Source organism: Algoriphagus alkaliphilus (genome assembly GCF_900103735.1).
Lineage (GTDB): Bacteria > Bacteroidota > Bacteroidia > Cytophagales > Cyclobacteriaceae > Algoriphagus > Algoriphagus alkaliphilus.
Genome location: NZ_FMXE01000009.1, coordinates 1 through 195,716, shown reverse-complemented (window position 1 = coordinate 195,716; position 195,716 = coordinate 1). Strand labels below are relative to the sequence as shown.

The 195,716-nt window shown below is 42.2% G+C and carries 162 protein-coding genes, 1 tRNA gene and 1 pseudogene; 98 read left to right on the top strand and 66 right to left on the bottom strand.

The window, feature by feature from the left end; translation table 11 throughout:
- From BLQ81_RS08400 to BLQ81_RS08390, 3 genes are all read right to left on the bottom strand, one after another.
- The coding region (locus BLQ81_RS08400) for a DUF4372 domain-containing protein (protein WP_139183591.1) at positions 1-295 on the bottom strand (295 nt) is incomplete at its 3' end.
- Positions 296-407: 112 nt separating this feature from the next.
- Positions 408-1,724: a hypothetical protein gene (locus tag BLQ81_RS08395; protein ID WP_175454190.1), complete on the bottom strand. Its 1,317-nt coding sequence runs from the start codon at positions 1,722-1,724 to the stop codon at positions 408-410.
- Positions 1,725-1,790: 66 nt separating this feature from the next.
- Positions 1,791-6,104 (bottom strand): PAS domain S-box protein, encoded by a 4,314-nt coding sequence (locus BLQ81_RS08390; protein WP_092729503.1) that lies wholly within the window; start codon positions 6,102-6,104, stop codon positions 1,791-1,793.
- A gap of 237 nt (positions 6,105-6,341) precedes the next feature.
- Between BLQ81_RS08390 and BLQ81_RS08385 the strand changes: the two genes are divergently transcribed.
- Complete coding sequence (locus tag BLQ81_RS08385) at positions 6,342-6,662, top strand: YbjQ family protein (protein ID WP_092729502.1); 321 nt, start codon at positions 6,342-6,344, stop codon at positions 6,660-6,662.
- 19 nt (positions 6,663-6,681) lie between these two features.
- Here BLQ81_RS08385 and BLQ81_RS08380 read toward each other — a convergent pair whose 3' ends face one another.
- The 4 genes from BLQ81_RS08380 to BLQ81_RS08365 are packed head-to-tail and all read right to left on the bottom strand — an operon-like array spanning position 6,682 to position 9,553.
- Positions 6,682-6,924, bottom strand: coding sequence for a (2Fe-2S) ferredoxin domain-containing protein (locus BLQ81_RS08380; protein WP_092729501.1), 243 nt, complete (start codon positions 6,922-6,924; stop codon positions 6,682-6,684).
- A complete protein-coding gene (locus BLQ81_RS08375) occupies positions 6,924-8,177 on the bottom strand; it encodes a DUF819 family protein (protein WP_092729500.1) in 1,254 nt (417 codons plus the stop codon). The genes BLQ81_RS08380 and BLQ81_RS08375 overlap by 1 nt, the downstream gene beginning before the upstream one ends.
- 58 nt (positions 8,178-8,235) lie before the next feature.
- Positions 8,236-8,874, bottom strand: a complete 639-nt coding sequence (locus BLQ81_RS08370; RefSeq protein ID WP_092729499.1) for an NUDIX hydrolase — start codon at positions 8,872-8,874, stop codon at positions 8,236-8,238.
- 1 nt (position 8,875) lies between these two features.
- Positions 8,876-9,553, bottom strand: coding sequence for a hypothetical protein (locus tag BLQ81_RS08365; RefSeq protein ID WP_092729498.1), 678 nt, complete (start codon positions 9,551-9,553; stop codon positions 8,876-8,878).
- Between the two features lie 396 nt (positions 9,554-9,949).
- Between BLQ81_RS08365 and aceK the strand changes: the two genes are divergently transcribed.
- From aceK to BLQ81_RS08345, 4 genes are all read left to right on the top strand, one after another.
- Positions 9,950-11,674 (top strand): bifunctional isocitrate dehydrogenase kinase/phosphatase, encoded by a 1,725-nt coding sequence (gene aceK / locus BLQ81_RS08360; RefSeq protein ID WP_092729497.1) that lies wholly within the window; start codon positions 9,950-9,952, stop codon positions 11,672-11,674.
- Positions 11,675-11,752: 78 nt separating this feature from the next.
- Positions 11,753-12,877, top strand: a complete 1,125-nt coding sequence (locus tag BLQ81_RS08355) for an alpha/beta hydrolase (RefSeq protein ID WP_092729496.1) — start codon at positions 11,753-11,755, stop codon at positions 12,875-12,877.
- A 20-nt stretch (positions 12,878-12,897) separates the two neighbouring features.
- Complete coding sequence (locus tag BLQ81_RS08350) at positions 12,898-14,319, top strand: leucyl aminopeptidase family protein (RefSeq protein ID WP_092729495.1); 1,422 nt, start codon at positions 12,898-12,900, stop codon at positions 14,317-14,319.
- A 69-nt stretch (positions 14,320-14,388) separates the two neighbouring features.
- Complete coding sequence (locus BLQ81_RS08345) at positions 14,389-15,603, top strand: ATP-grasp domain-containing protein (RefSeq protein WP_092729494.1); 1,215 nt, start codon at positions 14,389-14,391, stop codon at positions 15,601-15,603.
- Between the two features lie 146 nt (positions 15,604-15,749).
- On the opposite strand, the gene BLQ81_RS08340 is transcribed toward BLQ81_RS08345, so the two are convergent.
- From BLQ81_RS08340 to BLQ81_RS08330, 3 genes are all read right to left on the bottom strand, one after another.
- On the bottom strand, positions 15,750-16,517 hold the full coding sequence (locus BLQ81_RS08340; RefSeq protein WP_092729493.1) for a TIGR02757 family protein: 768 nt from the start codon (positions 16,515-16,517) through the stop codon (positions 15,750-15,752).
- The gene (locus BLQ81_RS08335; RefSeq protein ID WP_092729492.1) at positions 16,517-17,071 is read right to left on the bottom strand and encodes a hypothetical protein; all 555 of its coding nucleotides are present in this window, start codon (positions 17,069-17,071) and stop codon (positions 16,517-16,519) included. The genes BLQ81_RS08340 and BLQ81_RS08335 overlap by 1 nt, the downstream gene beginning before the upstream one ends.
- 109 nt (positions 17,072-17,180) lie before the next feature.
- The gene (locus BLQ81_RS08330) at positions 17,181-18,359 is read right to left on the bottom strand and encodes a LysM peptidoglycan-binding domain-containing protein (RefSeq protein WP_092729491.1); all 1,179 of its coding nucleotides are present in this window, start codon (positions 18,357-18,359) and stop codon (positions 17,181-17,183) included.
- Between the two features lie 204 nt (positions 18,360-18,563).
- On the opposite strand from BLQ81_RS08330, the gene BLQ81_RS08325 reads away from it, so the two are divergent.
- The 11 genes from BLQ81_RS08325 (at position 18,564) to BLQ81_RS08275 (ending at position 29,641) form a co-directional block, all read left to right on the top strand.
- Positions 18,564-19,907 carry an NfeD family protein gene (locus tag BLQ81_RS08325; RefSeq protein WP_092729490.1) on the top strand — a complete coding sequence of 448 codons (1,344 nt, stop codon included), beginning with the start codon at positions 18,564-18,566 and terminating at the stop codon, positions 19,905-19,907.
- A 28-nt stretch (positions 19,908-19,935) separates the two neighbouring features.
- The gene (locus BLQ81_RS08320) at positions 19,936-20,310 is read left to right on the top strand and encodes a globin domain-containing protein (RefSeq protein ID WP_092729489.1); all 375 of its coding nucleotides are present in this window, start codon (positions 19,936-19,938) and stop codon (positions 20,308-20,310) included.
- Complete coding sequence (locus BLQ81_RS08315; protein WP_092729488.1) at positions 20,303-21,040, top strand: lysophospholipid acyltransferase family protein; 738 nt, start codon at positions 20,303-20,305, stop codon at positions 21,038-21,040. The genes BLQ81_RS08320 and BLQ81_RS08315 overlap by 8 nt, the downstream gene beginning before the upstream one ends.
- 13 nt (positions 21,041-21,053) lie before the next feature.
- Entirely contained in the window at positions 21,054-21,341 is a 288-nt protein-coding gene (gene gatC / locus BLQ81_RS08310; RefSeq protein WP_092729487.1) for an Asp-tRNA(Asn)/Glu-tRNA(Gln) amidotransferase subunit GatC, read from the top strand.
- Positions 21,342-21,343: 2 nt separating this feature from the next.
- Positions 21,344-24,109: a tetratricopeptide repeat protein gene (locus BLQ81_RS08305; protein WP_092729486.1), complete on the top strand. Its 2,766-nt coding sequence runs from the start codon at positions 21,344-21,346 to the stop codon at positions 24,107-24,109.
- A gap of 78 nt (positions 24,110-24,187) precedes the next feature.
- On the top strand, positions 24,188-24,904 hold the full coding sequence (locus tag BLQ81_RS08300) for an ABC transporter ATP-binding protein (protein ID WP_092729485.1): 717 nt from the start codon (positions 24,188-24,190) through the stop codon (positions 24,902-24,904).
- A 59-nt stretch (positions 24,905-24,963) separates the two neighbouring features.
- On the top strand, positions 24,964-25,512 hold the full coding sequence (locus tag BLQ81_RS08295) for a cob(I)yrinic acid a,c-diamide adenosyltransferase (protein WP_092729484.1): 549 nt from the start codon (positions 24,964-24,966) through the stop codon (positions 25,510-25,512).
- Positions 25,513-25,621: 109 nt separating this feature from the next.
- On the top strand, positions 25,622-26,689 hold the full coding sequence (locus BLQ81_RS08290; RefSeq protein WP_092729483.1) for a branched-chain amino acid aminotransferase: 1,068 nt from the start codon (positions 25,622-25,624) through the stop codon (positions 26,687-26,689).
- Between the two features lie 45 nt (positions 26,690-26,734).
- Positions 26,735-27,241: a hypothetical protein gene (locus tag BLQ81_RS08285; RefSeq protein ID WP_092729482.1), complete on the top strand. Its 507-nt coding sequence runs from the start codon at positions 26,735-26,737 to the stop codon at positions 27,239-27,241.
- Between the two features lie 65 nt (positions 27,242-27,306).
- Positions 27,307-28,408, top strand: a protein-coding gene (gene prfB, locus BLQ81_RS08280; RefSeq protein WP_139183590.1) for a peptide chain release factor 2 whose coding sequence is annotated in 2 segments (ribosomal slippage) — positions 27,307-27,366 and positions 27,368-28,408 — 1,101 coding nt in all. Because the reading frame shifts where the segments join, the coding sequence is not laid out codon by codon here.
- 51 nt (positions 28,409-28,459) lie between these two features.
- Complete coding sequence (locus tag BLQ81_RS08275; RefSeq protein ID WP_092729480.1) at positions 28,460-29,641, top strand: MFS transporter; 1,182 nt, start codon at positions 28,460-28,462, stop codon at positions 29,639-29,641.
- Here BLQ81_RS08275 and BLQ81_RS08270 read toward each other — a convergent pair.
- The 5 genes from BLQ81_RS08270 to BLQ81_RS08250 all read right to left on the bottom strand — a co-directional run bounded on the left by BLQ81_RS08270 (position 29,635) and on the right by BLQ81_RS08250 (position 34,904).
- Positions 29,635-30,984: a M24 family metallopeptidase gene (locus tag BLQ81_RS08270; RefSeq protein WP_092729479.1), complete on the bottom strand. Its 1,350-nt coding sequence runs from the start codon at positions 30,982-30,984 to the stop codon at positions 29,635-29,637. The two genes, BLQ81_RS08275 and BLQ81_RS08270, sit on opposite strands and share 7 nt — an antisense overlap.
- Before the next feature lie 58 nt (positions 30,985-31,042).
- Complete coding sequence (locus tag BLQ81_RS08265) at positions 31,043-32,410, bottom strand: MATE family efflux transporter (RefSeq protein ID WP_092729478.1); 1,368 nt, start codon at positions 32,408-32,410, stop codon at positions 31,043-31,045.
- Between the two features lie 4 nt (positions 32,411-32,414).
- On the bottom strand, positions 32,415-32,957 hold the full coding sequence (locus BLQ81_RS08260) for an NUDIX domain-containing protein (RefSeq protein WP_092729477.1): 543 nt from the start codon (positions 32,955-32,957) through the stop codon (positions 32,415-32,417).
- 58 nt (positions 32,958-33,015) lie between these two features.
- The gene (locus tag BLQ81_RS08255) at positions 33,016-33,498 is read right to left on the bottom strand and encodes an Lrp/AsnC family transcriptional regulator (RefSeq protein ID WP_092729476.1); all 483 of its coding nucleotides are present in this window, start codon (positions 33,496-33,498) and stop codon (positions 33,016-33,018) included.
- A gap of 209 nt (positions 33,499-33,707) precedes the next feature.
- The gene (locus BLQ81_RS08250; RefSeq protein ID WP_092729475.1) at positions 33,708-34,904 is read right to left on the bottom strand and encodes a tol-pal system protein YbgF; all 1,197 of its coding nucleotides are present in this window, start codon (positions 34,902-34,904) and stop codon (positions 33,708-33,710) included.
- Positions 34,905-34,983: 79 nt separating this feature from the next.
- Here BLQ81_RS08250 and BLQ81_RS08245 point away from each other — a divergent pair, with 79 nt between their 5' ends.
- A complete protein-coding gene (locus BLQ81_RS08245; RefSeq protein ID WP_092729474.1) occupies positions 34,984-35,631 on the top strand; it encodes a sulfate ABC transporter permease in 648 nt (215 codons plus the stop codon).
- Here the strand turns inward: BLQ81_RS08245 and BLQ81_RS08240 are convergent.
- Positions 35,628-35,774 (bottom strand): DUF2256 domain-containing protein, encoded by a 147-nt coding sequence (locus tag BLQ81_RS08240; protein WP_092729473.1) that lies wholly within the window; start codon positions 35,772-35,774, stop codon positions 35,628-35,630. The genes BLQ81_RS08245 and BLQ81_RS08240 overlap by 4 nt on opposite strands.
- A 1-nt stretch (position 35,775) precedes the next feature.
- On the bottom strand, positions 35,776-37,245 hold the full coding sequence (locus BLQ81_RS08235; protein ID WP_092729472.1) for an FAD-binding domain-containing protein: 1,470 nt from the start codon (positions 37,243-37,245) through the stop codon (positions 35,776-35,778).
- A gap of 39 nt (positions 37,246-37,284) precedes the next feature.
- On the opposite strand from BLQ81_RS08235, the gene BLQ81_RS08230 reads away from it, so the two are divergent.
- Positions 37,285-37,569, top strand: coding sequence for a TIGR03643 family protein (locus BLQ81_RS08230; RefSeq protein WP_092729471.1), 285 nt, complete (start codon positions 37,285-37,287; stop codon positions 37,567-37,569).
- A gap of 59 nt (positions 37,570-37,628) precedes the next feature.
- Here the strand turns inward: BLQ81_RS08230 and BLQ81_RS08225 are convergent, their stop codons facing one another.
- The 4 genes from BLQ81_RS08225 to BLQ81_RS08210 form a co-directional block, all read right to left on the bottom strand.
- Positions 37,629-37,964: a rhodanese-like domain-containing protein gene (locus tag BLQ81_RS08225; RefSeq protein ID WP_092729470.1), complete on the bottom strand. Its 336-nt coding sequence runs from the start codon at positions 37,962-37,964 to the stop codon at positions 37,629-37,631.
- A 73-nt stretch (positions 37,965-38,037) separates the two neighbouring features.
- Positions 38,038-38,295 (bottom strand): hypothetical protein, encoded by a 258-nt coding sequence (locus BLQ81_RS08220; protein WP_092729469.1) that lies wholly within the window; start codon positions 38,293-38,295, stop codon positions 38,038-38,040.
- On the bottom strand, positions 38,277-39,152 hold the full coding sequence (locus tag BLQ81_RS08215; RefSeq protein ID WP_092729468.1) for a sterol desaturase family protein: 876 nt from the start codon (positions 39,150-39,152) through the stop codon (positions 38,277-38,279). The genes BLQ81_RS08220 and BLQ81_RS08215 overlap by 19 nt, the downstream gene beginning before the upstream one ends.
- A gap of 5 nt (positions 39,153-39,157) precedes the next feature.
- Positions 39,158-39,964, bottom strand: a complete 807-nt coding sequence (locus tag BLQ81_RS08210) for a sulfite exporter TauE/SafE family protein (protein WP_092729467.1) — start codon at positions 39,962-39,964, stop codon at positions 39,158-39,160.
- Positions 39,965-40,404: 440 nt separating this feature from the next.
- Here BLQ81_RS08210 and BLQ81_RS08205 point away from each other — a divergent pair, with 440 nt between their 5' ends.
- Complete coding sequence (locus BLQ81_RS08205; protein ID WP_092729466.1) at positions 40,405-41,208, top strand: universal stress protein; 804 nt, start codon at positions 40,405-40,407, stop codon at positions 41,206-41,208.
- 70 nt (positions 41,209-41,278) lie between these two features.
- On the opposite strand, the gene BLQ81_RS08200 is transcribed toward BLQ81_RS08205, so the two are convergent.
- Complete coding sequence (locus tag BLQ81_RS08200; protein WP_092729465.1) at positions 41,279-41,935, bottom strand: Crp/Fnr family transcriptional regulator; 657 nt, start codon at positions 41,933-41,935, stop codon at positions 41,279-41,281.
- A 308-nt stretch (positions 41,936-42,243) separates the two neighbouring features.
- Between BLQ81_RS08200 and BLQ81_RS08195 the strand changes: the two genes are divergently transcribed.
- On the top strand, positions 42,244-43,506 hold the full coding sequence (locus BLQ81_RS08195) for an NAD(P)/FAD-dependent oxidoreductase (protein ID WP_092729464.1): 1,263 nt from the start codon (positions 42,244-42,246) through the stop codon (positions 43,504-43,506).
- A gap of 64 nt (positions 43,507-43,570) precedes the next feature.
- Here the strand turns inward: BLQ81_RS08195 and BLQ81_RS08190 are convergent, their stop codons facing one another.
- Both BLQ81_RS08190 and BLQ81_RS08185 read right to left on the bottom strand, forming a co-directional pair.
- Positions 43,571-47,794 (bottom strand): hypothetical protein, encoded by a 4,224-nt coding sequence (locus tag BLQ81_RS08190; protein WP_092729463.1) that lies wholly within the window; start codon positions 47,792-47,794, stop codon positions 43,571-43,573.
- 24 nt (positions 47,795-47,818) lie between these two features.
- Positions 47,819-53,137, bottom strand: coding sequence for a hypothetical protein (locus BLQ81_RS08185; RefSeq protein WP_092729462.1), 5,319 nt, complete (start codon positions 53,135-53,137; stop codon positions 47,819-47,821).
- 312 nt (positions 53,138-53,449) lie between these two features.
- Here BLQ81_RS08185 and BLQ81_RS08180 point away from each other — a divergent pair, with 312 nt between their 5' ends.
- The 9 genes from BLQ81_RS08180 (at position 53,450) to BLQ81_RS08140 (ending at position 63,536) form a co-directional block, all read left to right on the top strand.
- Complete coding sequence (locus BLQ81_RS08180; RefSeq protein ID WP_092729461.1) at positions 53,450-55,861, top strand: TonB-dependent receptor; 2,412 nt, start codon at positions 53,450-53,452, stop codon at positions 55,859-55,861.
- A 12-nt stretch (positions 55,862-55,873) separates the two neighbouring features.
- A complete protein-coding gene (locus BLQ81_RS08175) occupies positions 55,874-56,509 on the top strand; it encodes a hypothetical protein (RefSeq protein WP_139183589.1) in 636 nt (211 codons plus the stop codon).
- 86 nt (positions 56,510-56,595) lie between these two features.
- A complete protein-coding gene (locus tag BLQ81_RS08170) occupies positions 56,596-56,817 on the top strand; it encodes a FeoA family protein (protein WP_092729459.1) in 222 nt (73 codons plus the stop codon).
- Positions 56,818-56,821: 4 nt separating this feature from the next.
- The gene (gene feoB, locus BLQ81_RS08165) at positions 56,822-58,954 is read left to right on the top strand and encodes a ferrous iron transport protein B (RefSeq protein WP_092729458.1); all 2,133 of its coding nucleotides are present in this window, start codon (positions 56,822-56,824) and stop codon (positions 58,952-58,954) included.
- Between the two features lie 166 nt (positions 58,955-59,120).
- Positions 59,121-60,596 carry a lipopolysaccharide biosynthesis protein gene (locus tag BLQ81_RS08160; RefSeq protein ID WP_092729457.1) on the top strand — a complete coding sequence of 492 codons (1,476 nt, stop codon included), beginning with the start codon at positions 59,121-59,123 and terminating at the stop codon, positions 60,594-60,596.
- Between the two features lie 436 nt (positions 60,597-61,032).
- Positions 61,033-61,956, top strand: a complete 924-nt coding sequence (locus BLQ81_RS08155) for a universal stress protein (RefSeq protein ID WP_092729456.1) — start codon at positions 61,033-61,035, stop codon at positions 61,954-61,956.
- 90 nt (positions 61,957-62,046) lie between these two features.
- On the top strand, positions 62,047-62,592 hold the full coding sequence (locus tag BLQ81_RS08150) for an RNA polymerase sigma factor (protein WP_092729455.1): 546 nt from the start codon (positions 62,047-62,049) through the stop codon (positions 62,590-62,592).
- Between the two features lie 31 nt (positions 62,593-62,623).
- Positions 62,624-62,983, top strand: coding sequence for a hypothetical protein (locus tag BLQ81_RS08145; RefSeq protein ID WP_092729454.1), 360 nt, complete (start codon positions 62,624-62,626; stop codon positions 62,981-62,983).
- A 124-nt stretch (positions 62,984-63,107) separates the two neighbouring features.
- A complete protein-coding gene (locus tag BLQ81_RS08140; protein ID WP_092729453.1) occupies positions 63,108-63,536 on the top strand; it encodes a Spy/CpxP family protein refolding chaperone in 429 nt (142 codons plus the stop codon).
- A gap of 35 nt (positions 63,537-63,571) precedes the next feature.
- Here the strand turns inward: BLQ81_RS08140 and mscL are convergent, their stop codons facing one another.
- Complete coding sequence (gene mscL, locus BLQ81_RS08135) at positions 63,572-63,997, bottom strand: large-conductance mechanosensitive channel protein MscL (RefSeq protein WP_092729452.1); 426 nt, start codon at positions 63,995-63,997, stop codon at positions 63,572-63,574.
- 168 nt (positions 63,998-64,165) lie between these two features.
- On the opposite strand from mscL, the gene BLQ81_RS08130 reads away from it, so the two are divergent.
- From BLQ81_RS08130 to pfkA (BLQ81_RS08120), 3 genes are all read left to right on the top strand, one after another.
- A complete protein-coding gene (locus BLQ81_RS08130) occupies positions 64,166-66,211 on the top strand; it encodes a S9 family peptidase (protein WP_092729451.1) in 2,046 nt (681 codons plus the stop codon).
- 190 nt (positions 66,212-66,401) lie between these two features.
- Complete coding sequence (locus BLQ81_RS08125) at positions 66,402-66,773, top strand: methylglyoxal synthase (RefSeq protein WP_092729450.1); 372 nt, start codon at positions 66,402-66,404, stop codon at positions 66,771-66,773.
- Positions 66,774-67,760 carry a 6-phosphofructokinase gene (pfkA, locus tag BLQ81_RS08120; protein WP_092729449.1) on the top strand — a complete coding sequence of 329 codons (987 nt, stop codon included), beginning with the start codon at positions 66,774-66,776 and terminating at the stop codon, positions 67,758-67,760.
- A 100-nt stretch (positions 67,761-67,860) separates the two neighbouring features.
- On the opposite strand, the gene BLQ81_RS22485 is transcribed toward pfkA (BLQ81_RS08120), so the two are convergent.
- From BLQ81_RS22485 to BLQ81_RS08105, 4 genes are all read right to left on the bottom strand, one after another.
- The gene (locus BLQ81_RS22485; RefSeq protein ID WP_217636657.1) at positions 67,861-68,502 is read right to left on the bottom strand and encodes a hypothetical protein; all 642 of its coding nucleotides are present in this window, start codon (positions 68,500-68,502) and stop codon (positions 67,861-67,863) included.
- 52 nt (positions 68,503-68,554) lie between these two features.
- Entirely contained in the window at positions 68,555-69,781 is a 1,227-nt protein-coding gene (locus BLQ81_RS22480) for a DNA cytosine methyltransferase (protein WP_217636656.1), read from the bottom strand.
- A gap of 3 nt (positions 69,782-69,784) precedes the next feature.
- A complete protein-coding gene (locus tag BLQ81_RS08110; protein WP_092729448.1) occupies positions 69,785-70,111 on the bottom strand; it encodes a helix-turn-helix domain-containing protein in 327 nt (108 codons plus the stop codon).
- Positions 70,112-70,238: 127 nt separating this feature from the next.
- Positions 70,239-75,620 carry a CHAT domain-containing protein gene (locus BLQ81_RS08105; RefSeq protein ID WP_092729447.1) on the bottom strand — a complete coding sequence of 1,794 codons (5,382 nt, stop codon included), beginning with the start codon at positions 75,618-75,620 and terminating at the stop codon, positions 70,239-70,241.
- 488 nt (positions 75,621-76,108) lie between these two features.
- Between BLQ81_RS08105 and BLQ81_RS08100 the strand changes: the two genes are divergently transcribed.
- Positions 76,109-76,768: a hypothetical protein gene (locus tag BLQ81_RS08100; protein WP_139183588.1), complete on the top strand. Its 660-nt coding sequence runs from the start codon at positions 76,109-76,111 to the stop codon at positions 76,766-76,768.
- A 58-nt stretch (positions 76,769-76,826) separates the two neighbouring features.
- Here the strand turns inward: BLQ81_RS08100 and BLQ81_RS08095 are convergent, their stop codons facing one another.
- From BLQ81_RS08095 to BLQ81_RS08085, 3 genes are all read right to left on the bottom strand, one after another.
- On the bottom strand, positions 76,827-78,377 hold the full coding sequence (locus BLQ81_RS08095) for an alpha-amylase family glycosyl hydrolase (protein ID WP_092729514.1): 1,551 nt from the start codon (positions 78,375-78,377) through the stop codon (positions 76,827-76,829).
- Between the two features lie 67 nt (positions 78,378-78,444).
- Complete coding sequence (gene fbaA / locus BLQ81_RS08090) at positions 78,445-79,506, bottom strand: class II fructose-bisphosphate aldolase (protein WP_092729445.1); 1,062 nt, start codon at positions 79,504-79,506, stop codon at positions 78,445-78,447.
- Positions 79,507-79,612: 106 nt separating this feature from the next.
- Positions 79,613-82,414, bottom strand: a complete 2,802-nt coding sequence (locus BLQ81_RS08085; RefSeq protein ID WP_092729444.1) for an alpha-amylase family glycosyl hydrolase — start codon at positions 82,412-82,414, stop codon at positions 79,613-79,615.
- Positions 82,415-83,064: 650 nt separating this feature from the next.
- Here BLQ81_RS08085 and BLQ81_RS08075 point away from each other — a divergent pair.
- From BLQ81_RS08075 to BLQ81_RS08060, 4 genes are all read left to right on the top strand, one after another.
- The gene (locus BLQ81_RS08075) at positions 83,065-84,093 is read left to right on the top strand and encodes a LacI family DNA-binding transcriptional regulator (RefSeq protein ID WP_092729442.1); all 1,029 of its coding nucleotides are present in this window, start codon (positions 83,065-83,067) and stop codon (positions 84,091-84,093) included.
- Between the two features lie 195 nt (positions 84,094-84,288).
- Positions 84,289-86,727, top strand: coding sequence for a glycoside hydrolase family 31 protein (locus BLQ81_RS08070; RefSeq protein ID WP_092729441.1), 2,439 nt, complete (start codon positions 84,289-84,291; stop codon positions 86,725-86,727).
- A gap of 43 nt (positions 86,728-86,770) precedes the next feature.
- Positions 86,771-88,099 carry an MFS transporter gene (locus BLQ81_RS08065; RefSeq protein ID WP_245693209.1) on the top strand — a complete coding sequence of 443 codons (1,329 nt, stop codon included), beginning with the start codon at positions 86,771-86,773 and terminating at the stop codon, positions 88,097-88,099.
- Between the two features lie 73 nt (positions 88,100-88,172).
- Complete coding sequence (locus BLQ81_RS08060; RefSeq protein WP_092729440.1) at positions 88,173-89,045, top strand: ABC transporter substrate-binding protein; 873 nt, start codon at positions 88,173-88,175, stop codon at positions 89,043-89,045.
- Here BLQ81_RS08060 and BLQ81_RS08055 read toward each other — a convergent pair.
- The 5 genes from BLQ81_RS08055 to dnaG all read right to left on the bottom strand — a co-directional run bounded on the left by BLQ81_RS08055 (position 88,995) and on the right by dnaG (position 95,825).
- A complete protein-coding gene (locus tag BLQ81_RS08055; RefSeq protein WP_175454189.1) occupies positions 88,995-91,010 on the bottom strand; it encodes a tetratricopeptide repeat-containing sensor histidine kinase in 2,016 nt (671 codons plus the stop codon). The two genes, BLQ81_RS08060 and BLQ81_RS08055, sit on opposite strands and share 51 nt — an antisense overlap.
- 66 nt (positions 91,011-91,076) lie before the next feature.
- Positions 91,077-91,859, bottom strand: a complete 783-nt coding sequence (surE, locus tag BLQ81_RS08050) for a 5'/3'-nucleotidase SurE (RefSeq protein ID WP_092729438.1) — start codon at positions 91,857-91,859, stop codon at positions 91,077-91,079.
- Between the two features lie 5 nt (positions 91,860-91,864).
- Positions 91,865-92,503 carry a hypothetical protein gene (locus BLQ81_RS08045; RefSeq protein ID WP_092729512.1) on the bottom strand — a complete coding sequence of 213 codons (639 nt, stop codon included), beginning with the start codon at positions 92,501-92,503 and terminating at the stop codon, positions 91,865-91,867.
- An 88-nt stretch (positions 92,504-92,591) separates the two neighbouring features.
- Positions 92,592-93,803, bottom strand: coding sequence for a bifunctional 3,4-dihydroxy-2-butanone-4-phosphate synthase/GTP cyclohydrolase II (locus BLQ81_RS08040; protein WP_092729437.1), 1,212 nt, complete (start codon positions 93,801-93,803; stop codon positions 92,592-92,594).
- A gap of 84 nt (positions 93,804-93,887) precedes the next feature.
- Positions 93,888-95,825, bottom strand: a complete 1,938-nt coding sequence (gene dnaG, locus BLQ81_RS08035) for a DNA primase (RefSeq protein WP_092729436.1) — start codon at positions 95,823-95,825, stop codon at positions 93,888-93,890.
- Between the two features lie 161 nt (positions 95,826-95,986).
- Here dnaG and BLQ81_RS08030 point away from each other — a divergent pair, with 161 nt between their 5' ends.
- From BLQ81_RS08030 to BLQ81_RS08005, 6 genes are all read left to right on the top strand, one after another.
- Entirely contained in the window at positions 95,987-97,081 is a 1,095-nt protein-coding gene (locus tag BLQ81_RS08030; protein WP_092729435.1) for an Mrp/NBP35 family ATP-binding protein, read from the top strand.
- Between the two features lie 5 nt (positions 97,082-97,086).
- Positions 97,087-97,335: a NifU family protein gene (locus BLQ81_RS08025; RefSeq protein ID WP_092729434.1), complete on the top strand. Its 249-nt coding sequence runs from the start codon at positions 97,087-97,089 to the stop codon at positions 97,333-97,335.
- A gap of 13 nt (positions 97,336-97,348) precedes the next feature.
- Positions 97,349-100,420 carry a M43 family zinc metalloprotease gene (locus BLQ81_RS08020; protein WP_092729433.1) on the top strand — a complete coding sequence of 1,024 codons (3,072 nt, stop codon included), beginning with the start codon at positions 97,349-97,351 and terminating at the stop codon, positions 100,418-100,420.
- 124 nt (positions 100,421-100,544) lie between these two features.
- Complete coding sequence (locus BLQ81_RS08015) at positions 100,545-101,300, top strand: PASTA domain-containing protein (protein WP_092729432.1); 756 nt, start codon at positions 100,545-100,547, stop codon at positions 101,298-101,300.
- 4 nt (positions 101,301-101,304) lie between these two features.
- Positions 101,305-103,146, top strand: coding sequence for a T9SS type A sorting domain-containing protein (locus BLQ81_RS08010; protein WP_092729431.1), 1,842 nt, complete (start codon positions 101,305-101,307; stop codon positions 103,144-103,146).
- 1 nt (position 103,147) lies between these two features.
- The gene (locus BLQ81_RS08005; RefSeq protein WP_092729430.1) at positions 103,148-103,444 is read left to right on the top strand and encodes a rhodanese-like domain-containing protein; all 297 of its coding nucleotides are present in this window, start codon (positions 103,148-103,150) and stop codon (positions 103,442-103,444) included.
- A gap of 40 nt (positions 103,445-103,484) precedes the next feature.
- Here BLQ81_RS08005 and BLQ81_RS08000 read toward each other — a convergent pair whose 3' ends face one another.
- A complete protein-coding gene (locus tag BLQ81_RS08000; RefSeq protein ID WP_092729429.1) occupies positions 103,485-104,594 on the bottom strand; it encodes a site-2 protease family protein in 1,110 nt (369 codons plus the stop codon).
- Complete coding sequence (locus tag BLQ81_RS07995) at positions 104,587-105,216, bottom strand: HAD family hydrolase (protein ID WP_092729428.1); 630 nt, start codon at positions 105,214-105,216, stop codon at positions 104,587-104,589. The genes BLQ81_RS08000 and BLQ81_RS07995 overlap by 8 nt, the downstream gene beginning before the upstream one ends.
- Positions 105,217-105,406: 190 nt before the next feature.
- On the opposite strand from BLQ81_RS07995, the gene BLQ81_RS07990 reads away from it, so the two are divergent.
- The 11 genes from BLQ81_RS07990 (at position 105,407) to BLQ81_RS07935 (ending at position 114,235) form a co-directional block, all read left to right on the top strand.
- Positions 105,407-105,480: transfer RNA gene (locus BLQ81_RS07990), tRNA-Ile, on the top strand.
- Between the two features lie 42 nt (positions 105,481-105,522).
- On the top strand, positions 105,523-105,816 hold the full coding sequence (locus BLQ81_RS07985) for a GIY-YIG nuclease family protein (protein WP_092729427.1): 294 nt from the start codon (positions 105,523-105,525) through the stop codon (positions 105,814-105,816).
- A 407-nt stretch (positions 105,817-106,223) separates the two neighbouring features.
- Complete coding sequence (locus tag BLQ81_RS07975) at positions 106,224-108,530, top strand: putative monovalent cation/H+ antiporter subunit A (RefSeq protein WP_092729425.1); 2,307 nt, start codon at positions 106,224-106,226, stop codon at positions 108,528-108,530.
- Between the two features lie 101 nt (positions 108,531-108,631).
- A complete protein-coding gene (locus tag BLQ81_RS07970; protein ID WP_092729424.1) occupies positions 108,632-109,042 on the top strand; it encodes a Na+/H+ antiporter subunit B in 411 nt (136 codons plus the stop codon).
- Positions 109,043-109,044: 2 nt separating this feature from the next.
- The gene (locus BLQ81_RS07965) at positions 109,045-109,398 is read left to right on the top strand and encodes a Na+/H+ antiporter subunit C (RefSeq protein ID WP_092729423.1); all 354 of its coding nucleotides are present in this window, start codon (positions 109,045-109,047) and stop codon (positions 109,396-109,398) included.
- The gene (locus BLQ81_RS07960; RefSeq protein ID WP_092729422.1) at positions 109,395-110,912 is read left to right on the top strand and encodes a proton-conducting transporter transmembrane domain-containing protein; all 1,518 of its coding nucleotides are present in this window, start codon (positions 109,395-109,397) and stop codon (positions 110,910-110,912) included. The genes BLQ81_RS07965 and BLQ81_RS07960 overlap by 4 nt, the downstream gene beginning before the upstream one ends.
- A 1-nt stretch (position 110,913) precedes the next feature.
- The gene (locus BLQ81_RS07955) at positions 110,914-111,390 is read left to right on the top strand and encodes a Na+/H+ antiporter subunit E (protein WP_092729421.1); all 477 of its coding nucleotides are present in this window, start codon (positions 110,914-110,916) and stop codon (positions 111,388-111,390) included.
- A complete protein-coding gene (locus BLQ81_RS07950) occupies positions 111,387-111,659 on the top strand; it encodes a cation:proton antiporter (protein ID WP_092729420.1) in 273 nt (90 codons plus the stop codon). Before BLQ81_RS07955 ends, BLQ81_RS07950 begins: the two co-directional genes overlap by 4 nt.
- Positions 111,652-112,011 (top strand): monovalent cation/H(+) antiporter subunit G, encoded by a 360-nt coding sequence (mnhG, locus tag BLQ81_RS07945; RefSeq protein WP_092729419.1) that lies wholly within the window; start codon positions 111,652-111,654, stop codon positions 112,009-112,011. The genes BLQ81_RS07950 and mnhG overlap by 8 nt, the downstream gene beginning before the upstream one ends.
- Before the next feature lie 138 nt (positions 112,012-112,149).
- Entirely contained in the window at positions 112,150-113,007 is an 858-nt protein-coding gene (locus BLQ81_RS07940) for an alpha/beta hydrolase (protein ID WP_092729418.1), read from the top strand.
- An 85-nt stretch (positions 113,008-113,092) separates the two neighbouring features.
- Positions 113,093-114,235, top strand: coding sequence for a 1-acyl-sn-glycerol-3-phosphate acyltransferase (locus BLQ81_RS07935; RefSeq protein WP_092729417.1), 1,143 nt, complete (start codon positions 113,093-113,095; stop codon positions 114,233-114,235).
- 168 nt (positions 114,236-114,403) lie between these two features.
- Here BLQ81_RS07935 and BLQ81_RS07930 read toward each other — a convergent pair whose 3' ends face one another.
- A complete protein-coding gene (locus BLQ81_RS07930; RefSeq protein ID WP_092729416.1) occupies positions 114,404-115,666 on the bottom strand; it encodes a GAF domain-containing sensor histidine kinase in 1,263 nt (420 codons plus the stop codon).
- 137 nt (positions 115,667-115,803) lie between these two features.
- Here BLQ81_RS07930 and BLQ81_RS07925 point away from each other — a divergent pair, with 137 nt between their 5' ends.
- From BLQ81_RS07925 to BLQ81_RS07830, 19 genes are all read left to right on the top strand, one after another.
- A complete protein-coding gene (locus BLQ81_RS07925; RefSeq protein WP_092729415.1) occupies positions 115,804-116,376 on the top strand; it encodes a peptidylprolyl isomerase in 573 nt (190 codons plus the stop codon).
- A complete protein-coding gene (locus BLQ81_RS07920; RefSeq protein WP_092729414.1) occupies positions 116,373-117,443 on the top strand; it encodes a Gfo/Idh/MocA family oxidoreductase in 1,071 nt (356 codons plus the stop codon). The genes BLQ81_RS07925 and BLQ81_RS07920 overlap by 4 nt, the downstream gene beginning before the upstream one ends.
- A 74-nt stretch (positions 117,444-117,517) precedes the next feature.
- The gene (locus BLQ81_RS07915) at positions 117,518-121,849 is read left to right on the top strand and encodes a PAS domain-containing protein (RefSeq protein WP_092729413.1); all 4,332 of its coding nucleotides are present in this window, start codon (positions 117,518-117,520) and stop codon (positions 121,847-121,849) included.
- 3 nt (positions 121,850-121,852) lie between these two features.
- On the top strand, positions 121,853-123,847 hold the full coding sequence (locus tag BLQ81_RS07910; RefSeq protein WP_092729412.1) for an ATP-binding protein: 1,995 nt from the start codon (positions 121,853-121,855) through the stop codon (positions 123,845-123,847).
- Entirely contained in the window at positions 123,840-124,274 is a 435-nt protein-coding gene (locus tag BLQ81_RS07905) for a response regulator (protein ID WP_092729411.1), read from the top strand. The genes BLQ81_RS07910 and BLQ81_RS07905 overlap by 8 nt, the downstream gene beginning before the upstream one ends.
- A 5-nt stretch (positions 124,275-124,279) precedes the next feature.
- Positions 124,280-125,308, top strand: coding sequence for a PAS domain S-box protein (locus tag BLQ81_RS07900; RefSeq protein WP_092729410.1), 1,029 nt, complete (start codon positions 124,280-124,282; stop codon positions 125,306-125,308).
- Positions 125,298-125,684, top strand: coding sequence for a response regulator (locus BLQ81_RS07895; protein ID WP_092729409.1), 387 nt, complete (start codon positions 125,298-125,300; stop codon positions 125,682-125,684). The genes BLQ81_RS07900 and BLQ81_RS07895 overlap by 11 nt, the downstream gene beginning before the upstream one ends.
- A gap of 76 nt (positions 125,685-125,760) precedes the next feature.
- Positions 125,761-126,519 (top strand): SDR family NAD(P)-dependent oxidoreductase, encoded by a 759-nt coding sequence (locus tag BLQ81_RS07890; protein WP_092729408.1) that lies wholly within the window; start codon positions 125,761-125,763, stop codon positions 126,517-126,519.
- A 289-nt stretch (positions 126,520-126,808) separates the two neighbouring features.
- A complete protein-coding gene (locus BLQ81_RS07885) occupies positions 126,809-127,672 on the top strand; it encodes a fumarylacetoacetate hydrolase family protein (protein WP_092729407.1) in 864 nt (287 codons plus the stop codon).
- Complete coding sequence (locus BLQ81_RS07880; RefSeq protein WP_092729406.1) at positions 127,669-128,493, top strand: amidohydrolase family protein; 825 nt, start codon at positions 127,669-127,671, stop codon at positions 128,491-128,493. The genes BLQ81_RS07885 and BLQ81_RS07880 overlap by 4 nt, the downstream gene beginning before the upstream one ends.
- A gap of 72 nt (positions 128,494-128,565) precedes the next feature.
- Positions 128,566-129,336 (top strand): L-fucose dehydrogenase, encoded by a 771-nt coding sequence (locus BLQ81_RS07875; protein ID WP_092729511.1) that lies wholly within the window; start codon positions 128,566-128,568, stop codon positions 129,334-129,336.
- Between the two features lie 10 nt (positions 129,337-129,346).
- Positions 129,347-130,657 carry an L-fucose:H+ symporter permease gene (gene fucP, locus BLQ81_RS07870; protein WP_092729405.1) on the top strand — a complete coding sequence of 437 codons (1,311 nt, stop codon included), beginning with the start codon at positions 129,347-129,349 and terminating at the stop codon, positions 130,655-130,657.
- A gap of 540 nt (positions 130,658-131,197) precedes the next feature.
- Entirely contained in the window at positions 131,198-131,533 is a 336-nt protein-coding gene (locus tag BLQ81_RS07860; protein WP_092729403.1) for an L-rhamnose mutarotase, read from the top strand.
- Between the two features lie 211 nt (positions 131,534-131,744).
- Positions 131,745-132,389, top strand: coding sequence for a hypothetical protein (locus BLQ81_RS07855; protein WP_092729402.1), 645 nt, complete (start codon positions 131,745-131,747; stop codon positions 132,387-132,389).
- On the top strand, positions 132,386-133,090 hold the full coding sequence (locus BLQ81_RS07850; protein ID WP_092729401.1) for a DUF3307 domain-containing protein: 705 nt from the start codon (positions 132,386-132,388) through the stop codon (positions 133,088-133,090). Before BLQ81_RS07855 ends, BLQ81_RS07850 begins: the two co-directional genes overlap by 4 nt.
- A gap of 26 nt (positions 133,091-133,116) precedes the next feature.
- Positions 133,117-134,028 carry an alpha/beta hydrolase gene (locus BLQ81_RS07845; protein WP_092729400.1) on the top strand — a complete coding sequence of 304 codons (912 nt, stop codon included), beginning with the start codon at positions 133,117-133,119 and terminating at the stop codon, positions 134,026-134,028.
- Positions 134,029-134,169: 141 nt separating this feature from the next.
- Complete coding sequence (locus tag BLQ81_RS07840) at positions 134,170-134,865, top strand: HAD family hydrolase (protein WP_092729510.1); 696 nt, start codon at positions 134,170-134,172, stop codon at positions 134,863-134,865.
- A 54-nt stretch (positions 134,866-134,919) separates the two neighbouring features.
- Positions 134,920-135,141 (top strand): hypothetical protein, encoded by a 222-nt coding sequence (locus BLQ81_RS07835; protein ID WP_092729399.1) that lies wholly within the window; start codon positions 134,920-134,922, stop codon positions 135,139-135,141.
- 2 nt (positions 135,142-135,143) lie between these two features.
- Positions 135,144-135,392 carry a type II toxin-antitoxin system PemK/MazF family toxin gene (locus BLQ81_RS07830; RefSeq protein WP_217636655.1) on the top strand — a complete coding sequence of 83 codons (249 nt, stop codon included), beginning with the start codon at positions 135,144-135,146 and terminating at the stop codon, positions 135,390-135,392.
- A 48-nt stretch (positions 135,393-135,440) separates the two neighbouring features.
- On the opposite strand, the gene BLQ81_RS22225 is transcribed toward BLQ81_RS07830, so the two are convergent.
- From BLQ81_RS22225 to BLQ81_RS07815, 4 genes are all read right to left on the bottom strand, one after another.
- A complete protein-coding gene (locus tag BLQ81_RS22225; RefSeq protein WP_175454188.1) occupies positions 135,441-135,590 on the bottom strand; it encodes a hypothetical protein in 150 nt (49 codons plus the stop codon).
- A 209-nt stretch (positions 135,591-135,799) separates the two neighbouring features.
- On the bottom strand, positions 135,800-136,864 hold the full coding sequence (locus tag BLQ81_RS07825; protein WP_245693208.1) for a DUF6807 domain-containing protein: 1,065 nt from the start codon (positions 136,862-136,864) through the stop codon (positions 135,800-135,802).
- A gap of 14 nt (positions 136,865-136,878) precedes the next feature.
- Positions 136,879-138,240, bottom strand: coding sequence for a Gfo/Idh/MocA family oxidoreductase (locus BLQ81_RS07820; RefSeq protein ID WP_092729398.1), 1,362 nt, complete (start codon positions 138,238-138,240; stop codon positions 136,879-136,881).
- A gap of 174 nt (positions 138,241-138,414) precedes the next feature.
- Complete coding sequence (locus tag BLQ81_RS07815) at positions 138,415-139,305, bottom strand: sugar phosphate isomerase/epimerase family protein (protein WP_092729397.1); 891 nt, start codon at positions 139,303-139,305, stop codon at positions 138,415-138,417.
- Between the two features lie 1,322 nt (positions 139,306-140,627).
- Between BLQ81_RS07815 and BLQ81_RS07800 the strand changes: the two genes are divergently transcribed.
- A complete protein-coding gene (locus BLQ81_RS07800; RefSeq protein WP_092729394.1) occupies positions 140,628-140,996 on the top strand; it encodes a single-stranded DNA-binding protein in 369 nt (122 codons plus the stop codon).
- Positions 140,997-141,546: 550 nt separating this feature from the next.
- Here BLQ81_RS07800 and BLQ81_RS07795 read toward each other — a convergent pair.
- The 3 genes from BLQ81_RS07795 to BLQ81_RS07785 all read right to left on the bottom strand — a co-directional run bounded on the left by BLQ81_RS07795 (position 141,547) and on the right by BLQ81_RS07785 (position 146,727).
- Positions 141,547-142,539 (bottom strand): type I restriction enzyme HsdR N-terminal domain-containing protein, encoded by a 993-nt coding sequence (locus BLQ81_RS07795; protein ID WP_092729393.1) that lies wholly within the window; start codon positions 142,537-142,539, stop codon positions 141,547-141,549.
- A 130-nt stretch (positions 142,540-142,669) separates the two neighbouring features.
- The gene (locus BLQ81_RS07790) at positions 142,670-143,497 is read right to left on the bottom strand and encodes a hypothetical protein (protein ID WP_139183587.1); all 828 of its coding nucleotides are present in this window, start codon (positions 143,495-143,497) and stop codon (positions 142,670-142,672) included.
- Between the two features lie 17 nt (positions 143,498-143,514).
- Positions 143,515-146,727, bottom strand: coding sequence for a type ISP restriction/modification enzyme (locus BLQ81_RS07785; protein WP_092729391.1), 3,213 nt, complete (start codon positions 146,725-146,727; stop codon positions 143,515-143,517).
- A 622-nt stretch (positions 146,728-147,349) separates the two neighbouring features.
- Between BLQ81_RS07785 and BLQ81_RS07775 the strand changes: the two genes are divergently transcribed.
- The 4 genes from BLQ81_RS07775 to BLQ81_RS21955 all read left to right on the top strand — a co-directional run bounded on the left by BLQ81_RS07775 (position 147,350) and on the right by BLQ81_RS21955 (position 151,553).
- Positions 147,350-148,882 carry a SulP family inorganic anion transporter gene (locus tag BLQ81_RS07775; protein ID WP_092729389.1) on the top strand — a complete coding sequence of 511 codons (1,533 nt, stop codon included), beginning with the start codon at positions 147,350-147,352 and terminating at the stop codon, positions 148,880-148,882.
- Between the two features lie 87 nt (positions 148,883-148,969).
- The gene (locus BLQ81_RS07770; RefSeq protein WP_139183586.1) at positions 148,970-150,034 is read left to right on the top strand and encodes a hypothetical protein; all 1,065 of its coding nucleotides are present in this window, start codon (positions 148,970-148,972) and stop codon (positions 150,032-150,034) included.
- A gap of 449 nt (positions 150,035-150,483) precedes the next feature.
- The gene (locus BLQ81_RS07765; RefSeq protein ID WP_092729387.1) at positions 150,484-151,170 is read left to right on the top strand and encodes a hypothetical protein; all 687 of its coding nucleotides are present in this window, start codon (positions 150,484-150,486) and stop codon (positions 151,168-151,170) included.
- A gap of 179 nt (positions 151,171-151,349) precedes the next feature.
- Entirely contained in the window at positions 151,350-151,553 is a 204-nt protein-coding gene (locus BLQ81_RS21955; protein WP_139183585.1) for a hypothetical protein, read from the top strand.
- Between the two features lie 25 nt (positions 151,554-151,578).
- Here BLQ81_RS21955 and BLQ81_RS07760 read toward each other — a convergent pair whose 3' ends face one another.
- A complete protein-coding gene (locus BLQ81_RS07760) occupies positions 151,579-153,732 on the bottom strand; it encodes an acylase (protein WP_092729386.1) in 2,154 nt (717 codons plus the stop codon).
- Positions 153,733-154,053: 321 nt separating this feature from the next.
- Here BLQ81_RS07760 and pfkA (BLQ81_RS07755) point away from each other — a divergent pair, with 321 nt between their 5' ends.
- Both pfkA (BLQ81_RS07755) and BLQ81_RS07750 read left to right on the top strand, forming a co-directional pair.
- Positions 154,054-155,028, top strand: a complete 975-nt coding sequence (gene pfkA, locus BLQ81_RS07755; protein ID WP_092729385.1) for a 6-phosphofructokinase — start codon at positions 154,054-154,056, stop codon at positions 155,026-155,028.
- Positions 155,029-155,101: 73 nt separating this feature from the next.
- Positions 155,102-155,365: a hypothetical protein gene (locus BLQ81_RS07750; protein WP_139183584.1), complete on the top strand. Its 264-nt coding sequence runs from the start codon at positions 155,102-155,104 to the stop codon at positions 155,363-155,365.
- On the opposite strand, the gene miaA is transcribed toward BLQ81_RS07750, so the two are convergent.
- A complete protein-coding gene (gene miaA, locus BLQ81_RS07745) occupies positions 155,353-156,261 on the bottom strand; it encodes a tRNA (adenosine(37)-N6)-dimethylallyltransferase MiaA (protein ID WP_092729508.1) in 909 nt (302 codons plus the stop codon). The genes BLQ81_RS07750 and miaA overlap by 13 nt on opposite strands.
- 41 nt (positions 156,262-156,302) lie before the next feature.
- Between miaA and BLQ81_RS07740 the strand changes: the two genes are divergently transcribed.
- From BLQ81_RS07740 to BLQ81_RS07720, 5 genes are read left to right on the top strand one after another with little or no spacing between them, the layout of a single operon-like run.
- Positions 156,303-157,058 carry a response regulator gene (locus BLQ81_RS07740; protein ID WP_092729383.1) on the top strand — a complete coding sequence of 252 codons (756 nt, stop codon included), beginning with the start codon at positions 156,303-156,305 and terminating at the stop codon, positions 157,056-157,058.
- Complete coding sequence (locus BLQ81_RS07735) at positions 157,055-157,432, top strand: response regulator (protein ID WP_092729382.1); 378 nt, start codon at positions 157,055-157,057, stop codon at positions 157,430-157,432. The genes BLQ81_RS07740 and BLQ81_RS07735 overlap by 4 nt, the downstream gene beginning before the upstream one ends.
- Positions 157,432-157,710 (top strand): hypothetical protein, encoded by a 279-nt coding sequence (locus BLQ81_RS07730; protein ID WP_092729381.1) that lies wholly within the window; start codon positions 157,432-157,434, stop codon positions 157,708-157,710. The genes BLQ81_RS07735 and BLQ81_RS07730 overlap by 1 nt, the downstream gene beginning before the upstream one ends.
- Positions 157,707-158,471 carry an MBL fold metallo-hydrolase gene (locus BLQ81_RS07725; protein ID WP_092729380.1) on the top strand — a complete coding sequence of 255 codons (765 nt, stop codon included), beginning with the start codon at positions 157,707-157,709 and terminating at the stop codon, positions 158,469-158,471. Before BLQ81_RS07730 ends, BLQ81_RS07725 begins: the two co-directional genes overlap by 4 nt.
- Entirely contained in the window at positions 158,471-160,051 is a 1,581-nt protein-coding gene (locus BLQ81_RS07720) for an NFACT RNA binding domain-containing protein (protein ID WP_092729379.1), read from the top strand. The genes BLQ81_RS07725 and BLQ81_RS07720 overlap by 1 nt, the downstream gene beginning before the upstream one ends.
- A 3-nt stretch (positions 160,052-160,054) precedes the next feature.
- Here BLQ81_RS07720 and BLQ81_RS07715 read toward each other — a convergent pair whose 3' ends face one another.
- From BLQ81_RS07715 to BLQ81_RS07685, 6 genes are all read right to left on the bottom strand, one after another.
- Positions 160,055-160,234 carry a hypothetical protein gene (locus tag BLQ81_RS07715; protein WP_092729378.1) on the bottom strand — a complete coding sequence of 60 codons (180 nt, stop codon included), beginning with the start codon at positions 160,232-160,234 and terminating at the stop codon, positions 160,055-160,057.
- Positions 160,235-160,417: 183 nt separating this feature from the next.
- A complete protein-coding gene (locus tag BLQ81_RS07710; protein WP_092729377.1) occupies positions 160,418-161,194 on the bottom strand; it encodes a LytR/AlgR family response regulator transcription factor in 777 nt (258 codons plus the stop codon).
- A gap of 150 nt (positions 161,195-161,344) precedes the next feature.
- Complete coding sequence (locus BLQ81_RS07705; RefSeq protein WP_092729376.1) at positions 161,345-161,524, bottom strand: hypothetical protein; 180 nt, start codon at positions 161,522-161,524, stop codon at positions 161,345-161,347.
- Between the two features lie 449 nt (positions 161,525-161,973).
- Positions 161,974-163,395 carry a fasciclin domain-containing protein gene (locus BLQ81_RS07695; protein WP_092729507.1) on the bottom strand — a complete coding sequence of 474 codons (1,422 nt, stop codon included), beginning with the start codon at positions 163,393-163,395 and terminating at the stop codon, positions 161,974-161,976.
- A gap of 154 nt (positions 163,396-163,549) precedes the next feature.
- Positions 163,550-164,980: a pyruvate kinase gene (gene pyk, locus BLQ81_RS07690; RefSeq protein ID WP_092729374.1), complete on the bottom strand. Its 1,431-nt coding sequence runs from the start codon at positions 164,978-164,980 to the stop codon at positions 163,550-163,552.
- Between the two features lie 6 nt (positions 164,981-164,986).
- Positions 164,987-165,415, bottom strand: a complete 429-nt coding sequence (locus BLQ81_RS07685) for an IPExxxVDY family protein (protein WP_092729373.1) — start codon at positions 165,413-165,415, stop codon at positions 164,987-164,989.
- A gap of 152 nt (positions 165,416-165,567) precedes the next feature.
- Here BLQ81_RS07685 and BLQ81_RS07680 point away from each other — a divergent pair, with 152 nt between their 5' ends.
- The 5 genes from BLQ81_RS07680 (at position 165,568) to BLQ81_RS07660 (ending at position 170,802) form a co-directional block, all read left to right on the top strand.
- Positions 165,568-165,804 (top strand): acyl carrier protein, encoded by a 237-nt coding sequence (locus BLQ81_RS07680; RefSeq protein WP_026950184.1) that lies wholly within the window; start codon positions 165,568-165,570, stop codon positions 165,802-165,804.
- A 19-nt stretch (positions 165,805-165,823) separates the two neighbouring features.
- Positions 165,824-167,083 (top strand): beta-ketoacyl-ACP synthase II, encoded by a 1,260-nt coding sequence (gene fabF / locus BLQ81_RS07675; RefSeq protein ID WP_092729372.1) that lies wholly within the window; start codon positions 165,824-165,826, stop codon positions 167,081-167,083.
- A 74-nt stretch (positions 167,084-167,157) separates the two neighbouring features.
- On the top strand, positions 167,158-167,820 hold the full coding sequence (gene rnc, locus BLQ81_RS07670) for a ribonuclease III (protein ID WP_092729506.1): 663 nt from the start codon (positions 167,158-167,160) through the stop codon (positions 167,818-167,820).
- Between the two features lie 30 nt (positions 167,821-167,850).
- Positions 167,851-169,689 (top strand): NAD(+) synthase, encoded by a 1,839-nt coding sequence (gene nadE / locus BLQ81_RS07665; RefSeq protein WP_092729371.1) that lies wholly within the window; start codon positions 167,851-167,853, stop codon positions 169,687-169,689.
- Positions 169,690-169,698: 9 nt separating this feature from the next.
- Positions 169,699-170,802, top strand: coding sequence for a prolipoprotein diacylglyceryl transferase (locus BLQ81_RS07660; protein WP_092729370.1), 1,104 nt, complete (start codon positions 169,699-169,701; stop codon positions 170,800-170,802).
- On the opposite strand, the gene yidD is transcribed toward BLQ81_RS07660, so the two are convergent.
- Positions 170,799-171,023 (bottom strand): membrane protein insertion efficiency factor YidD, encoded by a 225-nt coding sequence (gene yidD / locus BLQ81_RS07655; protein ID WP_092729369.1) that lies wholly within the window; start codon positions 171,021-171,023, stop codon positions 170,799-170,801. The genes BLQ81_RS07660 and yidD overlap by 4 nt on opposite strands.
- Positions 171,024-171,260: 237 nt before the next feature.
- Here yidD and BLQ81_RS07650 point away from each other — a divergent pair, with 237 nt between their 5' ends.
- The 5 genes and pseudogenes from BLQ81_RS07650 to BLQ81_RS07630 form a co-directional block, all read left to right on the top strand.
- On the top strand, positions 171,261-172,655 hold the full coding sequence (locus tag BLQ81_RS07650; protein WP_092729505.1) for a BamA/TamA family outer membrane protein: 1,395 nt from the start codon (positions 171,261-171,263) through the stop codon (positions 172,653-172,655).
- A 68-nt stretch (positions 172,656-172,723) separates the two neighbouring features.
- Positions 172,724-173,539 carry a PorV/PorQ family protein gene (locus BLQ81_RS07645; RefSeq protein ID WP_092729368.1) on the top strand — a complete coding sequence of 272 codons (816 nt, stop codon included), beginning with the start codon at positions 172,724-172,726 and terminating at the stop codon, positions 173,537-173,539.
- Positions 173,540-173,541: 2 nt separating this feature from the next.
- Positions 173,542-175,635, top strand: coding sequence for a ComEA family DNA-binding protein (locus tag BLQ81_RS07640; RefSeq protein WP_245693207.1), 2,094 nt, complete (start codon positions 173,542-173,544; stop codon positions 175,633-175,635).
- Positions 175,636-175,698: 63 nt separating this feature from the next.
- The gene (locus BLQ81_RS07635; RefSeq protein ID WP_092729366.1) at positions 175,699-178,113 is read left to right on the top strand and encodes a zinc-dependent metalloprotease; all 2,415 of its coding nucleotides are present in this window, start codon (positions 175,699-175,701) and stop codon (positions 178,111-178,113) included.
- A 455-nt stretch (positions 178,114-178,568) separates the two neighbouring features.
- Positions 178,569-179,087 (top strand): annotated as a pseudogene (locus tag BLQ81_RS07630) (IS1595 family transposase); the annotation flags it as partial.
- Here the strand turns inward: BLQ81_RS07630 and BLQ81_RS07625 are convergent.
- The 6 genes from BLQ81_RS07625 to BLQ81_RS07605 form a co-directional block, all read right to left on the bottom strand.
- Complete coding sequence (locus BLQ81_RS07625; RefSeq protein WP_175454187.1) at positions 179,042-179,524, bottom strand: hypothetical protein; 483 nt, start codon at positions 179,522-179,524, stop codon at positions 179,042-179,044. The pseudogene BLQ81_RS07630 and the gene BLQ81_RS07625 overlap by 46 nt on opposite strands.
- A gap of 151 nt (positions 179,525-179,675) precedes the next feature.
- Complete coding sequence (locus BLQ81_RS22660) at positions 179,676-180,245, bottom strand: FecR family protein (RefSeq protein ID WP_245693210.1); 570 nt, start codon at positions 180,243-180,245, stop codon at positions 179,676-179,678.
- Positions 180,246-180,264: 19 nt separating this feature from the next.
- Positions 180,265-180,729, bottom strand: a complete 465-nt coding sequence (locus BLQ81_RS22655; protein WP_245693206.1) for a hypothetical protein — start codon at positions 180,727-180,729, stop codon at positions 180,265-180,267.
- A 19-nt stretch (positions 180,730-180,748) separates the two neighbouring features.
- On the bottom strand, positions 180,749-181,288 hold the full coding sequence (locus tag BLQ81_RS07615) for an RNA polymerase sigma factor (RefSeq protein WP_245693205.1): 540 nt from the start codon (positions 181,286-181,288) through the stop codon (positions 180,749-180,751).
- 410 nt (positions 181,289-181,698) lie between these two features.
- A complete protein-coding gene (locus BLQ81_RS07610) occupies positions 181,699-183,018 on the bottom strand; it encodes an ATP-binding protein (protein WP_092729365.1) in 1,320 nt (439 codons plus the stop codon).
- Between the two features lie 459 nt (positions 183,019-183,477).
- On the bottom strand, positions 183,478-184,083 hold the full coding sequence (locus BLQ81_RS07605) for a hypothetical protein (protein ID WP_092729364.1): 606 nt from the start codon (positions 184,081-184,083) through the stop codon (positions 183,478-183,480).
- Between the two features lie 210 nt (positions 184,084-184,293).
- Here BLQ81_RS07605 and BLQ81_RS07600 point away from each other — a divergent pair, with 210 nt between their 5' ends.
- Genes BLQ81_RS07600 through BLQ81_RS07590 form a run of 3 tightly spaced genes read left to right on the top strand, consistent with a single transcriptional unit; the run spans position 184,294 to position 188,390 of the window.
- Positions 184,294-186,330, top strand: a complete 2,037-nt coding sequence (locus BLQ81_RS07600; RefSeq protein WP_092729363.1) for a M3 family metallopeptidase — start codon at positions 184,294-184,296, stop codon at positions 186,328-186,330.
- A gap of 49 nt (positions 186,331-186,379) precedes the next feature.
- Entirely contained in the window at positions 186,380-187,474 is a 1,095-nt protein-coding gene (locus tag BLQ81_RS07595; RefSeq protein WP_092729362.1) for an AI-2E family transporter, read from the top strand.
- Positions 187,458-188,390 (top strand): tetratricopeptide repeat protein, encoded by a 933-nt coding sequence (locus BLQ81_RS07590; RefSeq protein ID WP_092729361.1) that lies wholly within the window; start codon positions 187,458-187,460, stop codon positions 188,388-188,390. Before BLQ81_RS07595 ends, BLQ81_RS07590 begins: the two co-directional genes overlap by 17 nt.
- Here BLQ81_RS07590 and BLQ81_RS07585 read toward each other — a convergent pair.
- From BLQ81_RS07585 to BLQ81_RS07570, 4 genes are all read right to left on the bottom strand, one after another.
- Complete coding sequence (locus tag BLQ81_RS07585) at positions 188,378-191,311, bottom strand: ATP-binding protein (protein ID WP_092729360.1); 2,934 nt, start codon at positions 191,309-191,311, stop codon at positions 188,378-188,380. The two genes, BLQ81_RS07590 and BLQ81_RS07585, sit on opposite strands and share 13 nt — an antisense overlap.
- Before the next feature lie 129 nt (positions 191,312-191,440).
- Complete coding sequence (locus BLQ81_RS07580) at positions 191,441-192,658, bottom strand: porin (protein WP_139183583.1); 1,218 nt, start codon at positions 192,656-192,658, stop codon at positions 191,441-191,443.
- A 60-nt stretch (positions 192,659-192,718) separates the two neighbouring features.
- Positions 192,719-194,983: an aconitate hydratase gene (locus BLQ81_RS07575; RefSeq protein ID WP_092729359.1), complete on the bottom strand. Its 2,265-nt coding sequence runs from the start codon at positions 194,981-194,983 to the stop codon at positions 192,719-192,721.
- Between the two features lie 437 nt (positions 194,984-195,420).
- Positions 195,421-195,716, bottom strand: a 296-nt coding sequence (locus tag BLQ81_RS07570) for a transposase (RefSeq protein WP_139183582.1), incomplete at its 5' end; no start/stop codon positions are given.

Genomic DNA, 195,716 nt, shown 5'->3' with positions numbered 1-195,716 from the left:
AAACAGGAAGTTTACCGTCGTAATCCAGCAATGTATGCATCTTGACTGCACCCTTTTTAGTCCGGAAAGTAGCCCAGTCAAATACCGAAAGACACAAACTCACCACGGTGGAGTCCAACAGATAGACTGGTGCCTTGGTACTCTTGGCAAAATGACAGAACAGCATCGATGCCAAATGCGTCCAACTGTCAAAGCCTTTGCAGGCCTTGTCGGTTTGTTTCTCTTCAACCAGTTTCTTGAAAATTGGACGCTCGGTTTTTTTAATAATCTGCGAAAACAAGGTAATATTACCCATGAGAGGTCTCAGGTTTTTGGTGCAAACCCAAATTAAATAGTTTGGGCAAAAATCGGGACCTCTTTCTCTCTTTATTTAGGACGGTATTGATCTATTGTTAAAAAAAGCTTAATCAAGGCCGAACTCCTACCGTCAATCCCAGCATTGGTCCGGAGAGATATTTAGCCATACTCAACTCTCCCAGTCTATAATTCCCCAAGGCAAGTTCGTATCCTGCTGATGCACTCACCACGAGATCAAAAAGATTTCTACTGGTCATGGGAATGCCATATTCGAACAAAAGTTCGGGTTTAGCCATAATACCTGAATTTTTCAGATATCCATCAAAATACCTTTGTTCGAATAGTTCGGGAAAATCAGGTTTGTCATTCTGACTAAGGGTATACCGGATATTACCATAGCCTACGCCTCCCATTGCCCCTATTGCAAAATTTTTGAGCTGAAAAAACTTCATCCCTGCATTGCCATAGATTCTAAGACTATTTAAGCTTTGATCCTGAGTATTTGAGGCCTTTCCTTTCAAGGCTGAATTAAATACATCCACGCCATACAAAAACCCGTCAGTTTCACCCAGGATTCTTACTCCTATATTGGCAGGAGTTCCCTCAAAGGGCGTATATCCATTTTTCTCAAGCTCGGAATTCAATACATCTGGTTTATTGAAATGAAACCCCCGATATATGGAAATCCCAACAGAAGCATCTTTGTAGAAAAAATTATGATCTGGCAACGATATCCCCGCACCTATTCTTAAAAATGCACCGGATTGAGTATTTCCAAAAGCTATTCCGTTCATTTCCCATTTGCCTTCAAATGGGCTAAATGAATATCCGACTTTTGCCAAAAGCTCAACAGCTTCCTTTCTTCCCGGTAAGTCGAAGTCGTAACTCAATTGAAAGCCGATCTCCGTCAAAAAATCCCCAAAATACTGTGTTCCCTTTTGAATATCATTTTCACGAAGTATAAAACCCTCCCTTGGATCAAGTAGAAAAAATTCAAGATTTTGGGTGGACTTGGCAGGCAACATTTCAAAATTCAAATACCCGACACCCAAGGACATATAATGGATCAATTGGAACTTACCTTCTTCGGTCAAAGAATAGCCGACATTAATGAGCGCTCTTGAAGCACGAAACCTAATTTCAAAATCATCAAAATCACTGGCCCTACTTTGATGCTGTGAAAGCTCAAATCCCACAAAAAAATCATTGATCCTTGCCTGATATCCTAGTCCATAGGTTCGGTATCTATTTCTCAATGGAGATAGGCCCCTGTCGGACAGGATTTCGTTAAACTGTCGAAGATTGGCACCAGAAACTCCCGTGAATCCATAAAAGGATGAGCGCTTGTTGATCAGCCCTTGGCCATGAATCGAAACAGAAAGTGATAAGAAAAACAGGAAAAGGAAAACCCTTTTAGCTAGTGTCATTTATGCAGATTTGAAAGGAAGTACATGGGTAATGCCCTATTGGCAAAATTAATGCTAAACCACTCTTCAATCTTGATCTTTTAAGGTGAGATGCTTTAAAATTTTCTCATAGAGAACTTCGGGAGCAAAAGGTTTTGGAATAAAATCATTCATTCCGCTGATCCGCATTTCTTCTCTTATCTCATTAAATGAGGAAGCTGTCAAAGCTAAAACAGGAACATTCCGTTTTTGAGGATCGATGTGATTTCGAATAGCTTTAGCCACTTCAAAGCCATCCAATTCCGGCATTTGAAGATCCAATAGCACCACATCAAAATTTCCTACATTGAATTCCTCCAAGGCCTCCTGACCGTCGGAGGCGATTACTAAATTTCCCGCATTCCATTTGCCAAGGAATTTACGGATCAGAATCTGATTTACCGCATTATCTTCTGCTACCAGAATCGATGCGTTTTGAAGCGATCGGTTTTTTGAAAATAAACTGGATTTTTCCGATTCCATTTTCTTGAAATCGATAAATTCGAAGGAAATCACGAATTCAAACACACTGCCCCCCCCGATCCTGTTTCTCACCTCAATTTCCCCTCCGTGAAGTTCTACCAGGCGCTTGACAATGGCTAGGCCCAAACCGGTACCACCGTATTTTCGACTCGTGGAAGATGAGGCTTGGGTGAATGCTTCAAAAATTGATTTTCTTTTATTTTCAGGAATTCCAATACCGGTATCCTCAAACACAAACTTGATGTCTGTATAATTTCCTTTCGAAAACTCCTTCAAGATTGAAACTCTCACAAATCCCGTTCCGGTAAATTTGATCGCATTGGACACCAGATTATTCACAATCTGACCTATCCGGAGCGAATCACCTATCAATAACTCAGGGATTGCTTCATCAATCTCACAGCTGATCCTAAGCGATTTCTCATTCGCATAGAAGCTGTGAGAATGAACAATTCGATGGATAATATTTCTCAAGTCAAACTGCGCTTGCTCCAATTCCACCTTGCCTGAATCAATTTTATTATAATCAAGAATGTCATTGATCAAAGCCATTAGATTTTCTGCAGAAAATTGAAGGGTTTTTAAATTCTCCATTTGGTCGGGCCTTGGATTTTCTTCCATAAGAAAATGTGCCAACCCAATTACAGCATTCATGGGTGTCCGAATTTCATGACTCATCACAGATAAAAATTGGGATTTAATCTGTGAAGCTTGTTCTGCCCTTTCTTTGGCAAGAAAAAGTTCCCGTTGTGTTTCCTTAAGCTTGGAGATGTCCCTTGCGACTCCGGTATAATATCGGTGAATTCCATTTTTGTCTTCGATGAGCTTCCCATTGGTGCTGAAAACCCGATATTCCCCATTTTTGTGCCTAAGTCTGAATTCAAGGAATTGATTATGAGCTAAAAAGTCATTGCTTTCTTCCAACATTTCCTGAAAAATTCCTAAATCATCAGGGTTTAGAAAATCAAAAATACTACGGCCTATTACCGCCTCAGAATCATAACCTAAAAACTGTTTGACGTTTGGAGAAACATATTGAAGCAAAAATGCCTCGGTAAGCGAGAATATTATCTCGGTTGACTCCTCTACCAAGCGTCTATACTTCTCCTCGGACTGCTGGAGATCAATTTTAGCTTGATATTCATCTTGAATGTCTCTGACAATACTCAAAGCATATTCAACATTTCCATTCTCTACAATTGGTCGAATTGTTCGATGATAATGCCTCCCCATCAGCTGAAATTCAGATTCGACGATTTCTTTTTCGAGGTACACTCTGTCAAGAATCGCATTGATCTCCTGATACGGAGTAAGCTGTACATCTTTAAGTTTTTTACCTTCAAAATCATTTCGGTTCAGTCCCCATTTTTCAAAATTGGTTCCTTCGGCCAGAATGTAGTTCCGCTCCTTGTCCAGCAGAAAGATGTTTGTTTCCGGTATATTTGATGCCAATACCCGGTATTGTTCATCGCGCTGTGATTTTATTCTTTCCAGATTTTTTCGATCTGAAATATCCTGGAAAAGGCCCTCATGAAGAATAATCTTGCCTGAACCGGAAATAACATCTCTTGTACTGTCTTCTACCCAGACGTATTCTCCATTTAAGGTTTTGACTCGATACTCTCCTGAAAACGCGGGTATCCCGTCTTTTTGGAGTTTATCCTTGTAATTAGTAAGAATTTTCTCTGAATCTTCCGGATGCAACAAATCCAAAAACGAAGTTTCTTTTTCCATTAATAATGCAGCGTCGTACCCAAATCGGCTGATATTTTCAGAGATATAGTGAATTTTATATCGCTCATTAGGGTCCACTCTAAAAAGTACTGCCGGGCTATTTTCCACAATCATCTGAGCCCTTTTGGCAATTTGCTCTGATTTGTGTTTTTCTTCTAAACCTCTAAGAATTATAGAATAGCCAATTTTATCCTTTCCTTCGGCATGAATGGCCTGAATGGAAATTTCAAACGGCGAAAAATGTGTATGCAGGGTATGAATAAAGCGCTCGGATTTCCAAACTTCACCTACTTGAAGTTCTGCGGCGATTTGATCAATTTTTTCATCCAATTCCCAATGAATCGTGACAAGATCACTGAATTTCCCTTCATAATCCCTTGCAGTATTTGGACAACATAATTGGACAGCGGCTTCATTGAGGTAGATAACTTCCAATTCTAGATTTGTCACAAGAATCGGGTCACTTACCTGAGCAAGGATTTGAGATTGAAGGCGAAGGTAACTTTCTGAGGCTCTTTTATGGGAAATGTCTGTGCAAAACCCATAGACTTCCAATCCCTGAGTCAAGAATTCCTGTTTCCCTTCAATTTCATAACTGACAAAGCGAACCTTTCCCTTAGAGTCGGAAATTGAAAACTCGCCGGAGGTTCGAGCTTTTTCTTGACTGGCCTTCCTTAAATTTTTGATGAATTCAGCTCTTGAAGGCTTGTCTATTTTAAAAATCAGGGAGGAAAATTCCGCTGTAACGGGCTTAGGACCAAGCCCAAATAAACTGGCGAATCCTCCGGAACAGTAAAACAGGTTTTTATAGGAACTATATCTCCAGGAACCTGACTTTGAAAGCATTTCAGTCTGGGTGAGCAGGTTTTCATTCCACTCAATTTTCCGATTCATTAGACTTCCTAAGTATGCCCCCGCCATAACATCACCTAATTGTCTCAGGATCTGAATCTCTTTTTCATCAAAAGAAAAGCCTGAACTCTTAGATTCAAAACGGATGACCCCAAGTAGTTTAATTCCTGAGATCATCGGAATAATTATATTCCAGGTATTCAGGCCTCTTAAAGCATTCGATTGATCTTCAAAGCCGGTTACCAATCTGACTTTGCCTTTTTCCAAAAATGACTGGTTTTCAAAAATCAATCTCCGCTCATCCTTGGAAGGCGAAGTTTGTCTATCCCCATCTTTATTGAAAGACCAGGAACTCAAGGTCTCCAATTCAGCTGTATCCCTGTTAAAGACCAAAATATCAGCGCTACTGGCTTCAAAAAATTCTCCAAATCTGGAAATTCCTGCATAAAACTCAGACTCCAATTCCTGAAAACTTCCTCCAATCAACTTAGAAGACATCTGCATGATCAGATTCTCAATATCATATCTTCTTTGGAGAGATTCTTCGGCAAGAACATACTCTGTGACATCTCTGGAGCTGAAAATTATGCCTTGGATCTGGGGATGATTGAGCAGGTTTTTGGCGAAACTCTCCAAATAAATACGCTTCCCATCACGCAACTTCACCCAAAAATCTATCGAAACTTCCTCCTCAGAGTTGAGCACTAGGGAAAAATCTCCCTTTATAATTTCAATAAAACCCGTAGAAGAAAATTCGCGAAAATTTCTTCCAAGAATTTCAGAGGTGGAAAACCCGAGCTTTTGGGAAACCGAGTCACTGATAAACTTATAATTTCCCTCCTGATCAAGTATAGCGATTAAATCATGACTATTATTTAAAACACTCTGTATGTATCGAAGCTCGTCTGTAACTGATCCGCCATTTTTGAAAATCAGATCAGATTGGTCAAAGGCCTCGGTTTTGATTTGATTGCCTTTAGCAATCAAAAAACGGGAATTATAACTGGAGGGCAAATTGATAAAAGCCCACTCAAATCGCTCTATGCTTCGGTCTTTGGCTATCAACTGCTTTATCAGTCGAGTGCTGGTCAATTCCCCATGTTGAAAGAAATTATCCAGCTCACTAATCAATTCAGGCTGATCAATAAAAGCCTTCCAATCATCAGAAATAGGAATGAAAGTTTTCTCAAAGTATTTATTGAAGAAGATTATCTCTTCTGAATCCATCAAAAACAGCGGTTCTTGAATTTCATTTAAAAAATCAGAGATATCAAACTGCTGGAACTTGTTCATGAATCTATTAATGGTGTTTCGGCGAGTGGATTAGAACCTCACCAAAAATTAAGGTAATATTTAAAAAGAAAACTTTAAATACAACCAGAAATGTCTTTATTTTAATGTTAAGGAAAGAAATCCAACTCAATTTAATTAACGACAAGCTACAGAAGTATTTTATTCGATATATACGTTGCTTGAGCAAAACCTCCTCACTACCCAAAAATCAATTACCCTCAAATCAATTACATTGCTATGATTATCTCAACTACCCCTTCGTTGGAAGGCTATCAAATCGATCAGTACCTTGGAATTGTCTCCGGCGAAACCATCATTGGAGCAAATATTTTCAAGGACTTCTTTGCCAGTATTACCGATATTGTCGGTGGTAGGTCTTCGGCCTATGAGCAAGTCCTAAGGGAGGCAAAAGCTACTGCCATCACTGAGATGGAACTTCAAGCCAGGCAATTTGGTGCCAATGCTATTGTCGGAATTGACTTGGATTATGAAACAATAAGAGACGGGATGCTGATGGTCACCGTCAGTGGTACTGCCGTAAAAACATCAAAACTTTAATTTGTAAAGACCTGAGCACTCAGGTCTTTTTTATTTGTTCCATTATTTTCTTTGCGTCAGTATTTTTGCAAAAATGGTTATCCACAATCACCACAGGAGCGGATTTGCACAGGTCCATGCACTTGGTTTGAAAAAATTTACAATGTCCTTTTAGTGTGCCTACCGTAGCAGCCTCCTTCAACTCCTTACGGATTTTTTTCGAGCCGGCTTTTTTACAATCCGATCCCCCGCATATAAAAACCAATTTTCGATTGTATCGCATCACATTGCTGATATAGCCTGCATCATCAATCCACAAAGGTAAGCACCATAAGTTCCTAATGCATAACCTAACACTGCCAAAAGCACTCCCACAGGAGCCAAAGAAGGATCAAAAGCAGATGCAACAATCGGTGCTGATGCGGCCCCACCTACATTAGCTTGGGACCCTACCGCAACATAAAAAAACGGAGCTTTGATTACAAAGGCCACAATAGACATGATAAGTATATGAAACATCATCCAAATGATGCCTATCAAGAAGAAAATTGGATTATCCAATATTGCTCCCAAATCCATCTGCATCCCAATAGTTGCCACCAAAACATACAGCAATACACTACCCATTCGTGATGCTCCTGCTCCTTCCAAATTTCGTGCTTTGGTAAATGAGAGCAAAAGCCCGGCAGTAGTGGCAATCACCACAATCCAAAAAAATGCAGAATTCAGGGAATATTGATTAAGCTCTGGATAATTTAAATCAAACCAAGGTGCCAAAAAGTCTGCACAGAGATGTGAAAAACCTGTGACTCCGAATCCAAAGCCCAAAATCAACATGGTTTCCCCAAGGCTTGGGATCTTCATGATTCCTTCTCGATGCTTGGCGATTCGATCTCTTAATTCATAAATAGCCGAAGTATCGGATTTGAGTAGCTTATCCAATTTTTCCGGTTTGGCGGCCCAATATAATAAAAACGCCATCCAAAGATTTGCCACCAAAACATCCACTGCAATCATTTGCCCAAAAAGTGTTGGACTAGCTCCAAACACTTCAAGCATTGCGGTCTGATTAGCACCCCCTCCGATCCAGCTTCCCGAGATCGTTGATAACCCGCGCCAGATTTCATCCGGTCCGGTCCCGGAGTAAATATCCGGAAATATCAGCCCCACAGTCAACAAAGCTAAAGGTCCACCTAAAACAATCCCTACAGTTCCTGCCAAAAACATCGTTAAGGCTTTAGGTCCAAGTTTGAGGATTCCTTTCAGATCAATACTGATCGTGAAAAGAACCAAAGATGCAGGCAATAAATACCTTGAAGCGACCTTGTATAAGCCTGAAGATTCCCCCGAAATCAATCCTAGTGAATTGAAAACAGCCGGGATAAAGTAGCATAGTAAAACCGTGGGGATATAGGTATAAAACTTAACCCAAAGTGGTCTTTTGCTGGCAGATGTCGCAAAAACAAAAGCCAAAGTTGCCATGAGCAAGCCAAAAACTACCGCGTCATTACTGATCAAAGGGGTACTTTCTTCCATTTTCGGAATTCATTAATTCAATGCAACAATACAACCAAATGGCTAAAAAGACCAATCCTCACCTTCCTGCCGAATGAAGCAAGTGAATCAATTCACTTAAAATCATAGCAGTAGCACCCCAAACTACCTCACCGTCAATTTCAAAATATGGCGTGTCAAGTTTCAGGTTTTGACCCAAGTCCAGAATTTTTTGTTTTCTTATTTCCGGTCTCAGTAGTTGGGATAACTCTGCCTGTATAATTCTTGAAACTTCTTTTTCCTCTGGCACCAAATCAGGGCGTTTTTCCAAAAAACCAATTACAGGAGTCACTAAAAAATTGCTGGTCGGGATGAAAAGCTCACTGAGTAAGCCCATAACCTGGACCTGACTTCGATCTATCCCTACTTCTTCCTCAGCTTCTCTGAGGGCAGTTTCAATTATATTTGCATCACTGATTTCCATTTTTCCACCGGGAAAGGCCACTTGACCACTATGAAATCCTGCATACTCAGGACGCTTGATCAATGGAAAAAAAGCACTTTCACTTTCTGGATAAAACAAAATTAATACGCCACTTTTCCGATGATTTTTCGATAAATCAATCTCAAATCGCCTCATATCTATCGGCACAGGAGACATTTTGATCTGAGCTTGCTTTCCCGGAAGTGGAGCCTTTAGCGCACTTTCTAGCTGCAAAATAAATTTCTCAAAGTTCATTTTAGGTCAAATCCACTGACTTCAACTTCAAATTCAAGTAGGACTCTTGCTGGTATTCCTGCACAAGCTCATTCAATTTAAATTGACTGAAACTGTGATTTTCGATGTTAATTATCCAGATCATTGGTCGAAAACCCTCTTCTTCCTGAAAAAACCCCATGACCATAAACTCACTGGAATTCAACCATATCCCTTCTTCAAACATTCCTGAAGGCCCCATGAATAGCAATCGCTCTTTCATCCCATCCGATCTATACCAAATGACTTTGGAATCTGGATTTAATAAAGGTTTATCGAGGCTTTCCTGCGCCTCAACTTTGTAGGAATAAATATCAATAGTCCCATTTCCTTCAGGATGAGGAAGTTGATAAGGAAATAAGGGATCCTCAGATAAAATCGGATTTTTCTCTGGCATCTCCATCGGGTCAATTGAATCTGAAAAAACCAACTCAAAATCGCTTGCATCAAAATTCCCGGTTTTTACTGCCCAATGCTTTTGCCAAGCTGACTTTTGTGCCAAGCCCAAATTGATTTGATTGCGTAAAACTTCCAATTTTTCGGCATCGGGTTTCAGCTCATTGGAAATCTCACCTTTTTTTGAATCACCGGATTCACAGGCGATCAAAAAAACAAGAGACAAAATCCAAACCGACAAATAGTGCTTCATGATTCTATTCATAGAGGAAAAATTGAACGTCGAAGCTAAGCGAAGAGTTTGAAAAATCAAATGGAAAACAATCCTACGTCCAGAAAGAAAATTCCATGGAAAGCAACATTTACCAAATCAAAATGATTGATTTAAATAATTTTAGAAACAAAAAAGGCCTGGATAATATCCGGGCCTTTTCCTGCTCTCAAACCTATTAAACCTATTGTAGATATTCAGTTCATGAATACCTTCGAAAAGTATAAAATGTTTTCATTCCCTCCAAACAATCGATTGCGAAAAATTTTCAAAATTTTATTCTGTCTCTGTTTCTAATTTATAAATCACAGAAAATCAGGCTCTTTTTGAATTAGAAATTCAAGAAAAAATCAGAAAAAAGTTAATCTTTCCTTCCTACTTCCAATTAAAATGTCAGAAATAGCGCTACCTCTTGCCAAAAACATCTTTGATGCTTACCTCAATTACATCCGAAGGTTTAATGACTTCACTCGCTTGGCCCCTCTTTATTTTTCGCAACGGAACTGGCAAGCCACGCAACAAAATCATAGACAGCGGCTTAGACTATACAAGGACACCTTGCTCCCACTGGCAAAAGACCTACAGGAAAAATTGGGGACTGACACAACAAACCGAACAGTTTGGTCTTTGATCCGAAATAAATATCAAGAAATGATCTCCACCCGCCCGGACGCTGAGTTGGCTCAAACTTTTTTCAATTCAATATTTAGAAAAACCTTTCTGAATAACCCGCTAGACGAAGAATTGATGTATGTCCGAGGTGATTCCAACCCTCAATATTTACAGGAGAAATCAGATTTGTTAAATTCTTATCCCGCCTCTCTCGGTTTGGATCAAATCATCCGGCAAATTTTACAAGACTATGATTTTGGGGGGGAGTTCATGGACAAAGAAAAAGACGTGGCTTTTTTAGTGGAAGGAGTGAAAAAAGTAATTCTTTCCAGATATCAGGTGGAAGTGGGTACAAAAACACAGCTTTTGAAGCCTGTTTTTTACCGAAATAAAGCGGCCTACCTCATCGGAAGAACTTATGTTGGCAATAAATGGATGCCGTTTATCATTCCTTTCCTCAATGGACCAAATGGGATATTTGTAGACACACTGATTTTTGACCCCAATCTGATGAGTCATCTATTTAGTTTCACACGGTCATATTTTATGGTGGAGGCAGCCATACCTTCACAAATCATCGAATTTCTGAGTTCAGTCATCCCACACAAAAAAATACACGAGCTCTACAATGCCATTGGATTCAACAAGCATGGAAAAACACTTTTTTATCGTGATTTCCTTGAGCATTTGGAAAAGAGAACTGATGAATTTGTTGTAGCTCCTGGCATCAAAGGCATGGTGATGACAGTCTTTACGTTGCCATCTCTGAATATCGTATTCAAACTGATCAAAGACCATTTCGAGCCGCCTAAAAATATGACTCGCCAAGAAGTCCGGGAAAAATATAAACTGGTTTCACTTCACGATCGAGTCGGAAGAATGGCAGATACCCATGAATTTGAACATTTTAAAATACCCATTTCCCGCATTAGCCCCGAACTTATGAAAGAGCTTCGGAACACTACAAATTCTCTTCTTATAGTGACCGAGGATAGCCTGATAATCAAACATCTATATACTGAAAGAAAAATGGTTCCACTAAATCTATTTCTGGAATCCTGCACTGAAGAAGAAGGAAAACGAGCTGTCGAAGATTATGGTCGGGCAATACTTCAATTGGCCCAAGCCAACATTTTTCCCGGTGACATGATGACCAAAAACTTCGGATTGACGCGACAAAGACGTGTTATTTTCTATGATTACGATGAAATCGAATTTTTGGAGGATATGAATTTCAGAGCTAAACCAAAACCTGAAAACTTCGAACAAATTTACGCTTCTGAACCTTGGTATGAGATCAAAAAAAACGATGTGTTCCCGGAAGATTTTCGAAGATGGATGATCGGAAGGGCTGACCTCAAGCCACATTTTTTAGATTATCACAGCGTATTATTTGACCCGGAATATTGGAACTCTTTACAACAAAGAATCCGAAAAGGGGAATTAATCCATGCTTTTCCCTATCCAGAGGAAATAAGATTTCGGCCTGGTGAAGCCGTATAGGAAAAACAATGTTTCATTCTTACCCATACAAAACTTATTTTTGGAAAATCGGGTTAGCCATTCTCTTACCCTCAACCCATGAATTCAGAAGTATCAAGTCCAATAGATATTCCTACCCGGATTAAAAAGATTGTCCTTCAAACACCTGAAGACGACGACAGACCTGTATATATTTCCGGGAATTTCAACGATTGGGTGACGCAGGATTTTCATTACAAAATGAAAAAAATTGATACCGGTAAATATGAATTCAATTTCCCTGAAAGACCCGAATTTGATGGTGAGTTAATTTATAAATTTACCAAAGGCGACTGGTCAGAGGTGGAAATTGACCGCTACGGCAATCGCACGCCTAATCGGCATTGGGATGATAACAAGCCTATCAAACATGAAAAAGTAGCCAAATGGCGTAAAAACTGGCTTCCCTATCGCCCTTCCCAACTTCCCCAGATCCATCTGATTTCGGAAGAGTTTGAAATTCCACAACTCAACAAAACACGCAAAATCTGGGCCCTCCTACCCCACGATTACAACACCAGCGCCGAACACTATCCTGTACTTTATTTGCACGATGCGCAGAATCTATTCAACGAAAACGCAGCCTTTGGCAATTGGCAGATTGATAAAAAACTTGCCGTCATGTCTGATTATGGCATCGGTAAAATCATCGTCATCGCTGTGGAGCATGGCGAAAAAGAACGTCTTCAGGAATACAATGTCGGCAAAACCCTTTTGGGCCAAGGAAACGGTAAACAATACATTAGATTCATTACCGACACCCTGAAACCATTTGTAGATAAAACCTTTCGAACCAAAACCGAGCGGAACTTTACCGGAATCGGCGGGAGCTCAATGGGTGGATTGGTCAGCATATTTTCAGGTCTGATTTACCCGGAAGTATTTGGAAAACTGATGGTTTTCTCGCCTTCCCTTTGGGTAATCCCAAAAATAAAGCTGGGCTTTCTTGACTTCTTCGAGCCCCAGGAAACCCGGATCTACCTCTATGCAGGTGGAGATGAAAGCGAAACCATGGTCGACCACGTGACCAAACTTCGAAAGCGACTGCTCAAACGCGAAAGCTTGGAAGGAAAAATGAAGGTGAAACTCTCAATCAACGAGCTGGGCAAACACAATGAATCGTACTGGAGCGACGAGTTTCCCAAAGCCATAGAATGGCTGTTTTTCAATAACAAACAGGATTAAAATCTACAATTACATCTTTTATGCAATTCAAAACAAATCCAAAAAACACCTCAACATCAGCTTTGAGGATCATACCCGTTTTCGAAGAAAACTCAGAAGAAACCCTCCGGGAAAAGTTGGGGTTCCAAGGTTTAAGCTCCGTGCTTTTTTCAGGCAAAAAAGACTCTTCCTATTCCCTAGCCTTAGAAAAAAACCTCATATTATTAATCGGTCTCGGGAAAACCCCCGAGTATAAGGCCATTGAAAATTCCTTCAGGAGAATCCTTTCCAAAAATCCGGAGTTGGTTGAAAAAGAGGTGTTGATCGATTTTTCCGATTCTTTTTCAGGCGAGCAGGTTGAAGCTGCCCTAGTTGGCTTTCAGCTGGGCTCCTATTCGATTGGGTTTTACAAAAAAGAAAAAGCCAAGGAGTACTCCAAACTAAAAGTGGAAGTCATTACCACGCTTGGCAAGGCCAAATCATTGGTTGAACGTGCCGGAAAAATTGCTGCTGCAAAGATGGAAGCACTAAAACTGGTAGACCTTCCACCAAATAAAATCACTCCAGAATACCTTGGCGACTGGGCTAAAAGTCTAGGAAAAAAAGCAAAGCTGGACGTGAAGGTTTTTGACTCGAAAAAGGCAAAATCAGAAGGATTGGATGCCTTTTTAGCCGTGGGAAGAGGTTCGGCAAAAGATCCGAAATTCATAATTCTGGAATATCGACATCCAAAAGCAAAGTTTCATCTGGGTTTGGTGGGAAAAGGTGTCACTTTCGACACCGGCGGACTGAATGTAAAAACGCAAGGGATGCACCACATGAAATCTGATATGGGAGGCGCTGCTGCTGTTTTGGCAACTACTCAACTTGTCGCCGAAATGGAACTCCCCATCAATCTTACCGCTATAGTTCCAGCGGTAGAAAATGCCGTTGACAAGGACGCGTATCTTCCTTCGGAAGTAATTGGGAGTCATGCCGGCTTGTCCATCGAAGTAATCGATACCGATGCGGAGGGCCGTTTGATTTTGGCTGATGGACTTTCTTATTTGGTCAAAAACTACAAAACAGATCAAATCATTGACTTGGCTACCTTAACTGGGAGTTCTATCGGGACTTTTGGGTTTGAATGTGCTGCACTTTTCAGCAATGATGGAAATCTTTCGCATGGTTTGCAGCAGGCAGGCGAGGAAGTCGGCGAAAAGTCATGGCCGCTTCCACTTTGGGATAATTACGGGAGGGAAATGGATTCTGAAATCGCAGACATCAAAAACTACCATGGAAAACCCTTCGCAGGAGCGATCACAGCAGCCAAATTTCTACAGGCTTTTACTCATGAACATCCGGCTTGGGCGCATTTGGATATTGCAGGAGTGGCTTTTGGAGACGGTGAGTTCTCCAAAACCAAAACAGGCACGGCTTATGGTGTTAGCCTTTTGTTGAGGTATATTGAGAATCAACTTTAAAAATTTATCCGGCAAGTCTTCCGATTTGTCGGATTTTTTTTCACTTTTTGTGGATAAAATCATTCGTTCATGACCACTCCCAAAACTTTTCTCTGCATCTCAAATTATTTTAAAGGAAATGCATTCTTGATCGCCCTCAAAAAACAGGGGAACCGGGTTTTTCTGGTAACTACAGCGCAGCTCCGCGATAAGCCTTGGGCATTTGAATACATCGATGAGGTTTTTTACATGCCCGGTCAGGATTTAGATTGGGATATGGATTTGCTTTTGAAGGGTGTAGGTGGCCTGATGAAAGATCATAAAATCGAAGCCATTGTCGCATTGGATGATTACGACGTAGAAAAAGCCGCTTTTCTGCGCGAAAATCTTCGAATTCAGGGAATGGGACAAACCACCGGGAGATATTTCCGTGACAAACTTGCCATGCGAATGCGTGCAAAAGATGCCGGAATCAGAGTCCCTCCCTTTTCTCCCCTTTTCAATAATGAGGAAATCAATCAATTTGCCGATACGGTAGACGCACCTTGGGTTTTAAAACCAAGATCAGAGGCTTCTGCTCATGGCATTATCAAAGTCCACAACAAGGAGGATCTCTGGAAACACATCAATGAATTGGGTGAAAACAGGGTTTATTACCTCGTGGAGCAATTCAAACCCGGTGATGTTTACCATGCAGATGGACTTCAGTTGGATGGTAAAACTTTGTTTTTGACGGTATCTCGCTATTTGGCTACTCCGATGGAAATCTCACAGGGAGGAGGAATCTTCCGATCTGCCAACATTAAATACGGCTCTGAGGAAGATAAAGCGATCAAAAAGGTAAACGAGGAAATCATGAAAGCCTTTGGATTGAAAAACGGAACTTCCCATACCGAATTTATCAAAAGCAGGGAAGATGGACAAATTTACTTTTTGGAAACTGCCTCACGCGTGGGTGGAGCACATCTAGCCGAAATGGTCGAAGCGGCTACTGGAGTTAACCTATGGGAAGAATGGGCAAAAATAGAGGATGCGGTAGTTAAACACGAAAAGTACAAACTTCCTAAAGTGACCAAAAATTACGCAGGTATCGTGTTGACACTTTCTAAATATGAACATCCTGATCTGAGTGGCTTTGACGATCCTGAAGTTTGTTTCCGGGTACCCTTAGACTATCATGCAGGACTGATCGTGAAATCTCCGAAGCAAGACCGTGTGATGCAATTGCTGGATAATTATGCGGAGCGATTTGCTACAGATCTGTCCACAAGTGCTGATGCACCGGAGGTGAAGAAGTTTCATTAAAAGTTGATAGTCCATAGCTAATAGTCCATGGCATTCTTCACATTAAAAATTAGTCTGTTCTTTTTAATATAAATTTCGTTCCTATTGCCTCATTCTTTCCGAATGCAATATCTGCCATCGTCTATGGACTATAATCCATAAGCTTCCTAAAACTTCTCTTCTATCCCCAATCCAAAGAGGGCAAAGTCATATTTGACCGGATCCAGCGGATCAAACTCCCGGAGTTTTTGAGTCAACTCCAATGCTGTAAACCAGTCAGTTTGTTTTCTGGTAATGAGCCCGAGCTTTCTCCCTACTCGATCCACATGCAGGTCACAGGGGCAAATCAACTGAGCGGGAGCAATGTTTTTCCAAAGACCGAAGTCCACACCCTTGTCATCCGACCGCACCATCCAGCGCAGGTACATCGAAATCCGCTTGCAGGCGGCTTTGCGTGCCGGTGTTGCGATGTGCTTTTTGGTTCGGGTTGGAGCATCCTCTAAGCTGAAGAAGAAAACATGAAATTGACTTAGTATCGATTCCATCGAATCCAGATGACCGGTTTGACCTTTTAAAAAAGCCTCTTCCAAACTTTCATGATTTTTATAAAACCATGTCAAAAAATGAATGAAATAAAGGGTATCAATATCATTGAAAGTTCGATGCTTGAAACTCAAAAAAGGTCTCAGATCGATCTCTCGATGATTCAAAAGGAAATCATGCGGCGCATTGTCCATTCGCTGAAAAAGCTCCAGACATTTATTAATAATTGTTTTTCGCTGCCCCCAAGCCAGAATAGCCGCAAAGAAACCTGAAATCTCAATGTCCTGCTTTTTTGAAAACCGATGAGGAATCGAAATTGGATCATTGGCAATGAATCCGGGCTGATTGTACTGCTCGACTTTTTGGTCTAAAAAATCCTTCAATTGCTGCATCAGAGCTGAACTTTCACCTCTCCACCTTGTGTCCCATCAAACCATTTGAAGGAAAGTTCATTGTCCAATTTATCGGAAACATGCCAGTCAAAGCTTTTGATCGTAGTAAGTGACCTCAAAGAGTCCCGATCGGGATCATAAAGACAAATATCGAAATCAGGCATTTCTTTTGGCTCCATGGTATTCCATTTTTCCAAAATAAACCCCTCTTCCAACACTCTCACCTTATTGCCAAAAACATAATCCTGCAATACTGAAGGCACCCCATCCTTCCTTCTCAACTTAAATCCAGATGGTCCAAACATTATTTGCATACACACTTTAGCCTCAAGCAGGTCATTGGAATAATCCATTGTTTTCCACTCAGATTCCTTCAGAACAATAGTTTTGCTATCGGTCCTCAATCGGGTCAATAGAAAAGAAAGCTTGGAAAAAAGGAAAGTAAATCCGATAAAAAGCAAACCAAAACTGGCCAAAATAGGATAGGAAATAATGAAAACAGCATTCCATATAAATCGGAATGTATGATGAAAGAAAAGTTGGACTTTGTTCATTTTGGGGTACTATCGTCACAAAGGTAAGCTTGGAAGACTACAATGCACAACGAACCTCATGAAAAAAGCCGACTTGCGCCGGCTTTTAAGGTGATGAGTTGTTGAATTTTTAATATAAAACTTCCACTGGGAAGCGCTGATTGACCGCTTTGAGTTGGTCAAATGCTGCTTGGGAAAGTTTAATAACTAATTTGGAATTATCACCGGTTTCAGGAAGCTTGCCCACCACTCTGGCAAAAATCGTGATGTCGTTTTCTTCATTTTTGACGCGCATGATACTTCCTACAGGCGCTTCACGATGCAATACGAGGTACTTTTTGTGCCCACCGGTACCTTCTATTAATTCTGCTTGGCCGGTTTCTTTGACATTCTTAAATCCACCGGATGTGTTTTCCACTGTTGGTTCTACAGTCATCTCTGCTGTACTGGCTGCAACTCTTGGAGTTCCGATCACAGGGACTGTCGAAGGTCCATCAGCCGCTCTTCCAACTTTGATCACCTGGCCTGAGCGTAGATTATTGGAAGTAAGGCCATTCCACTTTATCAAATCTTCTACACTGGAATCATATTGATTGGAGAGCGAAAACAATGTTTCACCTGACTTCACTGTGTGTGAAATCCATACTCCCGGTACGATCGGGGTAGCACTTACATTTGAGCTTGGAGTGGATTTTGGAGCAGTAAGACTCTCTGCCTGTGCTCGTTTGGTCTCCACAGGTTCCGGTTTCTTCTCGATAGGCTTAGGTTCTGATTTGGGTTGATTTACAACTTTCTCAGGTTTTGTGGCGGTTGCTACTGTTGAAGTGGAAGCGATTGTTTGGGAAGGAGCAGTTACGGCAGCCTGCGAAGCTGTTTCTTTAACAACTAAAGCTTGACCCACACTCAGGTCGTTCCCGAGAAGCTTATTCCACTGCTTCAACGAATCCACTGTAATCCCGTATTTTTTCGATATAGAGAAGAGTGTTTCGCCCGGAGCAACTTTGTGAAGTGTAGAACCAGCATCCAAGGCCGATTTCTCAACATAAGGAATACGGATTGTTTGACCGATTTTCAAGCCTTGCTTAAGTACCTCATTTGAATTTTGGATCTCCCCAACAGGGACTTGATACTTTCTTGAAATCGCAAAAAGAGTTTCCTGAGGGCTTACCTTATGCAAGATGAAAGTTTTGTCTCCTACCCTTTCAACACCGACTGAATCTCCTAAATTTAGGCCTGAAGCATTTGAATACGAATAGGTTAAAAACAAAACCAGAATAAGGGAGCTTATAAGTTTGGGTTTGGAAGTCATGTTAATCAAAGGTTTCAAATGAAATGAATCAAAAATCCAACATACAATTCGCAAGAATTATGCTAGAATTACCGATTAATGGCTTTTGGAAGCCTTATTTCTTTTCTAACACAAATAGTACAAATCCCAACGGGAATCTTGCTGTAAAAAATTATCGTATTGATCAGGTGATCCTTATCTTTTGCAACTAATATTAAGCTAAAAATGCGACTTCATTTCCTCTTCGTTTTTATTTTCGTTTTATCCTGCTTTTCTCTGAATGCGCAGGATAAGGCTAATAAAGTATACACATTCAAAATCGATTCGAATATCGATCCTGCAATGAACCGGCGTGTGAAGCTAGCCTTAGAAGAAGCCGAAAAATCCGAAGCCACACTCATTATAATCGAGATGGATACCTATGGAGGAACTGTAAATGATGCCGATGAAATTCGAACAATGATTCTTGAGTCCGAAATTCCGGTGTATGTTTTCATCAATAAGGACGCGGCCTCGGCAGGAGCTTTAATCTCCATTGCATGTGATAGCATCTACATGGCCCCGGGCGGAAGTATTGGCGCTGCCACTGTAGTAAGTGGCGCAGTTGGCGCTGCTGCTCCGGACAAATACCAATCCTACATGAGATCAATGATGCGAAGTACAGCTGAAGCTAAGGGCCGAAACCCCAGAATCGCAGAAGGAATGGTGGATGAAAAAATCGAAATTGAGGGTATTTCTGAAGCAGGTACAGTAATCACTTTTTCTGTTTCAGAAGCAATCAAACATGGTTTTTGTGAAGGAGAGTACAAATCTATTGATGAAATTTTGAAAGCTCAAAATCTGGATACTGCTGAAATTATCGCTTATGAGGAGGATTTTATCGACAAAATCATCTCCTTTTTTCTTAATCCCGCCATTAGTGGTGTTCTGATCTTGATCATCATCGGAGGTATTTATTTTGAGCTCCAGACCCCGGGAGTTGGATTTCCGATCTTGGCAGCCGTCGTGGCGACTTTACTTTATTTCATCCCTTACTATCTCAATGGCCTGGCGGAGAACTGGGAGATTTTAGTCTTTATTGCCGGAATTATTCTGTTAGCCGTGGAGCTGTTTGTAATTCCCGGATTTGGAATTTTCGGAGTCTTAGGCATTGTGTTCATTTTGGGGGGATTAGTACTTGGAATGCTTCCCAATCAGGATTTCAACTTTGATTTTGTGCCTGCTTCTCAACTTTTCGGAGCATTGTTAACGGTCATACTGGCTGCACTAGCTTCTGTCGGATTGGTTTTTTGGTTGACTCCCAAAATTAATCAATGGGGCGCATTTAGTACCATTACACTCTCCAGTACTCAAGAGCGCAGTGATGGATACACATCGAGTTTTTATTCCAATTCACTTTTGGGAAAGGAAGGAATTGTCCACTCCCGTTTGAGACCAAGCGGAAGGGTTGAAATCGACGGGGAAATCTATGATGCTACTTCCCGCGGAGATTTCATCGATCAAGATGAAAAAATCGTCGTCATTTCCACTGAAGGCACCTCTCTCAAGGTGAAAAAACTCGAATCCTGATCGAAGAATATTTCGCTAAGTTTGCGGCATGAATTCATTTCAATCCATTTATGAATTGATCGGTGAAGAGCAAATCCGTCAGTTGACGCGACATTTTTACCGGGAAGTGGCACAAAACCAAGCCTTGCGAAAACTCTATCCAGAAGATCTCGAGCCTGCAGAAAGAAGACTTTTTCTTTTTTTACTGCAAGTCTTTGGAGGTCCTCAAACTTATTTGGAAGAGCGGGGACATCCGAGGCTGAGAATGCGACATCTGGATTGGAAAATCGATCCCGGTATGCGCGATCATTGGCTGAATGCTATGCTCACTGCCTTGGACAAACTAAAGCCGGAACAGCATGCAAAAGAGCTTATGATGGGGTATTTTATCAAAGTCGCCAACCACATGATTAACCATGAGTAGGGTTTTGGCACGCATTTACTCGATATACGTAGCGGTAGCGTTTCTGCTCACATTTCTGGTGATTTTCCCACTTTTCCTAACCTGCATTTGGGTGCCGGGATGGAAAAAATATGGACGAAAAATCAATCAATATTGGGCTAAAATCTACTTTTTATTGATTTTCCTTCCTGTGAAAATAGAGATTCAAGGAAAAATAGAAAAAGGGAAATCCTACATCTTTATGGCCAATCACTTCAGTTACCTTGATGTGGCTATGATGGGATTCATTCCCGGTGATGTGCTATTTATCGGAAAAGCTTCAATCCGAAAAGCACCGCTTTTCGGATATTACTTCAAAAACCTCCATATCGCCGTGGATCGAGATCGACTTAAAAGTCGGGCTGAAACGATGCGAAGAGCAAGCGATGCCATAGATCAGGGAAGTGGAATTGTGCTGTTTCCCGAAGGGGGAATCTATACCAAACATCCTCCAAAGATGGTTGCTTTCAAAAATGGGGCCTTCCGACTATCCATGGAGAAACAAATCCCTGTCATCCCTGTCACTTTATCCTTTAATCATCTAATTTTGCCCGAGGACGGGAAGTTTCTTCTTCGTCGAATACCTGCCAAAATGGTTTTGCACCATGCTTTATATCCTAAAGATTTTGAGACTGATGAGAAGTTAAAGGAAGCTTGTTTTATGACTATTCAAAATCAACTCGATCAAGACAATCCCGTAAATAAAGCTTAGAAAAACCCGCAAAATGAAAATAGATAAAGACTCCATAAAAAAAATAGCCCACTTGGCGAGATTGGAATTTGACGAAAATTCTGCTGAGAAAATGTCCAAAGACATGTCTCAGATTCTGGACTGGGTCGAGCAATTGAATGAATTGGATACTAGCTCGATCGAGCCGCTAACTACCATGTCCTCTGAAGTCAATATCATGCGGGAAGACAAAGCAGGTCCTCACCTTGACCATGAAGCTGGCTTGAAAAATGCTCCAAAAAGAGACGCTGACTATTTCCGTGTACCAAAGGTTCTGGAATAATAATGTTGAATAAAACTTCCTTGCCTAGCTCCTTTGCAAAAATCTCAGCCCTCCTGCTCCTAGTGACGGGAGGGTTTTTTGCGGTATATTCCTTCATTTTTGGTTCAGCTTATTATCCAAATATTGTCCCCGCTGCTTTTCTGGATGCTGTGGCGATTCCATTGGATTGGGTAAATCTCGGAACGCTTTCGTTTCCGATTCAGGTTGATAATTTTCTGGTTTTTCAGGAATTCCACTCCTTACCTCCGGGGTTTACTTTGACAGAGAGCTACTTGTATGGAGGGATCATATTCCTGATCTCCGTTTCAGTTTTAGCACTTTTCAGTACTTTCAAAAAAGTCCCCTTTCTCCTCGCAGGAGCTGCTTGGATTATTTTATTGACACTGGCCAATTCCAACGGGCTGAATATAGGTTCTCCAAGTTCCAATACTCCTCTTATCGTGTTGATTTCAGGTACTATTTTGCCTGTTATTTATTTCCACGTCTGGAGAACAAACACTACGTTTGGCCTAAGATGGGTAATATTATTTCTAAGTTCGGGAGCAGCTATTTTTGCATTGATTAGGCTCAGTCCGATTGCAAACCCAGCCCTATATCTTTCAGAGCAAAGCTTGGTGATTGGCCTTGGAATGGCAATCGCATGGATTTTTTGGCAAGGGCACGGAGTTGTTTCCGGCATTTATCTTCTGCTCGCCAGAGCGAATCGGAATGTAAGCATGAAAATCTCCATTCAAATTCTGGGGATATCAGGGCTTTATCTTTTGACTTTGGTTTTTCTTTTATTGGACTTAAAAGGAGATGCGAATCTCCCTTTTCCGACATTCTCTCCACTTTTTCTGATCTTTCCTATAGGCATACTTGGCTGGATATCCACTTCTGCAAAAATCGATCAAGTCCCTGAGATTGCAGCATTTCCGGCATTTCTAAAAGCGCTCTTTCTCTTGGGTTTTGGAGTTACATTTTGGGTCATCTGGAAGCTCGAAATTTCAGGAAATCAAGCTGCTGAAGAGTTTTTGAAGCATCTGATCGTTTATTCCCAGTTTGGGTTTTCGCTGTTTTTCATGGTCTATATTCTGAGTAATTTTCTTTCAGTCATGGACTCCGGAAAATCTGTGGATAAAATTCTTTTCAAGCCTTATTCCCTTCCCTACTATCACCTTCGGATAGGGGGATTGATATCGATTTTGGTAGTTACGATCTATATGGATGCAGTCCTAGCACCGCAAGTCAACTCTTTGACCACTAGTATCCTTGGTGATTATTACTACCAAACCGGTCAAAAGCTGGAAGCGAGTATCTTGTATGAAAATTCTTGGGCCGCATTTCGGAAAAACCAAAAGGCGAAAAATGCTACTGCGCAGCTTCTTTTTGATCTCAACCAGCCCACACTTGCCAAACAGCATTTGGATCAAAGTTTTTCGGAAGCCCCACAAGTCGACAACATAATTTTGCAGAGTTCGAGGATGATTCGGGAAAATAAACCTTTTGAGGCGGTCTATTACCTCGAAAATGGTCTCCGGAGATTTCCCGAAAATCCATTTCTTATCAATAATCTGGCGCTACTTTATGTCAAGATTCAAAAGCCAGAAGAAGCACTTAAGCTGTTGTCGTCTCATGGATCGGATAATCCGATACTTTCCTCCAATCTGATTGCCTTGCAAAGTAAGCTTCAAAAAGATGGACAGGATACTCAGCTAGGAAATGAATTGATCTTTAAAATCAATAGAACGGCCAGTAATAATCTACAGGGGATTGTTAATCCAACGAGTGATCTGAGGCGCCTTCGTGAACAGTTGGAAAAAGAAACATCACCGATGCTTTTGAACGCGGGTCTTCGAAATCTCTTTTCTTTAAAAAATTTCTCATCTACTGCAGAAGAGTTGGTTTGGCTAGATTCTGTCAGCAGACAGGAGAATATGCTGGAATACCTGATGCAGGTACAGGAAACGGCCTCCATCCGAAGTTTGGCTGCCGGAAGAGTCAACGAATCAGTGAAAAATCTAAACGGTCTGGCATTCAGAAATCCCGGCGACGCAGGTTACTATCTAAATCTAACTGCAGGAATTTTGGCTCAAAATCTTGATTTTGAAAAGGCTTCCAAAGATCTGATTGTAGCAGAGGAAAAAGGCTTCAAGGCTTTCAGACCGCATCATTTAATCATCCTTCAACTGGGAGGATTTGAGGCAAAAGCAGCAGAATTCAAAGAGAAATTTCAAATTCCAGGTCAAAGTACTGCTGATGAATTTCAGATTATTCTTTCCAAATTCAACCAAAGCATTCCTGATAAGCTGTTTGATCAGTGGAAGGGAATCTCTTCTACAGAATGGAAAGGAACCTTCGCTTTTCTACTCTTGGAAAGAAAAGCCCACGGCTTGACTAAATTTCAATTGAATGAATTAGGCAACTTTCTAAAAGGAAAAGTTGAAAACGAAGATAAGCTGGCTGCTTTTCTCCAAAATCCTGATTGGACAAATCAAGCTTCATTGCTTTCATTCACGGAATTTCTTCAGGTAGGCGATGAACTGAATTCCAATCCCTATAAAACTCCTTTGATTCTATGCGCTGCAGATCGACTGAAAGATCCATTGGATCAATATGAATTACTTAACTCGGCCACCGAATTCAACAAAGACCCAATGCTTTGGATACGAAAAGTTCAGGCCGCCAAGCGGATTGGTTTAGATAATTACGCTACCTCAGCCTTTCAGGAGATGAGTTCATGGCTCACTTGGGATGAAATAGAATTGCTGCAAGGGACCAACTATTAAGATTTTTTCACGTATTTTGACACATTGGTCTTCCAAATATTAAGAACTAAACCACTACCTTAATCGAAATTTTATATCATGAGCAGAGTCATTGAAACCCACGAAATCAACAAAACCTACAAAATGGGCTCTGAAATTATTCAAGCCCTTAAATCGGTCAGCATCAGTGTGGACAAAGGAGAATACGTAGCCTTCATGGGTCCCTCCGGTTCTGGCAAATCTACATTGATGAATATCATTGGGTGTCTTGACTCCCCTACTTCAGGAACCTACATTTTGGCAGGTCGGGACGTCAGCGACATGAGTGAAAATGAACTAGCCGAAATCAGAAATAAGGAAATCGGATTCGTATTCCAGACTTTTAACCTACTTCCGAGAGCCAGTTGCCTGGATAATGTGGCTTTACCTTTAGTATATGCGGGTTACAGCAGATCTGAACGAGAAGAATTGGCATTCAAAGCACTTGACAATGTAGGCTTGGGAGACCGAACCAAACACCGTCCCAACGAGCTCTCTGGTGGTCAGCGCCAACGTGTCGCCATTGCCAGAGCGCTGGTAAATAATCCAAGCATCATCTTGGCCGATGAGCCCACAGGCAACTTGGATTCCAAAACTTCCCATGGAATCATGGAGCTTTTTCATGAATTACATGCCAGCGGAAATACCATAATCATGGTTACCCACGAGGATGATATTGCTCACTACGCCCATCGGGTGATCAGACTTCGGGATGGATTGGTAGAAACTGACAAAATCAATCCCAATCCTACAAGAGGTGTCCCAATGACTGTTTGATTTTAGCCCAGTTAATTCGAATAGATTCTTATTTTTGCCTCCGAACGAAACGAGGGAGAATGAAAATCTATACAAAAACGGGAGACAAAGGAATCACATCATTATTGGGAGGCGTAAGAGTTCCTAAATCTGACTTGAGAATTGACGCTTACGGGACGGTTGATGAACTCAATTCCTACTTGGGCTTACTCAGAGACCAGAAAGTAAATGAGAAGCGGTCGGAGTTTTTAAAAGAAATCCAAGACAGACTGTTCACTATCGGTGCAGATCTGGCCACCGTACCCGGAAAAGACAAAGTAAAAAAACCAGATCTCCATGTAGAGGATGTAGAATCTTTGGAAAAAGAAATGGACCTGATGGATACGCAACTCCCGATGTTGACCGCTTTTATTTTGCCTGGCGGACACCAATCAGTTTCTTTTTGCCATTTGGCGAGAACTGTCTGTAGACGAAGCGAACGTATCGTTGTCGAACTCGCATCATTTGAGCCAGTCTCAGATTTAGTGATTCAGTACCTAAACAGGCTTTCTGATTACCTTTTTGTACTGGGGAGAAAGATGGCAATGGAACTTGAAATTGAAGAAGTAACTTGGAGACCAAGATTATAAAAAGCACGGTCTTTTTTGGTAATTTAGCCTCTTATGATAACCCTTTAGCCTTTTAGGCTTAGCATTCACCCAGCAAAAAAAATCCTATTTTGCACCAACCACAATGAGCATGAAGACCTCACTAGCAATCCCGGTTCAAAAAACTAAAAAGTCAAAACTCCCAGACACTGACCTTTCAAACTTGGTATTTGGAAGAACAATCTCTGATCACATGTTTGTGGCGGACTTTATCAACGGAGAGTGGACGGATTTGAGGATCGAACCTTATGGAAGTTTGGATCTTCATCCAGCCAACGCCGCACTCCACTACGGTCAATCCATATTTGAAGGCATGAAAGCCTACAAAAATGAAAAAGGTGAAATATTAATCTTCAGAGGTGATGCCAACGCCAGACGATTGAATGAATCCGCTGTTAGAATGTGTATGCCGGAGATTCCAGAAGAAATTTTCATGGAAGGATTACTTCAGCTTCTGGATTTAGACCGGGATTGGGTTCCTTCAGGTAAAGGTGCAAGTTTGTACATCCGCCCATACATGTTTGCGATGGACAACTACATCGGAGTCAAACCATCCGACACCTACAAATTCATCATATTCACCTGCCCAGTTGGAGCTTATTACAGCAAGCCTGTGAGTGTGAAAGTTGAAACCGAATTCACCAGAGCAACTGAAGGAGGAACCGGAGCAGCAAAAACTGCAGGAAACTATGCCGCATCACTTTTCCCGGCACTTCAGGCTCAGCGGGCTGGTTATGATCAGCTTCTTTGGACCGATGGGAAATCCCACAGTAAAATCGAAGAAAGTGGCACCATGAATGTGATGTTTGACATTAATGGAACTTTGATTACTGCACCCACTAATACTGGTACAATACTGAAAGGAATAACCAGAGACTCTGTCATCAAACTTGCAAAAGATTGGAACAAGCCACTGGAAGAAAGATTCCTGACTGTTTCACAGCTGGAAGAAGCATTGAAAAATGGGAGTTTGAAAGAGGCTTTTGGTACAGGAACAGCAGCAACTATTGCGCACATCTCCAAAATCAATGTGAACGGTCAAGACTACCTTTTGCCTGAAAAGGGACCGGATGCCTTTTCAAATAAAGTTTTGAATGAATTGGACGGAATTAAGTACGGAGAAATTGCCGACACAAGAAATTGGATCGTAAAAATCTAAATATCGAGGGGAAGGCTCCTTCCCTTTTTTTGTTATTTTTCACTTATGAAGTTAAGCTTATTCATTGCGTATTTCTTTTTCATTCTAATAGGAGCGCATGCCCAAGGCAAAGATTTCCTGCTCCTGAAAAGAGGCAACAATCAAAAATCCCAATTGAGGTATTATCCGGGGGAATCCATCACTTACAAGAGTAAAAAGCTGGGATATTTTGTTACTGACCAGATTGTCAGTTTGGATACGGATTACATTTATCTCAAAGAGAATATTCTTAGTCCTTCCGATATTTTGGAAGTTGGAATCCGAGATAAAGATCCAAGAAACAGTACGCTCAGAAATCTGACAGCCCTATTTCTCGGGGCAGGTGGAATTTTAATGACCGTAGAGGCAGTAAACAGTATTTATCAACAAAATCAACTTCAAATCGATCAGGGAGTGGCAATCACTTCCGGGATTTTGATTGGTACGGGACTGGCGCTGTTGCCATTGCGTTATAAAACCTTCAAAAACACGACCGGATACGGCATTCAAATCATCCTGATGAGGATGGAATAGTTAAAGTTTGCTGGCAAAAGCGGAAATTTTTTTAGACTTTTGCACTTTAAATTTAACCTAGACAGATGACTTCAGAACAGCTGAAAGACTTGAAAGCCCGCACATCGGCTTTGAGGAGGTATCTTTGACTACGATCGTAAGAAAGCAGAAATAGAAGACTTCGAGGCCGTATCGGCCCAGGCAGACTTCTGGAATAACCCAGAAGAAGCCGAAAAAACAATGAAACTAATCCAAGTCCGTAAAGGCTGGACCAATTCTTTTGAAAGTTTGGATCAAAAAATCCAAGACTTGGATGTGCTGTATGAATTCTACAGCGCAGGTGAGGTACCTGAGGAGGAACTGAAGGCTGAGTTTTTGGCTGCAAAAGATGCTGTGGAAGAGTTGGAGCTCAAAAAAATGCTCTCTAATGAGGAAGACCAGCTCAATGCCGTACTTGAAATCAACCCAGGTGCCGGCGGTACTGAAAGCAACGATTGGGCTTCCATCCTGATGCGTATGTACATCATGTGGGGTGAAAAAAACGGGTATAAAGTCCGGGAAGTGGATGTCCAAGAAGGAGAAGTAGCGGGAATCAAGTCCGCGACTTTAGAATTCGAAGGACCGCTTGCTTACGGTTTCCTGAAATCCGAAACCGGCGTTCACCGCTTGGTACGAATCTCCCCATTTGACTCAGGAGGAAGAAGACATACGTCGTTCGCTTCCGTGTATGCCTATCCGGAAGTGGATGATACGATCGAGATTGACATCAATCCCGCAGACGTAGAATTGCACACTTCCCGTTCAGGTGGTGCCGGTGGTCAGAATGTGAACAAGGTGGAAACCAAAGTTCAGCTGACGCACAAGCCTACTGGAATCGTCGTAGTCTGTCAGATCGAACGATCTCAACTTGCCAACCGTGAAAAAGCGATGCAAATGTTGAAGTCCCGACTTTATCAGATGGAACTTGAGAAGCGAAATGCGGAGATCGCGCGAATTGAATCCTCAAAACTTCGAGTAGACTTTGGATCACAAATCCGAAACTATGTCCTTCACCCATATAAACTGGTGAAAGACAATCGAACCGGCCACGAAACTTCAGATGCGCAGAGCGTATTGGACGGCGGGCTGAATGAATTCATGAAAGCATTCCTACTCGCACAGAGTGAAGAAGAAGCAAAAAAAGATTAATTAAAAAGGCCGGAATTGTTTTCGGCCTTTTACTTTCCATTTCTAAACCGGATGCGCCCTTTACCCTCTTTTTACACGGTTGATTTTTTTCTGCTTTGCATTAGCTCCTTTCTCTTTTTCTCATCATTCAATATGATCATTCCCGAACTCCCGGCATACCTGAGTTCTCTGGGAGGAGAAGATTACAAAGGATTGATCATTGCTTTATTCACCCTTTCGGCTGGACTTTCCAGGCCGTTCAGTGGAAAATTAGCAGACAAAATCGGCCGGATTCCAGTGATGATGGTAGGTGCAACGGTCTGTTTTGTGGTAGGCTTGCTGTATCCGCTGTTGACCTTTGTTTCAGGATTCCTGTTTTTAAGATTTGCTCATGGATTTTCGGCAGGCTTCACTCCCACCGGCGCTTCCGCTTACGTTGCCGATATCGTTCCTTTTCAAAAAAGGGGGGAGGCCATGGGAATCCAATCGCTTTTTGGTTCGCTGGGAATGGCCGCAGGACCAGCTATGGGTGGCTGGATTGCGAGCATTTGGTCAATCAACACGGTTTTTTATTGCGCGGCTTTTACAGCGATTTTCTCTATTCTGATTTTACTCAAACTTAAGGAAACCCTTCAGGAAAAGGAGCCGATTTCCCTTAGCATGTTCAGGCTCAATCGGCATGAGATCATCGAAAAACGGGTCCTTTTACCTTCAATAATTTTATTTCTCTCAGTATTCTCTTTCGGAGTAGTTCTGACCATTATACCAGACTTTTCCACTTATCTTGGAATTAAAAATAAAGGATTATTCTTTGCTGTTTTTACTATTTCTTCTTTGGGTATCCGACTTATAGCAGGAAAGACTTCTGACCGATATGGACGAGTGGTAGTCCTGAGAGCAGCTGTAGTCTGTATGATGTTGGCGATGGTTGCGGTAGCTTATGCAGAAAGCAAGGCAGTATTACTCTCCTCAGGGGTTCTTTTTGGAGCTGCGGTGGGCATGTACAGTCCTACTACGACTGCTTGGGTGGTGGATCTTTCTTTGGATAAATTCAGAGGAAGAGCACTTGCGACAATGTATATCTTCCTGGAAAGCGGCATCGGCGTCGGAGCGGTGATCTCGGGATGGCTTTATGCAAACAATCCCGAGAATTTTAGACTCGTTTTCCTTGCTTCGGGAGGTGTTGCTTTTCTGGCATTTTTGATCTTATTTTTTATCAAAAGAGACCGAAAAACCTATTTAGCTCATCAATAACCCAAATAGTCGCTTACTCTCGGAATCGCTAAAATTGACTTCTGCCGGCCATTGTAATAGGTGACTTTTTTCCCGTCAAAGAAGGCGCCTTCTTCGAGCATCACCCTGACATCCTTGTTCCATTCTTTGACAAAAACAACGGCGTTCAACTCAATTGCATAGCCAGTATTGGCATGGAGTGGAAAATCACCTGCCCCAGGAGTATCACCCTGATTGTCCCACATGCCGATAGTGGGTCCGGCTGAGTGACCATAATAGCCCAAAGGATGCGTGTAAATGGTGCCACGAATTCCTTCTGTTTGCATCACCTTTCTCGCTTCTCTGAGAATCTCATTTCCTGTTCTTCCTGCCACATAGTTAGAGGTCAGAATGTCTTGTAGACGATTCCCTACAGCCAATGCATCCTGAAGGTATTTTGGCACTTCTGTTTCTCCTGCTTTCAGGACGTAAGCCAATTCCTGGGTGTCGGTATTTAGTCTCAAATACGTAATCCCAAAGTCAATGTGGAGCAAATCTCCCGGCATAATCACTTGCTCACTTGGCCTGACGGCGAAAGAACGGCTTGCCTCATCCGAAGCAGGATCCGGCCTTTGAATATCTACCGTTGGGTGAAACCAAGTATCCAACTTCATCTCCACTATTTTTTCCCTATAAAACCAAACCACATCCTCAGTGGTCGTCACGCCGGGAGTGATGACCCGATTAGAAAGCCCCTCAGCAATAATGTAGTGCGCTAATTCCTGAATATGCTTGTAGGTGGCCATTTCTGCCGGAGTACGCGTCTCAAGCCATCTCACAGCCAAAGTCTGAGCGGAAGTTACTTTAGCTTTATATTCTAAAGGAAGATTTTTAAGAAATTCCTCATGGTCAAAATGTGTCAAACCATCTGCATGACCATAATCCTTGGCAAAGTTTAGTCCTATCTTCTTAGGATTCTTTGCAGAAATGATTTCCATCAGTGCTTTCCATTGATCAGGCTGTGCTTCTGGATCCCATGCTTTTTTGAAGGATTTTCCCACGTCATATCGTGCTACTGCATAGGTTTCAACCTTTGCGGTTGGTGTTGGCTGATACATAACCAGAATAGTTCTTCTACGGGCAGCATGCCAAGTTGCAGGCAATAGCGTACGGATCACCGGGTCCTCATTGTACTCCCTAGACATCACAATCCACATGTCTATGCCTGTTTCAGTCATGAGACTTGGCAAAAGATTCTGAATTCGATCTTCCAACCAAGAATCGACCACTTCAGCCTGTGCACGCTGGGAAAGCACTGCTGGCTGTTGGGAAAAAGAGGAAACAGAGGTTAAAACCCCTAAAAAGAGTACTAAAAGTCGCTTCATAAAATTCAAATTAGTTTTGTTCGAATATAGCCCTTAGCCGCAAAAACAGAAGCTCCTTTTACGGAATTGATGAATGAACATGAGGAACCGGCTTCTCGAGTAGTCGCCTTTTGCTCAAGGCATGAAACCTGTAAAACAGGATCACCGCAGTGATGCTCAACCCTATCAGTAAGCCATACCAAATGCCCTTTTCAGCCATACCAAACTCAAAAGCGAAAAGATAACCCAAGGGTAATCCCAAAACCCAATAGGCCATCAGGGTCACTAATGTGGGAACTTTTACATCTTCCATTCCTCTCAATACTCCAAGCCCTACTACTTGTACCCCGTCAGAGAGTTGAAAAAGACCGGCAATGATCAGCAAGGAAGCCGCTAGGGCAATCACTTCCGGATCGTCGATGTATAAGGTTGGCAAGAAGAATCGGGCTGCGACAAAAAGCACCGCAGCACTGAACATGAAAACGATTACCATTCCAAACACCACCATACCCGCCTCCCGCATTGCTTTTGGGTTACCTTTTCCAATCTGATTACTTACCCGGATCATTCCAGCAGTAGCCAGGCCTGTCGCCATCATGTAGCTGATCGATGCTAAATTGAGTGCAATCTGATGTCCTGCCAAGGCATTTACGCCTATCCAGCCCATCATGATTGCAGCAGCACTAAAAGCTGAAACTTCAAAAATAAACTGAAAGCCTGTTGGCACACCGATTTTCAAGATCCTGTAAATCATGGGCAAACTTGCGTTCCGAATGGAAAGGCTGAATTGATAAATTTGATAGCGCTTCGAATACAGAATATAAGCCCCCATCAAAACCATCATTAAAATTCTTGAAATCAAAGTGGCAAGACCTGCCCCGTTCAATCCCAAGGCAGGTGCACCCAAATACCCCCAAATTAACACCCAGTTGAGAAATATATTGATCAAGTTGCAAAAAATGGTGATGTACATGGCTTGTTTGGTCTGCGAGAGCCCTTCTGCCATTTGCTTGAAGGTCTGAAAAACCATCATTGGAATCAGAGAAGCTGTAATTATGAGCAAGTAAGGAATCGCCAGAACTACGACATCCTCGGGTTGATTCAGAAAAAACAACCCCTGCGACAAGCCTAAAACAATTGCTGTAAGCAGAATGCTTGTTGCAAGATTGATCCACAAGCCATGGGTAAACAATCGGGAAATTCGTTTGATTTTCCCTTTTCCCTCCGCAATGGAAATCAAGGGGGTAATTCCCATGGAAATTCCAATTCCAAACATCATCAATACGAAAAAAATACTATTGCCCAAGGAAGCTGCTGCCAACGGTAATGCACCCAGCCTGCCCACCATCATGCTGTCTGCCACACCAACAGACACCTGTCCGAGTTGGCTCAACATCACAGGGTATGCCAGATGAAAAGTTGTATTTAAGTGATCTTTAAGAGTCATAGTATTAAAATCCCAATATTCTGGCGGCCTTTAATATTCCTGCTATGCTTAAACTATCTGTGATCTCACCGGACATCACCATATCAAGTGCTTCCTGAAAGGGAAGCTTTTTGACCTGAAGTACTTCCGTTTCCTCGAATTCAGTTTCGCCTTGAGTAAGATCTTCTGCCATATAGACGAAGCCCAGCTCATCGGTCACCGAATTCGAGGTGTGGATTTTCATGATTTGAGTCCATTTCTCGGCAGTTAATCCAGTTTCCTCTTTCAGTTCCCGTTTGGCGGATTCCATTAGATCCAACTCATTTGGCCCTCCACCCATGGGGATTTCCCAGGAATATTCCTTCAATGCATACCGATATTGGCCAATAAGCCAGGTATTCCCTTCCTTGTCAATCGGGATAACCCCTATTGCCCGATTTTTAAAATGAACAACACCATAAATCCCCTCTTTTCCGATAGGATTCACAATATCATGGTGCTCCATCCTTATCCAAGGATTTTCATATACTGTCGATACTTTTAGCGTTTGCCAGGGATTTTCCGTCATATTTTTTCAAAAAAAAAAGGGCGGTTGAGCCGCCCTAAATTTATTCTTAAATCCTTACTTACGCAGGAATTGGGAGCACTTTTGAATCTTTAAAGGTAGAGAGAATTACCATGGATTGCATGGAATCCACCTCTTTGATCTCAGAAACTTTTTCCAGCATCAATTTCTGATAGGCTGTAATATCTTTTGCAATGATCTTCAAAATAAAGTCACCTGTTCCAGTGATGTGATGACACTCAATGATTTCCTGAATTTCATTAATCTCCTTCATAAAGGCATCAATGTTTCCTTTGTTATGTCCTATTAAGCTTACCAACACAAAAGTGCTTACACCTAATCCAATTCTTTCCGGATCCAGTTTAGCATGGTAACTTTTAATTATGCCTGATTGCTCTAATTTTTTTACTCGCTCTAGAGTTGGGGCGGGAGAAAGTCCAATGTCTTTGGACAACTGGGCATTGGTGATTTTTGCATTTGCTTGAAGGATTTCAAGTATCCTGCGATCTATTTTGTCAAATTTTATTCTAACGTTATTATCCATGTCTTTCGGATTTACAAAATTTTATGTGGTACAAAGTTAATATAATTGATGAATGTTTTAAATTGATTTAACCCTTTTTGATAAGCGGAAATCAAAATAATGTTAATCTTTTGAAGGAAATCGGCAAAGAATACTGTTTAAACTCATTGCACACTTGAAAAAATTCAAATTATCTCCTGTTCTAGATCTCTAAAACGGGAGAAATTAAATTAAAGTTTATTCTTTTTGATAAAATCGCGAGCCTCTTTATGAGCGGGGTGTTTTCGCTTTGCATATTTTTTCACCTGGTCGAAATATTTTCGCGCCAGTTCTTTATTTTTCGACTCAGACTCCATTTTCCCAAGCTGAATTAAAGAATGCAAATAATATCCGCTCTCCTGAGATTCTGATTCCTCTCCATAAGCGACTGTCTTCAAGTAGTATTTTTTTGCTTCGGCTTTATTGCCGATCCGATTATTATATTCAGCAACATAAAAAGCTGCGAATCTTCCACTATTCGATTCGTAGCCGTATTGCCGCTGCTCGATTCTGTCTAAAATCTCAACTGATTTTTCCACAGACTCCGTCCATCGTCCTACTGTGTAGAGGTGCCGCGCATATGAACGGTGGAAATATGGATTATTTGGAAATTTTGTATGCAGATATTCCGAAATTCTCAAGGCATCATAAGGCCGTTTTTCTTCAGAAGCATACAATCGAAAAAGAAAATATTGCGCTTCAACTCGGGTGTAAAAAGCATTTGAAGCCACAGTTTCTAACTGCTGAAGCCCCAATTGTTTATTTCCTTTTGGAAAAAGTGCCATCACGGGCTTGAGTATTGGATAATTCTCAGGGATCCACACTGAAAAATAATTAAACAATGCATCACCTAATAATAGCTCGGGATTGAATTCTTCTTCACCCCTACTCAGTTCCATATATTTCAGCGCATTTCTTCCAGCCCAAGTTGCTTTAGTCCAACTCTTCCTTTCACTATATAACCTTCCCTGAAAACCATATCCTGCCGCTAAAAAGAACGCAGCCTCTTTGTTCTTAGGATCTTCTTTATACATCCGCTCTGCTTTCTCATTTGCACGATCGAGGTATTGAATAAAAATTTTATCGAATTTGGTATTGGTCACATCAACCTCGATTCGCCACCAATAGCCCAAAGCCATCAAAAAATCAGGGAGCGGGTGTTCCGGATATTGGTACATAATCACTGCAAAATCCCGTTCGGCAGTCACAAAGTCAAAATCATACATGCTATTGATTGACTTGGTTACGCGGTATTGCAGACCTTTATCGAGCAACAGATACCCCGATGGATTGGCCGGCACGGCAGGGTCACCTGCCTGGGCAAAAATCTGGCATGAAACCAACATTAACAACAAACTCGAAATTACTTTCCAAACAGGACTAATCATTACTTTCTTTTGGTTCTGATTGCAAAATTAAGGCGAAATCCAAACAATCATTTAGATTTGGTTACTTTAACAATTGAAAATGGCAAAACCCACTTCACCGTTAGCACAACGACTGAAAGAGCTAATAGATTTCGATAAACGAATTTATTTTTTTCTACTTCTGATCATTTTTTTGGTCATCCGGTACTTGACCAACACGCTGATCCTTGAATCAATCCCCGGCTATGAATCGCTGGAATCACAGGGAGGCTTGATGTTTTTCCATATTTTCAATTCTCTTGGCTACGTATGGACGCCATTTGCATTGCTTTGGAAGTTCACGGTAATTGCTTTTCTGTTTTGGTCTATGGGCCTAATGGTAGGATACAAGGCCAATTTTAAAGAACTGTGGCGATTTGCTTTGGTAGCTGAGATGGTCTTTATTTTTCCTGAGCTACTCAGATTACTGGTTTATATGAATCCTTCCAGCAGTGTCAGCTATTTCGATATTCAAAATTTCGAACCGCTTTCAGTGCTTTGGCTCGTTGGGCCAAGTAATGTCGCGGAAAAGTTTCATTATCCGCTTTCTGTCCTCAATGTATTCGAATTGATCTATGGTGCAATCTGGGTATTGGGTTTTCACTCTATAAGCAGGAGAACTATCGAAGAAAGTGCTTTAGTTGTGCTGATCGCCTACTTCCTTCCGCTTCTTCTTTGGCTTGGATTCTATATTGGGGCATACCGCTAAGCTTTTCGAAATTTTTTGGCATCACCACTGCAGCGCTGTGAACAATATTTCACCTCTTCCCAGTTCTTTTCCCACTTTTTCCTCCAAGAAAAGGGCCGCTTGCACACTAGGCAGGTTTTTTCAGGTAGATGTTCTTTTTTCATATTAAGCCCAGCGATTGGGTAAGGTATGCTTTTCTACAATGCGATTTGATTCCTTCACGACCTCAGGATCCTTTTGTGCTCCCCAAATTCGATTACGAGCCGCTGCAGCTGCCATTTCAGAATTCACCAAGGGAAATGGATAATCTGAGCCCAACTTAAACCCTAGACTTTGCTGCTCCATAGGAGTTAATTCCCAAGGAGTATGAATCAGCGTATTGGGCAATTTGAATAATTCAGGCACCCATTTTCTGATAAATATCCCATCTGGATCGTGATCTTGAGATTGTTTGATTGGATTATAGATCCTTACGGTATTGATCCCCGTCACACCAGCCTGCATTTGCAGTTGGGGGTAATGAATGCCAGGCTCAAAATCCAAAAACATCCTAGCCAAATGATTTTTGCCGGATCTCCAATCCTGAGCAAGATGATGCGTAAGAAATGAAACTACCATCGCACGCATTCGGAAGTTGAGATAACCAGTCTCTCTCAGGCAGCGCATACTGGCATCTACCAAGGGAAAACCTGTAAGTCCGTTTTCCCATGCAGCAATCCAATCCTTTCGCTCCTCATATTCAAATTTGAAAAAACCCCGATTAATGGGTTCAAATTCCATCCGACTTTCTGACTCAAACTTCTGAATAAAATGGCAATGCCATCGGAGTCGGGATTGGAAGTTGGTGAAGTTTCTAGATTGAAATCCAGCAGTGGACTTTAACTCCGAAAGCTGGTAAACTTCCCGAATGGAGAGACAGCCCCAAGCCAAATAGGGTGAAAGGCGACTACAACCTTTACGACTGAGTTCAGGCTTGCTGATGTGTCGGTTGTAGTTTTTGACCCGATCATCCAGGAAGGTTTTGAGGTACATTCGTGCTTTGGATTCGCCACCTGGCTGCATCTGAGGATGTGGCGTTTTCCATGCCTCCGGGATGGGCCTTTGCGGATGTGATTCCCAAAACCGCCTTGAAAGAGTGAAAAATACCGCTTTTTTCAAATCTGTATTTTTGAGTGAAGTTTTTGCAAAGCCAAACCATGAATTTCTCCAGTGCTCGCGGTTTTTTCTGCCACGCTGTACCCCTTGTTGGGTATATTCCTTCCATTCGATTCCGCTTTTTTTAAAAAAATCAGCCATTTGCAAATCTCGATCAAAAGTGATTTTAATGCCGGTTTCCTGATGGGAATAAACAGCTTGGATTTGAACTTCCTGGCTCAGCTTTTCAAAGACATCCCATGCTTCTGAGTAAAAAACAGCAACTGAGGCTTGAAAAGACTTCAGCCGTGCATTAAGATCTTCCAGACTTTCCCATGCAAATCTCCAATGGCGAAGGTCACTTTGCGGAGCTGCCACCAAGCTTGGCTCAAAGCAATAGATCAGCAACACCGGAAATCCTGCAAAAATAGCTTCAGTTAAAGGCTCATGATCACTTAACCTGAGATCTCTTTTAAGCCATACGATGGAAATTTTATTCACTTATAGGAAACTTTCAGTGCTACGTAAAGTTTGACTGACATGACAAAAATTAAGGAACTATCGATCGAGGATATCGAACGGATCATAGAGATGGCTTGGGAAGACAGAACTCCTTTTGATGCCATACTGGGTCAATTTGGTATCACCGAGGGGGAGACTATCGAAATCATGCGTCGGAACATGAAGCGAAGTTCCTTCAAAATGTGGCGCGCACGCGTGCAGGGACGTGCTACAAAACATCTGAAAAAAAGTCCTGATGACATGGATACGTTTCATTCACGGATGCAGCGGGGAATTGCCCTGAACAAAATATCAAAAAGATAAAAAAAGTGAGCCGAATGACTCACCTTTTTTAACTCTAAACCCAAAAATTAACCTAAAATTCAAACCGTCTCAAATGGCCATCGCATGATACCTCCGGAGAGATTTTTTAACTTTTCAAAGCCAAGATCAGCCATTATATCACAGGCTTGACCGCTTCGGTTTCCACTTCGGCAATACAGAAGGTATACTTTATCTTTTGGAAGATTTTTTACCTGATTGGCAAATGAAGCGGACATGATGTCGAGATTTCTTGCTCCTCTAATTTTTCCTCCGGTAAACTCCCCGGCGGTCCTTACATCGATGATTACAGTATCAGGCTGAAGCATCATATCATGGAAAGTGCCCGATGGGATGTCTTCGTATTTTTTTGTTTTTGCGCTAAAGAAGTTGAACATGGCTGTATTATTTTTCTTTCAAATTTACAGGCTCAACTACCACCGAATCAGTAATAAAAGTCACTGGAGCACCTTATAGCGTTTTGACTTTCACTCTTTTTTTAATTTCAATTATTGCGAGACGAATTGCCAAAATCCATGGAAATCCATGAAAGAGAAAATCTCCCCAATCCATCAATTCCATCCCTACCGCACCTCCGGAAATCCATTTGATTTTACCCCAGATATGTGGTTCAGGGAAAAATGGTGCCAATCCCAAGGTGGCACAAAGAATAAGGACTGTGCTCCAAGAATTGAGTGGGTTGATTTTTGCTAATTCTTTTTGTTCCATGGGTAGGTAATCTGTGACCAGAAAGTCTTTGGGAATTCTTCGATATGATCAAAGCCTAGCGGCTCATTTTCATTTTCATTGGGGATGTAAGCGGTACCAAACAAATAATCCCAAAGACTCAGCGAGATGCCATAGTTGACACCATGGCTACCTACCGGCAAATTCTTGGCATGATGCCATAGGTGCATCACTGGATTGTTGAGCAAATATTTTAAAGGACCATATGTGATTTTAACATTTGCATGGTTAAGGTGACCGATGGCGATCGTAACTATATGTAATATGAAAAAATCAGCCAAGCCAAACCCGATCATTGCCAACGGGATGTATTGAATTGATTTATAAACAATAGTCTCCATCCAGTGGTACCTTAGGTGCGCAGCAAATCCCATTTGTGTCACCGAGTGGTGAACTTTATGAAACTCCCATAGCCAGGGATTATGATGCAGCAAGCGATGAACATTCCATTGAATGAAGTCAGCAATCACAAACATTAGAAGAAATTGTGCCCATACAGGCCAATTTCCAACCTGAATAGCAACCATATTTTCAATTCCAAACAATCCAAGGAAGTCATTGAATGCCTCCACGGCGACATTTGAAACTGAATTGTATACAATCAGTGAAAAGATGAAAAAGTTGAAAAACATATAAAATCCGTCCAACCAGAAATCTTCCCTAATCGCTGCCTGATTTTTTCGCCATGGAAAAATCAATTCTACCATCCATACGATTACTGAAAGGCCAACCAACCACCAGAAGTAATTATGCCAAGACGGACGTAAAATCTCCGAGCTGAGGTAATTCCAATAGCCATAATAGCCATCCAGAAAGATTTTGAAATATTCTTGAAACATCTTGATTAAAGTGCTAATAATTCCTTGGCAAGGATATAAATACCCATAACTAAGACAAACCATCCAAAACCTGTTTTCAGAATTTTTTCATTGATTCTCTTAGAAAGAGCACTTCCTATAAATATTCCGACGATGGACAAGCCAGTAAAAATCAGCAATATCTTCCAATCTATCGTTTGGGTGGAAAGATCACCCAAAAATCCAATCAGTGACTTTGCTGCAATTATCAACAGGGATGTACCCACAGCCATTTTCATCGGAAGCCTTGCCAAAAGCACCAAGGCAGGGATTATCAAAAATCCTCCCCCCGCACCTACTATTCCTGTTATCAATCCAACAACGGAACCTTCCAATGCGATCATTGGATAATTGAATTTGATTTCTTCGTTTTCATCGCAGTCTTTGCATTTTTTCCCGGTAATCATGGAAATAGAAGCGGCAAGCATGATCAAAGCAAAAAAGACCATTATTCCAACATTCTTGGTGACTGCAGTATCTCCTAATGTGAAAAGCGGATCAGGAAGCCATGGCACAAGAAATTTACGAGTGAGGAAAACAGCGATAAATGAAGGAATCGCGAAAACTATAGCTGTTTTGTAATTGACAAGGCCCTTTTTCATAAAAGTCCCAGCTCCTACTAGGGATGTCGAACCCACCACAAATAAAGAATAGGCAGTCGCCAAAACCGGATCAACATCGAGAATGTACACCAATACCGGAACAGTCAAAATTGAGCCCCCACCTCCGATCAAGCCTAAACTTACGCCTATAATAACTGCAGCGGCAAAACCAATTAGAGTAACAACGTCCATTTTCTTTTTTTAAATTAATCTGCCACAAAAGTAAAAAGCTTGGAATGCCCAAAGCAGTGACAATTGTTACAATAAATGGGATACTAAAGGAATCCAATGTTTTGTGAAAGAATTGTTAAATCATTCATTTACATGATAATTATCCTATTTTTTCTCAATTTGGAAATTTAATTTTCCAAAATTAAATCCGTTATGAGTTCGAGCCTTTCTGCCCAAGGCATGAAGGTGTGGAAATTAAAAAACATATTATAATTGCATGAAATGCCCATGAGAAAGGCTTCTCACACAGGGGAATGATTATCCAGGGCATTCCATCTGACCATTAAAAAACAAAATATAAACACATGAAATCGAGCATGACCCTTTCGGTGTCACACAGAGGGATGATTATTCACCATGCGAAGATTCCATCTGACCAATAAAAATCAAATTATAAACAGATGAAAATAATAGTTCCTATCGACTTCTCGGAAAATTCCATTAAAGCGCTTGAATTTGCTATTTCAATGGCAGACAAAAAACATGGAAAAATAACTTTAGTCCACGTCATTAAAGTAGTCTACGACTTTGCCTCTCAGGCAGCGATCGCGGTGGACTCCATGGTTAAAGACGGAGAAAAGCTCCTCAAAGAAATCACAGAAAAATACAAGGCCTCCAAAGTGGCGATCGATTACCTGATTTTAGAGGGTAATACTTCAATCAGTGTTGCGCGAATCGCTGATGAGATCAATGCGACGTTGATTGTAATGGGTACCCAAGGGGCAAGTGGAATAAAAAAAGCACTAATCGGAACCACTACAGTTAACTTGATAAAAGAAGCTAATTGTCCGGTGTTAGTTGTCCCTGCAAAAGCCAATGTTGGAGAGATCAGGAAGGTAACACTTGCCTTGGAATTTGCGAACCATGAGGAGAAATTCATTGATTGGATCGTTGACATGAGCAGGCGTTGGGAACTAAACCTTGAAATCCTCCATGTTCAAACTGTCAAAGGATTCAAGGAGCAGCTCTCCATACTGGGTATAGAGGGATTTCTTCAAAAGAAATACCCAGACTTGCAAGTAAAAATTCACACTTTCTATGCAGAAAGTGCTTCTCAAGGACTGGATTTATATCTACAAGAACACGACAATATGATCTTGGTCATGTGTCATGAGCACAAAAATCTTTGGGATCAAATCGTACAAAAAAGCCAATCCATCCAAATGGCCTATCATACTCACATCCCTCTTTTAATCATGAATTAAAGTCTAAAACCTAAAAAGCCTGAATCATCATTTCTGATTCAGGCTTTTTTATGATTTGAGAAAGCAATTTTTACTTACTGATCAATTCTTCAAAATCGTCCCGGATGTAAATTACATTTCGACCGAGTTCTATCCACTTTTTCTTTTCCAATTGCTTCAGAAGTCGGGATATTACTTCTCTGGAAGTACCAAGTTCATTCGCGATTTCCTGATGGGTGGTATGTAATTCATTGGCTTTATGCTGTTTCATTTTAGTAACAATGTAACGCATGAGTCGCTCATCCATTCGTTTAAAAGCCACTGCATCAAGCGCTACCAACAATTCCTGAAAGCGCATTTGATAAGTACTTGACACAAAATCTTTCCATTGCTTGTATTCATTCGAAAACTGCTCGTGAACTTCTATCGGAATAAAAATCATCACAGCTTTGTCCTCAACGACAGCCTTTATTTCACTCGGACGAGAGGCAGTACAGCAGGTTAACGAAAGTGCGCAGGTTTCGCCCTGATCGATGTAATAAAGAAATAATTCTTTTCCTTCATCATCCATCCGCATGATCTTGACAGAACCTTCAATGACAATCGGCACAGCTTTGATAAACTGCCCGGGTTCCATTAAAATCTTTCCGGATTCGAAGTTTATCACTTGACCTTTGTCCAAAATCGCTTGAAGCAATGAGGGATCAGTGATATTTGGTAGTGCTTGTTTTAATTTTTCTATTGTCATTTTATCGTACTAGAATACAAAAATGAAATTAACTTAAAATTGAATTTAGTGATAAAAATCACTTTAGTCTAGTATTCCCTTCCAACAACCTATCGAAGGGTTCAAATCATTTTATTGAGTGACATTCATCACAATTTTTCCTTTTAGGTAAGCTTAATTTCATGGAAAAGAAACCCAATATTATGAAGTCGAGCCTGCCTGAGGCAGACAGGCATGACTCAAAAGTCACAAACTGGGATGATTAGCAAGCATGCGAAATTCATGCCGATAGCTATCGGGATGGCATTTAAAAAATAAATTATAATCATATGAAACACTACCAAATTTTAATAATAGGTGGAGGAACCGCAGGAATTACCATAGCAGCCCAGCTAAAACGGAAAGATTCCAACCTCCAGATCGCGATCATTGAGCCCTCTTCAAAACATTATTATCAGCCTGCTTGGACTTTGGTGGGCGCGGGGACTTTTGATTTCAAAGAAACGGAACGCGATGAGGTCGATTACATTCCCAAAGGTGTAGATTGGATACAGGACAAGGCTACTGGAATTGACCCTGATTTAAACAAAGTCAGTACCGCTAATTCGGGTGAATTCAGCTATGATTATTTGATCCCTGTCCCGGGATTGGTCATGGCACCGGAGCTTTTACCTGGCTTAACTGAGGCAATGGATAAAGGCGTCGTTTGTTCTAATTATACGGATCCAGAACATACTTGGGAAGTTCTTAAGAATTTCAAAGGAGGTAATGCTGTTTTCACTCAGCCTACTACCCCGATCAAATGCGGCGGAGCTCCACAAAAAATCATGTATATGGCAGAGGAGTATTTCAGAAAATCAGGTGTTAGAGACAAGACAAACGTACTGTTTGCCACACCGGGAACTGTAATTTTTGGAGTACCTGAGTTTGCAAAAACATTAAATAAAATCATCAATGAGCGAAATATAATTTTCAAGCCATTTTACGCTCCTGTTAAAATAGATCCTGAAAAACAGGAAATTTACTTTCAATATTCTAATCCAAAAGAGAGCAATATTCCAATTATGGAAGGAAATCCGCTTGGTGAAGAAATAATCGGAGCCACAGAGATCAAGGTTAAGTACGACATGCTTCATTTGGCCCCACCCCAAATGGCTCCTAAATTCATTCAAGAGTCTAAGGTTTCAATCCAAGAAGGGCCGGGAAAAGGATGGATAGACGTAGACATCCACACGATGCAGCACAAGCGTTATCCTAATATTTTTTCAATCGGAGATGTAGCAAGTTTACCTACCGCCAAAACCGGGGCTGCTATTCGTAAGCAGGCGCCTGTCCTTGTGGAAAACCTACTAATGCTCCTCAAAGCCGGAAAAGTAGGTGAAAAATCCTACAACGGATATTCCTCTTGTCCAATCGTAACTGGCTACAGCAAAATGCTCCTTTGCGAATTTAAGTACGACAATATCATAGATAGCGACCCTTTGATTTCCACTTTCGTGGACACCACTAAGGAGCAATACAGCATGTGGCTTTTGAAAAAATACGGACTTCCGTTTATGTATTGGAACTTGATGCTACGAGGTAAAGCTTAACACCAAGTAGTGAAAATCCCGGCCAGAGACGGTCGGGATTTATTTTTTTGATCAGCCTAGCAACTTATACACATGTAGGGCAACAGACAAAAGGCACTTTTGTCAATGGGGAAGTTCTTAAGATTCGGAAATTACCCAGATTATCCCCAAGGTTAACCCGATCATCAGCCACAGGCCTTCCTGCTTCCATCATTCGATTAGCAGCCATCATAAGTTCATTGCTTTGTAAAGATTGACTTCTCGGGTTAAAATAGTTGATGTGTTGAAGCAGATTTGTGATATTCCCAAAAACTTCAACTACCAAGACACTCAAGGAACTGTCTTCAGGCAGACCCAAATCGATCAAGTAGTCAGCAATTTCTTGGGAAGTAAATACGGCAGTTCCCACAGGATGCGATTCTCTGATGTTTGCGAAAAAAGTAGCCGACGAGAGTTGCGCTTGATTAGCTTCAAATAGGCCCTTCCCATATTTTGGCAAATCAGGCTTGAAATAGGATCTCTCGGTAAGTTCATTTATCCTTTTCAGGTCCTTTGGATCTGTATTCGCCCTTACATCTATTTTCATCCTTCGCTCCGCTAGCAAAATATTCCGGTGATCTAACCCGTCAGCCTGATGCACTTGGGCATAAAGCAAGGTCCAGAGGCTGGTTCTTGGAGGTTTGGATGTGACATTTTTCCCCTGGAACACCGCCTTGGCAAATGGTGCTGAGACATACATGTGGTTCTCATTTCTATTCAGGGAGCACAGCAAAGTGGGAACTGGATGCTGCATTCCTGTCACGCGAAGCTCTCTGCCAAATCTAGCCTGTGCCGTTGACCAAAGGTTACCTTTAGGTATTCCACCGATGACTTCAAATTCCTGAACAGTGCTAAAAGTCAAGGCTCCAAGCTGATCATCCTCCTTTTCCCGATCAATAAAATGTGCATGCCCCACTCTGAATTCATAGGTAAAAAATCCGAACATTTCCGGGCTCTCCGAATGAAGACCCGCAGGAATCGGCAGCAAATAATGTCGATCGCTGTCAGTGGATTTGATCATCATTTGCATGGCATCGATCCCGGATTTATCATCACTTTGACCGGGGATAATTCTCCGAATCACTTCTGGGTCAAGGCTGAGCGATGCTTCTTCTGGAACCTGAAATAGGTCCTCTGCATTATTCGAAATCAACTGGTCCGGAGCATTGGCCAGCATCCTGCAAAAATATGCGTCATCCGGATTCTGGATCGGCTCCTCAAACTCTACCCAAAGAAATCGCCTCCTCGCCTCGGTTTTACTGTAATCCTCCGCTCTTTCATAAGGCGAAAATGCTAATCCGACACTGACAATTTTCGGAGTTTGAGAAGGAATCAACACAGTTGGTAACTTTAGCAAATCAGTTTTCACAACGGGAGCAGCGGCATGGCCTTTTTTCATTTTTGGCACTATGGCATATTCCGCCCAAAGCTCATCCGGATACCTCGGCTCATTAGTAACTGGTTTATTTCTTTCATTTTTTGGTTCAAGCGCATCGATGTAAATAACCCGTGTATACCCTCTGTTTATGGAATCAAAATTGTCGGGCTGCAAAGCCTCGAAAGAAACCGTATGCTTGATTTCAATGTCATCGAGGTAGTTATTTACTCGGATTTCATTTTGAGGTTCTCTTCTGAAACGATGCTTTCGCTGAATCACAAATGCCACATCTTCATGTCCATCCCAAGTCCAATCCCGGTTGAGTTGGTAACTTAGGCAGGTCATCCAATGATAATAGAGATCGGATTTCGTGGCGAAAGTAATACTACTGCCATCCGGAGCTAGTGAGTGTCGAATTCTTGAACTGCATCCAAAAGCAACTCGCTCACCTTTTTTAGCCATTAAGGTCAATCCTTTGGATTCCAATCCAAGCGCATCCGCCATTCGCTTGACTACATCAGGCTGATCATTTTCAGATTTACGTCGAAGTCGGGCTCCAATGGTTAGTTGTTTGAGCGTAGGGATAGGATCTGGCTTGAGGTAAAGTGCCTGAAGTTCTGGGACATTTTTGTAAGGGACTAAAAGGTCTGCTTCGCTTTGAGTCTCCTTGTAGAACATCAATTGTTGGGTTTTACCAAATCGACTGTCTTTATCCTCGTCAGAATCGACATGGCCAAAATAGACAAAATCCTCCTCTTCTGAAGTTGCCACTGCCCGTAACGACACCCTAACTTGGCGCCCTGTCGGGAGGACAAGTGCAGACGCTGAAAGTTGATCAAACAAAAGCTTTTGAGATAAAAAAGGGTCCGCAGCTTCCCCTAAATTGAGAACTGGTACGTCGATAAAATTTATGGGGAGATCAATTTTTCCTTCAAAATCTGATGGAAAATCCCATTCCCTCGAATACAAAGGGATGTAACTATCCTGGCCGGACAGACTGAGCTGGGTATCCATTCTTAAAGATTTCACCTCCACCAGAATTTTAACTTTGGTAACATCAGGATCGGGAAGGGCGGGTTTTAACCCCTCACCAACCGGTAATGCCTTCAACATCGCAACTGGATCCATACCTCTCTTCTGATACTTGTCCGTAAATACTACCGCAGGATATTCTAAAAGTGGCCGTTCGATAGTCAAAACAATATTGCCATTGAATTCAGAGTCCGCTGTATCAATTGAATTGAAAAAATTTACCCGATGGGTTCTGTAATTCTCGGGTTTATCGATTCTCAGCATACCCGGATTGACAAATCGTTTGAAGGCAACTGAGGTCTCGGGACTTGGGGCAGAATTCAGTGGTATGTCATCCAGCAAAGGACCTCCACCGGAAATATCAGCCATTCGGATCCTGAATCGATAGGAGTTCCCATACCTCAGTAAGGTTTTAATTTCCCCGGGCGCTAAGGCGCGATTTGGGGCAACTTTACCGGCTTGTAATCCACCCTGTTCTTTACCATGGTCCTGATCAGTTCTGTAAATCTCCATAGCATCCCTATCTTCAGTAGCCAAGCTTTTACCGATCCAATAGGCATAGTACATTGGAAGCCAGTATCCCGCGCTTTTCGGCCCGGCGATTTTGGTAGGGTAAACTTGATAAGGAAGTTCTACTTTTTGCTCTGAAAAGGATTCGATTAACTCCTCTTGAGATTTATTTACACGAATGACGTTTAGGCTTTCCCATTCAGTTCCTTCCTCTACCTTTTTGACATCGATATGGTATCCCATCACTCCCAAAGCTGCGTCAAGCCGTTTGTTGGATCCTGGTGCATCTCCCGGATTTTCCAAAATCTGCCTGAGGTACCACACCAAAATCTGCTCATCATCCCAACCTAGGCGAATTCCTGAATCCGACTGAGGAGGAAGACCATCTGGTTTTTCCTTGAGCAAATTCCCGCTTTCAGCCTGATTGGCATGGACAATTTTAGCGAAGCCATCATTATAAAGATGCGCTTCGAGAAATAATTCATCCCAAGGTCCGGGAGGAACAGGTTCGGTAGCATCGCTTGGTTTTTGAAACAAAACCGGAAACAAAACTGGAGCAAAAACTGGTCTTTTGTCACCAATTTTGAGATCAGGGATCTTCGCAGCATATCGCTTAACCAATGGACCGTCTGCTATTTTCAGCAATTCTCCCTGGGCCAAATCATACTTGTCCCCAAAAATTTCAGCATAGAGATATCCACCGTTTTCAAACCATCCCGGTTCGACTTTCAGTTTTACTTCGTAGATCATTCCGCAGGCTTTCGCCAGTAGGGGCTGCCTAAGGATCGTAGCAAATACCTTCCCCCAACTTATGTTGGATTTGGGTTTATAATTCTCAATTAGTTCCACTTTATCCCTGACGGCACATTCGTAGGAATCATCAGTTACAGCGTTTGGATGCCGAGGCACTGTAAAGTTAAAGCGGCTTCTGTAAGATAAGGGCAGGTATTTTTTTATTCCCTGCTTTCCAGATTCAGCAAGGTGTACAGGATCAGGAAGCTTGTCTGTAGTGTCGGAAATTTCAACCTTAAAAGATTTTGCAACGCGTGAGATGAAGTCTGCCTTATTACTTGCAGGTATGATGTCCACTTTTCTTAGAATTGGTTTTCGGCTTTCTGCAGTTGCATTGCTCAAAGGAAAATCATCTGTACCTCTTACTATTGCCAGTTGAAATTCAGGATTAAGATTTGCAAACCCAGTCACTTCAGAAGGAAAGGGATTGGAAAGTCCGGTAGGCCAGGGCATGAAGGGGTCATTATTTCTAGGCACTACGACAATGTTGACAGTCAATTCTTCCCCATCAAATCGCTGGGGAAAAGTCATCAGGGTAAGAATTCTTTTTGGTTCCATGTTGAAAAGATTTAGGGGAAAAAATCAGGCTATTTGGCGGCTTTCTTGCCAGGTTTCTTCGAAACTGATATTGATCACAAAGCAAATGCTTATATCCAGACCGAATGTGACCGAGGCAGTGCAATCGGTTTTGGCATTTGGACCACTGACTCTTTTGACTGTCCCGCTGGCCTCAATGTAGATGGTCACGCTCACCAATCCTCCAGCCAAGCTTGCATGTCCCTTGAATAGCATAAATGCAGTCACAGCGATTTCATTGGCAGATGCATAGATCTCACAGCCCACCATATAAGTCACACTTACATTACCTATTACAGGCAAACCAACCGATATGGAAGCTCCAAATCCGAACTTCATCATCACACTCGGGCCTATTTTGGTATCACAGGCAAGTTTGAGTTCTACCGCTCCAATGGCATAGATTGTTGCTCCTCCTACAGTCACACACATTACTTCCAGCCCACCTTTGAACTGGATAAATGCTCCTGCTGTAGGCAAAAGCTGGGTAGGATCAGTTGTTACTTTCAGCGCAGCATTGAAATACACCCCTAGCGAAAGTCCTGCTTCTAAACGTAGCGGGCATTGTGGAGAATTATACAAGTTGTCCTCCGGTGGAAACCGGACTAGAGGAATTTCTTTGGTTGCCTCAAACTTATATTCCCAGATTTCACCTGCATTGCTCATGGCGATTTGCAGGCCTTTCTTCAATACCTCGGCATAATTTCCCGTGGACATAGAAGCAAGTATCTGAAGCAAATCAATTACTGGCTGTAAGACCTCGCTAAATTCAATTTCGGGAGTTGGAATCCCTTGGAGTTTATTTGGTGTGTTGGGACCACCTTCGTAACCTGATTCTTTCCCTTTTTGTGCATCAAAATTTCCTTTTATAGTCATCAGACGCTTAAAAGAACCCAAATCGACTACCATGCCCACGTTATTCACCCTACTTTTCCAGGTATCCTTGAGATCATTGGCAAAGGAATCCACATCAAAATTCAATTTGGAATCGATGTAGGTATTATTATTTGGCTTGGTCTCTTTGGCTTTGTACTCAATGTAGATTTTCAAAGCATCCATGTCGACCAAATAAAGGGGGTCGAAATTCGGAATATCAAATGCGATCGCTTTATTCAGCAGGTTGTTTGCCTCACCGGTTAGGAGCTTAAAACCACGGTCAACCACTTCACTGCCTTGCTGCTTTACCACCAAGTTAAGCAGCTCATAGACTTGTCTGTCACCATCCAAAATTGGATTGGTTTTAAATGCAGCGAGCGGATTCCCGTTTGCATCTACGCCATTGATTAAAGACACAGCTTTTCCCAAGTTGGAATAGCCATCACCGATGTTTGGAAAAATACTGCTACTGTTCATCAGACGATAGGCATCCGCAAAAGCAGGTGGAGTCTTGCTCAAGAGAATTTTCGTTCCGAACCTAAAGCTTGGGGTTAGGAAAAGGGTCTTCTGGGTTGATGTAGATTGAAGAAAACCAAAATTTATAGTCTCCTCTACCGGGTTCCTGAGAATTTCTTTGGGATGAGCGATTCGAAGCAATTTCCCATTAAGGACTGCACTCTCCAATTCATTGCCTACTTTCCAATCTCCCTCCCGGATTACTGGCACAGGAGTGTAAGTGGGTAGCGGCGTGACCTCCCCTGTACCTGTCTCATGCTGTACAACTGACCAACTTCCATCCTTCGGTAAAAGCACATTTCCCCGGGCTGATGCCACAAAAACCGGATCAAAACTATTTTTGGCAACTGAGGGTGAAATATCGAAACGGGTAATTCGCATCAATTGACCTGATTTATTTAGGTCCATGATACAATCCACATCTCCCCCGATAAGTCCTCCCTGAAGATTCAAAAGTTCTACAAAATTCTTTTCCGGAATCGTTACACCCTGCGGTGCCAATTGTACATACCCGAGGATTTTTTTTGAAGGCGTCATGCCGTTTTTATGCCCTTGGATCAGATTGTCCATCTTGATGTCTGCATCAAACCACACAGGAGACAGAATTACATCTTTGGTTATTTCTTTACCAGTCGTGTTATTCACTAATTCTCCGAATTCGTCTACATAGGGCTGATTGATCGGGATTTTAATCGCCGCAGGCACATTATACTCAGCAATATTTCCATCTTCCTGAATATTGGTCACATTGTAAAGTCCCCGAATTGGGCCTGTATGAAGTTTAAATGGAGTTTCAGTTACCGTTTTAGAAGTGCTTTTATTTAAATATTTGTATCTGAAATCAAACAAACCATCAGACTCCGCCTGCCAGCCACTGTCTGTTCGGTAGACATATCCTGATCCTGTCCGAAAGAGTGTTATCGTTCTTACCACGCGTATTCCCCATGGATACAGGATACTCTTTACCTGAATAACTTCATGACCTGTCCGCCCCAGCATGACATCAAACCTAGCCTGACTTGTCTCTGCTATCGCTGCTCTCGGACTCAGCCAATTGCTGAATGTACTCGCCCCATATCCAGAAAAGTCAATTTGAGACAGGGGAACCCCTCGCTTCTTCAGTTCTCCCGGATTGGATTCTTCAGTAAAAAATTCATTGTTGAAGATTTTGGTAACACTTCTGCCTAAAGTACTCGTGTTATTCGGTACACCATTCATCCCAAGAATGTTTGCCAACTGGACGGTAAATCCTTTAAACATTGGACTATCCGGTCCGGCCCCGTCTAATGCCTCTTTTCCATAATCTTTTGCAATGGCTCGAATCTGAATTCCCCCAACCATTTCATTAGGAAAACTTGGATTTACCAACTTTAATTCAGGCTCTTCCGATTCCCTGGGCTCATTATGAGAAAGCTCTGCCAAAGCCCTCAACCCAAATGGAAGTGTAAAGAGGGCATCTACTGCTGCATCCTTATTGTTTTTATATCGCTCCAACGTGTACTTTATCAGAGGTTTTGGAGCTAAAGGCACATGTCCTGAGTGGTAATTCGCAATTCGAGTCGGGCCACCATCATTTGGATAATAATTCACTCCTTCAAGTGGATCTCCCTTCACATTATTACCTGGAGGGCTTAGATTGAAAACAGGCTCCCATGCCACTTGTGGAAGCATGAAAAGTCTGGCAGCCGACCCTTGGACCACCACTTCCATGCCTTCTACGCCAAACATCTGATTAGCATAGGATTCAATGTGTGCAGTGTTTTCACTTCTAGCAACCGCAATTCCGGTTGTAACCCGTCTATTCAAGGGGGATCCCAAACTAACCCCCATTTGATTGGCATTCGAACTGACATCAAGTAGTGCAAAAAGCTCGTTTTGGTATTTTTGAATATGAGGAGCAAGTCGTTGTTCATACGGCGGCAAAGGGTCTTGCACTTTGGCTTTAGAGGCTATTTTCTCGGAAACATTCGGAATCTCAGATCTGATAACTTTTCCTGATGAGATCGATTCCGCATGAAAGGATCTAGCCACCAAGCCATCCGAATTTCCGGCACTTTGCTGCTGATTTGATTCTAGGCCAAAATGAAAACGGACTTTTACATCATCCGGCTTTTTTGATACAGGGCTTTGCGAAATCTGACAAATCAACCAGCTTACTATTCCTTCAATTCCCTTTCTTCCACCCCTTTCGGTCAGCCTTTTCAGATAGGAAAGCTTAGCTAAATAAGGATCTGGAAGGGTCGGCAAATACCCCAAAAGTCCAAAGACTAGAAACGTATGACTTTTTACAATTCGCTTCCAATCTTCAGTACATTCTCCAAAAATCATCGCGCCGTTTACCGGCGTGACTGTGAATAGTGCATTTTCCAAGGCTAAAGCAAGGCTTTTGAATTTTGGAACTTTATCGAATGGTAATTTATTGTCCCACAATATATTATCATCAATGAGGTAAAGTAGGTTTCTATGCTCAGAACCCGCCAAAACCAACAAGCTATCCTTTGTCTTTACCTCAACAGGAAGTCCATTCACTGTAACAGGACGATCCACATTGTGCGAAGCATTGACTGTAGCTGCGATCATCTCTACTCCCTCCGCCAATGAATTGTAAATCAGGGAGGTTTTCTTTCCCAAAAATATGCTTAGGCTAGTTCCATGCTCATTTTGTTCATCTTTCCAATGCTCAAATTCTTGAAATGCACCCTCTCCCTCAGCCACTAGATCTGACAGACCAATTCTTCCCGGATCTATTAAAATGAGGGGCTGTTGAAGTTTTATGTTTTTCGCCTCCAATTCTTGCCAAGTAAACTTGAGTCCGGGTTTCCCTTCCAATAAAAAGCCCCCGGAGCCCCCTACCTCCAAGGGATTATTCACATCAAGTTCTGCGGCAGGAATCGCCCAAGCAGCTGATTTTATAGGGGCGTTTTCATGAATTTCGATCAGGGAGCTTTTTAGGCTTATAGGCTTAATCTCCGACTGGTTGGAAGCCATGGGAATCAATAAGCGACTAAGCTGTGAGTGATAAGTAGGGGCAGCGTTTTTTTGCTGAAAAGAAAAATCCTGTCCATACAGTTCGGCTTTCCCACTTCCCAAGGAAGAGATTTGGGCTTTGGAAACACCTGTAAATGAAAATGAAAGGTTTTCTGGAGTTTTGATTTTCACAGCTACGGCATCCTTTCCATATTTCTTTTTGGAGTAAGATTCGCTTGCAGTCTTATCCAAAGCCAAAGAAACCTGAACCCCAGTCTGGGCTCCCAATACGAGTTTTCCATTTTGCAGAACCGGATTCTGACTTAGTTGGATCATTCCTGATCTCACCTTCAGACCTGCATATCGATTGTTTGGGGCATTTTGAGCGAGCATATTACACCGAATCCAAACGCTGCCCGCCACAAATTTGTAATCTTTGGTAACTTCTACCGGAGGAGCAGTGGCTAACTTCAACTTTCTGTCCTGAAATTCAGCTTGAAACAGGATCACCGGCAGGGGGCTATTTTGTTGATAAATCCCCAAAAGCTTCACTACTCTATAAAAATCTATAGCCACTACTCTCCCATCATCTCTAATCAGAGGACCAATTGTTTTTTCCACTTTTGCACCGGCAGCCCATGCGGGAATACTTCTGCCGATTTGAGTGGAGCGGACTGGAACCTCACGCACATAAGGTCTTAGCTCAGGTTCCTTTTCCTTGACTTCGGCTTTTTCGATCACCTTACGGATCTTTTCCATCTGCTGAGGCTTGATTCGCTCCTTTGCAAAAAGCTGAGATCTTTCAAAACTGAATGAATCGGGTCTGACTTGAGGATTTTCGGTAAATAAAAGACTCCTTGCCATAAGTGGAAGCCCTTCATTCCAAAGTTTGACATCTTGGGGATCAGTGAGCTGAAGGTGTCCGAATACTTCAGTCAATAGTGAGTTTAATTGGTCTTTTTCCATGAGCGAAAAAAAAGGTTGATGAAAAATCTATTTCCAATTAAAAATTGATCCCGGTCTACACTAAAAACTTCTCAACGAAACCGATTAAAAACTGAAAAATAGTGGATGAAGCTAAGTAAAATCCACAGATATCTCAAAGAAAAACTGAAGTTAATTTCCTGATTAAGTGACTATTAATTCACTCTTAGATCAAATATCTTAGGTTAGGATCAAATTAATTCAAAACCCTCTTAAAAAAGTGAAAAACCATTCGTCAATTTCCACCTCTGAGGTTTCTTTGCTTTCTTTTAACTTTGCAAAGCATTGGATTTTATGAAAAAATACATTTCGGCATTTGGTTTATTCTTTGGATTGGGGGTCCATTTTTTAGTTGCGCAACAAATCTTGGTAATCGAATCCGGAAGCAATCAACCATTGAGTGGCGTTTTGATTTATTCAAAAGATCCGGCCAGAAGTATTATCACTGATACACAAGGAAAAGCTGAGATTGGGCTATTCAAAAACCGGGAATCAATCATCATTCAGTTATTGGGGTTTGAGTCAAAGACGGTGTCATGGGAAAGTCTTTCTTCCTTTCAATTTATAATCGAACTCACTCCCAGCCAAATCACCTTAGACATCGCAATCATCGCTACGTCTCGATGGAAACAATCTAATCAAGATATCCCGGGCAAAGTGCGGCAACTTGATTCAAAGGAGCAATTATTACGCGCTCCGTCTACCAGTGCTGATTGGCTCGGAAGCAGTGGAGAGGTATTTATTCAAAAAAGTCAGTTGGGTGGAGGTAGCCCGATGATCCGCGGATTCTCGGCCAACCGCCTGCTATACGCAGTAGACGGAGTGAGAATGAATACGGCGATTTTTCGAAGCGGAAATCTTCAAAATGTAATCTCCCTCGATCCCTTTGCCATTCAGACTACAGAAATCCTATTTGGGCCAGGGTCGGTGATGTACGGGTCTGATGCTATTGGAGGTGTGATGGCCTTTGAAACACTTACTCCAAAACTGAATCAAAAAACCATTTCAGGAAATGTTTTGGGTCGGTTTTCTTCGGCATATTCGGAGAAGACTTTTCACACTGATCTTTCGTATGGATCCGGAAAATGGGCTTTTCTCAGCAGTGCTACCCATTTTGACTTCGGTGATCTGAGGATGGGCAACAAAAATGGACCCGAATCTTACCTCCGAACTGACTATCAAACCTCAGAAGATGGTAGGGATATTCTAACCCTTAATCCAAACCCATTAATTCAGGTTGGGAGCGGTTACCGGCAAGTTAACTTGATGCAAAAAATCCGGTTTCAAGCCAGTCAAAAAACTGTTTGGGACTATGGATTTCATTACAGCAAGTCCACTGATATTCCCAGATACGACCGGCTAATTGAGAAAAGAAACGGTTCATTCCGTTTTGCACGTTGGGACTACGGACCCCAAATCTGGATGATGAATACACTCAGACTGACTCATACCACCGAAAGAAAATGGTTTGATCAGGTGAAGGTGATAGCAGCGCACCAGTTATTTGAGGAAAGTCGGATAGATCGAAGATTTGGAAAAACTGAAGAGTTTAACAGGTTAGAAAAAGTAAATGCCTTTTCTCTGAATGCAGATTTTCTCAAGCATTTAGACCTGGACAATTTCTTGACTTATGGGTTTGAATCGGTGCTAAACAAAGTCAGCTCAATGGGCTCGGTAACAGATATTGCCAATAGTCAATCCACTTCAGCCTCCGCGAGATATCCGAATGCGGATTGGGCTTCAATTGCGGCTTATGGTAATTATCAGGCAAAAATTTCTGGAACCTTTCAATTCCAAACTGCCCTCCGGTACAATTACAACAGTTTAGCCGCTGATTTCACCAACAATCTGGAATTCTTTCCACTTCCATTTTCATCCTCAAAAAACCGATATCATTCCATCACCGGAAATGTGGGCGTAATTTTCAAACCGGAGCCCTCCTTGTCTATTGCTCCATTGCTTTCGACAGGGTTCAGAGCTCCCAATGTGGATGATTCAGGAAAAATCTTTGATTCTGAACCCGGCACTGTGATGGTTCCCAATCCTGATTTAAAACCGGAATACGCCTACAACGCCGAGGTAAACTTTCATAAACATTTTCAAAACCGGGTACGCGTAGATTTAACCACGTTTTACACATTGCTTGACCGGGCCATGGTTCGTCGTCCGGCAACCTTAGACGGGCGTTCAGTAATCGACTATGATGGTGAGCTCAGTCAGATTTTAGCACTACAAAATGCAGCCTTTGTAGAAGTATATGGGATTCAGACTGGTATAGAAGTCTCCATCAGCAAAAAACTTTTGCTTACTTCACGATACAACTGGCAACGTGGAACGGAAGAATTGCATGATGAGTCCACAAGTCCTTCCAGACATGCAGCGCCGGCATTTGGACTCACGCGTTTAACGTATAGCTCAAAAAAACTGACACTGGAATTGACCTCTGCGTACAGTGCTGAGCGATCTTTCGAAGACATGCCTGAAGAAGAAAAAGGCAAGCCCGCCATCTATGCAAAGGATGGCAATGGGAATCCTTATTCTCCCAATTGGACCATTTTCAATTTTAATGGTGGATTGGAGCTATGGAAAGGAATAAAACTAATGGCAGGCATCGAAAACATCGGTGATAAACGATACAGGCCCTACAGTTCAGGAATTGTAGCAAGCGGTAGAAATTTAACGTTTGGAGTCAAAGGCAATTTTTAACATTCTATTTTAATGAATAGCCATTCAAAAAGAATTTTAACCACGTTCAGTTTATTCTCTTTTATGGCGCTGTTGCCGATGAGTTGTGGATTATTCTGCGGCAACGATTCCTGCGGATGCGGCCCCGTTTCCAAACCTCGGGAGTTTGTCATTGAATCAATTGCCACAAGAACGGTAGATGGTTCCGGCAATGAAATTCCCAAGACTCAAAACCGAAACTTTGATCAGATTTTTATATCCTTGGAAATCAAGGATATCAAATTCAATTCTCAAGCTAAAGTTGAGTGGGAAGGCCTCAGAAATCCGGGATTTGCCTTTGCTTGCAGTCCTGCTCCAGATACAAGCAAAAACGAATTAAACTTGATCGAGATCATCAACGAAGGAGAATTTACTTTGGCCGATGGTACGAAATACCCTATCGGGGAAAAGATCACTTCACTGGTTGGGATAAATCGAGTTTTCAATAATGGAGTGGTCCCCATCGCAGAATTTACAGGTTTAGGTAGAAAACTTACCTTTGAAGATTCTTTTAAAATCGGATTGTTACAAAATCCCGGAAAAGAACTTCAGCTCAAATTCACCATTCGACTCGTTTTTGATGACGCTCAGGAATTTTTACTTACCGATCAAATTCTAAATGTTCAATAGGTGGAAAACTTGATAAAAATCTTCATTATTTTTCATTAGATTCATTCCAAATAGTACTATTTTTGCCGAAAGGAGAATTTAGACCCATGACAGCTGACAGCCTTCCCTTAAACAAATCAGGAAAAATAGTAGAAATACTATCCTCTCCTTTAAAAATCAATCTATTGGAATTGGGATTTCTTCCTGGTATACAAATAAGTCTCCGATATCAGGCCCCGTCAGGCGGACCGATGGCATTTTTAATGGAAGAAACTCTTTTGGCACTCAGGAAATCCGAGGCTGCCCTGATCCGCGTTGAACTGATTTGAATTCATGTCCGAAGCAACCCTTTCCAATAAAACATTGACGACCAGGATAGCCTTGTTGGGGAATCCGAATGTTGGTAAATCGACCATTTTCAATTACCTGACAGGTCTGAACCAGAAAATCGGAAATTATCCAGGAGTGACTGTTGACAAAAAAAGCGGCTCAGTTCAGATCAATGGAGAAACTTTTGAAATCCTGGATTTACCGGGTACTTACAGTCTATTCCCAAATTCCGAAGATGAAATCATCGCACATCGGGTACTGAATCAGACTAAACTTGAAGCAAAGCCCGATTACGTATTGATGGTTATTGATTCTTCCCAGCTTTCAAGAGGCCTTTTTCTTGCGACCCAGTTAATGGATCTCGGAGTCAATTTGGCTTTGATACTCAACATGGCTGATTTGGCTGAAAAGAGAAATATTGAAATCAAAACTTTCGAGTTGTTCAAGTCTATTGGAGTTCCAATCCTTTCCACAGATGCCCGGAATCAAAAAGGACTCGAAGAGGTTAAAAACCTGATCAGTCAACGGAACTTCCGCAAAGCACCCGGTTTCATTGATATTCAGCAGGTCATTCCTTCGGAAATGCTAAATCAGGTCCTTGAGAAATTTGAACTTGAAAATCACTATCAGGCCTATCAGATGATCCGTTTCGGATCAAAAGACAAAGCAATACCTGCATCAGACCGTGCTTGGTTAGAAAATCTCATTCAAACTTCAAATTTTGATTTGGAGGAAGCACAATTGGAAGAAACCAAGATCAGGTATCGAAAAATCACCGAGCTCGTCACCAAAGCACTTTTTAAAAAATCAGGATCTAAGCCAAGCTCCAATCTGGATCAGGTATTCCTTCATCCTGTTTTCGGGTATGTGATTTTTGTAGCCATTTTACTTTTGATTTTTCAGACGATCTTTTCCTGGGCTGCCTATCCAATGGATTTCATTGACGGGCTTTTCGCGAATATCAGCGCAAGTATTGGGACCATGCTTCCTGATGGCCCTCTCACCCGCCTTTTGGCCGAGGGGCTTATCCCTGGAATTGGGGGAGTGGTTATATTCATCCCGCAGATTGCTATTCTATTTGGCTTTTTGGCAATTTTAGAAGATACAGGATACATGTCCAGAGTTGTTTTCTTGATGGATCGCTGGATGCGCCCTTTTGGACTTCATGGCAAAAGTATTGTTCCTCTCGTATCAGGTGTTGCCTGTGCAATCCCCGGTGTGATGGCAGCCCGGAATATTTCCAATTGGAAAGAGAAGATGATCACCATATTGGTTACTCCACTGATGAGCTGCTCTGCCCGATTGCCGGTTTACATTATTTTGATTGGCCTGACTGTGCCGGATGAAGTAGTCTTAGGATTCATCAACCTTCAAGCTTTGGCTTTACTAAGCCTCTATCTCCTTGGAATTTTTGGGGTTTTGGGCACAGCCCTGCTTCTGAAATTCATTTTAAAAACTACCGAAAAGAGTTTTCTTTTGTCCGAACTCCCCCCCTATCGAATCCCAAGATGGAGTGATGTGGGCATCACGATGTTTGAGAAATCAAAAACCTTCGTATTCGAAGCAGGAAAAGTTATTCTGGCAATTTCAATTATCCTGTGGGTTTTGGCCTCTTACGGTCCTCCCTCCAGAATGGATCAAATCCGAATAGAAGGTCAGGCAAGACTTGAATCCGTGACCGACGAAACTCAAATCACAGAAATTGAAGCTGAAATTACTGCCCAATTATTGGAAAATTCCTACATCGGCATTATGGGCAGAGCGATTGAACCGCTAATCAAACCCTTAGGATATGATTGGAAAATCGGAATTGCCCTGATTACTTCATTTGCAGCCAGAGAGGTATTTATAGCCACTATGGCAACAATCTACAGCATCGGTGGGGATTTGGAAAATGACTTGACTATCCGGGAAAAATTAGATCAGCAGATCAATTCCAATACCGGAGAGAAGACTTTCAACAGAGCATCTTCCTTCTCTTTAATGGTGTTTTATGTCTTTGCCATGCAGTGCATGAGCACCTTGGCAATCGTGAAAAGAGAAACGAAAAGCTGGAAATGGCCGTTAATTCAGACAGCTTATATGACTATATTGGCTTATGTCATGGCATTGATCACTTATCAAATCTTCTCTTAAAATGTGGCAGGAAATAAGTGTCGGAATCTTGGTGGTTGCGGCTTTGGTTTATTTGGGGAAAAAGTATTTTTTCAAACCTAAAACTCAACCCGGCTGCGACAAATGCGCAAAACCATAAAATCTCGGGAGATCTTATGAATTCCCATTTTTTTTATACTTTTCAGCGATGAGTAAAATCGCCCAACAAAGTATCCAAACCACCATTTTTTCCTATATCGGTGTACTATTGGGCTATATCAATGTCCTTTGGCTCTATCCTTATGCACTTGACGCCACCGAATTGGGGACCTTCCGAACCATTCAGGATCTCGGGTTACTCTTCGTTCCATTTGCCCAATTGGGTGTCGGCCATGGGATCACCAGGTTTTTTCCTAAGCTGGAGCAAAATCAATCCGCCTTTCTTTCCTATAGTCTTGCGCTTTCTCTTTTGGGCTTCGGTGCAGTGACCCTCATATTCTTTGGATTCAAATCCCAAATCATGGGATTATTCGCTACCAACTCCCCCGAAGTACTCAACTTCCTGGGTGTAGTTTTACTGATTACCCTTTTTGCCCTGTTGAGTAGCGTGATGGATGCGTATAGCCGATCCTATCTGAAAATAGCAATTCCGACATTTTTTAGAGAAGTTTTCCTACGACTGCTTACCTCTGTCCTAGTGGGGGTCTATCTGCTCGGATGGATCAATTTTGATGAGGTGATGCTTGGTCTTGTAGTCGTTTATGGCATGGCTTTACTCGGAGTTTTAGCCTATTTGATTTGGCTGGGCAAAGTCCATATTGATTTCAACTGGAAAAACTTTCCTCCGGGATTTAGAAGCTCCTTTATCCGTTTCAGCCTAATTACTTTCCTGGCTACCGCTGCCTCTACCCTGATCATGAAGATCGACAGCATCATGGTCAGTTCAATGGTAAGCTTGGAAGCGAATGCCATTTATTCCATCGCTTTTTACATGGCTTTAGTGGTGGAACTGCCCCGAAGAGCGATTTCTCAAGTAGCTATGCCGGTGATAGCGGATCATTTCGCCAAAGATCAGATCGGGGAAATCAACAAACTCTATCGGCAGATTTCCAATCGGCAACTTTACATCTGCTTATTCTTATTCGCATTGATCTGGTCCAATATTGACAGTATTTATCATTTTGTACCCAACCGCGAAATCTACCAAGCAGGAAAATATGTGGTCTTTTTTATCGCTTTGGGGAAAATTTTCGATGTGGCCTTCTCTGTCAATAGTGAGATTTTGGTTTTTTCGAAGTATTACCGCTTCAATCTTGTGCTCACTATTGCAATGAGCATTCTAATCATAGGGGTAAACTATTGGCTGATTCCAATCTATGGAATCGAAGGTGCTGCAATCGGTTCAGCTTCTGTAATGCTGGCTTTTAATCTAATAAAGTATGGTTATCTCAAAATCAAGCTTCAATTGGATCCTTTCAGTTATGAAACACTGAAAATTCTTTTTGTCGGGGTTATGATCTTTGCTTTGAAAGATTTTTACTTAGATGAGGTTCATCCCATGCTTATGGCCGGAATCAAATCAATTTTGATTGTTGGAATGTTTTTTTTCTGGTCGATGATAGCCAACGTTGGGCAGGACGAATGGAACTGGATAAAAAGTAAGCTGAAAAAGTCCGGGTCTTAGAGTGTTACAAACCTCCGTACTGACAAGATTTGAGCTGCCTTAAATCCGCAAACTTCCACTGTTATCCTGCGTTTTGGGCGAGGTCCTTTTCGGTAAAGAAAAGACTGAGGCCTGTTTTTGGAGAGGGCTTCACTCGTAATTGTAATTAATTTGTGAAGTTTGAACAAGTCGGCGACCCGGACTCCTCAAATATACGATATGGATTCGGTAGTGTTTAAAAAAAACGGGTTTTAAGACCTTCTCATGAAAAAATTCTTACTCCTTTCATTTGAAGTCAAATGGTTACCACCATATTTTATTTTTTTACAAATGCAATCAAATTTGATATAGAACAGGATTTATCCGCTGCCGTCTAAAAAATCAAAATTTTATTTTGCAAATTTCTCGATAGATTCATCTACTTCAACTTAACTTTGCAAGTCAAACCCCCAGTACTATGTACCTGATTAAGAAATTGATTGTTTGTCTCGATCAGACCCCTCTGGATCAGACGCTGATTGAATATGCTTCATTTATCGCAAGAGTCAATCAAACCAAGAAAATCTACTTTTCCACTGTCATAAAAAACCTATCCATTCCTAAAGAAGTCATGGAGGAATTTCCCAACCTGATCGAAAATATGATCAATGAGCGGAAAGAAGCAATGGAGAAATTGGTTCAGCAACATTTCAAAGAAATTAAAGGCGTGGAGATCAGCTTTGTGGTCAAAGAGGGTAACCTCTCTAAAAAAATACTGAAGCTTGCCGAAGAAAAGTCAGCTGATATGATCATCATCGGCCGAAAAGTCGATCTCCCCGGTACAGGTGTAGCTTCTCAGAGGCTGGCAAGAAGGGCCAGTTGCTCTCTTCTGATTGTACCGGAAGGATCCAAACCAAGAGTCTCGAAATTACTCGTGCCGAGTGATTTTTCTGATTATTCCAAAGATGCCCTGGAAGAAGCCATCATGATTGCGGCTAAGCATGGTGGAAATACTGAGATTGTTTGCCAGAATGTATTTTCAGTACCTAGCGGCTATCATTTCACTGGCAAAAGCTATGAGGAATTTACCGAAATCATGAAAATGCACGCTGAGATAAACTATAAAAAGTTTATTCGAAAAATCGACACAAAAGGGATTAAGATCACACCGATCTATACCAAAGATGACGATGATGACCCTGTTCAGGAAATTGTTTCCAAAGCCCTCGAAATCGGGGCTGATGGAATCATCATTGGCGCAAAAGGAAGAACCGCTGCCACGGCACTTTTTATAGGCAGTATGGCCGAGCGATTGATTCAGTTCAATGACAGCCTGCCGCTGCTCGTCACACGGCCTAAAGGCAAAAACGCAGGGATCTTAGATTACATTTTGGAAATTTGATCGGATCAACTCAGGAAAAGAGTCAGAAGTTCTGACTCTTTTTTAGTTTGATTAAACCCTAAAAAACCCTCGAAGTCTAACGACTCAAGTATGACACCCACCGATCAACAACTTCTGGAACAAATCCGCTCACCTTTCACCAAGGAACTTGGATTCAGAAAATTGATCGAAACTTATCAGCGTAGAGTCTATCAGGTCATCCGAAGAATGGTCATCATTCATGAAGATGCCGATGACCTCACTCAGAACACCTTCATCAAAGCGTACCGTTATCTGGATAAGTTTGAGGGAAATGCAGCGATTTTCACCTGGCTATACCGAATTGCCACAAATGAGGCCTTGACTTTTCTTGAGAAAAAGAAAAAAAGATTTTCATTTTCGCTGGAGGATCATCAAGAAAAACTGGAGTCTTTCCTTGATCAACCCGGAAGTCTAAATGGGGATCAAATTCAAATTCTCCTTCAAAAAGCCTTACTGAAACTGCCTGACAAACAAAGGCTGGTGTTCCACTTGAAATATCAGGAAGAACTTACCTACGAGCAGATGGCTGAAATCACCGGCACAAGTGTCGGAGCTTTAAAAGCCAGCTACCACCATGCTGTTAAAAAAATTGAACAATTCGTTTTGTCAGAATAAACTTTACTCCATCACCAATGTCTAACCTACTATGAATCAATTGCCAAAACTAAAAGACTTCGAAGCTCCTGAAGGATATTTTGATGGGCTGCCCGATCAGATTCTGAAAAAGGCTAAGAAACCCAAGATGCAAATTTGGATAAAGTATGCAGCTGCGGCGGTGGTGATCCTCGGATTGGGACTGATATGGCAGACTGATTTAATCAAGCCCAACTATGAGCAACTTACCTATGAAGAAGAAGCTATTCTCTTTATAGAAAGCAATGTCTGGACATCTGAAGACATTCTCAGCATGGCTGATGATCCCAATGCCATGCTCGATCAAATTATAAATGAGGAAATGCCGCTGTCCGAAGACCTATGGCTAGAAGATGAACTTAACTGGTTTTAAAAAATTGCGAAATCAGCCAAGTTTCGAGAGAAACTCTGCAAAATGAAAATCAAACCCACGAAATTCACATGGATGCACCGATAGTTACCATTGGTATGAACTTGAAAGATTAACCTATAAAAAGATGAAAAAGTTATATCTAATTGCAATTATCCTATTGCTCGGAATTGGTACAAGTGCTTTGGCACAGCGACCTCCTGTGGATCAGGAAAAACTTCAAGCCGCACGGATTGCCTTTATAACCACCAGACTTGATCTGAAGCCTGAACAAGCCGAGAAATTCTGGCCGATATTCAATCAATATAATGATCAACGGGAAAAGACCATGCGTCAAATATCCGAATTGGGGAGAGGAGTGGAAACAATAGGTGAAGATGAAGCAAAATCTCGGATTCAGCAACGGTTGAAACTTCAATCCGAATTACTTGAAAAAGAAAAAGGCTTTGTCAATGAGGTGTCCAAGGTATTGTCATCCAAACAAATTCTCATGCTAAACAACATTGCACGGGATTTTAACCGGCAACTTTACCAAAGAGGTAGAGGAGGAAATTAAAAAATACGGCCCTGAAGTGAATTCAGGGCCGTATTTTATTGCTTTTTCAGTAAATCTCTGATTTCTTCCAAAAGCTTCTCTGAAGCTGTAGGAGCAGGTGGCTGTGGCGGCGGTGCAGGTGCCTCTTCTTTTTTCTTGCTTAGGTTATTTATTCCTTTGATCGCAAGGAAGATTACAAAAGCGATTATGGCGAAATCAATCACATTCTGGATAAACATACCATAATTCAAGGTAACTGCTGCTACCGCTTCACCAGCGGCATCTGTCGTCGCATCTTTCAAAATGATATTCAAATCCTTAAAGTCAACGCCTCCGATCAATAGGCCGATAGGTGGCATGACGATATCGTTGACCAATGAAGAGACAATCTTTCCGAAAGCTCCACCGATGATCACAGCCACAGCCAGATCAATTACATTGCCTTTTACGGCAAATTCTTTAAACTCTTTTAGTATTCCCATAAAAACATAAGGTTGGTTGATGTGAAAACTAATATTCTGAAAATTATGCTGATTAACAAAAGTCCGGAGACAATTTATACGGTTCTAAAAAATTCAAAATCACTATTGAAAATTAATTTGAACCAAGGTCCTTGATTTTTTATTAACCTTGCAGACAAAATATCGAGAATGCAAGCCCCAATCGCTCCCAAGAAACCCCGACTTTTAGAAATCCATAGTCATCAGCGAATCGATCCATATTATTGGATGAATGATCGTGAAAACCCGGAAGTAATTGAATACCTCATTGCTGAAAATTCCTTTCTGAAAGAGGTGATGAAGCCCACTGAGGAATTTCAAAAGGAGCTTTTCGCAGAGATGAAAGGCAGGATCAAAGAGGATGATCAGACTGTTCCCTACTTCAAATCTGGATACTATTGGTATGTCCGCTATGAAAAAGGGGGGGAATATCCAATCTATTGCAGAAAAAAGGGTTCGCATGAAGGACCTGAAGAAATCATCCTGGATGTAAACGAATTGGCAAAGGGAAAATCATTTTATCAAGTTGGTGGAACAGCCACTTCACCCGATCAAAAAATGCTTGCTTTTGCAGCTGATGAGGTTGGAAGAAGGATTTATACAATTCATTATAAAAATTTGGAAACAGGTGAAATTTTAGCCGAATCCATTTCTGAAATCACTGGAAATCTTGTGTGGGCAGCCGACAATCTGACGCTTTTTTACTCCAAACAAGATCCTGAAACACTCCGCTCCTACCGGATTTACAAACATGCACTCGGTTCAAACCCGTCAGAAGATCAATTGATTTTTGAGGAAACTGATGAGGAATTTTCCTGCATGGTACACAAATCCAAAACAGAAGAATACCTCTTTATTCATTCCGAAAGTACGATTTCTTCAGAAATGAGATTCTTGAAATCAGATCAACCCCAAGGTGAATTTCAGGTTCTTCAAGCACGGATACCGCATTTGGAATATGCAGCCGATCATTTTGAGGAGTTCTTTTGGATCAAAACCAATGATAATGCTCAAAATTTCAAACTCGTCAAAACACCGATTTCTCTACCCGGAAAAGAAAATTGGATTGATGTGATTGGCCATCGATCGGAAGTGCTCTTGGAAGATTTCGAGCTATTCTCCAACTATCTGGTCACACAGGAACGGACCAATGGCTTAACACAGATTCAAATAAAGCCTTGGAAGAAAGAAGGTTATTCATTGAAATTTGATGATGAAACATATACCGCTTGGGTCAGCGCCAATCCTGAATTTGACACGGATATTCTCCGTTTCGGATACAATTCGTTGGTAACTCCAAGCTCTGTTTTTGATTACGATATGATTTCCGGTGAAAAGACTTTACTTAAGCAGCAAGAAGTAGTGGGAGGTCATGATCCCAATCTTTATCACTCAGAGCGGATTTGGGCAAAGGCCTCAGATGGGACACAGGTTCCGATCTCTTTGGTCTACAGAAAATCACTTTTCATAAAAAATGGCCAAAGCCCGCTTCTACTCTACTCCTATGGATCCTACGGCTACAGCATGGACGCATATTTTTCCAGCAACCGATTAAGTCTTTTAGATCGGGGATTTGTCTTTGCAATCGCACATATCCGGGGAGGTGAAGACCTGGGGAGGCACTGGTATGAGCAGGGAAAGATGCTTAACAAACGGAATACGTTTACCGATTTCATCACCTGTGCTGAACATTTGATCACAGAAAACTACACCTCACCTGCTCACCTTTATGCAATGGGCGGAAGTGCAGGCGGATTACTCGTCGGTGCAATACTTAATCTCAGACCAGACCTTTTCAATGGAGCCATTGCCAATGTTCCATTTGTGGACGTGGTGACCACGATGCTGGATGAAAGTATCCCATTGACCACGGGCGAATTTCAGGAATGGGGAAATCCCAAAGAAAAGGAATACTACGATTACATGCTTTCCTACTCTCCCTATGACAATGTGGAAGCAAAAGCCTATCCCAACCTCCTCGTCACTTCAGGATTGCACGATTCGCAAGTTCAATATTGGGAACCGACCAAGTGGGTGGCTAAATTGAGAGCTATGAAAACAGATCAAAATCTACTTCTATTGGATACCAATATGGAGGCTGGTCATGGTGGGGCTTCGGGAAGATTCAATGCACTAAAGGAATTGGCACTGGAATATGCATTTTTACTCATGCTCGAGGGGAAGACCTCACTATAAGCAATCTCGGTCCCGATAGCTATTGGGATCAGTTAATGGGAATTTCTCTAAGGAAGTGGAAGCTTAGTCTGTAGGAAAATGAACCAATCATTTTACAATCTCATTTACATAATTGAGTCTTTAAAATCTTGCCTGAGAAGGGAAATGCGAATTTTTCCTACCTTTGGATCAAACCTATTATCACCAGTTCATGAAAATTGCCCTGATCGCCCATGATGGCAAAAAAGCTGACATGGTTCATTTTTTAAGTGGATTCCGTGACGCGCTTCACCGTGTTGACATTGATCTTGTAGCTACCGGCACCACCGGTTCCCATATCGAAAGAGCGGGATTTGAAGTAGAACGACTGCTCTCAGGCCCTCTGGGTGGAGATGCTCAGATTGCTGCTATGGCAGCCGAAAAAAAACTAACTGCAGTGATTTTCTTTCGAGACCCCCTTGACAGACATCCTCACGAGCCTGATGTCCAAATGCTTATGCGAATTTGTGATGTACACAATATCCCATTGGCAACAAATCCAGCGACTGCAGCACTCATGTTTAAAGCACTAACTGACACTTAAATGGAACTTAAAACCATAAAAAAAATTGGCGTACTCACCTCAGGTGGAGACGCACCCGGAATGAATGCCGCAATTCGTGCCGCTGTCCGAGCCGGATTTTATTACAATCTTGACATGTATGGGATCTATCGCGGTTACGAAGGAATGATCCAAAATGACATTAAAAAGCTCGATTCCAGAAACATTACACATGTATTGGAGCGAGGGGGAACATTTCTAAAATCTGCAAGAAGTGAGGAATTTCGAACTCCGGAAGGAAGAAAAAAGGCCTATACTAATCTAAAAGCTCATGGAATCGATGCGCTGATTGTCATTGGCGGAGATGGTTCACTCACCGGAGCACATTTATTTTACCAAGAATACGGGATTCCTGCTATCGGTCTTCCGGGAACAATTGACAATGATCTGTCAGGGACAGATTCTACGATTGGTTTCGATACGGCATGCAATACGGCAATAGAGGCAATTGACAAAATCCGCGATACAGCTACATCACATGACAGACTGTTTTTTGTGGAAGTAATGGGTAGAGATGCCGGTTTTATAGCAGTGAATGCAGGAATCGGAAGTGCCGCGGCGGCCATACTCATCCCGGAGAATAAAACCCCAATCGAATCTCTGATAGAAAAGCTGAAATCCAGAACCAAAGCGATGAAAACTTCAAACATCGTAATTGTAGCCGAAGGTGGAAAAAGTGGTTCAGCGCAAGAGATCGCTGATAAAGTGAAAAAATTCCTGCCCTATTATGATATTAAGGTGACTATCCTGGGACACTTACAGCGTGGCGGAGCACCAACTTCCTTCGATAGGCTACTTGCCTCCAAGCTTGGTGTAGCTGCAGTAGAAGGTCTGATGCAGGGTAAATATGATGTCATGGCAGGACTGATTAATCACAAAGTGGTATTTACGCCGATTGTCAAAGCCATCGTGGATGACAAGAAAGTCGATGAAGATGACTTGAGAGTTGCAAATATCCTTTCAACCTAACCAAAAGACCCGCACCAAATCGATGTGTGGCTTTTTCTGTTGAAAAATTTATCAGTAACTGCCACACGAATAATTTTAATGAATTAACCAAAAATACTCATCACAAAAGTGATATAATGTTATTCCATTCCTTTTTGTGCTCATACTTTAATGCTGTGTCAACTTCAATACTATTCACATAGTTTTCTATAAACTCTGATGTGTCAGAAAGTAGCCTTAAATAGTATTTCAATGAATTTGTCAAACCGTTTGCAATAACATGGCAACCGTGAATGTTTTTTATTCTCTCTATTTCTTTGTTGATTTCTTCTGCTTGAGTTACATCTATATTTGCAGTTGAAAGCACATAGTAACGATTTACCTGAGTTGTCTTAAATTTCTCAAATGCGTCTTTTACAAGTTGTGCCGTTATTGGAATTCCGTGTTTCACTTCAACTGCTTCAAAAGCTCGTTCCTTTTCATCAACAATGTCAATGTCGCCAATACGCCCGCTTCGGCTGTCAGCCGAAGTATGACTTTCCATTGGCAATAATACTTTTCCTTCAAATCTCTTTGTTTCATTGATTAAACATTGGTAAGCTGCATACAAAGCTAAAACTGGAAGTCTTGATGCACCTTCTGCCGAATATTTGGTGTCAAAATGCTTACTCAATAAATCAATTATTGTTGCAATAGGTAAGTTTAAAGGTTTTGCCAAGTCTATTTGTTGTGCATTTCTTTGGATGATTAATCCTTGAAACAAAAAACTTAAAAGTTTGTCAATGTCTTTGCCTTTCTGAATAAAATCAATGGTTTCAAGAAATGCAGTTTTTTTTCAAAAGTTGTTTTTTTATCTGTTCTCCAACAGCCTTGATCATTGGAACAGCAACAGAGTTGCCTACCTGTTTGTAAAGTTCTGCTTTGTTATTAAGCAATTTAAATTTTTCCGGGAAACCCATGATTTTATAGCATTCCTGAATTGTAAGTTTTCGTACAGTTCCTTCATTCCAAATCCAAAATCTTCCAGATGACTCTTGAGAAGGAAGAGCTGGATGAACACCTTCGGTAGAGTAAATTCTGTTTGGTTGTTTATGAACTCTTGACAATTGTTCTGTTCCTGGTCTTACTCCTGCTTTTCGGATAGTTTTGTTTCTGTATCCCGCGAAAACCAACCCTGAATCTTGGGTCTTTTGTTCTTCCAAAATTGTATAGGGTTCGTCTAAATACTCAAACTCGTTTTCCTTATCCAAAAAGTCTTTGAGGGCTGGTTTTATCATCTTTTTGATTTTTGTAAAATCAAACTTGGTCTCCTTATGGCCTATTATTATTATTCTTTCCCGATTTTGAGGTACACCAAAGTCTGATGCGTTCAAGACTTTTTTTGAGACCACATACCCCATTTCTTCCAAGTGCTGAACAATGGTTAAAAGTGTCCTTTTATTGTCGTGGTAAACCAAATGCTTTACATTTTCAAGAAAAACAACCTTTGGTTGACGTTTCTCAATTAATTCAAAAACGTGATAAATCAACGTTCCTCTTGTGTCTTCAAAACCTTTCATTTTACCTGAAATGCTAAATGGTTGGCAAGGAAAACCTGCACAAAGAATATCGTGTTTTGGAACAATATCTAAATTAAGTTTTGTGATGTCGCCAAAAGGCACTTCACCAAAATTAAATTCATAGGCACGTTGTGCGTGATAATTAAACTCAGAAGAAAAAACACATTTACCGCCAAGTTCTTGTAAGGGGATTCTGAAACCCCCAATTCCTGCAAAAAGGTCGATAAAAGTAAACTCAGGATTTTCGGGTGCCGGAAACGGAATATCCCATTTTATGGGAAGCATTGCCTGCAATTCGGGCTCTGACACCATATTTAGTTCTTCGCTTATTGTAGAAAAGTATTCTTTTGCTCTTTTTTCAAAAGATTTTGATACTCCGTTTGTATGGTTGTGAAGATAGTGGGTGAAAAAAGCTAAATCTTCCGCATTGCCATTAAAGGTTTCAACTTTTAGCTTGTCCCGAAGTTTTGAATATTTTATCATAGCTTAAAAGTTTATTTTTCCTTGTTGTTGATTCTTGATTCGCATATATTTTGCCTTTTCTTCGGCCGCTTTTAAAAGTTCTCTTGGTTCTTCTTGCGGATAAATTATTTCAGCAATTTTCTCACTGAAATACTCGTGTTCCAATTGCTTGAGGTCAAGATTGAAGATTTTTGAAAGCTTGGGTAAAACGTCCATCGGAACATTTCTTTTCCCATTCTCTATCTTTGAAAGCGTTGACTGGTCAATATCCAAAGCCGCCGCAAGCTTTGTCAATGTCAAGTTGTTGTCCGACCTAAGTTTGTGAATATATTCCCCAAATGTTTCTCTCATTTTCTTGAAATTTTCGCCTTGACAATTTTGTCAAAAATACAATTACACCGGATTAATTGGCTTTAAATTCCATAATATTTGATAAAATATATTTTGGATTATCAGGTCATGTTAGGTGTTGCCTAATTCAGGATATTCCGGAGTTTTTAATCTCCGAAAACTCTAATTTTAGACTCCTCAATGACTCCTTCAAAACTTTGGCTTCTTCAGATTCTCCCAATTCCAACCCTTTTATCAACACTTCCAAATGCTCTTCCTCAGCCTTTTTGTCAGAGGTGCTTCCTGCTTTTATCCAGACTTCGGCGTAAGAGTTTTTCAATTGCTCCCAATCCTTCTTAGCTGGCTTTTTGTCGATTACTATTCTTGAAAGTGAAAGATTAGTTTCGGCTACCAAATCCCAATAATCCTTTTTTTCTTTTGGGTTGGAATGGATTAGCTTTTCTAAATCAGCAAGTAATTTCCCGAAATTCACTCTGGACTTCCCATCTAAGACAAATTCCTTAGCTGTAATGAGTTGATGGATTCGCCCAAGCTGTACGCCATTATTGATAGGGTAGGATGTTTTAAAATCCGCAATCCTCGCTGCTTCAAAATAAGCTTTTGAAGAATTTTCTAAGGTCTGGATAAATTCCTCTTTACTTCCGGCTTTTAAAAGCATCAATTTACGCTTATAAGCGCTGCCCAAAAGGCTGAACCGCTCTGCTGTGGCACCTAGCGCCAAAAGACTATTCAGCCTCAAAATAGCATGCTCGATTCCTTTGATTGCCTCTTCTCTTTTTTTCGGAAATCTGGAAAATTCCTCCACCCAATATTTGCAGGTGATATTACAATATTGTTCCATTGCTCTGAATGAATAGCCCGCTTTTTCGAGTCTGATCAGCTTTTCATAAAGTGAAATCGCTCTGCTATAATCTCCGATCTTGTTATACACTTCGGCCTTGTATTCCAAAATTTTATCACTGGAAAGATTGGATTGCTTCAGTGCCTCTTCCAGAATTTGGAGCTTTTTGAGTGCATGTTCATTGCTTAGATTTTTGGACTCCAGCGAATAAATCATATTGTATAACTCTAGTTCTATTTCTTCTAGTAGATAGAATTTCTGACTTGATCTCTGCGAAGAACCTAGCCCATCCAACTTGTAAAATGGATCGCCATAACACTGATATGCCCCCCAAGTATTGGTCCGTCCCTTATAGCGTTCAAAGATCAATTTCCTTGCTGATTTGGTAGCCTCACCAAATGGGACTCCGCAAAGCAGACAGTCGTAAAATTTCTCACAGAAATCATACGCAGCCGAATCATCGATTGCCCAGCCTGCTACAATCACAGCTTTGACTCCGATTTCAATGAGTTGCGTCCCAATATTGGCTGCAAGCCGGTTTCTATACTGATTGGCATCCTCGGCTTTGCTGTCGATTTGGCCCAGATAGCAGCAGTTCACAAAGACAAATTCAGGAACTTTGCTCATCTGAGCGATATCGCTCGTGGTTAGGAAATTTCCGTTTCCAATGACCATACCCGACCCTTTGTCCGTATCCTGACTGAATACTCCATGACCGGCAAGGTGAATGATTTTATAATTCTGGGTAAAAAGCTTCAGAATAATCTCGGGTGCTGCACTTTTGATTAAGCTTTGCGTCTCATATCCATTGCCTTTAAGTTTATCCGTCACCAACCCACCCTCTTTTTCGGCTCCTTTAAGCTGTGGCATAAAGCCTTTCAATTCAGGATCGCCAACAACAAGTGCTCTTTTATCCTGAACATTGGTGACATTTTTGCGAAAATTTGGTGTGGACAACTGCCTCACCATCCCCGCATGGATGCAAAGAGGAAGACCATTGATATCCTCTTGAAGCATTTCCCAAGGAAAATTTGCAGTCCGTTTATCCAAAACCCAAGTAATATTGTTCTGCCGCTTGAGATCTTCTTTAAATTCGAATGGAATCAACAGTTCAAACATGGTCTTGGCGATTTCAGGCTCATATTGATTCTTATGAGTCATCCCATCCAGCAAAGTCTCGATATTTCTCACATTTGCCTGAAGCGGCACTTCTTTTTCGCTTGCACCATTGGTGGCCATTGCCATGAGAATTTTCCTGGAAAATCCCCTGCTTACCTTTTCCTCTGAGTCCTCAGTCACCTTGATTCGGGTCCACCAGTCTGCTGTGTTATCAAAAGGAATTCGGGATAAGCGTCCCACTTTTTTGACTAACGAAAGATTGGGAACACTGATATTGTATTCCCTACTTTCGTCCTGTTCGAGATTTTTGACAGTCCTCAATATTCCCAAAGCACGGTCATGAAAGAGTTCTATGATCTCGATTTCTTCGATCACTTTCACCTTACCCCCATAGGTTTTTTTAATGTTTCGGTTCGCATCCTGAATCCCCAAAATGATCGATCGGATGGATGTGTCGTTAGAAAAACCTCCGTAAGAGTTGGCCAAAGCAATAATCGAGATGCCCATAATCTCCTTTGTTTCGAATTTGTCTAAGTCATCATCGACACTGACATTTCGAATCGTGAGGTATCTTGAGATTCCTTTCGAAACTGTCAACATCAATTGATAAGGAGTCAATTCACCAGGTATACCCATCCCAACTACCACTGTGCCTTTGAAGTGCTTGTCTGTATTGGACACATCCTTGGCCATCACTATCTGATGAGTGCCGATGGGACCGGGATATAATCCCAAGCTCAGCAATCTTGAGAGTTCACCATTCAGTTTTCCGTCAATCACCTTCTCCGTGGTCAATACTGCGTCAAACTGAAAATGCCCTGCCAAAACCGGATAATCTGCAAACACCAAATCGCCATGGCAAACTTTCACCTGAATTGGAGCTTCGTGATCTCTGAGCTCCCCATCCTCGCCTAGCCCAAGTAGCATATTGATGGTATTTTCTTCGCTGAGATCAAAGATTTCTTCCTCTTGGGCAAGGAAATCTTTCTCGTCGCCTCGGACTTTGGGAAGTGAATTTTGTAAGCGCCCGGTTTTTCCTTGATTTAAAATATCCTCTATCGCTCCAAAAATCTTCTTTTCAGTAGAAAGCCCTCCATGGGTGACATTGGCGTAGTAAAAATGATTGCGATCCAAAATACCTTTAGGAATACCGCTTTCCCAGGTCACACTTTCATCTCCTTGATGGGTTGCATGGAAAATCAGCTGTCCATCTTTGATTTCCAGATCAGAGATTGTGAACTTTTTCTGTCGACTCTGTCCCGCGATGTAGTAAATATTGTCGTAGTTGATTTTATGTTCCTGCTGTAAAATCAGGTCCTGGTACTTGCCAAAATTCTTAAGATCTGTCTCGTTGGGAATAGGCCAAGAGTCGTCTCCCGAGGCCTTGCGCAGTTTTTCCCAAAATGACCTTTCGGAAAAATCATGCTTCCCGGATTTGTTTAGGGGTAGCAATGCAAGAATCCCCGGAAAATTCACAAAGACACTCAAAAGTTCTTTTGAAGAGTTTTTGATGTCGATTTTTGCCAAAAGTTTGATAATTCCATCTTTACCAAATAGTACATAGGGAATCCGATAAGAACCTCCCAATGGGGAACCTAAAAACAATATTTTAAAGCCGGGAAGTGAATTTAGCGCTTGATAGGTATCCGGATGATACAGGATAAAATCACGTGTCAAAACTCCCCCCATACTGTGCCCAACCATTTTAATCGGTTGTCCAAAGCTCAGGAGCTCCTTTACTTTTTCATTCAAAAGAGCCGCATTTCCTTCCATACTAAGCCTCCAATCAAACGGAAAAGCAACCACGTCGTAGTTTTTGCTCAGGTATTCCCCCAGATTCTTATAGGAAGTTTTGATCAGTGAATCCGGGTCAATACAATCTTGATCGTGGGGTTTGAGATATTTCAGATGACCTCTTAAAAATCGCCCATATTGGATCCAAAGTAAATCATTCTTGTCTTTCAAATTGGAACCCATGATTCCGGGAAGTAAGATCAGAATTGGTTTTTTGCCACTCACTTCAGTGCCGGTGTACCTGCCACCTTCCAATACGAAGCCTCCCCGATCACCACTTCGGAGGAAAGTAATTCCATCGGTCCTATTTTTCCCTGAAAATTCTTCCAGCCTTCCGAGAAGTCCGGTTTGAATGGTTTTACGGATTTTTGGAGTTTTGAAATAGGTAATATGGTCAATCTTGCCTGTTTCCTCCAGATAGAGGTAGACATTTCCCGGAATTCGCTTTGCTCCAAACTCCATACTTGCTGTGTCCACGACGAGGTCATTTTTCCCCCGAAAAAAGAACTTCCCCACCAACACTACCAAACTCTTAAATGCCAAACTCAACTCACTGCTTCCTGCTATGACGATCAGCTGAGAATCAATTTCCCTTTCTGTTCCTTGGAAATTAAGCACTTTGATGAATGAAGATTCGGGATTCATTGACTCCAAACCCGGAAGCACCGTGACATCATCCTTGGTTTCGATAGAGGCCAATACTAGCTCTTTCATCGTGGCAAAAACCGGATTGGTAGTGCCTCCGATTGCCGAACCGATCAAATTGATGATCACATTGAGGAACATGTCCATCCGCTTGGATGCAAGCGTAGTGCCATTGGCAGGACAGGCTACCCGGACCACCCGGTCGATTTTTATGGATTTGGATTTGAGTACCTTGGAAATCTTAGCAATCGTATCCAAGTCGATTTTACGCTCACTATTTTTTAACACTTCCAACTCATCTTCCCCAAACCCATCCGGATGAGCCGCAAATCTGGCCAGCAAATCAGCCACTAAACCTCCCCGGGAATGGGTAATCAAATCCAGAACGATCCCATTTGGAAGGGATTCCAGAGTAGCCAAAACGTTTTGCAAGGGACTACAGGTAAGCGTGCGGTGCTGCAGGGCCAGAAGATTGGACGCTCCGTAGTAATCAACGAGCCTACCCCACTCCTCTGTCCCTTTCATTTCTCCAAAAGAACCCAAGGATGAAGAGCCTGTACCGTGAATTAGCAAAAGACTTTTTTTAGCATGATCCAGTTTTGAAAAATCAGCCTCGGCCAAATCAAAATCTTTGGAAACAGAAAGCAGCACTGCGGCTTTATCATCTTCCACGGTCTTTCCGGCAAACTTCAATGCAGCATTTTCAGCTTTAAGAGCCAGGTTTTTAATTCCTGGTCGGATGACTTTATTTTTCACAAAAACCTTGGCAGCTTTGATCGCTACTTTCTGCACGAGGCTTCGATCCTGCTCATCGGTTTCAATAGTGCCTGATAGGTAAATCTCCTCACTATCCCCGCTTCGTTTGAGTTCTTTGGCAAAAATTTGCTTGACCGAATCTGCGTCTCCGAGCCAAAATGTATTGTCCTCAAAGTCCAGCTCAAGGATTTCATCCTGTGCAAGTTCCAAGACATGCTCCGGAACATCACTCCGTGTGGAGCTTTCGACCGTGAAAGTTTTGGTGACATCGTAATAGCCAAGTGCCTGATCCTCCAGCTGGAAAATTTCTTTGGGAAGCTCCTGACCTCTTAACCTGATTTTGAATGTTGACATGGTGCGTTAGGTTTTAAAAATTGGTTTAATGAAAAATTCCTGCAATCCACAAGGCAGTTCAAAAAATCATCGCCTTAGTGGTTTGCGGGCTAAACAAAAGACTTACAGTCACTTAAATCTAAGCTTTATTCAAAAGAATGCAAAAATCGAATCGGGGATCTTTTACCAAAAAAAACAACTCTCTAAAAAGACTAATTGAACTGGATTGGAGCAATTGATCTACCCGGACTCAATTATCAATTTTTGCCATATAAGGACTTTGACTGAAAAAAAATACCTGATTTTCACTAAATATTCAGAAACCTCCCCTCTAATCCGGTGAAAAACCTAAAAATGAATTCTGGCTTCAGCTTTTTCAAAGGCATGGTCCTATTCCATCTTTTTAATATCACTTAGGGAAATTCTTGATCACACAAGGCCTTTCCTTTTTTCAAAAACTCAACACAAAAAAGTGGGGTGTCAGCACTATAATCACCGACAAATACAAAATGAAAAATCTAAAAAGAGTTCTGGTGGGTTTCTTAGCAGTAGGAAGCTTACTTTCAATTTCAACCAACAGTCTGGCCCAATTTTCTTCCAATTTTCAAGGAGCGAGATCTGTAGGAAAAGGGAATGCGGAAATGACTGCATTTTATTCCAATGTCGGAGTAGCATACGATGGAGAAAGTAACAAGATTTTCAACAATTTTGGTTTTCAATCCGGGCTTGGGTTAAGCAATTTGACTGAACTTCGCGTCAGATATGACCGATTCAATTTTAATGAAGGTAAGGGTGATGGAATAAATGGCTTGACGATTGGACCAAAATTCTCAAGTGAAAGTGGAAAATTCGCGTTTTACCTTCCTGTAGGATTCAATTTTGGAGATGGCGCTGATAAAAACTGGATGACAGACCCAACCTTAATATTCTCCCTTCCTCTTGGTGAAAAAGTGACGCTTAATCTCTCTCCGAGCTATATGATTTCTTTAGAAGAAGGTAGTGGGATTGATGATGGACTCTTAAAATTGAATTTTGGTTTTGGGATAAATTTTGGCGATGGCTGGGTAATTCGACCTGAAGGAGGGCTCCACTATTTCGTGTCTGATTTTGATGGCAACTACTATAATTTCGGCCTGGGCATTTCACGAAAACTTATAAAAAAGGGATAAAAAAAAAGGCCCGAAATATCAATTCCGGGCCTTTTTAGAGTCTTACTCTTTTTTCAAATTATTTCAAATAAACCCTACTTGAGTTTCCGGACAATTTCAATTTGCCTGCTTTTTCCTCGCTTTCTCCCAAACTGAAAATCACAGCTTTGAATCCAGCAGGTAAATCAATTTCCACCTCTTCTTTGCCCACATTGTGAACCACAAAAATCTCCTGGTCACCTGATTTTCGGAAATAGGCCATCACCGTTTTTTGCAGTTCTGATTCCGGAAGAGTAAGTGATCCAACCGCTAAAGCCGGATAAGAATTTCTGAGTTGAATCAGATTTTTGTAGTGATTGAAATAGCTGTTTGGATCCATTCTCTGCTGAGCCAAAGGAGTCACTGTCGAATCTTTGGAATATTTCGCCTTAATCCATTGAGCCCTACCAGTGTCTTTGGCTTTTATGTCCCAAAGAAAAGGCTCGCGAATGTGCTCATCGGGTTTCAATCCTAGCATTCCGATCTCCTCACCATAATACAGATAAGGCGCCCCAGGCATGGTCAGTAGTATAGAAATAGCCTGCTTGTATTTCTTGGAATCTGAACCCAATTCATTCAGAATTCGTGGCTGATCGTGATTGGAAGAAAAGGTAGCATCAATAAAACTTGGGGTAATGGCTTGATAAAAATCGAGAACTTCTTTTTGTTTTTTAGCCAAAAGCATCCCGTTCTCAGTATTCATCGTCTCCAGGAGCGTGTAGTGGAAATCAAAATTGAACAACGCAGGAAGACCGGGCAGATAAGGGGCTACAATTTCCTTTTTGTCATATACCTCGCCAACCAGATAAACATCCGGCTTGATGGCTTCCATTTTTGAGCGAAATTCCTTCCAAAACCCGTGATTATCCAGCGGACGATCATCCGGGAAAATGTGCTTTGCCGCATCCAAGCGGAATCCGTCCACCCCTATTTCTTCCAGCCAAAACCTTCCAATGTCGTAAATTTCCTCCCGAACTTTGGGATTATCAAAATTGAGATCCGGCATTCCTCCCCAGAAAAATCCGTAGTAAAAATCTTCTCCCTGTCCCGGATCATGCCATTGTCTGATATTATCCGAGTCTAGTGTGATCGTTTTTTTATTCAAAAAATCAGCAATAGTATCTTTCTGAGCCCAAACATAATAATCCCGGTATGGATTATCCCTACCGGATTTGGCTTCCAAAAACCAGGGGTGATCGCTTCCGGTATGATTGATAATCAGGTCAACAACGATTTTGATATCGCGCTTGTGTGCCTCATCAAGGAGATTTTTGAAATCTTCCATAGTACCATAGTCGGGATGAACGGCCTTGTAATCCGTCACATCATATTTATGGTAAGTTGGGGAAGGCATGATTGGCATAAACCAAATGGCATTGGCACCCAATTCTTTCACGTAGTCCAACTTTTGCGTGACCCCATTGAAATCGCCGATGCTGTCACCGTTTGAGTCATAAAAAGACTGAACAAAAATCTCATAGGTCACCCCGGCCTGAGGCCAATAGTTTTTGACTTCGGGTGCTACCTTTTTTTCGCAGGAGGAAAAAACAGCAAGTGCCAAAATTGAAATGGTTAGCAGGTTTCTTTTCATAATTAAATTGGGAAAAGAAAAAGTCACCTGCTTAAGTGACTTTTTCAAAGATTAATTGGTGTAGAAATTAATTTCTCCCTACGGCATTCAGCATGTCAAAAGCAAGCTCGAGACGCTTCACAAAGTTCTCTTCGCCTTTTCTCAACCAGTTGCGGGGATCATAGTATTTCTTGTTTGGGCTATCCGGTCCATCTGGATTTCCCAATTGGGTTTGCAGATAGCCTTCGTTTTTCTTGTAATAATTGAGGATACCTTCCCACATCGCCCATTGCATGTCCGTATCGATATTCATCTTAATCGATCCATAGCTATTTGCTTCCCGGATTTCCTCTACAGTGGAACCGGATCCACCATGGAACACGAAGTTCAAAGGCTTACCTGTTGTTCCGTACTTCTGATTGATGAAATCTTGAGAATTTTTCAAAATGATTGGCTTCAAGCTTACATTTCCCGGCTTGTAAACACCATGCACATTGCCAAAAGCAGCGGCAATGGTAAACAGATCTCCGATTTCCTTCAAATGCTCGTAAGCATAAGCCACTTCTTCTGGTTGCGTGTAAAGCTTCGAAGAATCTACGTCTGAATTATCCACCCCATCTTCCTCACCACCAGTCACACCCAGTTCGATCTCGATCGCCATGTCCAGCTTAGCAAATTCAGTGAAGTATTTACAGGAAATTTCCACGTTTTCGTGTAGCGGCTCTTCAGAAAGATCCAGCATGTGTGAGCTGTATAACGGTCTTTTATAAGCTGCATGGTAGGCTTTGCCAGCTTCCAATAAGCCATCAATCCAAGGCAATAACTTCAATGCTGCATGATCAGTATGCAAAATCACCGGAACGCCATAGGCTTCGGCCATTTGATGCACGTGATGCGCACCGGAAATTCCACCGGCAATACTGGCTTGTTGCTTATCATTTGCCAGACCTTTGCCGGCATAAAACTGCGCACCACCATTTGAAAACTGAATGATCACAGGGGAATTTACTTTTTTGGCTGTCTCCAGCACGGCATTCACTGAATTGGATCCGATCACATTGACCGCGGGCATCGCAAATTCGTTTTCTTTTGCGTAGGCATACAGGTCGCGAAGCTCGTTTCCGTATTTTACTCCTGGTTTAAATTTCATAAGATTTTAAATTGTTTTTTGTAGGCCTTATGGAATGCCCTGGATAATCATCTCGTTATATGAGAAGCTTTTCTCTTGGGCATTTCATAATCTGAATTAGGTTTGGTTATTCTTTGATGAAGCGCTTGTGCAGCACTCGTTTGGTATCGAAAGCCTCAAAGATATAAATCCCTGCCTGAATTCCACTTAGATCAAAATCTAAAATCTGCTCTCCTTGCTCGGTTTGTCCGTCAAAAACCACTCTTCCGGCCATATCTACCACCCGATAATTGGCCTGAATCATATCCTGCGGAAGCTCTACGGATAATTTGGAAGAAGCAGGAACCGGATAAACTCTAAAGGTTCCCTGAGGAACAACTTCCGGCAGTGAAGTCACAAAATCCTGCTGCAATATTCCCTTTTCAGGCAATGGAAGTTTTTTGCTGGTATACAGGACAAATTCATTTGGACGGAAGTTCACTGACAGTGTAGTTCCTGAAAGTGTCAATTCTTCACCGGTGAAGTAATTGTACCACTTGCCGGATTTCGGAAAAGAAACTGAAGCATTTCCGGCTGTAGCCAATCCGAAATTCCCATGCATTACCACATCCATATCAGGATGTTCGAGGAGGATTGACTTGATCCCTGCCCCGAGATTAAGTGTGGTTTTTTCAGGTGAGTTGAAGGCTTTGTGCACTCGCTTCAACTTTATCATTTCCTTATATAGCTTAAATAATCGCTGTCTTTCTGGATTGTTAAGGTAGTCCCATTTGGTGGGTTTGATTCCCAATCTGTCATTATTGAGTTCTTGATCATAACCAAACTCTCCAAACTGCCAGATCATTTTGGGACCGGGTATTCCAAAGTAAAAAGCGGTCAAAAGCTGATTTCTGTTTACGGCATTTTCCAGATTCTTCAGGTTAAGTGGGGAAATTGCACCGAAATTCAAAGTTTCCCACATCACCCGTTCCTCATCGTGTGACTCCTGATAAGCGATCAAATGACTCTTGTTCCATCCTCTATTTTTATAATAGGCATAATCTATATTTTTGTTTTGCCCCTTTGCCAGCTCACGGAAATCAAAGTTGATGTTTCCCCAGAACATCATCCCATAATTGGCTAATTCCTTCTCCTCTTCATTGTCAGATAAATGCTCCAAAATCACATAAGCATCGGGGTGGTTTGCTTTGATCCGGTCGTAGATATGCTTCCAGATTTTGATTCGAGAAGGATCGTATTGTGACCAAATGCCCACATTGTTGCCCGAATTGACTTGGGTAAAACCCTTGGAAAGGTCGAAACGGAATCCGTCAACTTTGTATTCGGTGAGCCAGTAATTATTCACTGAGTCTACAAAAGCTTTGGTGTACTTGCTTTCATGGTTGAAGTCGTAGCCAACATTAAACGGATGCGTTGCGACACGATTAAACCAAGGACTGTCTAAAGTCGGAGCACCATAGTCTCCGTCATTGTATAGTCGGACCATGGGATTTTGGCCGAAGGCATGATTGAGTACCATATCCAAAATGATTACGATTCCTCTTCCATGTGCCTCATCGATCAGTCGCTTGAGGTCATTTTTGGTTCCGTAATATTTGTCAGGTGCAAAGAAGAACGAAGGATTATAACCCCAGGAAAGGTTGCCCTCAAATTCCCCAACCGGCATCAATTCGATGGCATTTATTCCCAGTTCCTTAAGGTAATCCAAGCGATCGATGACGGCATTGTAGGTTCTTTTCTCATCAAAGTCCCGAACCAAGAGTTCGTATACGACTAATTCCTCCGGCTTGGGTTTTGGATAGGAAAGGTTTTTCCAGAGATAGGAATCCTGTGCGGTTTGTAGATAAGTCGCCTGAAATTCGGTCTTACCGACAGGATAGCCTTTAAGACCTGGATAGCGGTTTTGTTGGATGATTTCCTGATCGTTGAAAGGATCGGATGTCTTGTCCGCATAAGGATCACCAATTCGGATTGACCCATCCACTAAATATTGAAAAATGTACTCTTGCTTTGGAATCAGGTTTGAAATTTTCAACCAGAAGATCTCCTTATCTGAGGTTCGTTTCATTTGAAATTCAGGAAGTACCTTCCAGTCATTGAAATCACCAATCACATGCACGATATTTTTTCCCGGTGCCTGTAAAGCCAAAATCACTTCGGTGTCTGATAAATAATTGATCCCAAGTCTTGCTCCTGTCGGAAGTGCAGCCGTTTCCGAAGGTGCAAAAACAATAATGTTTACAGTTTGTGAATCTACCTCGGCACCCTTTTTTGCCTTGACTACCAGCGTGAAATTTCCCGCTTGGGTAGCGGTAAATTTGAATGCTATTTCCTGTGAGTTTAGGGCTTCGGCCACTTTAACACCATCTAGCTCAAAGCTTAAATCTGCGGCCTCAGTCGAGGCGGCCTTGAATTCAAAGCTTTCTCCTATTTCCAACGAAACTGAACCAGCCGCCTGAGGTGTGGTAAAAGCCACATCAAATCCTTGAGACAGGGTGACAAAAAAATCTCCATTTGAGCTGTCTTTCCCTTCCTTTGTTCCATCACCATTTCTAAAAACCATTCCCAATCGATGAATGGTCAGGTTGTTGGGGTTTTGAAAAAACGTATTTGGAGTAAGCTCAAAAGTGTAACTATTAGTCTGACCGGCTACTTTGGTCATTTTTGCGGCAGAATTGGTAGTCCCCCACTGAAAAGGCACAATCGTCCAAGTGGTCGAGGTAGGTCCTCCGGTGACGGCCCCGATATGAATGTACACATCACAATTACAGTCCTTCAGACCTGTAGTCCCCTTGGAAGCGTCATAGATGATTTTGACACTTGAAGCAGCACCGGGAATGGCTGGTTCGGTAGTGACTTGTGCAAAACCCGAATAATTGAGGCAAAGCAAAAAGACCAGTGAAAGAATTGGTGACAGTTTTTTTATCATAACAGGGCTTAATCAAAACAAATAACCGGATTGCTGGAAGGTATCCATAAAACCGGTTTTTTTAATAAAATAAACTATCAGGTAATGTATTCCTGCTTAATTCTAGACCATAGTATTAGGAACCACAGGGGCTGGATCAAAAGACGAGGTAACGGTGAATTCCGATCAGACTTATCAGCACCCCATTTTTCAAAACCAACGAAGCTTCAGCCACATGACTGGAAATGGTTGGTGCCAATTCATACGGAACGCAAGCCAACAGAACTGGCATAATCACAACCATCCACTCGATTCATCAATGGATTTTCATGGATATTGAATTTGAATTGAGTAATTGCTCAATCTTCGAATTGTTAAATTTTTTCATTTTTTTAGGGGATAAACTCTCATGTCAAGGCAGAAAACAAAACCATTTGTACTTGCCCGTAGGAAAACTTAAAGCAGAAATAGGTCTTATGCAACACTTCATCAGTGGTCTTGAAAGAAAAAATTAATGCAGACGATTGCGGTGACGATTGCATAACCAAGATATTTTTTCTTTTAATTATTTATTTTTCAGTATTTTAAAAAGTTGGTCAAAAATCGATTGCGCCAAATAAAAACAGAGTATTTTGGAGGTCGAATAAAAAATTCTGGGAATAGTATAATTTATGAGGCTCGAACAAATCACAATCAAGGATATAGCTAGGGAGCTCAATGTCTCCACTTCCACCGTTTCAAGAGCGCTAAAAGACTATCCGGGAATCAGCGATGAAACTAAAAGAAAAGTAAAAGAACTCGCCGAGAAAATGGACTATCGTCCAAATGCAATTGCGCTTTCACTAAGGAAAAGTAGATCCTTCACAATTGGAGTGATTATCCCAGAAGTGGTGCATTTCTTTTTTTCAACAGTAATCAGTGGGATTGAGGAAGTTGCATTTGCCCGTGGCTATAATGTCATCCTCACACAAACCAATGAAAAACTTGTTCGCGAAAAATCAAGCATTGCTACGATGCTGTCCAATCAGATTGACGGGGTTTTGGTGAGCTTTTCAAAAGAAACAACGGACTTTGAGCATTTCAGCAATCTATTGGCAAAAGGTTTTCCTATCGTTTTTTTTGATCGGGTTCCAGACATTGATAATGCAATCACTGTCACAGTGGATGATTATAGCGGTGCCTTCGAAGCTACCAAGCATTTACTTCAACAGGGCTATCGAAGAATTGCGCATTTATCTGGCCCATCCAATCTCAAAATCTCGCAAGAAAGGGCCAGAGGGTATACCGATGCTTTAATCCATCATGGATTTACGCCGGATCCCGGATTTATAGTAGAGTGTAACAAAGGGACTGACGATGAAGCGCAAAAAATCACTGCTGAAATTTTAGAAACTTTCTCAACAAAGCCTGACGCATTTTTCGCAAACAACGACATGGCTGCCGTAGGTGCAATGTTGGCTTGCAAAGCTGCCGGTCTACGCGTTCCCGAAGACGTGGGGATTGTAGGTTTCAGCAATTGGCAATTTTGCTCAATGATAGACCCTAGCCTCTCGTCTGTTTCCCAGCCTGGGTTTAATCTGGGAGCCAAGGCAACTGAAATCCTGTTGGATTTGATCGAAAAAAAGATCCAGTTAGGTGAATATTCCAATTCTGTAGTGCTGGAAACGGAGCTTTTGATACGGAAGTCCTCTGTCCGATAAAAAATGTTTGCCTTTTTCTGAATTTTCATTTTCAAAAATGCAAACGTTTGAATAGGTCAAATTTTATTCAAATGAGGCTTTTCCGTTTTTTAAAGCGGATAATCACCTGCTAAAAGGCATTTAAACCCAATTTTTATTTTGAGTTTCCTCTTTAACTTAGCGAAGTTCGCTATCGAATTACCAACAATTTAATACATGAATAGTCCCTCCTCGGCTTCTAATTTATCTCGCAATTCGGCCCGTCACCGAGGTTTTGGTAAAATCACCCAATGGCAGCAGACAGCATTTGGGCTGGAAGGCAAAAGTGACATTGCCCAATTTCGGATTACGATTTATCAAGATGGAATTATACGGATTCAGGCTAGCAGGTATGATTCATTTGAATCCAACCCCTATTCCGTAATAACTTCGCCTGACCAAGTGAAATTTTCCTTAATTGAAAAGGATGATTACCTACATCTTTCAACTGCGGGCATAATGATGTCTCTGGATTTGAATAGCTTCTCTCTTTCCTATTTTGACTCGAAGGGAAACCTGATAAATACCGATGACTCTCTTGGCATCTCTTGGATCGGGTCTGAGGTTACTTCTTACAAGCAGGTACAAAAAGATGAGAAATTCATTGGCTTGGGAGAGAAAACCGGAAACCTCAATCGGTCTGGAAGGGCCTATACCAACTGGAATACCGATTACTTTGCTTACGGCATTGGGGATGATCCACTTTATATGAGTATCCCCTTTTATATGGGCATTCATGACAACGGTGCCTATGGGATTTTCTTTGACAACACCCATAAAACCGTCTTTAACTTCGGAGCATCTACCAACCGTTTTGTTTATTTCAGTGCTGAGGATGGAGATTTGGACTATTATTTCATCCATCAGCCTACAGTTGGAGAAATCATCAGCTCATACACTTGGCTGACAGGCCGCATGCAAATGCCTCCGAAATGGGCCTTGGGATTTCAGCAATGCCGCTATTCCTACTACCCTGACTCCGAGGTTTACACCGTAGGGCAGACTTTCAGGGATAAAAAAATGCCGGCTGATGTGATTTATCTGGATATCCACCACATGGAAGGATACAAGGTTTTCACTTTTGATGGAGAAAAATTTCCCGATCCCAAATCGATGATCTCCCGCCTCAAAGAAAAAGGATTCAAAGTCGTAGTCATCATGGATCCCGGAATAAAAACTCAGAAAGGGTATTTGCCTTTTGAAGAGGGTTTGGAAAAAGATCTTCTGGTAAAATACCCTGACGGCCAAACTTACGAGGGTCAAGTTTGGCCGGGCTGGTGTGCTTTTCCTGATTTCACCAAAGAAGAAACCCGCAGGTGGTGGGCCGAAAAAATGGCGTTCTACACCGAAGCAGGTGTGGACGGATTCTGGACAGACATGAACGAACCAGCCTCTTGGGGGCAGTTCACCCCCAATCTGATCGAGTTTGACTATGAGGGCGAAAAAGCTTCTCATCGGAAAGCCAGAAATATCTACGGAATGCAAATGGCCCGAAGTGCTCAAGAAGGAGCAGCACTTCAAAACCCAAACAAACGACCATTTGTCCTCACTCGATCCGGATTTTCAGGCATTCAACGCTATGCAGCAGCTTGGACTGGAGACAATGTCGCCTCCGAGGACCATATGCTGGCAGGCATTCGATTGGTCAACAGTCTTGGATTGAGCGGAGTTTCTTTTTCAGGTTATGATGTTGGGGGATTTGCAGGAGAGGCAAGCAAGTCGCTCTTTGCGCGTTGGATGAGTATTGGTGCTTTTTCGCCTTTCTACCGGGCGCACTCTATGATCAACAGCAATGATGCCGAACCTTGGGCTTTTGGTGAAGAAGTAGAGGAAATCAGCCGAAATTACATGAAGCTTCGCTATAGACTGCTACCCACCATTTACAGTAAATTCTACTCCAGCAGTAATTCAGGTCTTCCGCTTTCCGAAAGCTTGGCAGTTCAGTTTTCACAGGATCAAAACATCTATCACACTGCCTTCCAAAATCAGTACCTGTTCTGTGATTCATTTTTAATCGCTCCGGTAGAAAGCACCAAAGAAATCACCAAAGTCTACCTGCCTGAGGGTGAGTGGTACTATCTGTTTTCAGATCAGAAGCACTCCGGTAAACAGACCATCTACCAAGATTGTCCGCTCAATTATCTACCGGTTTATGTTAAAGCAGGGCAGGTATTCGCCCTGCAATCCGATGTGGAATCAACAGAATACGCTCATGACGGTGTGCTAAGGATCCATGTATATAAAGGAAAAACCGGCTCGGAATACTTGCATTACGAAGATGCCGGAGAGGGCATGGAGTATCGATCCGGTGAGTTTTTGAAAAGGATCATCTGCTATGACTCCAGCTCGGGGACTTTGAAATTTGAAAAACCGGAAGGAAGTTATCCAAGCGATTTTAGAAAACTCAAAATCTATTTTCATGGATTTTCAAGTAATACTGTCAAAATAGGCACTGAGGAATTTCATCTTATGACCGAAGACTTCGCATTCCTCGGAAAACTGACGGAATTTGATCCCTTGCCTGAACAAGATCACCCATATTTTAAAATCAAAAATCTTCCCTTTTTGGAATTGAATCTCCTAAATGAGGTTTTTGAAATTGAGGGATTGAATTGAATTGAATTACCCCAAAAATAAAACCTAACCTTTCCGCCCAAAAATGACTGAAAACAAAGTGAAACTCAGTTTCTGGCAAATCTGGAACATGAGTTTTGGATTCCTTGGGATTCAATTTGGATTCGCCTTGCAGGGGGGATTCATGTCCCGAATATTTCAAACACTGGGTGCCGACAAAGACGCGATACCCCTGCTATGGATCGCTGCTCCCTTGACAGGATTGTTGGTTCAGCCAATAGTGGGCTACTTGAGTGACCGAACTTGGCATCCAAAATTCGGACGGAGAAAACCCTTCTTTTTCATCGGAGCGGTTTTTAGTACTATTGCTTTGTTTTTTGCCCCCTACTCTTCTGCTTTGTGGATGGCAGCCGGTGCACTATGGATTTTGGATGCCTCAATTAACATTTCCATGGAGCCATTTCGCGCTTTGGTGGCAGATAAGCTTCCGGAATCCCAACGCTCCTATGGATTTGTCGTGCAAACGCTGATCATTGGAATTGGCACTTGGGTGGCCTCAAACCTGCCTTGGCTGATGACTGAGATCGGCATCCCCAACACAGCTGCTGAAGGGGTGGTACCGGATTCTGTGAAATACGCTTTTGGAATTGGTGCCTTCGTGCTGTTTAGTTCAATATTATATACCATCCTGACCACAGACGAATATCCTCCTGAGAATTTGGAAGAATTTGAGCGTGAAAAATCTTTAAAAACTGGATTTTTTAGTGGTTTTAGCGAGATTTTGAAAAATATAGCAGAAATGCCAACAGTGATGAAGCAGCTGGGAGTTGTCCAGTTTTTCTCTTGGTTTGCATTTTTTACCATGTGGAGTTTTGCCACTCCAGCCATAACAGAACATATTTTCGGGGCCACAGATACCACTTCTGTCGAATACAACAATGCCGCGGATAGTGTCGGGAATTATCTCGGGACTTATGGATTAGTATCCATGTTTTACGCTTTAATTCTTGCTTTTGTGGCTTCCAAAATCAAAATCAACCGTAGGCTTCTTCACATGGTCAGTTTGATCGCAGGTGGATTTGGTTTTATACTGATCTATTTCATAGCAGAACCTTGGATGCTTCATATTTGCTTTTCGCTGGTGGGGATTGCCTGGGCAAGTATCTTATCCATGCCCTACGCGATGTTGTCCAGTTCGGTCAATGCTAAGAAAATGGGCGTTTACATGGGAATTTTCAACATGTTCATTGTCATCCCTCAAATCATCGCCGCACTCGGTGGGGTCAATTTCCTCTACAAGCTACTGTTTGGTGAAGCAGTGATCAATACTATGCTTCTGGCAGGCACACTTCTGATTTTGGCGGGTTTTTCCAATCTATTAATTACAGATCGTAAAGCCACTCACGACTCCTAACTTTTACTAAATCACACAAGCCGATTCCGGATGAAATCGACTTTTTTGATTTTTGATTCAAAACTTTCGCGCTATGAAAACTCTACGTATTATCGGAGTGCCTGAACATTTCAATTTCCCATTCCGCCTTTTGGAAAAAGATCAGCCGCTTAAAGAAAAAGGTGTGGAAATTCAATGGATTGACGAATCCCGTGGTTCGGGCCAAATGAATCTTGCCCTGAGAAATGATGAAGCGGAAATTGCCATTCTCCTGACGGAAAGTTTTCTCAAGGATTTTGAAGCTGGAAACCCTGCAAAAATGATCGGCTATCATGTAGAAACCCCATTGAATTGGGGCATTCACATCCGGGCAAAATCCCCTGTAAATTCACTTTATGAGTTAAATAAAAAGCATTTTTTAGTCAGTCGGATGGGATCAGGTTCTCACTTGATGGCGTTGGTATTGGCAAGACGGGAAGGCTGGAAGCTTGAAGAATTGACTTTTGAAATGATCGGAAATATGGAAGGAGCAAAAGAAGTCATGGACAGGGGCAACGATGGGATTTTTCTATGGGAAAAGTACACAACCGCAGCCCTTGTGAAAAGTGGAACCATGAAGCGCATTGGGGAAGTCCCAAGTCCTTGGCCTTGTTTTGTAATGGTTGCATCCGAAAAAGCCTTATCTGAATTTGGCGATATGATTTTTGAGCTTAGAGACAAAGTTTACCAGATTTCTAAGGCATTTAGCAAGCATGAAAACCGTGCGGCAACATTGTCAGCTTTTTATCACCTGGATCTAATCGACGTCGAACGATGGTTAGAACAAACCCGTTGGTGTACGGAGGGAATTGTCTCTCGGGAAGAACTTGAAACAGCCATCAAAACCATGAAGGAATTGGGTATTTTACAAAATGAGCTAAGCCTTGAATATTTTCTCGCACTTGGCGGCTTGAGCTTGAAGAGCTGATTCGGCGCGAGGAAATCTAATGCAAAATTTAGTCCCATGACCCGGATGACTATCTATCGTAATCTCGCCTCCACATTTACGAGTAAATTCCTTAGCCAATTGAAGCCCCAATCCCGAACCCTTTTCGTTTTTTGTACCAGGTTTAGATTTGGTTAAGGAGTACGAATCCGTCAACAATATTTGGATCTGTTCGTCATTCATTCCGACTCCCTGATCAAGTACGCACCAATACGCCCAATGATCATCAGTATCAGAATAGATGGTCACGGCATCCCCATCATTTGAAAACTTAACAGCATTGTTGAGGATATTTCTAACCACCACCTCGATCAAGTCCTGGTCTGCAAAAATTTCAACCTTCGATTCCATTTGATTGAAAATGGTCAGCTTTTTCTCATTAAATGAGGCTTGAAGTAACTTCAAAGAATTATCCACCACTTCTCTAAGGTCAAAAGTAGACGGATTTACCTGAAAACCATCCATTTGAGACATGGACCACTTCAAAGTATTATTTAATGTAAAATTGACCGAGTCAATGTCTTTATTCAAAAGAAGTAGGAGCTCTGCAAATTCTTCTTTGGTAAGATGCCCTGCCAATAATAAATCTACTACTGATTTGACCTGTGATATTGGACCTCTCAAGTCGTGACCAAGAATGGAAAAAAGTTTGTTTTTAGTCTCATTCATTTCAAGAAGTTGACCTGATTGATTTTCCAGAGCCAGATTTTGCTCCTCGATTTTTTGCTGTTGGGCAATAAGATCTGCATTGATGGATCTCACGTTTTTATTCAGGAAAAAAAGTCTAAGTCCTAATATTCCAACCAGAAAAGCAGTGATCGCAAAAAAGATTGTGTAACGGCGAGATGTTTGCAGTCGGTAGGCCTGATTTTCATTTTGAGCCTTCAACAGCTCCAATTCTGATTCCTCCAGATTTTTTTCAAACATATTCTGAAGCAGCGCAAGCCGGTCGCGGTTAGATTTATTGAGCAGCGAATCATTCAACGCCAAGTACTGCGATTGATGAAAAAATGCCTCTTGGATATTTCCCCTTGCCTCATAGACCTGAGATAAATACCGATGACTTTTAGAAAGCTCATCCAAAAATCCATTTTCGCCACAAAGGTCAATGGAGTAACGCAATAATTTTTCGGCCTGATCTAGCTTTCCTGCCATTAAATAGGCATTTCCAAGTCGATGTAAGACTCCCGCCTCAAAAGATTTCACTCCTTGAGTTTGTGCCATGTCAAGCGCACGAACATAAATCGCCTGTGCTGAATCATAGTTTCCTTTAGCTAAATACACATCCCCAATCACCCGATTAGCAAAGGATGTGAGATAGGGAGAGCCTGCGTTTTCGTTTAACTTGATAGAAAGTCTGGCATAAGCCATTGCAGAATCAAGCTGATTGGATTGAACCAAATTAAGCGCAACATTATTTAGCGAGCGGATTCTGGTAGCAAGGTCATTTACTTTCGTTGCCAACTCATAGCCCTTTTTGAATTGAATAATGGCTAGCTGAAAGTTTTGCTGTTCATAATAAAGCGCACCCATATTATTCATCAATCTGGCTGCCTGAAGCTGATCATTTGCCTGCATCGCCAAATCATACGCCCGCTCTGAATATTCGAAAGATTTTTGCCACTGACCCTGTCGGTAATAAACCCAACCAATATTTTCCAATGCCCGACTTTGCCCCGAAAGATCTCCAAGCATTTTTGCCAGCGAATCAGCCTTGTGAGAATAATCCAATGCCTCTATTTGTGAATTTTCACGAATAGAAGTGGCAATTTGGTTGAGCAAAATAACCTGTTCTTGTGCCGACTTCCCCGGTAAAAGCGACTTGAGACTATCCACAGAAGCAGTTTGTGAAAAACTAAATCCGGAATAAATGAAAAGTGTAAAGAAAGGAACTAAATGAAGAATCGGGCGACTCACGATGGTTTTGTAGATGAGAACTTTAAACAAAATAAAGATATTCAAAGTCACGATTGATAATCTTATTGGAAAAAATTAAAAAAGCACCCTTTTACTTTACTTCAGCTTATCCCAATCCCAGTCTTTGTTGATTTGTGTAATTGCATGATGTGCTGTGAGGTCGTATTGACATGGCACAATTGATATGTAATTGTTTGCAATTGCCCACTCGTCGTTGTCTTCCCCTTTGTCAAAATTCACAAAGTTTCCCGCCATCCAGAAGTATTTTCTGCCAGTAGGGTCATAGCGCTCAGCAAATTCTTCCTGCCATTTGGCATCTGCCTGACGACAGATTTTTATTCCTTTTATGGATTCGTTTCGCTTGGGTGGAAAATTCACATTGAGGGCAACCCCCTTGGCTATTCCCCTTTCTAAAACCTGTAGGGCAATTTTCTCGACCCACTCTTCCAAGTGTGAAAAATCCGCCTTGGAAGAATAATCACAAAGACTGAATCCGATAGATGGTAGACCTTCAAGCGCTCCTTCGATCGCTGCTGACATCGTCCCGGAATACAAAACAGAAATAGAGGTATTGGAACCATGATTTATCCCACTTACAACCAAATCCGGAGTGCGGTCTTTCAAAACATAGTGCTTGGCAAGCTTGACACAATCTGCCGGAGTCCCGCTGGATTTGAATGCCAGGACATCCTCAAAAATATCTTCTTCGTATAGTCTAAGCGTCTCACCTATTGTAATGGCATGTCCCATTCCAGATTGGGGACTGTCGGGAGCGACTACAACGACATCCCCAATTTTCTTCATCACCGAAACTAATACACGGATTCCTTTGGAGGTAATTCCATCGTCATTGGAGACGAGGATAAGTGGCTTTGACATAAAAATTAATTCTTCAATTCGTTGTAATACGCAGTAATTCTAAGCAAATCTCCGCGCTTGTCATGCTCTAATCTATTTTTTCTCATAAATAGATCGATCTCATCATCATATCCTGGAAGCATTGCAAAAAGGTCTTTCTTTTTGAGACTGTATCGTTGCAAACGGCCATTATTGAAAAAATAGTAATTGAAGGCAAGCCGGTATCCAAAGTTGTTTTGAGGTCCCCAGAAAGGATTCATGCCCATAGGCCCCCAGTTGTTCATCCCTCGGGTATCTGTGGCGATATACTCCCGACAAAGGAGTGCAAGATTATTCCCTTCGGTCAAAACCTCAAAGAATGTGGGTGTTTCATACTCACCGTTTATGGCATAGGGCAAACTGTAAAATTTTCGAATCCCACCGAAAATCTCATCATAAATCTCAAAATTTGATACGTTCGATGCTGTAAAAGTATCCACGGTTTCAGTTTGTAGTTGCACCAAATTATTATCCAAGTCATACTTGATCAAACCCGAAGTTGACATGCCGTCATTGAAATAAATATTTCCTTTGTGCCAAACTTGAGATGGGAACTGACTATTTTGGGCATAGACCGAAGCTATTCCCAAAAGAATAAAACATAATGTAACTACTGTTTTTTTCATGGTGCTCATCGTACTGAAAGTAAACGGACTAAGTCAAATTGGGTTTCCAAATCCACCGCTCTCTTTTCTTTAGATTTCCAATTTTCTCTTACTTAAGAATGTTGTGTCCCATTTTATCTCTTTTTGTCGTGAGATACTTCTCATTGTGTGGGTTAGGCTGAATCTCGATAGGCACCTGCTCAATAATTTCCAAACCGTAGCCAAGTAAACCTACTCTTTTCTGAGGATTGTTAGATATAAGACGGATTTTACCCACTCCCAAATCTCTCAAAATCTGAGCTCCAACTCCGTAGTCTCGACTGTCCATGGGTAGACCCAAGGCAAGATTAGCCTGCACGGTATCCATACCTTGTTCCTGTAGTTTGTATGCTTTGAGCTTATTGATTAGACCAATTCCCCTGCCTTCCTGATTCATATAAAGCACTACTCCTTTTCCTTCTCTTTCGACCATTTGCATCGCAGTATGGAGTTGCTGGCCACAATCACACTTACAGCTGCCGAAAATATCACCGGTGACACACGAAGAGTGAACTCGTACCAGAACAGGTTCATTTGGATCCCAAGACCCTTTAATCAAAGCCATGTGAATTTCTTGGGTATTGGTTTGTCTGAATGCAATTAAATCAAAATCCCCCCACGTAGTCGGTAGTTCAACGCCAATTTCACGCTTAATTAAGGATTCGTTTTTTAGCCGATAGGCAATCAAATCCTTGATGGAAACCAATTTGAGATTGAAGCGCTTGGCCACTTTCACCAAGTCAGGAAGTCGGGCCATAGAGCCATCTTCATTCATGATTTCTACCAAAACACCCGCGGGGGACAATCCTGCCAATCTAGCAAAATCAATCGCCGCTTCGGTATGTCCGGCTCTTCGGAGTACCCCACCTCGTTTGGCTTTTAATGGGAAAATGTGACCCGGTTTACCCAATTCACTTGGATGAATCGAATCATCGATTAAAGCCTTGATTGTCTTGGCTCTATCCGATGCGGAAATTCCCGTAGTGCATCCATGTCCCACCAAATCCACAGATACTGTGAACGGCGTCTCAAAAGCGGCGGTGTTGTTGCCTACCATTAATTCAAGTCCAAGCTGTTCACAACGATCCTCGATTAGGGGCGCACAGATCAATCCACGACCGTGTGTGGCCATGAAATTCACAATTTCAGGGGTTATCTTTTCAGCTGCACAGACAAAATCACCTTCATTTTCGCGGTCTTCATCGTCGACAACAATGATGACTGCACCGTTTTTGATGGCTTCAATGGCATCTTCAATCGGGTCTAGGGTGTAGTTTTCCACTTGGGTAGTTTTTGGATTGATAATTAGATGCGCAAGTTAGGCGCTTTCCGAATAAAACCGGAATGAACCAAAGAAAGTTTGGTTTTAGCCGTAAACTATACTTAGTTCCTTACTCAGTAGCATTTGTACTTTTTTGACTTCTAGATAAATGCTTTGAAGAATCAATACCCTATCAAAATCTTCTTTGTTCATTTCAGCAGATTTAATGTTCTGGCTAGCTTCAGACATTAATTTTTCAACATATCTCTTTTTGTACCAAATAATTGCCCTATAACTACTTGTAACCAAATTGTCTTTTTCTGTAGGAACCAATATTCCATGTCTACCAGTCCAATGTGGTGAGATTTCCCATTTCTGCTGTATTAAATCAATAATCTCAGACTTTTTTTCATTAGGGAATTTACTCAAGAGGCTTTTTAAGTCTGATACCAAGCTCTTTGAAGTCATTTCTTTAAAAAGCGTATACAACCTTTCATAATTAGCTGTTTGAAACTTAGTTTCTAATGTCTCGCTTAATAAGTATTCTAAAACCGTTTTACCTTCATCATCTAAGCTTTCTGAAAAATAAAGGGACATAAGTCTGAGTATTTCCCGCTCATGAATTGAGAGCTTTTCAAGAAATGATACTTGAACATGGCTGGGTACCAATTCCTCAAGTTTTTCTTCTGCTTCAGCCTCTTCCTTTACTTTTTTAAAATGATCCTTTTGACTCTTTATCAGAGACTTATTTAGCTCCGAATGAATGATTTCTTCCTCGATCTGCAAAAGCCCAGATGCCTCCTTTGCATAAACTGATCTGATAATCGGATCAGGGATTTTACCGATACTTTGAACGATTTCACGGATTACCTCAGCTTTGCGGATTGGATCTCTTGCAAACTCTTCCTGATACAGGCCAATTTTAAAACCGATGAAATCCCGACTGTTTTCCTTCAGATAATCCTGAAAAGCTTGTGAACCTACTTTTCTTGAATAACTGTCCGGATCGTCTCCATCGGGAAAAACCACCGCTTTGACATTGAGTCCACCTTCAAGAAGCAAATCTATACCCCGGATCGAAGCTTTAATGCCTGCCGCATCCCCATCATACAGGACCGTAACCTGATTGGTAAAGCGCTTGATGAGTTTGATTTGTCCCTCAGTCAGCGAAGTCCCTGAGGAAGAAACAACATTTTCAATTCCGGACAAATGCATGGAAATAACATCCGTATACCCTTCTACCAAAAAGCAATTATCGAGATCCCGAATAGCCTTTTTAGCCTGAAACATCCCATAGAGCACATCGCTCTTGTGATATATCGGCGTCTCAGGGGAGTTGATGTACTTGGGTTGGTTCTTTTCCTTGGTCAGAATCCGCGCCCCAAAACCAATTGGCTTGCCACTGATATTGTGTATGGCAAAGGTAACTCGACCCCGAAAGCGGTCATATAATCTGTTTGGATCTCCTTCCTTTTGCAAGATAAGTCCCGCCTTCAGCAAAATTTCCTCTTCAAATCCGGCAGCGTTTGCTGCTTTCAAAAAATGATTCCATCCATCCAAGGCATAACCAAGATCAAACTTTTCTATGATCTGTGGATTGAAGCCCCTTTCCTTGAAATAGCTCAATCCAATGGACCTGCCTTCCTCAGTCTGCAGGTTTTTTACAAAAAAATCTTTGGCAAAATTCAAGGCGATGAACAGACTTTCTCGCTCGTTCTGTTCCAGATTCTGCTCAGGAGTGCGGGCTTCGTCTTCTTCTACTTCTATTCCATATTTTCCGGCGAGGTGACGAATGGCTTCCTGAAAGCCCACCCCTTCGATATCCATCACAAACTGAATCGGATCACCTGCTTTTCCACATCCAAAGCATTTGTAAATCTGTTTGGCTGGGGAAACTGAAAATGAAGGTGATTTTTCTCCGTGAAAGGGACAGCATGCCCACATATTTTGTCCTTTTTTCTTCAAAGGCACGTAATCCCCCACCACCTCCACGATGTCGGCTCGTTCTTTTACTTTATCGGAAGTCAGCTTACTAATGCTCATGGAAATAGGATTGGAAACAAAGTTAATCGCTGAGTTTGGATTAGGAAGGAGGAAAAGCAAGAACTATTTGTATGAGGTCTGAGTTTCCTTCCGGTAAGGCCCTAGTGTGGTTTTCTAAACCCACAATCTTGAAGTAACTTGCGAAAAATTTAATATTAAGCATGCAATTGACTGCGGAATCAATAAAGAAATCACTCTCAAGAGTGGAAGATCCTGACCTCAAGCGAGATTTGGTTTCGCTTGGAATGATTCAGGGAATCATCATCGAGGGAAAGAAAGTAAGCTTCAAGGTCGTCCTCACTACACCTGCTTGCCCACTGAAAGAAGTGATCAAAAACAATTGTCTTGAAGTCCTCAATCAAGATCATGGGAAAGATTGGGAATGGGATATTATCATGACTTCTGAGGTCACGACTGTCCGGAATGCTACGCCGATTCTTCCTGAAGTAAAAAACATCATTGCAATTGCCTCCGGCAAAGGTGGGGTGGGAAAATCCACCACAGCGGTAAATTTAGCTGTGGCTTTGGCCCAATTGGGTGCCAAAGTAGGCTTAATCGATGCAGACATTTCGGGGCCCTCAGTACCTACCATGTTCAATGTCGAAGGCGAGCAGCCTTCAGTCAAAAAAGTAGGCGAAAAAAATATCATCATTCCCATCACACAATACGGGGTTAAATTGATGTCCATAGGTTTTTTGACCCCAACAGATAGTGCGGTAGTGTGGAGAGGCCCTATGGCTAGCTCTGCTTTGAGACAATTTATTCAGGATGTTGAATGGGGAGAGCTTGATTATTTACTCATTGATCTGCCTCCGGGCACCTCGGATATTCATTTGACGATGGTTCAGACTGTACCTGTTACCGGAGCTGTAATCGTCACTACCCCTCAAAAAGTAGCTCTGGCGGATGCAAACAAAGGTTTATCCATGTTCAGACAGCCACAAATTAACGTTCCCATCTTAGGTGTTGTTGAAAATATGGCTTATTTTACACCCGAAGAATTGCCTGAAAACAAATATTACATTTTTGGAAAAGAAGGGGGAAAAAAGTTAGCTGAAAAATATGATGTTCCGTTTTTGGGTGAGATACCAATTGTACAAAGTATTAGAGAAAGTGGAGATACGGGATATCCGGCCGTTTTGAAAAACGGAATGACCAAAGATGCATATATGGGTTTAGCTGAAACTATTGCAAGACAGATCGCCATCCGGAATGCTTCAAGCCAAAAAACATCAGTTGTAGAAGTAAAAGCATAAAGAAAATGGAAGCTGGACTTAGAGAGAAAATTGAATTTGCACTGGATACCATCAGACCCTATTTGGAAGCCGACGGGGGGAATGTTCGAGTTGTAGAACTGACAGAAGATTTGGTTCTTAAAATCGAAATGATGGGTAACTGCGGTTCTTGCCCCATGTCATCTATGACTTTAAAAGCTGGAGTTGAGGAGGCAATCAAACGCGCCATTCCGGAGATTACCCGAGTAGAAGCAGTCAACCTTACTGTTGCTTGATCTTGCCTGCCGAATGAGAAAAGGTTTACGGTTTTTTGGTGTAATTCTATTCCTGTTAGGATTACTGTTTTTTTCGACTAGTGCTTACGGACAAAAAATAACCACCCTTGATGTGACTCAGAATTTCGGTTCTGTATCCTCACACACCCACAGTGAAAAATGTGCCCATTCCCTGATCGAAACAATGATCGAAAAGGAGATGGGGTATTTTGGTTCAAAAGCCTTTTTTGAAGATTGGATTAATACAAAAATCCAGATCAAACAAAGTACACCTCAGATCCTTAGAACGCAGGAAGGTCCAAGGTTAATCCCAATTGTAGTACATGTCATTCACAATGGCTCCTCTGTGGGCTCAGGTGCAAACATCCCTGATTCTCAGATCTTCGAACAGATACGAATCCTAAACGAAGATTTTAGAAGGCTGAATGCAGATGCCAATAGGACCCCTGCCGAATTTCTGCCTGTTGCTGCGGATTCAAACATCGAATTTGTTCTGGCTAAACAAGACCCAAATGGACTTCCCACGACTGGAATTGTCCGATTGCTTGGAACAAAAAATGCTTATGACCCTAATACCGATGCAACACTGATCGGACAGCTAAGCCAATGGAACCCGGAAGAATACTTAAATATGTATGTAGTCCCCCTGGTACAGCCATTTATTGGATATGCTTCTTTTCCCATATCCAATCTTCCGGGACTAAACTTCTCCCCAACTCCGTCCATTATCGATGGAGTTACGATAGATTATCGTTTTTTTGGAGTGGGTGGTAATGCTACTTCTGCTTCACGGGGAAGAACTGCCACGCATGAAGTGGGTCACTTTTTTGGTCTTCGTCATATTTGGGGAGATGGGGGCTGTGGGGTGGATGATTTTGTGACAGATACTCCCCTTCAGGATAATTCAAATAACGTCTGCAATGCCAACCCAAGTAGGTTCTCCTGTGAATCAAATGATATGATCCAAAACTACATGGATTATACGCCCGATGCCTGTATGAACTTATTTACGAGAGGTCAGGTCGATCGATTCAATATAGTATTGGCAAACAGTCCGCGGCGCGTCACTTTGGTGAATAATAGAGCGACCCAAAACCCAATTTTATCTGACAGAGATCTCGCACTTTTTAGAATAATCCAACCCGTCGATGCACTTTGTGAACTGATTATTTCACCGCAGGTGGAAGTGCTCAATGCAGGTTCAATGAATGTCACTTCGGCCCGAATAGAGTTTATCAGAAATGGTACTGTCGTCGAAAGCAGAAGATTTACATTCAATTTGAAAACAGGAGAAAAAGCGATCCTAACCTTCAGCCCAATTGAATTGGCTGTAGGAAACAATCAACTGGAATTTAAGATCACGCAGGTCAATGATCAGACTGATCAAAATGCTGAAAATAATTCCAAAACCTCAAGCCCCGTACTGCAAGGAGAGATTAATCTTCCCTACACGTTTTCTGTTCAAAATTTCCCAAGTGACTGGGTGATAAACAATCCTGATCAATCTTTTACCTGGGAAAGACGAAATGTCACCATAAATGGACAGATCCAGCCTGTAGTTTTTATCCGGCATTACGAGTATGAAGGACCGGGACAATTGGATTATTTTATTTCACCGATTGTAGACCTAGCCAAGTATCCAAATGCACAATTGGCCTTTGAAGTAGCACACGCACCCTACAATCAAGCTGGATTCCAAGATGAACTGATCATCTCGGTATCTGAAGATTGCGGGTCAAATTTTGACCTGGTCAATGTTAACTATAGAAAATCAGGTACGAGACTGGAAACTTCTGCTCCAACTTTGGATGAATTTATCCCAAGCTCAAATGCCCAATTTCGAACGGAATTATTCAACCTAAAAGACTTCCAAGCCTTAGGTAAGGTTCGGATTTCTATAGCGACCCGTAATTCCTACGGCAACAACATTTATCTCAGAAATATCAGGATTCTTCCATCAGAAGAGCTGAGATACGATGTGAAAGTTGAAGAGATACTGAAACCGACTCCGATCAGTTCCGGCAATCACAAAGAAGAGCTGATCAGGGTTTCCAATACTGGGAACCTACCCTTTTCAAAATTTCTTTTTACACGTACTACCAACAGCTTAATCTCTGAGACTTATCTGGTCTCGGAAATTAACCTTGCCCCTGGAGAGAAGCTTGATCTGGACATCAACAACTCCACAAATGATGGTAAAAATCGATTACGGTATTCCACTCGCGAAGCGAACTTTGATCAAAATCCCAAAGTGCCTTTCATCCTTAGCAGATACCATCTTGAAAATCCTGACACTATCCCAGTACCCTGGAGGCAGAATTTCAATATCAGTACAAACCTGAGTCCTTGGCTAACCATCAACCCGGAAAATGATCTTCCATCCTGGACTATTGTTCCCATCACCAATGGAACGGGTTCCAATAATGTGGCTCGCTTGGAAAATGGTATCGCAGGCAATAGTTATTGGCTGGGCTCGCCCTCATTTGATTTGAGGGGGACTCGACAGGCTAGTGTTTTCTTCGACTTGGCAGCAGGACAAGTTGGCCATTCCACTCGTTTATCGCTTCTGGCCAGTTCGGATGGTGGCATCACGTATTCCGCTGTATGGTCAGCAGTGGGTCAGGAACTAGCTACGGTTTCAGCTGGAGGTGCCAATCCAAACAGTTCCGGAGATTACAAGCGAATATTTGTCAATCTTACCCCATTTGCCGGGGCTAATGCATCGGCAGTTAGATTAGCTTTTGTTCTGAATATTGAAGGAAGTACCAATGGCCCCGTTTATTTGGATAATATCGAGTTGTTTCTCAATGCAAATCCAAACCCTGTAATTCCCGGTCAAGGCTCAAGTATTTTGTTTCCAAATCCAGCCCGAGAATTCTTCAATCTGGCCTTTAACCTCCCTGTCAGAGAAGAGGTTACTGTTCAGGTTATTTCTGCAACAGGTGCAGTGGTCCATGAGGTGGCATATCCCGGAACATTAAACCAAACCTACACTTTCAGTACGCAACTATTTAGTACTGGCGTCTATATCATCCGAATCAACAGTAATTCGCTGCAGGAAATTAAGCGATTGATCATTAATTGATCTTAAATAAGCTGAAGTCTTAGGCTTCGGCTTATTTTTTGCCTATCGCTCTGAGTTGTTTTTAGCATTTTTGTTCCTTGATCGATCAAAAATCCCATTATCTTAGTCAGACATATCCGCTTCAATGAATTCATTCAGTTCTTCCCTCAAAAAAATCCTCTTTAATCTGCTGATCATTCTCAGCATAACTGCCTTTCTTGGATTTCTATTCTTGAAGGTTTACCTCCCATTCTATACCCATCACGGTGAAACTGTCTCCATACCGGATCTGTCTGGTTACAACTACCGCGAAGCCAGTCAATTATTGGAGAAATCAGGGCTTCAATATGAAGTATCCATAGACTCGGGGTTTAGCACGGAGTTACCTGCTCTGGCAGTATTAAAACAAATTCCCGAATCCAATTCCCAGGTCAAAACAGGCCGAAAAGTCTATCTTACCTTAAATGCCCGAAATGCGCCGATCATCAAGATGCCCAATTTGGTCAATATGCCTTTGAAAAACGTACAGGAAATCCTCGCTAACATCGGATTGGAGCGTGGTGACATCGTGTATGTCCCTGATATTGGAATTAATGTGGTCTTGGAACAACGGTATCGAGGGGTGAGTATCAGGGAGGGATTTGAAATCCCAAAGGGTGCTACCATCGATTTGGTGGTAGGTGACGGAATGGGAAATCAGCTACTTTTTGTGCCTGAACTGAATGGTTTGGAAGAAGAAGAAGCCGAATTTTTGATCCTGGGTTCCGGCCTCAGAGTGGGAAATAAGAAATATTCCTCCACGGATTCTGTCCCACCCGGAAGAGTGTTTTTGCAGGCTCCCCCTTCGGGAATGCAAGTAAGGACAGGTGAATTGATCAACATTTGGATAGCCAAAGATTAAACGATTGAAAAAGAATTTAAACAACTGGACTTATTTTATTTGCCTTGTCTTCTTTTTTGGTCAGGGCCAATATAGTTACGCCCAATTTGTAGAATTCGCACCTATACATCAACAAAAATTCACGCCTAACCCAAGTCAATCGATATCAGCAAAAGTTCAAAATCAAAACACACTTCCCTTTTGGGATGATTTTTCCAAAGGTATCGATACGCTAAAGTGGATCGTGCAAGGTGCCTCGTACACTGAAACCATTGGTCAAAACCCTCCTTCATCTGGAGCGATCCTTTTTAATGGGGTAGACCAAAATGGAAGACCTTATTCAAATCAAACCCGTGATCAGGGAGAAGGCGATTTCCTTACCAGTAAACCTTTTAATTTAGCAACTCTTTCTTCAGCGCAGCAGGGAAGCCTATTTCTGAGTTTTTTCTGGCAGGCAGGAGGAAAAGCCGAAGCACCGGACTCCAATGATCGGCTCACCTTACAAGTTTTGGATGGTTTGGGAAGTTGGATCACAATTTGGACGCAGCAGGGCGGTGAAAACCTCAACAGAAACCTTTTCACTCAGGAGATCATCCGAATCCGACCGGAATGGCAACATGCAGGTTTTCAGTTTCGCTTTTTTTCAAATGGCCGACAGGTAGGTCCATTTGACAGTTGGTTGGTAGATTATGTGTATTTGAATTTCAATCGAAATGCAACTGATCTAAGGTATCGGGATCGCGCGTTGACGGGACGAAATCAAGTCAGGTTGGGAGACTACAGTGCTTATCCTCTGGAATTGCTGCAAAAAGGTCAACCAGGTAAATGGAGCGAAATACGGAATGAATTCTTAAACCTTGAAAACAGGTTCCGATCTATGGAATACTCCATTCAGTTTGAAAACAGTCTGGGCAATCCACTTCTTATCGTCAACGATGATACCCCCTTTAATCCTGTTCCGAATTCCCTCGAAAGGAGGTCTTTTATCAGCCGGAAGTTTAACGAAATACCGGTTCCTCTCAGCGAAACAGACTTGGTGATCAGCACCTCGCTTACCTCCGGGGATGGATTTTTGTTTCAAATACAAAATGGGGATACCCTGCGCTACACCTCGGTAGACTACAGGCGCAACGACACCGTGAAAACCGTTTTTCCAATCCGGGATTTCTTTGCCTATGATAATGGTTCCGCAGATTATTCTGCAGGTATCAATCAGCGGTCCGGACAATTGGCCGTAAAGTATGATGCTCCTGAACCGGTCTTCCTGAAAGGACTATCGATTAATTTCACCAATGCCAGCCAAGCGAATCAACCCATTGACATTGTCGTATGGGATGAGCTCCAGCAAAAACCGATTTTCTCAAAAGAATCCCTAATTCCTGAACGGATCCTAGGTCAAGACTTCAGTTACTATTCACTTGATACCAATCTCCGGGTGAGTGGGGAGTTTTTTGTCGGATTTACCCAATTTTCCAATGAGTTTATTCACGTCGGCTTGGACAAGGTCAATGATCAGGGAAATAAAATCTATTATAATGTCGGAGGTGGTTGGGTGCAAAATAAGGAAGTAAAAGGCTCATTGATGATCCGTCCGCATGTATCTCTGGCGGCGCCTTTTGAACAGAGTGAAATTCCTTCTTCTTCATTCAAAATATTTCCAAATCCGGTGGTAAACCTTCTTACAGTTGCAGGTCAATTTTCAGAAATCCTCATTTTCGATTCCTTTGGTAGGCAGATTTTCTTGCCCAGGGAACGGAACAGTGAAGGGGAAATTGTTAATTTTGAAGGACAGCGGCCGGGAGTTTACGTCATTAATCTGTTTTCTGAATCCGGACCCAAATCATTTCGAATCTTAGTGACCAAATAATATGGAAGATATAACCGTTGCAGAACTTAAAGAACGTCTGGACAAAGGACAGAAATTTCATTTCCTGGACGTCAGAGAAGAGTGGGAATTTGAAGAGGACAACCTTGGAGCTCAAAATATACCTTTGGGTGAATTACCTCACCGACTTTCGGAACTGGAAAAGCATAAAGACGATGAGATTATCGTCCACTGCAGATCCGGTGCCCGAAGTGGAAACGCCAAGAAATTCATGGAAAGTAAAGGATACAGCAAAGTCCGAAATGTCCTGGGCGGAATATTAGCTTACCGGGCGCTTTAATTAAAATCCCGAGTTTGTTCATTCAAGCTCGGGATTTTTCTTAGGTGAAAATAAAGGGCTTTGGAGAAAAGCAAAGTGCGAAAATTAAAATCGCAATCCAGCCGATTATTTTTCTATTAGTATCCAAAGGTTTTATCCCCGACACCTCAGGATGTCTGAGCCCCATCACCCTGCCCAAGAGAAAGGCAAAAAAGAGCCAGCCTTGATACCCCTCCCACTCCGGTTTGAAAAATGCAAGTAAATACTGCACCGCGGCTAGTGTAAGCACAATACTGAGTTTGGTTTGTAACGTAAAGTCAGTTCGGGAATAGCAGAGATACAGGAAACCGACATAAATCGGTATTCGAATCATCAGCTCCTCCACTGGCATCACCGGACTGATCATGCCTACTCCGGCATACGCTAGAAAGAGTGTGAAAACAGCAATTGAAATCTGCTTGTGGTGCTTGGGAAACAATCCAAAAACCACATGCCCTCCATCCAACTGCCCTATCGGCAGCAGATTAAGTGCGGTGAAGAAAAGTGCCAAATAGCCGGCAAAAAGAAATGGGTAATGAATTACTTCGGACATGTCAGGCATCCGCTCCGGATCAGCTAAAAGCTCTCCCAAAGCCCAAAAAAGAAAATTCCCGCCTAACTCAAAATCTAAGACATCTTCTCCGTATCCTTCAAAATCAGGATTGGCATATTCCGGATGTACCGCATAAATGTAGTCGGCAGGCGGTAGTGTGGAGAAACCATAAATCAATACGCCTAAAGCAATTACAAAGCCCGAAATTGGGCCTGCAACACCTATATCAAAGAATTTTTTTCGACTGTCTACATGCGTTTTCATCCGGATGATAGCTCCAAAAGTCCCTATTGATGGCGCACCGATAAAGCCCAACCAAGCAGGGATGAAATAAGGCAAACTACACTTCACCTTATGATACACCGAAGTAAAAAAGTGTCCTAATTCGTGAATGAGGAGAATGCCCACAAAGGGAATGGAAAAAGCCATGGACTTCAGGAAATACTCCCATGTGAGAAATGAATCCCCATCGGCTACCACAGATTTGCCATAAACCCATTCCCCTCCAGCCAAAGTGGTGGTGATCAGTGTCAAAACAAAAAGCAATCCGTGAATGAGGTACTCTTTGGGTTTAAACATTGCCGAAATAATCAAAGATCACTTTCGGTCCCGTCACCTGAACTGCCTGAATTCCTATTGAAGCTGCGCCTTTCACATTTTCTTCCAAATCATCAAAAAACACCACTCGATCGGGCAAGGCACCTAATTCACCAAGCATTTGGAGATAAATTTCCTTTGAGGGTTTTGCCTGCCCCATTTCATGACTGTAGAAGACCCAATCAAAAAGCGCATCAAATCGCTCCACTCCAAAATCAGATTTTAACATTTTGTTAACGGCTTCGATATGAATTTCATTGGTATTGCTCAGGACTCCCACCTGATAGTTTTGCTTTAATTTTGACACCAAGTCCAGTCTTTCGGCAGGTATTTTTCCAAGTAGGCTATTCCAGAGCTCATCGACTTTATGATCATCCCAATCCTGCTGAAAATAACTTCTGACATCATCCCGAAAAGTCGGAGAATCAATCAGCCCCTTTTCATAAGCTTTGTGAAAATCAGTGCTGTAAAAAGCATCAACTCGCGAATGGAATGAAGGAGATACCAATGTTTTAATCAGATTCAGCGACCGGTGATAATCAATATCGATAATCACATTGCCCAGATCAAAGATCAAAAAGTCAGCGTTAGGGGCATTTTTCATTCGAAATTAGGGTTGTGTATATGAACTCAAATATGTAACATTGCACTCCCAAAACCAAGGTTTGAAGCCAATTGAGCAACAAATTTCAGGTTTAAGTACGGGCCTATAGCTCTCCCGTTGAAAATCGGGAAGTTAGAGCAAAGACTGCCCCGATCCATCGGGGCAGTAGGTGCTTAAAAATAATTAGTAGGGGCCTATAGCTCATTCGGTTAGAGCAACTGACTCATAATCAGTAGGTGCTTGGTTCGATTCCAAGTGGGCCCACGAAAGGTTGGATTTTTTCCAGCCTTTTTTTTATTTTTATTTATGTGCTTTTGCTACATTGATTCCAGCCCAACTTTAGGGAAATTTTATACGGGAATAACCCAGGAATCACTCGGGGAAAGGTTAAGTAAACACAATAACCAAGCCTACGGAAACCACCGGTTTACTGCCAAAGCCTCAGATTGGGAGTTATTTTTCAGCATCCGAACCGATTCTTTTTCTCAGGCCAGAAGAATGGAACTTTTCATCAAAAAAATGAAAAGCAAAACCTTTATCAAAAAACTTAAAGAGGACCCGGAAACGCTTCAATTTCTCTTCAACAAAACAAAAAATTGAGCAACTGACTCCCCCGATCAATCGGGGCAAGCACCTACTGCCCCGATTGATCGGGGGATTCCAAGTGGGCCCACAAGAGGCTGTCTCAAAAGGACTGAAGGTGTCAGCCTGAGCGGAGTCGAAGGCCATTTACAGCGAATACAGAAACATTTCGACTTCGCTCAATGTGACAAACAGTAGTTATGAGACAGCCTCAATTTATTGCCTTTGGCCAATCTATTTTTTACTGAACTAACCTGGGGGAATTCAAGTTCATATCCATCTAACTCAAAAGAGGATTGCTTTATTACCAAATGAAAGGTCTTCCATGCAGGTTTGCTCCCGTAAAATTTCATCTTGATTTTCAATACCTGTGTCATCGGCTAAGCAAATTATCATAAATTGAAAAAAATTAGAAACTAAGCTTTATGCTATTAGCAGTCCTTTCAGGTTTTATTTTTGCGCTTTTACTAGTCCCTTTCGGAAAAGTGTTGAAAGGAAAGTGGAGCATATTACTTTCTATTTTGCCTTTGGCCTTATTCATTTTTTTTCTGCAAAAAATCCCACAGGTAATTGATGGGGCCATACTTGAGCGTAATCAATGGGTGCCGCAACTGGGGATAAACCTCGACTTCAATCTGGATGGCCTGTCTTTGATCTTTGCCTTGATGATCACAGGAGTCGGAACCATGGTATTTATTTATACCTCCTATTACCTCAAAGGTCATGTCTATTTAGACCGGTTTTTCGGCTTTCTCTGCCTGTTTATGGGTGCCATGCTTGGATTGGTACTCTCTGAGAATCTAATCACCCTATTTCTGTTTTGGGAGCTTACCAGTATCAGTTCTTTCTTTTTGATTGGTTTCAATAATGAAGATCCTGCTTCCAGGAAATCTGCCCTGATTGCACTTTCAGTCACTGGACTTGGCGGGCTTTGTCTTTTGGCGGCAGGGCTGGTCATCCATGGAATCACAGACAGTTTCAGCATCGTGGACATGCTTCAATCTTCCACCATGATGCAGGATCATTCCTTTTTTATGGCAGTAGTCTGTCTGATTTTTGGAGCCGCATTTACCAAATCTGCACAGTTCCCATTTCACTTTTGGCTGCCCGGTGCGATGAAGGCACCGACACCCGTATCTACTTACCTGCATTCGGCTACCATGGTCAAGGCAGGTATCTATCTTCTATTCCGACTGAGTCCTGCATTCTCGGGTTCGGAATTATGGCATTACAGTCTCTGGTGTGTGGGTGGTGCGACGATGGTGTATGCCGCATTCCAGACACTTTTCAGAGACGACCTGAAAAGCATCCTCGCCTACTCCACCGTATCAGCTTTGGGGATTTTGGTATTTCTTATTGGCTTGGGGACTGAAGAAGCCATGCTTGCTGGCTTGGTTTTCCTGCTGGTTCATGCGCTGTACAAGGCCACGCTGTTTCTCATGACCGGAATAATAGACCATGCTGCGCATACCCGAAATGTGAGTGAACTCTCCGGTTTGCGCAAAGTGATGCTTCCTGTTGCAGTGGCCGGATTTCTGGCTGCGCTGTCCAATGCAGGGATTCCGCCGAGCTTTGGATTTATAGGAAAAGACCTGATTTATGAAGCTTCCCTGCATACCGGCGTATTCCCTTTGATCTCTACAGTCGCCTTGGTGAGTACCAATGTGATGCTGTTGTTCGCCGGTTTTCTTGCAGGTGTCCGCCCATTCATAGGTCCCCTCCCAACTAAGTATAAAGATCTCCAAGCCGGATCTCCCAGACTTTGGGTGCCTACTTTGATTCTAGCTACACTTTGCCTGGTGATTGGGCTGGCTCCGGGCTTGATCAGTAATTCACTTATCGCTCCTGCCCTAGTGGCATTGGGCATTCAGGATTATGCGTTGGACCTCAAACTTTGGCATGGATTCAACACCGTGCTGGCCCTCAGTGCCACGACAATCGGGCTGGGACTGGGATTATTCTTTCTACTCAAACCCAGTCTGAATCGAGAAGAACAGATGCTGAAATGGGAAAAATACTCTCCTTTAGCTTTTTTTGAAGGAATGGGATCACTCACCTTCCGTTTTTCCACTTTGTGGACTGGAATGGTTCAGAACGGTTACTTGCGAAACTATATTCTGGTAATCCTCCTATTCCTAATGGCGCTTATAGGGTATGGAATGTGGGGAAATTTCCATCCCAAAATAGATTTCACACAGCTCTTGGATCTCACTTTTTATGAAACTGGGATCATGGCGATCATGCTTGGTGCCATTGTGTTCACCGTATTTACCGGCTCCCGACTCACGGCAGTGGCAGCGATGGGGGTAGTCGGTTATTCGCTTTGTCTTCTTTTTGTATTTTACAGTGCCCCCGACCTCGCCATGACTCAATTTGCCATTGATACCTTGACGGTGATTTTATTTGTACTCGTACTCTATAGGCTACCAAAATATTTGCCTTTTTCCGACTCTCGGGTACGAGTCAGAGACGGAATTGTGGCTTTGGGATTTGGAGGAATGATCACTCTTCTCGCTTTGGGAGTACTTTCCGACCCGATGGTATCGGAAGTGAGCGAGTACTATTCGGCCAACGCTTACAAACTTGCCAAAGGAAAAAATGTGGTCAATGTAATTTTAGTGGATTTCAGAGGAATGGACACCCTGGTGGAAATTACGGTACTGGTCATCGCAGCACTTGGGGTGTTTGGACTGATGAAATTACGGTTGAAAAGTAGGGAGAGAATCCGATAACCTGATATTAAAACCGATTTACGACCCTTCGACTCCCCGCCACGGCGGGCAAGCTGCTCAGGGTGACACGAAAGAATCCGATAACCAGTTATGCAAACGCCATGAAGACTCTTATTTTAAGGACAGCATCCAATTACCTTTTGCCGCTCTTGCTGTTATTTTCTGTTTTCATTCTCCTGAGAGGGCATTACCTTCCTGGAGGTGGCTTCATCGGTGGACTGATTGCTTCCATTGCCTTTGTTTTACATGCTTTTGCAAATGGACTGGAAAACACCAAATCGCTCCTCAGAACACACCCGGGATTTTTGATGCCTGTAGGACTTACGCTGGCGGTGATAAGTGGGCTCGCCCCAGGTATATTTGGCCTTCCATTCATGACTGGACTTTGGTATGACGAGGCGATCCCTGTAATAGGAATGATCGGAAGTGCGCTGTTTTTTGATATCGGAGTGTACCTCGTGGTCATAGGAGTCACGCTCACCATTATTTTCACCATATCTGAATCTGCTTAAAAATGGAAATCCTACTTGCTTTGATGACTGGGGTACTCTACGCCGCCGGGATTTACATGATTCTAAGGCGAAGTTTAGTCAAACTCATTCTTGGCCTGATTTTATTGGGCAACGGCGTTAATCTTTTGATTTTCCTCCTGGGAGGAATCACCAAAGGCAAACCTCCTGTCATACCCGATGGCCCCGCTGTTTTAGGAGAAGTATTTGCAGCACCACTTCCCCAAGCCTTGATTTTAACTGCCATTGTCATCAGTTTTGGTCTTCAATCCTTTGCCATTGTACTGATCAAGCGGGCATATAAAGTGGTCAAAACAGACGATCTAGACGAAATGAATACAACCGACGAAAACGCGTGAGTTCATACTTAGTTATAGCACCCATCCTTCTTCAGTTTCTAATCTCCGTGATGCTCATTTTTCTGTGGAAGAAAGTCATGGCCCAGCGGATCCTGAGCATTATCGGCAGCTCTATAGCCCTGATTTTTTCTATTGTGCTTTTTAGTCTGGTGTGGCAAAATGGAACCATGGTCATTCAGGCTGGCAATTGGGAAGCACCCTATGGCATTACAATGGTTTCAGATACTTTGTCTGCCACACTGGTACTACTTACCGGGATTTTGGGTTTGGCCATTTCCGTTTTCGCCGCGGGATCGATTGTCAATGCAAGGGCAAGATTTGGGTTCTTTCCCATTCTCCATTTTCTGTTTATGGGACTTTGCGGATCCTTTTTGGCCGGTGACATTTTCAATCTCTATGTTTGGTTTGAAATCATCATCATCAGTTCTTTTGTTTTACTCACCATCGGAGGTGAAAAAGCACAAATCGAAGGCGCAGTAAAATACTTTACCCTGAATATTCTTGCATCCGTGATATTCCTCACCGCAATCGCGGTACTCTACGGAATTACCGGCACCTTAAACATGGCCGATCTTTCACTAAAAATCGCTGCGATCGAAGACAAAACACTCGTCAACATCTGTGCGATGATCTTCTTTGTGGGATTTGGGATAAAATCAGCGGTGTTCCCCCTTTATTTTTGGTTGCCAGCCTCTTACCATACTCCTCCGCATGCTGTGGCGGCAATTTTTGGTGGCTTGCTGACGAAAGTGGGAGTATATGCCATGATCCGGGTTTTTACTTTGATTTTCACGCTCGATCCCTTTCTGGAAAATGTCCTGATGGGCGTGGCTATGCTCACACTTTTCAGTGGAGCGGTGGGTGCTTTGGTTCAGCGCAATCTTCAGAAAATATTCTCCTACCTCATCATCTGCCATATCGGATTCATGGTAGCAGGACTGGGAATGGGTTCCACACTAGCGCTCACAGGAGCTATATTTTACATGATTCACGACATTGTGGTCAAGGCAAATCTCTTCATGGTCGGCGGTCTGCTCTATCGGATCAATGGGACGAGTAATATCAAGCGTATGGGAGAAATGTATGCCCGCTATCCGCTCTTGAGTTTGTTGATGACTGTGCCCTTGTTTTCCTTGGTGGGGATCCCTCCCCTTTCCGGCTTTTGGCCTAAGCTCTCCCTGATAATGGGAGGTTTGGAAACCGGGAATTATGTATTGATCGGCTTCATTCTATTTGGCAGCTTTATGACGCTGTTAATTATCGCCAAAGTTTGGGCGGAGGTATTTTGGAAGAAAAAAGAAGTGACAAATCCTCCAGCAAATTTTAGGTTTTTCGAAGCGCATACTCAGCGCGAAAAGATTCTAATTTTAATTCCAATAATTTTTCTCAGCATACTTTCGCTGGGGATTGGTTTTGGGGCTGGGCCTATCCAGGCACTTTCAGAACGAATCAGTGGAGAACTCAGCGATGTAAGTACTTATATTACAATAGTCTTGGGAGAAAAATCAAACTGACATGAGGACACCTTTTCTGATGAACCTACTTTTGACCTTCGTGTGGTTAGCCCTCAGTGGGAATTTCTCCCTGGCAAATACCCTGTTTGGATTTCTGATGAGTTTTGCGATCATGTGGATCATCAGCCTGAATTCAGAAAACAGAAAATACTTCAGGATAGCCCCCAAAACGATCGGCTTTGTGTTTTTCTTTCTGGCCGAATTAACCAAAGCCAACATTCAGGTCGCCATCGAGGTGATGACTCCCAAAAGCACCATGAAACCCGGCATAGTCAGATATCCGCTGGAGGCCAAATCGGATTTTGAAATCACCCTCCTGGCAAATTTGATTTCACTCACTCCCGGCACCTGCAGCCTGGATGTATCGACAGACCGAAAAGTATTGTACATCCATGCGATGTATATTGGTGACAAAGAAAAATTTATTCGAGACATCCAAAATGGATTCGAACGAAGGTTATTAGCCATATTGAGATGATTTACACCTATTTATATTATGTCATATTGCCTATTCTGACCCTTTCGGTAATCCTGATTTTTTACAGGTTTCTCAAAGGGCCAAGTATCTCCGACCGGGTGATTGCGCTGGATCTCCTGATCACCACCGGAATCGGTATAATCGCGGTTTACAGCATTATCGTAAACCAATCTACATTTCTTGATATCGCCATGATTCTTGCGTTGATCGCATTCCTTAGCACCGTGGCATTTTCCTACTACCTCGAAAAAAAACGGAACAATGAATGAAATAATCATATTACTCCTGATGAGCCTTGGCTCAGTGTTCGTTCTTTTGGCAGCCATTGGACTTGTTCGGATGCCCGACCTTTACCTTCGGATCTCCGTCACCACTAAAGCTGCGACTCTGGGCATAGGATTGATTCTGGCTTCGGCAGCAGTTTATTTTCAGGAAACTTCTGTCAGTACCCGGATTTTAGCCATAATTTTCTTTATCCTACTGACTGCACCTGTAGGGGCACATTTATTGGGCCGAGCTTCTTACATCACGGGTGTGCCCCTATGGAAAAAGTCCGTCTTAGACGAACTTAAGGGAAAGTATAAGAAAACAGATCATTCGCTCAGCAGCAATGAAAAGTGAAAGAATCTCCTTTACTTTTCATTGATTGAATAAATGCAGATTTGTAAAATCACGATGCCACTCGCTTTGATCGATAGGCTTTTTATCACATAACCGGAAAAAATTTAAGATTTCCCGATCCATCCAAACCCAACACCCATGAAGATCCGTCTCAGTTTACTCCTCTTCCTTTTTCCGATTTTGGTTTTCTCGCAAGGGAAAACAGACACCATTCAGGTCTACAGCCCGGCAATGAAGAAGCATCTGAAAGCTGCTGTTACGACTCCCTCTTCCTATCAAAAAAGCACTGGGAAATACCCTGTGATTTACCTGCTTCATGGCGGAAGCGGCGCGTTCAGTGACTGGCATCGAAATGTAAGCGAACCCGGGGTCGTAGGGCGAATGGCAGAGGAATATAACCTGATCATCGTGACACCGGGGGTAGGACCTGCCAGTTATTATTACGACAGCCCCATGCTGGACTCAGTCAGATATGAGACCTACATTACTTCCGAGCTGATTCCTCATATTGACAAAAATTTCAGAACCTTGGCAAAAAGGGAATCCCGGGCCATTACCGGGCTATCGATGGGAGGCCATGGTGCGATCACTCTTTCAGCAAAACACCCGGAATTATTTATTGCTGCCGGCAGTATGAGCGGGGTAATGAATATCGATACGCGAATGTGGAAAGTGCCTGCCGAATTCAGAACACTCCGGCTGCAGGGGCAAAAAGATATGCTCGGACAAGACCTAAACTACGATGGGCCAGAATTCAGTACCTTTACCGCAGTCGGCTTAGTAGACCGAATGAAAGCCAATGGTTTGGCGCTGATCCTTGACTGCGGTGTAGATGATTTCCTGATCGAAACCAATCGGCAAATCCACCAACTGCTTCTGGAAAATGGCACTCCACATGAATACATTGAGCGGCCAGGAGCACATACTTGGCCCTATTGGACAGAGGCCTTACCCGTTCATCTTTTGTTCTTTGATCGATATCTAAAGCGGGAATAAATACCCGAAACAAGGACCTATCCGGGTAATTTCACTTCAATTATTCAGCTAATTTTTGCTTTTTGCGAAAGCATAATCCCCCACTATGTCCAAATTTGATCCCATAAGACCTTTTTATGAAGCCGAAGCCAATGCGGCGATTCGTCAGATCATTGACGATCCGATGTTGGAGGCCATGATGAATTTCACTTTCCCCAATGACAATCCATCTCACTGGAAAGACCTGATGCGACACACCCACTCGCTGCGGGATTTCCAGATTAATTTTATTTATCCTGCCTTGATGATGGTATTGGAGAAAAGCTCCGATGGATTGACTACCGGAGGCTTTGAAGCCCTTGAACCCAATACGGCCTATTTGTTTGTTTCCAATCACCGGGACATCATCCTGGACACTTCTTTGTTAAATGCCTGCATTTATGAAAAAGGCTTGGTCATGACTACTTCGGCAATTGGAGATAATTTGATCAAAAAACCTTTCCTTCACATGCTTTCCCGCCTCAATCGAAATTTTGCGATTCGAAGGGGATTAACCGGCCGGGCTCTTTTTGAAAGTTCCCTGATGGTATCCGAATATATCCGCAAGTCTTTGCTAAATGAAAATCGTTCGGTATGGACTGCCCAACGGGAAGGCAGAACCAAAGACGGAAATGACGTCACCCAAAAGGGTGTTCTCAAGATGCTAACCCTGGCTGAGGATGTTGATAATCCCTTTGGATTTTTTGAGAAAATAAGGCTGGTTCCGGTATCCATATCTTATGAATATGACCCAACAGATATCCTGAAGATGCCAGAACTTTTGGCAAAATCCAGAGATGAAAAATACATCAAGCACGAAAATGAGGACTTTGTCAACCTTCTTCGGGGACTTTTGGGGACAAAAAAGCGAATCCACATTCAGGTAAATGGAGTAATCGATCAGGAGATTAAAGCAATCTCGGCATTGGAAATCTCCCAATCCGAAAAGCTATCACAATTGGCATCGCTCATCGATGTTAAAATCTGGGGCGGTTACAAGCTCTGGCCGAGTAATTATATCGCTCATGACTTGCTCTACGGCAGTGATAATTTTTCGAGCTATTATACAAAAGATGAAAAAGAGGCTTTCGAAAAACGCCTGCTTGGAAAAGTTGATACCAGTAATCCGGTTTTGGTAAAAAGCTTCCTATCTATGTATGCCTACCCGGTAGACAACAGTCTAAAGGCAAAGGAATTGGATAAAAAATAGGCTGTTTCAAAAGGACTGTAGGTGTCAGCCTGACACTTCGACTCCAGTCACTCTGAGCGGAGTCGAAGGGTCAGTGTGACAGAAGTTGAAGGCCATTTACAGTGAATATACCAACATTTCGAACTTCGCAAATCAAGTTGCTCAGGTGCTCAATGTAACAAACACCAGTTATGAGACAGCATCCATTGGAATTATCAGTTCAAATTCAGTCCCATCGCCAAGGTTAGAATTAACCAGAAGTCGGCCTTTCAGCCCTTTGACAAGGTGCTGAACCAAGTTTAGACCAAATCCGAAGCCTTTTTCTCCGGATGTGCCATTAGAGGATGTGGTTCCGCCTTTAAGAATTTCATCAATTTTTTCAGGAGTAATCCCGACACCGGTATCCTTGACTTTGAATTGGAGGATTTTCTGCTGATCCAAGACCTCCATATCCAACGTGACCTCAATTTTGCCTTCAGCCGGGGTAAACTTAATCGAGTTTGATATCAGGTTACCAAGAATCTGGAGGATTTTGTTTTTTGGGAATGGGATTTCGGCAAACGGAGGGCTAGCCTTAACTTCAAGGATCACTTTCTTGGACATGGCTTGCGGATTAAACATGTCTTCCAATTTTGATTTAAGAGTAGAAAGTGTAAACTCATGATCCTTGGGGACTCTTTTTGATGAATCGCTTGATTCAAAGTTTTGAGATAAGATCTCATCCGCAAGTTCCAAAACAGATTTACCGCTTTTTTGGATCAAAGCAATAAACTCCAAAACCTCCTCCAGCTTGTTACTGTTGCCTTGCATTTGGATTATCTCAGCCAGTCCGATGATTCCTCCAATTGGCCCGCGAATATCATGAGCTACTCTGTTTTTGATAGAGTTTGTTTCCTGAACGGTCTTTTTGAGATTGGCAACTGCATGATGAATCTTGATTCTATTAACCACCTCACCTGCGATGATTTCCAACATTTCCTTCTTCTCCGCGCTCAGGCTTTTGTAGTCATCATGTAGTACGCATAGTGCGCCTAAGACTACATCCTCGTCCACTTTTAGAGGTACACCGTAATAGTACTTTAAGTGAGGCGCGTCAGTGACATAAAACCGATCTTTGAATCGTTCATCCTTTGACAAATCATTCACTTCAAATCCACCGGAGTTTTCTTCCATGATGGTGTACTGACAGACCGACTCTTCTCTTGGCATCTGTTGAAGTTCAATCCCATAACTTGAGGCACTCCATTGGGTAAAGGAATCAATTAGATTGATCAATGAAATAGAAGTACCGGCAACTTTAGCCGCCAACTTTGTCCAATCTGCGAAGGACTTATTCAAATCCAGGTAATCCAGATCCAAATCACTGAGCGCTATCAGACGCTTCATTTCATTTGCCGGAATTGGGGGATTTTGGTCAATTTCTACTGATAAAAATGATTTATCCTGATCCATAAGTTTAGGGTGTTTAAACAAAAGAAGCCACAAATATTTAATTCGAGCCTTCCCAAAACTTATTATTTTCACCATAGTAATCACTTCCTTACTATTGTATATTAAGTGCAGTTTTAAAAGGTAAAATCAAAACCAATATGATACCCATCCTATATTTTCAGCTAATTTTTCTCTTGTTTCAATCCAATGAGCTTATTCCTATCGGTAAAATAGCTACACCCTTAGGAGAAATTTTGATCATTTTGGACGATCGAACTCCAAACCATAAAGCGAGTTTTATCCAGTTGGCGCAGGCGGGATATTGGGATTCTTTGACTTTCAACCGAGTCATCCCAAACTTTGTCGCCCAAGGCGGTTGCCCTGATACTCCCGAGGGGTTTTCTGATCCGGAGTATCTTTTGGAACCGGAATTTCATCCGGAATTGACTCATGTCTACGGCGCTGTGGGTGCTGGACGAGATGATAATCCGGGAAAACTGTCGGCAAGATGTCAGTTTTACATCGTTCAAAATCCTAAAGGACTTCACAGGCTTGATGGAGATTACACTGTCTTTGGCCAAGTAATCAAAGGAATGGAGGTAATAAATCAAATCGTACAGGTAAAAAGAGATGAATCCGATACTCCCGATATTCCAATTTCTATGACTGTAGAAATTATATATCTTAGTCAGTCAGATTATAATCAACTCACCCTGAATCCTATTAAATGAAATCCATCAAAATCCTAGTCGTAGGCTGCGGTAATATGGGTGCCTCCCATGCCACTGCTTATCATCACATGTCTGAATTTGAAATCTGCGGATTAGTAGCCAGAGGTGACAGCAAAATCAATTTAAATACCAAGCTGCAAGCAGACTATCCACTTTTTGAAGATTTTGATCAAGCCTTGACCACTACTAAACCGGATGCGGTATGTATCTCCACTTACCCTGATACCCATGAGGAATTTGCGCTAAAAGCACTGGAAGCTGGTTGTCATATTTTCATCGAAAAACCGCTGGCGGATACGGTTTTGGGTTGTGAAAAAATCATCTCCAAAGCACATCAAACAGGAAAAAAGGTAGTCGTCGGCTACATCCTTAGACATCATCCCTCCTGGATGAGATTCATCGAGGAAGCACAAAAAATGGGTAAGCCGCTGGTCATGCGGATGAATCTCAATCAGCAAAGCCAGGGATACATGTGGGATGTGCATCGGAACCTGATGAAATCACTGAGTCCGATCGTGGATTGTGGAGTCCATTACATTGATGTGATGTGTCAGATGACTAGATCTAAGCCTATTTGGGTTTCGGCCATCGGTGCTAGACTGACAGATGACATAGCCATTGACAACTACAATTACGGGCAGCTTCAAATCAGGTTTGAGGATGGATCGGTAGGATGGTATGAAGCGGGATGGGGTCCGATGATTTCTGAAACCGCCTTCTTCATAAAGGATGTATTCGGGCCAAAGGGATCCGTATCAATAGTAGCCAAAGATGCCGGTGCATCCGGGAAATCAGATCACGTAGACAGCCATACTAAAACTGAATCAATTCGGGTGCACCATGCAGACATTGATGCTAAAAATAATTTTATTAGAAAAGACGAATGGATCGATATGGCAGACGAACCTGATCATCAGCAGCTTTGTGACCGGGAGCAGCAGTATTTTCTAATGGCAATCCAAGAGAATTTAGATCTTACGGATCACATGAATGATGCGCTGAATAGCCTTAGAATTGCCTTCGCCTGTGATGATTCAGTGAAAACCGGAGAGGTAGTGCGGTTGTAGATTTACAGAATAGTGCACTTGGGAGGTAGTCAGATTCAAATAATCTATATTCAGCAGCTTAAATTGATCGCTCTATGGGTACAAATCCCAAATCAATAGAACCACTTAATTTTAAATCTACCGTAGAAACTTTAGAGAAAACCAAAGCTGTTCTAAAGCAAATAGAGTTGCTGGGAAATATTGGACATTGGGAAGCTAATCTCATCACTGACCAATGCAATTTTTCAGAAGGCTTATTCAAAATTTTAGGATTAGATCCCGAGCGCGTAGTCCCATCGATCCTACTTGGACTTTCGATTGTCCATCCCGAAGACAGGGAAAGCGCAACGGCACACCTTCAAAAATCGATAGATACCGGCGCGCCCTACAAAGTTGAAAAAAGAATCATCCGTCCCAATGGAGAAATCAGGTTCGTTATCTCCGAAGGTACAGTCGACTTGGATGAATTTGGGAAACCTCATCGGATTTTTGGAGTTTTCAAAGATGTCACCGACCAAAAACTCAGGGAAGAAGAGCTCAAAAACACAACTATTCATCTGGAAAATATCCTGAATACTACTCAGGATCTAATAATAATAGCAGAAGAGGATGGGCCTTTTCTTAAAGTATCAAAATCAAGTGAAAAAATCCTGGGATATCCATCTGAAGAGCTGATCGGGAAATCATTTAGGAATATGATTCATCCGGATGACTTTCCAGCCACCATCAAAAACAGAGAACTAATTTTAGCAGGTTTTCCCTCGTCTGATTTTAGAAACCGGTACTTCAAAAAAGATGGATCTGTCATCACGCTAAACTGGTCAGCCGCTCTGGATAAGACCACCAAAACAATTTTTGGGATAGCACGGGATATCACCTCAATACTACAAACCCAGGAAAACTTAAGGCAAGACCGCCAAAAACTTGCCATAGTTCTCGACTCTTCTCCTGAAGTAATTTGGGCCCTCGACAGGGATTATACCTTGATCACAGCCAACAATCAATTCCTAAATGCGATGAAGGAAATTGGAGATTGGGACTTAAAACCCGGTGATAATCTTATTTATTCTACACCATTACCCAATTCATTTATAGATGAATGGAAATCATACTATGATCGGGCCTTTACCGGCGAGAATTTTTCAATCATTCGAAAAGTCACCCTGCAAAAAAAAGATGCCTACCAAGAGGTCCACTTTAAGCCCATTTTTGAAAAAGGTCAGGTAATCGCCTTGGGATGCTACTCAAAAGACATCACACAGCGAAAAAAAGAAGAATTAAGGATATCAGAATTAGCCAAAAGATTAATATTGGCTCAGAAAATCGGAAAGCTGGGCTATTGGGAATTTGATATTGATACTGAATCCATTTATTGGTCAGACGAGGTTTTTGAAATTTGGGGACTGGAGAAAAACGATATCCAGCCTAATTTTGAATTGTTTTTCAATACATTTCATCCGGAGGATAAGGCAGAATTTATTTTAAATCACACCAATGCACTTGCTGGTATCGCACCTCTCGACGCAATTCATAGGATCATCTTACCTACGGGACAAATCAAATACGTACATGAGAAGGGTGAATTAGAAAAAGATCCGGACACTGATAAAACATATTTCAGAGGTACTGTTCAGGATATTACCACAGAAAAAATCTTCGAAAAGGAGCTAATCCAAAGAAACCAATTTATAGAATCAGCCCTCCATAATCTGCCGTCAGGTATTGCTGTAAATAAAATAAGTACAGGAGAGGCTACTTATATCAATCCCGCATTTTCAGAAATCTACGGTTGGCCTGTAGAGGTAATGAACAATGTAGCAACCTTTTTCGAAAAGATATACCCTGACCGAAGCTACATCACTTCCCGGATTATTTCAGATATCCAAAGTGGAGATCCTGAGCGAATGAGTTGGGAAAATATTCCCATCGTGACACAAAGCGGTGAAGAACGAATCGTGACGGCCAGAAATATCCCCCTTCCCGACCAGGACTTGATGATCTCTACCGTGGTAGATGAGACAGATACCTATTGGGCAAATCATCGCTTGCGGATCAGCAATGAGCGATTCCATCTCGCAACTCAAGCGGTATCCGATGCCATTTGGGATTGGGATATACCTAAGGGTTACATCTTTTGGGGAAAGGGCTACCACCGCTTGTTTGGCTACCCAGCCGATATGGAAAGCGTCTCTCCTGACCTTTGGAAAGAAAAAATTCATCCCGATGACTTTGAAGATATTTGGAATTGTATAATCGCTACCAGAACTGACAAGTCAAAAAATAGATGGTTGGGGGAATATCGATTCCAAAAATATGATGGAACCTATGCATTCGTCAAGGAAAACACCGTAATCATTCGGGACGAAAATGGCAGCCCCATTCGGATGGTAGGTGCTTTGGAGGATATCAGTCTGGAAAAAGAAAAAGAACTGGAACTCCAGAAAAAGACTGACCTAATTGCTGCTACTTCTCAAATTGTTCAGGATTTTTTGGAAATAGAAGATTGGCAAGAACTGATGGATCCCGCTCTCAAATTAATGGGGGAAATAACAGAAGTGGATCGGGTTTATTTCTTCAAAAACTTCTTCGATCCAACGACAGGAGAATTATTTAGTCAACAAACCAACGAATGGACAAATGGAAAGGTAGCCTCTGAACTTTCAAATCCGGCACTGCAATCTATTCCACTCAAGGACCATCCACTTTCAGTTCAAACAGCCTTAAATGGGAAACCTTTTTCGATCCTCACCCACGAAGCTGAAGGCCCGACGCGGGAAATTCTGGAAGCGCAAGGAATAAAATCTCTTTTGCTCATGCCCATCCTGATGGAGAACAATTTCTTTGGATTCATTGGGTTTGACGATTGTACAAATCCCAAAATATGGACAGAAGATGAAATCAGTTTCTTGGCCTCTGTGACCACGAATTTGTCTTTTGCCATTGAGCGAAAGCAAAATTTGGATAAAATTAGCGGAGCTTTCGAATCCCGAGATTCCCTTTTAGAGAGTATCGGAGATTCCTTCTACGCTTTTGATAAAAACTACATCGTCACTTATTGGAACAACGAGGTAGAGAAACTGACAGGAATCAAGCGGGAAGAAATTATCGGCAAAAGCTTGTGGGATTTTGTTGGTATTGTAGACACTGAGTTTAAGAAATCTTATGAAAACGCATTTCTTGAAGGTAAACCCCAATATTTTGAAACGTTTGATCCATGGCTAAAAGCCTGGTTGGAAGTGACTGTGTATCCCTCAAACGGAGGGCTGTCTGTCATCATTAAGGACATCTCCTCCAAAAAAGAGTCGGAAAGACAAATTCATGAGTTTAACGAACGTTTTAGACTTATTTCACAGGCCTCCCATGATGCGATCTACGACTGGAATATTGAAACGGGGGAACATTATTGGGGTGAAGGCTTTAATTTCCTGTTTGAAGAGGAAGTTTCAGGGATTCACGACAGTTACCTCACATGGGAAGTAAACATTCATCCCGAAGACAGAGAAAGGGTAATATCCCATTATCTGGAAGTCTTGGCTAGTGCGTCAAATAACCTCTTTGAATCAGAATATCGGTTCTTAAGAAAGGGAGGAGAGGTTCTTAGCCTGCTGGACAGAGGAACCATCATCCGAGATTCGAATGGAAAAGCAATCCGGGTAGTTGGCGCAATCCAAAACATCACTCCCCGAAAAGAATACGAAGAATCACTCAGAAAACTGAACGAGGAACTGGCAATCTCTAATCGCGAACTGGGACTTTCCAACAAAGAACTGGAACAATTTGCTTATGTGGCTTCACACGATCTTCAGGAGCCACTTCGAATGATTTCAAGCTTTCTCGGACTCATCGAGCGGCGCTACGCCGGAGTTTTAGACGAAAAAGGGTTACAATACATTGGCTTTGCTGTAGATGGTGCAAGGAGGATGAAAAATATTATTTTGGATTTATTGGAGTTTTCCAGAATTGGAAATATCCATGAGGCCAAAAAAACAATCAAAACTTCGGAATTGTTAACAGAAGTGCTCCTCCTTAACAATAAATTGATCCATGAGAAACAAGCCATTATTCATGTGGGAGAACTCCCGGATATTGTTGGCCACGCCAGTCCAATTATACAGGTTTTTCAAAACCTGATCGTCAATGGACTCAAATATCAACCTCTTGGACAGGTTCCTGAAATCTGGATCGAAGGCCAAGAAAATGAATACGAGTGGCTATTTTCTGTCAAAGACAATGGGATCGGAATTGACCCTGAGTTTAAAGAGAAAATTTTTGTCATTTTCCAGCGGCTTCATCAAAAAGATCAATATTCAGGTTCAGGGATTGGATTAGCGATCTGTAAAAAGATTGTGGAATTCCACGGTGGGAAAATATGGGTTGAATCTTCAATTGGAGCCGGAAGCAATTTTTTCTTTACTCTTAAAAAATAGCCTGTGAGCTCAATAGAAAATTTTAAAAAACAGATTAGTTCATTGATTTATTCCAGTCCCAGGACTACGGGATGGCTTGTGTTTTTCCTCAGTCTTTTTCTTACCTTCTATCTTTCCTATACAGCATATCAGCTTCGACTTTCTACCGAACGCGAGGAAGTTATCAGTAAACTCAATGAGTTGGAGAATAGATTAACTGAAGCCTTAAACAATGGGGTTTCCGCCGTAAAAACACTCGCTTTCTATGCACAAAATCAGGAAAACGTAGTAGAAAATTTTGAACGTATAGGTCGGGACATTTTGGACAACAATCCATTGGTAGATGTCATCCAGTATCTCGATAGCGGAACCATAGTAGCAGTCTATCCCTTGGCAGGAAATGAAGTGGTCATTGGTTACGACGTACTGGCTGACCCTAAGACTAACAAAGAAGTGGAGGAAGCTATCCGAAGGAAAGAGGTGTTTTTCTCCGGCCCCTTCACGCTCCGGCAAGGAGGAATGGGAATCGTCGGAAGGTACCCCCTCTTTGAAGACGGAAAACTTAAAGGGCTTTCTGCAATTATCATTTATTTGGAAACAATATTTGAGGAGGGACTTTTAAAAAATAATCCCAAAGAGAAATTTTCCGTTCAGCTAAGCAAAAAAAATCCAAATACGGGAATTGTTGAAAATTTTATCCCGCTAAGTGATAAGGAACCGGCATCCGGCTACTCGGCCAGTATTCCGATGGATGTTGGCAATTGGCTTTTAACCGTTCAGCTCAAGGAAAGTACCGCAATTTCAGGCAGTTTATTTGCGGTTTTCCTGAGAATCCTACTCGCAGTCGCTCTGGGAATTGTTGCCTGGAATGCGGCAAGACAACCTGCCATACTGCGTCAAAAAGTAGCGGATCAGTCCAAAGAAATCATAAATGCAAATGAACGGTTTGAGCTTGCCACAAAAGCCACCTCGGATGTGATTTGGGATTGGGATCTGGCTTTAAATGAAGTCTATAGGTCTGATCATTTTTTCAAAATGTTGGGTTATGAGGATAGTGGGTCAATTAGTACTCATAATTTTTTAAAAACCATCATTCATCCGGATGATTTGGAGGAAGTTTCAAATAATTTAGAGGAAACACTCCAGAGTCAGAGTGAATTCTGGGAACATGAATTTCGGGTAAAAAAAATGGATCAATCCTATGCTTTCATTATCGATAAGGGATACATCGTAAGAGATGCTGCAGGAAATGCCATACGGATGATCGGTGCAACACAGGATATTTCAAAAAGAAAAAAGACCGAATTGGAGTTGCTCGAAGCCAACAAAAGTCTTGGCAATGCAAACGAAGAACTTAAAGCCTTTGCCTTTCTAGCATCGCACGACATGCGCGAACCTCTCAGAATGATCAGTTCATTCATGACTTTACTTCAAAAAAAATACAGTTCGGAATTGGATGAAAAAGCAAATCAGTATATTGAATTTGCAGTCGACGGAGCAAAACGACTGACAACCCTCATCAACGAACTTTTAGAATATTCAAAAGTTGGATTTGATCAGAAGTCAATTGAAAAAATAAATACAGACCAATTAATCAAAGAAGTACTCAAATTCAAATCAGCTATTATCAGTGAATCAAATGCCGAAGTGATCCTTGGGGATCTACCCGATATTACCGGCATAAGGACTCCGATCCAAATCTTATTTCAAAACCTAATCGGCAATTCGCTCAAGTACAAAAATCCCGATACAAATCCGGTAATCAAGATTTCCGGAAAGGTGAAAAAAGATTTTCTTGAATTTTGCATTGAAGACAATGGAATAGGAATCGAAGCTGATTATCTTGATCATGTATTTGGGATTTTAAATCGACTGCATCCCAAAGAAAAATATCCGGGAACGGGAATGGGACTTGCAACTTGCAGGAAGATTGTCACCCAGCACGGTGGGATTATTTGGGCAGAGTCTGAAATTGGAATTGGAAGCAAATTTTTATTTACGCTAAAAAAATATGAATAGAAGGCCTATAAAGATCCTACTCGTAGAGGACAATGAAGGAGACATACTTTTGACTACTGAAGCATTGGAGGAGTGTAAAGTGGGGAATGAACTAAAAGTATTGAGAAATGGCAACGATGCACTGAATTTTTTGGTCACCTGTTCGCAAACCAATAAAAATGAACTGCCTGACCTTATTCTATTAGACATCAATCTTCCTAAAAAGAATGGACATGAAGTCCTTCAAAGTGCCAAAAATCACCCTGATTTGAAGCATATTCCGATCATAATATTGACCACATCTTCCTCAGAGCTGGATGTTCTCAAAGCCTATCAGGAACATTGTAATTGCTACATAATCAAACCACTGGAGGTTTCTGAGTTTCTGAATGTAACATCCAAAATTGAAGAATTTTGGTTCAATGTAATCCGTCTACCCAATAACTAACCTGCATGCGAAAGGACGAAAAATCCTATCATATTCTGATCATTGAGGACAATCTTGGAGATAATATCCTGATTGAAGAATATCTCACGGAGAATATTTTAAACCCAAAACTAATTCGGGCAGACACCTTTCAGTCTGCAAAAGTCCTTTTGGAAAATCGGAGTAATAGTTTTGATATTATATTTTTAGACCTCTCTCTTCCGGATCTTTCAGGGGAACCATTGATTGTCGGTGTATTAAACTTGGCTGTTGACACTCCTGTAGTGGCACTTACAGGCTTCTCAGACGTAGACTTTAGCATCAAATCCTTAGGATTGGGTATTTCAGATTACCTATTGAAAGACGAATTGACACCGATTATTCTCTATAAAAGTGTCATCTATGCCATTCAGCGAAGGAGGTTTACTGATCAAATTCAAAAATCCGAAAAACGCTATAGTGACCTTTTCCAACTGAGCCCATTACCGATGTGGGTGTATGATCTGGAAACCCTCCATTTTCTAAATATCAATAAGGCTGCAATCAGTCATTATGGCTATTCTGATGAAGAGTTTCTGGCTATGACTATCTTGGATATCAGACCTCAAGAAGATGCCGAGTATGTCTTAAACCTCATAAGCGACACCCGACAAGGCCACAAAGTCAGCCAAAAAAGTGTCTCTCGGCACAAAAAGAAAAACGGGGAATTGATATTTGTAGAGGTTACGATCAACTTACTGATTTTCAATGGACGAGATGCGGTAATGGTATTGGTCAATGATATTACCGAACGCTACAACTATGTGGAAACTATTGAGAAGCAAAACCAGACTTTCCGGGAAATCGCATGGATTCAATCACATGTAGTCAGAGCGCCTTTGGCGAGACTTCTGGGGCTTGTCAATCTGCTGGAATCCGAAATCCCCAATGTCAAAGAGGAAAGTCTAGAATTGATTCAACACATAAAAAATTCTGCGTTTGAGCTGGATGAGATAGTAAGAGATATCAGCAAAAAATCTGAACAAATAGAACCACTGGACAAAAATGAAATCTGAAATAATTCTGGTGGATGACGACGAGGTACTATTGGTCATCCTCGAAAAGATGTTTCACAAAGTTAGTCCAGACACCAAGCTGAGGCTGTTTAGTTCCGGGATGGAGGCCTTAGACCACCTGGCAAATTCACCGATCACCGGACTCAAGCGATTCCTTCTGCTGGATATTAACTTGAAGGATTTGAGCGGTTGGGATTTTCTCAATGAATTAGCAGATAGAAACGACACTAACTCGAAAGTTATTCTGATCACATCCTCAGTCAGCGCTTTAAATTCTGAATTTGCCAAAAAATATACATCTGTGATTGGTTTTTTTGAAAAACCCTTAACTTTTGATAAAATCCAACGGATTTTAGAACAAATCCGGGAGATATAGCGATTCCTCAATTTATTTTCCAAATTGTGTAACTCAGATATTATCTTGAAATTACGCTAAACCCAAACCTATTCTCATGAATGTACAAACCGTCCTTATCACCGGCGGGGCCAGTGGAATTGGTCTTGCCATGGTCAGGAAATTTGCTGCTGAGGGAAATCACGTCTTTTTCATCGACACCAACCATCTAGAGGGCACCAAACTCCAATTCGAAGCGCACGAAAAAGGACATCAAGTCAAATTTCTGGAAGGGAGTATTGCATCTTTTGCTGAAGTTGAGCAGCTCATCCACCAAATCCCCGAAAAAATTCATGTCCTGATCAATAACGCAGGCATATCCCACATCGGAAAAGTAGAAACTACCAGCGAAGACGACTTCGACCGCTTGTTTCAGGTAAATGTCAAAGGTATGTTTAACTGCATCAAAGCTGCACTGCCCAAGTTGAAAGAAAATGGAGGTGGGTCAATCCTCAATATGTGTTCTGTAGCTGCGACGATCGGGATTCCGGATCGCTTTGCCTACAGCATGACCAAAGGTGCGGCCCTTTCCATGACACTCAGCGTGGCACGGGACTATGTACAGGACGGCATCCGCTGCAATTGCTTATCCCCAGGACGGGTACACACGCCATTTGTTGATGGATTTCTAGCCAAAAACTATCCCGGGCAAGAAAAGGAAATGTATGATAAGCTTGCCGCAACCCAACCCATTGGCAGAATGGGAACTCCCGAAGAAATCGCTGAATTAGCCTATTTTATCAGTTCAGAGGCTGGCAGCTTTATCACCGGTGCCAACTTCAATATTGACGGGGGCTTTATGGGTTTGAAGATGTAAAGGTAAATATTGATTGAATGGCATTCCTACACTTCATTATTCGAAATTCAGCATTCGATATTCATTATTATTAAGTTATTGGTTATTGAGTTATTGATTGATTGTCCGGAGATGGATAAGTGATGACTGATGTTTAATACTTGTAATTCCCTTTGAGATAGGTTTCATTTTCGATTTTATTCTAAAGTCGAAAATGAGTATTATTTTCAGACGCCAATTCAACCTTTTAGATTTCATAATTCTAACTTCATAATTCAATAAACTCTCAATAACCTAAAAACCCAAAATCATGAAACTCATTCGATTTGGTGAAGCTGGCAAAGAAAAACCCGGCATCCAGGATAAATCAGGGATCAATCTTGACTGTTCCAGTTTTGGAGAAGATTGGAATGAAACTTTTTTTTCAACCAGCGGTCTGACTCGATTGGAAGAATGGCTTTCGGTAAATCAAGCCAATCTCAAGGAAGTTCCCTTGAATGCAAGAATCGGTTCCCCAATTGCCCGCCCATCAAAAATAATCTGTATCGGCCTCAATTATCGAAAACACGCCGAAGAAGCCGGAATGGCCGTCCCGGAAGTTCCGATTATTTTCATGAAAGCTACTTCTTCCCTTTGTGGACCTTTTGACCCGATCTATATTCCAAGAAGTTCGGTACAGACGGACTGGGAAGTGGAATTGGCAGTGGTGATCGGCAAGCGTGCAAAATATGTAAGTGTTGAAAATGCCTATGATTATATCGCAGGTTATTGCTTACATAACGATGTGAGCGAACGAGACTTTCAGCTCCGCCATGGAGGACAGTGGGTCAAAGGAAAAAGCGCAGATCATTTCGCTCCACTTGGGCCAATTTTAGCTACCAAATCAGAAATACCAAATCCTCACAACCTTCGACTTTGGCTCAAACTGAACGGGAAAATCCTTCAGGACAGCAATACTTCTGATTTGATTTTTGACATCCCTACCATTGTTTCCCATCTGAGCCAATATATGACGCTGCTTCCGGGTGATGTGATCTCCACAGGAACACCAGCTGGAGTAGGCATGGGACTTAAGCCGCAACCGCAGTATCTGGAACACGGAGATATCGTTGAGTTGGGAATTGAAAGCTTGGGGATTTCGCGTCAGGTGGCAATGAATGATCCGGAAGCATGAGACTTGACTCACATCAGCACTTTTGGGAATATGATCCAAAGCGACAGGATTGGATTAGTCCTGAGATGAGTAGAATTCGCCGAAATTTTCGTCCTGCGGACCTTTATCCTCTTTTACAGGATGCCAAAATGGATGGATGCATTGCCGTACAGGCGGAAGAAAATCTGCGCGAAACAGATTTTTTGCTTGATTTGACAGCGCAGCATGAGTGGATCCTGGGTATCGTAGGCTGGGCGGATCTGAAAAGTGACACTCTGGAAGAGCTATTGGACGACTATTCAGACAAGCAAAAGCTGGTGGGTTTCCGTGAGGTTCTTCAATCAAAAGATCCCGAATACATCCTTCAAAAGAATTTTATCCGTGGGATCCGGAAAATCGGAACCCGAGGATACGGCTATGATATCCTAATTTTCCCAACGCACCTATCAGCCACCTTGGAACTTGTAAACAAATGCCCCGATCAGCGATTTGTGATTGATCATTTGGCTAAACCCTATATCAAAGCCGGAGAATGGAAGGACTGGAAAAAGGCTGTTTCATTACTTGCCGAACGGGAATTGGTGCATTGCAAACTTTCAGGAATGATCACCGAAGCGGACTGGAAAACATGGACTCCGGAGCAGCTTTTCCCATATTTGGAGATTGCCTTGGAACTGTTTGGCCCCGATCGATTGATGTACGGAAGCGATTGGCCAGTCTGTCTTTTGGCAGGTGAATATGAGCGGTTTTGGGAAGTGATAGAGCAGTTTACCGATGCACTTTCTCCTTCGGAAAAAGACAAAATCATGGGGGAAACTGCTGCTGAATTTTATAGGATTTGATAGAAAAGACAAAATATTGAAGTAAAAAAAAAGGTGCCGTGGACTATGGTCTGTGGACTGTGGACTGAAAAAATGAACCTAAACCTGCAAGACAAAGTCATCCTCATCTCGGGAGGAGCAAAAGGAATTGGCGGAGCAATTTCAAGAGCCTTGATTGAAGAAGGGGCAATCCCCGTGATGATTGATCCATCTGAAAAAGAGGGAAAGGAAATCCTTGATTTGGCCAAAGGAAAAGCACTGCAGATTCCAATCAGGCTATTTTCTCCTGAAGATGCTGAGTCTGCTGTAAAGATGACCTTTAAAACCTTCGGGAAAATTGATGGCTTGGTCAACAATGCCGGAGCAAATGACGGCGTAAGTCTAGCGCATGGAAATCCTGTGGCTTATGCTGATTCAGTGGCCAAAAACCTGTTTCATTACTATTATTTGGCACATTATGCCTTGCCTTATTTGAAAAAAAGCCGTGGAGCCATCGTCAATATCTCCTCCAAGACTGCTGTCACCGGACAGGGAAGTACTTCAGGGTATGTCTCTGCCAAAGGTGCTCAACTTGCCCTCACCAGGGAATGGGCAGTGGAGCTTCTCCCCTTCCAAATCCGGGTAAATGCCATCTTACCTGCGGAAGTTTACACGCCGATGTATGAAAACTGGATCCAGTCCTTTCCCAATCCAGAAGAAAAATTGGCTGAAATCAATGCCCAAATTCCGCTTGGCAATCGCATGACTAAACCGGAGGAAATTGCCTCCATGGCTATTTTCTTACTTTCCGAAAAAGCCTCCCACATCACCGGACAGCATCTCTATGTCGACGGTGGCTACACACATCTCGACCGAGCCCTTTGACTTTAAACCCATGACAAAAAAACCGGCACTTGTCCCCAAGGAACTGCTTATCCCATTCATTCTGATCACCTCACTGTTTGCACTTTGGGGATTTGCCAATGACATCACCAATCCCATGGTGGCAGCGTTCAAGCGGGTTTTGGAGCTGAACAACACACAAGCTTCTTGGGTACAATTGGCATTTTATGGCGGTTATTTTACCATGGCACTGCCTGCGGCTTTTTTCATCAAAAAATACTCCTACAAAACAGGTGTATTATTAGGCTTAGGCCTTTATGCTTTTGGAGCTTGCCTGTTTTATCCTGCAGCGGCTTGGGAAAGCTATGGATTTTTTCTTGCCTCACTTTACATTCTGACTTTTGGTTTGGCCTTCTTGGAAACTACCGCCAACCCGTACATTCTTTCCATGGGACCGGAAGCTACGGCGACACAGCGGTTGAATCTGGCTCAGGCATTTAATCCAATGGGCGCTTTGGCTGGACTATTTGTAGCAAAAACTTTTATACTCAACGCACTGCAATCCAATACTGTGGATGCAAGTGGAAACATTATTTTCGATGGCTTAGATGAGGTAGCAAAAGCTGCTATCCGAACCAATGATCTGATGGTCATCCGAAATCCCTATGTTATTCTCGGACTGGTAGTCATTGTAATATTTGCAGTGATAGCGATGGTGAAAATGCCGGAAAGTAAAGATTCCCCGGGCAAAATTGACTTTGGAGCAACGATGAAGCGATTGCTCAAAAACCGCAATTTCGTCGAAGGCACCTTTGCGCAAATGTTCTATGTCGGTGCTCAAATCATGGTCTGGACCTACATCTACCAGTATGCCGAATCGATCGGCATCAGCACCTACAATGCAGTCAACTATGCCTATGCTTCGCTGGGAATTTTTCTGCTTGGAAGGTGGATTTGCACCTTTTTGATGCGGATTGTGGAGCCCAGAAAGTTACTGGCACTGTTCAGTGTACTTGCCATGATTTTCACGTTGGGGGCAATTTTCCTTACCGGATTGACCGGATTATACAGCTTGGTTGCGATCAGTTTTGCCATGTCGCTGATGTTTCCGACGATCTATGGGGTGGCATTGGAGGGTTTAGGCGAAGATTCCAAATTTGCCGCAGCCTACCTCGTGATGGCCATTGTAGGCGGAGCAATCATGCCAACCCTTCAGGGGATGATTTTGGACTGGGGAGGAAAAGGCTACACCGATATATTGATTCTGGGAGTTCCGGAGGTAAATTTTTCATTCGTTTTGCCCCTGTTTTGCTTCCTGATGGTGTTATTGTTTGCAGTGAGGGTTAAGGAATTGAAAAATTGAAATATTGGAAAATTGAAAGATTGGGTTTGAAAGTTGAAAGACCGGAGACCGAAGAAGGAAGACGGAAAAGAAGTACGACCGATTTCCTTTTTTCATTATTCGATAGTCAGCATTCGATGTTCATTATTGGAAGATTGAAAAAATCAGAATGCCTCAGGCATGGTTTATTTTCTAGCCAGCCATTTTAATGGCTGGAATTTGATGGTTGATAGGATTCAAAAAATGTCGTAGACATGGCCGATTTCTTAATGATTGGTATTCATAGGTCGCTCATTAATAAAATATGTGTATTTGTAATCTTGCAGGTTCCCAATTAAAATTGGGTTTGATGGTGAATTTGGCCAACTCCCCCTTTTTTAAAGGGGGTAAGGGGGATTTAAATCAATATTTTTCCCGGATTATACTGCTTGAGTGAAACATTCAGAATAGTCAAATGATAAAAATATAGTTTTGAAGATTCAAGTCTAATCCGAAAAAACCTTCGAGGTTCTTTAAAACCTCAAAGGTTTCTATCCCCTCGTAAATCGTAATTCGTACTTTATGCAAACCTACTTACTGATCTGTGATTTAAAAGACGAACCTGAAGCAATTCAGGCATACATCGACTGCCATAAAGCAGTTGGACCGGAAATCTTGGAAAGCATCCGAGAGGCTGCAGTGCTCCAAATGAGTATTTACCGTTGGGGCAACCGACTCAGCATGATACTGGTGGGTGATGAAAACTTTAGCTTTGAGCGAAAAGCCGAACTGGACAATGCCAACCCCAAAGTACAGGAATGGGAAGCCTTTTTGGGTCAATACCAAACCAATCTTCCGGGTACTCCAGCCAATTGGAGATGGGCGCTGACAGAAAAGATATTTGAATTCAAGGTTTGAGAAGGTTATTGGTTGATTGATTAATTGGTGAGTGGTTAAGTCAGTCAATATTTCATTCTTCGGCTGACATTCTAATAGATTCGGATTGGACGCAAATTTATCGTCTTTTTTGAGGATAAATTGAATTATCGTATAAATAGACGATATTTCGTTTTATCGTATAAATAAACGATATTTTGAATAATCATTGAAATAGACGATATTCCTTTCTATGATAGCAATAATCAAAGGTGATATTATTCAATCCCGAAAACTCAGAAATCCTGAACCTTGGTTAAAACCCCTGCAGGAGCTTTTTTCCAAATGGGGTGAAGCACCCAAAAATTGGGAATTGGTCTGGGGCGACTTTTTCCAGCTGGAGATCAAAAATCCGGAAGAAGCACTGCACCGGGCAATTCAGATTAAGATTTTGATAAAGAAGATCCAATCCGAGGAAAACCATAAAAACTCCAGCCCGATAGATGTCCGCATGTCCATTGGCCTTGGCGAAAAAACTTATACCGGAACCAAAATCTCAGAAAGTAACGGACCGGCATTTGTATTTGCGGGCGAAAAATTTGACCGATTAAAAAAAGAAAAAATCAACCTAGCAATCCAAAGTCCATGGAAAGAATTAGATGAAGAGATTAATTTGTATCTAAAACTGGTGGGAATAGTAATGGATAGCTGGTCTATATCTTCAGCTGAACTTATGGAAGTAGTATGGAATCATCCAAATATTACCCAGGAAGAAATTGGAGAAAAACTGGGCATTAAGCAGAATTCCGTCAGTGGGCGATGGAATCGAACTCATGTAGTTGAATTGATGGAAATAGAAAAAGTTTACCGTAAAAGGATTAAAAAACTAATGGTATGATCTTTCTAATTAAACTTTTATTGGCTCATATAATTGGCGATTTCTTACTTCAGCCTAAATCATGGGTAGCGGAAAAAGAAAAGAAAAAAGTAAGATCCCCAAAAATATATCTTCACTTTCTGATTCACGGAACACTGATTGTAATTCTGCTTGGAATCGATTTTTGGGCTATGGCGGTGTGTTTAATGTTGATTCACGGCTTAATTGACCTAACCAAGCTATACTTTCAAAAAAACAACAACCGAGTTTACTGGTTTTTTGGGGATCAAATCGCCCATTTATCTTCAATCGTGGGTTTTTGGCATTTTTGGTTCAATCCCGAAATCTACCTTTCATTTTCATCTGCATTCTGGATTTATTGCACTGCCCTTATTCTAATTACTCAAGTAGCTGGTATCACTATACAATTATTACTTGCAGTCTGGTCAAAAAAGCTGGACCTCTCAGAGGGTGCTTCCCTTCAAAATGCCGGAAAACATATTGGAATGTTGGAACGGTTATTTGTTTTTGTGTTTGTGATCACTGGAAAATGGGAAGCTATCGGTTTCCTATTAGCTGCTAAGTCGGTTTTTAGGTTTGGGGATCTCAGAAAATCAAAAGACAGAAAACTGACCGAATATATTTTAATTGGCACTTTGATCAGCTTTGGAATATCCATCCTCACAGGACTTGCAGTTCTATGGATTGTTGAAAAGATTTAAAAACCTATCATTACGCGCTCAATACTATGAAAAACCCAATCTTAACCCTCCTATTTAGCATTTTCTCACTGATGGCATTCCCCCAAAACCACACCCTTCCCCTTTGGAACGGCACTCCTCCCCTACAAACCAACATGGACCTAAAGGAAGAAGTCGTTTCTGAAGGCATCATCCGAATCGGAAATGTTCAAGTTCCGACGATTGAAGTTTATCTCCCCGCAAAGCAAATCTCTACTGGCAAAGCTGTGGTTATTTTCCCAGGAGGCGGATATGGAATTCTGGCTTACGACTGGGAAGGCACCGACTTTGCCAAATGGCTGAATGCACAGGGAATCGCCGGAATCGTGGTTAAATATCGATTACCAATTTCCAAGTCACTTACAGACCCCAAAGAAGTCCCTTTGATGGACGCTCAGCGGGCGATCCGGCTGGTCAGGCAAAATGCAGTTGCCTGGAATATCGATCCGGCAAAGGTGGGAATTATGGGCTTCTCCGCCGGAGGTCATTTGGCTTCAACCTTGAGTACGCAATACAATCATGAAATAAATCGGCCAAAGGACGCCATCGATGCGCTTTCCGCCCGGCCTGACTTTTCTGTTTTGGTATATCCGGTGATCACATTTCAGGATGATGCGGTTCATGGAGGTTCGAGAAAGAATCTAATCGGTGAAAACGCTTCCCAAGAATTGAAAGATCGGTTTTCAGGACAAATGAATGTGAATACCGAAACACCCCCTACTTTCCTCGTTCATGCTCAGGATGACAAGGGCGTTCCAATTGAAAATACAATACTATATTATCAGGCTTTGCATAAAAATGGAGTAAAAGCATCCCTTCATATTTACCCTTCCGGTGGGCACGGATTTGCTTTCGGTTTGGGAAAAGGAGCAGTAGAAGGCTGGAGAGAGGTGCTGCTGGCGTGGATGAATGACCTTTGATTAGTCAACAGTCCACGGACGACTGTCGATGGTTGCTGCCAATAAGACATTGGTGGTTTTCCAAAAAATTAGGAACCCGGAAATTTAAATCCATTACACGCTGCTGTGGTCCGTGGACCGTCAGCCGTTGACCAAAAAATTATGCCTATCAAAGTAATTGCCTTCGATGCCGACGACACACTGTGGGTGAACGAACCCTTTTTTCGCGAAGCGGAGGAAAAATTTGCCAGCCTGCTGGAAGATTTTATGCCCCAGCATGCTATCATGAAAGAATTGTACCGAACCGAAATCGACAATCTTGGAATTTACGGCTACGGAGTGAAGGGCTTCATGCTCTCCATGATCGAGACTGCCATGCGGATTTCTGATCACAAGATGCCGATTCGGATCATTGAGAAAATCATCCAAATCGGTCAGGAAATGCTGGAAAAACCAGTTGACCTGCTTCCTGGTGTAGAACAGGTTCTCAAATCCTTAAATGGAGACTATCGAATCGTGATGGCTACCAAGGGTGATTTGATTGATCAGGAGCGAAAACTAAAGAAATCCGGACTGGAAAAGCACTTTCACCACATTGAGATCATGAGCGAAAAGCGGGTCAGCGACTACGATAAACTCATCCGCCATCTGGATATCCACCCTTCGGAATTTCTGATGCTGGGCAACAGTCTAAAATCAGACGTCCTTCCTGCCCTCGAAATCGGCGGATACGGCATTCACATCCCCTTCCATATCACCTGGGCTCACGAACAGATCGACCATGAGGTGGAACATGAGCGATTCTTTAAAGTAGAGCATATTGGCGAGGCGGGGGAATTAATCAGGAGGATTTCTTAAAATGAAACTTTTTAATCATTCTTTGATGTATTTTGAGTAAAGTAATCACGATAAATGACTGTAAATCAAAAATATAGGATCAAGGGAGATCAATTAATCATTGACTTGCCAAAAGAGCTTAAATCTTCCGGTAAGGAGATTCTAGTGACCATAGAAAATGTCTCTGAATTGAAAATGGAGAAGATGGAATTGATGAAAAAAGCAGCAACAGATCCACTTTTTTTGAAAGATATCAAAAACCTATCAGTAGACTTTGAAAACAATGACTTGGAATAAAAATGAAATTTGAAAAATGGTCAATTTTATTAGCAAATCTGGATCCTGTAGTTGGTTCTGAACAAGGGAACACTAGACCTGAAATTATTATTAGTGAAGACTTCTTCAATGACCTTCTTAATGTGGTAAATTTTATTCCCTTGACTACCTACAGAAAAGAAAGGTTCATTTATCCCAATGAAGTATTAATCGGGAAAAATATTTCCAAACTTCCAAACTCTTCCATTGCACTTATCCATCAGAACAATTGATAAAAGGAGATTAGTAAAAAAATTGGGAGCCATTGATTCATAAGTTGTTCAAGAAGAAATTTTCTTGGCCTGAACCGCGGCGGTTATTCCCGCAGAAGTACCTCCATAGGTAATGATGTCGCCTTCAAAGTGTGCTTCCTGTTTTGAGGAGCATGAAAAGATCAGTATGCTGAATAAAAGCGGGAAAAATAAGCGCATAGGAAGATTGGGTTGGTTATTGAGATATTGAGTTATTGGTGCTGAAGTCTTGTGTCTATAATCGAATCTAAACCTTTAACAATAAAGTGAGTGAAGACACTCACTTCGACAACTCCCAGCGGCTCAAAAGATATTTACCCTTGAATCTTTGATAATTGAAAATTGATCATTGTCCATTGAAAATTGATCATTGATCATTTCGAAAAGTCTTACGATTCCTTATTCAATGCCTCATCATCCAAGGAACTCCCTGAACTAACCACAATACGATACCTAAACGTAACCGATTCCCCGTCTTTCAATTTGAAGTTCAACACTTCCTTACCGTTGCTCAGTGCCTTTTGTCCCAAGGTATTCGCGGCAAAAAGCCCATAACCCCGAGCATGCCAATAAGTTGGATAGCCTGGATTTTTCGGATGATCCACTATAGCCAGCGAAACTTTTTCCCCTTTGATTTCTCCCGATAGGTTCACCCATTTGGCACGTGTTCCCCATACATCATCCCCTTCGATTCCTTCGCTGCTTCGGTACATTCCGCTGACACCTTCATTGTTCAGAGTCGGGACAGTAGTGACAATTCCATTGGCATCCGTGAACAGCTCAGGCTTGTTGCTTGGATGTTCCAACTCCCGCGCAACCCGGATTCCGAGCATTCCTTCTTTATTGTCTGTGAAAGAAATATCCTGTCCATGTGCCTTAAGTGTAGTAATACGGTCTATGACACGCTTTTCTCCTACCGAACTAAAAATAAAACGGGTGGTCTCCTTCAATAAAATCCTCCCGTCCTGTGCGATCCAATCAGCTGCCACTTCCAATTCTGCTCCTTCCCGGCTTTCTTTGGTTCCCAAAATATCTGTGTGGACGATGGAACCATAGCCACTCTTTTTCTCGGCAGGAATGGCATCCGAATTATTCCAAAAGTCCAGCCCATTGACATCTCCGTAATTAAACCAAAGTCCAATATGGTGGGGATGATCTACACGCTCTCCCGGTCTGGGTTCCAAAGGAAAACCTCTCGTCAAATCATTTCCCTTAGCAGATTTTATTGGATAAAGAACAGGTTTGGCAATCGATTCAGGATACAGGTATGCCGTAAAAAGCGCACCATTTACCAAGACTTCCACTTTCTTTTCGGCATCGTTTCTTAACAAAGTGACTGCACTTTTCTGATCCATGGAATTATCGGAATTAGCTGCATTTTCGCCTGAACAGCCGGAAATGGCCGAAGACATCAAAACTAAACCGGTCCAAAGACCGGCTTTAAGTTGATTCATCATAGTAGACAGGATTAATATTGAAATACTTTACCACCTGCCAGTACTTCCTGCTTTTCCTCATCGAAGGTCACAAACTGGCCGGTTCGCAATGCAGCAGTAGTCATGATATTGGCGATGGAATGATTGTATCCTGCCATCACGTCTGCATTTGGCTTTTTGCGGGACCTGACGCACTCCATCCAATTGCGCATGTGTGCTGAGGTCATGTCGTCGGCACCGGTATTGGCTCCTGTTTCCACTTGGACAGCTTCGCCCAAAGCCATTTCAGGAAGCAAGTTTTCCTTTAGCCCCATTCCTCTGGCCTGATTCGCACTGAGTCCCCCATTGGGAGAAATCCGATTCGTATCCAGATTGAGTTCGCCTCCATTGGAGTAATAAATCTCCTTGGTACCCCCTGCCGAATTGGTAAATCGGGAAGAATAAATCACCTGGAAGCCTTTGCTTGAGTCATTGAGCGGACCGTAATCGAAGACAGCCGTCATGGTATCAAAATTTTGTCGACCGTCTTTCCAAAGGTAAATGCCCCCATTGGCGGCTACGCTTCGGGGATGCGGCAAGTCAGTAAACCAGTGCACCGTATCGATCTGATGCGCCATCCACTGTCCCGGAATACCGGAAGAATAGGGCCAGAACAGGCGGAATTCAAGGTATTTCCGCGGATCCCATTCCGTCTTGGGCCGGTTCATCTGATAGCGGTCCCAGTCTGTATCTTCTTTCCGTATTTGACTGACTAGATCTGCTCGCCTCCACCTGCCGGGTTGATTGACATTCCAGGTCATTTCCACAGCCACGATATCTCCAAATTTTCCCGCTTTGATAAAGTCGTGCGCCTGATGATAATTGAGACCACTTCGGCGCTGTGAACCTACCTGCACGATTTTTCCGGTACGAAGCACCGCTTCTTTGGCAGCACGGTTGTCAGCCATGGTTTCGGCAAAGGGCTTTTCCACATAGGCATCTCTTCCGGCCTCCACCGCTTCCTTGCAATGAAGTGCATGCTGAAAATCTGCTGTACTGATAATCACCGCATCCACATCTTTTCTGTCATAGAGTTCATCATTATTTCGGGCGGTTGCTAGGGTCAAACCGGTTTTATCTTTGACAAAAGCCACCGCTTCGTCCCGTCTTCTACTCCAGATATCCGAAACTGCTGTAAACTGAAAATTCATTTCCTTGGCGTGAATCTGCATGGCAGGAACCAAAGCTCCCCGGCAGCGGTCTGAGAATCCGACGATGCCTACATTGACCCGGTCATTGGCACCGATGATGCGACTGTAACTTTTGGGAGAAAAGGCCATAGCCCCAAAGCTGAGACCGGCGGTGGTGAGGGCTGATTTTTTGAGAAAGTCTCTTCTGGATTGATCGTTGTTCATGGAATGATGGGGTTATTGATTTCGGATTTTTGATTTCGGATTTCGGATGTCGGATGTTCGGAATTTGGTATTCGATATTCAGAATTTGAGATTCGAGATTCGAAACTCAATATTTTCCGAATCCTCACTGATTCACTATTTACAAAATAACTATTAACTATTATTTCCTACCACCTACCCTTTGGACTGAGCTACAAGCGCATTGAACAACTCAAGCTGCTCCTTCAGTGCCGCAACCCGGTCTGTAGGTTGAGACCGTGCTTCCATCAGTATCCAGCCTTCGTAATTCATTCCACCAAAGAGCCTGAACAACTCTGGGTAGGGATAATCCCCAATATTGAATTCCCGGACGTGAACCGTATCACCAAACCATTTTTTCACACTGTGAAAATTGGCTTCCAAACCGGGGGGCAGTAAATCTTCCGGATTACAGTTCCAACAGATCTTGACATTCGGTTCGGTCACCTGATCAAAAATCGCTTTCATCACCGGCAATTCCTGGGTCAGATGTCCGTGAACTTCCACGCGGATCAGCTGTCCGTAATCTTGGGCAAATTTCCCGACCGCATTAAAGGAAGTTGCAATCTGAGCAATGGTCTTTTCCTTGGGAATTCCCTCGGGAAGCGTATTGGGCTTGACTTTGATTCCGGTAGAACCGATATCGTGACAAAGCTTAATGTAGGCTTTCGTGCCTTCAATATTCTCTTTGAGTTTGGCAGGATCGGGACTGTGGTATTCGTAATTGCTCCCATAGCCCAGGCAGGTCACCGGACTGTCGGCAAAGCGCTTTTTAACTTCCTCCCGCTGGGAAGGGCTCAGGTTGATTTCAACCGCATGGGCATGCTGAGTACGGAGTTCTACACCCAAAGCCCCTGTTTTTTCACAGTTGGCGATCAAGGTGGGAAGATCCCAATCTTTGGCCCACTCGTAGGTGACAAGGCCAAATTTCATTCCTGACATTTTCCCATTAGGAAAAGCCGGAAGATGGGGAAGTGCTACGAAACCCACTCCGGCAGCAATTGATTTCAGAAGAAAGTTTCTTCTGGACAAGTCCTTTTCAATCATACACTTAATGATACCAATAAAAATGCGGACATGAGTCCTGAAAGGGGCTTAATCTTCGGAAACGATTGAGGAAAACCGGATTTTTTTAATTGGCGAAGAATCGAGAGTTGAATAAGGAAGTAGATGAAAACAGATCAGATCCACTTTCGTATTTGAGAAACTGTTAACGCTGGACTATAAAACATGGGCGTAAAGACACCTTCGCATTGTGCCAGGTTGCTAACGTCATTTAATAGCACACACTTTAAAAACCTACAAAAAACCAAAGGTTTTATAGCTATTGTTGCAACAATTGGGTGTCGTTAAGTTTAATAAGGCCACCGTTTGTATTTTTTTGAATTTCATGCCTAAACTGCCAGCGGACACGAATTGAGTCCCCTTGTTGAAATTGTCAGTGGCTCAGAATACGCAATAAATTATTGCACCCCCCATAAGAAACGCAATTGGTGATAGCAATTGAAAATATAGCGGCTTCAAAATTTCGGCACTTTTAAGTGAATAGGTATGGTGCCATTTTCTTGGGATAAAATATAAAACCAAAGAGGTCCCCAGCATAAACCATCCAAATACTTTAAATGCAAAAGGGTACTTTGAAAAGTCAGAGTAAATTATCAGTCCCATTGCTGGAATCATTCGTACTGTTATCTCTGTGTAGTTGATGAAGTTTGTACTGGCCATCTTCTTTAATGTCTCTCGTGCTTTTTTTGGAGCAAAGAGCATAAGTACACCAACACAAATAATAAACAGTCCAAAAAGTATAACTGTGTATTTTGCGACTGTTACCATATTATTTATTTGTTTGCTTTTTGATTTTGGTTTGGCCTACTTTGTCCGTTTGAGCGTCTCAGTCAGCGGAGCCAAGCCAATTGTTGCCAATATCCCAATAAATCCAACTCCCTTCCCCTGTTTCGTGTATATCCGATGTGTGCGGAGTGAATTTTGCGGCAGTTCCTGTTGTCAAATTAAGCAATTCGTTGATTTGATCAAGCAGGAAAATTCTTTTTTGTAACAAATAGCGAGTCCATGCCAAACTTTTTTTGTGTTTTGCGTCCATATCAAATCCCGAAAAAGGGTTTTTCGACTTGGATTTCCAGTCTCTTGTTTTCCATTTTTAGAATTTCGCCTTTGGCCTTTACTTTTTTAAAACAAAAAAAGCAGCCCATACTCTCCAAAAACCCCGATTATCCGACAACAAACGACTACAATCGAATACAAACGACTAGCTACCGACTATTTTTTTCGCCTCTCCCCAACTTTGGTCCATCAGTTATCCTCTAGCGGAAATTGTTAATCAAATCTTTCACATTTAACATTTTAAAATCATGAACACGCTAAGAAACAAAGTTCAGCTCATCGGTAACCTGGGTGCCAAAGTAGAATTGAAAACCCTCGAGTCCGGCAAAGTCGTAGGTCACGTCACCATTGCTACGAATGAATCCTACAAAAACCAAAACGGTGAAAAGGTCACCGAAACCACCTGGCACAACCTGGTCATCTGGGGCAAGCAGGCAGAAATTCTGGCCAAGTACACTGACAAGGGTTCGGAAGTAGGCGTCGAAGGCAAGCTCACAAATCGCACTTACACCGATAAAAATGGTGAGAAAAAATACTTCACCGAAGTTGTCGTCAATGACTTTCTTTTGATGGGATCTCCAAAATCAAAAAAAGCTGAAGCCGATATGCCGTTTTAAATGCTTTTAGTATCCTCGTTCAAAACCAAGCCCTTTCGGTCCAGAATCGAAAGGGCTTTTTGGGTTTTATTCCAATTGGTTCGATACTCTGGTGCAAGTCTCCAGACCTGCCTCGCCGTCTGGCAAGCTTGAACCAACCGAAATGAAGTCTCCCGACAAACAAAAGTCGACATTCTTTGGGCCTGCCTGCCGGCAAAGGGAGGGTCGTCTGGTGGTACACGGCGAGCTGATTATCCACGGGTTGGGGTTAGACTTCGCTCACCCACCACACCCGTGGTTCCGCCACGGCGGACGCAGTATTGAAAAGTTTGACCCGGTTCGGGGTCGTTAAATAAATAAAAATCGGAAATAAGAGACACGATCCTGTAAGGATCGAACCTTTCAATAACCCTAGGTGCAACCTAGGGAAATGGTGGCCAAGAGGTAGTTGACAACCCCGAAGCGGGTTGAACTTTTTGGAAGGGAATTACAAATTCCAGAAAATATAAAAGCGAAGAAAGTACCTACGCTTAGCAAAGCATTCTGCTTCGAATCGGGGGCTAACATTTTTCTATTTTTCGATTGAAACATAAACCTTTTCAATTCCCAATTTCTGCCAATTGCCCCTTCTAAATTCTGGTCTTGATCTCAAATTACCTAGGACATTGGAAGTTTCAGTGAAATTATGAGCATCCCATGTTTTTTGCTCTGAAGTTCCATCCTTATAGAATATTGTGATGTATGCTGTTTTTTTAAGCAACAGCATACGCCTAAATTCCGACCCCGAGGCTGGGTTTAGCTGCATTCCTAATGAATCATTTGAAGAATTACCCCGATTCCTTTCCCTCTTTTCAATTTTTACCGATTCCCGATGGGAGGTTTCTGATTCTTTTAATCTGAAATAAACCCCCACCTTTTCAAGAGCGGCATCGATGACTTCACTGTCGTGTTCCTGATTTAAATGCTGCTTGATAAGTTCTTTCGTCTGATCATTGAAATCATCCGATGTAATTCTTTTGACAAGTTCTTCTATTTTGGCTTTCTGATGGTTTTTTTTGAGGAATTCTGCCGCGATTTCATGAAGAGCTTCAAGACTGAAGCTATCCTTTGAAAATAAGGAAACAAATTGCTCGCCGTCTTTTGAATCTTTTTCAAACTTAATTCTCCCAATCAGCATCGCATTTTCTTGCTCATTCAATGGCCCATCATAAAATACTTGGATTTCCGGACCAATCAAAATACCAAAAGGCAACTTGAATTGGCGCATATAGGTTGAAATTTGAATTTGATTCTGTGCCGACAATTGAACTTTTGGCCTTTTAATCTCTACTACAAACAGTTTTTGGCCTGTGGAATTGGATTTGATCAGAAAGTCAGGTTTTAGGCTGTTTTTAGTGGACCCAAGTTGAAAACTTGGTCGGATTTCAAAATCTCCTGAATACTCCTCCCAGCCCAATATGCCCAATGCCTTGTCAACCACAAATTCAAAATCCTTTTCGGAGATATCACCATTTATCTTCTCAGAGAGGTGGTAGCAGAGTTTATTCCATTTTTCCATATCCATAGTTGCGACGGTTTAAGTCCAAAAATCTAATCTTTCTTTTTCCTCAATGATTGTTTTTGAGGGCTGATGACATAATCAATATCTTCCGATTCAGGCGTAATTGCAAATCCCACCCAATCAAGGAAATAATTCACTCTGAAAAATAATCTAAAATAGTTCTAATTTTCACGATCGTTTGCCTAATCTGTATAATATAATGTTTTATAATATCACTATACGAGTTAAATATCTCATTCCTTTTCCTACACAAATGGAGTAAACTATCTATTAAAAGTAGAAAATCATGGGTAAATCTATCTCCAGATGAATTACTTAACAAAACTCCTCTAATTGGAAGAAACAAATGATTTTTTATGTCATCTACGTTAATTTCATCAACTTTTTTTGATTTTTCAAATCGATTTTTAATAGCCAATATTTTATCAATTAAATCCAATTCAATTTCAGAATTCTTATTCTCTACAAGATGTTTCCCTATTAGATCTTTAAATAAATTCATTCCATTAATCCATTCTTCATTCCAACCCCTAATATTTATTTTATACACCTCAAATCTCTCCTTAACACTTTGGATGGAAATTGAAAGAAACTCAACATGGTGCCCAAGCTTATGGAAATTTGATGCGTTTAACTCTTGAATTCCTTTGTTCTTAATAACAAAAGTAAAAAATAGCTCCTCATTATCTATAGATTCTAACTTACTTAATTGACTATTATTAAATGTCAAAGATTCATTAGAATTAATTTTTAGGTTTATAATATGTTTATCGAGATACAAACATTGCTTTTCAAATGAATCCAATGAAAAGGAAATCCAAGAAATGTAAAATTTCTTTATTCTTTCCCTTCTCTTCATCTGGGTAAATTTATTTATTAAATAACTTGACAAAAGTCCGAATGAAAATGCAATGAAAGTTTTAAAAATTTCAAATATAACTTCCCAAGTAGTAACACTCATTAACATTGTTGAAAACTTCATCCCTCACCCCCTTCCATAAAATTCACCCCATCAATCTCCCCCATCACCCTTGCCGTTTCATTTAATGCCTTGATGATTTTTTGATAATGCATAATATCCTCAAAATCGAGGATTCGGCCTTTGCGGTCTTTGAGCCATTTTTGGGCGGGTTGATAACCGCCGATGTAGAAGTTCCAGGCAACTTCGGGGACTGAATCGAAGTATTGATCGCTGTTGATATAGACGCGGCCGGTGGCTAAACCTGTCAGGTCTTCGAGACCTGACAGGTTTTCGAAACGAATCTTCTCCACCTCATTCTCTCCTCCTATAGGATATTGGGTAATGAACTGAGACAAGGTCGGGCTTTCTATCAGGTGAAGCTGTCGGAGTTCACCGCCGAGGGCTACGAGTTTCCAGAACTTGGCTGCATCCGTCGGATAAGGCACTCTCGGGAAGTCAATCTTCAAAAACTCCTTATACGTCTCCCGATAAGTCGGGCTATGCAGCACCGCATAGATGTAATCCAAGAGATCAATCGGAGCAAAACTCTGTCTATATTCAGGCATCACTTCGCCACTCTCAGCAAAGCAAACTTCTCCACCCCTGTCACCCCGAGCGGAGTCGAGGGGTTCAGGAACAAAGGTCAATCCAATTCCCTTCCCAATCTGATCCACGATTTCCATTTTCAGATTGGGTGTCCGGGTTTCGGTAGAACCCAAGCTCAACTGCCCAGAAGATTCTGGATAGAGATATAAAGGGAAAACCGATGGGCCTCCTCTTCTATAAAAATTTGTGTCTGTAATCTCCTTTGCCAAAAACAAACAATCAAAAAAAATAGTATTTGCGGCAATTGGCTGGGGGACTAAAATCAACCCAATATTCTCATGACCCATGTGAAAAATAGTTTTTTCTCTGGCTCTTCCAAGAATTGAAGGGTCATAATAAATCTTTAAATTATCAAATGGTCTATATGCATAATTCTTGATTGATTCTATTTCAAACCTTTTTCCCAGACTTAAAATTGTTTCCTCTAACTCATTTATAGATTTTTTTACCAATCCATCATCATTGTGTGTCTTAACTCCACTTGATCTTAAAGTGAAAAGAAGATTTAACTCAAATCCTTCTTGATAACCTTCAGCACCATCAAAATTTTTGGGAGTGAAAAAATATTCTGGAGTCTCATAGTTAATCTTTTCAAACTTTATATCTCTTAAAAAATTATCAGACAGAAATCCATATTTCAGATCTCTTTTACCCAAAAGATCAAAATAATATACATTTGCAAGTTCCGTATTTGATTTTTTCGACTTAATAAAAAAGTTGATTGAAACCCCTTGCTGAATGTCAAATACATTTTCATCTTTACTTCCGTCTAATGCAGTTTCTTTTTTCTTTGCATTTCCGTGAAGGTCAATTGTGTAAATTTTATCAAAAGTCTTTAACAAATTCCAACGCATTCCCCGAAAAGTCGGATTGTCCAAAAATCCATGGGGATTAATAAAAGCTAAGACGCCACTTCCGTTTTTCTCTATATAATGCTGACCATACCTTATAAACTTGACATAGTCATCATTAATTGCTTTTGGATTTCTTTCTTTTAATTTTTCTTTTCCTCCAGGTTCCTTTTTGTAATCCTCCATAATCTCCATGATCCAATTTCCTGTATTGGAACTAGCCACACTATACGGCGGATTTCCTGCCACTATCATCACCGGCGCATCCCGTTTGATTTGATTGGCTTCGGAGGCTTCTGCCGATAGCCAATTGGCAAAGAGGGTTCCGGTATCCTTGTGGTATTCCTCCAGGGAATTGGTCAGGTAGATGCGGAATCGCTGACCTCCCCTGGCCCCTCCTGATGGAGGGGTATAGCCGGTCGATTTGAGCAGAAGATCCAGTTTCAAGTGGGCCATGGCATAGGAAGCCATGAGTAGTTCGAAGCCGTTGATGCGGGGAAGCAGGTGATTTTCCACATAGCTGTTCCAGAGCCCTTGCTGCCCTTTCATTTTGTCATAGATCTGCTGGATGGCTTCTGCCACAAAGGTCCCCGTGCCTGTGGCAGGATCGAGAAACTGCACCCGATGTACTTCCTGTTCGACTTCCCGCATGCCACCCGCGAATCGCTTGTCGTGCGTGGGAATGGGAACTTTGATTTTGGTCTTGGACATATCGGCCAAGCCCATCGGCAAGCCGAATTCGGTGATCAGAATCTCATCTACGGCACGGATGATAAAGTTGACCACGGGATGGGGCGTGTACCAGACCCCGCGCTGCTTGCGAAGCTTTGGATCGTATTGGGTCAGAAAGTCCTCGTAGAAGTGGATGATGGGATCTTCCATCTTGGTGGCTTTGCCGAAGTTCTTGAGGATCGTCTGCACATCTGCCGCCCGGAAGATATCCGCCAGTGCATCCACGATCCAGGTGATCCGCTCGTCGAGGTCGTACCCGGCGATGTATTGGAAAAGTTTGCGCAGGAAAGGATTGGACTTGGGGATGAGTTCGGCCGCTTCCTGTCTGCTGAAGGTATCGAGCGAAGTATCATAAAGCCTTGCCGCAAACATCCCGTAAGCTATGGTCTGCGCATAGACATCGGAAAACTGTTTGGGTGTGATGTCGTGGATGAGGATTTCCTTGAAGGCGGACATCTGCTCCTTCAGTGTAGAGTTGTCCTGATGCTCTACGTCACTTTCTAGTGCTGCCTCAATCACATTGGCGAGGAGTCGGGCCTTTCCAGCCATCATCTCGGCGAGCTTTTTGGAGCTCTTGATGGTCTGCCCGATATGGGTGGTGAACTCTTTGATCAGGAGTTCGAAGGCAGGAAAGTTATGCGGAAGGGGAAGGATTTTTCCCTGATCCACCACGCCGATGCGGATGGAAGTGACGAGTTCCCCATTTCGATAGTAGAAAAACTCTAGGTAATCGGTAAAGATCAGATTATCCAGCGAACCTTTGTACCGGTCGAATTGCTCTTTGTTTCCGGTCTTTTTAACTCCGATGAGGTCAGTATCTCCGATGTCTTTGGCCTCGATGTAGCCGACGGGAATTCCTTTTTTATCCGTCAGAATGTAATCCGGCGCACCGCAGGCCTGTCGCTTGGGCTCGTTGGTTGCGGAGACATCTGGAACGAGGGATTCGAGGAGATTTTGGAGATCGCCCCGAAAAGTATGCTCGGTGGCATTGCCGAGACGGTAGCGGGTATTGAGGGAATGGAGGTAATCGGCTGTGGTCATGAAAAAAGGGTTGTATATACAAGTGAGTGCGGACACTCACTTGGGCGACCCTCACTCAATCGGCTATTTAAAACTGAATCCTAAAGATATGGGATTAGATGAAAGAATAAAGTGGGGGAATGAGATGATCAGAGAATTCTGGTGTAGCCGTCATAAACCGATACCAATTGTCGGAGAAGATTTGGGCTAAAGCCTGGTAACATCTTCGGATTTCCATGTGGAATGGGCTAAAGCCACATTCCTATTCATAAATAGTAATTCCAGGCTATGAATGTCAGCTTTATCTGGTGAGATTAGATTAGCCAGAGAGCTGATTTGGACTCAAGCCGATTCTTTTTAAAAAATTTTTCGCCTTAAGAATTCCTTTCCGTTATCGATTGCGGGTGAAAGCAGCTAAGTTTCGGTCGATTAAATACAATCTTAGGACAAATCCATTTTTACAAAATATTATTCTGTTTGGGGTTTTTTAGCTACCTTTGACACACCATGCAATTATTCAGCTCAGTCGCGACTCCGCCTTGATTTTTTATTCGATTCCCATCGATTAGGACTGCCTTTACAGGCCTTCTGACTGCATCATTTTTCCAACTGTTCAATTTCAAATTATCACACTTATTCAGCTATGAAGAAGTACTTCAACTTATTTGACTTTAGTCAGCGTGTAGATTACAAAACGGAAGTTCTTTCCGGGCTTACCGTTGCCCTTGCCTTGATTCCTGAGGCTGTTGCCTTCGCTTTGATTGCCGGACTTTCTCCTCTTACAGGCTTGTATGCCGCATTTGTGATGGGTCTGGTTACCTCCATTTTTGGTGGCAGACCTGGAATGATCTCCGGAGCCACAGGTGCAATTGCTGTGGTGATCGTGACCTTAGCGGCTACTCACGGGGTAGAATATGTTTTTGCCGCAGTAGTACTTTCCGGACTGATTCAGGTGGCTGCGGGTTCTCTTCGGCTGGGTAAACTTATCCGTCTGGTGCCACATCCGGTGATTTTTGGCTTTGTCAACGGACTGGCAATAATCATCTTCATGTCACAGCTCGATCAGTTTAAAGGAACTGATGGCAATTGGCTGACCGGAACGCCGATGTATATTCTGCTTGGCTTGGTAGTATTGACCATGCTGATCATTTGGGGCTTGCCCAAATTGACCAAAGCAGTGCCGGCCTCTTTAGCCGCAATTGTGGTGGTTTTTGGATTGGTTGCGATTATCGGGATCGACACCAAGACCGTTGGAGACATCGCAAGCATCAAAGGTGGCTTCCCTCCTTTCCACATTCCTTCTGTTCCATTTGCCTTTGAAACCCTCCGGATTATTTTCCCCTATGCCGCAATTATGGCAGGCGTTGGTTTGATCGAGTCACTTTTGACACTGAATATCATAGACGAAATCACCGAAACCAGAGGCCGAAGCAACAAGGAAGCTGTCGCACAGGGCGTAGCGAATATTGCATCAGGATTTTTCTCAGGAATGGGTGGCTGTGCAATGATCGGTCAGAGTTTGATCAATGTTTCTTCGGGAGCCAGGGCTAGACTATCCGGAATCGTGGCCTCAGTCATGCTGTTGGTATTTATCGTCTTCGGATCCAGTCTGATTGAGCGAGTTCCCATGGCCGCTTTGACAGGTTTGATGATCATGGTTGCGATCGGCACTTTCGAATGGGCCAGTATCAAAACAGTAACTAAAATGCCCAAAAAGGATATTTTCTTAATGATTCTTGTCACCATTATCACTGCTGTCCTACACAATCTTGCCTTGGCGGTACTCATTGGGGTGATCCTGGCCGCACTTTTCTTTGCATGGGACAATGCCAAACGAATCCGTGCACGAAAATATGTGGATGAAAAAGGAGTAAAACACTACGAGATGTTTGGACCCTTGTTTTTTGGCTCAGTCACGGCTTTTTCAGAGAAATTTGATGTCCTGACTGACCCGGAGGAAGTGATCATTGACTTTGCCGAAAGTCGAGTTGTAGACATGTCGGCAATCGAAGCATTGAATAAAATCACCGAACGTTACCATAAAGTGGGTAAAAAAGTCCACCTTCGTCACTTGAGTCCGGATTGCAAGAAACTTTTGGCTAAAGCCGATGAAATCATCGATATCAACATCATCGAAGATCCGACCTACAAGCTAGTAATAGACGAATTGGCCTAAAAATCCCAATCTTACCAATCCCAAGGAATTGATTTTCAGTTTCTGGCGTTGTCCTTGAATGAGTACCAAATCAAAAAAATAAAGAAGATGATCGAGAATGCAATAAATGAAGAAGTTCAAGGACAAATTGAAAAGGAGCGAGAAGGGCTGAAAGTTCTGATCACCTCAGAAAATCCACAAGATGAGCTGATCGCAAAGTTAGCAAATCTGGAAGTGGAAGTGCAGTGGCATAAAATCGCAGAGCCCCTCACCTCTTTAGAGGATACTTTTACTTTTCGGCATCTTAAACCAGTCTTTGATTATGCGGAAAAAAATGGCTTTGATTTGGTCATTGCAGTGGATTCTACCTACGACAAGTTTACACTTGGAGTAAGGAAACTGGTAACAGGTAATTTTATCCTGCTAAACATCCATCACACATCGCTGATTTTATCAAAGTTATTATTGGAAAATCACGGTTCACTGCGCTGCAAGAAATCGATATTTATCACCGATTTGTTGGAAAAAATCTTTGCAAAACACGAAGCTGAGATCACCACGATCGTAAATCTTCCTACTCCGCTGAAGGATCATGAAACGTTTATACTTTCCGAGCCTGACGAGACTCTGTTTATCTCTGAAAATCAGGAAATCCTCCTGAAAGGTCAAAACGACAGTCTGAGCTACTTGCTTTCCAGATTGATCATGTCTGCCAAAAAGGCAAAAAGCGAAGATAAAACCCTCTTTGACAGTTTGATAGGAATCTATACAGACTATGGATTTCAGCGGGAAAAAAATCTTGCCGTATCCATCGAAGAGCCTTCACAAAAGGTATTCTTCAAAAAGGTGATAGCCAGACTGAAAAGAAAACCACCGATGTCTCTCGGAATGACTGAGATCACAAGTATCGAAGACCTCAGCAACGGGACGCTGAAAAACCTGTTGAGCGGAAGAATTGTCCCCTCCAAGTCTCCCATTGCCAATGCACTTCAAGTCCAGTTGAGTAATAACAGCCGATTCCTGATTTTCCCGACGGAGCAAAAGATCAACTTCTTTTTCACCAGCCATGGAAAATTGATCAAGAAGGATGATTTCACCACACTTAGTCAGCAATTTGATCAGCGCGTGGTAAAACTTCTTTCCGAAATCAACAGACTTGGTCTGGAAAATTAATTTCAGGCTACAATAAAATTAGGAAAGGATCCAAGCTCCTTTCGCTTTCAATATCCATCAATCCAATGAGGGGCATCAACGGCTCCTTTTTGGATTATTTTTTTTTATCCGATAAAAAAGAACCGGAAAACACATTTTTTAAACTACTGGAAAATGGGATCCGACAAACTTGGCATGTCTTTTAACATCTATTAAGGATATTACAATAAATCCCCGGAGGGCCTCCTTCGGGATCAGTAAATTTCATTAACATGTATATCCGCTTTTCTACCAGTAATCCTATCAAATATCGTCTGAAGTTCCTTAGAACATGCTACGCCACGGCGCACAGGTGTGGACCGTCGACCGTTGTCTGTGGACGATTAGCCGCAACTTCTAAAGCATATTTCTTAATTTCTGGCAGGATTGCGGATAATCAGATTCATTAATTCAACTAACTATTACAGATCATGAAAAAATTATTTATCGGCAGCCTTTTCGCCTTTTCAGTTTCATTTGGTGCTTTTGCCCAAAATGAAACTGAAAGCCTCAGCGAAAATTGTGAATGCCCACTTCAGCAGTCCGGAGTTGACTATTCTCCTTATACCTGGAGAACAAGAAGTTTTTCCGAAACTCCGATTAATTACACATCGACCCGCTCCATCATGGAAAGCGCGGAGATGCCCGCCGGCCCATCAGGCTACACTACTGCCATTGGTATCAGGGGTGGATATACCTCTGGTGTTACGTTAAAACATTTTGTGAATAGCAAAGCAGCCGTGGAGTTGATTGTAGGTGCCAGCAGATGGAGAGGCACTTCATTGACGGGATTGTATGAGTGGCATAAAAAAGGCGCTCTTGAAGTTCCGCAGCTGAGCTGGGTTTACGGATTGGGTGCCAGATTGGGATTCTTTGACGGCCGATATTACTATGATGGATTTCGACCATGTAATGACCCGAAAAATCGTAAATGCAATGGCTATTATGATGATCGTAACTTTGCCGCAATTGGAGTCGTCGGCATCGGTGGATTGGAATACAAATTCAAGAATGCCCCATTAACACTCGGATTAGACTTAATTCCTTACTTCTATTTCCAGCATTATCGGGGAAACTTTATTGACGGAAGCTTTTCCCTTCGATACACCTTTAATTAAGTTTTGATACTCAGGACATCCTGTCAGGTTTAGTCCAAAATTTTGGAAAAAAAAACTATGACCCGCTCCGAAGAATTGCCATTTCTCCGGAGCGGGTCATTTTTTTTTGAAAATAACAGGAAGCGGGTAGCATCCAGGATAGCAAGCACCGGCCCGCTAGGAGTGACAGATCAACAGCTATGGTTTTTAACTCATGGATTAAAAATGAAGGAATAATTCGCAGCTGTGGCAGAATCATCGTTTGGAATAGAAGGTCAATTCCCATGCGCAATGGAAATGAGTTTTGGGTTATCGAGTGGTCTTTGGGGACACAGACCACGGTTGGTGACCATTATGCCGTCACTTCGGTCAGAACTCGCTTGAAGATTTCAGATCCCGGATAGCATCCCGGCCTCATCCCGAATATCCCTACCGTCTCCCGGGTTTATACTTTTCCACCACTCTTTTTTCTACATCTTCCTTGTAGAAAGCCACATCCTTAAAGTTCACATCGGCATAGCGTTGCGCCTGATCAAAGAAATGCGGAGAATTGGGATCCGAGCTTTGCCCTCCGGCCAGGATGGTTTTGGCTTTTACTTTTTCGCCAAACTCGACCACCGCCACAAAGCTGTTACCACGATAGCCATAGAGTCGCTTTGTTCCTTCATACGTTCGTGCACCATACGCTGCCAAAGCGCCCCAATTGCCTGAAGCCAAACCGATGGGAACGTAAGGTTCATTGTCATCGTACTTGAGGTCTATGTCACCGGAAAGCCTTTGGAACCTGTTGATTTCTGACCAAGGCGTATTCCAGGTTCCAAAATCAGCGTTCATCTGTGCGATTGTCTTTTCAAAAACTGTTGTAATTTCCGCGCCTGTCGGGATTTTGGCAGTTGGCATGGGATTGATAAATCGGTTCATGCTGCGGAATTCACGCTGGTAATTTTCACCGTAAAAGTGCGCAACCGACATGGCCACAGACTCCTTGGATGTTCGGTAATCCCAAGCTTTCAATACTTGCAATACGGCATTCTGGGACGAGTTCCCGGTTTTTTCCAAAGCTGAAATCAACTCAGGGATTAGGTATTCGAATGCTGGCAAATAGGGATCGTAGGCCAACTGAAGGAAACTGTCCAAGTCTACCTTTTTGACTGCCTGAAGAACCTTAATGGCATGAACTGCCCTGTAGTTTTCTGCATCAGGAGCCATGTAAACGGGGTAATCTTCCTTCTTAGGGCTAAATGCCGCCGCCGCTGTGAAAGGGGTGGAATTGCAATTTTGAATCCAGCCATTTCCGGGATTGAGAATCAGAATACTCTCATCCACGGTGTGAAGCCCCTGCCAATCGGTCGCGGGGTTACTTCCGTCCACAGGCTTGGAAAAATCAAATTCAGGGTTGCGTTTCGGGATAAAATTGCCGTGGAAATAAGCAATATTCCCTTCTCCGTCTGCAAAAACCGTGTTATTTGAGGAGTTGGTGCGGATATTCATCATGTCTTTAAATTCCGCATAGTTATTCAACTTGGTGCGGGTATAGCTTTGAGACAGCGCACTGACCGGGTCCCAATTGATCTTGGTGGCTACCCATTTTTCTCCGTTTTTATGGGTAATTGGCCCATGATGCGTACGGTAAAAAGTAAATTCTTTCTCCTTCAATTCCTGTCCGGCTTTGTATTTTAAACGGACCGTTTTTGCCTCCACATCACGAAGCTCCTCCCCATACTTGTACTGAATTTTTCCTTCGGATTCTACGATTTCCTCTTCAAACTCATCCTTGAAATCCACAAAAGTCGAGGTATGTATCCATCCGGTTTTCTCATTGAACCCCTGGTAGACAAAAAACTGACCCCAAGTGACCGCACCATAAACATTTAGTCCTTCTTCGCTGACTACGTGAACTTCCGGACGGAAATAGAAGGAAGTATGCGGGTTGATGAGCAGCATCGCATTCCCGGATTCCGTCAAACTTGGCGCGATGGCTATCCCGTTTGATCCCTGTGGTTCTGTCCACAGCTCTTCCAATGGCTGGGCAAAAGTCAAGGCCTTATTACCTTCATAGAAAGCCTTAATTCCGCCCGTCGCAATGCTCTCGATATCGCCACCGATGGATCCTTCAAAGAAAAACATCGGCATCCAAGGTTCATATCGGGTAATCACCTGGGGATTGGCTTGGGGATGGGTGTGCAGGTAGTAGTTGACCCCATCGGCAAAGGCTACGCAAAGTTCCTTCAGCCAATTTGGAGCTGTTTCGTAGGCCGTCTTGGCCTCGGCTTCAGTCATGTAGAGATTTGCGCGAAGATCCGAATAGATCGCCTCCTCCCCTTCTAATTCGGCCAGCCTACCTATCGCCCAGACGTAGTTGCGCTCCACTCGCCGGAAGTCATCCTCACATTGGGCGTACAACAAACCGAAAACTGCATCTGCATCTGTTTTTCCATAGATATGGGGTACACCAAAGTCATCGCGCAGAATCTCCACCCGATCGGCCTGTGCTTCCCAGCGGCTAAGTTCGTCAGTAGTATTTTGATTTTGACAGGAAAAAAGGGCAATAAGGCTTAGAAAGCCGATAAATCTCCGAAGCATAGCATTTGGGTAAAGGTGAAGCTCGAAAGTAACCGTTTTCGGGAGCCTTCGCAATACCTTTATTACCGATGGTCCTGATACAGATTGGGTGTAAATTTCTGCTTCAAGTTCAGAATCAAATCCACCGGAATGGTTTTGCTTTCGGTATATCCTTTTCGGATTTTTTCAACCTGATCTACAGCACTCACACCAATTACCAGTGAAGAGGCGGCTTTTTACACCAATCCAAACCCTAATTTTTAATTTCGGTTTCAATTCTAAAGATACACACCTGTATTCCTGCTTAAATATCTATTTTTGGGCTGCCAAAAACCTATAAACATGAAAAAAATAGCCGTTTTCACCTCAGGAGGGGACTCTCCCGGAATGAATGCCTGTATCCGCGCGGTAGTCCGGACAGGAATTTTCAGAGGACTGGAAGTCTACGGGATCCAACGGGGTTACGAGGGGATGATCGAAGGGGATATCAAGCGAATGCATTCCCATTCGGTCAGCAATATTATCCAGCGAGGAGGGACCATGCTCAAGTCCGCCCGGTCCATGGAATTCAAAACTCCGGAAGGACGCAAAAAAGCATTTGAAAACCTGAAAGCTTTGGGAATCGAAGGCTTGGTAGCCATAGGCGGAGACGGAACCTTCACTGGAGCGAAGGTATTTTTCGAGGAATATGGTATCCCAACCGTAGGCTGCCCGGGAACAATTGACAATGATATTTTTGGAACTGACTATACTATCGGCTTCGATACTGCGGTGAATACCGCTTTGGAGGCGATTGATAAAATTCGTGATACGGCAGCCGCTCACGACCGCATCTTCTTTATCGAGGTAATGGGACGTGATGCGGGATTTATAGCCGTAGAATGCGGTATCGGAGGCGGGGCAGAATTTGTGATGGTACCAGAGACAAAGACCGATCTGAACAGCGTCGTCAAATCACTCAAAAACCTCCGAAAGTCAAAATCTTCGAGCATCATTGTAGTGGCGGAAGGTGATGACTTGGGCAATGCTGATCAGATCATGAACATGGTCAAAGAAAAAATAAAAGATCCTTCCAAAGAATTTAAAGTGACAACTTTGGGACATATTCAACGCGGAGGAAACCCCACGGCCCGTGATCGTGTTTTAGGTAGCAGATGTGGAATGGGAGCGGTTGACGGGCTGATTTCCGGGAAAACCAACTGCATGGCAGGGGTAATGAACAATTCGATAGTTTATACCCCATTTGGTGACTGCATCGGCCAACCAAAACCGCTTCATCCGGATCATCTGGCTTTAATCGACATTTTAAGTATTTAATATGGGTTTTATTCCTTTGTTTTTGACTGTTAGTGGAGCATGCTTGCTTTTTTTCTTAACCGTAAAAAACACGATGCAGCGAAAGCTTAACATGCAGCGTGAACTGCTCTCCAAAATCGCTCTCGCACATCCTGAAATCGGCCTGATTTTGGGAGAAATTTCTGATCCGGATACGGTTTTGGAAAGTCTTAAAAAAGCAAATCCTGATAAAAAAGTCTCCAAAAAGAATTTGGAAGCTATCCGTCAATTGAAAATCAACAAATACCAATACAATGGACTGATCAAAAAAGCTCCGTACAACTGGATAGCCAAAATTGCAGGTTTTCAATCCATTTGAGCCGTAATCCAAGCGCTGATTTCCTTCAGCTGTTCCGGGTGAAACCATCGGATTTCCTCATCCCGACGAAACCAGGTCAACTGTCGCTTGGCGTATCGTCGGGAATTTCTTTTTAAGAGCCTGATGGCTTCTTCCCGATCATATTTTCCTTCCAAAAATCCGAAAATCTCAGAATACCCAACCGTCTGAAGGGCATTCAGATGTCGCTTCCCAAAAAGCGCATCTGCCTCGTCAAAAAGTCCGGAAGCGATCATCTGATCCATTCGAAAATCGATCCGTTGATAGAGTTCATCCCGGTCCCGGTCCAATCCGATTTTAATAATTTGAAAGGATCGAGTCACTTTTTTCTTGACTCGAAAACTACTGAATTTTAGCCCTGTTCCACGAAACACCTCAAGTGCCCGCATCAATCGCTGAGGATTCTGCCGATCCACTTGTTCGAAATATTCCGGATCAACACCAGATACCTGGGCTTGTAACCATTCCAAGCCCTTCCCCTCAAATTCTCCTATTAGTTGCTTTCGAATATCGGGATCCACATCAGGAATTTCATCCAGCCCTTTGGTAATTGCGTCCGCAAATAGTCCGGATCCACCCGTCATTATAGCCACGTTCCTATTCCGGAAAATCTCATCCAAAATATTTAGCGCTTCCTTTTCAAACTTCCGGACATCATAATCATCCTCGATAGAGAGTGAATTGATCAAATGATGGGGTACAAGTTGAAGTTCCTCAGGAGTCGGCTTAGCCGTACCCAAATTCAATTCCCGATAAAACTGTCTGCTGTCGCAGGAAACAATTTCTGTTGTGAATTTTTTGGCTAGATTTAAGCAAATGTCAGTTTTGCCCACTGCTGTGGGACCGACTACCAGAATAAGGGATTTTTTATTCGACAATGGTTTGATATTAAGGTCAAACAAAAGTCTTAAGGAATACAATGAAAAGCAAAATGGTATTAATCGTAGATGATAATGACCTGAACAGGAAACTTTTTGAGAATCTGATCGGTCAACGTTTCTTATTTGAATCCGCAAAAAATGGTCTCGAAGCGGTTGAATTGGCAGAAGTGTCCACTTTTGACCTCATCTTAATGGACATTCAGATGCCTAAAATGGATGGATTCACCGCTATGAAGGTAATCCGCCAAGGCAGAAATTTAAGCTGTCCGATTTTTGCGGTGACGGCCTTTGCAGAGGAATCTGACAGAAATCACTTTTTAGAACAAGGATTTGATGAATTCATCACAAAACCGATCCGGCCAAAAGAATTTCTGTCCTTAGTCCAACAGTATCTAAATGGAAATCCAAAAAACAGTACTCCAGCATCTGAAATTACAGGTGAAATTTCGGCAACTCTTGACGAAAATGTACTAAACCACCTATTGAAGTACAGTTCCAAATCGGTGATCAAAAAGATATTTGATGAATTTTTGAATGAATGCGCGGAAACAGAAGCCCTCATCGATTTGCATTATCCCGATGGCTTATCCTCAGAATTGATTATAAAAATCCATGAGATCAAAGGAAATTCAGGAACGCTGGGCGCAATGAAAATATATAATTCAGCCACAAAAGCTGAGGATTATGGCAAAAAAGAAAATTTCACCCTTTTCGGAGAAGAATTAAAAAATCTGAGAAATGAAATCGGGGAATTTCGTAAATTCTTAAATCAAGCAACTATTTTTGACTTATGAGCGAATCCAAAAAAATTCTTGTAGGCGAGGACAGTTCCATCATTATCAACTTGACCAAAAATGTGCTGGCTTTCGAAAATTATCAAATGAAGGCTGCCAGAAATGGAAAACAAGTGCTGGAGTTTCTGGAAAAAGAGCCATTTGACTTAATCCTTATGGATATCAGCATGCCCGTCATGGACGGTGTAGAATGCACACGACTGATTCGCAGCCATTCAAATCCAGCTGTAAGTAAGCTACCCATCATCGCCATCAGCGGGAATATTCACAATTACACCCCTGAGGAATTTCGGAGGTTGGGATTTGATGATTTCATCCAAAAACCACTTGACTACGACAAAGTGCTGGCAACAGTCAAAAAAATTCTGAGCTGATGGTCATCAAGTACACGAAGCATTTTTTGGACAAAATGGAAAACCTTTTTGCAGCCTCAGAATATATTTTGAGGTATGAAAAAGGAAACTTTAAATCCGGCTATTGTGTCCTGAAAGAAACCAAAATCGTCATCATCAATAAGTACTTTCCGATAGAAGGAAAAATAAATGCCTTGATCGAAATCATCAACGAACTTAATCTCGACCCGAAGGATTTCAAAGAAAAATCAAATCAGGATTTCCTTAACGAGCTCCGCCAAACTACCTTAAAATTTTGAAAGTAACTTTTCTTGGAACCGGAACCTCCCAGGGCGTCCCTGTAATCGGATGTGATTGTCAGGTTTGCAAATCATTGGATTTCAGAAATAAACGATTCCGCACTTCAATACATTTGGAGGCGAATGGGGTTTCAGTGGTTGTGGATACTGGCCCGGACTTCAGAATGCAAATGCTACGCGCAGGAGTAAAAAGACTGGATGCAGTCATCTACACTCACGAACACAAAGATCACACTGCCGGGCTTGATGATATCCGACCATTCAATTTTTCCCAGAAAATGGACATACCGATTTTTGGGCAAAAACAGGTTTTAGATCAGATTCGAAGGGAGTTTTCATACATCTTCAGCGACAAAAAATATCCCGGCGTACCTCAAGTACAAGCAATTGAAATCACCGAAAATCCCTTCCGAGTCGATGGTCTTCCCGTGATTCCTATTCCTGTTCTCCATTACAAGCTCCCTGTTTTAGGATTCCGATTTGGGGACTTCAGCTACATCACCGATGCTAATTTCATTCCGGATGAATCTCTGAAGCTATTGGAAGGGACAGAAATCCTTGTATTGAATGCCCTTCAAAAAGAATCTCACATTTCTCACTTTACCCTGGATGAGGCGGTACACATGGCGCGGAAAATCGGTGCCAAACAAACCTACTTCACCCATATCGCCCATCGTCTTGGTCTTCATGAGCAAGTCGACAGGGAATTACCCGCCGGAATTGCCTTGGCCTACGACGGCTTGGAGTTAACTTTGGAGTAATGCACCTCAATTACCATTTTCTGAAGTACTTGGCCCCCGCTTTAGAAGAAGCTTATACCGGTCAAAAAATCATCTCCTGCTTTTCTCAAAGCAAAGATGAGCTCATCATCGAGACGGAAGGAAAATCTGCCATTCGCTATATCCGCGCCCATCTCCTTCCACCACAGGTTTACCTCAGTTTTCCTGAGCAATACCACCGAGCAAAGCGAAATACAATCAATTTATTTCAGGAATTAATTGGTGATTCCATCCTGAAGTGTGCCGTTTTCAGATTTGAGCGGGCTTTTTATTTTGACTTGGAGTCGGGGAAAAAATTGGTTTTCAAGCTTCATGGTAATCGAAGTAATGTGCTTTTGTACCAAAAAGAAGAAGCCACACCGAGCCTTCTTTTTAGAAATGAAATCCGGGAAGACAAAGAATTGGATTGGAAAAGTCTTGAAAAACCACTCGATCTGAGTCGCGAACACTTTGTCGAACTCGCAGGAAATGCATCTCAATTTCTCCCGACCTTGGGCACAATTCCACGGGCTTGGCTGAAAGAACGGGGATACCCGGAGGCTGAAATTGAGGAAAAATGGCCCCTGATGCAGGATCTTCTCGATATTTTGGACACGCCACTGTTTTCCTTGGTCGAAAAGCAGGGAACAGTGCAGCTGAGTTTACTGCCTGAAGCTGCCCCCCTAAAAACGCTATCGGATCCAATTGCGGCATCAAATGAGTTGTTCTATTTGGCTTTGGTCAAAGGGAATTTTGACAAGGAAAAAAACGCCCTTCTGAAAAGCTATCAGGAGCAACTCAAAAAGACGGTTTCTTACATACAAAAGTCAGCCTCAAAACTGGAGGAACTCAAAAATGCAGCCCCACCCAGTCAACTCGCCGATGTGATCATGGCAAACTTGCATGAATTCCAAAATGGGAAAACTGAAGCTGAGCTTTTGGATTTCTACACAGGAAATCCGGCAAAAGTCATCCTTAAGCCCAATCAAAAGCCTCAACTCCTTGCAGAATCACTTTACCGAAAATCCAAAAACCGGCAAATCGAATTGGATCAAATCGAAAAAACAATCGCCTCAAAAGTAAATCTCAGAATTGAACTAGAACAAAAAATCCAATCTATCGAAGAAATCACCGGGCATAAAGGACTCAAAACCTATCAAAAAACCAACAAGGAGGACAAGGCAATCACTAAAGAAGTAAGCGGATTACCATTCAAGGTTTTTGAATTTGAAGGTTTTACGATTTGGGTTGGTAAGTCAGCAAAGGACAACGATGAAATGCTTCGGGGATTTATTCACAAGGATGATCTTTGGCTTCACGCCCGTCAGGTTCCCGGTTCTCATGTGGTGATCCGGATGAAAGGGATGTCGGCATTGCCCAATACTGTTTTGGAACGCGCCGCAGGCTTGGCTGCTTTTTACTCTAAGTTCAAAACAGAATCATTTGCACCTGTAATTTACACCGAGGCAAAATTTGTAAGAAAAGTGAAAGGTGCCGCTCCCGGTTCCGTGATGGTTGATCGTGAAAAAGTGGTGATGGTGACTCCAATTGGTCCGGATGAAGAAACTGCAGCCCGGAAATAAAAGCTAGCGACTCCGGGAAACCGGAGGCCCAAGATTGATTTTTTTAAATCCCTTGAACAGAATCACTGTTCCTACAATACCAGTTGCGCCACCCACATAAAGCAAAGTCTCTCCCAATTCAGGTTTTGTGCCTAGCAATTGACCTCCGATGATAGTTACAGTGTAGGCGAGAGTTGCGACCAAAATACCGGTTTGGAGTTGATTTTAAGCTTGATGCAAGTTGAGCTGTACAGCATACAATTCTTGATCTACTTGAACTAGTACTCGTTTAAGCGAATCAAAGGATGCTTGATCTTTGGTTTGCGAAAAGCCATTTAATTGAGTAAAAGTCCAAAAAAAAGGATTAAAAAAAATACTTTATTCATTTTATTGATCGATCCAAGATTTGAATTCGTTAACCCGCTCTCTTGCCACGACAATTACCTCTTCACTTTTCGCATTCAAAGATAGCACCAGCCGGCCATTATGATAAGGTTTCATTTCCAACAGATTGTCTAAATTAATAATGAAGGATCTATTGATTCGGTAAAATTTATTTGGATTCAAAAGTTCAGTTTCAAGTTCATTGAGACTATGATCTGTCATAAATTTCTGGGAAGAATTTGAAGTAACCAAAAAGGTGATCCCTCCTTCCGAATAAAAAAACGCTATCTCTTCCACCGAAGTAAAAGATAGCTTTGTTCCAATTTTAGTTAAAAAGCGTCTTTTGAATGTTTTTTGGGTGTAACGCTGGATAAATTTATCAACAAATTCAGATGAAAACCCCTCTGACACGGGACTTTGAATTAAACTTTCCACTTTCTCAAAAGCTTTGACCAAGCGCTCTTCCTGTATTGGTTTCAGGACATAATCGATGCAGTTATGCTCAAAAGACTGCAATGCATATTCATCATACGCTGTAATAAAAATTATCGGGATCTTAATTTTTTTGTTTTGAAAAGCCCTAAAGCTCAGCCCATCAGCCAGATGGATATCACAAAGAATGAGGTCAAAAATAGCTTGGTTTTTCAGAGCTTGTTCCAGCTCAGAGATACTTTGAACCGTATCTGCGACCACCCAATCAGGACGATGCTTCCGTATAATCGTGCTAATTCGTACTTGCGCTAGTGGCTCGTCTTCGACTAAAAGTAAGTGTTTTGTCATCGATCAGTGGCAGTTCGACCAGAAAATGACTCGGTTCATCTTCAATTCGGATACTACTGTTTAGAAACTTATATCTATCTGATATGTTTTGAAGGCCAATGCCCGAAGAAAAATCAATCACTGTTTTTGGTTGTTTTTTATTATGAATTTTCAGAAAAACCCGTCAGAAGTAATGGAAACTTCAATTGGCTTCTTTTTGGTGAAAAAATTGTGCTTCACCACATTTTCTACCAAAAGTTTGAGCATCGCTGGAGGGATCAGTTTTTCAAAACTCGGATTTTTCAAGTCCAATGAAAATCTCAGGGAGTCTTCAAAACGGATGGTAAGCAATTCCAGATATTTTTTTAGAAAGTCAATCTCCTCTGCCAGGGAAATGAGTACGGTCCGCTCAAAATTAAGCCCGTAGCATGGGAGGAAATAAATGATAAAACCAATACCCCCACTACGCTGGTCCCGAATTGAAAAATTAAAGGGTGCATGGACAAATCATGGCCGACAATCCTTTTTTCGATTAGTCGATTGAGGCCCCAAACCGAAAAAGTCAAAGCCAAAATCAGAATAAACAAAGCTAATGGCTCAATAGCAACCGCAAACAGCCGGTCACCATCAAGGAAATATATATTCAGAAAAGAATAGCTGCCCAAGATTCCGGCAAACCAATGACTGTAGCGATGACTAAACATATTTCCCCTCCTCGCGCTTGCTTTAATCTTCGTTTCTCCTTTTAAAAAAAATAGAGGAACAGAAAAATTCTGTTCCTCTTTTAATCCATTAGTTTTTTAAAGGGTAGGCAATAGAACACCATCAATCACATGAACAACGCCATTTTTTATAGCAACATCGGCTACCACAACATTGTAGGTTTTCCCTGCTTTATCAGTGACGGTTATATTGTTACCACTGCGAGTTACTGTGAGCATCTCTCCAGCCAAAGTAGGAACCATCTGCGAACCTGAAGCCAAATCAAAGGAGAAAGCGGTAGCAGGAACGACGTGAAACCCAAGAACCTTGGTAACAGCAGGTAAACCCAGCGCACTCACCATAGCATCAAGTGAACTGAAGCCAAGGCTACTCAGCAGCGCAGTAAAAGCAGCGTTGCTAGGTGCAAAAACAGTGATTGCGTTAGCATTGAGTAGTGTGTTACCCAAACCGGCAGCTGTCACCGCATTTAATAATGTTGTCAATCCTGCAGCTGTAGCAGCCTCTACTACAGTCGGAAGCTTCAAATCAGGCAACATTACTCCATTAATCACATGGACGACACCGTTTGCAATAGCAATATCAGCGGCCACGACTTGAGCTACTCTACCTAATTGATCTTTTACGGATACGGTTGATCCTGTTTTCTCAACAATGATAGTTTGTCCAGATAACGTAGTAAAGGAATTTGTGGCTGCCAGGTTAGCAGAGAAAGCAACCGCAGGCACCACGTGAAATCCCAATACTTTTTCAAGGTTGGCAGGTCCACCGATTTTGATTACCAATTCATTTAAGTCTTTTGCCCTAAATACTGCTAGCGCAGCTGCAAATGCTTCGTTGGTTGGTGCAAAGACCGTGATAGCCTGCGCACTTAACAATGCACTTGGTAAACCCGGAACAGCGGTCACTGCTGTTAGCAGTGTAGTTAATCCTGCCTTAGTTGCCGCCTCTACCAAATTTGGCTTTGGCAATTCAATGGAAGGAATCAATACACGATCGATCACGTGTACCACACCATTCTCTATCTGAACATCCGCCTGAATAACTCGGGCCACGTTACCAGCTGCGTCAGTTACTGTTACTGCGCCTGGAGTAGAATTTACTCTTAACTGCTGACCAGCAAGAGTTGTAAAAATGTTTACTTCATTCAAATTTCTTGAAAACGCTACGGCAGGAACGACATGAAACCCAAGAACAGTCTGCAAATTTTGAGATCCTCCTAGTTTTACCACCAAATCGTTAAGATCAGTTGCACCAAAAGTGCGCAAAGCATTTGCAAAAGCGTCATTGGTTGGCGCAAATACTGTAATGGCAGCTTGGTCTTGAAGCGTTGCTTCTAAACCCGGAAAAGCACGGACGCTGGCTACAAGCGTTGTTAATCCTGCTTCATTTGCAGCTTCGATAAGTGTAGGAAAGGGGATTGGTCCCTGATAATCATCACTACACGACAAGATCGAAAAAAACAGCGATCCCATAAGCAAGTAATTAAATAGTTTTTTCATAGTTTGATTTGGTTTTTTTGATTTTATAACCAAAGTCAAATCAACAGGTCTACTCATAACCGCTCAACTGTATAAAAAAAAGGATGAACTGTTAAATTCATCCTTTGAATTGATCTAAAATCAGGAAACTAAATTCCTGTTTTTGCCTTTAACCTCACTCAACCAAGTGAATTTTAAGCATATTGGTTTTTCCCTTTTCTTTCAGCGGCATACTGGCGGTGTTGATGATTACATCACCTGACTTCACATGACCGTCTTTTTGTAATGTATTTTCTATATCAGTGAAAGTCGCGTCAGTAGATACCTGACTTTCATAATAATAAGCACGCACACCCCAAACCAATGAGAGTTGGGTAAGGAGTTTCTTATTTCTGGTAAAAACAAAAATATTGGCCGAAGGTCGGTGGGATGCCAATCTAAGCCCGGTAAATCCCGAAGAAGTAATTCCAACAATTGCCTTGGCCTTCACATTTCTGGACAATCTCGAGGCCATTAGGATCAGGTTATTGCTGTGGAATGTTAAGTCGTCATCTTGAATTTTATACAGGTTATGGTAAATGTCTGCATTCTCTTCCAGGTATGTAATGATGCTGGTCATCGCTTTGACGGCATTGACTGGATATTTTCCTGAAGCAGTTTCAGCGGAAAGCATCACGGCATCCGCGCCATCCAATACTGCATTGGCGACATCGTTGGTTTCGGCGCGGGTTGGTCGAGGGTTTTGGATCATACTTTCCATCATTTGGGTAGCAATGATCACCGGTTTACAGGCAATCTTACATTTCTCAACCATTTTTTTCTGCCAAAGGGGAACGATTTCCATGGGTACTTCTACACCCAAATCACCTCTGGCGACCATTATTGCATCCGTGGCTGCAATAATTGAATCAATATTTTCAAGGGCTTCAGGCTTTTCGATTTTAGCGACGATTTTACAATTTTTTCCGGCTGCAATAATCCGTTCTCTTAGATCCAAAATATCCTCTGCTGATCTTACAAAAGACAGTGCGATCCAATCTACATCCTGAGACAGACCAAATTCAAGATCTTCGATATCCTTTTCAGTCAGGGAAGGTGCAGAAACTTTGGTATTGGGAAGATTGATGCCTTTTCTGGATTTCAAGATCCCTCCGTGAATTACCGTGGTATTCACATTTTTGCCATCTGTACTGTTTACTATTACTTCCAGATTACCATCGTCGATGAGGATTCTGTCGCCGGGAATTACATCCTGGGGAAGATTCTGGTAAACTGTGCTCACCAGCGAAGCACTTCCAATCACAGGTTCATTAGTGATAGTTAACAGTTCTCCAGCCTTTAGTTCCACTCCATTATTTTCGACCTCCCCTACACGGATTTTAGGCCCTTGTAGATCCTGAAGTATCCCGAGATTACAATCCAGTTCTTTATTAATTCTTCGAATAATCTGTATGACTTCCTGATGAATTTCGTGTGTTCCATGCGAAAAATTCAATCGAAAAACATTTGCACCGGCAGCAGCCAAACTTTTAATCGTTTCGTAATTATTGGATGCCGGACCGATGGTGGCTAGTATTTTTGTTTTTTTAAACGGGAGGTGGCTCATTGGATTTTAATATGTTAATAGGTTTTCTTTTGATTTAATTTTTGAAATGTCCAGCCGGACCACACTTTGAATAAAGGGGTTTTTAGCAAGTTGATCGACAAATATACTAATACTGGTTTGTTGTGTTTGGTCTTGTACCAAGAGGAAGTAATCCAAATTTCGCAATTCTGGTATCAAATACGCCAATTGCTGGGATGTATTAAGTGCTTTATTTTTTAAAAGTTGGATAAAACCATGCGGTAAAGAAAGTAAATATTGGGAGATTTCCAGCCTAGGTGAGGACAGAAATTCAATTTGAAGGTCATCTGATTTGACCAAATCAATATCCAGTTCCCGATTGATCAACCAAGCCATTTTATAGTCTTTGACAGGCGAAACGAGCCCTAAAAGTTCAAATTCAAAAGTAGGTTCTATGTATAATTTGGTCTTCTTCATGGAGGAAGAAAGGTGGTCGAAACAAAGGTAGAAATTTAAATTGACCCATGCGATCAGACAAATTGCATAAAAATTAACTTCGGTCTTTTCTTTGTCAATTAGGTTTTAAATATATTTCTTTGCGGAGTGTTAATAACTAAACTGATCACAAAATGTCTGAAATTGCACAAAAAGTAAAAGCCATCATTGTTGACAAACTTGGCGTAGAAGAGTCTGAAGTGACTATGGAAGCAAGCTTCACCAATGACCTTGGTGCTGACTCTCTAGATACTGTTGAATTGATTATGGAATTCGAAAAAGAATTCAATATCTCTATTCCTGACGACCAAGCCGAGCAAATTGGCACTGTAGGTCAGGCTATTACCTACCTTGAGGCAAACGTAAAATAAGTACTGCTGAATTCATTATATGAATTTAAAAAGAGTTGTTGTAACGGGTTTAGGCGCACTCACCCCCATAGGTAACACCCCCGGAGAATTCTGGAAGGGTCTGGCTAATGGTGTGAGTGGTGCTGCGCCTATCACTCGCTTCGACGCTTCACTTTTCAAGACTCAATTTGCCTGCGAGGTCAAAAACCTCGATCTGGATCAGTTTATGGACAGAAAAGAGGCTAGAAAAATGGATGCTTTCACCCAGTATGCCATGATTACTGCCGATCAAGCGATCGTGGACTCGGGACTTGATCTCGAATCCATTGACTTGTCAAGAGCGGGTGTAATCTGGGGATCGGGAATAGGTGGACTCAGAACCTTCCAAGAAGAGGTGACTGATTTTGCCAGAGGAGACGGAACACCAAGGTTCAATCCCTTTTTCATTCCCAAGATGATCGCTGATATATCGGCAGGTTTCATTTCTATCAAATATGGATTCAGAGGTCCAAACTTCGTAACTGTATCAGCCTGTGCTTCGGCTACCAATGCACTTATTGATGCTTTCAATTACATCCGACTTGGAAAAGCCGACTTGTTTTTAAGTGGCGGATCTGAAGCTGCTGTGTCTGAGGCAGGAATTGGTGGATTTAACGCAATGAAAGCACTATCCCAGCGAAATGACTCCCCTACTACAGCATCCAGACCTTTTGACAAAGACCGGGATGGTTTTGTACTTGGCGAAGGTGCAGGGGCATTGATCCTTGAAGAGTTGGAGCATGCAAAAGCACGCGGAGCAAAAATCTATGCCGAGCTTGTAGGCGGAGGGATGACTGCAGATGCCTATCATATTACTGCGCCGCATCCCGAAGGCTTAGGTGCAAGTAGCGTGATGAAAATTGCTTTGGAAGATGCTGGTCTTAATCCGGAAGACATTGATTATATCAATGTACATGGCACCTCTACCCCACTGGGAGATGTAGGAGAGACCAAAGCAATCCAAAAGGTTTTTGGAGAGCACGCTTATAAATTGAATATCAGCAGTACAAAATCGATGACTGGACACCTGCTGGGTGCAGCAGGGGCAATTGAAGCAATAGCCTCAATCTTTGCAATCAATCATAGTCTCGTTCCTCCTACGATCAATCACTTTACTGACGATGAAGCGTTTGATCCTAGACTTAATTTAACGTTTAACAAAGCGCAGGCAAGAGAAATCAATTATGCGCTGAGTAATACCTTTGGATTTGGCGGTCACAACTGTTCCGTCATATTTAAAAAATACAACCGATCAGAGTGAAAATTTTCCAGAAGCTCGGAATCCACACTCTATTCTTTAACTCAAAAGACAAAAGGCTTGCATCCTCGATCAAAATGATCATTGGACGCAAGCCTTTAAATTTGTCCCTTTATCGTCTAGCACTTACTCCCTCAGGTCTCGGCGAAGAAACGTCCTCGGGGTTTAAAAAATCCAATGAGCGACTGGAGTTCCTGGGAGATGCTGTTTTGGGTTCGGTAATTGCCGAGCATATTTTCAAAAAATTCCCCTATCGAGACGAAGGATTCCTCACCGAAACCCGATCCAAACTTGTAAACCGGGAAACACTCAACGAAATAGGAATAAAAATAGGGCTCAAGAAAACCTTGGAGCAAATTGTCAGTAATAGACAATTCACAGGAAACAAATCCCTTTTTGGAGATATCCTTGAGGCATTCCTCGGAGCAGTATACCTTGACAGAGGATACAAATTCACACAAAAATTTATCCTCCAGCGAATATTGCTTCACATGGATCTGGATGGAATGATCAGTACTGTAACCAATTACAAGAGTAAAATTATCGAATGGTCCCAAAAAGAATCCAAAACGGTAGACTACAAAGTTTTGCAAATCAACGGTAACCAACGCTATAAAGAATTTGTTGTGGAACTGAATGTCGACGGGGAGTCTATTGCACAGGGAAAAGGAAGTACAAAGAAGAAAGCCGAACAGGAAGCTTCAAAAAATGCCTGTGATATCCTGAACATTGCCGTTTAGACCTACATTTTTATCAACTTCGTTAAATCTATGGCTGCAATCAAACTAGCAGGAGCTACCGTCAATCAAACTCCACTCGACTGGAAAGGTAATTTGGATAGGATCCTGCAAGCTATCCAAGAGGCAAAATCTGAACGTGTAGATATTCTATGCTTTCCCGAATTGGCAATTACCGGTTACGGATCCGAGGATCTATTTTTAAGCTATTGGTATCCTCAAAAAGCCTTAGCCCAACTCGGAAAATTGATTCCATTCTGCCAAGACATTACCGTGGCAGTCGGACTACCGGTCAGGATTCAGGACAAAGTTTACAATACCGTCGCTGTTATCGAAAACGCGGAATTGAAAGGCTTTGTAGCAAAGCAATTTATGGCCATTGATGGCGTACATTATGAATTTCGGTGGTTCACTCCCTGGGAAGCAAATCAGGTCATAGATTTTGAATTTGAAGGAAAAAACATCCCCCTTGGGGATCTCACTTTTCATCACAGGGGAATTCAATATGGATTTGAAATCTGCGAAGATGCCTGGAGAGGAAAAGTCCGTCCCGGATACCGACTTCGGGATCGGAAAGTAGATTTGATCTTCAATCCAAGCGCCTCACATTTTGCAATGGGAAAAACTGCAGAAAGAAAAGAGCTATTCGAATACAGCTCTGAAATCTTCAATTGCTACTATTGCTATGTCAATTTGCTGGGTAATGAAGCTGGTAGAATGATATTTGACGGGGAAATTCTTTTGACAAAATCCGGAAAAACAGTCGGCAGAAACCAGTTACTCTCCTTCCGGGATTTTCAGGTTTTTCACTTTGAATTGGAAGATAAAGCTCAGAATATCGCACCTATCCATCCAAAAGAATGGGAGTTTGTTCAGGCTTCTGCCTTGGGATTATTTGATTATTTGCGAAAAAGTAAAAGTAACGGATTTGTATTGTCGCTCTCCGGAGGTGCAGATTCCTCAACGATCGCTGTTTTAGTCGCGGAAATGGTTCGAAGGGGAATCAAAGAATTGGGGTTGAATGAGTTTGTGAAAAAACTGGAGCTATCCTTTTCTCCAAAATCCGACAATCCGGAGAAAGAACTCGTCGGAAGACTTCTGACCACCGCTTATCAGGGGACAAAAAATTCATCTGCGGAAACGTATCAGTCAGCCAAATCACTTGCAGAAAGCTTGGGCGCAGTATTTCATTTCTGGACTATCGATGAGGAGGTTCACTCCTACACCGCCAAAATAGAAACCGCCATCGGAAGAAAACTGACTTGGGAACAGGACGATATTGCCTTACAGAATATTCAGGCACGGGCCCGATCTCCAATTATTTGGATGCTTGCCAATTTGAAGAATGCGCTTTTGATTTCCACTTCCAATCGCAGTGAAGGAGATGTCGGCTACACCACCATGGACGGAGATACCAGTGGAAGTATTTCCCCGATTGCCGCCGTGGACAAGCACTTCATCCAGCAATGGTTACAATGGGCCGAAAAAAATCTGGATCGACCAGGTCTTTCGTATGTAAATTCCCTGACTCCTACAGCCGAACTCCGCCCCTTGGAACGAACCCAAACGGATGAAAAAGACTTGATGCCTTATGCTATTATTGTAGAAATAGAGCGCTTGGCCATTCGGGACAAAAGATCTCCAATGGATATTTTCCTGTTACTAAATGATGAACTTGGACTTGATCAAACCGTATTGAAGGATTATATCAAAAAATTCTTCCGACTTTGGTCCAGAAATCAATGGAAACGCGAGCGATTGGCTCCCTCATTTCACCTTGATGAATTCAACGTTGACCCTAAAACCTGGTATCGCTTTCCGATTCTTTCCGGTGGCTTTGCTGAAGAACTCGAATTATTAGACCAAATCTAATCTGACATTATGCTTGAATCTTTGCTTAATTACGTTGTATGGGATCCTAATCAGGCTGTTTTTTCTGGCTTTGAGCGCTTGAGATGGTACGGTTTGCTTTTTGCAATGGGCTTTATCATCTCGCAGCAATTCATGGTGTATTTTTTCAGAAAAGAGGGACAAGACGAAACCCTTGTGGACAAATTGACCATATACATGGTATTGGCGACAATAATTGGGGCACGATTAGGCCATGTTCTATTTTATGAGCCAGAAAAGTATCTGAGTAACCCCATCGATATCCTAAAGGTATGGGAAGGTGGCTTGGCCTCTCATGGGGCTGCCATTGCCATTCTTTTTGCACTTTGGATATATTCCAAACGAACACAGGGACAGAGTTATCTTTGGGTAGTGGATCGTATCGTGATTGTCACGGCTCTGACCGGAGCATTGATTCGATTCGGCAATTTGATGAACTCTGAAATCGGAGGAAAAGATACCGGAAGAGACAGCGGATTTGTCTTTGCAAGAGATGCTGAGGAAATCCTGGAAACACTCAAAGTCCCTTTTGAATCAATTGAAGCGTATAAGCCCGAAGACCGATCTGACGAACTTCAGGGGACGGGCATAGTTCCTGTGAATTTTGAATTGAAGATCAATAAGGGAAATTTTTCAAAAGAAGACCTTTCTGCAATCCTCGAACGGGACATCAAATATGCACTGACGCAGTTTAGATCATCCAAAGAATACCTGGCCGAACCTGTAGAAAGTCCTTTGAACTTCGAAATTATTGAACAGCCAAACAGCTATTTGGTTACCGTGAAGACTTTTGGCAGAACCAAATATCCGACGCAGATCTACGAAGCACTATCTTATTTTGTGATTTTCTTAATCTTGCTTGCACTTTGGGCAAAATACAAGTCCAGATTACCGGAAGGTTTACTGTTGGGGCTGTTCCTTATCTCAGTATTCGGTATGCGATTCGTATGGGAATTTCTAAAGGAGGTACAGGTAGACTTTGAGCAATCTATGCAATTCAATATGGGACAACTGTTAAGTATTCCCTTAGTGCTAATTGGAATAATTTTAGTAGGAAGAGTTCTAAAAAATGGGATTAAGGCCGAAAAAATTTAAGGAACCGGATCATGACCATGCCCTCCCCATGGATGGCACCGCCCGATCCGCTTAAATCCCAGGAAGATTCCTTTGAAAACACCGTGCTTCAGAATCGCTTTTTTCATGTATTGACTACAGGTCGGAGTATAGCGACAACTAGCCGGAAACAGCGGAGAGATCACATATTGATAAACCAAGACTGGAAATATGGCTATCTTTCTCAAGTATGTTTTTACCATTCAAGAAACCGTTTAAGTTACGTACGCAAGTTGCAACCAAAAAATTCAAATGATTATAAATTGTTTTGCAGCAGCCATCTCGATAGCTATCGGGGTGAATCTTGCCTGGTTAATAATCACCCCGCTGTGTGTCCAATGGGCCAGACCAGTCTACCCAAGGCAGGCTCGATTTCAAACACAATTTCTTTGATTCCCATTTTGAGAAATTTACTTACCCTTTCGGTTATCTTTTTGCTGATGGGCCTCAGTAAGATCAAGGCGCAAGACACTACTTTAGAGCCTGTCAACCCACCTATTCCCGAGCGGGTAAAAGTGAATAATATTTTCATTATCGGAAATATAAAAACCCAAAAAAGCATCATTCTTCGAGAGCTTGATTTTACCACCGATTTCTTCTACGACTGGGAGACATTCATGGGAATCATCAAGGCTGACCAACAAAAAATCTATAACCTTCGGCTGTTTACAGAAGTGGAAATCACCCCACTTTTCACCGAAGATGAAGAAGTCGAGATCCTCATTTCTGTAAAAGAGCGCTGGTATGTAATTCCATCGGTCATTTTCCAACTTGCAGACAGGAATTTCTCGGAATGGTGGACTAATCAGGGAAGAGATTTTTCACGGGTAAATTACGGATTGAAAATCAACCATAGCAACGTAGGCGGCAGAAATGAAAAGCTTCGGTTCTCCGGGCAGCTTGGCTTCACAAAAGAATTGGACCTGGTCTATACCAAACCCTACATTGACAAGAAGCAAAAACAGGGTCTTGCTTTTCAGATGACTTACGCAGATCAAAAGACAATTCCCATAAGATCAGCAAACAACAAGCAGGTATTTTACACCAATGATACCGAGGATGTATTGAGAAAAACTTTCTTCACGGCATTGAGGTACACCTATAGAAGAACGTTTTACAATTTTCATTTTCTAACCTTAGGGTTTAGCAGAACATGGGTCAATCCTGATGTTTTGATCGAAAATCCAAATTACTTATCAGGAGAAAATAACACCCTGAGTTATCCTTTTCTTCAGTATTCATTTCGTCACGACAAACGGGATAATATAGCCTATGCAACTCAGGGGGAGTTTCTTCAATTGACTGCCACCAAATATGGGGTGATAAATTCTCAGGATATCGATGAGGTAGAATTGAATTTTATCGCAAATAAATATTTTCAAATCAATGACAGATTCCATTTGGCCACAGGATTGACCGGCGTATGGTACCTCAGTCCTAACCAACCTTACCCCTTGATTCGTGGAATCGGATACGCACCAAACTTTATTCGCGGATATGAACTGAATGTCATAGAAGGACAGCAACTCTATGTTCACAAAAACAGTCTTCGATACAAGCTACTGGATCTATCATTTGATATTTCAAGCTACATGCCTTTTGAGCAATTCAGCACAATACCTTTTAAATTTTACCTAAGTGGCAATTTCGATCACGGCACGGTGACTGATCGAAATAATATCCCCGAGAATTTGAGATTGACCAACAAATACCTGTTTGGCTATGGTTTAGGATTGGATATCGTTGGTGTTTATGATGCTGTATTTCGATTCGAATACTCCCTGAATAATCAAGGCGAAGGAAACCTGTTCTTCAATTTCCGGGCTCCGTTCTGATTTTCAGAGATTTACTTTTCTTAATTTCGATTTTTAACTAAATTAGGTTCATATTTTTTCCGAACCCGATGAAGCAATTCCTTTTTTTGTGCTTCTGGATTTGGGCTGTTGGCGATTTAAAAGCCCAGTCTGATCCACTCACACAGGCTCATGGCGCCCGCAGCCAAGGTATGGGCAATACAAAAATCTTCCTACCCGATGCTTGGACCTATTTCAATAATATCGGTGCATTGGATCGGATCCGGGAAACTCAGGTTTCCGCTGGATTTGATTCCCGCTTTGGGATTTCTGACCTAAACACGGTTGATTTGGCATTGGGCTGGAAAAATGAATTCGGGACAATAGGACTCGGCATTTCCAGATTTGGAGGTAAGCTTTTCAACCAACAACTTTTGGGAGTCGGCTTCTCCAATACCCTGGGGATAGTAAGTTTAGGAGCCAAAGCGGATTGGTTTCAAACCCAGATAGAAGGATTCGGGACTGGAAATGCCTTCATTTTTTCCTTTGGAGGTGTGGCAGAACTTGGCCCAAAGTTTTTCCTTGGGGCCAACTTTTCCAATCTAAACAGAGCCAAACTCAGCCAAAATAATGAGCAAAGGTTACCGACAGCCGTCCAGATGGGGTTTTGCTATTTACCCACTGAAACAGTTAGGATTATCGCTGAGATCGAAAAAGACATTGCATTGAATCCGGTATTCAAAACAGGATTAGAATATCAGCTTAGAAATTGGGTTCATCTGAGGACAGGGATCAGCAGCAATCCTGCCCGAATGAACTTCGGTTTGGGAATAAGAAAAGATCATTTCGGATTTGACTATTCCTACGGCCAAAATACGGCATTGGGAAGAACCCATCATTTGAGTTTGGTGATGAAACTTAAGTAATGATGAAGTCAATCTGCGTTTTTTTGGTCTTTTATTTAGTGACTTTTGCAACGAGCGCACAAAGTCCACCAAAACAACCCATTGACTTAGAGTCCTTCATGGAACGGCTTTTTCCTGTTCAGGATGAGGAAATAGACTATGAATCAATCTATGAGGCCCTATTCCAGCTTTACCTCAATCCAATTGATATCAATAAGGCAGATGCAGAAGTCCTACAATCCACTTATCTGCTCAGCACTTTGCAAGTCAGCAGCCTGATCAATTACAGAAATACATTTGGCCCTTTGCTTTCGCTCTATGAACTTCAAGCAGTGCCGGAGTTTGACCTTCAAACCATCGAAAGTCTGATCCCTTTCATCACCTTGGGAGGCTCAGGCCTGAGAAGTAAAAAATTCTGGGATCGTGTCAAGGAGGAGGAACAAGCCTATCTCCTTTTTCGCCATCAGCGAACTTGGCAGACCCGAAGAGGATATACCCCTGCCGATACCAGCAGAAACGGAATTGTTTCAAGCAGATACCTTGGCGATCCGAATACGATATACCTAAGGTTTAGAATTCAGCATGCACGAGACTTCAGTATGGGAGTCACCTTGGAAAAAGATGCTGGTGAGCAATTCATCTGGGACAGAAAAACGGCTCGCTATGGATTTAATTTTCTCTCCGCTCACTTTACACGGTACTATGTCGGCAAATGGAAAACCATTTCGCTGGGTGATTATCAGGCATCTTTTGGTCAGGGATTGATCTTTGGTGCAGGATATTCGCTTGGAAAAGGAGCGGAAACAGTACCCACAGTCAGGCGAAGCAGCATCGGGATTTTGCCATACACCGCTGCCTTGGAATTCGGTTTTTTCAGAGGAATAGGAGTTACCAGGCAGTTTAGAAATTGGCAAGGTACCCTGATCACTTCTCATGCCGCTAGGGATGGGAGAATCTCAGCTACCCTTGACAGTTTGGAATCTTCCAGAATCTTCATCAGCTCATTTAACCAGTCCGGCCTTCACAGAACTCCAAGTGAACTGTCCACAAAAAATCAGTTTCAGGAAACCAATCTGGGCGGAAATGCACAATTTTCTCACCCCTCCGGAAGATTTCAATTGGGTGCAAATTCCTTATTCACAAGATTTGACCGGCCTTGGGTCAGAACCCCACAGCTCTACAATCGCTTTGAATTTGCAGGACAAAGCAACTTGGTCTCCAGCTTTTATTTCAATTACAATTGGAAAAACTTCTTCCTTTTTGGGGAATCTGCCATTTCCCAAAGCGGAGGTACAGGAACTGTTTTGGGATTCGTAAGCAGCCTGAGCAAACAGGTAGATTTTTCCCTGCTTTGGAGAAAGTATGACAAAGATTTCCACAGCTTCTATTCCTCAGGATTTTCTGAAAACACCCGGCCAATCAATGAGCAGGGTGTATATCTGGGAATTCAGATAAGACCAGAAAAACGCTGGAAAATCAATGCGTACTATGATTATTTCAATTTCCCCTGGCTTCGCTATCGCGTTTATGCCCCTTCCAAAGGCTACGAATGGCTTGCGCGCTTAAGCTACCAACCCACCCGGAACCTGATTGCATTCATCCAAATCCGGGAAGAGCAAAAGGACAGAAATCTCCCTGACTCGGGCGAACCTTCCCTCCCCTACCTGGTACATCCCGTCAATAAAATCAACGGTTTGCTCAGTCTGGAAACCCATGTCACCAAGGACTTCTTCCTCAGATCGAGAATCCTCACGAGCAGGCTGAAAATCGGGGAAAATCCCACCTATGGATGGATGGTTTTGCAGGATGTGCAATACGGACAAAACCGCTGGCGACTGACAGGAAGAATTGCACTTTTCGATGCTGAAACTTATGACAACAGGCTGTATGCTTTTGAAAACAATGTCCTGTGGACTTTTTCCATACCGGCATTTTTTGGGCAGGGAATGCGGTACTACCTGCTGGGTCAATATCAATTAAATTCAAAGCTAACTGCCTATTTCAGGTTTTCCCGAACCAGCTATACCGACCGGGAGGTGATCAGTAGCGGCCTTCAGGCTATCGATGGCCCAAATCAAACGGACACCTCCCTGATGATCCGATATTTTCTTCGGTGATTTTCCATTAATGGTGATGGAGTCCCTTGGCTTTTTGATAATTTGGGACAAAGCAAATTATCTATGAAAAAACCACTTTACCTTCTGAGTTTTTTAATGCTTTTGTCGTTTACAGGGTTTTCTCAAAACCTTGATCTGAGCAAAATGAGCAAAAAAGACGGATTTGTGCCTTTTTACCTTGATGAGGAAAAAGGTAAAATTTACCTTGAAATCTCCAGCCTCGACAAGGAATTCCTCTATGTCAATGCCTTGGCTGCCGGAGTAGGCTCCAATGATATCGGTCTGGATAGAGGTCAATTGGGCGATGATCGCGTGGTCGAATTCCGCCGAACAGGCAGTAAAATCCTCTTAGTACACAAAAACTACGGTTTCAGAGCCTACACTGACAATCCCTATGAGGCAAAGTCCATCCAGGATGCTTTTGCAGAATCAGTCCTTTGGGGCTTTGAAATCGTCCAGAAAGAAGGAGAAAAGCTGATTGTAGATGCGACCAACTTCTACCTGCAAGATGCACACGGGGTTTCTGAAACCCTGTCCCAGTCAAGACAAGGGGCCTATCGAGTAGATGCTGCCCGAAGCGGTCTGTATTTCCAAATGATCAAAAACTTCCCTCAAAACACCGAAGTGGAAGCTACCATCACCCTGACCGGAACTGGCGCAGGTGGGTATTTAAGATCGGTTACCCCAACTCCTGAGGCGGTCACAGTCCGGATGAGACATTCGTTTATCGCACTTCCTGAACTCTATGCCAGGCGGAAATTTGACCCAAGGGCTGGATTTTTCTTTATCAGCTATCAAGATTACACCACTCCAATCGACGAGCCATTGGTGAAACGATTTATTTCCCGCCACCGACTGGAAAAGAAAGATCCTGCCGCGGCAGTTTCAGAGGTGGTAGAACCGATCGTCTATTACCTGGATCGCGGAACACCGGAGCCTGTGGCTTCTGCTCTGATCGAAGGAGGAAACTGGTGGGCGCAGGCTTTTGAAGCTGCCGGTTTCAAAAATGCTTTCCGGGTAGAACTAGCCCCCGAAGGCTTGGACTTGCTGGATGTGAGATACAATGTCATTCAGTGGGTGCACCGCTCTACCCGAGGCTGGTCTTACGGGTCAAGCGTCAGAGACCCTCGGACAGGCGAGATTTTGAAAGGACACGTGTCCTTGGGCTCATTGCGGGTAAGGCAAGATTATTTAATTGCTCAGGGTTTGCTTCAGCCCTTTGAAGAAGGGAAGCCTGTTGATCCCCGCATGATGCAAATGGCATTGGATCGATTAAAACAACTTTCTGCCCATGAGATAGGGCATACCATCGGTGTGGCACACAGCTATGCCACCTCGCCAACCAATCGGGCGTCCGTGATGGACTATCCGCATCCTGTAATTACCGAAGGGGCAAACGGCGAGCTGGACTTCAGTCAAGCCTATGACCTGAAAATCGGAGAATGGGACAAATGGGCGATCAAATACGGCTATGGAAATCCTGCTCCAGGGCAGAGCGAAGAAGAATTTTTGGAGAAAACATTGACAGACACCTACGCCGCAGGCTTTGAGTTTATCACCGATTCGGATTCCAGAAATCCGAGCGGCGTACATCCCCGCTCCCACCTCTGGGACAACGGAGCCTCAGCCCCGGGAGAACTGATGCGAATGCTCAAGTTGCGAGAAAACCGCATGAAATCCTTTGGACTCAATGCCATCCGTACCGGAGAGCCGCAGGCGATTCTTGAGGAAGTGTTTGTGCCGCTTTATCTGATGCATCGCTACCAACTGGAGGCCACAAGCAAGTTGATCGGCGGCTTGGATTATACTTATAAAATCAAAGGTGACAATCAGACAAATCAAAAATGGATATCCGCAAAAGATCAAAATGAAGCACTTTCTGCACTATTGGCTACAATTTCCAGCAATCAGCTTGAGGTTCCCGCTCATGTGTTGGCATTGATTCCTCCAAGACCTTATGGGTATACAAGGAATCGTGAGACCTTCCCTTCCCGTACCGGACCTACTTTTGATCCCATCGCTCCTGCAGAAAATATTGTAGATGTAACCTTCAGTTTCCTGTTTGAAAGTGGACGAATCAACCGGGTTTACCTGCAAAACTTGCAGGACAAATCCCTACCAGGATTCGAGACTTTACTCAATCAGGTGACTGCACAGGTTTTTTCGGCTACTATGCCAGGAGGTTTGAAAGATGAGATCAAACTGATGACGGAAGCCAAGCTGGTGGACCATTTGGTTGCGCTCTCTAAAAATCCGAATGCTTCTCAGACTGTGAGGGCTATCACCCGCATGCACCTCGGAAAAATCGGAGCCATGGCAGGAAACAGCGGAAACCTGAAGGCACACCGGGCCTATCTGAATGATAAAATTCAGGCTTATTTGAAATTGCCGGAGGAGCTGAACCCACAGCAAACGCTGAGTGTCCCTGACGGCGCACCGATCGGAATGGAGGAAATGAGTTGCGATTTTGAGTTTTAAATTCGGAGCCAAATGCCAGAATGGGTTGTAGGCTTATAAGGTTAGCCTATCTTAGAAAGAAATGAATTGGACTTAAATATATTTTGGCAGAAAAATTCAAAAACAAAACCAGTCAGGAGTCCTGGCTGGTTTTATCAATTAACATATAACCCAACTTGCGTATGAATATTATTTATTGAATTAAACACCTATCCTTATATTTCCTTATTTCGGTGCTCTAAATTAAAGAGTGTATTAAGGTGATAAATGACCCCATGGGGATTTGAAAATTGTTTTTGTTGAGATTTTTTAGGGGAGAAGAGGTGATGAAATACCCATGATACGTATCCACCCGAGCTACTTCATATTTTCTGATATGTGTATCCGTGAGTTTGCACGTCGTCAAATGACAGTTGGTATCAATGGTTTTGTCATTTAGAAAAGTACGCTTTTCTTTGGTTTAAACGCCAAAGAACTTGAAACTAACCCACTTTCTAAACCAATTTCCAGATGAGGAATCCTGTGAACTCTTCATTAAATCTTACCGGGAGAAGTCCGGTATATTCTGTAAAAAGTGTGAAAAAATGACTCATCATTACTGGTTCAGCGGGGCGAAGTTTTTCGAATGCAGGCATTGCCGAATAAGAAGTTCGCTCAAAAGGGAGACTGTGATGGAAAACAGCAAATTGCCATTGCAGGTCTGGATCCTGGCTTTTATGTTTATCTCAGCGACCAAAAATGGCTTTTCTTGCCTTGAATTTCAGGGCCAATTGGGTTTGAGTAGATATGAAACAGCCTTCAAGTTGATGCACAAAATCAGAGCTGTGATGGGGCGAAGAGATAGTTTATACCTGCTCAAAGACATGGTAGAGTACGATGAGGGCTATGTAGAAGTGGCAACCAAAAAGCAGATCAAAAACCAGCTGAAACGGGGAAAAGGGAGTCAACGTCAAGCACAAGTTGCAGTAGCGGTAGAATCTACTCCTTTGGAAAACTTTTCATCTACTACCTTTCCTTGGATAGTTTGATCTACCAATTCAGTTACTTCTACAGCTTTTTTGGTTAAATCAGAATTTGGTTTCACATGGATATTCTCATTGACCTGCACAAAGTTCAAATTGGTTTGTTTAGATACAGCCACCAGAACATCGTAAAGCGATTTATTATCCTCAACGACTGTAATGGTCTGGTTCAGATCCAGCAGATTATCCGTATAGGTAAACTTAAAATCCGTTTTGGATTCCACCTGCCTAAAAAACTGGGCAAGCGGCTTTTCTTTAAGATTTAAAGAAACCTTTACTTGATCGATGGTTTTCCGCTGGGCATTGCCCGTGTTAGCCATTATGACCGTGCATAGAAATAGCTGGAACAGAAAAACATATATTAATCGTTTGGACAGCATAATCAGTTGTCTGCGTAAATTATAATCCATAAGTTTGAATGGTTTAAGTGTAGAAATACTAGGACTAATGCCTCCCTCGCATTCCAATTTGATAGAGGCATTTACACGGGCAGGATCCTGTTCCGCCAAGAACAGCTCCTGCCTTTTTTGTTAACTGGTATTTATGTCTAGGTTTTTCATATTATTTTGGGTTGGTTATGGTTATTTGTTTTTTATCAATTTGGTAAGTCATCCCTGAAGTCACACAAATCCCTCGAAGTACATTTTCAAGCATCTCGTCTTTATAGACTCCCGAGTATGTCCATTTCGGATCGATACGGCCTTTTACGTCTATTTGGACACCATACCATAGTTCCAGCTTTTCTCTGACTTCCGAAAATTTGGCACTTTTGAATACCAGATAATTGTCCTTCCATCCGATAACATCCATGGTGTCGAATCCTGTCTTGGAAAATTTTCCGCCTTTTTCCATGACCAGCATTTCATCAGGATTCAGGGTTACCTGATCTCCGTTGACCGCATCGACCCTGACCTTACCTGTGACCAAAGCCACATACAATGGCTCATCGGCTTTTTGCCTGACATTGAAGGAAGTACCCAGCACACGGATTTTTGTACTGCCGCTTTCCACCAAAAATGGGCGCTGCTCTTTTTTCACTTCAAAAAATGCCTCACCTTTCAACCTTACCAAGCGGAAATCGGCTGAGAATTCCTTGGGGAATTCGATTTCACTTTCTGAATTTAGGTGAATCCTAGTTCCATCAGGCAGATCAATAATGGATTTTTGCCCAGACAGGTTGGATCTTCTGATCAGAGGTTTCGGCTTTCTCTACAGGCTCAGGACGGTAATTGAATGCCTCATATTGCGCCCAGAGACAGAATAAAACCAACAGGGAGGCCGCAATTCCTCTCAGTGGTATAAAAGACAAAAAGCTGCCTTTCGAGGAGGAGGAATTGGGTGTAGGCTTGGAATGTTTGACCGAACTTTGCTCATTATCTGCCTTCAGGATCTGTTCGAAGGTCTCCACATACATTTTGTCTGTAAATTCGGGACTGTAAGCATATTTCACAGACCGGATCAGATTTGCTGCTTCATTTACCATAGCCCTTTTCTCCGGATGCTGCTCCATCCATTTTTCCCAAAAATGACTGTTGTTTTCATTCGGGTTTTTAATCCACTGAATGAAAAATTCATCGGTAATAAAGTTGGCTATATCGTAATCTTTGTAGTTCATCTGTTTATAATTTTCTGTCTTATTTCTTTTGGAGCAATGATTTCAATGTGCTCAAAGCCCTGTAGACTACCTTGCGTGCTGATTTTACTTCATTTAAATCCATTGCTACTGAAATTTCCTTATAAGTCATTCCTTCTTCATAGAGCAACAAAATGGCTTGCCGCTGTCTGCAGGTAAGTTTATTAATGGCATCCTGTATTTTTTCAAATTTTTCCCGGTCATTTTCCTGATGAATAATTTTTGTTTCCTGCGAAAATTCAATGCTAAAATTCTTTTGGATCTTCTCAGGCTCCTTACAGATCTCCTCTTTGGATTTGTTTGATTTGCTGATCAATTCCCGGTATAAGATTTTAAACAGATAGGATTTAATACTCTGTACTTCGCTGAGCGAGCCCCTTTTTCTTCTCAGGTCAATAAAAATATTCTGGATGCAGTCCTGAATGTGACTTTGGTCTTTACACATCTGGCAGCCATATTTAAACAAAACCGTGACATACATTCTGTAGATGTAATTGAAGGCAAATTCATCCCCCCTGTTAAAAGCACTCCAGATATCCATGTCAGATTTATTCTAATAAACTTTGATGGATTCAGAATGCCCCAAAGGATAAACATTGACTTCTTCTTTATTTGGCAATTTTGGGTTATTAATCATAGAAGTACCGGGTTAGTGCAACCTTCTGATATTAAGAGGAGGTAATGCCCGAAAGTGACCCCATAAAATTTAAAAAAAATAGATTTAAATACGAGTCTTTTTAAAAGCTAAAAAAGTTTGATTCCAGGCGATTTAATGCGATTAATTCGTCTTGGAGCCCATGTTAATCGGTATGGTCGGAGATTCCCGTTATTAAATGTTTTGAAAGGACACTGGGCATAGCTTAATGGTAATATCCAGAAGTCACAGCAAACGAAGTGAAGGACCGGAATGAAAAGCACCTTGCTGTATTTTATGCGGATTTTTTCCCCAGATCATCCGCCCCTCACAAAATCCGAAACGGCATATAAGGGCCAGACCTGTATGGTTTCAAAGGCGGCATAGGGTTCGTTGGAGAACCGGACCCCATAGGGACTTTTTTTTTCCTTGAGAAACAGATGGAGGCTTTGCATCGAACCCTTTTTCCCGGACTTCACTTCCACTGGAATGATGTCCTGCCCTTTTTGGGCAAGGTAATCCACCTCCGCATTGCTATTCAGGGCTTCCCTATGCCAGTAATACAATCTCTCCTGTCGGTAGCAGGAAACCGCTTTCAGGAGTTCCAACCCGCAGTACTGCTCGGCAATGGCCCCTTTGTTGACTGCATCAAAGTCATCGTCAAAAAGAACTTCGGTAATATTCAGTCCGAGTATCCTCTGGAATATACCTGTGTCAAGAACCAGCATTTTCTGCTTTTTGGGATTGCTTTCCGCACCCAGGGGCAGTCCGTTGGCAGAGGTATGGGTGACCGAAATCACCAGACCGGACATCAACAATAGATCCACAGCTTCTTTCACTTGTTTATGATTAGCTTCCGTTGCCACTTTTGCATAGACAAACTTGCCACCCGACTGCCTGACCACGGCATCAAATAATTCCGAAATACGCAAAGAGGGGACACGGTGTTTGTATTTTGCAAAATCGGCCCTGAGCGAAATGATGAGATCATCGAGAAGTTGTCCGGCTGCCTTCATATCCCTGTATTGGCTATAATTACGGATAACCTCAGGCATGCCACCCAAAACCAGGAACCGTTTCAAATACGTGAGCAGTTTGTGGTGTAGAGGCTCAGCAAGAGGCCGGGATGCTGAGGCTTTTTTCTTGGCATTCAAAAGAGAATCCTCCCCCATAGCAGTCAGAAACTCATCAAAACCAAGTGGATAAACAAAGATTGACCGTACCCGACCCACTCCAAAAGAAGGTATTTCAGCCAGTGCAAACTCCAATAAAGATCCCGCGGCTATGACGTGCAGTTCCGGAAGTTTTTCGTAGAAGAAACGAAGAGAAGAAATGGCCGGTACGCAGGCTTGTATTTCATCAAAAAACACCAGGGTTTTTCCGGGAACAATCGGAACATTGGATACAATGGACAGGTTTTCGCACAATTCCAAGGGGTTGAGATCACCTTCAAACAAGGAATGCAGGGTGCGTTGTTCCTCGAAATTCACTTCAAGAAAATGGTCAAACTGTTTGGCCAGTTCCCTTACGGCAGTGGATTTCCCTACTTGACGGGCACCTCTGACCAGTAAAGGCTTGCCGGTCTTTTCCTTGCGCCATGCCAGCAGTTCTTTATCTATATTTCGGGGAATATACATTTTTCAAAGGCAGTTCAAACCTTGTTTTCCATTTTTCAAAGGCAATAATAGGAAATATTTTCCATTTTTCAAAGGCAATTCTCAATGAAAAAATCCAGACCTATTTGAAATTACCTGAGGAACTGATCCCTCAGCAGACACTGAGTGTCCCTGACGGCGCACCGATCGGAATGGAGGAAATGAGTTGCGATTTTGAGTTTTAAATTAGGATATCTATAACAGAACCAGAGGTGGCCGGAAAACCGGTCACCTCTTATTTATTACCTCAAATGCTCCCATTTAGTGCAGTTGAGATTTTTCTATCCCAATTGCTTGAATTGATTCATAAATAAGAAAATTTAAAGGAGAAACTCAGGTTTGGTATTCGGTTATATTGAAAGTTTTGACTTTGCTTCCCTTAGCTATCCATTAATCCTATAACATGATAAGTAATTGAACAGGCAGTAAATTTTCATTGAATCACAGGTTAGGACTTGGTCTTGGTCTGCTTGATTTATTCCAATAGGCTCTTTCGTCGAGAAGAAGAAGGGCCTTTTCGAAGTTTTCCTTATTTCCACCAATGACCCACTTCTTTTTAGCGATTGCACCGATACCAGCACCTATTGCCACTCCTGCTGAGGCACCCAAAAGTCCTGACATAAAATAATGGGCCGATTCTCCTCCCGTAAGAATTACAAGAACCTTTGTGATCGGGTCAGGATCATAAGTAGCGGCTCTAATCGCCATTCCTGCAGCAAACCCAATCACCCCTCCAAATACAGCACCTTTAGCACCGGGCCTGTTTTTTTGAGTCACCAGTGTATCTATATCAGAATAATGCAAGCTCTTTATTTCAAGGTCAGCATATTGTGGAGAAAGAGTTTTAAGATTGGATTCAACAAAGAAAAGCGAGTCTTTTGAAACTTTGTAGAGCAGTGCACGCTGATGTTTCTTTCCATTGGTCTCCACAATCCAGACTTGTCTCCCTGCCTTGTTAAAATATAGCCCATCTTTAATGACAAGCTGTGCTTTTGCTTGAGTAAGGAATCCAAGAATGAATAGCGTACTGATAAGAATTGCTTTCATAAATTTCGATTTTTGAGAAAGCTACATCCGGTTGGATAATCTCTTTATTCAAAATCTAATAAGCCAAAAAAAAATGTTTCGCAGATTTTACTTTTAGAAAGCTTTACTGAACAAATTGGTAATTTAGCAACCGAATTGAAAAAAGTAGGGCATCTCCCCGAACCAAAATGGATCGCGCCTGATTAATTACCCAAACGTTTATCCTTCCTCATGAAAAACCCACTTTTGGCTGAATTTACAAGCCCATTTGAAACTGCACCTTTTCATCTTCTAAAAAACGATCACTTTCTTCCTGCAATTGAAGAGGCCATAAAATTGGCCAAGGCAGATGTAGAAAAAATCAAATCTGAATCAGTGCCTACTTTTCAAAATACCCTTGAAGCACTTGATCGATCAGGGAAAAAACTGAATGTGATCTCGGCTGTCTTTTTTAACCTCAATTCTGCGGAGACCAATGACGAAATTCAAAAGCTGGCTCGGGAAATTTCCCCCCTGCTGACCGAATACTCCAATGACATATTATTGGATCAAGATCTTTTCCAACGAGTAGCTACCGTTTTCAATGAAAAAGAAACTCTCAAGCTCACCGAAGAACAAAAGACCCTACTGGAAAAAACCTACAAATCCTTTGTCCGGAATGGCGCAAATCTGAGTCCGGAGGATGCTGAAAAACTTCGAACTATTGACCAGGAATTGGCTCAACTCAGTCTCAAATTCGGAGAAAACATCCTTGCTGAAACCAATAAATATGTTCATTTGATAGAGAATGAGGCTGAAATCGATGGCCTGCCGGAAGGTATCAAAGAAGCAGCTGCCCAGATAGCAGAGGAAAAAGGTCATGCAGGCAAATGGGCTTTTACACTCGATTACCCAAGCTACATCCCGGCGTTGACCTATGCCAAAAACAGGGAACTCCGCAAGCGGTTGTTTTTGGCATACAACACCAAATCATCCAAGGGAGATGAACTCGACAATCAGGAGATCATCAAAAACCTTCTCAAACTTCGTCACGCGCGGGCTAATCTGCTTGGATATGCCTCTCATGCAGATTTTGTCTTGGAGGAGCGGATGGCAAAAAGTCCCCATGCAGTATTGGAGTTTTTGGAGTCACTGCTTCTTAAAGCAAAGCCAAAAGCTGAGAAGGAAGTACTTGAAGTGGCCGAATTTGCAAAAAAACTGGATGGATTAGAAAACCTTGAGCGATGGGATTTTGCATTCTATTCCGAACTACTCAAAAAAGAAAAATATGCCCTGGATGATGAATTGCTCCGACCGTATTTCAAACTTGAAAATGTCATTGAGGGTGTCTTCCAAACCGCAGCTAAGCTTTTTGGGATTACATTTCAACCAAACTCCGACATTCCGGTATATCATCCGGATGTCACAGCTTATGAAGTAAAGGACCGAAACGGTATGCACCTTGCTGTATTTTATGCGGATTTTTTTCCAAGATCAGGCAAAAGAAACGGGGCTTGGATGACCTCTTTCAAAGGACAACGCACAGAAAATGGACTGGAGCAGCGCCCGCAGGTTTCGATCGTCTGTAATTTTACAAAGCCGACGAAGAGCAAACCAAGCCTTTTGACCTTCAATGAAGTCACCACGCTTTTTCATGAATTTGGCCATGCACTTCATGGAATGCTGGCCAGAGGAACCTACGAATCGCTCACCGGAACAAGTGTCTTTTGGGATTTTGTAGAACTCCCCTCCCAGATTTTCGAAAACTGGTGCTACGAAAAAGAATGCTTGGATCTTTTTGCGAAACACTATGAAACCGGTGAAAAAATCCCCGAAGAACTGATTGAGAAAATCAAAAACGCTTCCAATTTCCAACAGGGCTATATGACGATGCGGCAGATCAGTTTTGCGCTTTTGGATATGGCCTACCATAATCAAGACCCTAGCCCAATAGCCGACGTAAGGAAATTTGAGGAAGCAGTCATGCAGAAAACCGATCTTTTACCACGAGTAGAAGGAACTATGGCAAGCACGAGCTTTTCCCATATTTTCCAGGGGGGCTATTCTTCAGGATATTACAGTTACAAGTGGGCAGAAGTACTGGATGCTGATGCGTTCGAGTTATTTTTGGAAAAGGGTGTTTTTGATCAGGAAACTGCAACTTCCTTTGAAAAAAATATCCTTTCGGCAGGAGGCACAGCACATCCTTCGATCCTGTATCGAAGGTTCCGGGGTAGAGAACCCAAACCTGAAGCATTGCTAAAGCGCTCTGGTCTAATTTCTGCTTAATTAAAAAAGCTATAGCTTAGTCCTGCACTTTTTTCCAAATTTCTATTTTATGATACCCAAGCCAATGAATATGCCTGCCTACTTGAAAGCCCTTTCGGTAATGGCATTCATTATTGTTTTGATCTTATTCCTGATTGTTGGCAAAAGCCTTTTGGTGCCACTTTTCATGGGCGGATTTTTCGCAATTCTTTTCACACCCTTCAGTATGTTTTTGGAGAAATATAAGGTTCCACGAACAGTATCAAGTGTGATCTCATTATTGCTAATGATAGCCATTGTGGTAGGTTTGATCAGCTTTATCATCGGAAACGTAGTGAGCTTCACCAAGGACTTCAATAATGTCTCAGCCCGTCTGGTCTCTGTGGCCGAAGGAATAGACACTTGGACCACCGACAACCTGGGATTTAGTGAAAATCTGGCAGAAAAAGCCAAGTCAGATTCGATTGCGAAGATGCTTACTGAAAATAGCTTTAGCATTTCTGCATTTGCGCTGAAGGCAATTGGCTCGCTTTCGGGCTTGGTATTAATTCCGGTATTCATGTTTTTCTTTCTTCTCTATCGGGATCATCTTACCAAAATGATGGTGAAAATATATCAAGACAAAGACCCGGCTTTGGTGAAAATGAGAATAACCAACCTCCGGAAAGTAATTCAAAATTACATCACCGGTGTAGGTAAAGTAATGGTCATTTTGGCTATTCTGAATATCACCGCCTATTCGGTATTGGGGATCAAGCATGCAATATTCTTTGGGATTATTGGGGCAGTATTAAACATCATACCCTACATCGGACCTTTTGTCGGCGCTTTATTGCCAGCTGTTTATTCGTTTTTGACCATGGACAGTTTGTTTGTCCCGATTGCTGCCTTGGCGATTTACCAAGTGATTCAAATGATAGAAAGTAACTTCCTGACTCCAAAAATTGTCGGTGGAAACGTAAACTTGAATGCATTCATTACCTTTTTGGGCTTACTTGTAGGAGCCGCAATTTGGGGAGTTGCCGGGATGATTCTGGTAATTCCAGCCATGGCTATTCTTAGGGAAATATTTGACCTGAGTGAAAACACCAAACCATTTGCAATGCTTTTGGGCGAGGAAAAAAAAGACGAAAAGCCTAAATCAAAAAATGAGAATACTGAATAAAATTATCCTGGGATTTTGGATCCTCACTTTAATCAGCTGTGATAGTGAGGAAAATAAAAAAGGCCGTTTCCTATTGAAAGGAAATGAAAAACTGGTGGAAAACGACCCGAAATCTGCGATTGTCTTCTACAGCGAGGCCATCAAGTTGGACTCCACTTATGCTGACGCTTATTTTAATAAAGCAATGGCACATCTTAAACTCAATCAGCTGGATGAAAGCATAGCAGACCTAAGTAAAGCCATCCAATTCCGTCCGGAATACTTTGAGGCTATTTTTCAAAGAGGTCTAAATTACTTGGACAACGGAGAATTTTATAAAGCACGGGAGGATGCCGATCGACTGCTAAAGCTTGAAAGCGACAACTGGAAAAGCTACTTCTTAACAGGGCTTAGTCAGGAAAAACTTAAAGATTTCCCTGTAGCACTTCAGGCATTTGAAAAAGCATCTACACTGGACCCTACTAATTCAGACCTCCTGGTCAATCAGGCGACCATCCGGTATTATTTAAAACAATACGAGTCCGCTAAAGCTATACTTTCCAAGGCGGAAATTATAAATCCATCGGAACCCAACCTGCACAACCTCCGATCGATGATATATTTCGAGGAAGGGAATGTGAAAGACGCTTTAACTTCCGTGGAGAAGGCCATCGTACTTGACAACAGACAAGCGTATTTCTACAACAATAAAGGATTATACCTGCTTTTTTTGGACCGACCTGAAGAAGCTATAGATCTCATCAATCAAAGTATTCAATTAGATACAAAAAACCCATTTGCCTTACGGAATAAGGGGATTTACTATGTAATGAAAGGAGACAAAATTTCTGCTTTGCAATACCTTACTGATCTTGTCAAAAATTATCCTGAAATGGATTTGGTCCAGGAATACTATCAAAAAGCTCAGGCCTTGTAGCTTTTCTCCGCGATCACTTCTTTGATCTTTTTCAGAAGTTCTGCTGCATCAATTGGTTTGGCTACAAAGCCCTCAAACTCACATTCATCGATTCGCTCCATGATTTCGAGCTTTGCCGCAGCAGTCAGGGCAATTATCGGAGTATTGGAAAATTTCTTTATCGCGATAGTAGCTTCAAAACCATCCATAACGGGCATCTGAATATCCATCAAAATGCAGTCAAATTTCCCATTTTTCACGGCCTCCACAGCTTCTTGTCCGTTGTGAGCCCGCTCAAAAGTATAGCCCCATTTTTTAATGATTTTTCCTAAGACCAGTGAATTCACCTCATTGTCTTCAGCCATCAGAAGATGAATACTTTTAATTGAAGGGGGGGAATTCTCCACTTTAGATGGAGGTGTAAGTTCCAATTCAGCTAAATCAAATTCCAATTCAAAAAAGAACCTGCTGCCTTTTCCCACATCAGAATCCAACCCGATTTTACCCCCCATCAAGTTTAGGAGTTTTCTGGTGATCGATAGCCCAAGGCCTGTACCTCCATATTTTGAGCTGAATGTTGGCTTGACCTGGTCAAAATCATTGAATATTTTTCCTTGGTCTTCCGGTGCAATTCCTATTCCCGTATCTTTTACTTCAAAGTAAACTTTTACCTTATTTCTTTCATGTTCAAGCAGTTCGATTTTCACATCCACATTTCCTTCATTGGTAAACTTGAGGGCGTTGGTGATCAAATTATTCATTACCTGTGAAAGTCGGGTTTTGTCTCCTTTGACAGCGATGTCAAGTCCTTCTGACAAGTGCAATTCAAGCTTATTTTTGCTGTCTTTTGCATGGAAAGATAAACCTTTCAATACCTGATCGACAATATTTTTCAGATTAAACGGAATCTTCTCTATGGTTAATTTTCCAGCCTCGATTTTTTGGAAATCCAAAAGATCATTGATCATGATAATCAAATTGTCTACCGCAAAATTGATCGTATTGAGTGCGGATTTTTGATTCTCCGTGTGTTCATCATGGAAAAGAGAATAAACTGATCCTGAAATCGCATTGAGGGGCGTCCGCAACTCATGACTGATCATGGAAAGGAAATCTGATTTGATTTGATTGGCCTTTTCCGCAGCCATCCTAGCCTCATCCAATTTGGCTTCGAATTCCTTCTGTTTTGAAATATCAGTAAGGTAACCATACCAGACCATATCTCCGTTTTCCAAAGCTTGAGGTCTGGCAGCTCCGAGTACCCAATGATAATCTTGATTATTCTCCCCTGATTTGACCCGAAACTGACACTGCCATGGTTCCAGTTTTCGGGCAGACGCTACCGAAGACATAATTACCTGAGGCAGATCCTGTGGATGTACCTTTGATATTGCGGAAGAAATGTCTGAGAAGTCCTGAATTTCCTGAGGTGAAAGTCCCAAGACAGAATTAATCCCTTTGGAAAGAAAGGAGAAATTCATTTGTCCTTCAGCATTCAATACCATTTGGTACAATCCTCCGGGAACCTGCTCGGTAAGATTCATCAGGAAATTACTGCTGGCTTCGACCTTTTCCTCAAGTTTTATTTTTTCGGATATATTCCTGAATGAAAGCGAGATGTATTCAGAATCGTTAAACGCTACATTTTTGGCAGCTACTTCGAGGGTAAGCTGTTTTCCCTTTTCGTTAGTCAAAAGGGTTGTGAACCTCGTGATCGAATGGTCCAAAGTTGAAGAATGAATCCATTCTGACCATTGATCAGATTCTTCAAAATAGCTATTCAAGTCCTTCAAATGAGAAATTTCGGTGTTTTTTTCAAACCCAAAAAATTCAAGCATTTGATGGTTTGTCAAAAAAACTTTCCCATTCGGCTCCACTATCATCATCGCCTCAGGCGATTCGACCCAAAGCCTTTGATGAAAATTTAATTCATTTTTAATTTTTCGACTTAAACTATCATCCCAGATTATTCCCCAAACAAGGGTTCTATTTTTCTCCGGGAAAAAGGCCGTATAGCCAAGATTTAACTTTTCTGAAATCTGGATTTCCCCTTCAAACTCTTCCTGTTGGGGATTCAAAGCTGAAGCAGATTCTCTGATTTGATTTAAAAAATTAGCCTTAAACAAATCAGTAAGCACTCCTTTCTCCAAATGTTTCACTAGGATAGTTTCAGAGGCTAGTTCCAATACTAATTCACCGGAATCCAAATCAGCTCTCCATTTTCCGGATTTTGTCAATTCCGGTACCTTATTAAGCAAAGAATCTAATTTCTTGTCATTTTTTGACTGGATAACTCGATTCGTAATATCCCTCGCAATAAGAAAAAATGTCTCTGGATTGAATTGCACCGAGCATTCCAGATTTCGATATTTTCCGTCTTTTCCCAAAAAACGCATTTCACAAAAAGCAACTTCCTGACTTTTTTGGTGAGTTTTCCAGATTTGCTGGACTCGGTCTAAATCCTCCTCATGAATGAATGGGCAAAGATTTGTGTTCAATAATTCTTCCGCTTCGTAACCCAGTACCGGTAAAACGGTCAAGTTTAAATAAGTCAGATGATCATATTTTCCGATAGCTATCAGATCGAGTTTAGAAGTAAAAAATTGATAGGCTTCTTTTTTACTTGGAAGTCCGTGGGTTTTTACCTCTTTCCCTTTGTAGAAAAGAAAATAATTTGATCCACTTTCTTGGGGCAATTCAAGTTTGAACAAATAATCCTTTTTTTTATGGGAAAGAATCAGCTCTTCTTTGAATATGTAAGCGTTAATATCAAGCCCCAGCCCGACCAAAGTTTTGTCTTTTAGGGATTCTCCGATCTCCTCCTCAAAGGATTCGTTTGCATAAAAAATGGAATAGGGATAGGAATCGTCAGCAAGGAATACCATTTCCGAAGATTCGTAAATGATCTTTTTAAACGTGCTGTTTATTCCTTTGTCTTGCATCGAATTATTATTCCTGGGTCTTTACACTGAAAGTAATCAATTCAGGGTGCTTTCATCTTGTAAACATACAGCAATTTGTATTTCATGCCAAATAAAATAAATTATAAATACATTTTTTTGCAAAAAAAATTAAATTCCAAATTCAACTTGGAAGGTTCCAAACCAAAAATTGTCAGTATTCTGCAGTTCTAATACACCATCAAACCAACTGTATCCAAAATTTGCCTGAATTTTGATCCGATGCCCATTCAAATATCGGGTAAACCCCAAGTTGGTTTCTTCACTTCTTTTTTCAAGTCCTTCTATGGATCCATCAGGTCTTACAGCTGCATAACGAAATGCCAACTCCGATTTTCCGGAAATCATTTTGCTGAATTGGACATTTGTACCCTTTCCTACCCAAACGGCTCGTTTGAGTCCCTGTGCATTCTCAGTAATCGGATCTGAAGAACTTCGATGAAAGTATTCTGTGAGCACTCCCCACCCCCTGTATTTGAACATGGCATCTGCGATAAATACATTCTGATCCCGCTGTTCATACAGGTACTTGCCGATTTGCCCCCTAGCCCTTTCACCTTTTTTATTCAAATTATAAGTCAAACCAACCGACAATTTTGGAGTAGTTTCGAATTCGAGATCTCCCTCAGAGTAGTCTCCATTATTCAGGAAGCTGCCAAATGGCAGATATTCAAATCTCCCTGTATAGCTCAAGCCCCCATCTCCCGGTGAGGGATTTCTTCCCTCTCCTGTGTTTAATGCTCCTTTTAAGTGATATTCTGCTTTACCCCTTGTCGTCAGGGTATAATATCCGAAAAAACCAAAATCTCGGTCAAGGGTAAAAACTCCATTTGCAATGGAACGGTCGGCAAATTGGAGGTTTCCCGAGCTAATCACCCGTTCTCTGTTACCGGGTAACTTAGACTGACCAAATCCAAAATATAGATTTGGTTTCAGGTAATAGTAAATAATTGCATCCCGGATCGGCTGTGCAAATTCACCGGCATCCAAGTCAAGATCCGATCTGGAAAATCCAAACTGGATGTAATACTGGATTCTTGGATTTAAAACATACCCGTCAAAACGCAACCTCAGTCTTCTTACCCGAAAATCAGTCTCCTCAATGGATAAATTTTCTCCGCTTTCTGTTTTAAATCCAAACCGATTTTGCATTCTAAATCTGAGATTTAGCATAAAAAGTGAATCCTTGGAAATACTGATCCCATTCTTCACATTTAGCAGTGCTCTTTCATCACTTTCTACTTGAGCGAATGCAGTTGAAGAAATCAAACTGAATAGGAAGATTGACAGAAAGACTGGAAAGAAACCATTTTGAGAAAAATTCTTCATCGTTGGATTGAAAAAAAGCCGTAACGAGGACGCTACGGCTTTACTTTAATTTTGCTAAAATTAAGAAATTGCAGCCTTGATCAAGTTCAATGCAGAACCTGCTTTGAACCACATGATTTGGCCTTCATTGTAGGTGTGATTCACGGTAATCGTTTGGGCAGTTCCATCATTGTGATTCAAAACCACTTCCAAAGGTTTTCCAGGCAGGAACGAAGTCAAACCCACGATGTCAATGGAATCGTCTTCACGAATCAATTCATAATCAGTAGGATTAGCGAAAGTCAATGCCAGCATTCCCTGCTTTTTAAGGTTTGTCTCATGAATACGTGCAAAAGACTTTACCAATATTGCCCTTACTCCAAGAAATCTAGGCTCCATAGCAGCGTGCTCTCTGGAAGAACCTTCTCCATAGTTCTCGTCACCCACCACAATAGAACCGATTCCGTTCTGTTTGTAATTTCGCTGAGTAGCAGGAACCTCAGCATATTCACCAGTCAATTGGTTTTTTACACTATTGGTAGAATCATTGAAATAATTGACTGCACCGATCAGCATGTTATTTGAAATGTTATCCAAATGACCTCGGTACTTCAACCAAGGACCTGCCATAGAGATGTGGTCAGTGGTACACTTCCCTTTTGCTTTTATCAATAGTTTCAATCCTTTCAGGTCAGTCCCTTCCCAAGGCTTAAAAGAGTCGAGTAATTGTAGTCGATCGGAATTAGGATCAACCAGTACACTTACTTTTGAACCATCTTCAGCAGGAGCCTGATAGCCGGCATCTTCCACTGCAAATCCTCTTGGTGGAAGTTCCATTCCCGTCGGCTCGTCCAACATCACGGCATTTCCATCCGCATTGGTCAGGGTATCTGTCAAGGGATTGAAAGTCAAATTACCCGCAATGGCCAAGGCTGTTACAATCTCAGGAGAAGCTACAAATGCGTGGGTATTTGGATTACCGTCCGCCCGCTTTGCAAAGTTTCTGTTGAAAGAAGTGATGATGGAGTTTTTCTCTTGTTTTTCGGCACCATGACGAGCCCACTGTCCGATACAAGGACCGCATGCATTTGCCAACACTACGCCGCCCATTTTTCCAAAAGTATCCAAGAAACCATCCCGCTCTACAGTAAATCGAACCTGCTCTGAACCCGGAGTAATCGTATATTCAGATCTGGCAACAAGTTTTTTGTCTACTGCCTGCTGAGCCAACGAAGCCGCTCTGGAGATATCCTCATAGGAGGAGTTGGTACAAGAGCCAATCAATCCTACGTCCAATTTGGCAGGCCAACCATTTTCCCTTACTGCTGCAGCAAATTTGGAAATTGGCCATGCCAAATCCGGGGTGAAAGGGCCGTTCACATGCGGTTCCAGTTCAGAAAGATTGATTTCAATTACTTGATCAAAATACACTCCCGGGTTTGCATAGACTTCCTCGTCACCGGTCAAATGCTCGGCAATTGAATCAGCAAGCGCTGCAACGTCCGCTCTGCCCGTTCCCTGAAAGTATGCTGCTGATTTCTGATCATAACCAAAGATAGAAGTAGTAGCACCAATTTCGGCACCCATATTACAGATTGTACCTTTACCGGTAGCAGAAAGCGAGCGTGCGCCATCGCCAAAATATTCAACGATTGCTCCAGTTCCTCCTTTTACGGTAAGAATTCCGGCTACTTTAAGAATTACATCTTTGGCAGAGGTCCAGCCGGACATTTTTCCAGTGAGCTTGACCCCGATTAATTTGGGAAACTTCAGTTCCCAAGCTAAGCCCGCCATTACGTCGCAGGCATCAGCACCACCAACACCGATTGCGATCATTCCTAGTCCGCCTGCATTTGGTGTGTGTGAATCGGTTCCGATCATCATTCCTCCTGGGAAAGCATAATTTTCCAACACCACTTGGTGAATGATCCCCGCTCCCGGCTTCCAAAATCCAATTCCGTATTTATTGGATACTGATGCCAAAAAATCATAGACTTCTTTGTTTTTATCTTTGGCTTTTGTTAAATCTTTTGCGGCACCTACTTCTGCTTGGATCAGGTGATCGCAGTGTACAGTAGATGGGACAGCCACTTGGTCTCGGCCTGCCTGCATGAATTGAAGAAGGGCCATTTGCGCTGTTGCATCTTGCATCGCCACACGATCAGGCTGAAAATCAACATAAGAAGCACCTCTACTATATGCCTGAGAAGCAGAACCTTCACTCAAATGCGCATAAAGAATTTTTTCTGTCAAAGTAAGTGGGCGCCCTACAGCCTTTCGCGCTGCTGCGATTCGCTCCGGAAACCGGGCGTACACCGCTTTGATCATTTCGATATCAAAAGCCATTATTTTGGATATTTATGTGGATAAAAGGATCGATTTTTTTCAAGTGCGAATATAGGGAAAAGCCCTCAGAAAAGGTAATCAACCGCAGACTGGATTGTAGTGTTTGTTCGAGTTTTTAAACTTTTCATCACACATTTAATTCAAAAAAAGTAAAAAATCGACACCCACAACCAAACCAAGATCATCATCATCTGAAGGGTAAAACCCATCAAGTCAAAAAAACCATTCTGCCAAAATCCGAATGCTTGGGTAAAATCGTAGGTCTTTACCATCTCCTTTCCTGTCCTGCCTACTAACACCATGGAGAAGGTTAAAAATGCAAGAATTAAAACTAAACAAATGGGCGAAATCAAATGATTAAGAAGATTTTCTTTTCCGGACTTTTTAAAAATTTTTTAGTTAAATATTATCTTATTAATATTGGTTCTACCCTTAAGTTAGTGGGGATATAGGTCTAATCCACCGTTAAAGAATAAAATAGCACTTCTAAAGTTGGCGAATGTTCTATATCCTCTTCCCACTGTTTTAAGTTCTTGGATCTTACCATTAAGCCGTTCGGCCATGGCATTTGAGAGTCGCTGGGTTAAAGCGTTTAAAACGCCACTTATATGGTTTTTGAACATATCTACCACCTTATCTATTTCAGCGATCTTTCTGCCGTAGGCATTGGTTATCCATTTAAATAAGGATGAAGTTGCAAACAGGTCGGATATACCGAAAAGGTCTTTGAAGT

Coding starts and splice junctions, on each gene's coding strand:
- BLQ81_RS07740 (WP_092729383.1), top strand. CDS start 156,303: ATGAAAAGCAAAATGGTATTAATCGTAGATGATAATGACCTGAACAGG.
- BLQ81_RS08355 (WP_092729496.1), top strand. CDS start 11,753: ATGAATTCAGAAGTATCAAGTCCAATAGATATTCCTACCCGGATTAAA.
- BLQ81_RS07595 (WP_092729362.1), top strand. CDS start 186,380: ATGATACCCAAGCCAATGAATATGCCTGCCTACTTGAAAGCCCTTTCG.
- BLQ81_RS07585 (WP_092729360.1), bottom strand. CDS start 191,311: ATGCAAGACAAAGGAATAAACAGCACGTTTAAAAAGATCATTTACGAA.
- BLQ81_RS07800 (WP_092729394.1), top strand. CDS start 140,628: ATGAACACGCTAAGAAACAAAGTTCAGCTCATCGGTAACCTGGGTGCC.
- BLQ81_RS08365 (WP_092729498.1), bottom strand. CDS start 9,553: ATGAATAGAATCATGAAGCACTATTTGTCGGTTTGGATTTTGTCTCTT.
- BLQ81_RS07605 (WP_092729364.1), bottom strand. CDS start 184,083: ATGAAAGCAATTCTTATCAGTACGCTATTCATTCTTGGATTCCTTACT.
- BLQ81_RS07575 (WP_092729359.1), bottom strand. CDS start 194,983: ATGGCTTTTGATATCGAAATGATCAAAGCGGTGTACGCCCGGTTTCCG.
- BLQ81_RS08395 (WP_175454190.1), bottom strand. CDS start 1,724: ATGACACTAGCTAAAAGGGTTTTCCTTTTCCTGTTTTTCTTATCACTT.
- BLQ81_RS08105 (WP_092729447.1), bottom strand. CDS start 75,620: ATGTCAACATTCAAAATCAGGTTAAGAGGTCAGGAGCTTCCCAAAGAA.
- BLQ81_RS22655 (WP_245693206.1), bottom strand. CDS start 180,729: ATGAACTACAAAGATTACGATATAGCCAACTTTATTACCGATGAATTT.
- BLQ81_RS08020 (WP_092729433.1), top strand. CDS start 97,349: ATGAGAAAAGGTTTACGGTTTTTTGGTGTAATTCTATTCCTGTTAGGA.
- BLQ81_RS07790 (WP_139183587.1), bottom strand. CDS start 143,497: ATGAGTGTTACTACTTGGGAAGTTATATTTGAAATTTTTAAAACTTTC.
- BLQ81_RS07890 (WP_092729408.1), top strand. CDS start 125,761: ATGAATGTACAAACCGTCCTTATCACCGGCGGGGCCAGTGGAATTGGT.
- BLQ81_RS08175 (WP_139183589.1), top strand. CDS start 55,874: ATGAATAGCCATTCAAAAAGAATTTTAACCACGTTCAGTTTATTCTCT.
- BLQ81_RS08180 (WP_092729461.1), top strand. CDS start 53,450: ATGAAAAAATACATTTCGGCATTTGGTTTATTCTTTGGATTGGGGGTC.
- BLQ81_RS07770 (WP_139183586.1), top strand. CDS start 148,970: ATGATCGAGAATGCAATAAATGAAGAAGTTCAAGGACAAATTGAAAAG.
- BLQ81_RS08290 (WP_092729483.1), top strand. CDS start 25,622: ATGAAGACCTCACTAGCAATCCCGGTTCAAAAAACTAAAAAGTCAAAA.
- BLQ81_RS08265 (WP_092729478.1), bottom strand. CDS start 32,410: ATGACTCTTAAAGATCACTTAAATACAACTTTTCATCTGGCATACCCT.
- BLQ81_RS08160 (WP_092729457.1), top strand. CDS start 59,121: ATGAGTAAAATCGCCCAACAAAGTATCCAAACCACCATTTTTTCCTAT.
- BLQ81_RS07760 (WP_092729386.1), bottom strand. CDS start 153,732: ATGCTTCGGAGATTTATCGGCTTTCTAAGCCTTATTGCCCTTTTTTCC.
- BLQ81_RS07835 (WP_092729399.1), top strand. CDS start 134,920: ATGACTGTAAATCAAAAATATAGGATCAAGGGAGATCAATTAATCATT.
- BLQ81_RS08015 (WP_092729432.1), top strand. CDS start 100,545: ATGAATTCATTCAGTTCTTCCCTCAAAAAAATCCTCTTTAATCTGCTG.
- BLQ81_RS07850 (WP_092729401.1), top strand. CDS start 132,386: ATGATCTTTCTAATTAAACTTTTATTGGCTCATATAATTGGCGATTTC.
- BLQ81_RS07880 (WP_092729406.1), top strand. CDS start 127,669: ATGAGACTTGACTCACATCAGCACTTTTGGGAATATGATCCAAAGCGA.
- mscL (WP_092729452.1), bottom strand. CDS start 63,997: ATGGGAATACTAAAAGAGTTTAAAGAATTTGCCGTAAAAGGCAATGTA.
- BLQ81_RS08130 (WP_092729451.1), top strand. CDS start 64,166: ATGCAAGCCCCAATCGCTCCCAAGAAACCCCGACTTTTAGAAATCCAT.
- BLQ81_RS08285 (WP_092729482.1), top strand. CDS start 26,735: ATGAAGTTAAGCTTATTCATTGCGTATTTCTTTTTCATTCTAATAGGA.
- BLQ81_RS07995 (WP_092729428.1), bottom strand. CDS start 105,216: ATGAAAAATGCCCCTAACGCTGACTTTTTGATCTTTGATCTGGGCAAT.
- BLQ81_RS07795 (WP_092729393.1), bottom strand. CDS start 142,539: ATGGATATGGAAAAATGGAATAAACTCTGCTACCACCTCTCTGAGAAG.
- BLQ81_RS08370 (WP_092729499.1), bottom strand. CDS start 8,874: ATGAACTTTGAGAAATTTATTTTGCAGCTAGAAAGTGCGCTAAAGGCT.
- BLQ81_RS08150 (WP_092729455.1), top strand. CDS start 62,047: ATGACACCCACCGATCAACAACTTCTGGAACAAATCCGCTCACCTTTC.
- BLQ81_RS07920 (WP_092729414.1), top strand. CDS start 116,373: ATGAAATCCATCAAAATCCTAGTCGTAGGCTGCGGTAATATGGGTGCC.
- BLQ81_RS08350 (WP_092729495.1), top strand. CDS start 12,898: ATGCAATTCAAAACAAATCCAAAAAACACCTCAACATCAGCTTTGAGG.
- BLQ81_RS07750 (WP_139183584.1), top strand. CDS start 155,102: ATGCAGCGAAAGCTTAACATGCAGCGTGAACTGCTCTCCAAAATCGCT.
- BLQ81_RS08385 (WP_092729502.1), top strand. CDS start 6,342: ATGATTATCTCAACTACCCCTTCGTTGGAAGGCTATCAAATCGATCAG.
- BLQ81_RS07775 (WP_092729389.1), top strand. CDS start 147,350: ATGAAGAAGTACTTCAACTTATTTGACTTTAGTCAGCGTGTAGATTAC.
- BLQ81_RS08170 (WP_092729459.1), top strand. CDS start 56,596: ATGACAGCTGACAGCCTTCCCTTAAACAAATCAGGAAAAATAGTAGAA.
- BLQ81_RS08185 (WP_092729462.1), bottom strand. CDS start 53,137: ATGGAAAAAGACCAATTAAACTCACTATTGACTGAAGTATTCGGACAC.
- BLQ81_RS07925 (WP_092729415.1), top strand. CDS start 115,804: ATGATACCCATCCTATATTTTCAGCTAATTTTTCTCTTGTTTCAATCC.
- rnc (WP_092729506.1), top strand. CDS start 167,158: ATGATCATTGGACGCAAGCCTTTAAATTTGTCCCTTTATCGTCTAGCA.
- BLQ81_RS08075 (WP_092729442.1), top strand. CDS start 83,065: ATGAGGCTCGAACAAATCACAATCAAGGATATAGCTAGGGAGCTCAAT.
- BLQ81_RS08380 (WP_092729501.1), bottom strand. CDS start 6,924: ATGCGATACAATCGAAAATTGGTTTTTATATGCGGGGGATCGGATTGT.
- aceK (WP_092729497.1), top strand. CDS start 9,950: ATGTCAGAAATAGCGCTACCTCTTGCCAAAAACATCTTTGATGCTTAC.
- BLQ81_RS08095 (WP_092729514.1), bottom strand. CDS start 78,377: ATGAAAAGAAACCTGCTAACCATTTCAATTTTGGCACTTGCTGTTTTT.
- BLQ81_RS07930 (WP_092729416.1), bottom strand. CDS start 115,666: ATGGATCAGGATAAATCATTTTTATCAGTAGAAATTGACCAAAATCCC.
- BLQ81_RS07635 (WP_092729366.1), top strand. CDS start 175,699: ATGAAAAAACCACTTTACCTTCTGAGTTTTTTAATGCTTTTGTCGTTT.
- BLQ81_RS07830 (WP_217636655.1), top strand. CDS start 135,144: ATGAAATTTGAAAAATGGTCAATTTTATTAGCAAATCTGGATCCTGTA.
- BLQ81_RS08210 (WP_092729467.1), bottom strand. CDS start 39,964: ATGGACGTTGTTACTCTAATTGGTTTTGCCGCTGCAGTTATTATAGGC.
- BLQ81_RS07640 (WP_245693207.1), top strand. CDS start 173,542: ATGAAGTCAATCTGCGTTTTTTTGGTCTTTTATTTAGTGACTTTTGCA.
- pfkA (WP_092729385.1), top strand. CDS start 154,054: ATGAAAAAAATAGCCGTTTTCACCTCAGGAGGGGACTCTCCCGGAATG.
- BLQ81_RS08025 (WP_092729434.1), top strand. CDS start 97,087: ATGGAAGCTGGACTTAGAGAGAAAATTGAATTTGCACTGGATACCATC.
- BLQ81_RS07965 (WP_092729423.1), top strand. CDS start 109,045: ATGGAAATCCTACTTGCTTTGATGACTGGGGTACTCTACGCCGCCGGG.
- BLQ81_RS07820 (WP_092729398.1), bottom strand. CDS start 138,240: ATGAACAACGATCAATCCAGAAGAGACTTTCTCAAAAAATCAGCCCTC.
- BLQ81_RS08320 (WP_092729489.1), top strand. CDS start 19,936: ATGAATTCATTTCAATCCATTTATGAATTGATCGGTGAAGAGCAAATC.
- BLQ81_RS07895 (WP_092729409.1), top strand. CDS start 125,298: ATGAAATCTGAAATAATTCTGGTGGATGACGACGAGGTACTATTGGTC.
- BLQ81_RS07600 (WP_092729363.1), top strand. CDS start 184,294: ATGAAAAACCCACTTTTGGCTGAATTTACAAGCCCATTTGAAACTGCA.
- feoB (WP_092729458.1), top strand. CDS start 56,822: ATGTCCGAAGCAACCCTTTCCAATAAAACATTGACGACCAGGATAGCC.
- BLQ81_RS07720 (WP_092729379.1), top strand. CDS start 158,471: ATGCACCTCAATTACCATTTTCTGAAGTACTTGGCCCCCGCTTTAGAA.
- BLQ81_RS07590 (WP_092729361.1), top strand. CDS start 187,458: ATGAGAATACTGAATAAAATTATCCTGGGATTTTGGATCCTCACTTTA.
- nadE (WP_092729371.1), top strand. CDS start 167,851: ATGGCTGCAATCAAACTAGCAGGAGCTACCGTCAATCAAACTCCACTC.
- BLQ81_RS08230 (WP_092729471.1), top strand. CDS start 37,285: ATGACAAAAATTAAGGAACTATCGATCGAGGATATCGAACGGATCATA.
- BLQ81_RS07710 (WP_092729377.1), bottom strand. CDS start 161,194: ATGACAAAACACTTACTTTTAGTCGAAGACGAGCCACTAGCGCAAGTA.
- BLQ81_RS07660 (WP_092729370.1), top strand. CDS start 169,699: ATGCTTGAATCTTTGCTTAATTACGTTGTATGGGATCCTAATCAGGCT.
- BLQ81_RS07625 (WP_175454187.1), bottom strand. CDS start 179,524: ATGGATTATAATTTACGCAGACAACTGATTATGCTGTCCAAACGATTA.
- fucP (WP_092729405.1), top strand. CDS start 129,347: ATGACAAAAAAACCGGCACTTGTCCCCAAGGAACTGCTTATCCCATTC.
- BLQ81_RS08070 (WP_092729441.1), top strand. CDS start 84,289: ATGAATAGTCCCTCCTCGGCTTCTAATTTATCTCGCAATTCGGCCCGT.
- BLQ81_RS07855 (WP_092729402.1), top strand. CDS start 131,745: ATGATAGCAATAATCAAAGGTGATATTATTCAATCCCGAAAACTCAGA.
- BLQ81_RS07970 (WP_092729424.1), top strand. CDS start 108,632: ATGAAGACTCTTATTTTAAGGACAGCATCCAATTACCTTTTGCCGCTC.
- BLQ81_RS08300 (WP_092729485.1), top strand. CDS start 24,188: ATGAGCAGAGTCATTGAAACCCACGAAATCAACAAAACCTACAAAATG.
- BLQ81_RS07955 (WP_092729421.1), top strand. CDS start 110,914: ATGAGGACACCTTTTCTGATGAACCTACTTTTGACCTTCGTGTGGTTA.
- BLQ81_RS07900 (WP_092729410.1), top strand. CDS start 124,280: ATGCGAAAGGACGAAAAATCCTATCATATTCTGATCATTGAGGACAAT.
- BLQ81_RS08005 (WP_092729430.1), top strand. CDS start 103,148: ATGGAAGATATAACCGTTGCAGAACTTAAAGAACGTCTGGACAAAGGA.
- BLQ81_RS08030 (WP_092729435.1), top strand. CDS start 95,987: ATGCAATTGACTGCGGAATCAATAAAGAAATCACTCTCAAGAGTGGAA.
- BLQ81_RS08110 (WP_092729448.1), bottom strand. CDS start 70,111: ATGAGAGAAACATTTGGGGAATATATTCACAAACTTAGGTCGGACAAC.
- BLQ81_RS22225 (WP_175454188.1), bottom strand. CDS start 135,590: ATGCGCTTATTTTTCCCGCTTTTATTCAGCATACTGATCTTTTCATGC.
- BLQ81_RS07645 (WP_092729368.1), top strand. CDS start 172,724: ATGAAGCAATTCCTTTTTTTGTGCTTCTGGATTTGGGCTGTTGGCGAT.
- BLQ81_RS08060 (WP_092729440.1), top strand. CDS start 88,173: ATGAAAACTCTACGTATTATCGGAGTGCCTGAACATTTCAATTTCCCA.
- BLQ81_RS07935 (WP_092729417.1), top strand. CDS start 113,093: ATGTCCAAATTTGATCCCATAAGACCTTTTTATGAAGCCGAAGCCAAT.
- BLQ81_RS08295 (WP_092729484.1), top strand. CDS start 24,964: ATGAAAATCTATACAAAAACGGGAGACAAAGGAATCACATCATTATTG.
- BLQ81_RS07905 (WP_092729411.1), top strand. CDS start 123,840: ATGAATAGAAGGCCTATAAAGATCCTACTCGTAGAGGACAATGAAGGA.
- fbaA (WP_092729445.1), bottom strand. CDS start 79,506: ATGAAATTTAAACCAGGAGTAAAATACGGAAACGAGCTTCGCGACCTG.
- BLQ81_RS07615 (WP_245693205.1), bottom strand. CDS start 181,288: ATGGATATCTGGAGTGCTTTTAACAGGGGGGATGAATTTGCCTTCAAT.
- BLQ81_RS08125 (WP_092729450.1), top strand. CDS start 66,402: ATGAAAATTGCCCTGATCGCCCATGATGGCAAAAAAGCTGACATGGTT.
- BLQ81_RS08220 (WP_092729469.1), bottom strand. CDS start 38,295: ATGGAACAAAAAGAATTAGCAAAAATCAACCCACTCAATTCTTGGAGC.
- BLQ81_RS07685 (WP_092729373.1), bottom strand. CDS start 165,415: ATGAAGAAGACCAAATTATACATAGAACCTACTTTTGAATTTGAACTT.
- BLQ81_RS08270 (WP_092729479.1), bottom strand. CDS start 30,984: ATGAAGCGACTTTTAGTACTCTTTTTAGGGGTTTTAACCTCTGTTTCC.
- BLQ81_RS08340 (WP_092729493.1), bottom strand. CDS start 16,517: ATGCAGCAATTGAAGGATTTTTTAGACCAAAAAGTCGAGCAGTACAAT.
- BLQ81_RS08225 (WP_092729470.1), bottom strand. CDS start 37,964: ATGTTCAACTTCTTTAGCGCAAAAACAAAAAAATACGAAGACATCCCA.
- BLQ81_RS08145 (WP_092729454.1), top strand. CDS start 62,624: ATGAATCAATTGCCAAAACTAAAAGACTTCGAAGCTCCTGAAGGATAT.
- BLQ81_RS08390 (WP_092729503.1), bottom strand. CDS start 6,104: ATGAACAAGTTCCAGCAGTTTGATATCTCTGATTTTTTAAATGAAATT.
- BLQ81_RS08325 (WP_092729490.1), top strand. CDS start 18,564: ATGCGACTTCATTTCCTCTTCGTTTTTATTTTCGTTTTATCCTGCTTT.
- BLQ81_RS08000 (WP_092729429.1), bottom strand. CDS start 104,594: ATGTTTAAACCCAAAGAGTACCTCATTCACGGATTGCTTTTTGTTTTG.
- yidD (WP_092729369.1), bottom strand. CDS start 171,023: ATGGTAAAAACATACTTGAGAAAGATAGCCATATTTCCAGTCTTGGTT.
- BLQ81_RS08190 (WP_092729463.1), bottom strand. CDS start 47,794: ATGGAACCAAAAAGAATTCTTACCCTGATGACTTTTCCCCAGCGATTT.
- gatC (WP_092729487.1), top strand. CDS start 21,054: ATGAAAATAGATAAAGACTCCATAAAAAAAATAGCCCACTTGGCGAGA.
- BLQ81_RS08100 (WP_139183588.1), top strand. CDS start 76,109: ATGAAAAATCTAAAAAGAGTTCTGGTGGGTTTCTTAGCAGTAGGAAGC.
- BLQ81_RS08275 (WP_092729480.1), top strand. CDS start 28,460: ATGCGCCCTTTACCCTCTTTTTACACGGTTGATTTTTTTCTGCTTTGC.
- BLQ81_RS07785 (WP_092729391.1), bottom strand. CDS start 146,727: ATGACCACAGCCGATTACCTCCATTCCCTCAATACCCGCTACCGTCTC.
- BLQ81_RS07695 (WP_092729507.1), bottom strand. CDS start 163,395: ATGAAAAAACTATTTAATTACTTGCTTATGGGATCGCTGTTTTTTTCG.
- BLQ81_RS08085 (WP_092729444.1), bottom strand. CDS start 82,414: ATGATAAAAAAACTGTCACCAATTCTTTCACTGGTCTTTTTGCTTTGC.
- BLQ81_RS07885 (WP_092729407.1), top strand. CDS start 126,809: ATGAAACTCATTCGATTTGGTGAAGCTGGCAAAGAAAAACCCGGCATC.
- BLQ81_RS07940 (WP_092729418.1), top strand. CDS start 112,150: ATGAAGATCCGTCTCAGTTTACTCCTCTTCCTTTTTCCGATTTTGGTT.
- pfkA (WP_092729449.1), top strand. CDS start 66,774: ATGGAACTTAAAACCATAAAAAAAATTGGCGTACTCACCTCAGGTGGA.
- BLQ81_RS07975 (WP_092729425.1), top strand. CDS start 106,224: ATGCTATTAGCAGTCCTTTCAGGTTTTATTTTTGCGCTTTTACTAGTC.
- BLQ81_RS07845 (WP_092729400.1), top strand. CDS start 133,117: ATGAAAAACCCAATCTTAACCCTCCTATTTAGCATTTTCTCACTGATG.
- BLQ81_RS08155 (WP_092729456.1), top strand. CDS start 61,033: ATGTACCTGATTAAGAAATTGATTGTTTGTCTCGATCAGACCCCTCTG.
- BLQ81_RS08305 (WP_092729486.1), top strand. CDS start 21,344: ATGTTGAATAAAACTTCCTTGCCTAGCTCCTTTGCAAAAATCTCAGCC.
- BLQ81_RS08330 (WP_092729491.1), bottom strand. CDS start 18,359: ATGACTTCCAAACCCAAACTTATAAGCTCCCTTATTCTGGTTTTGTTT.
- BLQ81_RS21955 (WP_139183585.1), top strand. CDS start 151,350: ATGGTTTTTAACTCATGGATTAAAAATGAAGGAATAATTCGCAGCTGT.
- BLQ81_RS07950 (WP_092729420.1), top strand. CDS start 111,387: ATGATTTACACCTATTTATATTATGTCATATTGCCTATTCTGACCCTT.
- BLQ81_RS07985 (WP_092729427.1), top strand. CDS start 105,523: ATGTGCTTTTGCTACATTGATTCCAGCCCAACTTTAGGGAAATTTTAT.
- BLQ81_RS08250 (WP_092729475.1), bottom strand. CDS start 34,904: ATGATTAGTCCTGTTTGGAAAGTAATTTCGAGTTTGTTGTTAATGTTG.
- BLQ81_RS07680 (WP_026950184.1), top strand. CDS start 165,568: ATGTCTGAAATTGCACAAAAAGTAAAAGCCATCATTGTTGACAAACTT.
- BLQ81_RS07915 (WP_092729413.1), top strand. CDS start 117,518: ATGGGTACAAATCCCAAATCAATAGAACCACTTAATTTTAAATCTACC.
- surE (WP_092729438.1), bottom strand. CDS start 91,859: ATGTCAAAGCCACTTATCCTCGTCTCCAATGACGATGGAATTACCTCC.
- BLQ81_RS07860 (WP_092729403.1), top strand. CDS start 131,198: ATGCAAACCTACTTACTGATCTGTGATTTAAAAGACGAACCTGAAGCA.
- BLQ81_RS08345 (WP_092729494.1), top strand. CDS start 14,389: ATGACCACTCCCAAAACTTTTCTCTGCATCTCAAATTATTTTAAAGGA.
- BLQ81_RS08335 (WP_092729492.1), bottom strand. CDS start 17,071: ATGAACAAAGTCCAACTTTTCTTTCATCATACATTCCGATTTATATGG.
- BLQ81_RS08205 (WP_092729466.1), top strand. CDS start 40,405: ATGAAAATAATAGTTCCTATCGACTTCTCGGAAAATTCCATTAAAGCG.
- BLQ81_RS08260 (WP_092729477.1), bottom strand. CDS start 32,957: ATGACGGAAAATCCCTGGCAAACGCTAAAAGTATCGACAGTATATGAA.
- BLQ81_RS07815 (WP_092729397.1), bottom strand. CDS start 139,305: ATGATTGAAAAGGACTTGTCCAGAAGAAACTTTCTTCTGAAATCAATT.
- BLQ81_RS07765 (WP_092729387.1), top strand. CDS start 150,484: ATGAAAAAATTATTTATCGGCAGCCTTTTCGCCTTTTCAGTTTCATTT.
- BLQ81_RS07580 (WP_139183583.1), bottom strand. CDS start 192,658: ATGAAGAATTTTTCTCAAAATGGTTTCTTTCCAGTCTTTCTGTCAATC.
- fabF (WP_092729372.1), top strand. CDS start 165,824: ATGAATTTAAAAAGAGTTGTTGTAACGGGTTTAGGCGCACTCACCCCC.
- BLQ81_RS08200 (WP_092729465.1), bottom strand. CDS start 41,935: ATGACAATAGAAAAATTAAAACAAGCACTACCAAATATCACTGATCCC.
- pyk (WP_092729374.1), bottom strand. CDS start 164,980: ATGAGCCACCTCCCGTTTAAAAAAACAAAAATACTAGCCACCATCGGT.
- BLQ81_RS08215 (WP_092729468.1), bottom strand. CDS start 39,152: ATGTTTCAAGAATATTTCAAAATCTTTCTGGATGGCTATTATGGCTAT.
- BLQ81_RS08245 (WP_092729474.1), top strand. CDS start 34,984: ATGGCAAAACCCACTTCACCGTTAGCACAACGACTGAAAGAGCTAATA.
- BLQ81_RS08045 (WP_092729512.1), bottom strand. CDS start 92,503: ATGAAAAAAACAGTAGTTACATTATGTTTTATTCTTTTGGGAATAGCT.
- BLQ81_RS07875 (WP_092729511.1), top strand. CDS start 128,566: ATGAACCTAAACCTGCAAGACAAAGTCATCCTCATCTCGGGAGGAGCA.
- BLQ81_RS08195 (WP_092729464.1), top strand. CDS start 42,244: ATGAAACACTACCAAATTTTAATAATAGGTGGAGGAACCGCAGGAATT.
- mnhG (WP_092729419.1), top strand. CDS start 111,652: ATGAATGAAATAATCATATTACTCCTGATGAGCCTTGGCTCAGTGTTC.
- dnaG (WP_092729436.1), bottom strand. CDS start 95,825: ATGAGCATTAGTAAGCTGACTTCCGATAAAGTAAAAGAACGAGCCGAC.
- BLQ81_RS08255 (WP_092729476.1), bottom strand. CDS start 33,498: ATGGATAATAACGTTAGAATAAAATTTGACAAAATAGATCGCAGGATA.
- BLQ81_RS07610 (WP_092729365.1), bottom strand. CDS start 183,018: ATGTATATTCCCCGAAATATAGATAAAGAACTGCTGGCATGGCGCAAG.
- BLQ81_RS08240 (WP_092729473.1), bottom strand. CDS start 35,774: ATGAAAAAAGAACATCTACCTGAAAAAACCTGCCTAGTGTGCAAGCGG.
- BLQ81_RS08140 (WP_092729453.1), top strand. CDS start 63,108: ATGAAAAAGTTATATCTAATTGCAATTATCCTATTGCTCGGAATTGGT.
- BLQ81_RS08065 (WP_245693209.1), top strand. CDS start 86,771: ATGACTGAAAACAAAGTGAAACTCAGTTTCTGGCAAATCTGGAACATG.
- BLQ81_RS07650 (WP_092729505.1), top strand. CDS start 171,261: ATGGGCCTCAGTAAGATCAAGGCGCAAGACACTACTTTAGAGCCTGTC.
- BLQ81_RS07825 (WP_245693208.1), bottom strand. CDS start 136,864: ATGAATCAACTTAAAGCCGGTCTTTGGACCGGTTTAGTTTTGATGTCT.
- BLQ81_RS07840 (WP_092729510.1), top strand. CDS start 134,170: ATGCCTATCAAAGTAATTGCCTTCGATGCCGACGACACACTGTGGGTG.
- BLQ81_RS08315 (WP_092729488.1), top strand. CDS start 20,303: ATGAGTAGGGTTTTGGCACGCATTTACTCGATATACGTAGCGGTAGCG.
- BLQ81_RS07730 (WP_092729381.1), top strand. CDS start 157,432: ATGGTCATCAAGTACACGAAGCATTTTTTGGACAAAATGGAAAACCTT.
- BLQ81_RS08375 (WP_092729500.1), bottom strand. CDS start 8,177: ATGGAAGAAAGTACCCCTTTGATCAGTAATGACGCGGTAGTTTTTGGC.
- BLQ81_RS07735 (WP_092729382.1), top strand. CDS start 157,055: ATGAGCGAATCCAAAAAAATTCTTGTAGGCGAGGACAGTTCCATCATT.
- BLQ81_RS22480 (WP_217636656.1), bottom strand. CDS start 69,781: ATGATAAAATATTCAAAACTTCGGGACAAGCTAAAAGTTGAAACCTTT.